The sequence below is a fragment of the Maridesulfovibrio sp. genome (assembly GCF_963677005.1).
Lineage (GTDB): Bacteria > Desulfobacterota > Desulfovibrionia > Desulfovibrionales > Desulfovibrionaceae > Maridesulfovibrio.
This window is the reverse complement of sequence record NZ_OY781616.1, coordinates 915,224-1,143,949: the sequence shown is the minus strand read 5'-3', so window position 1 is coordinate 1,143,949 and position 228,726 is coordinate 915,224. Positions and strand designations below refer to the sequence as shown.

The 228,726-nt window shown below is 48.9% G+C and carries 221 protein-coding genes, 4 tRNA genes, 1 other RNA gene, 2 pseudogenes and 1 riboswitch (2 of these 229 only partly in view); of the genes and pseudogenes, 145 read left to right on the top strand and 83 right to left on the bottom strand.

What is annotated here, in order from left to right:
- The 6 genes from ACKU4E_RS05320 to ACKU4E_RS05295 form a co-directional block, all read left to right on the top strand.
- A protein-coding gene (locus tag ACKU4E_RS05320) for a GatB/YqeY domain-containing protein (protein WP_320170043.1) crosses the window boundary here: on the top strand, positions 1-57 show its 3' portion. Its footprint begins 390 nt before the window's first position; 57 of the gene's 447 nt are visible here — the last part of the coding sequence; its start codon lies beyond the left edge, outside the window; its stop codon occupies positions 55-57.
- Between the two features lie 130 nt (positions 58-187).
- Positions 188-2,488, top strand: a complete 2,301-nt coding sequence (locus tag ACKU4E_RS05315) for an endonuclease MutS2 (RefSeq protein ID WP_320170042.1) — start codon at positions 188-190, stop codon at positions 2,486-2,488.
- Between the two features lie 97 nt (positions 2,489-2,585).
- Positions 2,586-4,316 (top strand): DNA primase, encoded by a 1,731-nt coding sequence (gene dnaG, locus ACKU4E_RS05310; protein ID WP_320170041.1) that lies wholly within the window; start codon positions 2,586-2,588, stop codon positions 4,314-4,316.
- Positions 4,303-6,069 (top strand): RNA polymerase sigma factor RpoD, encoded by a 1,767-nt coding sequence (gene rpoD, locus ACKU4E_RS05305; RefSeq protein ID WP_320170040.1) that lies wholly within the window; start codon positions 4,303-4,305, stop codon positions 6,067-6,069. Before dnaG ends, rpoD begins: the two co-directional genes overlap by 14 nt.
- 199 nt (positions 6,070-6,268) lie before the next feature.
- Positions 6,269-7,228: an adenosylcobinamide-phosphate synthase CbiB gene (cbiB, locus tag ACKU4E_RS05300; RefSeq protein ID WP_320170039.1), complete on the top strand. Its 960-nt coding sequence runs from the start codon at positions 6,269-6,271 to the stop codon at positions 7,226-7,228.
- Positions 7,229-7,552: 324 nt separating this feature from the next.
- Positions 7,553-9,523, top strand: a complete 1,971-nt coding sequence (locus tag ACKU4E_RS05295; protein ID WP_320170038.1) for a glycosyltransferase family 39 protein — start codon at positions 7,553-7,555, stop codon at positions 9,521-9,523.
- Between the two features lie 233 nt (positions 9,524-9,756).
- Here ACKU4E_RS05295 and secF read toward each other — a convergent pair whose 3' ends face one another.
- The 5 genes from secF to ACKU4E_RS05270 all read right to left on the bottom strand — a co-directional run bounded on the left by secF (position 9,757) and on the right by ACKU4E_RS05270 (position 15,288).
- On the bottom strand, positions 9,757-10,836 hold the full coding sequence (gene secF, locus ACKU4E_RS05290) for a protein translocase subunit SecF (protein WP_320170037.1): 1,080 nt from the start codon (positions 10,834-10,836) through the stop codon (positions 9,757-9,759).
- A gap of 11 nt (positions 10,837-10,847) precedes the next feature.
- A complete protein-coding gene (gene secD, locus ACKU4E_RS05285) occupies positions 10,848-12,449 on the bottom strand; it encodes a protein translocase subunit SecD (RefSeq protein ID WP_320170036.1) in 1,602 nt (533 codons plus the stop codon).
- Positions 12,450-12,564: 115 nt separating this feature from the next.
- Positions 12,565-12,927, bottom strand: coding sequence for a preprotein translocase subunit YajC (gene yajC / locus ACKU4E_RS05280; RefSeq protein WP_320170035.1), 363 nt, complete (start codon positions 12,925-12,927; stop codon positions 12,565-12,567).
- A 674-nt stretch (positions 12,928-13,601) separates the two neighbouring features.
- Positions 13,602-14,873 carry an FAD-dependent oxidoreductase gene (locus ACKU4E_RS05275; RefSeq protein ID WP_320170034.1) on the bottom strand — a complete coding sequence of 424 codons (1,272 nt, stop codon included), beginning with the start codon at positions 14,871-14,873 and terminating at the stop codon, positions 13,602-13,604.
- A gap of 4 nt (positions 14,874-14,877) precedes the next feature.
- Complete coding sequence (locus ACKU4E_RS05270) at positions 14,878-15,288, bottom strand: 4Fe-4S dicluster domain-containing protein (protein WP_320170033.1); 411 nt, start codon at positions 15,286-15,288, stop codon at positions 14,878-14,880.
- Positions 15,289-15,885: 597 nt separating this feature from the next.
- On the opposite strand from ACKU4E_RS05270, the gene ACKU4E_RS05265 reads away from it, so the two are divergent.
- Positions 15,886-17,613: an aldehyde ferredoxin oxidoreductase C-terminal domain-containing protein gene (locus ACKU4E_RS05265; RefSeq protein WP_320170032.1), complete on the top strand. Its 1,728-nt coding sequence runs from the start codon at positions 15,886-15,888 to the stop codon at positions 17,611-17,613.
- 88 nt (positions 17,614-17,701) lie between these two features.
- Here ACKU4E_RS05265 and ACKU4E_RS05260 read toward each other — a convergent pair whose 3' ends face one another.
- The 5 genes from ACKU4E_RS05260 to ACKU4E_RS05240 all read right to left on the bottom strand — a co-directional run bounded on the left by ACKU4E_RS05260 (position 17,702) and on the right by ACKU4E_RS05240 (position 23,060).
- On the bottom strand, positions 17,702-18,676 hold the full coding sequence (locus tag ACKU4E_RS05260) for a 4Fe-4S binding protein (protein WP_320170031.1): 975 nt from the start codon (positions 18,674-18,676) through the stop codon (positions 17,702-17,704).
- A gap of 132 nt (positions 18,677-18,808) precedes the next feature.
- On the bottom strand, positions 18,809-19,693 hold the full coding sequence (rfbD, locus tag ACKU4E_RS05255) for a dTDP-4-dehydrorhamnose reductase (protein ID WP_320170030.1): 885 nt from the start codon (positions 19,691-19,693) through the stop codon (positions 18,809-18,811).
- Positions 19,690-20,712, bottom strand: a complete 1,023-nt coding sequence (rfbB, locus tag ACKU4E_RS05250; protein WP_320170029.1) for a dTDP-glucose 4,6-dehydratase — start codon at positions 20,710-20,712, stop codon at positions 19,690-19,692. Before rfbB ends, rfbD begins: the two co-directional genes overlap by 4 nt.
- A 144-nt stretch (positions 20,713-20,856) precedes the next feature.
- Positions 20,857-21,342, bottom strand: coding sequence for a tRNA (cytidine(34)-2'-O)-methyltransferase (locus ACKU4E_RS05245; protein ID WP_320170028.1), 486 nt, complete (start codon positions 21,340-21,342; stop codon positions 20,857-20,859).
- A gap of 98 nt (positions 21,343-21,440) precedes the next feature.
- The gene (locus ACKU4E_RS05240; RefSeq protein ID WP_320170027.1) at positions 21,441-23,060 is read right to left on the bottom strand and encodes a bifunctional UDP-sugar hydrolase/5'-nucleotidase; all 1,620 of its coding nucleotides are present in this window, start codon (positions 23,058-23,060) and stop codon (positions 21,441-21,443) included.
- A gap of 137 nt (positions 23,061-23,197) precedes the next feature.
- On the opposite strand from ACKU4E_RS05240, the gene ACKU4E_RS05235 reads away from it, so the two are divergent.
- Together ACKU4E_RS05235 and ACKU4E_RS05230 are read left to right on the top strand one after the other, a co-directional pair.
- Positions 23,198-24,421 carry an MltA domain-containing protein gene (locus ACKU4E_RS05235; protein WP_320170026.1) on the top strand — a complete coding sequence of 408 codons (1,224 nt, stop codon included), beginning with the start codon at positions 23,198-23,200 and terminating at the stop codon, positions 24,419-24,421.
- Between the two features lie 5 nt (positions 24,422-24,426).
- Positions 24,427-25,155: a hypothetical protein gene (locus ACKU4E_RS05230; protein WP_320170025.1), complete on the top strand. Its 729-nt coding sequence runs from the start codon at positions 24,427-24,429 to the stop codon at positions 25,153-25,155.
- A 326-nt stretch (positions 25,156-25,481) separates the two neighbouring features.
- On the opposite strand, the gene ACKU4E_RS05225 is transcribed toward ACKU4E_RS05230, so the two are convergent.
- The 6 genes from ACKU4E_RS05225 to ACKU4E_RS05200 all read right to left on the bottom strand — a co-directional run bounded on the left by ACKU4E_RS05225 (position 25,482) and on the right by ACKU4E_RS05200 (position 31,527).
- Positions 25,482-26,177 (bottom strand): orotate phosphoribosyltransferase, encoded by a 696-nt coding sequence (locus tag ACKU4E_RS05225; RefSeq protein ID WP_320170024.1) that lies wholly within the window; start codon positions 26,175-26,177, stop codon positions 25,482-25,484.
- Between the two features lie 65 nt (positions 26,178-26,242).
- Positions 26,243-27,286 carry a dihydroorotase gene (pyrC, locus tag ACKU4E_RS05220; protein ID WP_320170023.1) on the bottom strand — a complete coding sequence of 348 codons (1,044 nt, stop codon included), beginning with the start codon at positions 27,284-27,286 and terminating at the stop codon, positions 26,243-26,245.
- Positions 27,286-28,620 (bottom strand): Zn-dependent hydrolase, encoded by a 1,335-nt coding sequence (locus tag ACKU4E_RS05215; protein WP_320170022.1) that lies wholly within the window; start codon positions 28,618-28,620, stop codon positions 27,286-27,288. The genes pyrC and ACKU4E_RS05215 overlap by 1 nt, the downstream gene beginning before the upstream one ends.
- A gap of 9 nt (positions 28,621-28,629) precedes the next feature.
- Complete coding sequence (locus ACKU4E_RS05210; protein WP_320170021.1) at positions 28,630-29,907, bottom strand: TRAP transporter large permease; 1,278 nt, start codon at positions 29,905-29,907, stop codon at positions 28,630-28,632.
- 19 nt (positions 29,908-29,926) lie between these two features.
- Entirely contained in the window at positions 29,927-30,445 is a 519-nt protein-coding gene (locus tag ACKU4E_RS05205) for a TRAP transporter small permease (protein WP_320170020.1), read from the bottom strand.
- 62 nt (positions 30,446-30,507) lie between these two features.
- Positions 30,508-31,527 (bottom strand): TRAP transporter substrate-binding protein, encoded by a 1,020-nt coding sequence (locus ACKU4E_RS05200; RefSeq protein WP_320170019.1) that lies wholly within the window; start codon positions 31,525-31,527, stop codon positions 30,508-30,510.
- A gap of 332 nt (positions 31,528-31,859) precedes the next feature.
- Between ACKU4E_RS05200 and ACKU4E_RS05195 the strand changes: the two genes are divergently transcribed.
- Entirely contained in the window at positions 31,860-32,747 is an 888-nt protein-coding gene (locus tag ACKU4E_RS05195; RefSeq protein ID WP_320170018.1) for a helix-turn-helix transcriptional regulator, read from the top strand.
- Positions 32,748-32,759: 12 nt separating this feature from the next.
- On the top strand, positions 32,760-33,101 hold the full coding sequence (locus tag ACKU4E_RS05190; protein WP_320170017.1) for a phenylpyruvate tautomerase MIF-related protein: 342 nt from the start codon (positions 32,760-32,762) through the stop codon (positions 33,099-33,101).
- A gap of 121 nt (positions 33,102-33,222) precedes the next feature.
- Here ACKU4E_RS05190 and ACKU4E_RS05185 read toward each other — a convergent pair whose 3' ends face one another.
- Positions 33,223-35,199, bottom strand: a complete 1,977-nt coding sequence (locus ACKU4E_RS05185; protein ID WP_320170016.1) for a U32 family peptidase — start codon at positions 35,197-35,199, stop codon at positions 33,223-33,225.
- A 56-nt stretch (positions 35,200-35,255) separates the two neighbouring features.
- Here ACKU4E_RS05185 and ACKU4E_RS05180 point away from each other — a divergent pair, with 56 nt between their 5' ends.
- From ACKU4E_RS05180 to ACKU4E_RS05170, 3 genes are all read left to right on the top strand, one after another.
- Positions 35,256-36,050 carry a dihydroorotate dehydrogenase electron transfer subunit gene (locus tag ACKU4E_RS05180; protein ID WP_320170015.1) on the top strand — a complete coding sequence of 265 codons (795 nt, stop codon included), beginning with the start codon at positions 35,256-35,258 and terminating at the stop codon, positions 36,048-36,050.
- Positions 36,051-36,053: 3 nt separating this feature from the next.
- Positions 36,054-36,971, top strand: coding sequence for a dihydroorotate dehydrogenase (locus tag ACKU4E_RS05175; RefSeq protein WP_320170014.1), 918 nt, complete (start codon positions 36,054-36,056; stop codon positions 36,969-36,971).
- 95 nt (positions 36,972-37,066) lie between these two features.
- Positions 37,067-37,156: transfer RNA gene (locus ACKU4E_RS05170), tRNA-Ser, on the top strand.
- A 404-nt stretch (positions 37,157-37,560) separates the two neighbouring features.
- Here ACKU4E_RS05170 and ACKU4E_RS05165 read toward each other — a convergent pair.
- A complete protein-coding gene (locus ACKU4E_RS05165) occupies positions 37,561-38,742 on the bottom strand; it encodes a pentapeptide repeat-containing protein (RefSeq protein ID WP_320170013.1) in 1,182 nt (393 codons plus the stop codon).
- Between the two features lie 841 nt (positions 38,743-39,583).
- Here ACKU4E_RS05165 and ACKU4E_RS05160 point away from each other — a divergent pair.
- The 5 genes from ACKU4E_RS05160 (at position 39,584) to ACKU4E_RS05140 (ending at position 46,324) form a co-directional block, all read left to right on the top strand.
- Positions 39,584-40,801, top strand: coding sequence for a glutamate ligase domain-containing protein (locus ACKU4E_RS05160; RefSeq protein WP_320170012.1), 1,218 nt, complete (start codon positions 39,584-39,586; stop codon positions 40,799-40,801).
- Positions 40,802-40,828: 27 nt separating this feature from the next.
- Positions 40,829-42,226, top strand: a complete 1,398-nt coding sequence (gene selA, locus ACKU4E_RS05155) for an L-seryl-tRNA(Sec) selenium transferase (RefSeq protein WP_320170011.1) — start codon at positions 40,829-40,831, stop codon at positions 42,224-42,226.
- 194 nt (positions 42,227-42,420) lie between these two features.
- Positions 42,421-43,791: an aminopeptidase gene (locus tag ACKU4E_RS05150; protein ID WP_320170010.1), complete on the top strand. Its 1,371-nt coding sequence runs from the start codon at positions 42,421-42,423 to the stop codon at positions 43,789-43,791.
- Positions 43,792-44,176: 385 nt separating this feature from the next.
- Positions 44,177-46,084: a selenocysteine-specific translation elongation factor gene (selB, locus tag ACKU4E_RS05145; RefSeq protein WP_320170009.1), complete on the top strand. Its 1,908-nt coding sequence runs from the start codon at positions 44,177-44,179 to the stop codon at positions 46,082-46,084.
- Positions 46,085-46,234: 150 nt separating this feature from the next.
- Positions 46,235-46,324, top strand: a tRNA-Ser gene (locus ACKU4E_RS05140).
- Between the two features lie 148 nt (positions 46,325-46,472).
- Here ACKU4E_RS05140 and ACKU4E_RS05135 read toward each other — a convergent pair.
- From ACKU4E_RS05135 to ACKU4E_RS05125, 3 genes are all read right to left on the bottom strand, one after another.
- Positions 46,473-46,649, bottom strand: a complete 177-nt coding sequence (locus ACKU4E_RS05135; protein ID WP_320170008.1) for a 4Fe-4S binding protein — start codon at positions 46,647-46,649, stop codon at positions 46,473-46,475.
- Between the two features lie 212 nt (positions 46,650-46,861).
- On the bottom strand, positions 46,862-47,794 hold the full coding sequence (locus tag ACKU4E_RS05130) for a hypothetical protein (RefSeq protein ID WP_320170007.1): 933 nt from the start codon (positions 47,792-47,794) through the stop codon (positions 46,862-46,864).
- Positions 47,795-47,949: 155 nt separating this feature from the next.
- Entirely contained in the window at positions 47,950-48,825 is an 876-nt protein-coding gene (locus ACKU4E_RS05125; RefSeq protein ID WP_320170006.1) for a mechanosensitive ion channel domain-containing protein, read from the bottom strand.
- Between the two features lie 420 nt (positions 48,826-49,245).
- Here ACKU4E_RS05125 and ACKU4E_RS05120 point away from each other — a divergent pair, with 420 nt between their 5' ends.
- Together ACKU4E_RS05120 and ACKU4E_RS05115 are read left to right on the top strand one after the other, a co-directional pair.
- Positions 49,246-49,821 carry a hypothetical protein gene (locus tag ACKU4E_RS05120; protein ID WP_320170005.1) on the top strand — a complete coding sequence of 192 codons (576 nt, stop codon included), beginning with the start codon at positions 49,246-49,248 and terminating at the stop codon, positions 49,819-49,821.
- 95 nt (positions 49,822-49,916) lie between these two features.
- The gene (locus ACKU4E_RS05115) at positions 49,917-50,168 is read left to right on the top strand and encodes a hypothetical protein (protein ID WP_320170004.1); all 252 of its coding nucleotides are present in this window, start codon (positions 49,917-49,919) and stop codon (positions 50,166-50,168) included.
- Positions 50,169-50,379: 211 nt separating this feature from the next.
- Here the strand turns inward: ACKU4E_RS05115 and ACKU4E_RS05110 are convergent.
- A tRNA-Pro gene (locus tag ACKU4E_RS05110) sits at positions 50,380-50,456 on the bottom strand.
- A gap of 198 nt (positions 50,457-50,654) precedes the next feature.
- Here ACKU4E_RS05110 and ACKU4E_RS05105 point away from each other — a divergent pair.
- Positions 50,655-52,073, top strand: a complete 1,419-nt coding sequence (locus tag ACKU4E_RS05105) for a hypothetical protein (protein ID WP_320170003.1) — start codon at positions 50,655-50,657, stop codon at positions 52,071-52,073.
- A gap of 77 nt (positions 52,074-52,150) precedes the next feature.
- On the opposite strand, the gene ACKU4E_RS05100 is transcribed toward ACKU4E_RS05105, so the two are convergent.
- The gene (locus ACKU4E_RS05100) at positions 52,151-52,324 is read right to left on the bottom strand and encodes a hypothetical protein (RefSeq protein ID WP_320170002.1); all 174 of its coding nucleotides are present in this window, start codon (positions 52,322-52,324) and stop codon (positions 52,151-52,153) included.
- A 535-nt stretch (positions 52,325-52,859) separates the two neighbouring features.
- Between ACKU4E_RS05100 and ACKU4E_RS05095 the strand changes: the two genes are divergently transcribed.
- Entirely contained in the window at positions 52,860-53,414 is a 555-nt protein-coding gene (locus ACKU4E_RS05095; RefSeq protein WP_320170001.1) for a hypothetical protein, read from the top strand.
- A gap of 175 nt (positions 53,415-53,589) precedes the next feature.
- On the opposite strand, the gene ACKU4E_RS05090 is transcribed toward ACKU4E_RS05095, so the two are convergent.
- Complete coding sequence (locus ACKU4E_RS05090) at positions 53,590-55,575, bottom strand: methyl-accepting chemotaxis protein (protein WP_320170000.1); 1,986 nt, start codon at positions 55,573-55,575, stop codon at positions 53,590-53,592.
- Positions 55,576-55,743: 168 nt separating this feature from the next.
- Positions 55,744-55,900, top strand: a riboswitch (FMN riboswitch).
- A 104-nt stretch (positions 55,901-56,004) separates the two neighbouring features.
- Here ACKU4E_RS05090 and ribB point away from each other — a divergent pair.
- On the top strand, positions 56,005-56,658 hold the full coding sequence (gene ribB, locus ACKU4E_RS05085; protein WP_320169999.1) for a 3,4-dihydroxy-2-butanone-4-phosphate synthase: 654 nt from the start codon (positions 56,005-56,007) through the stop codon (positions 56,656-56,658).
- A 176-nt stretch (positions 56,659-56,834) separates the two neighbouring features.
- Here ribB and ACKU4E_RS05080 read toward each other — a convergent pair whose 3' ends face one another.
- From ACKU4E_RS05080 to ACKU4E_RS05065, 4 genes are all read right to left on the bottom strand, one after another.
- The gene (locus tag ACKU4E_RS05080) at positions 56,835-57,215 is read right to left on the bottom strand and encodes a RidA family protein (RefSeq protein ID WP_320169998.1); all 381 of its coding nucleotides are present in this window, start codon (positions 57,213-57,215) and stop codon (positions 56,835-56,837) included.
- An 18-nt stretch (positions 57,216-57,233) separates the two neighbouring features.
- Positions 57,234-58,229: a hypothetical protein gene (locus ACKU4E_RS05075; protein ID WP_320169997.1), complete on the bottom strand. Its 996-nt coding sequence runs from the start codon at positions 58,227-58,229 to the stop codon at positions 57,234-57,236.
- An 82-nt stretch (positions 58,230-58,311) separates the two neighbouring features.
- Positions 58,312-58,665, bottom strand: a complete 354-nt coding sequence (locus ACKU4E_RS05070) for an STAS domain-containing protein (RefSeq protein WP_320169996.1) — start codon at positions 58,663-58,665, stop codon at positions 58,312-58,314.
- Positions 58,666-58,745: 80 nt separating this feature from the next.
- Entirely contained in the window at positions 58,746-59,876 is a 1,131-nt protein-coding gene (locus ACKU4E_RS05065; RefSeq protein WP_320169995.1) for a histidine kinase dimerization/phosphoacceptor domain -containing protein, read from the bottom strand.
- A 213-nt stretch (positions 59,877-60,089) separates the two neighbouring features.
- Here ACKU4E_RS05065 and ACKU4E_RS05060 point away from each other — a divergent pair, with 213 nt between their 5' ends.
- Positions 60,090-60,773, top strand: a complete 684-nt coding sequence (locus tag ACKU4E_RS05060) for a PilZ domain-containing protein (protein WP_320169994.1) — start codon at positions 60,090-60,092, stop codon at positions 60,771-60,773.
- Positions 60,770-60,970 (top strand): hypothetical protein, encoded by a 201-nt coding sequence (locus ACKU4E_RS05055; protein ID WP_320169993.1) that lies wholly within the window; start codon positions 60,770-60,772, stop codon positions 60,968-60,970. The genes ACKU4E_RS05060 and ACKU4E_RS05055 overlap by 4 nt, the downstream gene beginning before the upstream one ends.
- Before the next feature lie 100 nt (positions 60,971-61,070).
- Here the strand turns inward: ACKU4E_RS05055 and ACKU4E_RS05050 are convergent, their stop codons facing one another.
- From ACKU4E_RS05050 to ACKU4E_RS05035, 4 genes are all read right to left on the bottom strand, one after another.
- Complete coding sequence (locus ACKU4E_RS05050) at positions 61,071-61,802, bottom strand: amino acid ABC transporter ATP-binding protein (protein ID WP_320169992.1); 732 nt, start codon at positions 61,800-61,802, stop codon at positions 61,071-61,073.
- Positions 61,802-62,815: an ABC transporter permease subunit gene (locus ACKU4E_RS05045; protein ID WP_320169991.1), complete on the bottom strand. Its 1,014-nt coding sequence runs from the start codon at positions 62,813-62,815 to the stop codon at positions 61,802-61,804. The genes ACKU4E_RS05050 and ACKU4E_RS05045 overlap by 1 nt, the downstream gene beginning before the upstream one ends.
- A gap of 79 nt (positions 62,816-62,894) precedes the next feature.
- Positions 62,895-63,707, bottom strand: coding sequence for a transporter substrate-binding domain-containing protein (locus ACKU4E_RS05040; RefSeq protein ID WP_320169990.1), 813 nt, complete (start codon positions 63,705-63,707; stop codon positions 62,895-62,897).
- A gap of 65 nt (positions 63,708-63,772) precedes the next feature.
- Positions 63,773-63,940, bottom strand: coding sequence for a hypothetical protein (locus ACKU4E_RS05035; protein WP_320169989.1), 168 nt, complete (start codon positions 63,938-63,940; stop codon positions 63,773-63,775).
- 197 nt (positions 63,941-64,137) lie between these two features.
- Between ACKU4E_RS05035 and ACKU4E_RS05030 the strand changes: the two genes are divergently transcribed.
- The 5 genes from ACKU4E_RS05030 to ACKU4E_RS05010 all read left to right on the top strand — a co-directional run bounded on the left by ACKU4E_RS05030 (position 64,138) and on the right by ACKU4E_RS05010 (position 69,791).
- Positions 64,138-64,890 carry a basic amino acid ABC transporter substrate-binding protein gene (locus ACKU4E_RS05030; protein ID WP_320169988.1) on the top strand — a complete coding sequence of 251 codons (753 nt, stop codon included), beginning with the start codon at positions 64,138-64,140 and terminating at the stop codon, positions 64,888-64,890.
- Positions 64,891-64,990: 100 nt separating this feature from the next.
- A complete protein-coding gene (locus ACKU4E_RS05025; RefSeq protein WP_320169987.1) occupies positions 64,991-65,773 on the top strand; it encodes an amino acid ABC transporter permease in 783 nt (260 codons plus the stop codon).
- Positions 65,763-66,500, top strand: a complete 738-nt coding sequence (locus ACKU4E_RS05020; RefSeq protein ID WP_320169986.1) for an amino acid ABC transporter ATP-binding protein — start codon at positions 65,763-65,765, stop codon at positions 66,498-66,500. Before ACKU4E_RS05025 ends, ACKU4E_RS05020 begins: the two co-directional genes overlap by 11 nt.
- A 158-nt stretch (positions 66,501-66,658) precedes the next feature.
- A complete protein-coding gene (locus ACKU4E_RS05015) occupies positions 66,659-68,617 on the top strand; it encodes a response regulator (protein WP_320169985.1) in 1,959 nt (652 codons plus the stop codon).
- Positions 68,618-68,696: 79 nt separating this feature from the next.
- Positions 68,697-69,791, top strand: coding sequence for an AI-2E family transporter (locus ACKU4E_RS05010; RefSeq protein WP_320169984.1), 1,095 nt, complete (start codon positions 68,697-68,699; stop codon positions 69,789-69,791).
- A 44-nt stretch (positions 69,792-69,835) separates the two neighbouring features.
- On the opposite strand, the gene ACKU4E_RS05005 is transcribed toward ACKU4E_RS05010, so the two are convergent.
- Positions 69,836-70,240 carry a cupin domain-containing protein gene (locus ACKU4E_RS05005; protein ID WP_320169983.1) on the bottom strand — a complete coding sequence of 135 codons (405 nt, stop codon included), beginning with the start codon at positions 70,238-70,240 and terminating at the stop codon, positions 69,836-69,838.
- 208 nt (positions 70,241-70,448) lie between these two features.
- Here ACKU4E_RS05005 and ffs point away from each other — a divergent pair.
- The 12 genes from ffs to ACKU4E_RS04945 all read left to right on the top strand — a co-directional run bounded on the left by ffs (position 70,449) and on the right by ACKU4E_RS04945 (position 80,731).
- Positions 70,449-70,544, top strand: an RNA gene (ffs, locus tag ACKU4E_RS05000) — signal recognition particle sRNA small type.
- 184 nt (positions 70,545-70,728) lie between these two features.
- Entirely contained in the window at positions 70,729-71,199 is a 471-nt protein-coding gene (locus ACKU4E_RS04995) for a rhodanese-like domain-containing protein (protein ID WP_320169982.1), read from the top strand.
- Position 71,200: 1 nt separating this feature from the next.
- A complete protein-coding gene (locus tag ACKU4E_RS04990; RefSeq protein WP_320169981.1) occupies positions 71,201-71,611 on the top strand; it encodes a MauE/DoxX family redox-associated membrane protein in 411 nt (136 codons plus the stop codon).
- 130 nt (positions 71,612-71,741) lie between these two features.
- Positions 71,742-71,818, top strand: a tRNA-Arg gene (locus ACKU4E_RS04985).
- 341 nt (positions 71,819-72,159) lie between these two features.
- Positions 72,160-73,470, top strand: a complete 1,311-nt coding sequence (locus ACKU4E_RS04980) for a hypothetical protein (RefSeq protein ID WP_320169980.1) — start codon at positions 72,160-72,162, stop codon at positions 73,468-73,470.
- Positions 73,471-73,550: 80 nt separating this feature from the next.
- Entirely contained in the window at positions 73,551-74,042 is a 492-nt protein-coding gene (locus ACKU4E_RS04975; RefSeq protein ID WP_320169979.1) for a hypothetical protein, read from the top strand.
- A 383-nt stretch (positions 74,043-74,425) separates the two neighbouring features.
- Entirely contained in the window at positions 74,426-74,680 is a 255-nt protein-coding gene (locus ACKU4E_RS04970) for a phage regulatory CII family protein (protein WP_320169978.1), read from the top strand.
- A gap of 2 nt (positions 74,681-74,682) precedes the next feature.
- Entirely contained in the window at positions 74,683-77,049 is a 2,367-nt protein-coding gene (locus ACKU4E_RS04965; protein WP_320169977.1) for a phage/plasmid primase, P4 family, read from the top strand.
- Between the two features lie 411 nt (positions 77,050-77,460).
- Positions 77,461-77,895, top strand: coding sequence for a hypothetical protein (locus ACKU4E_RS04960; RefSeq protein WP_320169976.1), 435 nt, complete (start codon positions 77,461-77,463; stop codon positions 77,893-77,895).
- A gap of 101 nt (positions 77,896-77,996) precedes the next feature.
- Positions 77,997-78,554, top strand: coding sequence for a hypothetical protein (locus ACKU4E_RS04955; RefSeq protein ID WP_320169975.1), 558 nt, complete (start codon positions 77,997-77,999; stop codon positions 78,552-78,554).
- Positions 78,544-80,505 (top strand): terminase gpA endonuclease subunit, encoded by a 1,962-nt coding sequence (locus tag ACKU4E_RS04950; protein ID WP_320169974.1) that lies wholly within the window; start codon positions 78,544-78,546, stop codon positions 80,503-80,505. Before ACKU4E_RS04955 ends, ACKU4E_RS04950 begins: the two co-directional genes overlap by 11 nt.
- Before the next feature lies 1 nt (position 80,506).
- Entirely contained in the window at positions 80,507-80,731 is a 225-nt protein-coding gene (locus ACKU4E_RS04945) for a transcriptional regulator (protein ID WP_320169973.1), read from the top strand.
- Between the two features lie 138 nt (positions 80,732-80,869).
- Here ACKU4E_RS04945 and ACKU4E_RS04940 read toward each other — a convergent pair whose 3' ends face one another.
- The 3 genes from ACKU4E_RS04940 to ACKU4E_RS04930 all read right to left on the bottom strand — a co-directional run bounded on the left by ACKU4E_RS04940 (position 80,870) and on the right by ACKU4E_RS04930 (position 82,994).
- A complete protein-coding gene (locus ACKU4E_RS04940; RefSeq protein WP_320169972.1) occupies positions 80,870-82,012 on the bottom strand; it encodes a leucine-rich repeat domain-containing protein in 1,143 nt (380 codons plus the stop codon).
- Positions 82,013-82,501: 489 nt separating this feature from the next.
- On the bottom strand, positions 82,502-82,744 hold the full coding sequence (gene brnA, locus ACKU4E_RS04935; protein ID WP_320169971.1) for a type II toxin-antitoxin system BrnA family antitoxin: 243 nt from the start codon (positions 82,742-82,744) through the stop codon (positions 82,502-82,504).
- On the bottom strand, positions 82,725-82,994 hold the full coding sequence (locus ACKU4E_RS04930; protein ID WP_320169970.1) for a BrnT family toxin: 270 nt from the start codon (positions 82,992-82,994) through the stop codon (positions 82,725-82,727). Before ACKU4E_RS04930 ends, brnA begins: the two co-directional genes overlap by 20 nt.
- Positions 82,995-83,191: 197 nt before the next feature.
- Between ACKU4E_RS04930 and ACKU4E_RS04925 the strand changes: the two genes are divergently transcribed.
- The 6 genes from ACKU4E_RS04925 to ACKU4E_RS04900 all read left to right on the top strand — a co-directional run bounded on the left by ACKU4E_RS04925 (position 83,192) and on the right by ACKU4E_RS04900 (position 87,704).
- Entirely contained in the window at positions 83,192-83,881 is a 690-nt protein-coding gene (locus ACKU4E_RS04925) for a hypothetical protein (RefSeq protein ID WP_320169969.1), read from the top strand.
- A 127-nt stretch (positions 83,882-84,008) separates the two neighbouring features.
- Entirely contained in the window at positions 84,009-84,938 is a 930-nt protein-coding gene (locus ACKU4E_RS04920) for a BRCT domain-containing protein (RefSeq protein WP_320169968.1), read from the top strand.
- Between the two features lie 12 nt (positions 84,939-84,950).
- Positions 84,951-86,198, top strand: coding sequence for a hypothetical protein (locus ACKU4E_RS04915; protein ID WP_320169967.1), 1,248 nt, complete (start codon positions 84,951-84,953; stop codon positions 86,196-86,198).
- Positions 86,199-86,334: 136 nt separating this feature from the next.
- On the top strand, positions 86,335-86,472 hold the full coding sequence (locus ACKU4E_RS04910) for a hypothetical protein (RefSeq protein WP_320169966.1): 138 nt from the start codon (positions 86,335-86,337) through the stop codon (positions 86,470-86,472).
- 79 nt (positions 86,473-86,551) lie between these two features.
- The gene (locus ACKU4E_RS04905) at positions 86,552-87,472 is read left to right on the top strand and encodes a BRO family protein (protein WP_320169965.1); all 921 of its coding nucleotides are present in this window, start codon (positions 86,552-86,554) and stop codon (positions 87,470-87,472) included.
- Positions 87,465-87,704 carry a hypothetical protein gene (locus ACKU4E_RS04900; protein WP_320169964.1) on the top strand — a complete coding sequence of 80 codons (240 nt, stop codon included), beginning with the start codon at positions 87,465-87,467 and terminating at the stop codon, positions 87,702-87,704. The genes ACKU4E_RS04905 and ACKU4E_RS04900 overlap by 8 nt, the downstream gene beginning before the upstream one ends.
- Positions 87,705-87,753: 49 nt before the next feature.
- On the opposite strand, the gene ACKU4E_RS04895 is transcribed toward ACKU4E_RS04900, so the two are convergent.
- On the bottom strand, positions 87,754-87,927 hold the full coding sequence (locus ACKU4E_RS04895) for a hypothetical protein (protein ID WP_407944109.1): 174 nt from the start codon (positions 87,925-87,927) through the stop codon (positions 87,754-87,756).
- A complete protein-coding gene (locus ACKU4E_RS04890) occupies positions 87,911-88,504 on the bottom strand; it encodes a hypothetical protein (protein WP_320169963.1) in 594 nt (197 codons plus the stop codon). The genes ACKU4E_RS04895 and ACKU4E_RS04890 overlap by 17 nt, the downstream gene beginning before the upstream one ends.
- A 48-nt stretch (positions 88,505-88,552) precedes the next feature.
- On the opposite strand from ACKU4E_RS04890, the gene ACKU4E_RS04885 reads away from it, so the two are divergent.
- The 25 genes from ACKU4E_RS04885 to ACKU4E_RS04765 all read left to right on the top strand — a co-directional run bounded on the left by ACKU4E_RS04885 (position 88,553) and on the right by ACKU4E_RS04765 (position 107,492).
- Positions 88,553-88,756 (top strand): hypothetical protein, encoded by a 204-nt coding sequence (locus ACKU4E_RS04885; protein WP_320169962.1) that lies wholly within the window; start codon positions 88,553-88,555, stop codon positions 88,754-88,756.
- On the top strand, positions 88,753-90,216 hold the full coding sequence (locus tag ACKU4E_RS04880; RefSeq protein ID WP_320169961.1) for a phage portal protein: 1,464 nt from the start codon (positions 88,753-88,755) through the stop codon (positions 90,214-90,216). The genes ACKU4E_RS04885 and ACKU4E_RS04880 overlap by 4 nt, the downstream gene beginning before the upstream one ends.
- Positions 90,209-92,305, top strand: a complete 2,097-nt coding sequence (locus ACKU4E_RS04875) for a Mu-like prophage major head subunit gpT family protein (RefSeq protein WP_320169960.1) — start codon at positions 90,209-90,211, stop codon at positions 92,303-92,305. The genes ACKU4E_RS04880 and ACKU4E_RS04875 overlap by 8 nt, the downstream gene beginning before the upstream one ends.
- 12 nt (positions 92,306-92,317) lie before the next feature.
- Entirely contained in the window at positions 92,318-92,644 is a 327-nt protein-coding gene (locus ACKU4E_RS04870; protein WP_320169959.1) for a DUF2190 family protein, read from the top strand.
- A 60-nt stretch (positions 92,645-92,704) separates the two neighbouring features.
- Positions 92,705-93,271, top strand: a complete 567-nt coding sequence (locus ACKU4E_RS04865; RefSeq protein ID WP_320169958.1) for a phage holin family protein — start codon at positions 92,705-92,707, stop codon at positions 93,269-93,271.
- Positions 93,264-93,641, top strand: a complete 378-nt coding sequence (locus tag ACKU4E_RS04860) for a D-Ala-D-Ala carboxypeptidase family metallohydrolase (protein WP_320169957.1) — start codon at positions 93,264-93,266, stop codon at positions 93,639-93,641. Before ACKU4E_RS04865 ends, ACKU4E_RS04860 begins: the two co-directional genes overlap by 8 nt.
- A 9-nt stretch (positions 93,642-93,650) precedes the next feature.
- Positions 93,651-94,130, top strand: a complete 480-nt coding sequence (locus ACKU4E_RS04855; RefSeq protein WP_320169956.1) for a hypothetical protein — start codon at positions 93,651-93,653, stop codon at positions 94,128-94,130.
- On the top strand, positions 94,060-94,353 hold the full coding sequence (locus ACKU4E_RS04850) for a hypothetical protein (protein WP_320169955.1): 294 nt from the start codon (positions 94,060-94,062) through the stop codon (positions 94,351-94,353). Before ACKU4E_RS04855 ends, ACKU4E_RS04850 begins: the two co-directional genes overlap by 71 nt.
- Positions 94,350-94,655 carry a hypothetical protein gene (locus ACKU4E_RS04845; RefSeq protein ID WP_320169954.1) on the top strand — a complete coding sequence of 102 codons (306 nt, stop codon included), beginning with the start codon at positions 94,350-94,352 and terminating at the stop codon, positions 94,653-94,655. Before ACKU4E_RS04850 ends, ACKU4E_RS04845 begins: the two co-directional genes overlap by 4 nt.
- Positions 94,656-95,267 carry a hypothetical protein gene (locus ACKU4E_RS04840; protein WP_320169953.1) on the top strand — a complete coding sequence of 204 codons (612 nt, stop codon included), beginning with the start codon at positions 94,656-94,658 and terminating at the stop codon, positions 95,265-95,267.
- Entirely contained in the window at positions 95,249-95,791 is a 543-nt protein-coding gene (locus ACKU4E_RS04835) for a hypothetical protein (protein ID WP_320169952.1), read from the top strand. The genes ACKU4E_RS04840 and ACKU4E_RS04835 overlap by 19 nt, the downstream gene beginning before the upstream one ends.
- Positions 95,792-95,794: 3 nt before the next feature.
- On the top strand, positions 95,795-96,589 hold the full coding sequence (locus ACKU4E_RS04830) for a phage baseplate assembly protein V (RefSeq protein WP_320169951.1): 795 nt from the start codon (positions 95,795-95,797) through the stop codon (positions 96,587-96,589).
- Entirely contained in the window at positions 96,586-96,927 is a 342-nt protein-coding gene (locus tag ACKU4E_RS04825) for a GPW/gp25 family protein (protein ID WP_320169950.1), read from the top strand. The genes ACKU4E_RS04830 and ACKU4E_RS04825 overlap by 4 nt, the downstream gene beginning before the upstream one ends.
- On the top strand, positions 96,924-97,805 hold the full coding sequence (locus ACKU4E_RS04820) for a baseplate J/gp47 family protein (RefSeq protein WP_320169949.1): 882 nt from the start codon (positions 96,924-96,926) through the stop codon (positions 97,803-97,805). The genes ACKU4E_RS04825 and ACKU4E_RS04820 overlap by 4 nt, the downstream gene beginning before the upstream one ends.
- Positions 97,805-98,497, top strand: a complete 693-nt coding sequence (locus ACKU4E_RS04815) for a phage tail protein I (RefSeq protein ID WP_320169948.1) — start codon at positions 97,805-97,807, stop codon at positions 98,495-98,497. The genes ACKU4E_RS04820 and ACKU4E_RS04815 overlap by 1 nt, the downstream gene beginning before the upstream one ends.
- Positions 98,490-100,661, top strand: a complete 2,172-nt coding sequence (locus tag ACKU4E_RS04810; protein ID WP_320169947.1) for a hypothetical protein — start codon at positions 98,490-98,492, stop codon at positions 100,659-100,661. The genes ACKU4E_RS04815 and ACKU4E_RS04810 overlap by 8 nt, the downstream gene beginning before the upstream one ends.
- A gap of 3 nt (positions 100,662-100,664) precedes the next feature.
- Complete coding sequence (locus ACKU4E_RS04805; protein ID WP_320169946.1) at positions 100,665-100,958, top strand: hypothetical protein; 294 nt, start codon at positions 100,665-100,667, stop codon at positions 100,956-100,958.
- A 12-nt stretch (positions 100,959-100,970) separates the two neighbouring features.
- Positions 100,971-102,173 carry a phage tail sheath C-terminal domain-containing protein gene (locus ACKU4E_RS04800; RefSeq protein WP_320169945.1) on the top strand — a complete coding sequence of 401 codons (1,203 nt, stop codon included), beginning with the start codon at positions 100,971-100,973 and terminating at the stop codon, positions 102,171-102,173.
- A complete protein-coding gene (locus ACKU4E_RS04795; protein ID WP_320169944.1) occupies positions 102,174-102,683 on the top strand; it encodes a phage major tail tube protein in 510 nt (169 codons plus the stop codon).
- A 3-nt stretch (positions 102,684-102,686) separates the two neighbouring features.
- A complete protein-coding gene (locus ACKU4E_RS04790) occupies positions 102,687-102,926 on the top strand; it encodes a phage tail assembly protein (RefSeq protein ID WP_320169943.1) in 240 nt (79 codons plus the stop codon).
- Between the two features lie 126 nt (positions 102,927-103,052).
- Positions 103,053-105,164: a phage tail tape measure protein gene (locus ACKU4E_RS04785; protein ID WP_320169942.1), complete on the top strand. Its 2,112-nt coding sequence runs from the start codon at positions 103,053-103,055 to the stop codon at positions 105,162-105,164.
- Between the two features lie 17 nt (positions 105,165-105,181).
- The gene (locus tag ACKU4E_RS04780) at positions 105,182-105,556 is read left to right on the top strand and encodes a phage tail protein (protein ID WP_320172618.1); all 375 of its coding nucleotides are present in this window, start codon (positions 105,182-105,184) and stop codon (positions 105,554-105,556) included.
- Complete coding sequence (locus ACKU4E_RS04775; protein WP_320169941.1) at positions 105,553-105,756, top strand: tail protein X; 204 nt, start codon at positions 105,553-105,555, stop codon at positions 105,754-105,756. The genes ACKU4E_RS04780 and ACKU4E_RS04775 overlap by 4 nt, the downstream gene beginning before the upstream one ends.
- The gene (locus tag ACKU4E_RS04770) at positions 105,747-106,730 is read left to right on the top strand and encodes a contractile injection system protein, VgrG/Pvc8 family (protein ID WP_320169940.1); all 984 of its coding nucleotides are present in this window, start codon (positions 105,747-105,749) and stop codon (positions 106,728-106,730) included. Before ACKU4E_RS04775 ends, ACKU4E_RS04770 begins: the two co-directional genes overlap by 10 nt.
- Before the next feature lie 72 nt (positions 106,731-106,802).
- On the top strand, positions 106,803-107,492 hold the full coding sequence (locus ACKU4E_RS04765) for a hypothetical protein (RefSeq protein ID WP_320169939.1): 690 nt from the start codon (positions 106,803-106,805) through the stop codon (positions 107,490-107,492).
- A 44-nt stretch (positions 107,493-107,536) separates the two neighbouring features.
- Here the strand turns inward: ACKU4E_RS04765 and ACKU4E_RS04760 are convergent, their stop codons facing one another.
- The 3 genes from ACKU4E_RS04760 to ACKU4E_RS04750 form a co-directional block, all read right to left on the bottom strand.
- Positions 107,537-107,776, bottom strand: a complete 240-nt coding sequence (locus ACKU4E_RS04760; protein ID WP_320169938.1) for a hypothetical protein — start codon at positions 107,774-107,776, stop codon at positions 107,537-107,539.
- Entirely contained in the window at positions 107,769-108,686 is a 918-nt protein-coding gene (locus ACKU4E_RS04755; RefSeq protein ID WP_320169937.1) for a Rha family transcriptional regulator, read from the bottom strand. The genes ACKU4E_RS04760 and ACKU4E_RS04755 overlap by 8 nt, the downstream gene beginning before the upstream one ends.
- A 78-nt stretch (positions 108,687-108,764) precedes the next feature.
- Positions 108,765-108,905, bottom strand: a complete 141-nt coding sequence (locus tag ACKU4E_RS04750) for a hypothetical protein (RefSeq protein WP_320169936.1) — start codon at positions 108,903-108,905, stop codon at positions 108,765-108,767.
- Between the two features lie 217 nt (positions 108,906-109,122).
- Between ACKU4E_RS04750 and ACKU4E_RS04745 the strand changes: the two genes are divergently transcribed.
- Both ACKU4E_RS04745 and ACKU4E_RS04740 read left to right on the top strand, forming a co-directional pair.
- The gene (locus ACKU4E_RS04745) at positions 109,123-110,031 is read left to right on the top strand and encodes a P63C domain-containing protein (protein ID WP_320169935.1); all 909 of its coding nucleotides are present in this window, start codon (positions 109,123-109,125) and stop codon (positions 110,029-110,031) included.
- A gap of 270 nt (positions 110,032-110,301) precedes the next feature.
- Positions 110,302-111,648, top strand: a complete 1,347-nt coding sequence (locus tag ACKU4E_RS04740) for a replicative DNA helicase (RefSeq protein ID WP_320169934.1) — start codon at positions 110,302-110,304, stop codon at positions 111,646-111,648.
- 5 nt (positions 111,649-111,653) lie between these two features.
- Here the strand turns inward: ACKU4E_RS04740 and ACKU4E_RS04735 are convergent, their stop codons facing one another.
- Entirely contained in the window at positions 111,654-112,229 is a 576-nt protein-coding gene (locus ACKU4E_RS04735; protein ID WP_320169933.1) for a hypothetical protein, read from the bottom strand.
- 30 nt (positions 112,230-112,259) lie between these two features.
- Between ACKU4E_RS04735 and ACKU4E_RS04730 the strand changes: the two genes are divergently transcribed.
- Positions 112,260-112,784, top strand: coding sequence for a BRO family protein (locus ACKU4E_RS04730; protein WP_320169932.1), 525 nt, complete (start codon positions 112,260-112,262; stop codon positions 112,782-112,784).
- 48 nt (positions 112,785-112,832) lie between these two features.
- Here the strand turns inward: ACKU4E_RS04730 and ACKU4E_RS04725 are convergent, their stop codons facing one another.
- The 5 genes from ACKU4E_RS04725 to ACKU4E_RS04705 all read right to left on the bottom strand — a co-directional run bounded on the left by ACKU4E_RS04725 (position 112,833) and on the right by ACKU4E_RS04705 (position 115,167).
- The gene (locus ACKU4E_RS04725) at positions 112,833-113,669 is read right to left on the bottom strand and encodes a pentapeptide repeat-containing protein (RefSeq protein WP_320169931.1); all 837 of its coding nucleotides are present in this window, start codon (positions 113,667-113,669) and stop codon (positions 112,833-112,835) included.
- Between the two features lie 135 nt (positions 113,670-113,804).
- Positions 113,805-114,029, bottom strand: coding sequence for a helix-turn-helix transcriptional regulator (locus ACKU4E_RS04720; RefSeq protein ID WP_320169930.1), 225 nt, complete (start codon positions 114,027-114,029; stop codon positions 113,805-113,807).
- Positions 114,030-114,117: 88 nt separating this feature from the next.
- Positions 114,118-114,408 carry a helix-turn-helix transcriptional regulator gene (locus ACKU4E_RS04715; RefSeq protein ID WP_320169929.1) on the bottom strand — a complete coding sequence of 97 codons (291 nt, stop codon included), beginning with the start codon at positions 114,406-114,408 and terminating at the stop codon, positions 114,118-114,120.
- Between the two features lie 87 nt (positions 114,409-114,495).
- A complete protein-coding gene (locus ACKU4E_RS04710; protein ID WP_320169928.1) occupies positions 114,496-114,807 on the bottom strand; it encodes a helix-turn-helix transcriptional regulator in 312 nt (103 codons plus the stop codon).
- Positions 114,808-114,822: 15 nt separating this feature from the next.
- A complete protein-coding gene (locus ACKU4E_RS04705) occupies positions 114,823-115,167 on the bottom strand; it encodes a type II toxin-antitoxin system RelE/ParE family toxin (protein WP_320169927.1) in 345 nt (114 codons plus the stop codon).
- A 240-nt stretch (positions 115,168-115,407) separates the two neighbouring features.
- Between ACKU4E_RS04705 and ACKU4E_RS04700 the strand changes: the two genes are divergently transcribed.
- The 10 genes from ACKU4E_RS04700 to ACKU4E_RS04655 all read left to right on the top strand — a co-directional run bounded on the left by ACKU4E_RS04700 (position 115,408) and on the right by ACKU4E_RS04655 (position 126,049).
- Positions 115,408-115,746, top strand: coding sequence for a hypothetical protein (locus tag ACKU4E_RS04700; protein WP_320169926.1), 339 nt, complete (start codon positions 115,408-115,410; stop codon positions 115,744-115,746).
- Complete coding sequence (locus ACKU4E_RS04695; protein ID WP_320169925.1) at positions 115,746-116,186, top strand: DUF5675 family protein; 441 nt, start codon at positions 115,746-115,748, stop codon at positions 116,184-116,186. Before ACKU4E_RS04700 ends, ACKU4E_RS04695 begins: the two co-directional genes overlap by 1 nt.
- Positions 116,187-116,188: 2 nt before the next feature.
- Complete coding sequence (locus ACKU4E_RS04690; protein ID WP_320169924.1) at positions 116,189-116,680, top strand: hypothetical protein; 492 nt, start codon at positions 116,189-116,191, stop codon at positions 116,678-116,680.
- Positions 116,681-116,756: 76 nt separating this feature from the next.
- Positions 116,757-120,839 carry an ankyrin repeat domain-containing protein gene (locus tag ACKU4E_RS04685; RefSeq protein WP_320169923.1) on the top strand — a complete coding sequence of 1,361 codons (4,083 nt, stop codon included), beginning with the start codon at positions 116,757-116,759 and terminating at the stop codon, positions 120,837-120,839.
- A gap of 110 nt (positions 120,840-120,949) precedes the next feature.
- A complete protein-coding gene (locus tag ACKU4E_RS04680) occupies positions 120,950-121,867 on the top strand; it encodes an LPD38 domain-containing protein (RefSeq protein WP_320169922.1) in 918 nt (305 codons plus the stop codon).
- The gene (locus ACKU4E_RS04675) at positions 121,824-122,582 is read left to right on the top strand and encodes an LPD38 domain-containing protein (protein WP_320172617.1); all 759 of its coding nucleotides are present in this window, start codon (positions 121,824-121,826) and stop codon (positions 122,580-122,582) included. Before ACKU4E_RS04680 ends, ACKU4E_RS04675 begins: the two co-directional genes overlap by 44 nt.
- A 50-nt stretch (positions 122,583-122,632) precedes the next feature.
- Positions 122,633-122,917 (top strand): type II toxin-antitoxin system RelE/ParE family toxin, encoded by a 285-nt coding sequence (locus ACKU4E_RS04670; RefSeq protein WP_320172616.1) that lies wholly within the window; start codon positions 122,633-122,635, stop codon positions 122,915-122,917.
- Between the two features lie 10 nt (positions 122,918-122,927).
- Positions 122,928-123,239 carry a HigA family addiction module antitoxin gene (locus ACKU4E_RS04665; protein ID WP_320169921.1) on the top strand — a complete coding sequence of 104 codons (312 nt, stop codon included), beginning with the start codon at positions 122,928-122,930 and terminating at the stop codon, positions 123,237-123,239.
- 519 nt (positions 123,240-123,758) lie between these two features.
- On the top strand, positions 123,759-124,838 hold the full coding sequence (locus ACKU4E_RS04660; protein ID WP_320169920.1) for a TMEM43 family protein: 1,080 nt from the start codon (positions 123,759-123,761) through the stop codon (positions 124,836-124,838).
- A 293-nt stretch (positions 124,839-125,131) separates the two neighbouring features.
- On the top strand, positions 125,132-126,049 hold the full coding sequence (locus ACKU4E_RS04655; protein WP_320169919.1) for a hypothetical protein: 918 nt from the start codon (positions 125,132-125,134) through the stop codon (positions 126,047-126,049).
- Between the two features lie 249 nt (positions 126,050-126,298).
- Here ACKU4E_RS04655 and ACKU4E_RS04650 read toward each other — a convergent pair whose 3' ends face one another.
- Entirely contained in the window at positions 126,299-126,505 is a 207-nt protein-coding gene (locus ACKU4E_RS04650; protein WP_320169918.1) for a hypothetical protein, read from the bottom strand.
- A gap of 268 nt (positions 126,506-126,773) precedes the next feature.
- Entirely contained in the window at positions 126,774-127,418 is a 645-nt protein-coding gene (locus ACKU4E_RS04645) for a hypothetical protein (protein ID WP_320169917.1), read from the bottom strand.
- 673 nt (positions 127,419-128,091) lie between these two features.
- Here ACKU4E_RS04645 and ACKU4E_RS04640 point away from each other — a divergent pair.
- Both ACKU4E_RS04640 and ACKU4E_RS04635 read left to right on the top strand, forming a co-directional pair.
- Positions 128,092-129,690 carry a methyl-accepting chemotaxis protein gene (locus ACKU4E_RS04640; protein WP_320169916.1) on the top strand — a complete coding sequence of 533 codons (1,599 nt, stop codon included), beginning with the start codon at positions 128,092-128,094 and terminating at the stop codon, positions 129,688-129,690.
- Between the two features lie 252 nt (positions 129,691-129,942).
- A complete protein-coding gene (locus tag ACKU4E_RS04635) occupies positions 129,943-130,419 on the top strand; it encodes an Sbal_3080 family lipoprotein (RefSeq protein ID WP_320169915.1) in 477 nt (158 codons plus the stop codon).
- Positions 130,420-130,542: 123 nt separating this feature from the next.
- On the opposite strand, the gene proC is transcribed toward ACKU4E_RS04635, so the two are convergent.
- The 13 genes from proC to dut all read right to left on the bottom strand — a co-directional run bounded on the left by proC (position 130,543) and on the right by dut (position 142,490).
- Positions 130,543-131,346: a pyrroline-5-carboxylate reductase gene (proC, locus tag ACKU4E_RS04630; protein WP_320169914.1), complete on the bottom strand. Its 804-nt coding sequence runs from the start codon at positions 131,344-131,346 to the stop codon at positions 130,543-130,545.
- A gap of 1 nt (position 131,347) precedes the next feature.
- Positions 131,348-131,767: a nucleoside-diphosphate kinase gene (gene ndk / locus ACKU4E_RS04625; protein WP_320169913.1), complete on the bottom strand. Its 420-nt coding sequence runs from the start codon at positions 131,765-131,767 to the stop codon at positions 131,348-131,350.
- An 84-nt stretch (positions 131,768-131,851) separates the two neighbouring features.
- Positions 131,852-132,646 carry an ATP-binding cassette domain-containing protein gene (locus ACKU4E_RS04620; RefSeq protein ID WP_320169912.1) on the bottom strand — a complete coding sequence of 265 codons (795 nt, stop codon included), beginning with the start codon at positions 132,644-132,646 and terminating at the stop codon, positions 131,852-131,854.
- Positions 132,646-133,548, bottom strand: a complete 903-nt coding sequence (locus ACKU4E_RS04615) for an ABC transporter permease (protein WP_407944108.1) — start codon at positions 133,546-133,548, stop codon at positions 132,646-132,648. The genes ACKU4E_RS04620 and ACKU4E_RS04615 overlap by 1 nt, the downstream gene beginning before the upstream one ends.
- Before the next feature lie 260 nt (positions 133,549-133,808).
- Positions 133,809-134,759, bottom strand: coding sequence for an ABC transporter substrate-binding protein (locus ACKU4E_RS04610; protein WP_320169911.1), 951 nt, complete (start codon positions 134,757-134,759; stop codon positions 133,809-133,811).
- Positions 134,760-134,913: 154 nt separating this feature from the next.
- Complete coding sequence (locus ACKU4E_RS04605) at positions 134,914-136,182, bottom strand: divergent polysaccharide deacetylase family protein (RefSeq protein WP_320169910.1); 1,269 nt, start codon at positions 136,180-136,182, stop codon at positions 134,914-134,916.
- An 18-nt stretch (positions 136,183-136,200) separates the two neighbouring features.
- Positions 136,201-137,478: a S41 family peptidase gene (locus tag ACKU4E_RS04600; RefSeq protein WP_320169909.1), complete on the bottom strand. Its 1,278-nt coding sequence runs from the start codon at positions 137,476-137,478 to the stop codon at positions 136,201-136,203.
- Between the two features lie 48 nt (positions 137,479-137,526).
- Positions 137,527-138,558 carry a peptidoglycan DD-metalloendopeptidase family protein gene (locus tag ACKU4E_RS04595; RefSeq protein ID WP_320169908.1) on the bottom strand — a complete coding sequence of 344 codons (1,032 nt, stop codon included), beginning with the start codon at positions 138,556-138,558 and terminating at the stop codon, positions 137,527-137,529.
- 98 nt (positions 138,559-138,656) lie between these two features.
- Positions 138,657-139,310, bottom strand: coding sequence for an endonuclease III domain-containing protein (locus tag ACKU4E_RS04590; protein ID WP_320169907.1), 654 nt, complete (start codon positions 139,308-139,310; stop codon positions 138,657-138,659).
- Positions 139,311-139,314: 4 nt separating this feature from the next.
- Complete coding sequence (locus tag ACKU4E_RS04585; protein ID WP_320169906.1) at positions 139,315-140,178, bottom strand: 50S ribosomal protein L11 methyltransferase; 864 nt, start codon at positions 140,176-140,178, stop codon at positions 139,315-139,317.
- Between the two features lie 140 nt (positions 140,179-140,318).
- Positions 140,319-140,528 carry a hypothetical protein gene (locus ACKU4E_RS04580; protein WP_320169905.1) on the bottom strand — a complete coding sequence of 70 codons (210 nt, stop codon included), beginning with the start codon at positions 140,526-140,528 and terminating at the stop codon, positions 140,319-140,321.
- Between the two features lie 260 nt (positions 140,529-140,788).
- Positions 140,789-141,991, bottom strand: coding sequence for an aspartate aminotransferase family protein (locus tag ACKU4E_RS04575; RefSeq protein ID WP_320169904.1), 1,203 nt, complete (start codon positions 141,989-141,991; stop codon positions 140,789-140,791).
- A 25-nt stretch (positions 141,992-142,016) separates the two neighbouring features.
- Positions 142,017-142,490 carry a dUTP diphosphatase gene (dut, locus tag ACKU4E_RS04570; RefSeq protein ID WP_320169903.1) on the bottom strand — a complete coding sequence of 158 codons (474 nt, stop codon included), beginning with the start codon at positions 142,488-142,490 and terminating at the stop codon, positions 142,017-142,019.
- A 206-nt stretch (positions 142,491-142,696) separates the two neighbouring features.
- Between dut and glgP the strand changes: the two genes are divergently transcribed.
- From glgP to ACKU4E_RS04550, 4 genes and pseudogenes are all read left to right on the top strand, one after another.
- Positions 142,697-145,264, top strand: coding sequence for an alpha-glucan family phosphorylase (gene glgP / locus ACKU4E_RS04565; RefSeq protein WP_320169902.1), 2,568 nt, complete (start codon positions 142,697-142,699; stop codon positions 145,262-145,264).
- Positions 145,265-145,295: 31 nt separating this feature from the next.
- The gene (locus ACKU4E_RS04560; protein WP_320169901.1) at positions 145,296-145,976 is read left to right on the top strand and encodes a thermonuclease family protein; all 681 of its coding nucleotides are present in this window, start codon (positions 145,296-145,298) and stop codon (positions 145,974-145,976) included.
- Positions 145,977-146,021: 45 nt separating this feature from the next.
- Positions 146,022-146,255: pseudogene (locus tag ACKU4E_RS04555) on the top strand (4Fe-4S binding protein); the annotation flags it as partial.
- Between the two features lie 102 nt (positions 146,256-146,357).
- On the top strand, positions 146,358-147,482 hold the full coding sequence (locus ACKU4E_RS04550; protein WP_320169899.1) for a glutamate synthase-related protein: 1,125 nt from the start codon (positions 146,358-146,360) through the stop codon (positions 147,480-147,482).
- Positions 147,483-147,515: 33 nt separating this feature from the next.
- Here the strand turns inward: ACKU4E_RS04550 and ACKU4E_RS04545 are convergent, their stop codons facing one another.
- Positions 147,516-148,193 carry a Crp/Fnr family transcriptional regulator gene (locus ACKU4E_RS04545; RefSeq protein WP_320169898.1) on the bottom strand — a complete coding sequence of 226 codons (678 nt, stop codon included), beginning with the start codon at positions 148,191-148,193 and terminating at the stop codon, positions 147,516-147,518.
- 283 nt (positions 148,194-148,476) lie between these two features.
- Here ACKU4E_RS04545 and ACKU4E_RS04540 point away from each other — a divergent pair, with 283 nt between their 5' ends.
- The 7 genes from ACKU4E_RS04540 to ACKU4E_RS04510 all read left to right on the top strand — a co-directional run bounded on the left by ACKU4E_RS04540 (position 148,477) and on the right by ACKU4E_RS04510 (position 158,032).
- Positions 148,477-149,463 (top strand): bile acid:sodium symporter, encoded by a 987-nt coding sequence (locus ACKU4E_RS04540; RefSeq protein WP_320169897.1) that lies wholly within the window; start codon positions 148,477-148,479, stop codon positions 149,461-149,463.
- 152 nt (positions 149,464-149,615) lie between these two features.
- On the top strand, positions 149,616-149,930 hold the full coding sequence (locus ACKU4E_RS04535; RefSeq protein ID WP_320169896.1) for a tetratricopeptide repeat protein: 315 nt from the start codon (positions 149,616-149,618) through the stop codon (positions 149,928-149,930).
- Between the two features lie 288 nt (positions 149,931-150,218).
- Positions 150,219-151,526 (top strand): trigger factor, encoded by a 1,308-nt coding sequence (tig, locus tag ACKU4E_RS04530; RefSeq protein ID WP_320169895.1) that lies wholly within the window; start codon positions 150,219-150,221, stop codon positions 151,524-151,526.
- Positions 151,527-151,800: 274 nt separating this feature from the next.
- On the top strand, positions 151,801-152,409 hold the full coding sequence (clpP, locus tag ACKU4E_RS04525) for an ATP-dependent Clp endopeptidase proteolytic subunit ClpP (protein ID WP_320169894.1): 609 nt from the start codon (positions 151,801-151,803) through the stop codon (positions 152,407-152,409).
- A 6-nt stretch (positions 152,410-152,415) separates the two neighbouring features.
- Positions 152,416-153,669: an ATP-dependent Clp protease ATP-binding subunit ClpX gene (gene clpX / locus ACKU4E_RS04520; RefSeq protein ID WP_320169893.1), complete on the top strand. Its 1,254-nt coding sequence runs from the start codon at positions 152,416-152,418 to the stop codon at positions 153,667-153,669.
- 437 nt (positions 153,670-154,106) lie between these two features.
- On the top strand, positions 154,107-156,557 hold the full coding sequence (lon, locus tag ACKU4E_RS04515; RefSeq protein ID WP_320169892.1) for an endopeptidase La: 2,451 nt from the start codon (positions 154,107-154,109) through the stop codon (positions 156,555-156,557).
- Between the two features lie 323 nt (positions 156,558-156,880).
- On the top strand, positions 156,881-158,032 hold the full coding sequence (locus tag ACKU4E_RS04510; protein ID WP_320169891.1) for a serine hydrolase domain-containing protein: 1,152 nt from the start codon (positions 156,881-156,883) through the stop codon (positions 158,030-158,032).
- Here ACKU4E_RS04510 and ACKU4E_RS04505 read toward each other — a convergent pair.
- A complete protein-coding gene (locus ACKU4E_RS04505; protein ID WP_320169890.1) occupies positions 158,022-158,318 on the bottom strand; it encodes a hypothetical protein in 297 nt (98 codons plus the stop codon). The two genes, ACKU4E_RS04510 and ACKU4E_RS04505, sit on opposite strands and share 11 nt — an antisense overlap.
- 808 nt (positions 158,319-159,126) lie before the next feature.
- Between ACKU4E_RS04505 and ACKU4E_RS04500 the strand changes: the two genes are divergently transcribed.
- Positions 159,127-160,680, top strand: coding sequence for an alkaline phosphatase (locus ACKU4E_RS04500; RefSeq protein ID WP_320169889.1), 1,554 nt, complete (start codon positions 159,127-159,129; stop codon positions 160,678-160,680).
- Between the two features lie 274 nt (positions 160,681-160,954).
- Positions 160,955-162,088 (top strand): YibE/F family protein, encoded by a 1,134-nt coding sequence (locus tag ACKU4E_RS04495; protein WP_320169888.1) that lies wholly within the window; start codon positions 160,955-160,957, stop codon positions 162,086-162,088.
- Positions 162,089-162,203: 115 nt separating this feature from the next.
- Here the strand turns inward: ACKU4E_RS04495 and ACKU4E_RS04490 are convergent, their stop codons facing one another.
- A complete protein-coding gene (locus ACKU4E_RS04490) occupies positions 162,204-163,520 on the bottom strand; it encodes a M23 family metallopeptidase (protein ID WP_320169887.1) in 1,317 nt (438 codons plus the stop codon).
- Between the two features lie 287 nt (positions 163,521-163,807).
- On the opposite strand from ACKU4E_RS04490, the gene hysB reads away from it, so the two are divergent.
- The 4 genes from hysB to ACKU4E_RS04470 all read left to right on the top strand — a co-directional run bounded on the left by hysB (position 163,808) and on the right by ACKU4E_RS04470 (position 169,011).
- Entirely contained in the window at positions 163,808-164,755 is a 948-nt protein-coding gene (gene hysB, locus ACKU4E_RS04485; protein WP_320169886.1) for a NiFeSe hydrogenase small subunit, read from the top strand.
- A 24-nt stretch (positions 164,756-164,779) separates the two neighbouring features.
- Positions 164,780-166,318, top strand: a complete 1,539-nt coding sequence (hysA, locus tag ACKU4E_RS04480) for a NiFeSe hydrogenase large subunit HysA (RefSeq protein WP_320169885.1) — start codon at positions 164,780-164,782, stop codon at positions 166,316-166,318.
- Between the two features lie 175 nt (positions 166,319-166,493).
- Entirely contained in the window at positions 166,494-166,967 is a 474-nt protein-coding gene (hysD, locus tag ACKU4E_RS04475) for a NiFeSe hydrogenase maturation protease (RefSeq protein ID WP_320169884.1), read from the top strand.
- A gap of 181 nt (positions 166,968-167,148) precedes the next feature.
- Positions 167,149-169,011, top strand: a complete 1,863-nt coding sequence (locus tag ACKU4E_RS04470; protein ID WP_320169883.1) for a tetratricopeptide repeat protein — start codon at positions 167,149-167,151, stop codon at positions 169,009-169,011.
- A gap of 85 nt (positions 169,012-169,096) precedes the next feature.
- Here ACKU4E_RS04470 and ACKU4E_RS04465 read toward each other — a convergent pair whose 3' ends face one another.
- Positions 169,097-169,528, bottom strand: a complete 432-nt coding sequence (locus ACKU4E_RS04465) for a CBS domain-containing protein (protein ID WP_320169882.1) — start codon at positions 169,526-169,528, stop codon at positions 169,097-169,099.
- Between the two features lie 220 nt (positions 169,529-169,748).
- On the opposite strand from ACKU4E_RS04465, the gene ACKU4E_RS04460 reads away from it, so the two are divergent.
- The 19 genes from ACKU4E_RS04460 (at position 169,749) to ACKU4E_RS04370 (ending at position 187,639) form a co-directional block, all read left to right on the top strand.
- Positions 169,749-170,393 (top strand): protein-L-isoaspartate(D-aspartate) O-methyltransferase, encoded by a 645-nt coding sequence (locus ACKU4E_RS04460; RefSeq protein ID WP_320169881.1) that lies wholly within the window; start codon positions 169,749-169,751, stop codon positions 170,391-170,393.
- Between the two features lie 23 nt (positions 170,394-170,416).
- Positions 170,417-171,376, top strand: coding sequence for a DUF368 domain-containing protein (locus ACKU4E_RS04455; RefSeq protein WP_320169880.1), 960 nt, complete (start codon positions 170,417-170,419; stop codon positions 171,374-171,376).
- 57 nt (positions 171,377-171,433) lie between these two features.
- Positions 171,434-172,327, top strand: coding sequence for an Mrp/NBP35 family ATP-binding protein (locus tag ACKU4E_RS04450; RefSeq protein ID WP_320169879.1), 894 nt, complete (start codon positions 171,434-171,436; stop codon positions 172,325-172,327).
- Positions 172,328-172,490: 163 nt separating this feature from the next.
- Positions 172,491-173,036, top strand: coding sequence for a CDP-diacylglycerol--glycerol-3-phosphate 3-phosphatidyltransferase (gene pgsA / locus ACKU4E_RS04445; protein ID WP_320169878.1), 546 nt, complete (start codon positions 172,491-172,493; stop codon positions 173,034-173,036).
- A gap of 32 nt (positions 173,037-173,068) precedes the next feature.
- On the top strand, positions 173,069-173,347 hold the full coding sequence (locus ACKU4E_RS04440) for a hypothetical protein (RefSeq protein ID WP_320169877.1): 279 nt from the start codon (positions 173,069-173,071) through the stop codon (positions 173,345-173,347).
- A gap of 9 nt (positions 173,348-173,356) precedes the next feature.
- Positions 173,357-173,683 (top strand): septum formation initiator family protein, encoded by a 327-nt coding sequence (locus ACKU4E_RS04435; RefSeq protein ID WP_320169876.1) that lies wholly within the window; start codon positions 173,357-173,359, stop codon positions 173,681-173,683.
- Positions 173,667-174,542: a tetratricopeptide repeat protein gene (locus ACKU4E_RS04430; RefSeq protein WP_320169875.1), complete on the top strand. Its 876-nt coding sequence runs from the start codon at positions 173,667-173,669 to the stop codon at positions 174,540-174,542. Before ACKU4E_RS04435 ends, ACKU4E_RS04430 begins: the two co-directional genes overlap by 17 nt.
- A gap of 66 nt (positions 174,543-174,608) precedes the next feature.
- Positions 174,609-175,409, top strand: coding sequence for a hypothetical protein (locus ACKU4E_RS04425; protein ID WP_320169874.1), 801 nt, complete (start codon positions 174,609-174,611; stop codon positions 175,407-175,409).
- 91 nt (positions 175,410-175,500) lie between these two features.
- Positions 175,501-176,517: a class 1 fructose-bisphosphatase gene (gene fbp / locus ACKU4E_RS04420; RefSeq protein ID WP_320169873.1), complete on the top strand. Its 1,017-nt coding sequence runs from the start codon at positions 175,501-175,503 to the stop codon at positions 176,515-176,517.
- Positions 176,517-177,590 (top strand): tRNA (adenosine(37)-N6)-threonylcarbamoyltransferase complex transferase subunit TsaD, encoded by a 1,074-nt coding sequence (gene tsaD, locus ACKU4E_RS04415; RefSeq protein WP_320169872.1) that lies wholly within the window; start codon positions 176,517-176,519, stop codon positions 177,588-177,590. The genes fbp and tsaD overlap by 1 nt, the downstream gene beginning before the upstream one ends.
- A 207-nt stretch (positions 177,591-177,797) precedes the next feature.
- Entirely contained in the window at positions 177,798-178,118 is a 321-nt protein-coding gene (trxA, locus tag ACKU4E_RS04410) for a thioredoxin (RefSeq protein WP_320169871.1), read from the top strand.
- Positions 178,119-178,121: 3 nt separating this feature from the next.
- The gene (gene trxB / locus ACKU4E_RS04405) at positions 178,122-179,039 is read left to right on the top strand and encodes a thioredoxin-disulfide reductase (protein WP_320169870.1); all 918 of its coding nucleotides are present in this window, start codon (positions 178,122-178,124) and stop codon (positions 179,037-179,039) included.
- Positions 179,039-179,770, top strand: coding sequence for an outer membrane protein assembly factor BamD (locus ACKU4E_RS04400; protein ID WP_320169869.1), 732 nt, complete (start codon positions 179,039-179,041; stop codon positions 179,768-179,770). The genes trxB and ACKU4E_RS04400 overlap by 1 nt, the downstream gene beginning before the upstream one ends.
- A gap of 81 nt (positions 179,771-179,851) precedes the next feature.
- Positions 179,852-180,652 (top strand): hypothetical protein, encoded by an 801-nt coding sequence (locus tag ACKU4E_RS04395; protein ID WP_320169868.1) that lies wholly within the window; start codon positions 179,852-179,854, stop codon positions 180,650-180,652.
- A 56-nt stretch (positions 180,653-180,708) separates the two neighbouring features.
- Complete coding sequence (gene fusA / locus ACKU4E_RS04390; protein ID WP_407944123.1) at positions 180,709-182,724, top strand: elongation factor G; 2,016 nt, start codon at positions 180,709-180,711, stop codon at positions 182,722-182,724.
- 109 nt (positions 182,725-182,833) lie between these two features.
- The gene (locus tag ACKU4E_RS04385; RefSeq protein WP_320169866.1) at positions 182,834-183,337 is read left to right on the top strand and encodes a DUF2062 domain-containing protein; all 504 of its coding nucleotides are present in this window, start codon (positions 182,834-182,836) and stop codon (positions 183,335-183,337) included.
- 183 nt (positions 183,338-183,520) lie between these two features.
- Positions 183,521-185,698, top strand: coding sequence for a chemotaxis protein CheA (locus ACKU4E_RS04380; RefSeq protein ID WP_320169865.1), 2,178 nt, complete (start codon positions 183,521-183,523; stop codon positions 185,696-185,698).
- Positions 185,699-185,721: 23 nt separating this feature from the next.
- Positions 185,722-186,570: a protein-glutamate O-methyltransferase gene (locus ACKU4E_RS04375; RefSeq protein WP_320169864.1), complete on the top strand. Its 849-nt coding sequence runs from the start codon at positions 185,722-185,724 to the stop codon at positions 186,568-186,570.
- Between the two features lie 4 nt (positions 186,571-186,574).
- Positions 186,575-187,639 carry a chemotaxis response regulator protein-glutamate methylesterase gene (locus ACKU4E_RS04370; protein ID WP_320169863.1) on the top strand — a complete coding sequence of 355 codons (1,065 nt, stop codon included), beginning with the start codon at positions 186,575-186,577 and terminating at the stop codon, positions 187,637-187,639.
- 51 nt (positions 187,640-187,690) lie between these two features.
- On the opposite strand, the gene ACKU4E_RS04365 is transcribed toward ACKU4E_RS04370, so the two are convergent.
- Both ACKU4E_RS04365 and crcB read right to left on the bottom strand, forming a co-directional pair.
- Complete coding sequence (locus ACKU4E_RS04365; protein ID WP_320169862.1) at positions 187,691-188,035, bottom strand: DUF190 domain-containing protein; 345 nt, start codon at positions 188,033-188,035, stop codon at positions 187,691-187,693.
- A 28-nt stretch (positions 188,036-188,063) separates the two neighbouring features.
- The gene (crcB, locus tag ACKU4E_RS04360; protein WP_320169861.1) at positions 188,064-188,444 is read right to left on the bottom strand and encodes a fluoride efflux transporter CrcB; all 381 of its coding nucleotides are present in this window, start codon (positions 188,442-188,444) and stop codon (positions 188,064-188,066) included.
- 69 nt (positions 188,445-188,513) lie between these two features.
- Here crcB and ACKU4E_RS04355 point away from each other — a divergent pair, with 69 nt between their 5' ends.
- From ACKU4E_RS04355 to aat, 4 genes are all read left to right on the top strand, one after another.
- Positions 188,514-189,089 (top strand): class IV adenylate cyclase, encoded by a 576-nt coding sequence (locus ACKU4E_RS04355; protein WP_320169860.1) that lies wholly within the window; start codon positions 188,514-188,516, stop codon positions 189,087-189,089.
- Between the two features lie 128 nt (positions 189,090-189,217).
- Positions 189,218-189,526, top strand: coding sequence for an ATP-dependent Clp protease adapter ClpS (clpS, locus tag ACKU4E_RS04350; RefSeq protein WP_320169859.1), 309 nt, complete (start codon positions 189,218-189,220; stop codon positions 189,524-189,526).
- Between the two features lies 1 nt (position 189,527).
- Positions 189,528-191,837: an ATP-dependent Clp protease ATP-binding subunit ClpA gene (gene clpA, locus ACKU4E_RS04345; protein ID WP_320169858.1), complete on the top strand. Its 2,310-nt coding sequence runs from the start codon at positions 189,528-189,530 to the stop codon at positions 191,835-191,837.
- A 225-nt stretch (positions 191,838-192,062) separates the two neighbouring features.
- Positions 192,063-192,788: a leucyl/phenylalanyl-tRNA--protein transferase gene (gene aat / locus ACKU4E_RS04340; RefSeq protein WP_320169857.1), complete on the top strand. Its 726-nt coding sequence runs from the start codon at positions 192,063-192,065 to the stop codon at positions 192,786-192,788.
- 107 nt (positions 192,789-192,895) lie between these two features.
- On the opposite strand, the gene ACKU4E_RS04335 is transcribed toward aat, so the two are convergent.
- Positions 192,896-193,393 (bottom strand): hypothetical protein, encoded by a 498-nt coding sequence (locus ACKU4E_RS04335; RefSeq protein WP_320169856.1) that lies wholly within the window; start codon positions 193,391-193,393, stop codon positions 192,896-192,898.
- 101 nt (positions 193,394-193,494) lie between these two features.
- On the opposite strand from ACKU4E_RS04335, the gene uvrB reads away from it, so the two are divergent.
- The 4 genes from uvrB (at position 193,495) to dapB (ending at position 199,764) form a co-directional block, all read left to right on the top strand.
- Positions 193,495-195,501 carry an excinuclease ABC subunit UvrB gene (gene uvrB, locus ACKU4E_RS04330; protein ID WP_320169855.1) on the top strand — a complete coding sequence of 669 codons (2,007 nt, stop codon included), beginning with the start codon at positions 193,495-193,497 and terminating at the stop codon, positions 195,499-195,501.
- A 26-nt stretch (positions 195,502-195,527) separates the two neighbouring features.
- A complete protein-coding gene (locus ACKU4E_RS04325) occupies positions 195,528-196,571 on the top strand; it encodes a potassium channel protein (RefSeq protein WP_320169854.1) in 1,044 nt (347 codons plus the stop codon).
- 300 nt (positions 196,572-196,871) lie between these two features.
- Positions 196,872-198,719, top strand: coding sequence for a BRCT domain-containing protein (locus ACKU4E_RS04320; RefSeq protein ID WP_320169853.1), 1,848 nt, complete (start codon positions 196,872-196,874; stop codon positions 198,717-198,719).
- Between the two features lie 268 nt (positions 198,720-198,987).
- Positions 198,988-199,764, top strand: coding sequence for a 4-hydroxy-tetrahydrodipicolinate reductase (gene dapB, locus ACKU4E_RS04315; RefSeq protein WP_320169852.1), 777 nt, complete (start codon positions 198,988-198,990; stop codon positions 199,762-199,764).
- A gap of 192 nt (positions 199,765-199,956) precedes the next feature.
- Here the strand turns inward: dapB and ACKU4E_RS04310 are convergent, their stop codons facing one another.
- Positions 199,957-200,952, bottom strand: a complete 996-nt coding sequence (locus ACKU4E_RS04310) for a LacI family DNA-binding transcriptional regulator (protein ID WP_320169851.1) — start codon at positions 200,950-200,952, stop codon at positions 199,957-199,959.
- A gap of 289 nt (positions 200,953-201,241) precedes the next feature.
- Between ACKU4E_RS04310 and ptsP the strand changes: the two genes are divergently transcribed.
- The 4 genes from ptsP (at position 201,242) to ACKU4E_RS04290 (ending at position 207,080) form a co-directional block, all read left to right on the top strand.
- Complete coding sequence (gene ptsP / locus ACKU4E_RS04305) at positions 201,242-203,713, top strand: phosphoenolpyruvate--protein phosphotransferase (protein WP_320169850.1); 2,472 nt, start codon at positions 201,242-201,244, stop codon at positions 203,711-203,713.
- 12 nt (positions 203,714-203,725) lie between these two features.
- Positions 203,726-204,676, top strand: a complete 951-nt coding sequence (gene pfkB / locus ACKU4E_RS04300) for a 1-phosphofructokinase (RefSeq protein WP_320169849.1) — start codon at positions 203,726-203,728, stop codon at positions 204,674-204,676.
- Between the two features lie 12 nt (positions 204,677-204,688).
- Positions 204,689-206,413, top strand: coding sequence for a PTS fructose-like transporter subunit IIB (locus ACKU4E_RS04295; protein ID WP_320169848.1), 1,725 nt, complete (start codon positions 204,689-204,691; stop codon positions 206,411-206,413).
- A gap of 394 nt (positions 206,414-206,807) precedes the next feature.
- Positions 206,808-207,080 carry a hypothetical protein gene (locus tag ACKU4E_RS04290; protein ID WP_320169847.1) on the top strand — a complete coding sequence of 91 codons (273 nt, stop codon included), beginning with the start codon at positions 206,808-206,810 and terminating at the stop codon, positions 207,078-207,080.
- A gap of 217 nt (positions 207,081-207,297) precedes the next feature.
- Here ACKU4E_RS04290 and ACKU4E_RS04285 read toward each other — a convergent pair whose 3' ends face one another.
- The 6 genes from ACKU4E_RS04285 to ACKU4E_RS04260 form a co-directional block, all read right to left on the bottom strand.
- Complete coding sequence (locus tag ACKU4E_RS04285; RefSeq protein WP_320169846.1) at positions 207,298-207,939, bottom strand: peroxiredoxin; 642 nt, start codon at positions 207,937-207,939, stop codon at positions 207,298-207,300.
- Between the two features lie 265 nt (positions 207,940-208,204).
- Entirely contained in the window at positions 208,205-209,032 is an 828-nt protein-coding gene (locus ACKU4E_RS04280) for an ABC transporter ATP-binding protein (protein ID WP_320169845.1), read from the bottom strand.
- Positions 209,025-209,870, bottom strand: a complete 846-nt coding sequence (locus ACKU4E_RS04275; RefSeq protein ID WP_320169844.1) for an ABC transporter ATP-binding protein — start codon at positions 209,868-209,870, stop codon at positions 209,025-209,027. The genes ACKU4E_RS04280 and ACKU4E_RS04275 overlap by 8 nt, the downstream gene beginning before the upstream one ends.
- The gene (locus tag ACKU4E_RS04270; protein ID WP_320169843.1) at positions 209,843-210,652 is read right to left on the bottom strand and encodes an energy-coupling factor transporter transmembrane component T; all 810 of its coding nucleotides are present in this window, start codon (positions 210,650-210,652) and stop codon (positions 209,843-209,845) included. Before ACKU4E_RS04270 ends, ACKU4E_RS04275 begins: the two co-directional genes overlap by 28 nt.
- 13 nt (positions 210,653-210,665) lie before the next feature.
- Positions 210,666-211,259, bottom strand: coding sequence for an ECF transporter S component (locus ACKU4E_RS04265; RefSeq protein ID WP_320169842.1), 594 nt, complete (start codon positions 211,257-211,259; stop codon positions 210,666-210,668).
- Positions 211,260-211,272: 13 nt separating this feature from the next.
- Positions 211,273-211,680: a PPC domain-containing DNA-binding protein gene (locus ACKU4E_RS04260; RefSeq protein WP_320169841.1), complete on the bottom strand. Its 408-nt coding sequence runs from the start codon at positions 211,678-211,680 to the stop codon at positions 211,273-211,275.
- 367 nt (positions 211,681-212,047) lie between these two features.
- Between ACKU4E_RS04260 and hdcA the strand changes: the two genes are divergently transcribed.
- The 3 genes from hdcA to ACKU4E_RS04245 all read left to right on the top strand — a co-directional run bounded on the left by hdcA (position 212,048) and on the right by ACKU4E_RS04245 (position 215,445).
- Positions 212,048-212,986 carry a histidine decarboxylase, pyruvoyl type gene (gene hdcA / locus ACKU4E_RS04255; RefSeq protein WP_320169840.1) on the top strand — a complete coding sequence of 313 codons (939 nt, stop codon included), beginning with the start codon at positions 212,048-212,050 and terminating at the stop codon, positions 212,984-212,986.
- A 303-nt stretch (positions 212,987-213,289) separates the two neighbouring features.
- Complete coding sequence (locus ACKU4E_RS04250; RefSeq protein ID WP_320169839.1) at positions 213,290-214,564, top strand: MFS transporter; 1,275 nt, start codon at positions 213,290-213,292, stop codon at positions 214,562-214,564.
- Positions 214,561-215,445 carry an ROK family protein gene (locus ACKU4E_RS04245; protein WP_320169838.1) on the top strand — a complete coding sequence of 295 codons (885 nt, stop codon included), beginning with the start codon at positions 214,561-214,563 and terminating at the stop codon, positions 215,443-215,445. The genes ACKU4E_RS04250 and ACKU4E_RS04245 overlap by 4 nt, the downstream gene beginning before the upstream one ends.
- Here ACKU4E_RS04245 and ACKU4E_RS04240 read toward each other — a convergent pair.
- From ACKU4E_RS04240 to ACKU4E_RS04225, 4 genes are all read right to left on the bottom strand, one after another.
- On the bottom strand, positions 215,432-215,773 hold the full coding sequence (locus ACKU4E_RS04240) for a Fic/DOC family protein (protein WP_407944107.1): 342 nt from the start codon (positions 215,771-215,773) through the stop codon (positions 215,432-215,434). The two genes, ACKU4E_RS04245 and ACKU4E_RS04240, sit on opposite strands and share 14 nt — an antisense overlap.
- On the bottom strand, positions 215,751-215,984 hold the full coding sequence (locus ACKU4E_RS04235; RefSeq protein ID WP_320169837.1) for a hypothetical protein: 234 nt from the start codon (positions 215,982-215,984) through the stop codon (positions 215,751-215,753). Before ACKU4E_RS04235 ends, ACKU4E_RS04240 begins: the two co-directional genes overlap by 23 nt.
- A 292-nt stretch (positions 215,985-216,276) precedes the next feature.
- On the bottom strand, positions 216,277-217,077 hold the full coding sequence (thiM, locus tag ACKU4E_RS04230; protein WP_320169836.1) for a hydroxyethylthiazole kinase: 801 nt from the start codon (positions 217,075-217,077) through the stop codon (positions 216,277-216,279).
- 287 nt (positions 217,078-217,364) lie between these two features.
- Positions 217,365-217,646: a peptidylprolyl isomerase gene (locus ACKU4E_RS04225; protein ID WP_320172614.1), complete on the bottom strand. Its 282-nt coding sequence runs from the start codon at positions 217,644-217,646 to the stop codon at positions 217,365-217,367.
- A 313-nt stretch (positions 217,647-217,959) separates the two neighbouring features.
- On the opposite strand from ACKU4E_RS04225, the gene ACKU4E_RS04220 reads away from it, so the two are divergent.
- A complete protein-coding gene (locus ACKU4E_RS04220; protein WP_320169835.1) occupies positions 217,960-219,939 on the top strand; it encodes a DUF2075 domain-containing protein in 1,980 nt (659 codons plus the stop codon).
- 295 nt (positions 219,940-220,234) lie between these two features.
- Positions 220,235-220,354 (top strand): annotated as a pseudogene (locus ACKU4E_RS04215) (hypothetical protein); the annotation flags it as partial.
- 32 nt (positions 220,355-220,386) lie between these two features.
- On the opposite strand, the gene ACKU4E_RS04210 reads toward ACKU4E_RS04215, so the two are convergent.
- Positions 220,387-220,698, bottom strand: coding sequence for a HigA family addiction module antitoxin (locus ACKU4E_RS04210; protein ID WP_320169834.1), 312 nt, complete (start codon positions 220,696-220,698; stop codon positions 220,387-220,389).
- An 8-nt stretch (positions 220,699-220,706) separates the two neighbouring features.
- Positions 220,707-220,991, bottom strand: coding sequence for a type II toxin-antitoxin system RelE/ParE family toxin (locus tag ACKU4E_RS04205; protein WP_320169833.1), 285 nt, complete (start codon positions 220,989-220,991; stop codon positions 220,707-220,709).
- Between the two features lie 149 nt (positions 220,992-221,140).
- Between ACKU4E_RS04205 and ACKU4E_RS04200 the strand changes: the two genes are divergently transcribed.
- Positions 221,141-221,242, top strand: a complete 102-nt coding sequence (locus tag ACKU4E_RS04200) for a DUF4172 domain-containing protein (protein ID WP_407944106.1) — start codon at positions 221,141-221,143, stop codon at positions 221,240-221,242.
- Between the two features lie 209 nt (positions 221,243-221,451).
- On the opposite strand, the gene ACKU4E_RS04195 is transcribed toward ACKU4E_RS04200, so the two are convergent.
- Entirely contained in the window at positions 221,452-224,202 is a 2,751-nt protein-coding gene (locus tag ACKU4E_RS04195) for an autotransporter domain-containing protein (RefSeq protein WP_320169832.1), read from the bottom strand.
- 697 nt (positions 224,203-224,899) lie between these two features.
- On the opposite strand from ACKU4E_RS04195, the gene ACKU4E_RS04190 reads away from it, so the two are divergent.
- Together ACKU4E_RS04190 and ACKU4E_RS04185 are read left to right on the top strand one after the other, a co-directional pair.
- Positions 224,900-225,301, top strand: coding sequence for a hypothetical protein (locus ACKU4E_RS04190; protein ID WP_320169831.1), 402 nt, complete (start codon positions 224,900-224,902; stop codon positions 225,299-225,301).
- Positions 225,294-228,726, top strand: partial view of a tetratricopeptide repeat protein gene (locus tag ACKU4E_RS04185; protein WP_320169830.1) — the 5' portion only. 647 nt of this gene lie beyond the right edge of the window; only the first 3,433 of its 4,080 coding nucleotides appear in the window; it begins with the start codon at positions 225,294-225,296; its stop codon lies off the right edge, out of view. The genes ACKU4E_RS04190 and ACKU4E_RS04185 overlap by 8 nt, the downstream gene beginning before the upstream one ends.

The window sequence follows — 228,726 nt, the reverse complement described above, 5'->3', positions numbered from 1 at the left end:
AAAGGACAGGTTGACGGCAAGGCTTTAAGCAGTCTGGTCCGGTCCCGTCTCTCCTGAAGATCAGCTTCAACCGGTATTTAACGGCAGGCCCCGGAGTCAATCCGGGGCTGTTTGCCGTTTTTTACGTATTGGCACCCGGCTGTAAACCGGGAAATGTTGTTCTAACATTTTTCCACACTGGATTCCCATGGAGCCAAGATCTCTCCAGCTACTCGAATTTCCGAAGGTTCTCAAAGTCCTCGCCGATTACACCGTATCCTCTTCCGGTGCCGAGGCTTGTCTTGCACTTTCTCCGCTTCCGGATGAGGAAGAAATCAATTCCGCTGCCCGTTTTTTTCGGCAGGGACAGAATTTTGTAAGGGAGACAGGTTTCAGGCTTGGTCAGTTTCCTCCTCTTGAAGGTTTGTTCAATTATCTGGTGAAGCCCGGCAATGTCCTTGATGCCGATGCTCTGTACGCACTCGTACAGACACTCGGACAGGCCCGTGTGCTTAAAGAAGCTCTTGATATTGCTGAAAAGCGCGAGTGGAACCGCATAGTTGATTTTCTGGACGAGGTCAGCTGGCCGGAGAAGACATTTTCCGGGCTGAAACGCTGTCTGGATCAGGACGGCAACATCAAGGACGAAAGTTCGCCCGAACTCTACGATATACGCCAGTCCGTCCGCAGCCTTCATCAGCGTTGCGCCAAAAGAGTGCGCGATTTCATCCACGGCGAGGATATCAGCCGGTTCATGCAGGATGATTTCATGACCATCACCAATGACCGGTATGTCCTGCCTCTCAAAACCAATTTCAAAGGCCGGTTGCAGGGCATTATTCACGATTATTCCAATACCGGCGAAACCTGTTACTTTGAACCCCTGTTTCTTGTTGAACTCAACAACACCATGCAGGAACTGAAGCAGCAGGAACGAGTTGAAGAACTCAAGATTCTTACCTATCTGACCGGACTGGTCCGTTCGGAATTCGACCAGTGCGTGGCTGCCTACGATTTTCTTGTTTCCTACGATGTCCTGCAGGCCAAAATAAATTTTGCAGACGTGTTGAAAGCCGTTGCCGTGGATGTAACTCCCGGTGCAGGTTTTGATCTGAAAGGCGCCAGACATCCTCTGCTCGCCACTGTAGAGGGCATTGTTCATCCACTGGATATAGAACTTCCTGCGGACCAGAGAGTTCTTATTGTAAGCGGCGGGAACGCCGGTGGTAAGACCGTTTGTCTTAAGACTGTCGGACTGTTGTCCGCCATGGCTTTCAGCGGAATTCCCGTTCCGGTGGAAAAAGGTTCCGTGCTGCCGCTCTACAGGGAAATTTTCGTCATAATGGGTGACGAGCAGTCCCTTGAAGACAACGTCAGTACCTTCTCCGCCCAGATCAAATCAATCAGCCGCATCTGGGAATCCATGGATTCCTCGACTCTTTTTATTCTTGACGAATTCGGTTCCGGCACCGACCCGGCACAGGGGGCCGCCCTGGCTCAGGCCGTGGTGGACGGACTGCTGGAAAACGGGGTTACATGTTTCGCCGCCACTCATTTCCCGGCACTCAAGACCTATGCTCTGGTGACCGAGGGAGTGCGCGCTGCAAGCGTCCTTTTCGATCCCTCCACCAAGAAGCCCCTGTTCAGCATGGCCTATGATCAGGTCGGGGCATCCATTGCTCTTGACGTTGCCCGTGAACACGGATTTCCCGAACATCTGCTTACCAAGGCAGAGCAATATCTGCTTATGGAAGGTTCCGATACCGGTTCGGTCATGAACAGGCTCAACGAACTTGCAGTAAGCAGGGAGAAGGAGCTTGAGGAACTGGATCGCATCAAGGCCAGACTGGAGGAAAAACGGTCCAAGCTGGAAGAGCGGTTTGAGAAGGAACGTCTTTCCGTGCTTGCTGCGGTCAAGGATCAGTCACGCAATGTTCTCAAGCAGTGGCAGGAAGGTAAGATAGGACGTAAGCAGGCTTTGAAGAAGCTTGCAGACGCCCGCAAGTCCATTGGCGGCGAAGAGGTTGCAAAGCCCGAAATCAAGCCTTTTTCCTTTGATGACATCAAGGTCGGTTCTCCTATTCTGAATCTCAGCTGGAACCGCAAGGGCGTGGTGCTGGAAAAGGATGATCGCAAAAAACGGGTCAAGGTCGATATGGACGGTGTAGCCATGTGGATGCCTGCCGATCAGCTCGGCCCGGTGGGGCGCAAGGCCGAGAAGGAAAAAGTTCGTCAGATTACCGAGCAGGCCGCTCCCAAGGGCGAAATGACTCTAAAGATAGACCTGCGCGGCAAACGTGCGGATGTGGCCATGAGCGAACTAGGTCGTTTTTTTGATCAGGCCCTGCTGCGTGGGGCCACCGATATTGAAATTATTCACGGCCGCGGAACCGGTGTTCTCAGAAAGGAAGTACACATGTTTCTTGACGGCAACCCGGCAGTTGCCGCTTACAGGCTCGCCCCGGAAGACAGGGGCGGCGACGGTATGACTGAGGTCGAATTAGTATAGTGCAAATTATCTGATGCCGTGCTATCTAGGAGTCGGTTGATGATTATGCAATATTCCGAATGGTTCCGATTGTTTCGCTGATTTTACGGAGGATTCTTTGGACCGGGATGCCATACAGGCCATCAAGGATCGTCTCGATATTGCCGATATTGTCCGCAGGTATGTGGAACTGAAGCCGGTTTCGGGCAGGTGGATGGGGCTCTGTCCTTTTCATAACGAGAAGACCGCTTCGTTCAGCGTGAACAGTGATGAAGGTTTTTTTTATTGCTTCGGATGCCAGGCCTCGGGGGATATTTTTGATTTTTATGCCCGGATAAACGGTCTGGAGTTCAAGGACGCACTGGAGCAGCTTGCGGCTGAAGCCGGAGTTGAACTGACTCCCGGCAAAGTTGATCCGCAGGCGGCCAAAAGAAGTGCCGATCGCAAAATCTTCATGGAGATGCATGAGCAGGCCGCGAATTATTTTTCCCGCATGCTCAAGCGCCCGGAAGGAAGAACGGCAAGGCAGTATCTTGAGCGCAGGGGGATTCAGCCGTCCGTAATAGATGCGTTCGGTCTCGGATGCAGTTCCGAAGACTGGCAGGGGCTGGAAAAATTTCTTGTTTCAAAGGGGTATACAGCAGATCAGGGCGTTAAATCAGGTCTGTTGTCCAGCAACGCTTCGGGGCGGACATATGACCGTTTTCGTTCCAGGCTGATATTTCCGATTAAAAATTTATCCGGAAGGGTTATTGCCTTTGGCGGAAGAGTAATTACAGAAGGAGAACCAAAGTATTTAAACAGCAGTGATACGCCCATTTATAAAAAGGGCGATCATCTCTACGGGCTCTGGGCCGCCCGTAATTCCATATCCCGCACCAAGCGGGCTCTGCTTACGGAAGGGTATATGGATGTTCTTTCACTGCACCAGTTCGGATATACGAATTCGTGCGGCGTGCTGGGGACGGCCCTGACTCAGGATCAGGTCCGGCGTCTCGGTGGATTCTGTTCCAGAATAGACCTCGTCTTTGACGGGGATTCCGCCGGACTCAAGGCTGCCTTGCGCAGCGCAGAAATGATTCTCACGCAGGGAGTTTCCTGCGGTGTGATACTTCTTCCCGACGGGGAGGATGTGGACAGTATCCTTCAGTCTCGCGGGGCCGAAGGTTTTCAGGTATTTATGGATGAAGCGCGGGACGGGCTGGATTTTTCTCTGGCTACTCTTCAAAAAGGGTATTCCCCGCGTGAAGTAATGGACTGGGCGCAGGGCTTTTTAAAGAAAATGTCCAGCGCTTCGTTACGGGCTTTCTATCTGCCCAAGGTCTCATCCGGCCTGGGCATTGCGGAAGCGGAACTGCGAAATGTTTTTTCAGGTGCGCTTAATTCAGCGGTTGAGCAGCGCAGGGTGGAACAAAGACCCGTCACTGCACCGCCGGTAGGCACACAGGCTAAAGATGATAAATATTTTTTGAGGTATGCGGTAAAGCACCCGGAATATGTCGAAGAGCTTTCGGAAAGAGGAATTTCACAGGTCCTGAACTCGCACTGGGGCAAAAAACTGTGGTCTAAAATTTCGGCTCACAGCGGGCAGGATATAATTCCTCTTCTCGATGATTCCGAAAAACAGTTCTATATCGGATGCAGGTCCGAGGAATCTTTTTCCGAAGAAGAACTGGCTGAAGAATGGCGGCATGTCTGTAAGATTATAGCCCGTAAAAGATACGAACAGGGCCGTAAACAACTTACAAACGCCCTTCGCCGTGCTCAGGCGGAAGGCGATATGAACCGTGTAAGCGCATATCTCAAAGTCCTGAACGACTCTGTATGGAGGGATGATGAGCAACATTAAGGATATTCAGGCTATCAAGACCCTGATCTCCGAAGGAAAGAAACAGGGGTTTCTTACCTTTGAACAACTCAGCAAGGCACTGCCGGCCGAGTTTACAAAGTCCGAACAGCTTGATGATGTCATCAAGATTTTTGATCAGCTGAACATCGCAATCGTCAACACCCCGGAAGAAGGCGACAGCTTTCTGGAAGGCAATGTTGAAGTAGAGGTTGAAGACGACGAACTCGATCTCACCGAAAGCGAAGAAGAAAGCGTGGACTACGTATCCCGCAGCACCGACCCCGTCCGTATGTATCTGCGTGAAATGGGTGCTGTAGGCCTCCTGGACAGGGAGGGCGAAGTCGTTATCGCCAAGAAGATAGAAAACGGCGAAATGGAAGTTCTCTACGCTCTTGTGGAGATTCCGGTAGCCATTGAGGAACTCATCAGCGTCGGCGAAGAACTTGATGAATCCAAAATCAAGCTCAAGGATGTTGTAAAGACCATCGAAGAAGACGATCCCAGCGAAGACGAGATGAACCAGCGTCAGCGGGTCATATTTCTGCTGGACGAAGTCAAGAAGATTTATACCAAGAAGAAAAAGATATACAGCAAGCTCGATTACTGTGCCCGTCTGGATAAGAAAGTTACCAAGGAACAGAATGAGATTATCGTGTTCAAGCAGGAAATTGTAGACCGGCTGCGCGATATCAAGATCGAGAAGACGCTCATAGACCAGATCATTGAAACCGTCGGAGATTACGTTCGCCAGATGCATAACTGCCAGCGCGACCTTTCCGCATATATCCTTTCCACCGGGAAGACACAACAGGAAATTCGTGAACTGTTCAAACGCATTGACGACCGCGATATCAACCCGGTTGTGGCTGCCGATGAACTGAGCATGACTGTTGACGAGCTTTTTTCCTTCAAGGAAATGATCTCCGGTAAAATGGAAATTCTGGTCCGGCTGCAGGAAAAATGCTGTCATAATGTTCATGATCTCGAAGAAGTTCTCTGGAGGATCAAGCACGGTAACAACAGCGCAATGCAGGCCAAGCAGGAACTTATCCGTGCCAACCTGAGGCTTGTTGTCTCCATTGCCAAGAAATACACCAACCGCGGGCTGCAGTTCCTCGACCTGATTCAGGAAGGCAACATCGGCCTGATGAAGGCGGTGGACAAGTTCGAGTACCAGCGCGGATACAAGTTCTCCACCTACGCAACCTGGTGGATTCGTCAGGCCATTACCCGTGCTATTGCGGACCAGGCCCGGACAATCCGTATCCCGGTCCATATGATCGAGACCATAAACAAGCTGATCCGTACTTCCCGCTATCTTGTGCAGGAACTCGGCCGTGATCCTTCCCCGGAAGAAATTGCGGAGAGAATGGATTATCCGCTTGAGAAGGTTAAAAAAGTTCTCAAGATTGCCAAGGAACCCATTTCCCTTGAAACCCCCATCGGGGATGAAGAGGATTCGAGTCTCGGCGATTTTATCGAAGATAAGAAAGCAACTGCACCGGCCGAGGAAGTGGTCAGCACCAAACTTGGTGAGCAGATTGCAACGGTTCTTTCCGATCTCACCCCGCGCGAGGAACAGGTCCTGCGCAAGAGATTCGGCATCGGTGAAAAGTCCGACCATACCCTTGAGGAAGTGGGCAAGCTTTTCAACGTAACCCGCGAACGCATCAGGCAGATTGAAGCCAAGGCTCTTAGAAAGCTGCGGCATCCTGTTCGCAGTGCCCTGTTGCGCTCCTATTACGAAAATTAGTAGTTTAAGCGGTGCGGAATTGTTTTCCGCACCGCTTTTTTTATGGTGGAGTGACGGCTGGTTCCGGAGTGTGGGAATTTCCGGATACCGGGGACAATTATTATGCTTCAAGGATTTGTTACCCCTTTTGCCGTCCGTGTGTGTCGGGGAGCCGGGTCTCTCTGATTGAAACGATTTAAGATTTGAGGATATAAGTTCAATGGACAATTCTACAGTGTTGTTTCTTCTTCCTATTGTCGCCCTTGTCCTGGATCTCTTTCTTGGGGATCCCAAATGGTTTCCGCATCCGGTCTGCTATATCGGCAAGGTTCTCGACAAGTACAGGAACTGGGTAAAATCCATCGGTAAAGCCAATAAGATCATGGGCGGAGTCGGTGTTTTCGGTTTTGCCGTCATCATCTGGGGCGTGCTCAAGGTTTTCCTGGCCATTCCTTTCATCGGAGTGCTTGTAGGACTTTATCTTGCGTATGCAGGTCTTGCTCTCGGCTCCCTGCTCAGTGAGCACAAGAATGCCGCCGCTCTGCTTGACAGCGGCAAAATAGAGCAGGCTCGCGCAGCTATTGCAGGACTCGTCAGCCGGGATGTTTCTGAACTGGATGAAGCCGGTCTCCGCAAGGCTCTGGCTGAAACCACCAGCGAAAATCTCAATGACGGTTTTGTGGCTCCGTTTTTCTATCTCGTTGTAACCGGACCTGCCGGCATGTGGGTTTACAAGACTGTATCGACCATGGATTCCATGTGGGGATACAAAAATGAAGAATTCAAGGAATTCGGATATTTTGCTGCCAAAGTTGACGATGTGCTGGCCTTCATTCCCGCACGCATCACCGGCTTGATGATGCTTGCTGCCGGACGCCTGATGAAACTCGACTGGCAGTCCGCATACGCCAACCTCATCACTGATGCCAACAAGACCGAAAGTCCTAATGCAGGATGGCCTATGGCTACTGCAGCATGGCTGCTCGGCGCTCCCATGGGCGGCAAGGCAGTCTATTTCGGAGAGGAAAAGGAAAAGCCCGTTATCGGCCCTGAAACCGGCGACTGGTCTTCTCTCAAGCTTAAAAGACTGGGCGCACTGGTCATGACTTCTTCCATACTCGCAGCCATATTGCTCGACATTTACTTTGTAATGGTCTGGGCTTCACAGGTTGTGCATTAATTCTCGATGAATAATTCTGATCTGCGGATCAGATTCCGGATATATGAACCGGAGCCGGGTAATTCCCGGTTCCGGTTTTTTTGTACGCAATGAACCGGCAATCCCGGTTGATATCCGGGCAGGAAAATCGGCAGGGCATGCGTTCGACAAACGAGTCTTGTGGGGGGGGGCACGCAGATTAATCTGCCCGGATCAGTTAAGCTCCGTTTGTATGATGGCTGCCAGCCAGCGGAAAGGGAAATCATGCAGCCATGGCCCGAAAGCTGTTCAAATCTGGCGTTTACGTATACGGATTCTATATGAATTAATTCTATGGAGCTTCAGATGGGATATGGATCAATCAGAAATCATGCTGTGCCGGTAATTCTGTTGCTGGCAATTGTTTTGTTCGCGGGAGCCGTCATCGTTGCTGTCCGAAGTTCTATGCGCAGCCCCGAGAATACATATCTTGCGGCTGACGGCGGGGCGAGTTGGATAAAAATTGATGAACCGTTCCGGCTGAATGCCCGTAGCAAAGGTTCCGAAATGACGCTGTTTCGGCGGTTTTTTACCCTCGATAAGGAGGTTGAACCGCAAATATCTCTCAGGGCATTCCGCGGAGCCGGAATATGGCTGGACGGAAGACCTCTGCGCAAGTTTGATGGGGACCTGACCAAGTGGCGCGACGCAGTGAATATCATGCTGCCATCCCTGTCGTCTGGAAAGCATGAACTCAAGATTGCCGTAGTAAATGAGGATTCACATCCGGCGTTGCTCGTTCGGTCTGATATGGCTGATCTGAATACTCCGGACGGATGGGAGGCGAGCAGGGACGACTTTGTCTGGACACCTGCTGTTGATGCGGCCAAAACTGGTCGGCTTTTCATCGGGGATAAATTCAGGCGGTCAGACCTGGCTTTGCTGGAACTGCTGCCGTATCTGATCCCGCTGTTTCTGCTTGGAGCCGGATTTGTCTGGATGAAGGATAAACAACGTCTACCGGCATCCGTAAGAAAGTTTGAACCCGGTCCCGGCGCAATCCGTTTTCTTCTGCTCGGATTGTGGACCATAATGGCCGTCAACAATTTTCACGACCTGCCTTTGAAGCTCGGAATGGATTCCACCGGGCACTTCAAATATATTGAATACGTTGCGCAAAACTTGAAACTTCCCAGTCCGCTTGAGGGCTGGCAGATGTTCCAGCCGCCCCTGTATTACATTGTTTCAGCAATATTTTATAAGATTCTGCTGTTTTTCACCGATACAACCACGGCGCTGTACTGGTTGCGGTTTATACCGCTTGTCTGCGGCGGAATAATGATCGAAATTACCTACCGCTGTTCGGAACTTGTCTTCCCAGATGATGCTTTGGCAAGAATTACAGCTACAGTCATCGGCGGATTCATGCCCATGAATTTCGTTATGGCTCAGTTCTGGGGCAATGAGTCTTTTGCGGCGGTTTTCTCCGCGCTGGCGATTTTTATGACCCTGACAATTGTTCTGCGCGAAGACCGGAGGGGATTAAAGCAGTACCTCCTGCTAGGATTTTTTGCAGGGTGTGCGGTGTTAAGCAAAGCAACGGCATCGCTGCTTATTCCTCTCATGGTCTTTTTTATCCTGCTTGCGCTTCACGGAGAAGAGGAGGATGAGCAACATTCGGCACGGTTCAATCCGTTCGCAGGAACAGGGTGCGCACTTGTTGTAACGGCCGTTACCGGCGGCTGGTACTATCTGCGTAACTGGATGAATTACGGAAAACCTTTCATCGGCGGATGGGACAGAATCAGGGAGATCGGCTGGTGGCAGGATCACGGCTACCGGGTGTGGGAACATTTCTGCACTTTCGGCAGTTCCGTTTTCAAGCCGGTATACTCAACTGTAAACGGAGTCTGGGACGGGCTGTATTCAACCATCTGGCTGGACGGCAACCTCAGCGGCGTAAGCCGGTTCGCAAGCAGGCCACCATGGAATGATGACCTGATGACCTCAGCCGCACTGCTGGCTCTGATTCCTTCTGTGTTAATTCTTGTCGGTATTGCCAGAACTTTCCGGACCCCGGTCCGGTCTGTGTTTAACGGCCGTATGTTTATCACAGCCTGCATCGTGGTCTATTTTACGGCCATAACCTACCTGTACCTCAATCTGCCGGTTTACAGTACAGCAAAGGGCAGTTACTCCCTCGGTCTTCTTCCCTGCTATGGAATTCTTGCGGCGGACGGAATCAGACCGCTGACCGGGAATCTGTATGTCAGATCTTCACTATGCGGATTTCTGGTAGTCTGGACGGTTCTTGTCTACGGGGCATATTTTGTTTAGCCGGGATGCCCGACAATGTTTTTTAACTTAACTCCGTAAAGAGACAGGACTTGATGCGCTTCGCGCTTTTGAGAAACAAAATCAGCTGCTGTCAGCCCTGGTAGTTGAAGAGGGCTGCATTGAAAGTCACCACTTGCATTGAAAGTTTTGCTGAGCTCAGGCAATAACTATAACAAAAAAGCGGAAACGGTAATGAAACCGTTTCCGCTTTCAGATTATCAAGGCAGATTTTATTAAGCTGCTTCGGCGCCTTCAGTGCTGTCATCTTCCTTGATGTTGCCTGCACCGAAACCGAGAAGGATCGGGCTGGCTACAAAGATGGATGAATAGGTACCGACACCGACACCGACAAGCAGGGCAAGGGCGAAGTCGTGAATGACACCGCCGCCCAGAGCGAACAGGGCCGCAACAACCAGCAGGGTGGTGCCGGAAGTCAGGATGGTTCTGCTCAGAGTCTGGTTGACACTGATGTTGATGGTTTCAGCAAGAGAGTCGCTGATTTTGGCGTTGAGGTTTTCACGAATGCGGTCAAAAACGATAATGGTATCGTTGAGCGAGTAACCGATAATGGTCAGCAGTGCCGCAATGATGGTCAGGTCGAATTCCTTACCCAACATTGAGAATACACCGACTGTTATCAATACGTCGTGAATGAGTGCCACAATGGCCCCCAGCGCATAATTCAGTTTCAAGTACCAGCATAGCCCAAGGGTGATGAACAGAGCGCCGAAGATAAGAACTCCGGTGGAAAGTCCGAGCAGTTGCAGCGCGGAGATTCCGCCAAACAGAGCTGCGGCCATGATTGCCGCTGCAAACCAGCGGTGCTCGAAACGGCCGGAGATGTAGATGGCAATGAGCAGCACTGCGTAGTACAGGGCTTCAAGGGCTTTTGTTCTGAGGTCTGCTCCGACTTTGGGGCCGACCATTTCCAGACGCTGAATTTCAAAGCCGGTCCCTTTTAGGTTGGCAGTGAAATCGTCTGAAATGCTTTTGCGTACTTCTGAGGAACTTATGTCGGAAGAAGAGGTCCTGAGCAGCATTTCCCGATCATCGGCATGGCCGAAGCTCTGGACAACCAGTCCGGGGAGGTTGCTGCCTTTCAGGGCGCTTTTGACTTCCTTGACGTCGATCTGTTTATCGAATTTGACCTGCACCACAATACCGCCGGCAAAGTCGATGCCGTATTTCGGGCCGCCTTTCATAACGAGGGAGACCACGCCGAGCAGTATAAGTACGGCGGAGATAATGAAGGCTTTGCGCCTGAATCCGATAAAATCGATTTTGGTATCAGGTTTGATTATCTGCAATCCCATTGTCACTCTCCTTAAATGCTCAGCGGTGCATCTGCTGCACGCTTGGAGGTGTAAATATCAAACAAGATGCGGCTTACGAAGATGGCGGTAAACATGGAGGTTATGATACCCAGAGTCAGGGTAACCGCAAAACCGCGAACAGGTCCGGTGCCGAACTGGTAAAGGATGATGGCCGCGATCACGGTGGTGATGTTGGCATCCAGAATGGTCAGGGTAGCCCTGTTGTATCCTTCGGTGATTGCCGCCTTAGCGGTCAGTCCTCGTCTGAGTTCTTCACGAATGCGCTCAAAAATGATTACGTTCGCGTCAACCGCCATACCGATGGTCAGGATGATACCGGCGATACCCGGAAGGGTCAGTGTCGCGCCGAAAAGGGCCAGACCGGCGAGGATCAGCAGGATGTTGAGGACGAGCACAACGTCTGCAACAAATCCGGCAAATCCGTAATAGACCAGCATGAACAGGAGAATGGCGATACTGCCGACGATGGCGGCGGTTATGCCCTTGTCGATGGATTCCTGTCCGAGGGAAGGACCGACTGTGCGCTGCTCAAGGATTTTTACCGGAGCAGGCAGGGAGCCTGCACGCAGGACAATTGCCAGATCGTGAGCTTCGTCAGTGGAGTAGCTGCCGGTGATGGAGGCTCTGCCGCCGGCGATTTTATCCTGAATTGTCGGAGCGGAATAAACCTTTCCGTCAAGAACGATAGCCATCTGTTTCTTGATGTTTTCCCCGGTTACCCGTTCGAATATCCTTGCGCCTCTGGTGTTGAAGTTCAGGGTTACGTAAGGTTTGTTGAACTGGTCAAACCGAGTCTGCGCATCGGTGATGTATTCACCGGTGAGCATGGCGTCCTTTCTGAGGACAATCGGTTTTTCAATGTAGGAGCCGTCAGGCATTCTGTGCCTGATGACAGTAAGCTCGCGTCCGGGAGCAAGTATACCTTTCTGGGCTTTTTCCAGATCGGCATCTGTATCAACGAGCTTGAACTCAAGGTGAGCGGTTTTGCCGATGATCTTGATGGCCCGTTCGGGATCCTGCATGCCGGGCAGCTGAACCAGTATTCTGTTGCCCTGCTGTTTGCGGATATCCGGTTCGGCCACACCGAACTGGTCGATGCGGTTGCGGATCGTCTTGATGGCCTGGTCCATGGTCAGTTTGGTCAGGTACTTTTTGTATTCCGGACTGGGAGCGAAAATATAAGTGACTTTACCGTCCGGTTTTACTGATGTGCTGATGATATTGAGGTTGCTGAAGCTTTTTTTGACCAGTTTTTCAAAAGCTTCTTTCTGATCCTGCTTGAGAAGCACGGCTTCAATGCGCTCGCCGCTGATCACTTTGGGTTTGAGGACGATAATGCTGTCCTCCCTGGCAATGGCTCTCAGGTCGTCGCCCATGCGCGAAAGGTTGTTTTCCATGGCCTTTTCCATGTCAACGCCCAGAGTGAGGTGTATTCCACCCTTGAGGTCGAGCCCGAGGCTGATTTTATCCTCAGGCAGAAGGCGAGCCAGATCTGATTTCTGAACCGCAGGCAGTGAAGGAAGGAGGTAGGCAACTCCAAACACGACAACAAGCAGGGTCAGGACAATTTTCCAACGAAGACTCCCGTTCATCTCCTCTCCCTTAAATAATTAGAAATAGGATAGGTTACTAAAAACACCAAAAAGGCAAGCACCCCCGGACCGGGCCGGAAAGTGACTTGCCTTGTAAGGCTTCACTACAAAAGACTTATTTGTCTTTTTTTGCTTCTTTCTTATCAGCTTTCTTGGCGGGGTTGGCAAGGCCGGCTACGTAGGATCTTTCAACCTTGACCTGCAAACCTTCAGCGAGTTCGACAGTGAGTTCATCCCCGTCCACGCCCATAACTCTGCCGAAAAGTCCTCCGGCGGTCAGGATGCGGTCTCCTCTCTGGATGCCTTCCAGCATTGCTTTATGCTCTTTGGCTTTCTTCTGCTGCGGTCTGATGAGCAGAAAATAGAAAATTGCAAACATGAGAATGAGGGGGAGAAAAGAACCGAGTGCTCCTGCGGGACCAGCCTGTCCCTGCTGTCCGGCTGCACCCATCGCATGGGCGATATCTGCAAAAAACATTATGTCCTCCTGAAAAGACTGTGTACGAATAAAACAATCCGCCTATAAAACGGAAACATACGTATTCCCGCACGGACGGTGCTGTACTTCGGAATTCCTTAGTAAAACGGATATCCGCCTGCTGTACTCCGCACCGATTTCCTCTGGATAAGAGCGTAAAACAAAGATTTGAGCCTTATTTTCCGCTTTGCCTTGAGACAGACGAGATATGCTCGTAAGCCTTAAGACTTCATTAAAACCAACTTTCTAACAGGTTTTATTCCCTGTAATGTTGAAAAGCCTTTTGCCTTTATCAGAAAATTTTACGGCAGGCAAAACCGTTGTGCCTGTGAGTTCCGGTTTTTACTGTAAAGAGGCTGTCCCCAAGCACACAGAACCTTATTGCAAACGGTAACCCGGATGCAATGTCTACCTCGGACGAATCGGGCCGGAAACGCATCGGGCATACCGTCAGGCATGGCATTTGCGTATTTGGTTCTAGGTACAGTGTAAAGCTTTTTCTCGTTTTGGCCGGTTTTTTCCGGGATTAAGCGTAAAAAACATTGCCGTAACGCTGTTTTGCCGTTGGCAAACAGCGTTTACTTACCAGCAAACCGATTGAGTAGGCAACAACTTCCGCATCAATTCGCCGAAAACCGGCAATATCATTTCTCTTGCATGTTGCTGCCGGGAAATCAGTCCGGATTCCAGGCTTTGTTGAAGAAGTCGTCCGGCCACATCAGGGCGTTAGGTTCCCCTTCGCTAAGTCTTTGTCTGGTGTAGCTGTCTACCTTGAATTCGAATTTGATGAATGAAGTATACATTCCGGCATAGTCGATATCGCCGACCAGAATATATCCCACAAGCCGGTTGCCTTTGAAAACCAGTTTGCGGTAGCTCTGCTTTGTTTCATCGAAAAAAATGTAGGATTCGTAATCCTGTTCATCTTCGGTATGGTTGACTTCGCCTACGGATATGGTCGGCAGGCCGAAAAAGCTGATAGAACTCATGGACATGGATCCGGGATATTCGGATTCGTGGCCGGCCATGTTCTTGCCTGCATAGTAGCCCTGTGTGTATGCATTGGACCATAAGGGCACAACCATATTCTTGTCGAAAACAATATCGCGGGCCTGCGCCACGTCTCCGGCTGCAAAGATGTTGTTTCGGCTGGTCTTCATGTAATCGTCGACCACTATGCCGTTGTCCACATCCAGTCCTGCGGATTCGGCCAGGGATGTATTGGAAAGAACGCCGATGGCAACAACCACCGCATCGCATGCAAGGAATGACTTGTCGTTCAAAAGGACTCCCCGCAATGACCCGTTGTTGTCGCGGATAATTTCTTTGGCGAGTGATCCGCAGCGTAGGACCATTCCGGCAGCTTCAGCCCGTTCGGAGATGATTCCGGCTGCCTTTTCATCGTAGGTCAGTTGGAGAATGCGATCGGATTCCTCCACCACAGTAACCTCCACTCCTCTGGCGTACATGCTTTCCGCAGCCTTTAACCCGATAAGTCCGCCGCCTATCACCACCGCTTTTTTCAGGGTTTTCAGCACCGCCATCAGGGCGAAAGCGTCTTTTGCCGCCGTAAAATTGTATACATCAGCTCCGGTCATGCCTTTTATTTTAGGAGTATAAGGGGTGCCGCCGGTTGCAATGAGCAACTTGTCATAAAAAATCTGTTCACCGGCAGTTGTTGAGACCAGCCTTGAATGTACATCAATGTCGGAAACTGTTGTCCCGAGGCGGAGTGTAACCTGTTTCCCTTCGTAGTAGTCTTCCGAACGGGTGGACAGCCTTTCCGGATTGATTCTTCCCGCAAGCAGGTAAGAGGTGAGCGGTTTGCCGTAGGCTGCGGTATTTTCAATCCCGATTACGGTGATTGTTCCGTCCTTGTCGTGTTTCCGTATGCCGTCAATGGCGCCCAGCGAAGCAACTCCGTTTCCTATTATGACGTACTTCATAAAATTAACGCTCCTCGTATCTCAGGGCTTTATTGGGGCAGGCTTCAACGCAGGCCGGTCCGTTTTCTCGCCCGGTGCAGAGATCGCATTTTATGATGGTGTTTTCCAGGTTGTTGCGTCTGACGGCCCCGTACGGGCAGGCCATGACGCAGGCCCAGCAGCCGACGCATAGGGAGGGTTCGTAGACAGTTATCCCTGTTTCAGCGTTTTTTATCAGTGCTCCTGAAATACATGCAGATATACAGAGGGGCTCATCGCAATGTCTGCAGCCTATGGACACGCATTCTTCCCCGTTTTCAACAACTTTTCTGCGGGGACTCAAGCCGGCCGGCCTATCATTAATATAAGCGGTCGCAAGATCACCGTGTCCGCTGTGGGATGTAAGACAGGCCAGTTCGCATAACCTGCACCCCATACAGAAGTTTTTATCCGGATAAACGCGTTTCATATACATACCATAACACAGAAAATATTAAATGGACAAAGTAACATTACTCGGCGGTCGTAAGGAAATCATGTAATTGATTTCAGTTTCATTAGTATTGATCAGTCCATGAAGCAACCGCGATTTTATTCGTTTAGGATGTTTTGCATGCGAAGCTTCTGGGTAGAGGTGTTCTACCAAATAATATTTTGATCCTGATGCTGGCAGAATTTGATTTACAGCGATAGGCGCCGAATATTGTGTTTTGTATGTTGTAATAAAATATATTGTTTTTAATTTGTGCTTTTCTGGTTGAAAAAATAATTATTTTATGCAGTGATGAGCATATATATTGATGTACTCAGTTGTCAGCTACTGTAATGCGGTGATATTTGTGTGAAAGTACAATGTGATTTTTTAATATGTCTTAAAAGATATAATTAAATTAGTTATGTGCTTTCAGGGATATAATTTAAATTCTTTGACAATTTTTATTCAGTGACTATATTTATCTCACTTATTAACAAACTTACTTTAATTGCGAATCGAAGGTTGGTTTTTTCAATTTTTAAATTCATGGAGGGTCAGATGCCCAGAATCCTTAGAATTAATACTCGTACGAAAGAGTTTAAGTTTGAAGAACTTGGTGAATACGCAGGTCTCGGCGGCCGCGCATTTACTTCCCGTCTGGTAAACAAGGAAGTACCTGCCGACTGTCATCCTCTTTCCGCTTCCAACAAGCTTGTCTGGTCAACCGGTGTTCTGGGAGGTTCCGGTGCGTCCAACTCCGGCAGGCTTTCATGCGGTGCCAAGTCTCCTCTTACCGGTGGTATCAAGGAAAGTAACTCCGGTGGACAATTTGCTCAGACGATGCCCCGTCTGGACATTCACGCCATTGTTTTCGAGGACAAGCCTGAAGAAGGCGCCGGTTTTTCAATTGTTGAAATCTACGCCGACAGAGTTGAGTTCAAGGACGCTACTCCCATTGTCGGGATGGATAACTATCCTGCACATGAAGAACTCAAAAAGATTTACGGAGACAAGGTTGTAACCGCTCTGGCCGGTCCCGCCGGTGAGCAGTGCCTCTCTGCCTCCACCATTCAATTTTCAGATCCGCATCTGAACCCGGCCCGTTCCGCAGGTCGCGGTGGCCTTGGTGCTGTTATGGGTTCCAAGAAGGTCAAGGCCGTTGTGCTTGATCCCGCTGCAAAGGGACGCATGCAGCCTGCCGATCCTGAAAAGTTCAAGGCAGCCCGCAAGCGCTGGACGGAAATCCTTATGGGTCATCCTGTCACCAGTCAGGGTCTGCCCGGATTCGGTACCGCCATTCTTGTTAACATCATCAACGAAGCCGGTGCTCTTCCCACCAAGAACTTCCGTGGCGGTCGGTTTGACAAGGTAGCCGACATCTCCGGTGAAAAGATTGCTGAAGTCATCGAATCCCGTAACGGTAAGACCAAGGAAGGCTGCCATACCGGCTGCGTAATCCAGTGCTCCCAGCGTTACAACGATAAGGACGGTAATTACCTGACCTCCGGTTTCGAGTATGAAACCGTATGGGGTTTCGGTGCAAACTGCCTGATCAACGATATCGATGATATCGCCACCATGGACCGCATTTGTGACGAAAAGGGTGTGGATACCATTGAAATGGGCACCACCATGGCCGTTGTAATGGATGGCGGCGGTCTCGAATGGGGCGACAGCAAGGGTGCCATCGAACTGCTCAAGAAGATCGGTTCTTCCGATCCCATGGGCCGCATTATGGGTAACGGTACCGAAATGGCCGGACGTGCCTTCGGTGTTGATCGTATCCCCACTGTAAAAGGCCAGAGCCTGCCTGCTTACGATCCCCGTTCCGTAAAGGGTGTCGGCGTTACCTACGCAACTACCCCGATGGGTGGTGACCATACCGCTGGTTACGCAGTAGCCACCAACATCCTCAAGGTCGGTGGTGATGTCGATCCTCTTTCCAAGGAAGGACAGGTCGAACTCTCCAAGAACCTCCAGATTGCTACTGCAGCCATCGATTCTCTTGGACTCTGCCTCTTCGTGGCATTTGCCGTTCTTGATACTCCTGATGCAGTTCAGTGCATGTGCGACCTCGTTTCCGCTGCTCACGGAATCGACTTCACCGCAGACGACTTCATCGCCATGGGCGTTAACGCACTCAAGGATGAACTTGATTTCAACGCCAAAGCCGGATTCACCAAGAAGGACGACCAGCTTCCCCGTTTCTTCAGCGAAGAAAAGCTTGAGCCCCACAACACCATCTGGGATTACTCCATTGAAGAACTCCAGGCTGCCAAGGTCTAGACGTTTCTTTATTGAGATTGCAACAACGATTAAGCCCGGCAGAGTCTTTCTGCCGGGCTTAATTATTTTATCTCAGTTGATTCTGATCCTAAAGCTGCATGTAATATTTCCGCAGCATTTCTATAGGATACGGAGAGTCCCAGTGGCCGGTTGTCCTTGCCGCAATGTAGTAGATCAACAGTATTCCCAGACAACCGAGACCGATTATGTACCAGGGCAGCTTCATTTTGCTGAGGCGGTCAGTGACAGTCAGGCATCCGTTTACCAGGCATGCATTTATGCACTGAGTGCAGCCGATGCACTCGGCGGAATTCACAGTGTTCTGCGATTCGACATCTATCCCGCCGGGACACACTTTAGAGCATTTTCCGCATCCGATGCAGCTTTCCCGGTCTCTGGTGATTGCGACCGGTGAGATCTTGGCGATAACTCCGAGCAATGCTCCGTATGGACACATGAAGCGGCACCAGAAGTAGGGAATGAAAATTCCCAGAAGCAGCAGCGCCCCGATGATCAGGCCGGAGACGGCTGTCGGGTGGGAAAAGAACAGCATCATTTTGGCTTCGGCTGTAAAGTTGTAAGGCGAGTGCAGGAATGCTTCGAGGGTGCGTCCTCCCATTTTTACGAAGACTGCGTAAACAAAAAAGGTCATGCCGATATATTTGGGGATCAGCAGAGCCTTTTCCAGTTTTCCTGTTATCCTGAGTGTCTTGCCGATCTTACGGCCTATTTTGTTCAGCAGGTTGTGAATGAATCCTACCGGGCAGAGATAGCCGCAGAATCCTTTGCGCATGATCAGGGACATAACCATTACGGCTATGAAGATGGTCAGCCCCGCGGGGTGAACCTCGTCAAATACTCCCTGAGTAATGAGTTTTTTGAGTGAAAGCAGAGCGCTTATGGGCAGAAATCCTTCTACCGCTCCGGGTTTGCTTACCGGCACAGAAGAGTGTCCGGTCATGAATTCGTAGAACAGGTAAAAACGGTATCCGATCCAGATGCAGAACGCAGTCATTGCAAGCTGGATTGAATCCCGTAGAAGTTCCGGGGATATCTTTTTCATTATTCAGTGTCGGGTTGGTTTTCCGGCCCATGTCCGAAAAGTCCGTAAATACGCACAGACCGGGGCTGAACGTTTTGCTCAGTCCGAAAGGCACATGTGTTTGCGGCCGGTCAGGCGGGAGCCGGAAATCGGTTAATCTTTCTGGATATTGCCAATATGGTTGTAGATGTAGTCCCTTAATGCCTGTACCCACGGGCGCGGAGTTATTCCGGTCATTTCCGTGAATTTGGAAGTGTCCAGAACAGAGTAGGGCGGTCTCTTTGCCTGTGTCGGGTATGAGCTGCTGGGCACGGCATCTATCCGGCAGTTGATGGCTGAGCAGTTGATTGCTTCTGCAGCCAGTTCGCACCAGGAGGCTTTTCCGGAATTCACCACATTGAATATTCCGGTGGCCTCGTGGCGCAATAATTCAATCGTGTAGTCTGCAAGGTCGGGAGTGTAGGTCGGCGATCCTTTCTGATCATGCACTACGGAAAGAAATTCTCGTTCCTTGGCGTATCCGATTATTTTTTTAACGAAATTTGTCTTGTGGGGGCCGAACAGCCAGGCTGTTCTTATGATGAGGATATCAGGGTATCCTGACTGGAGAAGTTTTTCATCTCCGTCCAGCTTGGTCTCGCCGTATACTGACTGGGGGTTGGTAGCATCGGTTTCAACGTATGGAGAATCCTTCTTGCCGTCGTAAACGAAATCCGTACTGAAATGTATCAGCTTGCATCCGAATTTTTTAGCCAGTCGTCCAAGGGAAACCGGGAGTGTGGTGTTCAGCAGGTGGGCTCTGTTTTCTTCTTCTTCGGCCTGATCCACCATGGTGTAGGCAATGGTATTGAAAATGAAATCCGGTTCCTCGCGTTCAAGCAGGGCCTGCATGCTTTCTTCGTCCAGAGGATCAAAATCGGAGCGGGAAAGGGGTATCGTTATCAAATTGTTTTTTTTTAGCTTTTCAGTCAGGGTTTGGCCTACCAGACCTGTTCTGCCGCCAAGGATAACCGCTTTCTTGCCTGTAAGTTCAATCACTTTCGTTCTCCGTACCAATTTTCCATGAATTCCCGGTAGGCGCCACTGCGTACGTCTTCCAGCCATTCCCTGTTGGCAGTGTACCATTCTATGGTTTTGCCGATACCCTGCCGGAACGATGTCTTCGGGGTAAAACCGAGTTCTTTTTCCGCCAGTTTAAAATCCATGGCATAGCGTTTGTCGTGCCCGGGCCTGTCCTTTACATAGCTGATGAGGCTTTCGTCACGATTCAGGAGGTGGAGCATTTCGCGGATAAGTTCCAGATTGGTCTTTTCCGCAGCTCCACCGAAATTATATACCTGTCCGGGCCTGCCTTTGAGCAGGGTAAGTTCAACCCCGGTGCAGTGGTCATCAACGTATATCCAGTCCCGGATGTTTGATCCGTCCCCGTAAACAGGGAGCTTTTCTCCGGCTGTAGCCTTGAGAAACATGAGGGGGATGAGTTTTTCAGGAAATTGGTAGGGCCCGTAGTTGTTGGAACATCTGGTGATTGATACCGGGAATCCGTATGTTTCGAAGTAGGCTCTGGCCATGAGGTCCGCTCCTGCCTTGGATGCGGAGTAGGGACTGTTCGGTTGCAGCGGATTTTTTTCGCTGAAGGCCGGCTCATCAGGTCCGAGGCTGCCGTAAACTTCATCCGTGGAGACATGGACGAATTTTTCCGTACCTGCCTGTCTGGCGCACTCCATCAGGTTCTGCGTTCCCATTATGTTGGTACTGAGAAAGGGCGCAGGATCGTTTATGGAGCGGTCTACATGCGATTCTGCGGCAAAATTAACTATTGCATCGATTTTATGGTCGTGAAGGACCGCAGTGACAAACTCCCGGTCACCTATGTCTCCATGCAGGAAAGTGTAGCCGGAATTCTCGTCCTGCTCCAGTTTGAGCAGATTTTTGCGGTTTCCGGCATAGGTAAGCTTGTCGAGATTGAAAATTTTCCAATCCGGATGCCTTTCTTTCATCAGGAGAATGAAATTTGTTCCTATAAATCCGCATCCGCCTGTAACAAGAAGTCTCATAAAATCTCCAGAATAAATTAGATGTGCTAAATATACCCCTAGGCGCATTGTTATGCAAGAATGTGGGGAGGTGTTGTTCAACTTGCTTTAATGGTTGAAGAATATTTGATTGTTTGCCTTCAGGTGGTTGTTGATCGTAATGCGTTATCTGAAGTTGACGTCTGTATCCAGGCACGAAAGGGCCTGGTAGAGGACGATTCCGGCAGAGGTGGAAAGGTTAAGGCTGCGTACGTTTCGGGTGATGGGAATGTTTACCGCATGCTTGAATTCCTCAAACATCCAGCCGGGCAGCCCCCTTGTCTCCGGACCGAGTACAATGTGATCACCGGGTAGAAAAGTAAAGTCGAAGAGCGGGGTGCCTCGTTTGGCGCTGGTGGTTACCAGTCTTTGCGGGTGCACATTGTCTTTAAACTCCTGCCAGTTCTTCCATACGGAAAGCTTTACGCTCGGCCAGTAGTCAAGCCCGGCCCTCTTCAGATGCTTGTCCGAAATGGAGAAACCAAGCGGCTCTATGAGGTGCAGCGGAGTGTCCGTTCCTGCGCACAATCTGGCGATGTTGCCTGTATTCGGCGGTATCTCCGGTTCAAAAAGGACAATACTGAAAGGGTTTATGAAATTTTCCTGCTTCATGGCCGAATCGATATCAAGAGATTCCGGGGAGGGCAATCGCTATTTTGTTCATGTTTTCAAACAGGCCGGATTGCCCGCTGATGTATCTAAAGAATTACTCAGTTGTAATACGGCATTCCCTGCTTATTGAACATTACCGGTGTATTCCTGATTTTTATCCTGTTCATGTCAAGCAGTCCGAATTTGATTACGTCTCGTACCCTTATAAACGTTTCGACTTTGCCGGGAGCATCTTTCAGCATGATATAGCCGTCACCACCTTTTGCGAGAAAGGAGTTTGTGGTGACTGAATATTTGTCTTTTTCCCGTATGGGGCGGTAGGTTCCGGTTATGTCCATAACCCGGATCTTGGAAACCCTGCTTCCGGGGGTTTTGACCCTGACCGGTTTACCGATGGCGTTTATTTCAAGCTCCTGAGGTGTGCCTGAGAGATCAAGAGTATAGCGCACTCCTGATATCTGCAGGAAAGCACCCGAGGGATCAGGCAGCTTGTAAACTGATCTTTCAAGTACCTGCTTCAGCTCTTTGCCGGTAATTTTGAGTATGGTTATGGTGTTGCCGAAGGGAAACATCCTGTTGATTTCAAGGCCGGGTATTTTTCCGGCAGGAATCAGTTTATCCCCACGGATTCCCCCGCTGTTCTGGAATGCGATATCCGTCTTGAATCTTTTTTGCATGATGGAACTGACCAGCATTCCTATGGGAGCTTCACGTGTACGGATGAGCCCTACACGGGTGTCCAGCGGGACAGAACTGACAGCTATAGTTTCATCGGCATCACTGTCTCCTACCTGTGACGTGATATAATCCAGAATTTTAGGATCGGCTTTTGTCTGGTCGCTTACGGGGATCATTGTCCATTCATGTTTGGTAATTGTGCCGTCCTTGATTCTGACTTTAAGCACACCGACATATCGTCCCTGATTTCCGCACTGGACCATGAGTCCCGGAGTAAGGGCATCCCGGGCAATGATTTCCTGACCAGGCAGGATGTCCTTGTGGCTTTGTCCGCCGCAGATAATATCAATTTCAGGAACCTGCTCCAGGATTTTTTTCTGGTCTTCAAGAGTGAGGTGGCTGAGCAGAACAATTACATCGGCTCCACTTTCTTTCAGTTTTTCTGCCGTTTTTCTGGCGGTTTCAATCAGATCGGTCTTTATGGAAATTCCGGGTCCGGGATTGGAAATCATGTTTATGCTTGGAAGAATCATGCCCATGATGCCGACATTGAGATAATTAACCTTCATGACGGTGTAAGGCATTATGTATTTTCCAAGAGGATTTCCCTTTGCTACCTCAATGTTGCTGACGATTGTCGGGAACTTCTTGTTTTTAAGGCACTTGATCAGAAAATTGGTTCCTCTGTCGAATTCGTGGTTACCGAGAGTCGAGGCATCGAATCCCATCCGGTTCATCGTTCCGAATACAGTTTTTCCCTGCTCATTGGTCAGGGATTCACCCATAAGATCATCCCCCGTTGCCACTGTAAGGCAACATCCGGGATACTTGGTTCTGTATAAATCCAATACGGACTCAATCCTTGCAAATCCTCCGAAAGTCCGTACCATGCCGTTGTTTTCCTTTTTCTCGCGGGCGGGAAGCAGTTGCCCGTTGAGTCCGGAAGTGGTCAGCAGTACCATGTCCCACCTGGCGGAAGCTATGGAAACGTTTGCCAGCAGGCAGAGTGCAAATGTGATGAATATTGTGCAGAACCGCATAATCAACTCTGTTATGTTATGTTTTTTGTCTTAAATTCAAAGGACCGTATACTGATTTTTTTAGTATACCCTGTGTGTATATGTTACTTCCGGGAATTATGCCAGTGCCTGGAATAGTATATTGGGAGCCTGTTGCTATGTTTTTTGCTGAAAATACGCTGAAAAAACTATTATATTTAATTGTAGTTGTTGCTTTTTCTCTGGCCGGGTGCTCCACAAGAACGGTTCCGACGGCTTTGCCGGGAAAAGGCTATGTAAAAATCGACAGAGCTCAGGTTCAGGGTCTGGTCAACAGGCTTTATACTCAAAGCGGACCGTCTTTTTCGTGGATGAGTCTGAAAAGCGGAGTTGAGCAGAATCTTAAATACCTTTCCAGAAGAAACGGAAATAGTGTTGCCGCCAGATACGGAGCAATGACAATCACCTGGGAAATGCTTCGCCGTACAAATGAGGAATTTCTGCAAATCCTGCCCCATCTGGACGATTCTCCGGAACTGCTTGAAGATAAATTCGTCTGGTATGAACTGGTTCCGCGTACATTGCTTACCGGATATTATGAACCATATCTTGAAGCTTCATTAACCCCTGACCCGGATTATCCTTATCCGCTGTACAGTCTGCCGTCCGATCTGAAAAAAATGGATCTTGGCAAATTTCATCATCGCTGGAAGGGGCAGACACTCCTTTACAGGATTGAGGACGGCGAGCCTGTTCCCTATTATGATCGCGAGAAAATAGATTTTGATGGAGCTTTGCAGGGGCAGGGGCTTGAAGTGGCCTGGGTTAAGGACCGGGTGGATATTTTCATGTTGCAGGTTCAGGGGTCCGGCAGGCTTGTGCTTCCGGACGGAAGCGTGAAACATGTTCTTTATGCCGGTAAAAACGGGTTGAAGTATGTTTCGCTCGGCAAGGAGCTTATCCAGCGCGGCCTGCTGCCCAAAGAGGGTATGAGCATGCAGAAGATAAGGACCTTTTTCAAAGAGAACCCGCAACTGGTCGAGAAACTGCTGGTAACCAATCCCAGTTATGTTTTTTTCCGGCTGGATGATGAAGGTCCGTTCGGTTCCATGGGATCACCTCTTACTCCCATGGCGAGCATTGCCACGGATACCAAGGTCATTCCGCACGGTTCACTTGGGCTGCTGACCGTACGGCTGCCGGTGCAGGGGCAGGATACCAAGGAAGCCTCGGCCAGGATTGTGATGGCTCAGGACCGGGGCGGGGCCATCAAGGGTACCCGCGTGGACCTCTTTTGCGGTTCCGGTCCGGATGCCGAGTTTCTGGCCGGGCATCTCAACTCATGGGGGCATGTTTATTTTCCCGTGAGCAGGGAATATCTGGAAGAGACCGGAAAGATGTGAGCACGATGTGGATAAAGATTACCTATATTTTCCATAATTGCTTTGTGCTTGATGTTGGAAGCTCAAGCTACGTGTTTGATGTCCCCGCAGAAAAGTATCGGCCATCAAAGGCCGCAGAAGCGTTACGCAACGCCGTGTCCGGGCGTGATACGACCATTTTTTTTACGCACAGCCATATAGATCATTTTGCGCCGGATTATGCTGAAATCTGCAGTGACGCCGCATCTTTGAGGTCTGTTGTTTCAGATGACATCGAAGATATGTTTCCGGAAATGATAACCGGCGATACTCTGATTGTAGAGCCGGACGAGAAGTACGAATTCCAGGGAATGAAGATTGAAACCATGCTTTCCAACGATCTGGGTGTGGCATATCTTTTACGCACTCCCGAGAGATTGCAGGTGTACAACGGTGGAGACCTGGCAAGCTGGGATTGGGAGAATTCTTCTTTTGCCGAACGCAATTTTACACGGAAATTTTTTCGGGCAGCGGTTAGCAGGGTTGCTTCGAAAAATCCTCAGGTGACATTCTCCAACGTGGACAGGAGACTTGAAAATCTGGCCGGAGGGCCGCAGTTTGTTGACGCGGTCAGGCCGCAGGTCTTTGTGCCGACCCATGCTTTCGGGAGAACCCAGTGGCTGGAAGGGATTCACGAAAAATTAGGACTTGATGAATCGCAATGCTTTGTCTACAGGCGTCCCGGGGACAGTGCATGCTTTGAAATTGATATCTGAATTAAATGAGGGCCGTTGAGGGATGGTTTCATCACATAAATCAACTTATTAGAAACGCGGCTATTTTTTTACTCTGATAAAATTTTCGATCAAAGTAATTACGTTCAAGGTAATAAACTGAAACTATTAGGGTTTCCAAAGGGGATTATCCATCTCTGCTCTCCATATCCCTAAGACTCGAAGAAGACTTCTCGCCTAAGGGCTAATGGGCCTTTGGCCGTCGGAGACGAAATCAAATTATCAAAAGCGCGAAGCGCATCAAAAATGTTAAGGCCTCCGGCAGTATCGCCGAAGGCCTTCTGTTACTGAATATCCGGTTTGAAGTCTTATTCAGGATAAGTGGAAACCCCGCCGTGTGCGGCGGACCATTCTACGGGATTGTTGAGGAATTTTTCAACTTCTTCAAGGGATTTGGTGTCGAAGTATTTTTCCTTTTTGGCAACATTGAGGATATCCCACCATGTTGCCAGGGAGAGCATTTCAAGTCCGGCCTCGGCAAGAACTTCCTTGGTTTTGGGGAAGATGCCGTAGTGGAAGAGAACAAAGGTGTGGGTTACTTCCGCACCGGCTCTGCGCAGTGCCTGGGCGAAGTTGATTTTGCTGCGTCCATCGGTGGTGAGGTCTTCAACGAGCAGGACTTTTGCCCCTTCCTTGAAATCACCTTCGATCTGTGCGTCGCGGCCGAATCCTTTGGGTTTTTTGCGAACGTACTGCATGGGCAGCATCAGGCGGTCGGAGAGCCATGCTGCGAAGGGAATACCTGCGGTTTCACCGCCGGCCACGCAGTCGATGGATTCGAATCCTACATCGCGCAGGATTATTGATGCACCGAAATCCATCAGGGTCTGGCGGACACGGGGGAATGATATGAGTTTGCGGCAGTCAATGTAAACCGGGCTGGCCCAGCCGGAAGTGAACTTGAAGGGCTCGTCCGCACGGAAATGCACGGCTTTTACTTCAATGAGCATCTTCGCTGTGATCTCAGCGATGGTTTCTTTGTCCGGAAAGCTGGTAGGAACCATTGTTTCTCCTTGTGTTGTTTTTATCGGAAAAAAGGCTGAACCGGAATATAACGGTTCAGCCTTTATCAATCAACCAAATCCCAAAAAAGGGATACATCGGGCTTGAATATCTTTACGACATCATGCCCGGCTTTGATCTCCCAATTCATTTCAACAGGTGTTTCCCTCTTTTTCAGGGTTATTGTACTCCCGTTGGGGGGAAGAGCGTAAAATCTGGCCCCGTAAATGGAGGTGAATCCCTCAAGTTTATCAAGGGCCGAAAGCTGCTCGAAAATCTGGGTCACGTACCCGATGGAAGTCGGCGCATTGAAAATGCCGGCCGCAGCACCCGCTTTTTCCTTCATCCTTGCCGGATGCGGAGCGGAGTCGGTGCCGAGGAAAAACCGTTCATTGCCGGAAACGGCGGCTCGGCGCACGGCATCGCGGTCCTTGGCCGTTTTCGCCACCGGCAGACAGTACATATACGGATTCATACCGCCCTTGAACAGATCGTTTCTGGTCAGTACCAGATGGTGCGGTGTTATGGTAGCCACCGTATATTCATCCTGTTCAAAGACATAGTCCACTGCTGTTTTGCTGGTAAGGTGTTCGAAAACAATTTTCAGTTCCGGGAAATCTCTGCGCACGGGCTCCAGCACGCGGTCGATGAAAACGGCCTCGCGGTCGAATACATCCACATCGGGATCAACAACTTCACCGTGCACGGAAAGGGGCATGCCTATTTCCTGCATGGCTTCCAGTACCGGGTAGACGTTTGCGATATCCGTAACGCCGCTGTCGGAGTTGGTCGTGGCCCCGGCCGGGAAAAGTTTTACCGCGTGAAAGGCTTGGACAGCATAGGCCGCTTTCAGGTCATCCGGATTTGTAGAATCGGTGAGGTAGCAGGTCATGAGCGGTTCGAAGTGTGAACTTTCAGGCCGTGCATCGATGATACGTCTGCTGTATTCCGCAGCCTGCTTCACCGTTGTCACCGGCGGAACAAGGTTGGGCATGACAATTGCGCGTGCGTATATTCGGGCACTGGCGGGGAGTACTGCGGCAAGCATTTCCCCGTCCCTGAGATGGAGATGGCAGTCATCGGGTCTGATGATGGTTATCTCGGTACGCATTATTCGAACTCCATGATGGTGCGGTAAAGGACGGAAGTGCCTCTGATGAAGTCTTCCATATCCATTTCTTCCTCGGGATTGTGGGAACCGTTGCGGTTGCGCACGAAAATCATACCCGTGGGAACTCCGGCATTTGCAAAGAGAGATGCGTCGTGTCCTGCTCCGCTGGGTATTGCTTCTACAGGCAAGCCTTCGTCCATGCAAGCATTGTTTATGCGTTCAATAAGATTTTCATCCATTACTGCCGGAGGAGTCTTTACGGGTTTGTCAAATTCGAACTTTACCTTTCTTTCATAGGTGATGGTGGCGCACTCGGAGTGAAGCAGGGCTTCAATGGCTGCGAGTGTATGCTCATACTGGCTTCTGGCCTCGAAGCTGAAAGTCACTTCTCCGGGGATGCGCGACATGGCGTGATTCTGCGGATTGGTTGATAGTATCCCGCAGGTGGCCACCAGGTCCCCCCCGTGCTGCAGGATGGTGGTCCAGTGATCGTCTATGCGGGTGATCAGTTCGGAAACGGCGAATACTGCATCGTGACGCAGCCAGCGCGGTACGGCCCCGGAATGTCCGGCTTCGCCGATACATTTAATACGGCGGTGGCGGATGTTTCCCCGGATGCCGGTAACAGCGGCAACGGACAGATTGCGGGCAACCATAACCGGACCCTGTTCGATGTGCAGCTCCAGAAAGGCTTTGATCCTGCCGGTGTCGATGAGTTTTTCCCCGGCGGATATGCGTTCGATTTCAGCACCGCATTCGGCCATGTGTTCGCGCAGCGTTCTGCCGTCATCCCGCTGGGTGAGTTCCTGTTCGGTTTCGTCCAGTTTGCCCAGAAGTGCCTTGGAACCCAGGTAACAGGCCCCGAACCAGGCACTTTCTTCACCGCGCAGGGCAATCACCTTGACGGGAATTGCCGGTTTGATTCCGGCACGCTTCATTTCCACGAGGCAGAGCAGTCCGGCAATTACCCCGGCTGATCCGTCATAGTTGCCGCCCTGCGGAACGGAATCCAGATGCGAACCGGTCAGGACATAGCCGTTGTTTTCAGTATCCTCTCCAAGTTCTATGATGAGGTTGGCGGCTGCATCCCGGCAGGTTTTGAGCCCTTCAGTTCGCGCAAATTCTTCGATCATGTCAAAGGCAATGCTTTCCGTCCTGCCGTATGACGGACGGGAAACACCGGTTTTGTCGCGCGAAAGTTCCGCCAGTTTTTCAAAAAGCCTTTCAGCTTCCCCGGTAAGGTGGTCCAGACTCGGTGTGGCAACCGGTACCGGATGAGGGGCGGACGGCTTGGAGGTCCCAGTCAATGTGTTTGTTTGTACATTCACAGGCATGGAAACCTCTTATGGAGCGACCAGTCCGGGCAGAAAGGTTGCGAGTCCGGGAACGTAGGTAACCAGAATAAGCACCAGAATGTTGATGAACAGGAACGGCCAGACTCCGTTTATGATGGACATTACCGGTTTTTCAAGCGTGGACGATGCCACGAATATATCCAGCCCGAACGGAGGGGTGATCATGCCGATGCAGATGTTGAGGCAGACGATTTCGCCGAAATGGATGGGGTCGATTCCCATGGAGAGGGCAACCGGGTAGAGCGGCGGAACCAGAATAAGCAGGGCCGAGTTAGGATCGATGAACATACCGGCAAGAAAGAAAGCCACGTTGACGATCATGAGAAAAGTGATCGGTCCGGCTTCAATTTCAGTAAGGAAATTGGTGATCAGTACCGGCACCTGGGCCAGGGTTACAAAATAGGAAAGCACGCTGCCCATAGCCAGCAGGATGAAAATGATGGTGGTTGATATTGCAGCCCGTTCGGTAATGTTTATGAGTCTGGTTAAGGACAGGTTGCGGTACATGAACGCTTCGATGATTATGGCGTAGACAACCGATACTGCGGCTGCTTCAGTAGGGGTGAACAGTCCGGAGTATATGCCTCCCAGAATGATGACAGGCAGACCCATGGCCCACGAGGCGTCCTTGAAGACTTTGAGAAACGGGGTGGTGGTTTTTTTTCCGCGGCCTACTCCCTTGCGGAGGGATTCGAATATAACCAGAGCCGCAAAGGCCAGTCCGAGGGTAATGCCGACTCCGAGACCGCCGATAAACAGCCCGGTAATTGATGTCCCGGTCATCCAGCCGTAAATGATGAGCGTAATGCTCGGCGGAATCAGCAGCGCGGTTTCAGCGCTTGAAATAATCAGCCCGAGACTGAATTTTTCGCTGAATCCGGTTTTGCGCAGTTCCGGGTACATGAGCTTGCCCATGGCGGCTACGGTTGCAGGAGCGGACCCGGAAACGGACCCGAAGGCCATGGAGCCGGCGATGGTGGTATGGCCTATTCCGCCGAGTCTGTGACCGGTAAAATATTTGATCAGGTCGGTGAGCCTTCTGGCAATCTGTCCGGAGGCCATGAGTTCCGCAGCGAAAATGAAAAAAGGAATGGCCAGCAGGGTCGAGAAGTTGATTCCGCCGACCAACTTTTGAACAAGCACAAGATCGGGAATTCTTGGGAAAAGGAAAGATTTGGTCAGGAAAGCAGGCACGCCGAGCACAAGCAGCATTTCGAAGCCGCAAACAAGCATCAGCAGAGCAATGAGAATAATTAAAGCAGTCATGATTTATTACCAGCCTTTGCTATTTGGTCTCAATGAGGATTGGACGGGTGTGGCGGTCGTTGATTCCTGCGAGTTCAAGCAGGTACCGCAGTGCCAGCAGGGAAAAACCCACGCTGGGGGCTACATAGAGCCAGTACATCGGCATTCCGAGAGTTGGGCTCAGCTGGCCGGTGCGCATGACGAATTTCACCATGGCTATACCCAGCCAGACCAGATAGCAGCTGAAGACTGTTCCGGTGATATTGATCAGAAAATTAACCGCTTTGCGCGGGATGTCGGGCATTTTTTCAAAAAGAGTGGTCACAGCCACCTGGCGGCCTCTTTCAAGGGCCAGTCCTATGGCAAGGAAAACCGCCCAGACCATGAGCAGTCTGGTAGCTTCATCTATCCATGCGAAAGTGCTTGAATATTGAGGGGTGATTTCCCTCACCAGAACATTGAAAGTATAAAGGCCGACCATGATCAGGTTTATGGATATAACCAGTACCCGTTCGATAATTCGTATTGCGGCAAGCAGGGAACCGAGCATCTTTCGCATTTGTAACTCCTGAAAAAAGCGGCGGGAAAACAGACGTTTTCCCGCCACCGAATGAATGCAACTTATTTTACGATCTTGGCGTATTCTTCTTCATAAAGCTTGAGCAGCTCTTTACCGGTGTCGCCGGCGCGTTCAACATAAGCGGCAGCGGTTTTGGGGTACATCAGCTTACGCATTTCCGCACGGTCGGAGTCGGAAAGGGGGGATACTTTGACTCCGGCTTTTCTGATGACTTCCAGAGCGTCTTTCTGGGCCTGTTCCTTGTTGACTTCCACGCTGGGCATTACTTCCATGAAAGTATCAACAATGATCTTCTGATATTTTTCGGGCAGGGAATCCCACCATGCGGGGTTGAAGAGAATGTAGTCTTCCATTGCGCCGTGTTCGGACAGAACGAGGTATTTCTGAACTTCGTAGAACTTCATGCGCTGGATGGTGTCGAGGGGGTTTTCTTCGCCGTCAACAACACCGTTCTGCAGAGCTGTGTAAAGCTCGCCGAAAGGAAGTGCGATGGCGGAAGCACCGATGGCGGCAAACTGTTCGATCAGGATTTTGGAATCCATTACGCGGAAGGACTGACCTTTGTAATCTGCGATGGTGGCGAGGGGTTTGTTGGAGGTGAAGTTCTTGCGTCCGTTGGGCCAGGTGGCGATTGCCTTGAACCCTTTAGCATCAAAGGTCTTGAGGAGAGCCTTGCCGAAGGGACCCTGACGGAGTTCCTGGGCCTGTTTGCGGTCAACCGGGAGCAGGAAGGGGATGTCCATGATGGAGACTGCGGGGTTGAATCCTCCGAGGAAAGCTGCGGGGGATACTGTACCTTCAAGAGAACCCATCTGAACTGCTTCGTTCATTTCACGCTGGTTGCCGAGCTGTGAAGAGGGGAAAATCTTGAATTCAACTTCTCCGCCGGTACGTTCGTTGACCAGTTTGGCTATTTTTTCCAGTCCCTGATGGCGGGGCTGCAGCGGAGATTCGAGATGGCCGATACGGGCTTCGTATTTGGCTGCTCCGGCAACTGCCGCGCCGCCCGCCACCATGCACAAAGCAAGTGCACAAATAACAATGCGTCCTAGAAATTTCATCTTTAAAGCCTCCTGTGTGGTGTGTGGTGATGCTTGATTTCCTGCATCAGATATTGATCCCGGACCAAACCGTGCATTCCGGGGTCCCGACTGGCGTTCGGGATTTTTTTCAAACCGGAGTTACATATCTAACCTGTATATCCTTATCAGGTCTTTCGCTGCAACTGTATTTGATGAGTTCAGATTGGAGTGAAAATGATATTATTGTCAAGACAAATCTCATTTTTAAAACAAATAAAAAACATGTTCACAAAAATGAGATTTTAGGACACAATTGATTACAAAGATGGTAAATGAGATTCTCATCATTATAAATGGAGAGTGTTTTCAGAATGGGAGAACTTAGTCCGAAAGAGATTGGTCACAGGCTCAAAGCGTTCAGGCTGGGCAGCAAGTACAGCGCGGAAGAGATTGCAGCTAAGATAGGGATTTCACGGGCGGCATTGTATCGCTACGAAAAAGGCGATCCGCCCAAGCTTGAAACGCTGGAAAGCATAGCAGATCTGCTCGGCGTATCGCTGACCTCCCTAATGGGGGTCGGGGTCGAATACATATCGTCGGCAATCAGTTTTTTTGAGCGCATGCGTCAGAACGAAGCGGAATCCGAACATCTTTCCGTAATGTTCGGGCTGATATCCTATCTGCTTACTACTGACGATTTTGATAAATACCTAGCCATTGCGATCAGGGAAGGACTGCCGGAAGAACTCAGGGACAGCGAGGAGACCCGCAAGCAGGTTGCAGAGGTCTTATCCGTGCTGCGGGAACGCAAAAAGGTTTACGACAGGCGGCGTCCGGGTATGGTGAATCTTGCCTCAGCCACCAACCTGGAACAGTTTTTGCGTAACGGATTTGTCGGTTCGTTCGATCTTCCAGATGATGTGCTTAAGGAAAGAAAGGAAGTCGCAAGGCGCGAGGTAGAGCATTTCATTTCGCTGCTGGAAGAACAGCCGATCGGCTTGCAGATCGGGATTCTGGTGGATTCCGTTCCCAGCACGCACTTTCAGATTTTCAGGCAGCCGGGCCATTCCACGCTTTGTCTCAGCCCTTACAAGCTTTGCGATTTTCCCAATGTACGGTTGGGTGTGGGTATGCTAACTTCTGCACCGGAGGCCTTGGAACTGCACCAGAAAATGGTGACCGAACTCTGGGCCAAGGCCCTTAAAGGAAGCAGGGCGGCAAATTATCTGCGCAAAATGATAAAGGAAAGCATTTCCTGAAGGAGGAACCGGATGCCGTATATAGGAGTAGAGACAAACCTCGACCTGGGCGGAGGGGCGGAAGAATTCGTGGCCGATCTTTCAAAGCTGGTTGCCGAAATCCTCGGCAAGCCCGAATCATATGTGATGGTTGCCGTGCACGATAAGCTGCATATGAGTTTCGGCGGAAGCAGCAAGCCCACGGCCATGCTCGCCCTGAAGAGTCTCGGACTGGAGTCCGCGCAGTGTGCGGGACTTTCCGCAAGTCTGTGCGGTTTCATGACCGAAAAGATCGGAATCCCGGCCGACAGAATCTACATAGAATTTTCAGATCATGATCGGTCCATGTTCGGCTGGAACAGCGGCACGTTTTAATCTGTCGGGGTTGCTCCGGCGGCCTCAACCGTAAACGAATAGGGTTTCCAAAGGGGATTATCCCCTTTGGCCGTCGGAGACGAAATCAATTTATCAAACGCGCGAAGCGCATCAACTAAACTTAAAGCAGACTCAAATCCCAGTTGAAGGTGCTGGTTCTGACCGGAGCCGGAACGGATTTGGGCAGCGGTTCCTGAATATCGAGGAACATGGCGTACCCGGCATTTTCAAGGGTTTTGCGTTCTGCGGAGAGGTCGATGGGCCAGCCGGGATAAATCCAGTAGTTCTGACCGTACTGCCGGGCCCAGCAGATTTCTTTCTTTTGGCTGTAAATAGGGCTCATCAGGCTGGTTTCTTCGGATATGATCCTTGAAATTGCCAGCGGCCACATGCCGGAGATTACCATGCCGAGGGGCAGCGGGCTTGCGGCGGGCAGGGCGAGAAAATCTTCTCTGGCGAGTTCGGGGCTGACGTAGGCTGAGGAAAAGCCCATGTCCGCAAGGCGGGCAATGGCCAGCGGATTGGAGATGTTGCAGAACGGTCCGGCGTGGAACCGCAGTCTGGAATCAGCGGGGAACAGGGCTTTCTGCCAGGGTGAATTGAGAACGAAATCGCGTCCGTCCCCGTTCAGGCAGATATCGATATTTTTTTTGACCTCGGCTTCTTCGTTCGGCCAGATCACCGGCGGCAGGTGCCAGCAGATTTTGGAAACGGCCGGACGGGGGGAGCGTTTCAGGGCATTGAGCGAGAGCCAGACATCGCAGCCGGGCCTTATTTTCCCTTTGGGAGGATTCCGCTGCAGGGTGTGGCGGTGAGCGCGTTCCACTGGTTTACAGGGGGCGGGCAGGGTCAGCCGGATGTCGCTGGCGGTTTTTTCTTCTGTGCGGATCTTTGAAAGTTTGGTTTCAAGCCCTTTCAGGGCGTTGACCAGACCTTCCTCTCGGCGGTCGATGAGGAACACCTTGGTGCCGGATTTGAGGGACGTACGACCCTTGACCGGTATTGATACCTTGCCGCGTTTCGGCGTGAACTTGCGGATTTTGAGGGTCTGGTGTCCGGGCTGGTCCTGATATCCGATGCGCAGGAAATCGCCGGGCAGCAGTTCTTCGCGGCAGGTGAAATACGGTTTGCCGTTCTGTTCCTGCTTGGTGATGCCGATGAGAAAGCCCGATCCGGTTTCGTTGGATGGGTCAAGCGGGGTGTACGGACGCTGCGGCAGGAATATGGAATGCGAGGTCGGTCTGCCGAGCGCGAGGTCGAGCAGTTCGGTTGCATCCTTTTTGACCTTGGCATCGTTGGGATTGTCCCGGAGCATGCGATAGGCCGAAACAGTGTAGTATACGTAATGGGGACCTTTTTTGCGGCCTTCGATTTTCCATGAACCGACCTGAGGAATGGAAAGAGTCGGTTTGGTGAGTACGTCGAGGCCCAGATCAAGGCAGGAAAACAGCCGTTTGGGCTGATCCTTGCGTCTGGCACTGCCGTAAAGTCTGCGGCAGGGCTGTACGCAGCGTCCGCGAAGGCTGCTTTTGCCTCCGAAAAAGGAGCTCCAGTAGCAGCGGCCGGAAACAGTATAGCAGAGTGCGCCGTGAACGAACATTTCAAGGGTCATGGAATCCGGGCAGGCTTCGGCCATCTGCCGGATTTCATCCAGATTGAGTTCGCGGGGCACGACAACCCGGTTAACACCGAGTTCGGCTGCGATTTTAATGGCCGCGGGATGGCTGGCATTGGCGAGTGTTGAAAGGTGCAGTTCACCTTTGTAACCGGCCTGTCTGGCGATTTCGACCATTGCCAGATCCTGAATGATCAGCCCGTCCGGTTTTACGGTTCTGGCGACCCTGTCCATAAGTCGGGCTGCGGAATCGAGGTCGTCGGGCTTGACCAGAGTGTTCATGGGGATGTAGGTGCGCACGCCGTGTTCACGACCGAGTTCGGCGAGGGCTGCCAGTTCTCCGGTAGCGAAATTGTACGCTTCCATTCTGGCGGAAAAATGTTTAAGGCCGGCATAGACCGCGTCCGCTCCTGCGGCTATCGCAGCCAGGAAGGACGATTTATCTCCTGCCGGAGCAAGAATTTCTGGCTTATGTTCATTCATAATGTATCACGCTGTTGCCGCCCTGTGCGGACAGCAAAAATCTACAGGATTAAACCATGGGTGTAAAAAATTGCAGGGCTGTCAAAGTTCTTGATGTCAAAGCCCTCGGACTTCCCTCTCCCGGTGAAGAAATAGTCGAACTCAAACTCGAATATCCGGGCTGGAAACAGGGTTGGCGCGCAGGTCAGTTTGTCATGATCCGGCCGCTTTCCTGGCCGCTGGATCTTATCTGGGGCCGCCCCTTTTCCATATGTAACGCAGACGATACCAGTCTGACCATTCTTTTTCAGGTGGTCGGACGCGGAACCGGACGGCTTATGGAACTGAAAGAGGGCGATCTGGTCAATGTATGGGGTCCGCTGGGTACTTTTTTCAGCAAACCGGAAGACCGTCCCGTGCTCATGCTCGCCGGAGGAATGGGGTTAGCGCCTTTTTGCGGATATGTCGACACCCATTCGCAGCCTGAGAACCTGAAACTGTTTTTCGCGCATCGTCCTCCGCTGGAAAACTACCCGTATAAATCAATTGCCGGAAAAGTCGACGTGGAAGATATCCGCGAAACAAAACCGGAAGATATCCAGACCATCATTGCCAGAGTCCGGGAGTTGGTCAAAGAGTATGCGGAAAAAGACGGCCTCATTACCGCCTGCGGTCCGATGCCGTTCCTGCGCACTGTCTGGAATGCTGCTCTGGAATTCGGTGCGGATGCGGAACTTTCCCTTGAAAACCGCATGGCCTGCGGCGTAGGAGCCTGTCTGGGCTGCGTTACCCGTGATGATGACGGCCACCATACTCAGGTCTGTACAACCGGGCCCGTATTTAAAGCAACCGAACTCAGTCTGGAGGGTTAACAAATGGATATGTCAGTTGATTTTGCCGGGCTGAAACTCAAGAATCCGATTCTTACCGCGTCCGGGACTTTCGGCTTCGGCCTTGAGTTCAAACGTTTCGGCGACCTCGAAAGCCTTGGCGGTATTGTGGTCAAGGGCCTTTCCCTTAAACCGAGGGAAGGCAATCCCATGCCGCGCATAGCGGAAACTCCCTGCGGCATGCTTAACGCAATCGGAATTCAGAATCCCGGTGTGGAAGCTTTTCTCACCAAAAAACTTCCCAAGCTTCCATGGAAGACCCTGCCTGTTCTGGCCAACCTGTATGCTACGGACGCACAGGAGTTCGGCGAACTGGCCGCTGTTCTGGCCGGAGAAGAAGGCGTTGCCGCGCTTGAGGTCAACGTATCGTGTCCCAACGTAAAGGAAGGCGGCATAGCTTTCGGTCAGGACCCCGCGCAGATTACCCGCGTGGCCGAGTCCGTAAAGAAGAATGCCGGCAACAAGCCGGTCATAATCAAGCTTTCCCCCAACGTAACGGACATAACCGTGTGCGCTAGGGCGGCTGAAGACGGCGGCGCGGACGGTCTTTCGCTCATCAACACTCTGTCCGGCATGGCTGTTGATATTGAACGGCGGACTCCGCGTCTGGCAAACGTGATCGGGGGGCTGTCCGGACCGGCTGTTAAGCCCGTGGCCCTGCGTTGCGTTTATCAGGTTGTCAATGCGGTGAAGATTCCGGTCATGGGGCTCGGCGGTATAGCCTCTGCCGAGGATGCGGCCGAATTCCTGCTGGTGGGAGCCAAGGCCGTGCAGATAGGTACCGCTAACTTCATCAGCCCGGATACCGCGTTCAAGATTGCGGAAGAACTGCCCAAAGTCTTGGAAAGGGTTGGGGCGAAGTCCCTTGAGGAATTTACCGGAAGCCTTAAGCTGCCCAAATAGCGGTTTTTGGAATTTTCCTTAGAATAATTGGGAAAAAGTTGAAAAAAGTGCTTGCCAAGCAAGTCCTATTTAGCTAAACACTTTTTCACCCAAGCGGAGAGGTGTCCGAGTCCGGCTTAAGGAGCACGCCTGGAAAGCGTGTTTAGTTAACGCTAACGGAGGTTCAAATCCTCTCCTCTCCGCCAGACTGAATTAAATGGCCCCTTGCAATGAAGATTGCAAGGGGCCTTTTCTTTGCACCAAAAGGTGACAAGCTTCAGTGTTGATATTGAATCCCGGATAAATTTTATTACTGTGGTGGCCCTATGGCGGGACGTGGAAGGCGTGCGGGATGTTGAAAAGATATCCGGGAGCGGTGAACCCGTTCACCGGATCAGACATATTTACCCTACATCTGAAGCAGCGGCGAAAGCTGTAAAGGGTATGCTAGATGCTTTCCAAAGGGGTAAGCCAGAATAAGGGCAGCGTGTAGACTTTCACTTTCTGGGTTTCGGGCTGAAAAGAATGGGTTGTGGTCTATTATCCGTGCTACTCATAAGTTGGGGAGTAGCGGGTATGTTACTTCGGTAGATGGGGAGAGGGTATGAAGTTATTTTGTGTTCGACATTATGTGTTTATATGCAGTTAACCCAAGAATATCTTGCTGATTCGGATTTAGTTTTATTTCTTTTATTTCTTTAATTGTTGTAAAGTTAATGTTCATTGACCATAAATCAGCCCCCCCGAGTTTAGTCCCCCAGAGTTTAGCCCCCCAGAGTTTAGCCTCCTTGAGGTCAGCCCTATTGAGGTCAGCCCCCCTGAGGTCAGCCCCCCTGAGTTCAGCCCCCCTGAGGTCAGCCCCCTTGAGGTTAGCCCCCTCGAGGTCAGCCCCCTTGAGGTTAGCCCACTTGAGGTTAGCCCCCCCGAAGTCAGTCCCAGCAAGGTCAGCCTTTATGAGGTAAGCCCCCTTGAGGTCAGCCCCACCGAGGTCAGCCCCACCGAGGTCAGCCTTTATGAGGTTAGCCCTCCTGAGGTCAGCCCCCCCGAGGTCAGCCCCCATGAGGTAAGCCCCTCTGAGGTCAGCCCCCCCGAGGTTATAGTTTTTTAAGAATGAATTTTGAAAATTACAGCAATATAGAGATGATAGATCAAGTTCAATAATCTTTTTACATAAAAGATTTAAACATATCTGAACATCATCTCGTATTTTTTCTTCTGTATTTTTTTTGCGAATTTTACCGTAGTTATCTTTAAGGCTTAAAGAATTCTCATTAACATGATTTTCAGTAGGGCTTCTTACATAAGCACATAACATATCTAGAATCATAACCTTGTCTGCTTCCAAATTTGTATCAGTAGCCGTTCTCCACAAAGTATAAATAGCCCCTATTCGAACATGAATTTCTGGGCTTCCTAACTGTTCTGAAGCGCGAATAATTCTTTCGGTTATATGCCCCTGCTCAGCTACTGTTGCTTGTCTGGAAAGACTTTTTGAACGCCAAAAAGCTAGACCAACCCCAATAAAACCAGCTAAAAAAAGACCGATATTTCGATATATAATGTAGTTAGCAATTGTATCTTTAGGTGCTCCGACTTTTAAATGATCTGTTGTTGCATTCCACCATTCAGGCCAGATTGCCGTTGCTGTAATGAAAGTAAAAAATAATATTGATATTGTAAGATAACTGTGTTTAGTTATATAGTTGATAATTTTAGCTTTTAACTTTTCAAAGTTATCTAAGTTATCAACTATATGCTTCGGTTTTATAAAATTTACAGATATATTTTTCATGCTTATATTTTCCAACTTATAGCAGTATTTCACATCTAATAAGTTAGGTGTAAATTTTAGGCAAGTCATTGAAGTGATGAAACCTTCACAAAATTGACTCCCCTAGATCCGCGCCCTAGGGAGTCTTTATTACTTCCGCATCAACTCCAAAATTGGTGCAGGCTTACCCTTCCGAGCTTTCTTCTGCTGTTCCTTCATTTCATAAGCACTAAATACCTCTGTCCCTTCTGATATCCATAGCAGTGATCTTTGAGCGCTGCGCTACAAAAACAGTAAAGCCGATCTCTTTCGAGACCGGCTTTGAAATATGGCGCGCCAGGGAGGATTCGAACCCCCGGCCAACGGCTTAGCTTACCACTTCGGATTTCCCCGCCTTGTATCTTACAAGTTCGTGGTCTGGACTATCCCTTCATCTTATCCGTCAAAAACCGGACTTAGATGCCGACCGTCTAGTCTCTACACCTTCCCGTCTTAGGGGCTTGGCTCGGGATTGCCTTACTGTGTATGCAGTTTAGGTTTCCCCGAATTTGGCCGGTTCTACTCTCGGGATTTCCCCCGAGGCACTCCGATTGAAGGCCGTTGCTCTATCCAACTGAGCTACTGGCGCAAACGGTTAACAAAATGTTACCGATATTTTTTAAAGAGCATATTTCCGGCTGTTTTGTCCATGCTTCAGCCTGAAACAAATTCTCTTGTGCTTACCAGTTGAAAAGACTATGCCTTTTCTGGCAAAAAAGGAAGTCCTGTAAGTCCTTCTTACGACTGTATAACTTCCGCTGCTCAAGAGATGCTTCTTTTATACAAACGGCTTCGGTCGGTCAAGAAAAAAATGGATGTAAAAGTGAAATTCAGGAATTTTGAGGAATTCGACCAGTATATGGACAGTCTGGGGCTCTTTCATATGGATATGGGACTCGGCCGGATGGAGGAGTTTGTCCGCCGCTGGGGAGGCAAAAACATTTTTCCGGTCATCCACGTGGTCGGGACCAACGGCAAGGGGTCCACATCGGCCTATCTTACCGCGATTGCAGAGCAGTACGGGCTGAAAGTCGGCACCTACGTTTCGCCCCATTTTGTTTCTCCGCGTGAACGTATCACTGTGAATTCATCCATGCTGTCCGAAGAGGAATGGTGCCTGACCGCCAATCAGGTCATGGAAATTGCCCCGGATGTCGGGCTGACCTATTTCGAACTGCTGACCTGCATCGCGCTTGCGGCGTTTAAAAACAACGCTGTCGATCTGGCCGTTATGGAAGCCGGCCTTGGCGGACGCTACGATGCCACCAACACGATTGATCCGGACCTGACCGTGTTTACTCCTATCGGGCTGGATCATGAAAACATTCTGGGCGCTACAATCAGTCTCATTGCCGCGGACAAGGCCGATGCCATGCGCGCCGGAGGGAATGCCGTTACTTCCGTACAGGATGAAGAGGCCATGCGGGTGCTGGAATCCCGGGCAGCAGAACTAGGATGCAGGTTTGCAAAGTCCGGTGAGATGGATTGCGTGGACGGGTTGGCCCCTTCCCTTGCCGGATTGCACCAGAAGCAGAACGCTCATCTGGCGGCCTGCGCATGGCAGTTGTTCTGCGAAATGAAGGGGCTTGATTTCGTTCCTGAAAAGGTCCGTAGCGGAGTGCGTGAGGGATTTATTCCCGGCAGGCTCCAGATTATCCGGCACGATGATCGCACATTTATTCTGGACGGAGCGCACAACGCCCACGCTTTTGCCGCGCTGGCAGCGGAGCTGCAAAGCAGGGGAGCACGGCCGGATGTTATCATTTTTTCCTGCATGAAGGATAAAAAGCTGGATGAGGTCCGGGCTACATTACGTAGTCTTTCGGACGGACGGCTGATTGCCTGTGGACTGCCGGAACACGAGCGGGCCTATCCTTATGATAGCCTTGCCGCATTCCTTGGGGAAGGTGTGCTTGCTGCGGCTGATCTGGATCAGGCCATGTCCATGCTTGGCGGCGGTGATAAAACGGTACTGGTTTGCGGTTCCTTGTATTTGCTGGCATCTTTTTATACAAGATTCCCAGAGTATTTGCATAAGTGATTTCCCCGGTTAACAATGGAGAATAAATTGTCCAATCTTTTTAAATTTCTGCCTTCTGTGGATTCCGTACTTACCAGACTTGAGGAAGAAGGCGTGATTGACGGGTTGCCGCGAAGCCTTTCCCGTGACCTTGTGAACGGTTTTTTCGATGTCTGCCGCGAGGAAATACGGGGCGGCGTCATAACCGAGGAAAAGCAGCTTGCTGCGGATGTTCTGTTTCCGCGTCTGGCCTGTCATGTTCGGGCCGGGGCCAGGCCGCATTTCCGGCGGGTCCTTAATGCAACCGGCGTGGTGGTGCATACCAATCTCGGACGTTCCCTGCTGGCTGAATCCGCCGTCCGTGCGGTCGAGGAAGCCTGCGCCTGTTATTCGAACCTTGAGTTCGACCTCACAACCGGGGAACGGGGCAGCCGTTACAGCCATGTGGAAAAGATAATCTGCGAAATTACCGGGGCTGAGGCCGCGCTTGTGGTCAATAACAACGCTTCGGCTGTGCTCATTACTCTGGAAACTCTGGCGCGGGGGCACGAAGCGATTGTTTCACGCGGTCAACTGGTCGAAATCGGCGGTTCATTCCGCATTCCGGACGTAATGACCAAGAGCGGGGCGATTCTGCGCGAGGTAGGGGCCACGAACAGGACCCATCTGCGTGACTATGAAAATGCCATCAATGAGGAAACCGCCTTGCTCATGAAGGTGCACACCTCAAATTTCAGGCTGATCGGTTTTACCAAGGAAGTTTCAGGTGCCGAGCTTGTCGAGCTTGGCCGCAGTCATGATCTGCCGGTGTACGAAGACCTCGGCAGCGGCAATCTGACCAATTTTGACGGTCTCGGCCTCATCCGTGAACCGACCGTTCAGGAAGTGGTGGCCGAAGGCGTGGACGTTGTCTCCTTTTCCGGCGACAAAGTGCTCGGAGGGCCTCAGGCCGGGATTATTGTCGGGCGCAAAAAGTACATTGATATGATCAAGAAAAATCCGCTTAACAGGGCGGTTCGTATCGATAAAATGACCCTTGCCGCTCTTGAAGCCACCCTGCGTCTTTACCTTGATCCGGAACGGGCTCGGCGCGAAGTTCCCACTGTCCGCATGATCACCGAGAAGCCCGAAGAGCTTCGTAAACAGGCTCAGAGTCTTGCCCGCATCCTGCGCCGTGAACTCGGCGATTCCATGACCGTTGGGGTGCGTGAGGGCGTGTCCCGTGTCGGGGGCGGGGCCTTTCCGGAGCAGGATCTTAAAACTTTTCTGGTTACGCTGGTGCCCTGTACCGGTATTTCCGTCATGGAACTCAAGGAAAGACTGCTTTCGACCGATCCGCCGCTGGTGGCGCGCATAGAAGAGGACGCTTTCTGCCTTGACCCGCGGACCCTTTCGCGGGAAGAATACAAGCTTGCGGCCGGTGCGCTCATGGAAGCTATGGCGTAGCCGGATTGCAATGAAATTCAGGGAAGAACTGTATGGAGAGCAGGGATGTCCGCGACCCTTAGGAATTCCTGATGGGTTAAGTCAGTTGCCTTGAGAGCAATTGATTAAATCCAAAGTTTTGCTGAGTTATAGAAATAACCATATCAAAAATTGCTTTAAGCAGCTTTAAATAAGATAAGTAAAGGATAATTAAAATGGAACTTGAACATAAGACCAAAAGTTGTTGGGAAATTTTCCGGGATGATGAGCACATGCAGGACATGGATGCTCTTGCCGCACGTTATGTGGACTTTCTTACCCGCTGCAAGACCGAGCGTGAAACGATCCACTATGTTGAAGAAAGACTCTCCGCAGCCGGTTTCGAAGATTACATCGGCGCAGATCAGTGCTTCCGCTCCTTCCGTGACAAGACCATCTTTATTGCCCGCAAAGGGCGCAAACCTCTGTCTCAGGGGTTCCGACTGGTCGGAGCGCACGCCGATACTCCGCGTTTGGATCTGAAGCAGCATCCGTTGTACGAAGATTTGGGCATGGGTATGGCCAAGACCCATTATTACGGTGGAATCCGCAAGTACCAGTGGCTTGCACGTCCCCTGTCCCTGCACGGGGTTGTGGTCAAGGCGGACGGCGAAAAGGTTAATGTGGTCATTGGGGAAGATCCTTCCGATCCGGTTCTTTCGATCATCGACCTGCTTCCGCACCTTGCATACAAGCAGGTTGAAAAGAAAGTTACGGATGCCTTCGAAGCTGAAAAACTCAACATTCTCATGGGCCATTCCCTTTCGTTTTCCGATGGCGAGGACGGCGAAGTCACAACTTCGGTAAAGCTGAAAGTGCTGGAACTGCTCAACGAAAAATACGGCATTGTTGAAGCCGATCTGTTCAGCGCTGAAATGCACATTGTACCGGCCGGTCCGGCCCGTTATGTCGGTCTGGATAAGTCCGTTATCGGCGGATACGGTCAGGATGACCGGTCCTGCGTATTTCTGGCCCTTGAAGCCTTCCTGAATGCTCCCGATCCCGAGTACGCCCAGGTTGTGCTCTTTTACGACAAAGAAGAAATCGGGTCCGAAGGTTCCACCGGAGCCAAGTCGCTTTTCTTTGAGTACTGCATGGAAGACCTCATCGAAGCATGGGAGCCGAGCGCCAAGCTTTCCCGCGTGATGATGGCCGGTCGGGCCCTTTCCACGGACGTACACGCCGCCATTGATCCCGACTATCAGGATGTGCACGAAAAGCTCAACTCCGCTTATCTCGGCTTTGGTCCGTGTTTCTGCAAATTTACCGGGCATCGTGGCAAAGTCGGCGCCAACGATGCCCATCCCGAATTCGTAGCATGGCTGCGCGGCATTCTCGGCGAAGCAGGAGTTCCCTGGCAGATGGCCGAACTCGGTAAAGTCGATCTCGGCGGAGGCGGAACGGTAGCCAAGTTCCTCGCCGTCTACGGGATGGATGTCATTGATTTCGGGCCTCCGGTCCTTTCCATGCACAGCCCGTTCGAATTGACCAGCAAGGCCGATATTTATGCAACCGAACTGGCCTTCAGGACTTTTTTGAAAAATTAATATGAAAACAACCAAAAGGCATTTAAGAAATTGAATTTGATGCGCTTCGCGTTTTTTGTCGATTTGATTTCGCCGCCGGCGGCCAAAGGGTCCGCGACCCTTTGGAATCCCATGTTGGTTAAAGAGATTAATTATAAAATCGTCTCTTTGAAAATAAATTTCGGGATTAAAAATGACACAATAAAAAAGTCGTTTAAGTGAAAGCAACTCACCAAATTTAAAAACTATCAGGGATTCCAAAGGGGATTATCCATCGCTGCTCTCCATATCCCTAAGACTCGAAGAAGACTTCTCGCCTAAGGGCTAGTGGGCCTTTGGCCTCCGGGGGCGAAATTTCCTGTTAAAGCGCGAAGCGCATCATATTTTAATTTCTTAAGGAGTACGGATGCCTGTTGTAATGGGAACTGCCGGTCATATTGATCATGGCAAGACCAGTCTTATCAAGGCGTTGACCGGCGTGGACTGTGACCGCCTGGCCGAGGAGAAGAAGCGCGGGATCACTATAGAGCTTGGTTTTGCAAGCCTTGATCTCGGCGGATCGGAAGTCTTGAGCATAATAGATGTTCCCGGCCATGAGAAATTTGTGAAGAACATGGTTGCCGGGGCGGCGGGCATTGATTTCGTTCTGCTGGTTATAGCTGCTGACGAGGGGGTAATGCCCCAGACAAGGGAGCATCTGGAAATTTGTACTCTGCTCGGTATTGAGCAGGGCTTTGTGGTGCTGACCAAGGTCGATATGGTGGATGAGGAATGGCTGGAGATGGTCCGCGAGGATGTGCGGGAATTTCTGGCTCCCACTTTTCTGGCCGAGGCACCTGTTCATGCCGTGTCTTCGCATACGGGGCAGGGGCTTGAGCAGTTGAAGACCGAAATTGCTAATTTCATGAAAGGGTTCGAGCCACGGCGCAGGACCGATCTGGCCCGGCTGCCGGTGGACAGGGTTTTCACCATGAAAGGGCATGGAACGGTCGTGACCGGAACGCTAATTTCCGGGCAGCTTTCCGTTGGAGATGACGTTGTCCTTTACCCGAAGATGACCGCCAGCAAGGTGCGCAGTCTGCAATCCCATGGGGCGAGTGTTGAAACCGCTCCGGCAGGGCGCAGGACCGCTGTTAACCTTCACGGGCTGGAGGTGGAGGACATCGAGCGCGGTGAAGTGCTCGGTCGGCCCGGAACGCTTTTCCCGGCCATGGTTTGGGATGTAGAATTGACCTGTCTGCCATCTTCGCCGAAATCCTTGAAGCATCGCAAGGAGATTCATTTTCACCACGGCTCGAAGGAAGTAATGGCCAAGGTCTATTTTCTGGACCGCGAGAAGCTGGATAAAGGTGAGCGGGCAGTCTGCCAGATCCGTTTTGACCGTCCCATGACCGGGGTTTACGGGGACAGGGTGGTGCTGCGTTCTTTTTCTCCGCTGCGGACCATTGCCGGGGGCAGCATTATCAATCCGCTCGGCCGTAAGGTGAAGCGTTTTTCCGATGATGTGAAACGTCTTGAATCGCTGATCGGGGCGGAGCCGGAAGCGTTGATTCAGACGCAACTGGATCTCGCTGGTAACGAGGGGCTTACCTTTCAACAACTGTCTATCCTGACCAATACCGCTTCAAAACCGCTGGACAAGATGCTTCAGTCCATGGGCGGTCAGCAGAAGGTCTTCCTTTTTGATAAGGACAGCAGGGCTTATGTTTCAGGTGGCAGGTATGATGAGTTGGCTGAAGGGCTTATCAGTCATCTTACCGAATTTCATAAAAAAGAGCCCATGAAATCCGGGGTTTCCCGTGGAGAGATAGCCTCTTCCTTCGGCAAGTCACTGCCGCCGAAGCTTTTCCATGCTCTGGTTGAGAGGCTGATCCGTCAAAATGAGATTGTGGCGTCGCAGGAGATTCTGCATCTGCCGGGACATAAGGTGTCGCTGGCTTCGGATCAGCAGAAGCTGCGTGATACTCTGTGTGATATTTATGAAAAAGGCGCGTTGACCCCTCCGAATCTTAAAGATGTGCTTGAACCACTGGGGCTGACGTTCAAGGAAGCGGCTTCAGTCTACAGATTGCTGCAGGATCAGGGGGATATTGTCCGGATAAAGGACGATATGTATTTCGCGAGTTCGGCCGTGGAAGGGCTGAGAAATAAGCTTGCAGCATACTTTGCTGAAAATGAAGAACTTGGGCCGCAGGATTTCAAGGATCTGGCAGGGCTCTCCCGTAAATTTTCCATACCGTTGCTTGAGTATATGGATAAGGAGAAGTTTACTATCCGGGTGGGGGATAAGCGCAGGCTTCGCAAGCAGGCTTAATCCGGGTTTTTTGAAATTTTAAGAATAAGTTATGGCCGGATTCTACATCTGCGGGTGCGGTTGTCGGCAGCGGGCGAGTTTTAATAAAAATAATTTAAAATAGTTCTTGCCAAGCAGGGGCCATTCAGCTTATTAACTTTTCTCCCAAGCGGAGAGGTGTCCGAGTCCGGCTTAAGGAGCACGCCTGGAAAGCGTGTTTAGTTAACGCTAACGGAGGTTCAAATCCTCTCCTCTCCGCCAGAGATAACTCAAAGGCTTACATCAGCAGATGTAAGCCTTTTTTCTTTTGGGGCGTGGCCCAAGTTACAAAAAACGGCATCTGAAATTTTTCAGGTGCCGTTTTTCAATCATGCCGGTTGTCTCAAGGCAGCCGGATCAGTAAATCTGATTACTCATCAGTGCTGATTGCATTGAAGCCGCATTCAGCTTCGCATGCGCCGCAATCGATACAGTTATCGTTTATCTCGTAGTAGTTTTTACCAGCGGGGTGGACGATTGCTTCGGAAGGGCAGGCGCTCTGGCATGCGCCACAGAACTGACATTCATCTGGATCAATCTTATGCATTTCTTTCTCCTTATAACTATTGTATTGACATTTTTAGAAAAAATTACACTATTGCTTGGCGGTGTCAATGATAACATTGACAACTTCGTCTATTTTCATAAAATATAGTTGAGTATAAAAAGATAAAAATTACAATATATTGATATAAAGATCAGATTGAGCTGGGTTTATAGGTGTTTTTGTCCGGTTTTGTAATATATTGATTTTAAGTCCTATTTTGCTTTGCTGATAATGTAATCAGCCATCATGAGATCAAGGTGAGCTCCTCCTCCGTTTTTGAAAACGGTTATCTCGGTGTCCGATTTTCTTCCTGTTGAAGGAGTGTTGAGCAGATCGTAGAGGTCGCCCTTGATTGACTCGGCCGTAATGATGCCTTTTGCGATTGGAATGGTGAGTTCCCCGATATGCTCAACAGTGGTTTTCCGGCTGTCGACAAACAGCGATCCGGATGAGATCAGTTTATCGTCGGCTTCGCGCATGTCGGCCTTGTAGGCTCCGATGAGGTCTACATGGGTTCCGGGACTGATCCAGTCGTATTTCAAGATCGGTTCTTGTGTCAGAGTGGCCGTTGAAATTATATCCGCCTTACCTGCAGCGGCGGGCAGGTCTGAGCAGTGTGATACCTTTATGCTTCCGGATGCGAATTCGCTTGCCAGTTGTTGCGCTTTTTCAACCCTGCGAGCCCAGATAATGATGTTTTCCAACTCCGGGAAGACTGCTCCGTATGCCTTCACAAGGCTTCTTGCCACCGTTCCTGCCCCGACGATCAGCAGGGTTTTGCTGTCAGGACGTTTAAGAAGCGAAGCACCCAAAACCGAATCCGCAGCGGTCTTGAACTCGGTGATAAGCCTACTTTCGATTATTGCGCTCAACTGTCCGTGTTCGTGGTTGAATACCAGCATGGCTCCCTGCACAGAGGGCAGGCCGACTTTGGCATTTCCGGAAAAAACGGTGGTGGATTTCACTCCGTACCCCAGACCTTCTATATAGGCACCGCGGCTGAGCAGAGTGCCTTCCGCCGGGCCGAGAAAAATGTCTTTTACCTGTGCTTCCGGGCAAAGGTGTCCGGCCCGTAAGGCTTCAACCGCATCCGGCCATGCAAGTTTGTTTATTGTTTCATTGTAAGTAATGAATGGTGTATTCAAAATATCCTCCGACAACTGTTTTGCTAATTTGATGAATAAACCCGAGGCCTGCTTCCGGGTATCTGGAGTTCCATAAGTTAAGGGCTTGCGCCTTACGACGCAAGCCCTTGTATTCTTGTACATGATGTACCTGAAGATGCTTTGTTGCGAAATAGCTACTCTTCTACATCGTTGTGCAGGTGAATATCCGTCTGTGGGTAAGGTATGGAAATACCGGCTTCGTCAAAGGCTACCTTGATCTTTTCAAGAAGTTCGCAGCGAGTCGCCCAGTAGTCAGGGGTGCGAACCCAGGGGCGAATGTAGATATCCACACTTGAAGCACCGAGTTCTCCTACTCCTATGAAGGGGGCAGGATCTTTGAGAAGACGGGTTTCAGCGGCAAGTGTGCGGCTTACTAATTCTTTTGCCTTGATAATGTCATCTTCGTATCCGATGCCTATTACCAGATCTATTCGTCTTCTGTTGTTTGCGGTTGTGTTGACTATTACAGCCTGCAGAATTGATGAGTTGGGGACAATTACCTTCTGGTTGTCGGGAGTGGAAAGCATGGTGTAGAAAGCCGACAGTTCCTGAACCGTACCGGATGTTCCGGCAACGGTAACGAGATCGCCTTTCTTGAACAGGCGCAGCAGGATCAGCATGACCCCGGCGGCAAAGTTTGAAAGCGTGTCTTTGAGAGCAAGACCTACAGCCAGGCCGGCGGCGCCGAGTACAGCCAGAAAGGAGGTTACGTTTATTCCCGCCTGCCCCATTGCCGCGACCACAAATGCGGCCAGAAGAGTGTAGTAGGATATGGCCTTGATGAATGAAACAAGGATTTCATCTACTTTGGCCTTGTTCATGACTTTGCCGATCAGGGAGGATATCTGTTTGGCTATTAAACGTCCCAGAATAAGAATCAGGATAGCAACTATGATTCTTATGCCGTGCACACTTCCAAAAGTTATGGCCTGCTCTAAAAGTCTGCTTGGAAGCCCCGGGTCCAGCATGTCAATTTTAAAATCAATGGCGGAAATATCGGTTGCGTTCATTAATCTTATCCTCCGGTTCAGTTGGTATTACAAATTTTGACAAGTTCAAATAGTGAGGGTCGGTCATTTGAAAATGCCGACCCCGTTTATTAAATCAAACAGCCGGAATCGGCTATTTGTTACGACTCTTTTTTGCTGTGGCTTTTATTCTACCTCATTTTCAATCCATGGGAAATGATAGAATTGTATTTTTTAGGCGAAGAAATGCAGTGTACCAACGTAATTTTAAGTTGATGTTTTATTTTACCGGGTTGTATACTTTTCATAGTCACTGCAGGTGGGTTTGAAGCCGTTTTTATATAAAATAACAGTCGGGTGGGTATTTCCCTGAATTCCGTGTCTGTGGAACGCCTTGACTGTTTTGACAAATGAGATGTAGCAATAATTGTTTTATAAGGTCAGATTTCGGGGAGAATTGATATGGGTAAATTGCTTGTTTTATTGTCGGTGTGCCTGACGTTGCTGGTTCCTGGAGTATGCAACGCATCATCGGTCAATCTTTTGGATGGGGCATCCGTTTCGCTTCTCGGTGATTTTTCGGGTTCAGATACTTCTTATGTTACTGACGGATTTGCTGAATCCGGCACCCGCTGGTCCAAGGATTCGGTCTGGTGGATAGGAAAGGGGGCAGCCATAGAAATTTCCCTTAGCGGAGAGCAGAATATCGGTTCCATTTCCATACAGGCGGATAGCAATGATGAATATCGTGTTGACTATTGGGATTCCGCCGCCAGTGAGTGGAAAACAGCATTTACCGCAGGCGTAACCAAAACTTCGGAGAACAACTGGCTCAGCGGCCTCGATATGCGTGAGTCCGGAAACGTGCTTAATCTGACTACCGATAAACTCAGGATTTCCGCTGTTTCAGGAGATGGACGTTATTCTGTATCTGAAGTGCAGGCATATGCCCCCACCCCTGTTCCTCCGGCTTTTCTGCTCCTTTGCAGCGGGCTTGGCCTGCTGACCTTATTCAAAAACAGGTTTATGCGCCGGTAATTTTTATCCTGTTGACCCGGTTTGACTGTTTTATTCAAGTTGCTTTTGAAATTCACGAATTGAAATGTGTGAGGAAAATAATGATCTTACCTTGTATGGCCAAAGATACCATAGACATCGTCAAAGCTGATGGCAGTTGTGTTGAAGGAATCAAAGCGGTCGTTTCACCGCGTAGAATTGTGACTTTCAATACCGATGTCGCGATTGAACCGAAGGACGTATTGGTCCGTAGACTGGCAGATGATGAGAAAGAGGGGTTTCTGGTTCTGGATACCATTTTTAATCGAACAGAGGATGGAGTTCCTGAAAATTTACAGATTACAGTACGGCGAGTCGAACTGTCTTAATAAAGAAAAGGAAAGCCCCCGGCAGATTGTTGCCGGGGGCTTTCTTCTGTTTTGCATATTTTATGGAAATTTGATCATTCGGGCTGACGCCCCTTTCTTCGGTGTAGACCCGGCCTGTGTCCCTTTCTTCGGTGTAGACCCCATATCAGGGCTCTGCAGACACAAAAATAAAAGGCCACTGATAACAGTGGCCTTTCCGGGTTCCTTCTTGTGGTCGGGATGAGAGGATTTGAACCTCCGACCCCTTGAACCCCATTCAAGTGCGCTCCCAGGCTGCGCTACATCCCGACTCAAGTGAAGAAGGGTCTATGTGGAATTGTTTGAACTGTCAACTCAAAATTGAAATTATTTTTTATCTAGTTCTTGATGCGTGGAGAGGAGTTGGCGTTTCAAAAAGCATATCTCTCCGGAATGAAATAAAAAAATACACTGATTGTTGAAATATTCTCCTTTCAGGAATATTGTTAAAGATATTCGGGAGGAATTTTGCGATATCTTGCGGTTTTTCTTTCTTTTTTGCTGCACATCATATTTGTGTGTGTGCTTATTGATGCCGGTGGGATTCTGCCGGAAATGGAGCCGCATGTTCTTGATCTGGAACTTGTATCGCTCAGCGGAGCAGAAAAAAATGTTGAACAGAAGCCGAAAGCCGTTGCTCCTGCAGAAAAGAAGATTTCACCGAAAAAGCCTGAACCTCCTGCGAAAAAAAAAGTCATAAAAGAAAAGCCGGAGCCCTCGAAGAAACATGCCCGTAAACCCGGAAAGACATCCGGACCGGTTTCTCCACCTACGAAAGAAGTAAAGCGGACTACCCCTAAGGCTGCGAAGGCGGGTAAGCCGATAGTGCCTTCCCCGGCTGCTCCTGTGGTAGAAACAGGTTCATCCGTTTCTCCCAATGCTGTTGTCCTGCGGCAGGGCAAGGGGGTAACTATCGGTAACACAACTGTAGTGCTTAAACGCGGGTCCGAAAGCAGATCAATGGACAGCATTGCCGGTTATGATTTCGATGAGAATGATTTCAGAGGACATTATGAAACCATAAGCGGACGGCAGGTGGTAATCATTGATGACCGTAAGGAGCATGGCAGGCTCGTTCTGCATGACCGCAAAACAGGACTTACCCGCAGATTGAAGAAAGCCGGCTACGGAGATTTCATATACACGTACGGACCTTCGTTTGATCAGGATGAGCCTGTTGAAGGCTCCGTGGTCTTTCTGCCCGGCGATGAACATTGGATTCATCGTTTCATGTGGCTTCCCGCTGACGAGACAGCCGAGTATCCGGTGAAAGGAAGGGTGGATGCGTTTAAGGGTGAAGATCGCAAAAAGGAAGAGGATCTGTTTGTTCCTGTCCGGGATGGCGAATATCCAGCCGTGATTCTTGTCGGGTTCGGGCAGGATATTTCTGCGGATAGATTTTCAGAGGTTGCCCGTCATTTGTGTGGACGCGGTGTTGTTGTGCTTGTCCTGGATAGATTAACAAATTTGTCTCTTGAAAAGGCTGTGGAGCGCCTGAGAGGGTTAGCCAAGGTGGATAAGGAAAGGGTGGGGCTTTGGGTAAGGGGATACCGGCCCGGGAAACTGCCCCGCATACCTTCTTATGCGGGGCAACTTGGATTTGTCATAATGACAATAGACAGTCCACAGAGGAGTCTTTATCCCGAGAGATTCGCGTCTGCAATTCCTGAACATATTCCGGTTTTCATCGGGTTCAGGAATGTCCGTGATGACTGGAAGAGAGTGCTTTCTGTAATGCATGCCGGATTAACATCGGTTCCTCACAAGCTGATACTGCTTGATGAGCACAACGAAGCCCGCAAAGATGCGGATATTACAACCGACTGGGTTGATTCTTTGTCCGGCGATTTTGTAAACAGCATTTCCGCCTGGCTTGATTCTCAGTGAGTCAGACGCGTTTGAGTGTGTGCGGAGTTGGCTGCTGCGATGTTTGGAAGAAGTCTGGATTTCAGGGTTGTCGGGGCTTAGGCCCGGACATCATCTTCTTTGGATTCGGATGAGTTGTTCTTTTCCTGTTCGTCCAGAGATTTGACCATGGCGGCGATGTGCTGGCTGACAGAACGATATTTGAAGGGATCGTTCTTTTCCATCTTGCTCAATGCTTCGGTCTTTTCCACGATTTTGCTGTTTTTGTTCATAAAAACCTCCATACGGTGTGGCCGTGGCTACTTTCGTTTATGAGATTTTCCAGCCTGAATCAGCAAGAGAAGAATACATCATTTTTAGGTTTTGTCCAGAGAGTATTCAAGGGAAAAAATGCACAATGTTACATTTTTGATTTTTTGAGGTTGTTTGGACCGCTATGACAGGGAGTTAGATGATCAAAAAAAGTATAACAGTTATTTTGGACTACATCTGTGTGTTTGTTGCAATGAAGTTTGCCGTTAAAAAAATAATATAATTTAGATTTTGTCTGTATTTTAAGGGGATATATGGTTTTATACAGAATTGATATTATATAATATGTTATTTCAACAGTTGTAATCCAGGAAGACTGTCCGGGCTTTCGTTAACGAATTTAATAGTTTTATGTAGAAAAGTTCTTTGTTTTATCGTATGAATTCTGTCAGTCGTAAATAGTCTCATACTGTGGATTTACTGATTGTGGACTTTCCTGTTTTTAGGTATCTGTCTGCTTCGCAATCATACACAAGCTCAACACTGGAGGAAGAAATGAGTAATCCCAAAGAGTTCATCCTGTATAGCGGCGGCGCTCCCGGCACTGAAAGCGAGTTTGGAGTCAATGCTGAAAAATACGGCCTTCAGGAAGTAAACTACAGTTTTGAAGGTCACCAGAATGCCCGCAAACGCGGTCTGCGTGTGCTTACCGAAAAAGAGCTGGAAAGCAAGGATGTAAGTCTGACTTATGTTTCCAAGCTCATGAACAGGACTTTCACCCGCGCCCCTATTTTCCGCAAGGTCCTGCAGTCCATCTGCTGGCAGGTCAACAGCGGGCATGAAATTTATATTATCGGCAATATCCTTGATGACGGTACGGTCAAAGGCGGAACCGGATGGGGGGCAGAATTTGCCAAGATATGCAATAAGCCTCTGTATGTGTTCTCCCAGGACAAGGACGCATGGTTTTTCTGGGATAAGGAAAAGTGGGCCGAGTGTGCAGAGTCTCCCAAAATTACTCACAGACATTTCACTGCCACCGGAACCCGTTTCCTCGAAGAGAACGGTAAAAAAGCCATTGAGCAGCTTTTTGCAGCGACCTTCGGCTGATAGTCCGGTCTGATCAGGCTCTGAATCTGCACGGAGATTTAGGCTGCCAATCAGACGAGAGCGTGTCTTTGGGCTGGCTATTAAGTTCCTGAAGCGGCTTTATAAACCGTTTCCCACGAAGCCCTGTATATTGATTGAATTGAATTTCCCCTGCTCCGAATCGGAGCAGGGGATTTTATTTGACCTTGAAAAACTGCATTGCGGCATGAAGATGCTGCGCCTGCGCGGACAGCTGTTCAGATGTTGCCGCAACCTCTTCGGAGGAAGATGCGTTCATCTGTACGATGGATTCAAGATGGTTGATGTGTGATTTCACCTTATCCATTTCCGCGGCCTGCCTGCTGCACGAATCATTTATTGCTTTTATGAGCTGGTCGGACTTTTCTATTTCAGGCAGCAGCAGTCGCAGTTTCTGTTCCGTGTTTTTGGCTATTTCCAGACTGAATGAGGACAGTTCGCTTATTTCCGTTGCTGCGCCACGGCTCCTTTCAGCCAGCTTTCTTACTTCAGCGGCCACCACGGCAAATCCCTTGCCGTGTTCGCCGGCTCTGGCCGCTTCTATGGCCGCGTTCAGGGCCAGCAGGTTTGTCTGGCGGGCTATCTCTTCGACTATCACTATCCGCTCGGCAATATCCGTCATGGCCGCAAGGTTGTCCTTAACAGCCAGACTGCCTTCACGTGTAGTCTGAGCCGCTTCCCGGACAAGTTTTTCGGCCTGCCCGGCTGTTTCGGAATTGTTCAAAGTGTCTGTATAAAATTGTCCTATCACCCCTTCAAGACTTTCGACGGCCCCTGTCTGGTCTGATGCTCCCTGAGCCATGGATTGGGCGGAAGCGGAAAGCTCTTCACTGCCTGCTGAAACATTTTCCGTTGCAGCCAGAACTTCGGAAACAACCTGCCGTATTCTGCTGACCATACCGATCAATGATCTGTATGCTCCTTCGGCTTCTTTTTCTTCAAGTTCCATGTTCAGGTTTCCGTGAGCCATTTCGCCGGAAATTCTGGCCAGTTCATCCGGTTCCGCTCCAATTGTGCGGGTGACCATACGGGCGAAATATGTTGCTGCAATTGTCAGCAGGAGACCCAGGATTACCGCTGCAACCAGCACCATAATCAGCATGGAGCTGATGGTGTTGTCCAGAGCCTGTTGTTTTGCTTCAAGAGCACTGTCAATATCATCGGTATAGACTCCCATGCCTATGACCCAGCCCCAGGGCTTGAAAAGTCTGACAAACGACAGTTTCGGAAAATTTCCGGTCCTGCCCGGTTTTCCCCAGCTGTACTCTACGACACCTTCTCCTTCTTCTCCGGCAACTTTTACTATCTCCCTGAAAAGATATTTGCCGTTGGGGTCTTTGAATTCGAGCATGGTTTTGCCGTTGAGTGCCGGGCTCACCGGGTGCATGATCATCTTCGCGTTCAAATCGTTGACCCAGAAGTAGTTCCCGTCGCTCATGCGCATGCGGGCCAGTTGCTTAAGCGCACCTTGCTGCATTTCCGCGGTGATGTCGTCCAGCCAGGTGCCAGTGCCCACTATCCAGTCCAGTTCGGGGACAAGTTTTACATAGGATATCTTGCGGGTATCTTTGCCTGTATCCGGCCTTTTCCACCAGTAATCAACCGTTCCTTCTCCTCGTTTTCTGCATATATCCACCATCTCCCGGAATAGATATTTGCCCGAGCTGTCCTTAACTCCGGAAAGATTTTTCCCTTCAAGGTCAGGCGTCAGAGGATGCATAATGATACTGGCGTCCAGAGCCTGCAGCCAGAGGTAATTCCCACCGTCATACCGGATTGCCCGCACCAGTTCGATCAGTTCATGTTTAAGTTCCCGCTCGGTAAGTCTGTTTTTGTGTGATCGATTGAATTCGGCCATCTGGCTGGTAACGGAATCAATAATCCGCTTCAGTGAATCGGATTTTTCCTTTTTCAGCAGTTCCATGTTCTGCGACTGCCGATAGAAGCCGTCAACGGTCTTTTCCGCCATGCCGACCCGTTCCTTCAATTCGGTTAATTTCCGGCCGTACATTTCGGCACGGTATTGTTGCATTTCATGACGGGAATATTTTTTAAGCTGGTAGGTGAATATGATGCAAAGTGAGGAAATGGATATTGCCAGGGTAATGATCTGAAAGATGGAAAGTTTGTTTTTCAGCCTCATGGGACCTTCCTTGAAATGGATGGAGTACAGGGTATTCAGAATTTTTAGTATACTTCAAAGGTCGTCTTCTGTCATGCCTGTTAGAATTATTTCAAACGTCATTGTTTCGTGTGATTTGTTTCTCCGGAGAGCTTGACTAACATACGTGATTTTAGGTAGATGAATCTTGTTTATTCTCAGGGCGGGGTGAAATTCCCCACCGGCGGTGATTCTTCTTGAAATTGAAGACAGCCCGCGAGCGCCTTTTTCAATCGGTGAAAAAGGGTCAGCAGATCCGGTGAGACTCCGGAGCCGACGGTTATAGTCCGGATGTAAGAGAATAAGGCAGTACATACCCGCGGACACGTCCTGTATCCGCGAGCTGTCCTCTTTGGGCAGCTGTCTATTCTATCGCCCTGATTCTGGTATTAATTTATATGGAGATTTACCATGAATCAGAATCTTTTATCACAATTCGGAAACTCTGTTCAGAGGGTGGAAAACGGACTTCAGTCTTTGCGGGAAGGCCGCGGGGTGCTGGTTACCGATAACGAGCAGCGCGAGAACGAGGGAGACCTTATTTTTTCCGCCGAGATGCTGACCGATTCCCAGATGGCCATGATGATCCGCGAATGCAGCGGAATAGTCTGCCTGTGCCTGACCGAGGAAAAAATCGGGGAGCTGGATCTGCCCATGATGGTGGAAACCAATACCAGCCGTTATCAGACCGGGTTCACTGTTACCATTGAAGCTGCCGAAGGGGTTACCACCGGCGTTTCCGCTTCCGACAGAGTGACCACGGTCAAGGCCGCTATTGCAGATGGTGCCGGACCGGCAGACCTCAATCGCCCCGGACACGTTTTTCCTTTGCGCGCCCGTGCCGGAGGAGTGCTGGAAAGGGGAGGACACACTGAAGCCACCGTTGACATGATGAGCCTTGCCGGGCTCAAGCCTTGCGGTGTTCTCTGCGAACTGACCAATCCTGACGGAACCATGGCCCGCCTGCCGGAAATTGTTGATTTCGGCCTCAAGCACAACATACCGGTTCTTACTGTTGACGATATAATCAACTACAGAATCAATATGGAAAGAAAAGCCTCTTAACGATATCCGGAGCAAACACTTTTACGGGTTTATATATTCCGAGCACTGATTCAAACCGGCAAATTGAATCAACACCGACATTAAAAATCGGCCTGTCGTTAAATGACAGGCCGATTCGTTTATACATTATCTGTGGATCAAGGTAGTCTGTGCCGGAGAAATATGCTCCTTACCCGTTAAATGGCGGCGATGCACTTGATTTCCACCAGTCCCCCCTTGGGGAGCGCGCTTACTTCCACTGCAGCCCGTGCAGGTTTATGGACGGAAAAGAATTCGGTGTAGACCTTGTTTACGGTGGCGAAATCATTCATGTCGGTCAGGAAGACGTCCACGCAGACAACTTTGGTCAAGGCACTTCCGCAGGCTTCAAGGATGGATTTTATGTTTGTGAGGGACTGGCGGGCCTGAGATTCCACATCATCGGCAACAAATTCGCCTGTCTTGGGATCAAGTCCGAGCTGTCCGCTCACGTAAGCCTGTCCGTTTGAAATTGTGGCCTGTGAATAAGGCCCGATTGCTGCCGGAGCGCTGTCTGTGTTCACCGTTGTTACGATCATTTTTCCGTCCTTTTGGTATCAGGATTTCCGGGGATGTCCCCATAAATATTTATCGGAGAATGACTCCGGTATGATTCTGGTCACCTGGACCAGAACTGCAACTATAAGTATTGAAAAGACAAGCCTGCCCCAGAACAATCCGGATATATGCCCGCCTATCATCGTAAGCAGCAGGGTATCCTCGATCAGGCTGTGGCAAAGGCTCATCAGGGTTAGTGAATAGAAAACGTCCTTTTTGTCAATGCGTCCGGACTTTGTCTCGTGAATAATCATTCCTCCGCCGTAGGAGAGTCCCATTGTCAGCCCCACAACAGTCAGGGCCGAGGCTTTGGAGCCTATTCCCATGACTGTAAGTAGCGGACGCAGCAGAAAATCCATGGCCTGCAGGATGCGCAGTTTTGTCAGGATTTTCATGATGAGCAGCAGTGAAAAGATAATGCCGAAGATGGAGGCCAGGTTTTTCACTTCTCCCATAGCCCACTGCAGCAAGGTCTTTTCCACCGCGGAGTTTTCCGGGGTGAGCAGAATTCTGGCCGGATTCTGCAGCAGATTGAACTCCGAATAGATGAGATGCAGCAGAAAACCTATGAGCAATGCTCCGGCCAGACGTATGAAAAGCTGGAAGAGCAGTTTCGGCCCGGATGTCTGGACGACCCGCAGTTCAACAGGCATGGCATGCGCCACCAGCAGCATGGTTCCCAGAACCGTGGCCTGTGCGGCAGTGAGCGGGTGGTCCGGCGCGAGGCTCAGAAAAACAATGAGGCCGCTGTATATATTGTTGATCAGCGCGGTGGCCCATACGAGCCCCATTTCTCCGGGAAGCCCCACCAGTTTCATTATCGGGTTCAAAGGGGCTGCGAGCATGGATATCAGGTTCAGTTCCTGTAGTATTTTGACCGCAATGACTACCGGAATCATTATTTTAAATAGATCGATACTGATGCGTGCGGCGTCTTTTACTGTGGAGATTACTGTGGAAATCAACACCGCAGGCAGTGAATTCTTGTCTGGCATGGTGAAATCTGGTTTTGGAGGGTAGAAAAAAGAAAAACCGGGCACGATATGCTGCATCGGCCCGGTCTGTGTATTGAAATAATTAGGAAAGAAGCTGCTGTTTGAGTCCTTCTACGGCCTCGTTTTCAGTTTCGTATAAGTTGAATATTTTATGTAGTGCAGCTATATCTATGATTTTTTTTACGCGGTCGCTGATGTTGAACATGGCGATGCATCCTTTTTCCTTCATCAGCTTGTTGCGCAAAGTGATGAGTGTGCCTATGCCCATGCTGTCCATGAAATCCACGCTGGCCATATCCAGAGCTATATTAAATTTGTTTTCATCGAAAGCAGGAGCAATCAGGCGCTGAAAATCGTGACTGACAACATGATTGAGCTCCTGTGATTTGATTTTGACTACAGTTATTTCATCAATCTGTTTAAAGCTGAGTTCCATTTTCAATCCTTATTAATATAAAATATGTGGTTCTACGGAAAGCATCACGAAAAGCAAGCTACACCGCCTTTCAATTACAATCAAGTCTCCTGTTTGGCCGGGAAGATGATCTGTATGCAGGCGCCGTTGTTATTGCTGAGGCTTACACTGCCTCTAAGTTGCTGGGCAAGTGTATCTACGAGAGTCATGCCCAGCGTTCTGGTGGAGCCTATGGTAAAATCCTCCGGCATCCCCACGCCGTTGTCGGAAACCTGAAGCTCAATATTTTTTCCGATTGTATTCATGGATATGTCCAGAGAGCCGGAAGCACCTTCCGGGTACGCGTGCCGAAGTGCGTTGGATACGAGCTCGTTGATGATCAGTCCGCAGGGAATCGCGGAATCTATTCCCAGATGGATGTCGTTGATATCGAGGTGCGGTTCGATCTGTCCTTCCACACAGTAGGAACGCAGCAGAAAATTGATCAGAGTCAAGGTATACTCTTTCATGTCGATGCGTGAAAGATCCTGCGACCGATACAGTTTTTCGTGCAGCATGGACATTGAGCGCACCCTGTGCTGACATTCCTTGAGCAGGGCACCGGCCTCCTTGTCGTCCGTATATCCGCTTTGCAGGCTGAGCAGGCTTGATATGACCTGCAGGTTGTTTTTTACTCTGTGGTGAATTTCCTTGAGCATGACCTCTTTTTCCGCTAGGGAGGCCCTTACAAGTTGTTCCGATTTTTCTCTGGCGGAAATTTCTTCGGACAGGATTTTGTTGATTCTCTGAAGTTCTTCGGTCCGTTTACGGATTTTACGTTCAAGTTCTTCTTTGTATCGCTCGTTTTCCACCAGCAGCCGGGCCCTTTCCCGGGTTCGCTCAATGGAGTTTTCCAAAACTGAAAGATTTGTTATGGGTTTGGGAATATAGTCCCATGATCCCAGGCGAACTGTGGCAATGACGTCTTCAAATGAACCTGTTCCGGAAACAATGATCACCGGGGTCCGGGGTGCTTCCTGCCCAAGGGCCTCAAGAACAGAGAGTCCGTCCATTTCGGGCATCCGCAGGTCAAGGAGTACTACGTCAGGATCTTCGGTTCTGAAAATCCTCAGTCCTTCAGATCCGTTACATGCCTGCAGAACGGTGTAACCGCTGTCTTCCAGGTAGTGGGCAATGGATATTCGTACCCCTTCGTCGTCATCAATAGTCAGTACTTTTGGAGATTCTTCCATTAATGTGTCTTTCCCGTGGGGTTGGCGCGTTTTGGTTTTTGTCTTATATTTAAAATACGAAATTGTATTGCCCAGAATTCATTGAAACCTGTTAAAATGTTTTGCTGAGATTGGCAATAATAATGCTTGTTTTGCTTTTGTAAGTGTATATTGATATCAGCGTTAAGCCAAGCAGATATTTATTTGCGGGAGGTCATTCTAAGAGTGGATGAAGTGAGAATTATTCTTGTATCCGGCCCTGGATCGGGACGCGAGGCTTATATTAAAGCACTGAGAGAATTCGGTGTTGCTTTTGACGTGTCCGAATCACTGCTGGATCTTTCCGAGATGCACAATCAGGTTAGGTGCAACGGATTCATTATCGATGTGCCTACGCTGCTGCGTTCAGGAGCTGCAGACAAGGCAGAAGCAAATCTTCTGATGGACAATTTTCCTGTGCTCCGTATCAACTACAACGCTTCAAGCGGAATAAGAGGAATTCCTTCGGGGAGGTTTTCCGGGACTTCAGGTGATCTGAAAACCTTTATACTTGAGAGTTGTAACAGTTTTCCGGCCAGGTCTCTGCGGGGTACAAAGAGGGCCAACAAGGTCTTGAATGTTATTCTCAACCGTGATCTCAATTCTCCGGGCAGCCAGATTGAAAAAAGCGTGACGCTCAACTTTTCAACGGAAGGCGGTTTTTTCTTTTCCGTATCCAATTGGAAAAAAGGAGATTACGCGTGGATTGTAGTCAAGGAACTGGATGACAAAACTCCCATAAAATCTTTGGTCCAGTGGGTTGTTCCATGGGGCAGGCTGAATCATTTTCCCGGCATAGGCGTCCAGTTCTTGAATATATCAAATCAGCAGGCGGATCAGATCGATGAATTTATTCGCGGCAAGAAGGAATTGAAATGACAGATAAAAAAGTGGATAAAAATTTTGAGCGTCTGCTTGAATGCATGGCTCGCGGGATTCTTGTCGGAGGCTCGGTCGGAGCTATTGCCGGGTGGTTTTTCATGGACTTTCAAAGGGCATTGCTTCTTGGGATGCTGGTCGGATGTGTTGCCGGGCTGACGATGAAGAATGTGCGGGATAGGCGCGATGATGCGTAGCGATTCTAGGTTGGTTTGTTTTTAAGAATTTTATTGAAATATTAGAAAAGCCGCCAGGTGGTGACCCTGGCGGCTTTTGTTTTGGCGCATTTGGTTATGTTTAAAGAATCTGACTGAGAAAAAGTTTTGTGCGGTCAGATTCCGGGTTTTGGAAAAAATGTTCCGGGGTTCCTTTTTCGATAATCATGCCCTGATCCATGAATACTACTTCGTCCGCAACTTCGCGGGCAAAGCCCATTTCGTGGGTGACAACAACCATGGTCATTCCTTCCTTGGCGACTTTCTTCATTACGTCCAGAACTTCGCCGACCATTTCGGGGTCAAGTGCGGAAGTGGGTTCGTCGAAGAGCAGTACCTTCGGATTCATGGCCAGGGAGCGTGCTATGGCCACCCGCTGCTGCTGACCGCCGGAAAGCTGAGTCGGATAGACTCCGGCTTTTTCGTGTATGCCTACTTTTTTCAGCAGGGCCATGGCGGTTTCCGTTGCTTCTTTTTTGCTTCTTTTCCTTACCACGGTCTGGGCTATGGTCAGGTTTTCCAGAACTGTCTTGTGCGGAAAGAGGTTGAAGGACTGGAAGACCATTCCTACTTCCTCACGGATTTTATTGATATCCGTCTTCGGAGACAGAATATCCACTCCATCAATGAATATCTGCCCGGCATCGGCGTATTCCAGACGGTTAAGGCAACGCAGGAAGGTCGACTTTCCGGACCCTGAAGGGCCGATCACAACAACAACCTCTCCCTTGTTCACCGTGTGGGATACATCGGAAAGAGCCTGAACTTCGTGCGGCACGTAAAACGTCTTGTATATGTTTTTTACTTCAATCATTATCTCTGCACCATTCTCTTTTCCAGATACTGAACAAACATGGAGAAGGCAAAGGTGAGCACCAGATACAGCAGGGCGCAGATGAACCAGAGTTCAAACGGCTGCAGGCTGGTGGACACAGCTTCCCTTGTGGCCTTGGTAAGTTCCCGTATTGCGATGACGCCGAGAAGAGACGAGTCCTTGATCATACTGATGAACTGACCGGCAAGGGGGGGTAGAATTCTCCTGAACGCCTGGGGCAGGATGATGTGGATCATGGCCCGACTCTTGTTCATCCCCAGTGATCTGGCTGCTTCCATCTGTCCTCTGTGGACGGATTGTATGCCGGCGCGGACTATTTCAGCCACATAGGCTCCCGCAAAGATTGCCAGAGATGCTATGCCGAACCACAGAGGTTCAATCTGTCCGATATCGTATTTGGCAAGCAGGTTGTTGACCAGTGTGCCGAGTACGAAATACCAGATGAACATCTGTACAAGCAGGGGCGTCCCGCGGATCAGTTCAATATAGGTTATTGCGGAAAGGCGCAGCGCCGGATTCTGTGAGATTCTGGCGAGCCCTGTGGCCAACCCGAGGATTATGCCGAATACGATGGCAATGGCGCTTACCTTGAGGGTAATTATGAGGCCTTTGGTTATGACACCAATTTTCCATTCCTTGACGACTCCCAGAGTGTCGCCGACAAAAATAGTGTCACCCTGGTACACTCGGAGCCCGTCCATAGGAACTTCGTACTGCTCCGACTCGTTCTCTTCCCCGGTAACCACAATCAGCGCTTTTTTTCCGGTTTCTTTTATTGATGATATGTGACCCTCAATTGTTGAGGTTACATCCATCTCATCTTCATAATAAAAGTAGTTCGGAATCCGTTCCCACCGCCAGACGTAGTCGACCTGCAGTGTGGCCCAGTACAGTCCGCCTAATGTCGCGAACAGCCCCACAAAGAAAACAGTTTTCCAGAAAAGCTCATTGTTCCGGCCAAGGCCGGGAGATCTTAAAGTTGTTCCGTTCATAATCTTCAAACCGGTTTAAATTACAAAAAAACAGGAGGGCGGATATCCGCCCCCCCGGAATGATTATTGCTGTCTGGAACTACTGAATGTTCTTGCGCCAAGCGGTGCTTTCGAACCATTTGTGGTAGAGCTTGTCGTAGCGACCATCGTTCTTGATCTGGTTCAGGAAGTTGTTCAGGAAATTGATGAAATCGGGATCGCCTTTGCGGACACCCCAGCCCAGAGGCTCGTAGGTGAAGGGTGTATCAAGGAAAAAGAGCTTTCCGGCACCCTGTTCGGCCATGAATATGGCGTTGAAGGGCAGGTCGTAGATCATTGCTGCGGCCTTGCCGTTGAGAACTTCAAGGGCTGCGTCTGTTTCAAGGTCGAAGGATTTGTATTTGGCTTTGGGCAGCAGACGTTTGGCAGCCTGTTCACCGGTGGTTCCGAGCTTGGATACTACGGTGTATTCGGGGTTGTTCAGATCCTTGTAGGATTTGATTTTGCCTTCCAGCTTTTTGTTTACCAGAGCGGTCTGGCCGATGACCATGAACGGATTGGCGAAGTTGATCTGCAGGTTGCGTTCCTGATTGACAGTCATACCGGCGGTAATGATGTCAATTTTATTGGTCAGCAGAGCCGGGATAATACCGTCGAATTCCATGTTGACCGGAACGAATTTCACACCCATGGCTTTGGCCATTTCGCGGGCGAGGTCGATTTCAAAACCGACAATGCGTCCGGTTTTGTCGGTCATCTGAAAGGGAATGTAGCCTGAAGAAATTCCGCAGCGCAATTCTCCGCTTTTGAGGATGGAATTCAGCGTGGATTTTTTGGCCAGTTCAATGTCCGAAGCATTGGCGGCTACTGCAAGGCTCAGCAGCATAACAAGCATTAAGCAGATTTTTTTCATTTTTGTACTCCTTATTGTCTTCATTTTCACTCACAAGTCAAAAAAACGATGTATCACCCGGCATACTAACCGTATTTGCCCTCAGTAAGAACTTCCTTCACAATCATTTCAACCTTGCAAACCGGGCAGGTCGGCATTGATTCCTTGGGAAAGTAAACAATGCGGGTTTCCCTGCATTTGGGACAGACAACCTCCACGGCTTCCTGTCGTTCTTCTTTGACTTTGTTTTTCATGAAAAAACGCCCCTTTGAAAAAATAATCAGAAAAAATACCTTTTTTATAAATAAAATTCAAGAAATCATTTTTTACATCATTAATAATTCTCGCAAAACCAATGGGGCCGCGTAAACCCGTATTGACATGGTTCGCAAATTATATAAATTTCAAGGCTATTAATTAAGGGTATTTTAACTTTTTTTGGAGGATGATTATGCTCAAGAGGATTATAGCTGTTCTTATGCTGACAATGTTTGCCGCCTTTCCGGCTTACGCAGGCAGCAACGCACCCGTAATTACAATTGCTTCCGACTGCACCTGGCCCCCCATGGAGTTTGTGAACAAGGATAAGCAGATTGTAGGGTTTTCAGTAGATCTCATGAAAGCCTGCGCCAAGGCTGCCGGATATGAAGTGAAGATCAAGAACGTAGCCTGGGATGGCATTTTCGCCGGACTTGCCGCTGGTAAGTATGATGCCATCTGCTCCTCCGTTTCCATTAACGAAAAACGCAAGAAAGCCATGGACTTTACCGCTCCGTATTTTCAGGTCAAGCAGGCTGTCGTAACTCCCAAGGATTGCGCTGCCACAGACCTGAACGGTTTCAAGGGCAAGCCTGTAGGCGCGCAGATCGGTACCACCGGATTCTTCGCCATCAAGAATGTTGAAGGGGTAGTTCCCAAATCCTACGATGAAATCGGACTGGCCATGGAAGACCTGTACAACGGACGTCTTTCCGCTGTTGTCTGCGATGACCCCATTGCAGCAGACTTTGCCCTGCAGCAGGAAGAGTACGCAAAGAAGCTCAAAATTGCCTTTATTATCGAAGGTGTTGAGTCTGAATACCTCGGTGTAGCCGTCAGCAAAGGAAACACCAAGATTCTGGATCTCATCAACAAAGGGCTTTCCGCTGTAAGAGCTGATGGCACTTATGACAAGATCAAAGCCAAATGGTTCGGAAGCAACTAAAAATATGAGCCGGGTGGCTTGAGTTTGTAAACAAAGGGCCGGGATCGGAAAAGTTTATACCGATCCCGGCCCCTTTCATGCAGGTCGGGTGAAATAAACGATGAAAGATAAAAAAGTAAAAATTGACGTTACGGACGGGGCGGGTATTCCTGTTAAAAACGATTCCGGGCTGCTTAATGCCTGGTGGGTTTCTTTTATAGGTGCGCTGGGGATAATTGCCTATCTGATCATAGCCAAACCGGATCCGTACCGGGACATTCTGCTGTTTGTTCCCGATGGTATTGTTGTCACATTCGAGGTTACAATCTGTTCCATTCTGGGAGCACTGGTTATAGGTCTTTTCACCGGACTGGGCAGGATTTCACGCAACAGTTTCATAAACCTCATTGCTTCCACCTATGTTGAAGTCGTCCGAGGTATTCCGCTTCTCGTCCAGCTTTTCTACATCTATTACGCCATGGGCAGGGTCTTGCAGGTTCCGGATATGCTTTCGGCCATTATTGCCATGAGCGTATGCTACGGCGCGTATATGGGCGAAGTCTTTCGTGCCGGGATAGAATCCATTGATGATGGACAGACCGAAGCCGCAAGATCTCTCGGATTCGACAGGCGCCAGACCATGTTTCTGGTCATCCTGCCTCAGGCATGGCGGACAATCCTGCCGCCGGTAGGAAACGAATTTATCGCGTTGCTCAAGGATTCCTCGCTGGTTTCAATCCTGGCCGTTGCCGATATTCTCAGACGCGGACGTGAGTTTGCCGCTGAAAGTTTCCAGTATTTTGAAACTTATACCATGATAGCCCTGATCTATCTGGTAATTACCCTGATTCTTTCAAAGGCTGTGAGCAACATGGAAGAGAGGTTGAACCACTATGACAGATAATCCTATTATCCAGATTAAGGATGTTTATAAATTTTACGGCGATCTGGCCGCACTCAGCAATGTTTCACTTGATATAGCCCAGGGGGAAAAGGTAGTTATTATCGGTCCCTCCGGATCGGGGAAGAGTACGTTGCTGCGCTCCATCAACCGTTTGGAGGAAATCAACAAGGGTTCAATCATTGTTGATGGGTTGGATGTGCATGACAAGGAAAATAATATCAACACCATTCGTCAGGAGTTGGGCATGGTTTTCCAGTCCTTCAACCTTTTTCCGCACAAGACTGTTCTGGAAAACCTGACCATGGCCCCGGTGAAATTAAAGGGTATGGACAAGGCTGAAGCCAGGGCAATCGCTGTTGACCTGCTCAAGAAGGTCGGGATACGTGAAAAGGCGAATGTATATCCTTCGAAGCTTTCCGGGGGGCAGCAGCAGCGTGTTGCGATTGCCCGCGCATTGGCCATGAATCCGAAAATTATGCTTTTTGACGAGCCCACTTCGGCACTTGATCCTGAAATGATCGGTGAAGTTCTGGATGTAATGAAAACACTGGCCAAAGAAGGAATGACCATGGTGGTTGTAACGCACGAAATGGGTTTTGCCCGTGAAGTTGCGGACAGGGTTGTCTTCATGGAAGACGGCCGGATAATCGCCTGTGCGCCGCCGGATGAATTTTTCAAGAATGCGGAACATCCGCGGCTGAAAAAATTCCTTGATCAGATTCTGTAGCCGTCAATCGCCGCAGACATTGAAATACACGCCGGTTCTGATGTTTTCAGAATCGGCTTTTTTGTGTAAGAGAATGGACGAATGCTGCTTGCGGCGCTTAAAATATAAATTATAGTGATCGTTGTTCAGCAATCAATTTATGTAGACGGGGTATAGAAATGACCGGAAAACGAATCCTGGTTGTCGATGACGAGCGAATAGTCAATCTGGATATTCAGGCCACGCTCAAACGTTTGGGCTATGCAATCGCCGGAGACGCTGTTTCAGGACAGGATGCCATTGAAAAGACTTCCAGATTAAAGCCGGACCTTGTTTTGATGGACATTAAGCTCAGCGGAGCCATGGACGGTGTTGAAGCATCCAACTTCATAATCAAATCGTTTGATATTCCGGTCGTTTTCCTCACCGCGTATTCCGATGAACAGACCTTGAACAGAGCCAAGCTATCCGGTCCATTCGGTTATCTTCTGAAGCCTTTTGAGGAGCGCGACCTGCGTTCCGCCATTGAAATCGCACTGTACAAGCATTCCATGGAACAGGAATTTCGTCAGGCGGTTCATGATGCTCAGGCGGCAAACGAAGCCAAAAGCTCGTTTCTGGCAACCATCAGTCACGAGCTCAGAACTCCGATGAACGGGATTCTCGGCTTAAGCGAAATCCTGATGAATTCAGGACTGGATTCCGAACAGCAGGAATATGTTGAATTAATCAAGGGGTCGGCCAATTCTCTCTTAAGGGTGTTGAACGACCTGCTGGATTATTCCAAGATAGAAAGGAGAATTCTTGAGCTACGGGAAGGGCTTTTTGATCCCCGCAGGACTCTTGCGCTCATTATGAATACCCACAGCAGTCAGGCCGCGAAAAAGGGTCTGCAGATGGAATGCTTCATCCATCCTGAAATTTCCGGCGAAATTAAAGGGGATTCCGGAAGGCTGATGCAGGTCTTGAACAACCTCATAAGCAATGCCATCAAGTATACCGACAAAGGCGGTATCTGCGTGGAAGTAATGCCGGACGATTATGCTTCAGAACCGTATCCGGACGGATGTGTAAGGTTGCTGTTTGCAGTCAGTGATACCGGTGTAGGTATTTCAAGGGATAAGGCTGATACCATTTTTGAGAGTTTCACCCAGCTTGAAGACTACATGACCAGAAAGCACGGCGGGATAGGGCTAGGGCTTACCATTTCATATAATCTGGTCAATATGCTCAAGGGTACCATGTGGCTGGAAACAGAACCCTGTGTCGGCAGCAGTTTTTTCTTTACCGCGGTGTTCAGGACTTCCTCAGAGACTGAATTATCGAGTAATTCTGATACGGATGAGGTTGAAAATCGAATTTTTAACAGCATGAAAAGGGTCCTTCTTGCCGATGACAACATCATCACTCGCAGAGTTGTCAGCGCTTTTCTTGAAAAGGCCAACTGCGACCTTGATATTGTTGAAAACGGCCGTGATGTGCTTGTTGAGCTCCAAAAGAAGAAATACGACATGGTCGTAATGGATATTCAGATGCCTGTTATGGACGGCCTTGAAGCGACAAGAATTATCCGCAGCGGCAGCATCCCGGAGATTGATCCGGAGACCCCGATTCTTGCACTCACAGCCCATGCCATGAAAGGTGATCGGGAACGTTGTCTGGAAGTGGGGATGAACGGCTATCTGTCAAAACCGTTCAGATCTTCCGGGCTCCTTGAAGCCATGAATATGGTCATAGACGGTGCCGGAGGGACAGAAGAAAGGACCGAGTGCTGTAAGCCGAATGCGCAGGATTCTTCCTGCATCGATTTTAATTCAGTAATTGAACGTCTTGATGGAAACGTTGATCTCCTGCGCGAAATATATACCCATTTTATTGAGCTTGTGCCTCGGCATATTGCGAAGATGGAAACCTGTGCCGACAGTTGCGATGTGGAGGGGTTGAAGGTCGAGATAATGGCTTTACGCGGCCTTGCTATGGATGTAGGAGCCCACGGGATACAGGTTTTGACAGATGAAATGGAGAAAAATATTTCTTGCGGCGATATTTTGTTTCTTGAAAAGTTTGTTTCCCGTGTCAGGGCAGAGGCGGATAAAACCCTCGCGGTCATGGCGGATCACATTTTCAAATCTGCCTGATTTTAATTGTGCCGGGCGGTTTTATCTGGAAATATACGCTTGTTTTTTATCAACTCAATTCGTTTTTTAAGGCGCAATAATGAATTCTCCAGATAAAGAGATTATCAAATCTCCGGCCATATATACTTTTTTTCTGATCCTGCTGCTTACTTCGGCAATCGCTCTGGGGTACTCGGTAGCCAAGCCTTTTCTGAATACGATAATCATATCTGTTGTTCTTACCGGCATTTTTTATCCTTTGACCCTCAGATTGAGAAACCGCCTCGGCAACCGGACCAGTCTCGCCGCGTTTCTGACTGTCTGTATAATTGTTTTCGCCATTATCATTCCGGCGGTGATCTTTTTTCTGGGTCTGATAGGGCAGGGGGTTGATTCCGTTACGGCAATCAACGAATGGATCAGGACTACCGATTTTTCAAAGCTATTCAGCTCGGATAAATATGACGGATACCTCAAGTGGTTTGAGAGTACATTTCCTTTCATAGAAATAAGTTCCAGAGATGTTCAGACCAAGGTTCTGGAAATATCCAGAACCTTCGGGCAGACCATGCTTACTTCCGGGACATGGCTTGCCGGTAACATGGCCAGTCTTGCGGCGCATTTTCTGATAATGACCTTTCTTGTCTTCACCTTTCTCAAGGACGGTGATCATTTTTTTGCCAAGATAAGGTATCTTTCGCCCCTCAAGGTAGAGCAGGAGGATTTTATCCTCAACAGTCTGCGCAAGGTTTCCAAATCAGTGCTTTTCGGCAGCCTGTTCATTGCTGCGCTGCAGGGCGTGGTAGGAGGGATAGGGTTGGCCATTGCCGGAATACCGGCTTTATTCTGGGGAACCATGATGAGCTTTACAGCGCTGATTCCTGTACTGGGCACCGGGCTTATCTGGGTGCCTGCCGCCGCCTATCTGTTCATCGTGGGAAAGATAAAGATGGCGATTTTTCTGCTTCTCTGGTGCGGTATTCTGGTAACCGGAATAGACACGGTGCTGCGCCCCGTAATTCTTCGGGAGGCCTCGCGCGTTTCAACGGTTTATGTTTTCCTGGCAATTCTCGGCGGTATAAATTCATTCGGTCCGCTGGGGATTCTCTACGGCCCGCTCATTCTTACTTTCCTGATGGTCATGCTGCACATTTACGGGCAGGAATTTCAGGATGTCCTGAAAAACAAGAAGTGATCCGGTAGTAATGCTCCCGAAGTACGGGAGCATTACCGAACAGTTTATTCCTTGTCGTATACATTGCAGATGCAGCAGAGGAAGGTTGCTTCTTCCGTTTCGCTGATGTTCTTCATGCCGTGAGGCTCCATGCATTCGGAGTAGACGAAATCTCCGGGGCCGCATATTTTGCTGTCCACAACGGCGTCAGTTTCAGGATGGTAGGTGAAGCATTCGAAATTACCTTTTTCAATGTATACTGTCTGCAGGTAAAAATGGTTGTGAGCAGGGATTTCTCCGCCAGGTTCAACCGTGAAATGGCGCAGGCCGTATTCAGGCTGTCCGTTTGCGTCCTGACCTGATTTGGACAGCCATTTTATGGTGACCCCTTTTACTTCGCAATCACGTCCCTTGTAGCCTATTTTCTGTACTTTTGTGCCTTTGACGTCCTTAACGTTCTTTGCGTTCATGAATATCTCCGATATATGTTCAGTTTGTTTAAGAAAGAGTACACGTAAAGCCTGTAACAAATAAAGGATAAAAAACGTTGGTTCTGTTATTTGGTGTATATGTCTGGCGGTTGGGTTATGATTGAAAAAAATACAGTTTTCTGACGATAAAGCTTGACAATTCTGCCTTGAATAAATAGGTATTTTCCCTCGTCGCAAGACGAATAATTCAGAGAGGCCGGATGGCGGGTGCGCTGTGAACCCCGTCAGGTCCGAAAGGAAGCAGCGGTAACGGTTTATCCCGGGTATCCGGTCTCCCTGAAAAAAGGGTGTGTTCGATTGAACACACCCTTTTTTATTAATTAAGCACAAGGCCCTGTTGCCTGCCTGTTAGAGGCTGAAAACCGCCCCTTGCCTGCGTTGCGCGACCAGCACACTTCATGCTATGTGAATTCATGATGAAAATTACCGGAACGAAAATAATCAGATATATTAACACTGGATTATAAATGCAATTCTTCAAAAAAACAGCCTGGCTGCTCAAGTTCGTATTTCTGGTGGCGCTGTCGGCCTGTCTAGCCTTCGGATTCAATATGGTAAGGCCGCACGCGTACACCATGCAGGAGCTGACAAATCCGCAGCCTGCGGAAGTGACCGAAATTTCAATTTCAGAATTGATGGAAGCATTTGACAAGGGCGGAATTCAATTGGTGGATGCCAGAAGTGATACTGATTTTGCCATGGGGCATATCCCGGGAGCGATAAACATTCCTTACTGGGCTATTCATGAAGAACTTGCGGAATCATCATCGCAGTTGGATAGGGAAGGCGTTGTGGTTGTATATTGCGACGGTCTTTCCTGCGGTAAAAGCAGGACGGTAGCAAAGAAACTGGTAGAAACCGGCTTCAGGAAGGTAAAAGTGTATAGTGACGGAATTGACGGCTGGATAAGTTTCGGTCGGGATCTGGAGGCGAACTGATATGAATATGAGGTCGTTTCCACGCATAATTTTAGGGATCGTTTTTATTGTAGCCAGTGTCGGAAAAATTGTTGATCCGGTAGCGTTTGCTGAGATTATCCGTAACTATCAACTCGTTCCGGACATTGCTATCTGTCCGCTGGCATTTTTTCTGCCCTGGCTTGAGTTCACGTGCGGAGCCATGCTGGTCTGCGATGTGCTCAGTAAAACTGCAACGACAATTTTAATCATTATGCTGCTGGTTTTCATCGGCGCACTTTCCGCCAATCTGTACCGGGGAATAGACGTGGCCTGCGGATGTTTTTCAACTGACGCATCCTCAAGCTCAAACATGCTGGAGACCATAATTCGTGATGTTGTCCTGCTTGTTGTTGCGGGGCTGGCCGTTAAATTCAAGTCTTCAGAAGCCTAGCAGGCAGTGCGTATTTCAATGTCGTCCGTGAAGATGCGGTCGGTGTCCTGGTTTTGTTTAAGAATTTGATGAAACAGAGTTTTTCTGCTTGACAGAAACGCACTGCGATGGATACTAAAACGCTCGGCGCGGGCAATTAGCTCAGTTGGATAGAGTGTCAGCCTCCGGAGCTGAAGGTCACAAGTTCGAATCTTGTATTGCCCGCCAATAAATAGTCCTATACAGTACGATACTGTTTATTAAGCCCCTGAATTTTAGGGGCTTTTTTTTGTTTTTAAGGCTAATACTGTATGCTGTAATCCAGCCCAATCCGGCACCAGATGTGTGTACTCTGGTGTGTACCGGGGATTTGGGTACACATCGGCACACATTGGTACACACATTGGGTGAGGGGGTGCTTGGGGATTGGGGTGATGGGGATAACGTAGGTTTAGGTACACACTGCGTGTTTGGGTTGTTGACGAATTCCTTCCTAATGATTGATTAAACATGACCCTGTGAGTATCGTAAACAGAACTACAAACAAGCTGTCGATGAGGTGTGCAGGTATGTCTAATGCCATAAAAAGAGCTGTATCAGGATTAAAAGCCTTTAATGAAAAATTTGTCGATATATTTGGCGAAAAAGAGTGGGAAGAAAGAATTAATTCGTATCAAGGTCCTTATTTTGGTCCTAAACCCAAAGCTCTTTGGCGTGACTCTGAAGACAGATTGTTTTATTATTTAGGACTCTTTTGTTCATATTTAGATCGAGACAAAGAGCTTTATAATTTATTCGAAGGGTCAAGAATAACGCCTGTAATGACAAACTTTTTAGGTAATTTTGAAAAAATTAGTTTAATAGATGGATTTAATGAAAAATTTCTTAGTTTTATTGCAAAGGAAAATTCAAATGACGTTGACTCAACATTGTTTGAATTTGGTGTTGCGGCTAGCTATCTAAAAAAGAAAGATTATGTCCGTTTTATACCAGAGCACCCAAGCAAGAAAACACCAGACTTAGAAATAAAAGACGGTTCTTTAGTCTATTACGCCGAATGTAAGAAAGCAAGACGTGGCACTCAAGAGACTTACAGAGAGGCTGATGAATGGTATTCTTTTTCAAGTGCTTTAGGAACACTCATCCGAGAATGTGAAATAAGCTGCCATCTACATTTTGATTTCTTAGGAAAAGTTGAAGATGTAGATTCTAAGAGTGTCTTAGATATAATTATAAATAAGCTGCATAAATTAGTAAGAAAAAAAATTACAATATATGATGTAGAGAATGTGATCATTACGTGTTCACCACTGAATGAAAATCCATGTGCTGCTAATGAATACAAATATTTTAAATCTGATGATCCTTCTTTTTTTAAAATGCTTACAGGAAACTACAATCCATATTTTGGTTATAAATTAGTTGCAAGCTGTAAAGGGCGCGGACATTTAATAAGACAAATAAAATTTATCAGTGTCATTACCCGCAACACTGTAAACCCTACAACGATTGATGCACAGGTCAGACATGTAAAGAAGTTACTTGTAAAGGGAACTGAACAAATTCCTGAAAAGAAACATGGGGTTGTCCATATTTTAGTAGAAGAGTGCCAAGGTCCACAGTTCGCAGTAGAACAGCTGAACCGTAATTTTGAAATGCTAAACAGCTTTGTTGTTAAAAATCGTTATATTGACCATGTCTACCTACACGTAGCGAAGTCTTTATTGCCTTTAAATGGTGAATTTGATGTTGAAGAAACAATTCATACTTTTGACATTAATCGTCCATTAATTAGCCGTAATGGCAATACAGCATGGTTTTATACGGAGACTTCTGAGGATGGAGAGGGAAGACTTTATTCTGATCATGGCTTATTATAATTTTAAATTAAAGCTTTGATGTTTTGTAAAGTTATTCTCAAATGCGCAAAAATTTCTAATGTGACTGACGGAGATAGATTATGTGTTCTGATCTAGATGTTGGAAAAAACTATTTTCATTTATTTTCATTGGTTGAGTACGCATTAAAAGCAAATGGTTATTGCAAATTAAATGGAGATATTGTTATTGGAGTAGATTGGTTTAATTTCATCAATGACAATCCAAATATTTTTGAGTTTGCGTCCATTAACGACGGTATCATTTCTGCTAGTATACAATTTTTATTGGATGCTCCGCCAAAGGTACAGCAGATGACTACTGCCAATGGGAATACATTCTTAAGATATGTAGATATGGATTTGCCAACAACAACGTCAAATTCACATAAGATTTCTCGATATATTCGACAAGTACGCAATAATTTATTTCATGGCGGTAAATATCGAGGCGAAGTTTTCCTAGATCCTGCTAGAAGCCACGATCTGATAATGCATTGTACTGTCTTGCTACAATATTTGGTTGAGTACGATAATGATGTAGCCGAGGCCTTTAGGGGATGTTTTTCTGCCTAGCAATCTTATCTCCACAAGTTCGAATCCCACACCCCAAAAATTCTCCCCAAATAATACCATCCAATACAGTACAGAATGCCCCTGATCATCAGGGGCATTTCGTCTATTTGCATCCAAATAAGTCCAAATGAATCTCCTTGGACTCTCGTTGCTCCGTCTTCGTTTAACTTTTTTGCTCATAATAGATCCAACTTTTGCCATACCTACCCGCGTTAAGTGCGGGCGGAGTGAAAGAGAGGAAAAAAATAGCACTCCCGGACCTGAATCATCTAACTCATATCCGTTAATTATATAAAGCAATAGCAGACAATAGATATAACCTTTCAAAAATTAAGACGTACTCATGAAAATCAAAGAATTAACACCCGGAACTTTCACAACCTATGGCGATGAGAATTCAGCAGATGAATATGGCTGTTGTCCCGCTTCCTGATGCGGGCATTTTTTCGGAATCGCTTGAAGACGACATGAACCGCACCACTAAAGAATTCAGTGACGCGGTGGTCAAATTCGCCGCCATCATGGAAGACGGCAAGGTTCAGGCTGATGAATTCGCGGAGTTCGATAAGGAAATCATGGAACTGATTTCCTCCGCCCTGTTCTGGCGTGACCGCATTAAATACCTTGTAAAGGGCTAACTATGGGCTGGGCCGGAACACATCTTTCCGAAGATGAGCGCAAAACCATAGCGCGCTCATTGTTTGAGGTCGCAAAGGAAGAAGGAAAATGGCTGAACGGCAAATGTCCTTTTCATACGGATGATAATCCATCCTTCGGCTATAATTTTGTGGACGACTATTTCAAATGCCTTGCCGGGTGTACCGACTGCGGCGACCTGATCAAGCTTTACGGGCTGGTAAACGGCCTTGCAAATGATGAAGCATTCAAGAGCTTCAAGGATAAATACGGGCAAGGCGTAAAGGATGCCCCAAAACCTCGGCAGACCGTTCAGCAGAAGCGTAAGGAAAGTAAACGCGGTAGCACTCCTGTCATTCCTGAAGAGGTCTGGGGCCGGATGGCTCTGTTGCCTGTTGATTGGTTTAAAGTTTTCAAAGAGGTACGCGGCTGGTCACCGGAAGTAATCAAACGGCACGACCTGCGTATGCAGATGTGCTACCGGGACCGGGACGAAAACATCAGGCCCATTAACGGCGCGCCTATGCGCGTTGCTATCCCGATCCGGGACGCACAAGGCCAGCTTCGGAATATCCGGCTTTACCGCAAGCCCGGTACTAACCTGAAGAACAAGATCATTTCATGGGGTAGGGGATACGGTAACGCCCGGTTGTTTCCCGCTCCATCCATGATTGCCAAGTCCGGGCCGATAGTCCTGTGCGAAGGCGAACCGGACATGCTTTGCGGTGAGTCCTTTGGCTTTACCACTGTGACTCAAACATCCAAGACTACACTCTGGTCACAAGAGCATTTAGAGCCGTTTGTGGGCCGTGACGTTATTATTGCCTATGATGCCGACCAGCCGGGGCAAGCCCATGCGGAAAAAGCTATCCGCGCCTTGCTTCCTGTGGTGCGTTCCCTGCGCGTCATTGAGTGGCCCGACTTCATGGGCCGGGAACCGGATGGAAGCTGGCCCGAAAAGGATGGTCGTGACCTTACCGACTTCTTCATGAAGTTCGGCAAGACAGCGAAGGACTTTCAAGACCTTATCGCCACGGCGCGCAGGATTGAACCGCCAAAAGAGTTTGAAGTGGGTAGTGAATGGGCCTTCTTTTATGACGGCAGATTCAAACCCCGCTTGCTTGCGGATCAGCTCCTGCGTGATCAGCCATTGCTTGCTGATGATATGACCGGGTTGCTCTACCGCTGGAACGGTAAATACTGGGAACAGATTTCACGCGGTACGCTTCAGCAGTCGGCTACGCACTACCTCGGCATTGAGGCCACAACAGCGCGTGTGAACGATGCAACGTCTTTGGCTATCAATCTTTCCAATCTTCCGCACGGGCGCGCGGTCAATGACCGTGAGGAATGGGTATGCCTGCAAAACGGCATGCTCAACCTTAAGACGCTTGAGCTAAAACCACACGAACACGATTACTTTTCCACCATATGTCTGAACGTGTCTTTTAACCCGGATTCTGAGGCCCGCTGTGAGCGTTGGGAGAAGTTTCTAGAACAGACCGTCCAGACCCCGGAACCCATTGCCCAGCTTCAAGAATTCGCAGGCTTATGCCTTACCCGCGATACGCGCTTTGAAAAGTGCCTGTTGCTGCTTGGCCCCGGTTCTGATGGTAAATCGACACTTCTTAAAGTTCTGCGTGAGCTTGTGTGTGCTGCTAACTGCTCGGCGGTGGCCTTTCAGGATTTGGAAGATCAGTTCCGCCGGGCCAGCCTCTATAACAAGCTGCTGAACATCTCCACGGAAATCGGATCGGCGGCAATGGAAACACCCATCTTTAAGGCCGTTGTTTCCGGTGATGCCATTCAGGGCGCGTTCAAGCATAAGGACAGCTTTGAATTTACACCGTTCTGCAAGCTGGCCTTTGCCGCTAACAAGCTGCCCCGCGTTCTGGATAACACGGACGGCTTTTTCCGGCGCATGCTGCCCATTGAGTTCAAGAAGCAGTTTCTTGAAGACGATCCTGACCGCAACCCGCACCTTTTTGAAGAACTCGTTGAGCATGAGCTTTCCGAAATCTTCCATTGGGCTTTGGTCGGTCTGCATCGTCTTTATGAGCAAGGCAAGTTCACCAGTTGTGACGAAACAAGGGAACTGCTCATGGACTACAGGCGGCTTAATAACCCCGTACAGGCTTTCGTGGAAGATAAGTGTGAGCTTGAGGACGGCGCGAAGCAGTCTAAAGACTCACTCTATAAGTCCTACCGCGAATACAGTTCCGAAAACGGCTATCAGGCCATGCATAAGGAAAACTTCTTCCGTGAGCTATACGCGGCTGTGAAGACTCTTAAGGAGACACGCCCGCGCGTTGAAGGGAAGCGTTGCCGCATGGTCGCAGGCATCAAAACAAGATTCGAGTTGCAAGCTTAATGACCTTCTTCACTGGCATATACGGGAGTAGGGCAGTCTGCTCTGTTTCCCCCGCACCCCCTTTTAATGACCTGCGGCTACACGCCTTACCCGCCGGGCAAATCAATACTTATTCGGAATTTCTACTTCCCCCGGTGAAGTGGTTCCAGCGTATTGGTACCACCCGTCCCGCGTGTCAGAGCTTGGCAAAGCCCGTGAATACAGGCTCGGTCCACGATGGTACCAGCGGTCCACGGTGCAGGGCAAAAGAGGTTCATATGCGTGCGTGGGTGCGTGCGTACACGCGAGGCTTCCAGCATTTGGTTTTTAAGCTTGGTACATGGGACAGTTGGACAGAAAGAAAAAAGACTAATGTTCTCGGTGGTTTTTAGTGTCAGCTAACACGGGACAAACCTTGGGACCGGAACCAGTATGAACGCATTAGCAAAGCTTCAGGACAAATACAGGAAGCCCGAACCGGAAACACCTTACTGTAAATTCAAGCGGTTATGTAGGCAGGAAGGTAAAAAACCTATCTCGGAAGAAGAATTCAACCGGGAATGGCAGACCTACGAAGCCGGGCATGAGGCAATGAAGACCTTAGGCGGCATGATGCGCGAACACCGCACGGGCTTCAAGCTTAGACGAAACATGAACAACGAACTGGCCGTGGTCATTGATGAAGCATGGGGCAGAGCTAACGCCGAAATCATGTGGCAGATGTGGGAGCTTTACGAAAAAGCCATGCCGCTTATCGCCTTGCTGTACATAGATCGGCTACCGCTGGTGGAAGATGAACAACCGAAGCGCATGATCGAAGGACGGCTGCCTTTGGGTCCTCCCCAGCAATCCACGAAACACGGGTAACAGTGACTCCGAGTCTTTTGCACACGGAATGTTTTGAAAAATATGCACACTGCACAAGCTGCATCAATCGTGTCACTCTATTTAATTCAGGTGCTACTTAAATGGCTGATAAATTTTATAAATCCATAAATCAGGCTTGGGAGCAATTAGGCAAAGTCCGTTGGCAGATTTCACGCCGGACCTTCTTCAATTACGTGGGCAAAAGCAAACAGGTATCGCCGCTGAACGGCAAATACTACGAAGACGATATTTGCGAACTTGCCCAGCAGCTTGGCTGGGTTCCTATCGGGCAGGTTGCGGGAGCGGAACAGCCGGACGAGGAAGGTTTGACCGGGGATGCTGCAAAACGTTTTCAGGAAGCAAAAGCCAAGGACAAAGAATGCGAAGCAGAGCTTAAGCGACTGAAATTACATAAAGAACTTGGCAAGCTCATTGACCGTGAAAACGTGGAAATGATCATGGCCGGGAAGACCGCTGTGCTTGATACGGGCCTTCGTCAACTGTTCCTCATGAAAGCCCGCGACCTGATTTTTGCAGTGGATGGAAAAGTGGAACGTGAGGACGCATTTATCCAGATGGTCAACGATGAACTGGACGCACTCTTCAGCGAATTTGCCCGGACTGATGAAATAACCGTGGAGTTCTCAAGTGGAAGCTAGGGCGATAGTTAGAAAGCTGGTTGCAAATCCTGTCCCGGTTTCGGTGGATCGTTTTTCACTGCCGCAGGAAATGACCGGCACGAAATACACCTTCGAATTCAGCAAGGGCGAAAAGCAGATACTGCGGAAGCGCAAAAAGACCGCCGTCAGCAAATGGGCTGAATGCAATCGCATGCTTGTGCCGGAATCAAGTTCCCTTCCGGGCATGTGGCGTAATGATGTAACGCCGTATCTGGTGGACATTATGGATAGCCTGTTTTTCAGCAGCGTCCAGACCGTCATAGTCTGCGCCGCTCCGCAGGTAGGGAAAACCGAAGTCCTGCTTAATGCGCTGGGCTATGCCGTAGACCGGGAACCGGGGCCAGCCATGATAATCTATCCAGACATGACCGCCGCCAAGGATGCAAGCCGGGACCGCGTTCAACCCATGTTCAAGTCTTCCCCCCAGCTTACGCAATACCTTACGGGTTCCACAGATGATGAAGGTTCGCTCCGTATCAACCTGCGGCATATGCCGATTTACATGGGTTGGGCGCATTCAGCTTCCCGGCTGGCTTCCAAACCTGCCCGGTACATCTTCTTTGACGAAGTGGATAAATTCCCCACTACCGCGAACAAGAAAGAAGCCGATCCGCAAAGCCTTGGTGAAAAGCGCGGGCGTACATATCGCAACCGCAAATTTTTGAAAATTTCATCACCCACCACGGAAAGCGGCCCTATCTGGGTGGCCCTGAACAATGAAGCTCAAGTGGTGTTCGGCTACAAGGTGCGTTGTCCTATCTGTGGGCATGAGCATGAAATTGATTTTGATCAAATCAAGTACCCGGATCGTGAAGGCATGGACCCGTCCTTGTACGCTGAAACTGTCGAATCCGAAAAGCTGGCGGCATATGAATGCCCGAACATGGGCTGCAAGTGGGATGATGGAATCCGCGATAAAGCCGTCCGGCTTGGCGGCTGGTTCGACCGGGTAACGGGCATCGACATTAAAACCTACCTTAAGACCTATCGGCCTAAGAAAATCGGGTTCCATATTCCTAGCTGGCTGTCGCGTTTCGTGTCGCTTTCCGAGGTTGCTGCCGCTTTCCTGCGCGGTCAGAAGTCCAGCTTGAACCCGGATTGGAAGGAAAAGTTAAAGGATTTTATGAACTCTCACAAAGCGGAACCGTGGGTGGATTATCAGCAGGAACGCACTGAAGCAAAAATCCTGGCATTGAAAGATGATCGCCCGCGCCTGCTGGTTCCCGGCGGTGATGTGGTTTCGTGCATGACTGCCGCCATTGATACGCAGTCCGAGCGCGGTGGATATTTCCCCTATGAAATCCGGGCATGGGGCTACGGCATGATCAATGAATCGTGGCTGGTTGCTGATGGTGAGGTGGATAGCTTTGAAGCTCTCGCCGAGGTCCTTTGGGAACGGGAATACAAGGACGCGCAGGGCAACCCCTATCTTGTCCGGCTGGCCCTGATAGATGCAATGGGGCATCGCACCGATGAGGTTTATGATTTCTGCCGCATGAACCGGGGGCGCATTTTACCCATCAAGGGTGAACAGACTATGGCGCGCCCGTTTGCCTATACCCAGCTTGATACCTACCCCGGATCAAACAAGCCGATTCCCGGCGGGCTGAAGCTGTTGCGCCTGAACGTGACCCATTACAAGAACTCGCTTTCCAACCGTCTGGAAATTAACCCGGCTGATCCGGGCGCGTATCATCTTCATAGTGAAGTCTCGGACGCATGGGCGCGGGAAATGACAGCCGAATTCGTGAACGAAAAAGGCTTTTGGGAATGCCCCAAAGGAAGGCCGAACCATGCATGGGATATAGCCGGATACAATTTAGCGGCTGCGGACCTGCTGAACGTGAAGTCCATCAAGAAGAAAGGCACAGCCAAGCCCAGAAAGCAGGCTCCAAAACGAAAAGTTAACCCTTACACCAGCGGGAGATAAGATGTCAGCTAAGTTGATTGCTGCGGCACTGGCTAAAGCAAAACAGGGCGTAACATACAGCCCCAAGGATGGCGCGGTTTGTCCGTGGTGCGGGGCTGTGCGGATTCCGGTTACTTCATCGCCCAAGTGGGATGGGGGGATAAAGGTTCGGTATCATAAGTGTAAGGCTGAGGGGTGCTTGCTGGCTAAGATGGGGCAGGGGGTTAAGAGTATTCAGGGAGAATAAAAAGCGAATACGTATTCAATACTCTCTTTTTTACCCGGAACAAGAAATGAGCGCTTACGCATTTAGACCGACAGAGGGTGTTAACCGGACTGCATTGACCTAAACAAAAACTTGCACACAATATATAAGATATTATTACTATAAATACGTTGGTTCTTCAGGAATTATTGTGAGTTCAAATTTAGAATTACAAATATGCTTATCTTTGAACAGACTTACCACAGCATAAGTATCTCCATCATTAAATTCATGCATAAGAAGTTTTATATTATCGCTGATACAGCTAAAAGCCTCTGCTTCTATTTTTCTTATTTTATTGTTAACATGAATTATACGTAAATTAGAACACTTATGAAATGCTGCATGGTTAATACGTCGTACAGAGGGCCAAAGATCTATATTATTAAGTCTTTTGCATTCACAGAATGCTTCTCTATCAATAGTCTTTACCGACATAGGTATTTTAACATGTTTAAGATTTGTACATGAGTAAAAAGTTTGAGTTTCAATTGATTCTATTGTTATAGGGATATCAATTGTTTTTAAATTAGTGCATGAAGAAAAGGCTTCGCTACAAATTTTTGTTATAGAAGGTGTGTTACGAAAAATGACCGTTTCTAAATAATCATTATGGCTAAATGCCTTATGTCCTATTTTTTCTACATTCCGTGGGATTTCTATATTTTTCAAAGAACATCTTGTAAATGCCCCGGTATCAATTACTTTAACATTTTTTGGCAAGTCTATTGTTTTTAGTCCCTTACAAAGCATAAATGTAAATTCTGGAATAACATCTACCCCAGCACTTAATTTAACCGTGTGTAGTTTTGTGCAATTCATAAAAACAGATGATCCTTGAGAAGTAATATTAGATGGCAATTTAATTTTTTCTAAATTTATACAATTTGTAAATAAACCTGCACCAATTGAAACTAATGTATTGGAAAATTTAATTGTAGATAATTTTTTACAATCAGCAAAAGCTCTATTTCTAATATTTTTAAGACAACAATTAGAAAGGTTAATTCTAACTAATTTTTTACAATTTGCAAAAGATTCTACACCTATTTCCTGCAAAGTAGATGGAACGGTAATTTTTGTTGCAGTACAATTTTTAAAAGCTCGTTTAGCTATGGAGACAACAGGAATTTTATCAAATTCATCTTTAATCTTTAAATGTTCATCATAATCTGTCTGATTAAATTTAACAATCTCTACTCCATACTCAGTCACATTGTAAGTATACCCATATTTATTTAACCCATAGGCCGATTTATACATAATAAACCCCCATAATATTGATGGTTTCTTCAGAAAATACAATTTCAGGCAAAATCGTATTACAATGTAAGAGTAATATAGTTTTTATTGTTACTCAATATATAATAGCTATATAATTATTAAGTTAATCTATGGATAGCCTTTTTTGTATCTGCTGCGAACGAAGACAATTCGGTCTGTTTTGCTCGAGTGATCACATCAATTAAATTTTCGACTTCAGTTTTATCTTTACGGATATAAGATAAAGGTGAATGAATAAAAAGTTATACTGTCGATTACCCAAGTAGGGCGTAACATACAGCCATCAAGGATGGCGCGGTGTGTCCGTGGTGTGGGGCCGTGCGGATTCCGGTTACTTCATCGCCCAAGTGGGATGGGGGGATAAAGGTTCGGTATCATAAGTGTAAGGCTGAGGGATGTTTGTTGGCTAGGATGGGTCAGGGGATTAAGAGTATTCAGGGGGAATAAGGAAACCCCGCCGGGGCGGGGTTAAGCGTCTGGCGAATGGCCGCGGTCAATGCGGTTTGCTATCCATGTTTTGATTACTGCCTGTCTGTTAATGCCTAGCCGCTTTGCTTCGCGGTCCAGAGCTATTACCATCCATGCCGGAAAATCTACGTTAACTCGCTTGTTTTCCGTATTTAAACGGTTAGCAGAATCAAGGTCAAAGAAATCAAGGACTTCTTCCCCTTCATCAAATTTTTGTTCAAGGTTATCTGCTGTTGTTTTCATAGAATGCCCTCTCTTTTTTGCTTGCAGGTCTTGCCGAAATTATTCTCACGTTACGGCTTCGGAACATGAAAATAACCGAATAGCATTTGTCTTGAATTCTGCCGATCCCCATTTTTCGGGGTTCGGTGTCTGATTTTGCATTCAGAATCAAGGCTTCCGGATCATCCCACAGGGCTTTGATGAATTCAAAATCAATCCCATGTTTTTCTAGGTTTATTGCGTTCTTGTTTTCATCATATTCAAACTGCATACTTGTATTGTATATTCTTGGGGTGAGTTGTCAAGGTTTAATGGCGCGGTATGTCCGTGGTGCGGGGCCGTGAGGATTCCGGTTACTTCATCGCCCAAGTGGGATGGGGGGATAAAGGTTCGGTATCATAAGTGTAAGGCTGAGGGGTGTTTGCTTTTAAAATTAGGACAGAGTATAAAGAGTATACAAGAAAATAAATGAACGAATTGGAGCCAATTGTGGACGTTAGTTTTTTTAATAATAGTTGGGTTACTGGTATTGGTGGTGGAATATTAAGTGGTTTTATTGTTTACTTTATTACAAAATTTTTTTTCTCACAAAAAGACAATAGTGAATATCTACGAAGAGTTGAATCCGTTAATCGTGAAATAGTAACGACCTTGAAGGCGGACATATCTGAAGGAGATATTCCTGATTTAATTGTTTTTGAAGCACTAATCAATTCTACATGCCGGAAGTATAACGTTATTCGTATTGATGTTTATGAGCCACATCAAATCGCAGAAGATTTAATTAAAGAAGTTATGGATTCAAGCTTTATATCTTCTGATTCAAAGCGCAAGTATTGCGAATCTCTGTTCTCTGCTGTAGGCAACGACTCTAATACGATGAAGAATACAAGTGATTTAAGTAATGTTGAAGAATTATCTAATATTGAAAAACAAAAAATAACAGTAACAATTAAAAGTCAAAAGACAGACATTTTACTTGCTCTTTTTAGTGTTTCAATTGCTATAATTTATGCTTTAATTTCTAGATATGGATTAATAGAAAACATGTATTTAATTTTCAAAGAATACAAAAGGATAATACCTGTAATATTTGGATTTGTTGCAATTATATTTCTATTCTTTTATTCAAATACAAAATCGGACAAAAAGGATTAGAGACATACTGTTATTGGCCCGCCCCCCGGCGGGCTTTTTCATACCTAATTTTCAAACTCCACCTTGATTCCTTCCTTTCTTTTATATAACACCGTCAATATCATCCTATAAAATAGAGGGGTATTCGATGGATAATTACGATGATAACGAAGCTTTAGTGTCCCGGTTCAATGTTGCCATGCGCGAAGACCGCGATGCTGATGAGCTTATAGGCTTATGCCGGGGGATTCTGGCGGATGGTGTTGTGGTGGAAGCTGAAGCGCGTTTTTTGCTTAACTGGCTGAATGAACATGACACCTGCCTTTGCCACTGGCACGGACGCATACTTAAAGAACGACTTGATGAATATCTTGCCGATGGTGTCTGGACCGAAGAGGAGCAAGAGAACTTTTGCGAGCTGGCTAAAAAGGTCGTGGGTATGGATACCGAAGCCGATGAGCCTATGCCTCTCAAGTCCGGGGCAACAACCTTACCGCTTTCTGATCCACTACCCGAAATGGAGTTTTACGACCGAAATTTTGTGGTTACTGGTAAGTTCGCAACTGGCGTTCGTAAGAAAGTTGTTGAGATGGTTACGAACCGAGGTGGTGAAGTTAAAAAGACCGTAAGCAAGCTTGTTGATTATCTCGTAATTGGTGACCTTTCCAGCCCGAATTGGAAGCACTCTTCATATGGGCGCAAGATTGAGAAAGCTATTGATCTGCGTGATCAGGGTAGCGAAATTTATATTATCAGTGAAGAACATTGGTCCGCCGGGTGTGCTGAGTGCGAGCCTTGCTATGTTGCTGCTGAAAAGCCTGCCAAGGTGCGTATTCAATTAAGGGAAAAACGTTTTTTGAAGTCAAAGGATTGTTGGAAGATAATTGGCACTGTTGAAGGCGAAAAGATTTACGCACTGTTTAAACTTGATGATAGTGAAACCGCTTTTTCTGGTGAATGCGCCGAAGAGTCCTTTAGTGGCGATCTGGCCGCAGGTATAGTTGATGCGCCTACTATTTCGCATCTTGGGACTAGTATTTTGGATTGGGTTAAAGTTGAGCGAGAACGTTTGAAATAGTGGAGCGATAAAATGACTGTAAGAGTATATGTAAAATGTCTAGTCTGTGATCAAATTCATGTTTTAAGGATTGGTGTTGGACATTCAAGTCAGCAAGAGCACACTATCTTATGCAAAGAGTGCGAAGAAGAGATGGTGATTCGGCTAGATTTAGATCAAAAGAATGCTGTTGGAGATATTGTATGTGTTAAGAATATGGAAAGGCTTAATTCTGATGATTTTACTCCTTATGACGACAAATATCCAATTATAAATTTACACCCAGAGCTTACCTTTCCTCCTGAACTTGAAGGGCAAGATATGATTTCACCGGGCTTGATTGCTATGATGGAAAACATGAAAAAAATGAAAATCCCAGACGATAAACTAAAGAATCTGTCTTCCGAAGAGCATGCAAGGTTACGTGATGAATCAAGAAAATTATTTGTTCTTGATGATGAATGGAAAGATTTAAGAGGATGCTGGTCTCAATTTAAAAAAGGGAAATTTGATAAAGCCCAAAAGATTGCCGAACAAAAAGCAAGTAAATATATAGAGGAAGATCCAACAGCCAGAGATTGGATTTTTTCTTTTGCGTCTAGAACTCTTGCACCGGGCAGAAGTAATTATTTTGATGGGTGTTGTTCCGTCATGAAGGAAGTTAGTGAAAAATATCCTGAAAAATTTGATGATTTTTTAATTTTTCATAACGAAAAAATATTTCCACAAAGCTTAAAAAAGAATTTCCTTGTTTTTGATGCTTTTTTTAAAAATTATTCAGACTTTTCGCAATGTCTCTGGGATCATAAGCGAGACACAGTAACAGAGGGATTCTCGGTTTCATCCTGCAACTTCGATGAGGCAAAGTATTTTTATGGGAATACCTTTGAAGCGGTTGGTTCAGGTCTTATTACATTTGCCTGTTTAAGCAACATGCATAAAGGAAGGTCATACAATGAGTTTCAATTCCCCGGTTTTGATTTAGATAAGTATTTAGACTCTGATAAATCAGGAAGAACAAAATGTTTTGAAGATATTCCTGAGTTCTCTGCTGTCTTTGAAAAATATAATTCATCTATACGGAATGGATCTCATCATGCAACATTTGAACTTGACCCGGAAACAATGGTCATAAGCTACCAGCCTCGCACTCACAAAAAAACTAAAACAATGCCTTATTCAGAGTATGTAGATAATTGTGTTTCTATTTTTTTATCGTGCGCAGTTTTAACTGCATTAGATTCTTTTCTTAATTATTTATTTCAACTTAAAAATAGTTAGTTGTTTGCTCCACCCCAGCCTTTCCCCGGAAAGGCTGGGGTTTTAAATTTTCAACCCACAAATATAATTACCCATTGACAAGCTAGAGCGACAGAGCTACATAACTACCATGAGTGAGGCAAAAGTAAACGTATCAATGAAATTAGATAAGGAAACCCACAAGCGTTACAAACTATACGCCGTGGAACACGACATAACCTTCAAAGAAATCTTCATGGAGGAAATGGAAAGAAGAATAGCCGAAGCTGAAAAGCAGAAAAAAGAAGAAAAGTAGCCCAAATAAAAACGGCCCGGAACGGTGCGCCAACACCAGAACCGAGCCTAACCATAAACGACCTTACTAGGAGGTTGTCATGGCTGGAAAGAACGTAGCCAATTCACCCACTTCTGACAACAGTTCAGTTGTCTCTTTTGTATTTGATTCCAACGAGATCAGAACCATTCATGATTTGAATGGCAATACTTGGTTTGTCGCTAAAGATGTTGCCACGACTTTAGGGTATGCCAATGCCCGTGATGCTATTAACAAGCATTGCAAAGGGGGTAGCGAAACGCGACTCCCTTCGAAAGGCGGCATGCAGACAGTCAAAATCATCCCCGAACCAGACCTCTACCGCCTAATCATAAAATCCAAACTCCCAGCAGCCGAAAGATTCGAAAAATGGGTATTTGAAGAAGTCCTCCCCGCGATCCGCCAGCACGGTAGCTATGAATTGCAGCGGCAGGAAGAATCAAACATCTACATCGGCAAAATCGAATCAGAACATCCGCTCTGGTATAGCCACATCACCATATTTGTGGATAGCGAATGCCGCCCCGATCCTGACGGCGTAATCTCCAAGGACGAAATTTATACCCATTACTGCAACTTCTGCACGCGCAATAATGTATCCCCGGTGCACCGCGCCCGGTTCTTCACCTCGCTATACTGCCTGGCAACCTACATCCGCGAAACCCGCCCAAGGGTAGGGGAGAAACGGCCCCGGTTGTTGGCTAATATCAGCGTAGACCCGCAAGCGTCCGAAGTGCCCAAACGGCTAACGCCCCGACCGTCTCCACCACCAGCGAAAACAGCCGCGCCCGATTCGGTGCAAGCAATGGTGCCGGAAGTGTATGGCCATAGCTCACCGAAAAAGCACATAGCCACGGCAAAAGAACTGATGATTAAACACTTGGATCACATGTCACGGGCAGAACGGCAGGCAATGTTAATGGCGTATGATGCCTTGATTGAGGCTGAACAGGGTTTGAATGGGGAGGTAGGCCATGAATAGCGATGATCTTTGCCACCATGTTTCGGATATGATGTCGGCGTGTGCGGCATTGCGGGTACTGCGTAATATGTTTGAACAGGAAGACCGCTATGGTGAAGCCTTCTTTGTAGAATCCATTCGTAAAGCTGTCTCAGATGGAGCCAACGCTTTTGATGAATACGATATGAAGGTGCAGATGGCTAAGAAGCGGAGTGGGAAGCCTGCGGCGGTTTTGGAGCTGGTGCGGGAGTGAGTCTTGAGCATGGAAAAGCAAAGCCCCGCGTGAGCGGGGCTTCTGCATTTTAAAAAGTAGGCTTTATGATGACGGACACAGAATTGCTTTGTGATTCAAGATCATTAATCAAGTCTGTAGGATTAGAAACAAAACCAGCTGGATTATATATGAAGCAAACCAAATAGTCACAATCTGGATGTAATTTATTTATGTTGCACAATAAATTAGTCGAGTCGATCATCTTTTATCCAAATATATTCAGAGCTATCGATTATTTTGTGGTCTCTATCGTACCATATACATTTCCCAATAAGTTTATCTTCTACATAAAGTATCTGAAATGCTCCGCATCCTTCAGGTGATTTGCATTTATCTATATAAAAATGACCTAAAATACAATTTTTGTTAATTCGACCTTTAAATAGAAATCTGGGGCCCATATTTGCAGAATTTATACATTCACCTAAAATTAAATTACCCAGCTGTTTAATTCTTATTACTTCCTCGACATTTATTCTGACCATAGATCTATTGTATTCATTGTATTGTGCTTTCCATTTTCCAGTTAGATTAAATTTAGACGGAAAGATAAATCCTATTACTATAAGTGCAATATGCTGTGCATGTTTGCCAAAAATAATTCCAACTACCCACGAAGCGAATGCAGAAAGAATATAGTCCATGGTATCCATATACTTTATTTTTATAAAAATGTATTTTTGATTTTTAACTAAATCAATATATGTTTGTGCCAAAATAATCAATCCAGTAAATTTTACTCCCCAGTAAACAACCCCATTCCAAACAAGCCACCTCAATTGTTATTGTTCGCCCTGTAGGTAAACAGTAACAATTGAGGTTTTTTAATGCTCCAAGCTCGGCTTGATTCTGTAAATGAGGCAATAGCCAACATTGAAGGCGGCGCACAGTCCTATACCTTGAATGGTCGGACTCTCACCCGTGGTTCTTTGAACGCGCTTTATGCTGAACGGGACAGGCTGGAAATGCGCATCGCCATTGCAGCTAATGGCGGTCGGGGCTTCAAGGCCAAGTACAGGGGTCGCTCATGAACCTGTATGAAGGCTGGACTTCCTTTGTTGCCCAGTGTGTCGGGGCTATCTCTCCACAGATGGCTACCAATTGGGTTAAAAGCCGTATGCAGCTTTCTGCATATACTGCGGCTACTAACCGTGGCCCTAATGCGGGCTGGCGGCCCACTAACCGCAGTGCGGATAACCTTTCCCGGCACGAACATGCTTTAATCGTATCCCGTGCGCGTGATCTGGTGCGCAACTCTACCCATGTTTCCGGTGCGCTTGAGCGCATAGCGAATAACGTTATTTATACCGGAATCAAACCGCAGGCCGCGCGCCTGACAGCTTCCGGTGATCTGGATCACGGCTTCAACCGCAAGCTGGAACAGCATTTTAAGGATTGGGCCGAAGCTGATGAAGTCGGCTTTGACGATATTCAGCGGCTTATCCTCAATCACCTCTGGCAGGATGGAGAATGCCTTCTCCGTTTCTATCCTGATCCCGACTTGATGAAGCAGGGCCTTGCTCCTTTGGGTGTGGAACTTCTGGAATGTGACCACCTTGATTCTTCGGTTGATGGCCTGCGCGAGAACGGAAACTTCGCTATCCGTGGTGTGGAATTCAACTGCAAGGGTCACCCGGTGGCCTATCACCTTTTCAGTGAACATCCCGGCGATATGCGCCGCTTAATGAGTCGTGAATCCGTGCGGGTTCCGGCTATGTGGGTGCGCCATATTTTTTTGCCGAAACGCGCAAGTCAGCACAGGGGTATTTCCTGGATGGCACCGGTCATTATGGAAATGCGCGACTTTAGCGAATTTCAGGATTCGCACCGCATTGTTGCCCGGCTCATGGCTGCTTTCGGTTTCTTTGTTGAAACGCCTTATCCCGAACTTCAGAACCCGCTGGGGCTGGATGATTCCGACATGCCGGAAAGACCGGAAGCATTCATTCCCGATTACGTGGAACCGGGGCAGGTAGTGACCTTGCCTTCCGGCTCCAAGGTCAATGAAGCCCAGTTCAACCACCCCGGCGCAACCTATGAACCGTATGTGAAAACCAGCCTGCGTGGTTCTTCCACTGGCTTCGGCATGTCTTACGAAGCCTTTTCCAACGACTATTCAGACGCGTCCTTTGCGTCCGCACGGTCCGCAACTCTTGAAGAGCGGCGCGGCTACCGTGTGCAACAGGTGTTTATGGGCCGCAAAGCCATAATACCCACATGGCACATGTTCGCCCGCATGCTCTGGTTAAGCCGTCTTGAACCATCCATGACCGGCCCACGTGTCCCGGTTGGTTGTCAGTACCCCGGCTGGCCTTGGGTTGATCCCACCAAGGACGCAAACGCGGCGGAAAAGATGCTCGGCATGGGCTGCACCACCCGCCGCAAAATCTGCGCGGAGCGTGGCGAAGATTACGATGAAGTCATTGATCAACTCACCCGCGAAAACGCAGACCTCAAGAAACGGGGAATACTGGGAGCGAACAATGCTTAAACAATTTCCTGCCAACCTTTCCGCGAAAGCACAGGAACCGCTTCAGCTTACAGCCGATTTGAAACTCAGCGAAGCCGAAGAAGGTAAAGCCCGCCGCTTTCGCATTCTTGGATACACCGGGGCCGTTATTCAGCGGTATTTCCGCTTTGTTATCGACCTGAACGGCATCCGTTCTGAAAAAGTCATGCCCATTCTTGAAGAGCATGAAGTCAAAAAGAAAGTCGGTCTTGCAGACTCCTGCAAGGTCGAAAAGGAAGGCCTTGTCCTTGAAGGTTCCTTTGTGGATACGGACGAAGCCAACGAAATTATACGGCTTTCGGATCAGGGTTGGCCCTATCAGGCATCCATAGGTGTCTGGCCTGAAGCAATCGAAGAAGTACAGTCCAGTACAACTGTCAACGTCAACGGCGTTGAACTGACCGGACCTTTGTATGTGTGGCGCAAATCCTTTGTGCGCGAAACGTCCTTCTGCGTCCTTGGCGCGGATGGAAAAACAGGGGCCGTAGCCATGACAGGACGGCCTGAACCTAAACCGGAGGACTCAGTCATGAAAACATGGTTGAAAGCTTTCCTGCGGGCGAATGGCCTTGAAGATATTACTGAGGACTCGGCCCGCACCCACCTGAAACAGATGGGGCTTGATTACGAAGCCCTGAACGCACTTGAAGACACCCCGGCATGGCTGAGTGCTGGCGGTGGCACCCCTGCACCTGCCCCGCAACCTGCACATCAGGCTCCGGTTCAGGCTTCCGCAGGAACCGACCCCAAACAGCCGGAACAGGTAGACCCGCAAAAGGTTGCACTGGCTGAACGTGAGCGCATGAAGTTCATTGACCAGCAGGTCGTAATGTTCGGCTTGTCCGCTGAATTCAAGCAGGGCTTGATTGATGGAGGATTGGGAGTGGAAAAGCTGAACGGTCTTATCCTTGAAGAACTCAGCACCAAGCCTGAAAACCAGCCCCTTAAATCCACTGGATACGTTGTCGGCGGACTCACTGAAGGCCAAAAGCTGCACGATGCTATGGTTTCCGGCCTGCTTTTTCGTGCTGGTGTGAAAGAAGATAAACCTGCACCGGGTTATGAAGATTTCCGCGTAATGCGCCTTACCGAGCTTGCCCGTGATGTGCTTGAAAGGGCCGGGGTAAAAACGCGCGGTCTGTCGCACAGCAAGCTTGCTGAAAAAGTTTTACGGCCCATGTCTCTCGGTGCTTCCACCAGTGATTTCCCGTCAATCTTCGCCGCAATTACAAACAAGGTTCTCAAGAACGCCTACAGTGAAGCTCCAGCAACCTGGCGGCCTTGGGTAAATGTCGTTCCTGCATCGGATTTCAAGGATATCCACGGCATCAGCCTTTCAGAAGCTCCTGATCTGGAACTCATCAACGAACACGGTGAATACAAGACCGGTTCGTTCAGCGATTCCATGGAAAGCTACCGCATTGCTCGTTACGGCAAAAATGTGAAGCTTACCCGTGAAATGATGATCAACGATGATCTGCGGGCCTTCCTGCGTATCCCCCAATTGTTCGGCAATGCTTCGGCCCGCAAAGTTGCGGACATTGTTTATGACCTGCTGCTTTCCAATCCCAAGATGAGCGATGGAGTTCCGCTTTTCGATGCCAAGCATAAGAACCTTAAATCCACGGTAGTAGGCCATGTCTCTACCAGCACTCTTAATGCAGGACGTAAGGCAATGCGCCTGCAGAAAGGTCCGCAGGGCGCAAAGCTCGACCTGCGCCCACGTTTCCTTCTGGTTCCTGTTGAACAGGAAACCGAAGCGGACGTGCTTATTCGTTCTGCCGCACTGCCTGATGCAAACATGTCTTCCGGTGTCCACAACCCGTGGGCCGGGAAGCTCGAACCCATCGCCGAACCCCGTCTTGATGATAAAAGCCCTGATGCCCATTACCTGATCGCGGACCCAGCACAGGTGGACACTATTGAAGTGGCTTTTCTTGACGGCATTGAATCCCCGTTTGTTGACGAAGAAGCCGATTTCGATTCGGACGGCCTGAAAATCAAGGTCCGTCTGGAAGCTGGCGCGGGCGTGATGGATCCTCGCGGCTTTCACAAGAACCCCGGCAAATAAGGAGAATTACGCATGGCTCTTAATCACGTGCAGACAGGTAACCACATGGAATGGACCAATAACACCGGGGCGGACGTTGTGTCCGGTTCAGCTGTTGCGGTTGGCTCCGTAGTCGGCGTGGCGTTCGGCAATATCCCGGATGGCACAACCGGTGTGCTTGCCACCGAGGAAGTATGGGAACTCACCAAGGTTGCCGGGGCAATCCTGCAGGGTACCACGGTTTACCTTGATGGAAACAAGGAAATTACCACCACGGCCACGGATAACGTAAAGGCCGGTTTTGCCTTCACCCCGGCGGCGGATACCGATGAAACGGTCCGGGTAAAGATTAACGCATAACAATAAGTTGGCCCGGTATCGGTTGATCCGGCTCCGGGCCAGTATGGGAATCAAAAGAGCATGTTTCAGCTTTTTGACAACATCACAATCAAAACCATTTGTTCAGTGCTTTGCACCTGCGTTTCATGGCTGATTGGCGGCTATGACATGGCTCTTGCGGCTGTTCTGGTTCTCATGTGTGCGGATTTCATTTTGGGGCTGTCCATAGCCTTGTGTGTCGGAACCTACCGCCGCAACAAGTTTCTATACGGCTGCGCCAAATTCTTCATCTATGCAGTAGTCATAGCCATTTCAAACATGGTGGATGTGACCATTGTTGAAGGTGATTTTCCTTCAGTCTTGGCTAAATTCCGCGAATTCGCGGTCTTCTTTCTGGCTGCTACCGAATTCATATCCATTTCAAACCACCTTAAAAAATTAGGAATATCCTTTGTCCCGAAGCGGTTGATTGAACGTCTTGAAAATTTCCGTGATGGATACGATCCATTAACCGGACGGATGGATTACGGGCATGGATTCAGCCCCCACAACAATTATCCCGGTGTCCATCGTCCCGTGGGCGGCAATAGGACTACACCGGGAACACCCATCAATCAAAATGTAAACGAGGAAGATATTTATGGTTAAGTCAAAATTCTTTTCTCAGGAAACAGACCCCCACCTTGCTTGTGAATGCTGCGGAGTCTGCGATCTTGTGCCCGGCCTGCTTGAACAGTTGGACGTGGCCCGCTCTCTGGCTGGTGTTCCGTTCACAATCACCAGCGGCTTCAGGTGTGCGGAACACAACGCCGCTATCGGCAGCAAGCCGACTTCTTCACATGTACGTGGTTATGCCGTGGACATTGCAGCCACAAGCGGCCCTGAACGTGCCGCAATTCTCAAGGGTCTTATCATGGCTGGGTTTGAGCGTATCGGCATCGCAAAGTCATTTATCCATGTCGATATTGACCCCGAAAAGCTGGAAAGCATGGGGCCTGTAACTTGGGTCTACTCTTAAGAGGTAATCATGATCCCCATCGGCACCATCCTTAGCTTCATCGGCTCCGGCAAAGGCAAGCTCATTCTAGGGCTTGCCGCCGGGCTGGTGCTTGTGGCCGGGTTCCTGATCTGGGTTTCGATTCTCAAGTTCGACATTGCACGGCTTGAAGGGGTTGTTTCTGATCGTAACAGCGACATATCCCGGCTTGAATCGGACATTGCCGGGTACAAACTTGAGGTTGGCAACCGGGACACGGAAATAACCCTCCTCAAGCAAAGCGGCAACCAGACCGCGCGGGTAATCCTCGGACTCAAAAGCCAATTGGCGGAATCGCAGAAGACAGCGCGTTGGTATCGGCTGAAGCAATCCGAGGCCAATCGGCTGCTGAGGTCGGCTAAAAACTATCCGGTAACAAATGCAACAGGAGTCATTAGCAATGAAAACAGCCGCCTTGCTGCTCATTTTATTAATGATGCTCTCGGCCTGTGCCCAGAGCCGGGCCAGTAAAATTGATGAAGTCCGCGAGGTCGTGATTGTTGCCGGATATGAGCAGTGCCCGCGCCCGGCAAAACCGGAACTTAAACCGCTACTTGAAGAAATGCATTTGGGTTCCCGCGAGAACGTAGACCGCATGATGCAAAATATTGTCGAGCTTCTAGGCGCGCTTAAGGCGATGAATTCAACAATCCATTGCTATGAAATCCAGACCGGAAGGGCAGACGAAAAATGAGTATTCATGACGATTTGGACATTTTTTTCAAGGGCCTTGATGCAGTGGAAGTATCGGTCTGCGGTGAGGATCGAACCTTCAAGGCTTACAAGAATACGGACATGGATTCCGTATCGTTAGGCCGCGCCATGACCCTTAACCCGGATCAGCCCATCATGACTTGTAAGGAAGTAGACGGTGTTGGGCTGGATCAAGAGAGCCAAGTCATCATGGAAGGCAAGCCTTATGATGTTTTAGATTTCACAGCAGACGGCACCGGGCTTGGCGAGCTTGAATTGATGCTGGCTCAAGAGGGGGAATAAATGGCCAAAGTATATCTCAATATTGATGGCGACAGGCTGGACATGATTATAGCCGATTTTGCCTTAACTCAAAAGCAGGTCGATGCTGCGTGTAAAAGAGCCATTTCAAAATTGTCACGGCATCTTAAGGTGATAGCTTTACGCGGTGTTTCACAATTAACCGGCGTTAAACAGAACGTCCTAAAAAAACGAATTCTTCTTTCTTTCAGCGGAAGCAGAAAGGCCGCACGAATTTGGTTTGGACAATATCCTGTACCGTTGATTGACATGAATCCAAAACAAACAACTTCGGGTGTTGATGCAGGTCGTGTGAGTAGAAGCCATGCTTTTATTCGCAGAAGATGTTCAGACAACAAGAAGAACGTTTACCGAAGAGTTCCTGAAAGAATTTATATCGAAAAAGTTTTTCATCATAGTGAAGCTTACGGAAAGCATAGCCGTCTTCAGCTTTATTTTTCTGATGATAGTTTTCCGCAGTACCCCATTGTTCCTCAGTACGAAACGATAGATCGGGATATTGAACTAGTAATTAAATCTGATGTTCTTAGGGCATTCGAAGAAAAATTTTACACATTTTTTGAACGGGAACTGAAATGGGAATCAAAGAAATAAACATCATCGAAGCACATACAAGCATTGTTGCAGATTTAAAAACCGCTTTCCCTTCATGCTCAATCGGTGATTACCGCCGTGAGAATGGTGCGGTAAAAGCTCCGGCTCTTGCCCTAGAGCTTGCAGAAATTGAACCCGGTGAAAAAAATCCGGGCACAGGCCAGCTTGAAGCGACCTTTAGATGGGTTGTGTATCCGCTGATCCATTTCAAGACAAAGGATGCAGCGCGCAAAGTTGCCGCGCTCGTTTGTGCTGTTGCCAAGTTTGTGCACGGGAATCGTTTCGGGCTTCCGGTGTCTGCTGCGAAGTTCATCGGCGGTTATCCTGAAGACTTCAAGCCAGCAAAGGACGGCTATGAAGAATGGCGGGTGGAATTTGAGTTCAGCGGATATCTTGGAGAGTCGGTTTGGGATGATGCAGGTATCACACCGCAGACCGTCTATCTTGGCTATTCGCCATTGATCGGTGCCGCCTACAAAGCGGATTATCAGGAAGTGGAAGGAATAGAAGCAGTAGAAGGATAGTATATGCATAGTTCCAGCTTTGAAGCCGTAGACCTATCCCGCCGCCTAGCCAACGTGATCCGCATAGGAACCGTTGCCGAGGCAGATTACCAGAAAGCCCGCGTCCGCGTGGCCTTTGGTACTGCCGTGTCTGATTGGCTTCCTTGGATTACCTTTCGCGCTGGTGGTGACCACACATGGTGGGCTCCTGAAGTAAGTGAACAGGTGGTTGTGCTTTCGCCTTCCGGTGAGACTTCCGGCGGGGTTGTGCTCGGCTCCATTTTCTCTACTGCTCATCCGGCCCCGGCGGATCGGCCTACCATTCAGCGAACTGTGTACGAAGACGGCGCGGTTATCGAATATGACCGCGAGAATCATATTTTACACGCCTATATTCCCGGCTTTGAAGAGCGCGAAATCGACAAAGATTTGTCTATGCGGGTTCACCGGGATGTCTTTTGGAATATTGACCGGGACGCTTTCATCAATATTGAAGGCAACCGCACCGACACAATCGGCGGCAATGATACGGCTGACGTTGGCGGGGATGTTCAGCGCACCGTGGGCGGCAAGGTTGTGCTTGATGTTCAGGGCGAGGTTGTAATCAACAGCGCAACCCGCGTGACTCTTTCTTCTCCCGATATCGTTTTTGATGGGCCTATTACTCAGGGTAATTCTTACCGCGGCGGCGGGGCTGAATTCTACGGCCCCATTAACCAGCACAACGGCGACTTTGTTTCCGATGGCGTTTCCCTGCAACATCACATTCACCCCGAAACCGGAACCGTTACCGAAGAACCTGTCGGGGGTGCATCATGATCGGAGTAGATGCCCGTACAGGTAGAAAGCTCGGCGGTATTGCCCATCTTAAGCAGTCCATTGTGGATATTCTGACCACTCCTATCGGTTCCCGCGTTTATCGCCGGGAATACGGTTCCCGGTTGTTCAAGCTTGTGGACCGTCCGCAGGATTCCAACTTTGCTATAGAAGTCTTTTCCGCCGTGGCTGAAGCACTCGACAAATGGGAACCCCGCTACAAGCTGACTAAAATCTCAATTGCCAGCGCGGGTGCTGAAGGTAATGTCATCCTGACTCTTGAGGGCAAGTATCTGCCTGAGGGCAAGGAAATCAAGCTTGAGGGGGTGACAGCATCATGAGCGGATTTGTCTCTATCGACCTTTCCAAAGTTCCACTTCCTGATGTTGTCGAAACGCTGGAAACTGAAACAATTATTCAGGAAGTTCTTGAAGATTATCAAAGCGCCTATCCTGAATATACGGCGTTTGTTGAATCTGATCCTATTCAAAAACTTTTGGAGACAGCAGCCGCGCGCGAAATTAATTTACGCCAGCGGGTAAATGATGCTGCCCGTGGTTGCATGGTTGCCACTGCCTGTGGTGCCGATCTTGATAACCTTGGCGCGTTGGCTCCGGTAGAGCGTAAGTTGCTGGATGCTGGCGACTCGGAAGCACGTCCGGTTGTTCCTCCTACCTATGAAGGGGATGAAGAGTTTCGCGCCCGTGTCCAGTTGGCCCCGGAAGGATTCAGTACTGCCGGGCCTGATGGTGCATATAAATTTTTCGCCCTGACAGTTGCGGCGGTGCGTGATGCAGCGCCGTTGAAAGTCGCTCCGGGTTACGTGGATGTGTACGTGCTGGGCCGTGAAGGTAACGGCGAGCCTGATTCAGCGACTCTTGCCGCAGTTGATAGCGCGGTAAATGACCGTGAAATCAGGCCGTTAACCGATAATGTCACGGTCAAGGCTGCTGAAATAGTAAGCTATGAAGTAAACGCAAAACTGTACATCCAATCCGGCCCGGCTCCGTCTGCGGTTGTGGATGCTGCACAACAGGCCGTGGCGGATTACGTTGCCGCCCGGCACGTTCTTGGTGGGGCTGTTCCACTTTCCGGCATTTATGCCGCCTTGCATGTTGAAGGCGTGGCGCGGGTAGAACTCCATTCCCCGGTTGCTGATCTGGCTATGGAGAAATGGCAGGCCGCGTATTGCACTGCTGTCTCTGTGGAGGTGGGCTAATGGTTGCCGACCTCTTACCAATCAATGCAACACCGCAGGAGCGGGCCATATCCAAGGTTACAGGCAAGCGTATCGAGTCAATTCCCGTACCTATACGTGACCTCTGGAACCCGGATAAATGCCCGGCTGTTTTTTTGCCGTGGCTTGCCTGGGCCTTGTCTGTCGACCTCTGGAAAGACGAATGGAGCGAGGAGCAGAAACGGGCCGTAATCAAGGCCAGTATTGCCATTCACCGCAAGAAGGGGACCCCGGTTGCCGTTGAAAAATACCTTGCCGCTCTCGGTTATGAAGCGCGGGTTCTGGAATGGTTTGAGTATGACGGCGCGGAATACAAGTTCAAGATCAGCACTGATACGGGAGTGACCGAGGCCGTGTATCTGGAAATGATTGAAGCGGTGATGGTGGCAAAAAATACCCGGTCAGAGCTTGAAGCGGTGGTCTTCAATTCAACCCTTGAAAATCCTTCTTACACTGGCGGGGCCGTGCGTACCGGATCGGTGCAGCATGTTCCCGTTCATGTCGAAATTTCCGCTGAACCCGTCCTGTTCTACTCCGGTGCGGGAGTGCGGGAGGCGGACATTATCCATATCAATGTACCTGAATCGGAAATCACCGTTGACCCGGTAGGGCTGTATTTCGGCGGGGCCGTTCAGGTGACGGATACAATCATCATAGGAGGCACTAATGCCTAACTTCAAAGGAATGAAGCTGACCCGGCACGGCATGGAGCTTTTAGGCTTGGTCGGCACCGGGACTGTACTTGATTTCACCCGTGTAGCTGTCGGCTCCGGGCTCTGGACTGCCGGACAGCAGGACGCGCCCGCAGAATTGACCGGGCTTGTCCGGGAGGAAATGAGCTTGGATATAGGTTCGGTTGTCCCGACTTCAGTACCGGACACGGATGAACCAGCCGGGTGCTACACCATTCATTCCATGCTGACCAACGCGGGCCTTGCTTCCGGCTTTGCACTGCGGGAAATCGGGATTTTTGCAACCCATCCCACGCGCGGTGAAGTCCTTTATGCGGTGGATTATGCGGGCGAACAGTACGATTACATTCCGAGCTTGCCTGCCGGGGCCGCACCTCTTGAAAAGCAGTTCCGTATTGATGTTGTTACGGGCAACGCAGAAGAGATTACCATCCAGCAATCCCCGGTGCTGCTGGCTACCCATGACGACATGAGCGACCACAATGAAGACCCTGAAGCGCACCCTGATTTGCTGGCACGTATGGCAACCGGGATTCCTGAAATCCTCAACCCGGCGGACGGTGCTGCCGACGTTGGCGAAACCCCGATTTACAGGTTCCGCGAATTCACACCCGTGTTTGCCGGAACGTCCGAGGAGGCAATTCAGGTTCAGGTTGATCTTGATAGCGGAACCTTTGCAACTTCGGTCCATGACTCCGGGTTTCTGACCACCATAGCCAACGGATACGAACAGCCTGCCGGGATGTTGCAGCCGGGCAGGAGATACAAGGCCCGTTGCCGCCGCAGGTTGAACAACGGCCTTATTTCCCCGTGGTCAGAAGTCGTGTTTTTCGAAACCCGTGCCGTGTTCAACTACGTCCAGCGACCTGCCAATGTTTCTCCCGCCAACGGCGCAACCGGGGTCATGGAATGCCCTACATTGGTTTCCGGTCCGTTTGCCGTGGTCGGAGATACTGCCGATACCCACGAAGCCACGCAATACCGTATGCGGATCGGCGATGTTGTACTGCATCTGTCACCGGAACTTGGGGCGGTCACGGAATACGATTTCCCTGCCGGGTTGCTGCTGGTTTCCGGCGATTACGTGTGGGAAGTCCGCTACAAGGGTACGGCTCTCGGCTGGTCTGAATGGTCAACGGCAACCGGTTTTCATACAGCCGCCGCTTTCGTCACCGGTGATGAAGCAATTTCATTCACAAGCTGGGACGGCTACGACAATGCAAGTTCCGCCGGTATCGCACTGGCTGACGGTGCGGCGCTCCGGTCCAACGGCGTGGACCAGGGTGAGGGTGAGGGGGATTGGGTTAGTCTGCAATCGCGGGCGAAAGTGCGTTCTCCAAAGGAATGGATTGTAGACCCTGTAACCTCAGCTGAATCCATCGTCCTGATATCTGATAAAGAGGCTGAATTGGCTGACGGAAGCACTCTATGGGTCAACAGTGGCAGTGGTGGTACTGCGTTAACGGCTGTTGTTGCCGCAGTCGTTGCACAAGCCGTATCCGGCACGGCAGGAGTTTCCTTAATTCAGGGTGTACAATTGCCATATAACATCCTCGCAGGGACAACTTATGAAGCAACATGGGATACCCCTGTTGACGTGTATGGATTTTCAGCCGGTTGTCTACCTGCTGCACCTGATGCTGTCGTTTATGTGTGGGATAATTCCGGGACATGGATGCTCCCATCATATGACGGAAATGGTTTAATTTTGGGATATGGCATTCGTGGCACATTCAGTGCGCCCATGAGTATTACCGGGATAAAAGTAGTCAACAACGGGTCTCAAATATCCAGCGGTTATCTGACGTTAATTGTTGCAAGTGAGTGGACAAACACCTGTACATCAATCACTCCCGTACTCGCTGTCGCTCCGGACCGAGTTGTGTCGCCCGTGTCCCTAACCGCCGCCACAGGTGCGGCAACAACCGCATTCACAGCCGAAGATTTCAACGAACTAGCCGTCGAATCTGCAACCCTCGGCACTGATACAGATACAGACCGCCCGGACTTCATTCTTGTGGAATCCGCCAAGATTACCCCGGCAGAAGCCTTCCGCCGGGTGGCCCTTGGCGTGTCCGGCCTTTCCAAAGATTCCGAAACCAGAATTGCGGAGACGCAGTGCGATACATGGAAAACAGGAGCGTAAACAATGAATATTAACAGCATGACGCTTGATGAAAAGAAACGGCTGGCGGCTGAACTTGCGCCGCACATCCTCGGTGAATTTCGGGGAACCTCTGAAATGATCATTCCCGGTTCGGAAAAATCGGTACGGGTCAAAACCCGCACCATTGATACCGGGTTGATATCCACCGAGACGCACACGGCTTTTGCCGCCGCCGAAACTGCAATCGGCAATGCCTCGACTTTTGAAGAACTTAAGGCCGCTTCTCAGGATATGGCGGGAATTGTCCGTACCATCCTGATGGGCAAAAACGAATAACAGGAGACAACAATGGCTGAGAATTTTCTTCATGGCGTAGAAGTCATTGAAATTGACGATGGCCCGCGCACTATTCGTACGGTGCGCTCTTCGGTTATCGGCATAATCGGCACCGCGCCGGATGCCGATGCAACCGCATTTCCCATTAACAAACCTGTCCTGATTGCGGGCAATCGTACCGAAGCTGCAAAGCTCGATACCGTGGGTAATGCAGCCGGAACCCTGCCCAACGCGCTTGATGCAATCTTTGACCAGATTGGCGCGGTTGTGATCGTGATCCGCGTTGAAGAAGGCGCGGATATTGCCGCAACCATAACCAATGTAATCGGCGGGGTGGATGCCAATACCGGGGAATACGAAGGGGTGCAGGCTTTGTTGGGCTGCAAGTCCGCGCTGGGATATACCCCGCGTGTTCTGCTGGCTCCGGGTTTCACCCACCAGCAGGATGAGGACGAAGAGAACCCTGGCACTTTCCTGAAGAATCCCGTGGTAGCGGAACTGGAAGGGATTGCAAATCGTATGCGTGCAATCGTGCTGGTAGATGGTCCCAACACCAACGATGCGGACGCAATCGCTATGGAAAACGACCTTGGCGCGCGTTGCTACCTCGTTGATCCGTGGGTGAAGGTCTACCGGGATGGTGTTTATGTAAATGAACCGCCTTCCGCCCGTGTAGCCGGGATGATTGCCAAGATTGACAATGATAAAGGCTTCTGGTGGTCGCCTTCCAATCAGGAAATTATGGGTATTTCCGGCACTGGTCGCCCGGTTGACTTTGCCCTCGGTGATGCCAATTGCCGGGCCAACCTGCTTAACGAAAAGAATGTAGCCACAATCATCAATGAAGATGGTTTCAGGCTCTGGGGTAACTGTCTTTGCGGTAGTGACCCTAAGTGGGCTTTCCTCAATGTACGCCGTACTGCGGACATGATTAACGAATCCCTGCTTCAGGCTCACCTCTGGGCCGTGGATCGCAACATCACAAAGACTTACTTTGAAGACGTGGTTGAAGGCGTAAACAATTACCTGCGGAACCTGAAAAACAAGGGCGCGATTCTCGGCGGCACTTGCTGGGCCGACCCGGAACTCAACACCACGGATCAGCTTGCGGCGGGCAAGGTCTATTTTGACTTTGATTTCACCGCACCCGCACCAGCCGAGCATGTCACTTTCCGAAGCCGCATGGTTGACGATTACTTTGAGGAGGTATTTTAAATGGGTTACGGAGATAATAAAATCAAAGATATGAACCTGTTTGTTGATGGTAAGGGGTATGCCGGAAATGTGGATGAATTTAATCCTCCCAAGCTCACCCTTAAAATTGATGATTACCGGGGCGGAGGAATGGACACATCTATTCCTATTGAAATGGGCATGGAACCGCTTGAAACTTCTTTTGTTTTATCCGGTCACTTTCCAGAAGTTCTGACATTATGGGGTGTTACTGCTGGCGATAAACCCCAACTCACCGCCAAGGGGTCAATTGATTCATATTATGGAGGCGTGTCCAGTGTTGTGATTAATATGCGTGGCGTAATTACTTCTGTTGAGGAGGGAGGATGGAAGCCCGGTGAGAATTCACCGCTAACATTTACGATGAAGCTTGATTATTACAAGCGCGAACAGGACGGGACGGTTCTTTACGAAATTGATGTACCTAATATGGTTCGCATTGTTAACGGCAAAGATCAGCTTGAAGAAAGACGTAAAGCAATAGGATTGTAAATAATGGAACCTATCACACTTGATTACCCGGTAGATTTTGGCGGCGTAGAAATTAAAGAACTGAATATGCGCCGTGCGAAAGTGCGCGACCAGAAGGCCGCAAGGAAAAGCACTAAAAACGATGCTGATTATGAATCAGTTCTCTTTGCCAATCTGTGTGAGGTCTCGCCGGACCTGATAGATGATCTGGATATGAAGGACTACAAAAAGCTGCAAGAGAAATACAAAGGTTTTTTATCCTAAACCCGGACGATGTTCGGCGTATGGTTCTGGCTCTGGCCCATTTCACGGGCTGGAGCCGGGCCGAAATTATGGACATGGACACCGAAGAATTCATTCAGGACGTGCAGGCAATGAAGAGGCTGAAGGATGGCAAGTAAAAAATATTCCGCAGTGGTGGAAGTCGGCGGAGCCGTAAAAGGCTCCTTCGGCAGTTCCATGAATTCAGTGCAAAGCGGTCTTGTCTCCGTGGGTGATGCAGTCAAGAAAGCTGATTCCCGGTTCGGTGAATTCAGTTCCGGCGTTGCTGAAACGGAAACTGTTGTCGATAAAGTCGGTTCCGTGCTTCAGGAAATGGAAGCACGGCAAGGCCGTATTGGTGATTCTCTGAAGCTGCTGTCCGGCGATGTATCGCTTTATGCTGATGAATTGAAGGATGCCCGTGCCAAGATGGACCTGCTTAATCAGTATGACCCCGCTGCTGTGCGCGAATCCGGTAAGGCTTATCGGGAATTGAAGCGAGATGCCGCCAAGCTCCGCAAGGAATATGAAGCGCATCCTAAGCCTACAAAGAAGATGCTGAACGAGGTCAAGCGCGCTGAAGCCTCCGCGGAAAAGGCAGGCAGGGCGTACAAGGCCAATCAGGATAAACTAGCTTCCTTGGGTTCTGAATTGGAAAAGGCCGGGGTTGATACAAAAAACCTAACCGGTGCACACCGCAAACTTGCAAAACAGCTTGATAAGTCCCGCAAGGCTTACAAGAAAATGTCCGCCGCTGTGGAAGCTGGCGGCAAAATGAAAGCACAGGTCGGCGACTTGGCGCGCACTGGTGGTATGGTTGGGGCTTCTGTGGTTGCTGGGGCTGCCGCTGTTGGCACTGCCGTTACTATGGTGAATCAGGCCACGGGCGAACAGGTCAAGCTTGCCAATGCTCTTGGTGTTTCCGCTGAAGAATTTCAGGCATGGGGCGGGGTGGCCCGCGAAGCCGGATTCGAAGTTGATACCGTTGGCGACCTCATTGAAGAAATGAATAACAAGCTCGGTGAATCCGCCGGGCTTGAAGAAATTACCCCGGTCAAGGAATCCCTTGAAATGCTCGGCTTGTCGTTTGAAGAACTTCAGGACATGGCCCCGGAAGAACAGTTCAAGAGGATTGCCGAAGCAATCAAGGCCATGCCGGATGGCCAGCAGGCTTCAGCCGCTGCCGATATTCTTATGGGCGGAGAAGCTAATAAATTTTTCGGCTACCTACGCACTCGCAAGGAAGGCGTTGACGAAATAATTAACCAGCAGAAGCGACTTAATGTCCTTTCCGAGGAAGGGCGCAAGGGTGCGGCTGATTACAATACCGCCTTTTCTCAAATGACTACAGTTGTCGGCTCGGTTGCTGCTGAAGTTTCCGGCCTGATAGGTGGCGCGCTGGCCCCGCTCATTTCCGAATATGCACCCAAACTTGCCGACTACGTGCGTTCCCATAAGGACGATCTTATGGGCGTTGGTGATGCCGTGCGGGGTATGATCCCGGCCGTAATTGATTTCGGCAAGGGGCTGTACAAGGTCGGCTCTATGGTTGCGGGTTTTATTTCCGCCGTGGGCGGAATTGAAAACGTAGCCATGATGGTCGGCGCGGTCATGGCGGGTAAAGCCGCTATGGGTATGGTCAGTTTTGCAAGCTCGCTGGTCACAGTCGGGCAGGCTCTACCTTTTATTTCTACCGGGATTAAGGCCATTGGCGCGGCTGTCGCAGCCAACCCTATCGGTTTGATTGTTACCGCTGTTGTCGGCGGGGCTATGCTTATTTGGAAATACTGGGAGCCGATCAAGGAATTCTTTTCCGGGCTGATTGATACCGTAGGCAGTGTTGTTTCCAGTGTCGGAAGTTTTTTCGGTTTTGGAGATGATGAAGAGGAAAAAGAACCCACTCCCAAAGTCGGCGATGCCGTAAAGAAATCAGTGCCTGTTGCCGAGGCCAGACCGGAAACAGTAACCGGAGCTCGGCCCGTTCTAGAAGATACGTTGGAAGTAGGGCAGGCTTATCGTCAAAATGTTCCGGTTCAAATTCCACCCTCCCAAAATCTTTTACAGGGGGTAACGGACAATTCCCAAAATACGGAACAGAAGCAGACCAATATTTCCAACAAATTTGAAATTCAGGTACATGCCGCGCCGGGCCAATCTTCCGAAGAAATCGCGGATGAGGTTATGCAGCGGATTGAAGAAAGGAGCCGGGATAATTCACGGCTTGCCATGTATGACGGGTAAAAGGTGAAATTGTGGGGATGTTAAAACTCGGTGATTTTATTTTTTCTGTGGATACTGCCGCATATCAGGATTTGCAGAGGTCAACGGCTCGGAATTGGGCGAAGATTAACCGGATCGGCAAACGCGCCGCCCACCAGGATTTAGGACCGGGGGATGATTCTATCACTCTACCCGGCGTAATCTACCCGACCTATAAAGGCGGGCTGGGCCAGATTGATAAGATGCGCGAAATGCAGGGTAAGGGCGAACCGCTGATGCTGGTGGACGGCCTCGGAAATGTTCACGACAAGTGGGTTATCGTAACCCTTACTGAAAAGGACGATGCATTCTTTCGGGATGGGGTAGCCCAAAAGCAGGAATTTACCCTCAAAATTGAACGGTTTGAAGAATGATTACTTACACCACCAAAGATGGCGACATGCTGGACCGCATATGCTGGAAGTATTACGGCTTTGAATCCGCTGTGCCGGAAGTGCTTGAAGCAAATCCGGGTCTTGCCGATCTCGGCCCGGTGCTGGAAGCCGGGGTTGAAATCATCCTGCCGGAAGTCGCCACGCCGGAACCGGATCAGGGGATCAACATATGGGATTAACTCACAAGCCCGTTTACCGCGTGGAATGTAACGGTAATGACATTACCGCCGCAATTCAGAACGATTTAATTTCGCTGACCATCACCGATGAAGCCGGGGTAAAATCTGATTCGTTGGACATATCCATTAATGATAAGGGTTATGCCGTGGCGCCCGCCGGGAGCCAGTTTAAAGTCTGGCTCGGCTATGGCAACGCGGCAACCTTCATGGGGCTGTACGTCCTTAATTCCGTGCGCCTATCCGGGCCACCGGATAAGATGGACATTAAAGCCGCTGGCGCGCCGCAGGATCAGAGTTCAAATTATTCCCAGCTTCAGACGCAGAAAAAACGCTCATGGACTCCGCAGACCATAGGCGCAATGGTTGCCACCATAGCCGCTGACCATGGTCTTGATCCTGCCGTTGCTGCTGATCTGTCCGGGGTGGCCCTGCCTCATATCGACCAGATAAATGAATCTGACATGCACCTGCTAACCCGGATCGCGCGGGACCATGATGCCATAGCCAAGGCCAACGCGGGCAAACTGATCTTCGCCCATAAGGGGCAAGGTAAAACAGTTTCGGGCAAATCCATGCCCACCATTGAACTTGTCCCTAATCAGGTGACCAGCGTTAGTGTTGATATTGAATCCCGCACGAATTTTAATACCGTGGTGGCCCTATGGCGTGATGTTGAAGGCGCGCGGGATGTTGAAGAGATAGCCGGGAGTGGTGAACCCGTTCACCGGATCAGACATATTTACCCAACCCCTGAAGCCGCAATTAAGGCCGCAAAGGGTAAGCTTGAGGCTTTCCAAAGGGGCAAGCAAAGCCTTTCTGGAAGCCTTCCCGGTAGGCCCGAACTAAGGGCAGAGGGTAGGCTTTCGCTTTCTGGTTTTCGGGCTGAGAAAAATGGGCTTTGGTCTATTACCCGTGCTACTCATAAGTTAGGGAGTGGGGGGTATGTGACGAGTGTTGAGGGGGAAAGGGTTTAATTCAAACATTTAATATAAATAAAGTTGACTAGTTGTTTTTTGCTGCATATTTTAAAAAAGGAGGCAATACGGATGAATAAGGATATTTCTATTGTTTCAGCGGCCACAAAGTATGAAGCTGCTCAGTCTGAAATAAATACCAGAATAGCAGTTAGGACAAACGTTAATACCGCTCATATGGCTGCAATTATTGCGTTGACATCAGTGTTTTTTTATGCAGGAGAACACGATGTACATAACCATGCACGGATTTTTATAGGAATAATTATTCCGCTAATATCAACATATTTTGCTAGCTATTACGTTCATAACGACAGTATCATTGGTCTGTTGTCTGCTTATTGTTCGGAATTAGAAAGACGAAGTCAATCTTTTACCGATGAACAAGGCGATTACCCTCCTTCATGGCATTCTCCAAGAGTCAATTCTAAAAGTTGGATACAGCCATCTTTGGAAGTGAGAAATTTTTCAGACTTGACTATTAAATGTTTGAGCATCATATCTCCATTCGTTGCCGTTGCAGATAACTTAAACGGTTTTAAGGTTGGGGTATTGTTCTTATTTCCATGGTGCGTAATTTGTTCTTATTATAATTACAAGCTGTTGGAGCAGGTTGCCCAAAGAAGAAAAATATACACAGAATATGTATACAATAAAGAAACGGGAGAAGTTGATTTTAACATGCCTATTTTTTTCCCAAAAACTAAAAAATTTATAAAAAGACTGAAAAAGATATTTCCTTGTAATAATACAAGCAAATAAAGCAAAAAAAACTCCCCTAGAGCCGCGCCTTAGGGGAGTTTTTTTTACTTCCGCACCAACTCCAAAACAGGTGCAGGCTTCTTTCTACCAGATTTTCCCATCTGCACCTGCATATCATATTCATCAAAAGCATTCGCGCTTTCAGAAACAACCCGCCTGATTGAATCCAGTATGAAGGCTTCGCCGTAACGGTCTTCCAATTGAAGCTTGTCCGACAACACTCGCAAAGCACAACACGCCGACATCATATCCGAAACGTGACAACCTAAAAGCTTGCTATCCATTACGCACCTCCCCATCCAAAACCTGTTCAGCTTCAATCAATGCATCATATGCCATAAGCAGTGCCTGCCGCTCTTCGCGTGGGCGGCTTTCAATATCCCGAAGCATTACTTCTTTTGCTGTGTCCATATGGTTATGGCCAGTGCGCGCGGGGTGCACTTCCGGGGTAATGGCCCGGCGGTAGGGTGGGGCGGATCGGGTAGGCGGTGCGCATAGTTTCAAAGCTTCCTTGGGTGCGGATTGCCACGGAGTAACGGCAATATTCGCCAGCATCCGGGGCCGCATACCGTCAATATGCGGGCGCGTTTCCTTTATGTAGGTAGCGTGGCAATACAGGGCGGTAAAGAAACGGATACGGTGTACCGGGCTGGCGTTGTTCCGTATGCAGAAGTTGCAATAATGTTCGTAAATGGCTTCTTTTGAAATCCTGCTGCCCGGATCAGGGCGGCATTCTGCCTGAACGAAGGCATAAACGAAATTATACCAGCGCGGGTGCTCCGATTCTTCCGGTAGCTCTGCTGGTGTCTGCATGGGGGTGTTGCATTGCCTGCGGATAAGTTCTTGCTCCATAGCGTTGAAGGCTTCAAGGTAGCGGATTTTCCACTCTGAAGCTTTTTTGCCAGTGAAGCCCATAACCAGATAGGCGAAGCCGTCACGGGTTAGGTTGAAGCAGGGCATTTGTTTGTTCTGGGAATTGATGTAAGAGGACGGCGTAAAATTGCGCCGTCCAAAATCGTCTGGAATTTCAAGCGATTCAATCTTTCTGAGAACGTCTTTATGCTGCTTGCCAAAATGCTTGGAAATCTCAATAGACGAGACAACAGGCTTGCCGTCCGATACAACAAGCGTAGGTGAACCGACAACTGAACTGTTGTCAGAAGTGCGTGAATTGGCTAAGTTCTTTCCAGCCATGACAACCTCCTTTACAGGTTGTTTGTGGTTAGGCTCGTCTCGGTGGTGGTACACCTTGGCGGGCCGCTTTAATTTTGGTTACTTATTCTCTTCTTTCTTTTTCCTTTCGGCCTCTGCCATCCGCTTTTCCATACATTCAATGAACATTGCTTTGATGGTCACTTCCTGTTCTGCGGCAAAAATTTTGATGCGTCTGTGGAAGTCTTTGTCCAGACGCATCGAAAACAAGGTCTGCTCTTTTTTCATAATATAGATGTAATGCTGTAATGCTTTTGTGTCAACTCAATTGTTGAAAAAAGGATATTGCATTTAGTTTTTTGCAAAATTTAATCGCATGTTAGATATATGTCTGTGTACTTGACTAACGATTGATTTACGCTGATTATTTTAATATACAAATCTTTATTTTATAATATTGAAACTCCAAGAGGTTAAAATGCCAGACAATATGCTAAAGGCAACTCACCAAGGCAAGCTCAACATTAATGGAAACGAAATTTCATGTGCTGTCTTGGAGGATGAAACACGAGTTCTCGTAGATAGAAGTTTAGCATTGTCATTGGACAGAAGAGGGGGAGGCGCTTATTGGAGAAAGAAGAAAGAAAGCGAAGCGCCTATGTTGCCAGAGTATATATCAGCAAACTACTTAACTCCTTATATCTCTGAAGAATTATATGAAAAATTGTTGGCGCCTATCGAGTACACTAACAAGCGTGGAGAGGTTGCTGTCGGTGTCTCTGCCGAACTATTGCCCGATATTTGTAACGTATGGATTACCGCTCGCAATGATGGGGCGCTCAATTTAAATCAGGAAGAAACGGCAGAGAAAGCATATATTCTTCTTCGTGGTCTTGCTACTGTTGGTATTGATGCTCTTGTCGATGAAGCCACTGGTTATCAAGATATACGTGCGAAAAATGCTTTAGCCAAAATTCTTGAACAGTATCTCGACAATGAGTTAAAAAAATGGACTAAAACTTTCCCGGACAGTTTTTATAAAGAAATTTTTAGGCTTAATGGGTGGAAATTTAACGATATGTCTACTGCGCGTCCGGGCGTAATAGGTAAGTGGACAAATGACTTTGTATATGAGCGCCTCGCGCCCGGTCTTCTCGAAGAACTCAAAAGGAAGAACCCTAAGAATGAAAAGGGAAACCGTGCAGTCCGACATCATCAATGGTTTAACACTGATTCTGGACACCCTAAGCTTAGGCAGCACATTGCAGGTGTAGAGGCGCTCATGCGTGCCTCGACAACTTGGGAAGGGTTTAAAAGAGCTCTTGATAGAGCTTATCCGAAACTTGGCAACCAATTGTTATTGCCGGGTGTAGATGAGGAGTTTTAGCCGTTTAATTGGGGGGTGTTTTTACTCACCTTTTGCTCACCTTTCCACCCGAATTAGGTCTATTTGAAGGGAAAAGAATGGGTGTTAACTACCTGAAATAACATACACCGGATTCGAATGCGTATCCTCCGGAGCTGAAGGTCACAAGTTCGAATCTTGTATTGCCCGCCAGATATTTCAAGGGGTTACACTGCTTATGCAGCGTAACCCCTTATCTTTTTGCTACCCAAATGCTACCCAAATTGCGGAAAAATGTTTTGAGGTGTTCTCATGAACATGTCCGCACCTCCCAACAACATGGAGCTGGAAAGGGCTCTGCTCGGTGCCGTGATCAGGGATAACGGTCGCAATGTTGACGACCTCATTCCTATCCTGAAGACTCCGGACCATTTCTACAGTCCTGTTCATCAGAATATATGGCAGACTATTCTAGCCATGCATCGTGAACAGGTTCCTATTGATCTCGTTACGCTTAATGATCGGCTTATGAAAAACGGCCGCTCCAGCGAGTGCGGCGGGGCTGTCTTTCTTGCCGAACTCACAAGCGACATTCAGCCTGTCAGTCACGCCAAAGGGTGGGCTAGGGATCTGCAGGATTATGCCCGGCGGAGGGCAATGGCCCGTATGGGACAGCAGCTTATTGAGCACGCTTATTCCCCTGAAGCTGATCCTTCACAGTTTGCAGCATCCGCCCAGGAGATTGTTGATTCAGTCCTTGAGGATCGGGTCAACGTCAGCGCGCAGAAGCCATCCGAAATTATCCGGGGATATATGAAATATCTGGAGGGCCTTGAATCTCGCGGCGGTGATGGAATCAAGACTCATCTATACAAGCTCAACAGCATCACCGGCGGATTTCTTCCCGGCGAAGTTGTCATTCTGGCCGGACGTCCTTCTAACGGCAAAACGGCACTTGCACTTAATTTCTCCCTTTATTCGGTTTTCAGCCAGGTTCCGGTCGGGATCTTTTCCCTGGAGATGATGAGCTATCTGCTCGTCAATCGCTACCTCTCATCTACTCACGGTATTAACGGAATGCGTTTTCGTGACGGGAAATTCACGTCAGAAGACTGGCAGAATATTTATGATTTCGCACAACATTTTCAAGGTCTGGATCCGTGGTTGCGGATCTGGGACAGGCCATCATTATCTGCTTCCGAACTTCGGGCCCAATGCCGGCGTTGGAAGCGTGAGTTCGGTCTGCGTCTGGCTGTTGTGGATTATATTCAGCTTGTCCGGCCGGATACCAGGGGCGGATCACGAGAAAGGGAGGTGGCCGAGATTTCGCGCATAGTGAAAGAGACGGCCATGGACACCGGGATCACCCTTGTTGTTCTGGGCCAGCTGAACCGGGAGGTTGAAACCCGCAAGAACAAGATTCCGCTGCTTTCGGATCTGCGCGAGTCCGGAGCAATAGAACAGGATGCTGACCAGGTCATTTTCATCCGTCCGTGGAATCCTAAAACCACCGACGATCTGGTGGAGGTTACTCTGGATGTGGCCAAAAGCAGGAACTCAAATACCGGCAGCCTTGAAACAATGTACAGGCGCAGGCGGCTGCAGTTCCTTAATGACAATGAAAAGGATTGGAGCTGGCTTGGTTTTGCTCCGGCCTAATGAGTTTAATTTTCACCATAATTTTCTAATGTAGGCAGAGTTATTTCTGGATTTATTTTGCCTGTTTTTGAAATATTTAACACGGCATTTTTTAAAGGATTTAATGACGTATAGGTTAGTTCTTTTCGTTCTTTTAGGATGGGATGTGCGGCGGTAAACTGATCAACTAATGAATTAAATTCTACATTTCCTGAAAGTCGTTCATCAAGAAATTGTTCTTCATGAACAGATAGTTGGCGGTCATCTACTGTTGAAATTTGATTCGCTATTTCAATTTGATGTGCTTGAGCGTTTTTCAAACGGCATTCAGCTTCTGTTAATTTTTTTGAGTTTTGAATATATGTGAAATTTCTATAGGTTTCAGATGAATCTTTAATTGATTTTGATATAGCGCGTAGGAATTTTCCTAGGGCTTTTAGAGTCGCAGGAACTGATATAGTCGCTGCAGTTAACTGCCCTTCAGGGGAGGAAAGAAAATTAATTATGATTTCTAAGGATCCACTATTGATCGATTCTATACAAATTTCTTGGTTTAACGGGGGGTATATTGATCTTTTTGGGTCAAGCCCTTTTTCTATCACAGCAGGATCAATGAAAGGGGGTCGGTATTAGTGGACACCCCTGGCGGGAAGCAAGAAATGTCAGCAGTTTCCGAGTCCGGCCTGTACTCGCTGATTTTCAGGAGCCGCAAGCCGGAAGCAAAGAAGTTCCGCAAGTGGATCACTTCGGAAGTGATACCCAGCCTGAGAAAGACGGGGTGCTACACAATGGGGCAGGGGGCTGAAGAGTCCGCGCTGCTGACCATTGATGAATACGATTCCCTATACGCCCTGCTTGCCAAGTGGGGTGTGCTGCTCAAAGAAAGGGAAGCGTGGAAAGAACACGAGGTGCTGGATAAAAGCATCGGCAGGATCATGACCTTTCTGGGCAAGGAACCGGCCTCCGCACTCAAGGATTTATCCAGGGCCGAAGCGGATCACATGCAACGCTACCTGACTACGCAACTGACAATCATGCAGGGCAGGTCGGGCGAAATGAAATCGCCGGAAGAAGAGGAAGCCGCACGGCTCCGGTCCGAGAAAGCGCGGAAAGCCGCACAGGCCCGCTGGGGCAAGGCAAAGGCTCTCGGGAAGTAGGATTTGAAATGAAGCACCCCGCTTGGTTGGCGGGGTGTTTTTTTGTGATCAGCCGCTTTGGCGTACCATTCTAGTTGCAAATAAAGTTATCAGACCACCTAACATTATATATCCAAGCGTGACTTCGGCCGTTAGCCATAGTTCTCCAATGGTCGTCTTAGGCGTCACATCTCCAAAGCCAAGTGTCGTGAAAGTGACGATGCTAAAATAATATGGGGTAAACCAGCTGTTTTTTATCCCGTCGGTGCTGATTTCAAACCACTCCGGATTTTGTGAGAAAATATATCCGAAGCCAAGAGCGAAAAAAATAGATAACATTGCCCAGCGCCATATGGACCGGCCGCAGTTAGAAGTAAACCACCAAAAGGAGAATTTAATCGGATGTTTTTCTAGGGTTTCTTCAATATAATCTAGATCCATAACATGTCTGACAAATCTTTGGCTTCCAATGCAGCCTTGTACATTGATGCCTCTGCATTCCATATTGTTGTCAAATTTGACACCTTGCACGTTTACGTTTGTTAGTTTTGTCCACCTGAGATCTGCCCCTCCGAGATTTGCCCCTCCGAGATTTGCCCCCTCTAGATATGTCCCCCTGAGGTTTGTATCTTCAAGATCTGCCCACTTAAAATTTGCTCCTTCAAGTTTTGCATCCCTTAGATTTGCCCCTGCTAACTTTGCCCCATTGAGATCTGCCATCGTAAGATCTGCCCCCTCAAGTTTTACCCCTTTGAGCTTTGCCCCCCCGAGCTTTATTCCTTTTAGATTTGCCCTCTCGATATTTGAAAAATTTAAGTCAGGACAAACATCAGGATTCTCTTCACGCCACTTATTCCAAACCTCAACACCCTGTTCCAATATCTTTAAATGCTCTGGATTCGCCACTGAGAACTCCATTGATTATGAATAGTAAATTGATTTGCGGTATAATGAATTTTATTGGTGTGTAATGTCAACTAGGAAGGGGCGTGGAGTAGGATTTGAAATGAAGCACCCCGCTTGGTTGGCGGGGTGTTTTTTTTATAAAAAGTGCCTGTAAGAAGTGTTCAATACATCAGCCAGCCGCTTGGCCATATCCACGCTGATGTTCCGCACGCCTCGTTCCATCTCAGAAACATTGTTCTTGTGAATACCGAGTGCATCCGCAAGTTCTGCCTGAGTCAGACCTTCGCGGGTTCTGGCTCCGCGCAGCAGCTGGGCGGGAGTCGGTTCTGGAAAGGCTTCGTTGAAATTTATAAGTGTCATAATTGATATAAAAGTGTGTGGTTCTAAAATAAATGTCGGTCCGAAATGCTGTATAAAGCACCCCGCTTGGTTGGCGGGGTGTTTTTTATTACTGCGGGTCAAAATCGATAGATACTTTGTATCCCAGAGCCTTGGCGTAGTTGGCAATAGTTTTGAAGGTCGGATATGGTGCATTCTCTCCGCACTCAAGGCGTGAGATATTGGCTTTATTGGTACCCATGAGCTTGGCAAGCTCTTCCTGAGTAACTCCCTTTTCCGTTCTCAGCCTTATAAGCTTCCGCCTCAGTTCCCAGATCGGAGTCAGTGCTTCATACTCTTCACGGGTTTTAGGGTCGCTAAGGGCTTCCTTCTTGAATGATTCAAAGCTCAGATCACTCATTGTTTGACCTCCTCAATAAGAAAGATCAGACAGTACCTTATTTCTGAGTTATCAAATGATGATCCCAAGTGTTTGTCTTGCATAGCATTATCTGCAGGAACAAACCTGAATATTGCCGGAAGAGATTGAGGGTTCAATGGTGATTTTCACCATGTATCCAAGTCTTACCAGCCAACTGAAGAGTCTGTCGGTCGTTGCAAGAGCTATGTTGCCATTCAGAATTTTAGATAGAGTGGGCTGATCTGTGCCACAGATTTCTGCAGCTTTTGTCTGGGTTATGCCGCGAATTTTGATAGCTTTTTGGATTTCCATAACTATATTAGATTTGTAAGCCAACTCATCCGGTCTTTCCAGACCAAGATCTTCAAAAACGTTACCTGATCCTGCTTCTATAGTCATAGAAATACCTCCTTATTATTCATTATCAGCTTTTAAAGCCTCTCTATACCTAGCCTGTATTTTTTCAATGTCAGATTTTGGTGTGGCTTTACCTGTTTTGGATTTCTTTTGGAACGAGTGCAGAATGTATATGCCTTTCTGCAATTTTGCCACATACATTGTCCGATATGTGTCCGTGTCGTGGTTGACTACTATTTCCATGACTCCTGATCCGCCTTGCTTGAATGGTTTGGAATTCTCTGGAATTCCTCCATTCTGCACTGTGTGCAAGGCGTATCCGACACATTGCCTGACTTCAACGGCTTGGCTTAACAGGTCTTTTTTACTTGTCCCGACCCAGAACAGTTGACGTTGATTCAAACTCATAAATCCAGATTATGGTAAATTTGCCATAAGAGCAATAAAAAACAGCTGAATAATTATCCCTGTCAACCCCCTCCCCGCTGATCTCAGCCGATCCGGGACGATCTCCCGCGTCCTCACCTGAAAACCCCGTGTTACAGATTCCCGTAAGTATGGAGGCTTTGTTTTCGCCTTTATAACCTCGCCGGTCGTCCGTGTCTTTCGGTAATGGCATGGACGGCCATCAGGGAGTCTGCTGTGGGTGAATCGGTTCTGAATCCGCAACTTCGAAAAGAGATCACTGCCGCTGTGGCTGAGGGCATTGCCATCGGCCTGCAGCAGACTGGCAATGCTTTCTGCTGTCTGGAGCCGGATGCTGCCAAGGCGGTCGGCCATTTCATGGGCATGGTGCGTGATATCGGTGACGGCGAACACGCCAAGGGCATCGAGAAGATGCGCGAACACCACAAAGCCGTGGGCGTCATGCTTGAAGGCCGCCGCGCCTTCTGGTGCATGGTTTTCAAGATGACCGCCACTGCCGGGATCGTATTCATCGGCATGGCCATCTGGGAACATTTCTCCAGGGTGGTGAAGTGATGCGCAGATTTACACCTCTTGATGCGACCCTTATGCGCCGTCCGTATACCGATCAGGGCACCATCGGCGTGCTGACCATTCCGGAAGCGGACTTCCGGTGCTTTTCCATTGAGCTGCCATGGCGGGAGAATCAGGACTCTGTTTCCTGCATTCCGCCGGGGCCCTATTTCCTTTTCCGCCGCTGGTCCGATCACTGGAACAGCTTCGTCTACCAGTTCCGCAATGTGCCGGGCCGCAGTGCCGTTCAGGTCCACTGGGGCAACGTGGCCGGCGACAAGGCTCTCGGCTACCGCACCAATTCGCTGGGCTGTGTGCTGCTTGGGTCTGTTGTCTGCGAGATCTGGGGCCATCTGGCCGTGGGCAATTCCAAACCGACATTTCGCAGATTCCTGAATGCCGCCCTCGGCCGGGAACTGCTGCTGAATATACGGGAGGCTTGATTATGGCTGATGCTTCTTTGTTTGATCTGGTGGGCTCTTCGCTGCTTGGTATCGGTACCGGTGGCGTGGCTACCATTGCCCAGAACATTTTCGGTGGAATTTCCAGCTGGATTTCAGAATGGCAGAAGCGCAAGACGCTCAAGCTCCAGCATGAGCAGGAAATGCTTATGGCGGATAAGGAGATCGAGCGGCTCCGGGCCGAAGGCGATGTGAAGGTCCAGCAGGCCCGGGAAGACCGGGCCATGACCGAAACCATTATTGACGGGCAGAATTACCAGCAGTCGCTCCTGCATGACGCTGCCACCTACTCACGGGGCAAAGAAAAGAGCTGGGCTGATTTCCTGCTTGTGGTGGCCGATTTCGTGCGCGGCATTACCAGACCGACCATGACAGCGTTTCTGTGCTGGATAACCTGGTCCACCTATCAGCATTTCACCGGATATCTTTCAGTAAACAATGTGCTGGTGGATGCGGGCGGGTCATGGTTGGTGTGAATAAGAAAGGCCTTGCTTTCAGGTGGTTGTGTGTATTATTGAATAACTATTATTTTTACCATTGCATGGGGGAGTTGTGAATACCGCTAATCCTATTACTGACGGAAATCTTTTAGATGGTCTGACCGTAGAAGAATTGCTCCGGATAATTCTGGAAAACAATTCCGCTGGCGGCCTGCTTATTGAACAGCTTCAGACAGATGAAAATGAAAAGAAATTGGCAGATACCATCTGTCAGTTTCTTCCCTTTCCCCCAATTATTGTTTCGATTGCTCTTAAGAAACTGATTTTTCCGTTACTGAAGATGGGAGTCGATGCAATTGCGACTAGGGCCAGCATAAAAGTTATTACAAAAGTTCCGAGGCAGGATCTGATCAGAAAAATACTTCTGGTCATCGCCAGGCTGGCTGCGGATGATGTTAAAAAGGACGCTCCGGAAGCAATAACCAGTGAGCAATACCAATGTATAGCCAAAGAGCATCTTGATGTTCTGCTTGTTGAGCTTGCCGCGATAAAGGACGAAACCGAGCTGCTCAGGGAACAGAACGAAAAAATCATGGCTGTATTGGATCAGGTTGTTGCTGCTCCACTGTATGTCCCGCAAGTTAAGGAAGGGGACAGCAGTGTTTTGAATTTCGAGTCGCGCATGATCCCTTTTCAGATTGATACGTTGAAGGAGACATTTAAGACTGTAGACGATTTTCTGGATGATAGTTCTCCTTTCAGATGGATGACGATTGTTGGTTCCGCTGGTCGGGGTAAGAGTCGTTTTGCGCTTGAGTTGTGTCATGGAGAGCGAAGTCTTTCATGGAAAATTGGGTTTATTATCGATCACGAATCCACTCCATGGAATGGATGGGTCCCCACAAGCAATACCCTGATTATTGTGGATTATGTCGCATCAAGAGTAGATTACATTAAGGTAATTCTGAAAAAGATAAGTAGAAAAACGCAAACATTCAAGTTCAAGGTGCGTGTGTTGCTGCTGGAGCGCAGTGCTCCTCTTGTTGATAAGAAGGGGGGATTGTTGGATGATAAATATTTTAATAATCCTAATTGGTTTGAATCTCTCAGCAGCGAAGCCGAAAAGGAATTGAAAAACACTTTGAACACTCCCCCTGTGGTCGTCATTCCGCATTTTTCGGAAGCAGGGGTTCGAAGTATATTTGATTATTTTGAGTTATCCACGGATGTTGAGAAGCATATTGAAAATTTTACAAAACTTGTACGGCGAGGGAAAGACGGTGGCGATGTTGATCCGAAACTGATGACACCTCTTTATGCCGCGCTTTATGCCTATTGCACTGGATTGAACCATGGTTATGTTCTTGATTCTCTGTATAAGGTTGTTAAGGCCTATGTCGATTTTGAGAAAGAGAAATATTTAAAAGTAGATGACAAAGAGAATCAGGAATCAGTTCGCCAACTGCTGGCTTTTGCAACTATGGCCGGAGGTGTTTCGCTGACTGATGATTTCCCTGACTGCATAGATTTTTTGGGAAATGGCAAGACTTATATATACAAAGACAGCAGGTTGTCTGATGCTTTGGAATGTTCCAACTCCACTATTTTGTCCCCGTGGGAGCCTGATCTTGTAGGTGAGCTTTTTGTACTGGAAGAATTGGGCCGTCCTCGCGGATTAAATTTTGTTCCCGCTGTGAACTCCGCTAAACTGCTTGCCTGTGCCGTAAGTAGTAATCCCGGCGTGTTCGTGGATTTTATGGTGCGGGCGGCAATGGATTTCCCGGATCATCCTTCAATGTCATTTTTATTTTCCGGGAAATATCTGCCAGAGGGGTTGTCTGACTACAATGTTCTGGTCCTCCTTGCTCTTCACCAGCAGCAGGTTGAGAACCGGCAGACATCTGACCAAGAGTGGAAGGAAAAATTCTGGACCGTCTTAAATCAGTATACAGAAGAAAGGCAGATGAATGATCGTCTGTTTTTGCTGCTACTTTTTCTTTCTCCAGACTCGAAATTTTCCAGGTTGTGTGAATTTTATTCTGAAGGCAAAGTGGAATTGTCAGACGAGCAGATTCATTTCTTTACCATCTACGCCGCAGAGCAAGGAATTTTTAATGCCTTGCGGTTTTGTCTTGAGCATGGAGCATCCGTTGATCAAGCGAATGATAAGACCGGAACGTTCCCGCTGCTTATGGCCGCGCAGGAAGGTCACGCTCCCGTAGTCGATCTTCTTTTGTCGGGCGGTGCTGAGCCTAATCAGGCGAATGATAAGAACGGAACGTTCCCGCTGCTTCAGTCCGCGCAGGAAGGTCACGCTCCCGTAGTCGATCTTCTTTTGTCTGGCGGTGCTGAGCCTAATCAGGCGAATGATAAGAACGGAACGTTCCCGCTGCTTCAGTCCGCGCAGAATGGTCACGCTCCCGTAGTCGATCTTCTTTTGTCTGGCGGTGCTGAGCCTAATCAGGCGAATGATAAGACCGGATCGTTTCCGTTGCTTATGGCCGCGCAGGAAGGTCACGCTCCCGTAGTCGATCTTCTTTTGTCTGGCGGTGCTGAGCCTAACAAAATCGATAAATTAGATGGTGGTTTTCCGCTGCTTATGGCCGCGCAGAATGGTCACGCTCCCGTAGTCGATCTTCTTTTGTCTGGCGGTGCTGAGCCTAACAAAATCGATAAATTAGATGGTGGTTTTCCGCTGCTTATGGCCGCGCAGAATGGTCACGCTCCCGTAGTCGATCTTCTTTTGTCTGGCGGTGCTGAGCCTAATCAGGCGAATGATAAGACCGGAACGTTCCCGCTGCTTCAGTCTGCGCAGAATGGTCACGCTCCCGTAGTCGATCTTCTTTTGTCTGGCGGTGCTGAGCCTAACAAAATCGATAAATTAGATGGTGGTTTTCCGCTGCTTATGGCCGCGCAGAATGGTCACGCTCCCGTAGTCGATCTTCTTTTGTCTGGCGGTGCTGAGCCTAATCAGGCGAATGATAAGACCGGAACGTTCCCGCTGCTTCAGTCTGCGCAGAATGGTCACGCTCCCGTAGTCGATCTTCTTTTGTCTGGCGGTGCTGAGCCTAACAAAATCGATAAATTAGATGGTGGTTTTCCGCTGCTTATGTCCGCGCAGAATGGTCACGCTCCCGTAGTCGATCTTCTTTTGTCTGGCGGTGCTGAGCCTAATCAGGCGCATGATAAGACCGGAACGTTCCCGCTGCTTCAGTCCGCGCAGAATGGTCACGCTCCCGTAGTCGATCTTCTTTTGTCTGGCGGTGCTGAGCCTAACAAAATCGATAAATTAGATGGTGGTTTTCCGCTGCTTCAGTCCGCGCAGAATGGTCACGCTCCCGTAGTCGATCTTCTTTTGTCTGGCGGTGCTGAGCCTAATCAGGCGAATGATAAGAACGGAACGTTCCCGTTGCTTATGGCCGCGCAGGAAGGTCACGCTCCCGTAGTCGATCTTCTTTTGTCTGGCGGTGCTGAGCCTAACAAAATCGATAAATTAGATGGTGGTTTTCCGCTGCTTATGGCCGCGCAGGAAGGTCACGCTCCCGTAGTCGATCTTCTTTTGTCTGGCGGTGCTGAGCCTAATCAGGCGAATGATAAGAACGGAACGTTCCCGTTGCTTCAGTCCGCGCAGAATGGTCACGCTCCCGTAGTCGATCTTCTTTTGTCTGGCGGTGCTGAGCCTAATCAGGCGAATGATAAGACCGGAACGTTCCCGTTGCTTATGGCCGCGCAGGAAGGTCACGCTCCCGTAGTCGATCTTCTTTTGTCTGGCGGTGCTGAGCCTAATCAGGCGCATGATAAGACCGGAACGTTCCCGCTGCTTCAGTCCGCGCAGAATGGTCACGCTCCCGTAGTCGATCTTCTTTTGTCTGGCGGTGCTGAGCCTAACAAAATCGATAAATTAGATGGTGGTTTTCCGCTGCTTATGGCCGCGCAGAATGGTCACGCTCCCGTAGTCGATCTTCTTTTGTCTGGCGGTGCTGAGCCTAATCAGGCGAATGATAAGAACGGATCGTTCCCGCTGCTTATGGCTGTTGGGAAAAACTGTTATGATGTGGTAAAGTTGCTCTTGGAAAGAGGTGCCGATGTACATCAAAGACATCCTCAGTTTGACATTCCCTTGTCAGAGATAGCCCGAGGACTGGAACTTGATGAGTTGATGAAATTGCTTTTGGAATATGAACACCTGGTTTAGGAGAGGGGCTCCACAGGTTGTCTGGTAAAATCAATATTAAATTTTAGGACAGTATCCGTCTTGCCCTTTTATATATATTCTGTTTATTGACTATACCGAATGTCCGGGATGTGGTTCACGTCCTGCTGGACGGTAAGCCGGTCTATTCTCACATCGGAGATTTGATACTGCTCCGGGCTTTGACTTCCGTGCATCTGCAGAGCTGGAACAACATGGTCATGAAGACGGCGCGTTTCTTCAAGCGGCTGCTGACTGCCGGCGTCACTTCCACACCCGATTTCATGCTCCGGAACATTGTGCGCGATACCGTGCATGCCTGGGGCGTGGACCGGACAGGGACTTTCAAGCCGCTCGTCGGGTCCTTCAAGGGCACAATCAAGACCATGCGCAAGGATGCGGACACTGTCAGGATGATGGCTGCAGGCGCGGCATTCCATGGCGGTTATTCATATGGCCATGATCCGGGGGCCGGTAAGCTGGTGGTGGAAAAGCTGATCAGGAAGCACGGCATTGACGAGGATTCAATCCTGGATACTCCCAAGAAGCTTGCCCGGTTCATGAAATACGGATGGGACCGCTGGCAGGACCTTGGCAGCTCATTCGAGAACGCTACCCGGGCGCGGCTGTATGAAGGGGTGAAGGCAAAGGGCGGAACCCATCTGGAAGCCGCATACGAGGCCAAGGACATCATGGATTATTCCATGGGCGGCGATTGGCCTGCAGTCCGGTTTCTGTGCGAGACTGTGCCGTTCTTCGGTGCGCGTATGACCGGCCTGCAGCGTCTTGGACGGGGGGCTTATGAGAATCCGCAGGGCTTTCTAGCCAAGGGAGCAATGGTCGCGCTGGCATCCGTCCTGCTCTACCTCAACAACCGGGACAGAGAGGAGTTCAAGGAGCTCGAGCACAGGGACCGGGACAACTATTATCATTTCTTCATCGGGGATCAGCATTTCAGGATGCCCAAGCCTTTCGAGATAGGGGGCTATCTTCGGGACTCTGCCGGAACGGCTGACCGAGTACGCAATTGATGGCCATGGGGATCTGTTTGCGGAACGGCTCCTGTTCATGCTCAACCAGACCTTCAACATAGGCATGCCCCAGATTCTCAGCCCGGTCATTGAGCAGTGGGCGGACAAGTCCTTATTCACCGGCCGTTCCATCGTGCCCGTGAGGCTGCAGCGGCTCCGGCCGGAAGCGCAGCGCGATCACCGCACCAGCGAAACTGCCGCGCTGGTCGGCGAGAAAACCGGGACCAGCCCCAAACGTATCGAGCATCTGGTTAACGGCTATTTCGGAACGCTGGGTGTGTACGTCCTGTCCATGTCGGACATTGTGACCCGCAGACTGGTGGATGCTCCTGAAATGCCCTCAAGACGTCTTGACGAAATGCCGCTGATCAGCAGTTTTTATCGCGATAAGCCGGCAAGGCACAGCCGCTATCTAACCGAGCTGTACGACATGGTTCATGAGGCCAACGAGCTTTACGCCACGGTCATGGCCTATGCCAGGGCAGGGAGTCCGGAAAAGGCCAAGGCGTTAATGGCGGATGAGGAAAACCGCAGATTGCTGGCCAAACGGAAGGGGCTTAACCCGCTCCGGAGAGCGGTAGGGCAGATTGAGACGGCTATACGGCAGGTTTATTTGTCACTTACTCTGACGCCTGACCAGAAGCGGGAGCGGATTGATTTGCTTCTGGAAAGGCGGAATGCGGTTGTTAGGCGGGTGATGGGGAAGAAGGAATAATGCTATGGGTAACGCTTGACGTGTAACGTATGGCGTTATATCTTCTGTTCATGATCAAGTCGTTCAAGAATAGTGGGACAGAGAAGCTGTTCAATCGTGAATTTTCAAAGATTATTCCGAACCAGCTTGCGCGGGTTGCCTACAGGAAGCTGGTGCAGATAGATGCTGCTCATGATTTGAACGACTTGAGGGTGCCGCCGGGCAACAGACTGGAAGCCTTGAAGGGCGACAGGGCCGGGCAGTACAGTATCAGGATTAACGGTCAGTACCGGATCTGTTTTGTGTGGGAGAACAACCATGCTCAGCAGGTGGAAGTTACTGACTATCACAGTTAGGGAGGAAAACATGGCAGATTTCAGCCCCATTCATCCCGGTGAGATTTTACTGGAAGAATTTATGGAGCCGTATGAATTAAGCCGCAACAAGCTGGCTGCAGCTCTTTGCATTCCGGCGCAGCGCATAGGGCAGATTGTGAAGGGCCAGCGGGCCATAACAGTTGATACTGCCCTTAGGCTGGCGAAGTTCTTCGAAACAACTCCCCAGTTCTGGCTGAATCTTCAGCTGCGATATGATCTGGAAGTTGCGAAGGATGAGAAGCTTGAACTGCGAATTGAGCGGGAAGTGAGAACCTGTAAGGAGCTTCATTTCTGCGCTTAGATAAAACGGGCTATGAATGATGAAAGCCGGAACTGCCTTGGGGCGGTTCCGGCTTTTTGGTTGGTGTCATCCAAGATCTCTGACTTCGAGTCAGAATTGATCGTTCATTGGTGACTTGTTGCAAATTTTGGATAGCTGTTAAAACAGCTTTTTCAGAACCTATTAATTAATTGTTCTGAAAAGTAGAATTTTCTAGTAAAGACAAGCGAGGAAATTCAGGAGCAAAAGTCACGCTTCAGTGACAGTCAAAGTTTGAGTCTTTTGAATCAGGCCGGAAACGATGTTTCTGTCGTCTGGCTTTGCCTTAAATACAGAGTCTGGATACATCCTTGATTGCTCTGGAACTCAAGATCGCTAGTTAAGGAAAGTGTATGCCGAAGAAAGATTGAAAGCAGATATTATCAAGGCAGTAAATTGTAACAAGGTGGCAATATGGTAAGGTAAAAAGCTCACAGATTAGATCAGTTGATAGATAACTGTGCTTATTGTTTTATTTCCGCAAATAGTAAGGGGAGCAAAATGTCTGATGACTCATTTACCGAAGTTACTTCCTCGTCATGGCTGGAGCGTATGGGGGGTGCCGTGGTGGGGGGAATATTGTCACCGGTTTTGGTCCTTTTGGGAGTAGTACTTGTTTTTATAATCGAATGGGATGCAGCGGATAACAGGAGGGCACTTGCGGATGGGGTCCGGGATGTAATTTCCGTTGGTTCAGTGCGGGTGAATCCCGAGAATGAGGGACAACTTGTTTATTTGAGTGCTATGGCAACACCTGTTTCTTCAGTGCGGGATAGTGTTTTTGAACTTGATTTAAAGGTTCTCAGGTTGAAGCGCAGTGTTGAGATGTTCCAGTGGGTGGAACATTCTGAATCCGAAACTACAAAAAAAATAGGTGGTGAAATTGAAACAGCCACAACTTACACATATAAAAAGGAATGGTCCGAGGAATCTGAGAATTCAAACCTTTTCAAGGTGACACAAGGACATGTAAATCCGAAGGTCATGCAGTATAAAAGTGAGGTACGGACTTCGCAGGCAGTACACGTGGGACCTTTTCTTCTCGGTGCCGGACTGGTTAAGCAGATGAAGGATTTTACGCCATACAGAGTAAATTTTATTCCTTCGGCGCTCAAATCTGCAGTGATATCGGGTGACGGCGTGATCTATATTAAATCCTGCGCTGGCTCATCCCCGGAAAGTCCTATGATCGGTGATCTGCGTGTATCCTTTTCTGTGGTTAAGCCAGGAGTTATAAGTGTTGTCGGGCGACAGCATGGGGCTGTTCTGGTTCCGTATAAATGTGAAAATGGCCCGGAAATAGCGCTAATTGGGAGGGGGCAAATCCCTGCCGGATTATTGTTTGAAAAAGCACAGGCGGATAACCGGCATGGCTTGTGGATTATGCGCGGATTGTTGGTCCTGATGATTGCAGTCGGTATTTTTCTCGGCTTCAAACCTGTTTGCGTATTTCTAGATATAATTCCTTGTCTCGGAGATTTAGGTGAAGTTGCTTTTGGATTCATTGCTATTGTCATAGGCGGAGTCATCGGAAGTGTGGCAGTAGCTATTTCCTGGTTATATTTCTACATAAAAATATAAAAAACCTGTCGGCATCAGGAAACTATGAATGTGTTTCAACGTTATCTTTCTATCGTTTCTTGAGTTGGTTGCTTAATAGTATGAGTTTGGCTCATCCGGCTGAAGCATACTTTTGAAAAGCCGCACTGCGTTTATTGTTTTTACTTAATGCACCATATATGCTTAAATTTTTGCCGGGATAAACAGTTTCTTCGTACCGAATTTACTCTTGCTATCAACTGGAAAACTGACTGCTGCAAAATTTAACTAAGGCTAAAAAAGAAGCTGGCCGTAATGTCAGCCGTAAAATATAGATGTCAGATTTTAAATGTATTCTTCTCGCTATGCTGTGCTTTTTTCTGTGTGCCGAACCCGCCGCCGGGATAGGGTTCGGCCCTGTAGGTCTTGTAGATAATGCTTTAATGGACGCTCCCTCCAAATTTAGAAAATTACCATATATTACAGTTGATTCTGATTATATACTGCCGGCTTCTTTTACCAGTGCCTCGGGGGAGGTAAGCGTGTTACGTAACACGATTAAAGTCGGCTATTCCATTTTTGAGTTGTCTTACGGACTGTCTCATTTCATATGGGAAGATGCGGGAGATATTTCACAGCAGGTCAGTGGAGGAGAGAGTTCCAATCCTCCTTTTGAAAATTTGCAGGATTTCACTCTTGAGGCACATTTGGTTAACGGGAGATTTTACAAGGACTGGATATACTGGCTTGATTGCACCGCTACCTCTGCTTTTGAAAAAGATTTTCCGGGGGCATTGGGACTTGGTCTGAAGGGGGGGCTTGCTTTCGATTTATGGAAAGGATCTATTCTGGGTAGCGGTGTCAAAGCCGTTGCCGTCAGTCCGATTAATGATGAATTGTTTGGTGATATCGAATTGGGATTAGTCCTTGCTGTATCACATGAAACAATTGCCGAAATTCTCAAGATGATCGGGGTGAAAATGGATGACGGCAAAAAGAAGACCATAGGAATGACCGTAGCCATGTCCGGCTCAAATAAAATATATGAATCTGAGGGCTATATAAAAGAGACCCAATCAAAGTTCGGCTTGTATCTGGACTATTCCCCCTACGAACATTGGACTTTTTCAATCGGTCCGGAATATGTCTATGAACGAAGTTATACTTTTTACAGCAACAACGGACGCAAGCTATCGGTCCAGGATTTGGGTAACGCTTTTGGGGGGCTTGTTAAATTTGTCTGGCGGTTTTAAATGGATAGCTTATAAAACGTTTAAACGGTCTTTCAATAATTACAAACCCGGAAAGTCATAGACCCCCGGCTAAGCCGGGGGCATTATGACTGAACTCGACTTCAGTAGAGATCTGTACAGTCTTAACTGCAGGTAATATGTTTTAACGAAATAATTTTTATAGATGAACCTTTTTAACCTTATCTACCTCATGGGAGGCATCCCATTGGAGAGGGGGATAGTTAATTTTTACCTCTCTGAAAGGTCTGGTTATTTCCATATTTCAGCCGCAATATCTTTGATAAAGCGTATTTTTGCCCACTGCTGTTTTTCCGTCAGCGTATTGCCTTCTTCTGTGGAGGAAAAGCCGCACTGAGGGCTTAGGCAGAGTTGATTAATAGGCACTATTTGGGCTGCCTCGGCGATACGGGCGACAACTATCTCCTTATCTTCAAGTTCCCCTGTCTTGGTGGTCACTAATGGTAATAACCATGTCTTCAGGCCGGTCCGCTATAGCTCTGTTCATAATATTCACATTTTTTCTGACAATCTATCCGGATCAATGGCCCGCTCTGCAAAGCTTCTCGCTCAGAAGTGGAACACAAAGCCCCCAATCTTGTGTCACGAACTGTCCTTTTACCTATTTGTTCGTGGGGTGGACTTTAAGAAAAGGTGAATATTAGTGCATAAAAAACCGGAGCCCTCAAAAAAGGACTCCGGTTTTTTGGAAAATGGCTGCTTGCTGTTACTCGTCAGCTTTACTTAACGAGAGGCTGCTGTCTGCTTTTGCATCGAAATTATTGAAGTAGTCAATTTGCTTTTGAGTTAATTCTTTAACTGCAAAATTTTTTCCTACAACTTGATTTATAACCGCAGGACTTATTCCGGCGGCATAGCCAAGGGTTACTTTTTGTCGATCAGAAATCATTTTGTTACATAAACGGACGGTGGCGTATTTCTGTAAGTTTATGCCCTGCCCAGTGTAGAAACTTTCAATTGATCCTTTGGGATTTGTTTTGGTTATAAATATTCGGCAATAATATTGGTCGTTATCAATATTTTTAGTAAAAACGCCGCTGTTTGGAACGTTGTCTCCTATTATGTGTTTCGGATTGAGGTACCAGCCCGGCTTTACAGACATCAATTCAACCCAAGAGGCTTCTGCAACATTACCGTCTTTTTTAGGGGAAGAATAAAAATATGTATGGGTCATTATAGGCCCACTGCTTCCGTGATCCTTTCCTACAAATTGTATGTCATTATTGAATTCAACTTTTAACGAAGGTGAGTTGGGAGAGTAAAATAAATTATCTTTAGCGATTTTTTCCCCTACACATCCGTAGCAACAGGCTAAACAATAAATAGAAACAACGAGCAAAATTTTTTTCATAACACCTCCTATTTGATTTTTGTACTACATCCATGTTTTGCTGTCGTCAAGTTTCTATTCTTATGAAATTATTATTAATTTTTGTTGTATTAGAGTGCTGTTTTATTCTACCCATCCTGATTTTTTTGTTTCCCAATCAAGCCGATAATTCTTGGATTTCTTCGCCATGGTTTTCATTTTTGTTCAAAATTATTCAAGAATGATCAAAAACAATAGACATGTGTAAGAAAAGAACGGTGTCACTGAGTTTTGTTCTGCTCAGGACAGACTGTGGACTGTTCGCTTATATCCGTGGAATATTCGATTTTTTTCAGTAAAATAAAATTTAGGCTGGAATTTGAAGTTACAGCAGATTTTTATTGTAGAAAATCTCCTTTTCAACGTTGAACGAAATATTAGATTATACATTATTTAGACTCTGAATAATCTTTCTTGGACTAAAACTCTTATAATGCAGCATGTTAGCTGAACAAAAATGTTCAAAATACAACATTGACGAAACAAAAATGTCATAAAATATTGACCTGACATCGTTGTTTGAGTATTTATGAAAAAAATATTTTCATATACGATCAATGATTTTAAAAATTGTTTTCGTAACTGCATGTTTTAACATGGCCGGCAGAGAATCCCTGTGTGAAAAAATGTTCGCTGCCGGTTCAGGGGGAGTGTGATGAAAGTAAAGTTGTTACTCGGCACTAGCGTGGTAGCTGCTGCCGCTGGTGGTGCTGCGGGTGTATTTGTTTTACTGAATGTTACTGCAAAAGTCGCAGAGGGTGGAAATTATCTGATTCCTGCAAGTTCGGTCTGGGCGGCTGTGGCAGTGTGTTTCGGTATTTCCGTTGTAATCGGAGGAATTCTCGCCGCTGCTGCCTCTTCGTCTGTTGCAAAGAGCAGTCGCATGGCGGTCGACTTCTTAAAACAGGTGACAAAAGGGAAGTTCAATTCATCAAGACCGGACCATGATGATTCCACTCTCGGCAGCCTCAATGTCGAACTCTGTACGGCTGTGGACGTGCTGAAACGCCGGCTGGGATTTGCCGAAGGAGTACTTGATGCCATTGCCAAATCCTATCCGTTCATGACCTGCGATGCCGAAGCCAAAGTCGATTTTCTCGGAAGCAGGCTGTTCAGTATCTCCGGCAAGAAAGGTAAGCCCGAAGATTACTACGGGCTCACTATCGGCGGGTATATTTATGGTGATAATTCCCGCAAGACCAGGACTGACCGGGTTGTAAGCGAAGGAATCCGCATTGAAGGCGAGACAAAATTCGAAGGTGACGGCGGTTTGCATGAACTGCAGTTCTCCGCTGAACCCATCTATGATCTGGATAAGAAACTCAGTGGTGCGCTGACCATTTATTTCGACCTGACCGAAGTCAAGAAGCACCAGCGGAGTATAGAGGAAAATGCTGAAAGAGTGGCACAGGTTGCTTCCGATCTCATAACCATAACCGAACAGGTCAATTCTTCGGCAGGGGTTATTGCCGCACAGATTGAGGAAGCAGCAAAAGGTGCCGCTTTTCAGTCGGAACGGACAACGGAAACGGCAACAGCCATGGAAGAAATGAACAGCACGACCATGGAAGTTGCCAGAAACGCAGTAAGTGCCGCCGACAATGCCGTTGCCGCCAAGGACAATGCCTATGAAGGGCAGCAGGAAGTTCATAATCTTATCGAATCCATCGAAATGGTCCGCGGGTATGCTGAAAATCTTGAAAATTTTATGGATGAACTGGGCCAGCAGACCGAATCCGTGGGAAGTGTTATCAATGTGATTCAGGATATCGCCGATCAGACCAACCTGCTGGCTCTTAACGCGGCAATTGAAGCGGCCCGGGCAGGTGAAGCCGGTAGAGGATTTGCCGTTGTTGCAGACGAGGTCCGCAAGCTGGCGGAAAAAACCATGTCCGCCACCGATGAAGTAGGCTCGGCCATAAACGCAATTCAGAGCGGTGCAAGACGCTCCATCGAAGGAGTGAAACAGGCGACACAGGCCGTGGAAACATCCACAGGCATTGCCAAGAATTCAGGTGACACCCTTAAGAAGATCGTGGATATAGTTAACAGTACCTCCGATCAGGTACAATCAATTGCCACAGCCGCGGAGCAGCAATCCGCCACCAGCGAGGAAATCCACCGCACCGTGGACGATATTACCAGCATAGCTACCCAGACTTCCGCAGGGATGCAGGAGGCTACCCAGGCCAGCACCAGCCTTGTGCACATGTGCGAAGAACTCAATACACTGATAAAAAAACTGTCTTCATAAACAGACAAAGCGTTAACCTCCTAACCCCCAAATATGGGCCGCATAGCTTTGCTGTGCGGCCCGTACCTTTTGTCCGGAATAGTTGAATTTGTTTTTGTGATGGTTTAGTTTTCATGCGGCAGCCCGGGCATATGAATGACAGATGAAAATTTGCTGCAATTCTCTTCAAAAATTCCTCAGATTTCGTGTTGCGGATGTCGTAATCGACAGTAGTGCCCGGTCTGAAGTCCGGCTGCAAAACGGAGGTTCCCGGTGTTCAAGGTGAAATGCATTCTGCTCGTCATGGCGATAATCGCAATCGGCGGATGCGGGAAAATGGATATAATAAACGAACCTGCGCCGGCTATCCTTCAGGCTGACGAAGTATGTATAATTGATCATGTAGATACCCGCGAAACCTACCGGACCGCACTGAAAAAATGGTTTCGGAAGCAGGGCATCAAGACTTCGGTTTTTCCGGAAAAAGCCGCAGACGACACCTGTGAATGGACGATCAGGTACTATGGCAGGTGGTCATGGGACATAGTCGTTTTTCTGGCCGACACACAGATAACAGCTTATCATGACGGAGTTGAAGCAGGCAGGGTGGGGCTTGTGGCCGGACAGCTGGATACTTATAAATGGGAAGACGGCGAAGAGCGCATTTTCAAGCTGATGGATATGCTTTCAGGGAAGACGGATCATTACGTCCTGCCTGAGAGTAAGAAAAAAAATAAACAAACCAGATAAGTTCATTCTTTTAAAAACGATATCCGGGTTTGTGTACTTAAGCGCCTTTCTGGGAATATTAAGGAAAAGCCCCCGAAAGTAAAAACTTCCGGGGGCTTCTTGTATGCATGTAAGAATCGGCGTTTATTTTTTGCCGAGTTCTATGCTGCGTTCGTAGCTTTTGCGGATTGCGTCGATTATGTTGCCGCGTGTGGCTGTGCGGTCCAGATGAACCAGTGCCTTGACGGTTGTACCCGCAGGCGAGGTCACAACTTCACGCAGATGAGCTATGTGCTGGCCGGTTTTCTGGGCCATGGCTGTGGAACCTTCAAAGAGTTTTTCAACCATTGATCTGGCCATGGGGCGGGGCAGCCCCAGCTCGACGGCGGATTCTATCATTGCATCAATGAAGTAGAATACGTAGGCCGGGCCCGAACCTATTACAGCGGTGAAGCTGTCGAACAGGTTTTCTGCGAGCACGTAGACATCTCCCAGAGGAGTGAACAGTTCACTCGTGAAGCTGCGCTGTTCTTCGCTCAGGTGAGAGTCATCCTGGCAGACCGCGAATACACCGGCATTTACCATGGCCGGGGTGTTCGGCATGACCCGGACGATCGGACAGCGGTTTTCGCAGAATTCCTTGAGCTTGGCTACGGTGAGGCCGGCCGCGATGGAAATAATGCATTTGGACTCCGAGAGTTCAATTGCGATTGCTTCGAGTACGGCCGGAGCGGGCTGAGGTTTTACCGCCAGCACGATGTAGTCGGATTCTCTGGCAAGGTCACGGGCGTTCTCACATATGGTGAGTCCTGTTTCCTCAGCCAGGGACTGCAGTGCAGTTCTGTTGAGGTCGGTTCCCAGCAGTTTGATGTTTTCATCCTTGGACAAGCCTCTGATGATGGCTGAGCCCATGTTTCCTGTGCCGATAAATCCAACTTTTTTTGTCATGTTAGTTCACCAGTTCTATGCTGCTGAAGAAGTAGGGTACTTCAACTGCAGCTGTTTCGGGGGCATCGGAACCGTGGCATGCATTGGCTTCGATGCCTGCACCGAAAGCCTTGCGGATGGTTCCTTCTGCCGCGTCAGCGGGGTTGGTAGCACCCATGAGATCGCGATAACGCGAAATGGCGTTGTCGCCTTCGAGGACGGATACTACGCAGGGGCCGGAGGTCATGAATTCAACCAGTTCGCCGAAAAAGGGGCGTTCCTTGTGAACAGCGTAGAAACCTTCAGCCTGGGCCGTGGTCATATGGATCATCTTGGTAGCCTTGATGGTAAGTCCGGCATCAGAGATCATTTTAAGGATGTCGCCGATTTTTCCGGCCTTGACTGCATCAGGTTTGATGATGGAAAAAGTAAGTTCGCTCATTTTTTAAGTCCTCCGAATCTATTGTTTTTGCGGGATATCGCATTTTCAGGGGGGCCCTGAGCGGAAAGGAAGCATAGCCTCAGGTCAGGAAAAAAGCATCCTGTCCGTTGCCACGCTCTCGCCCTGAAGGGAGTAGAATTTCTCAAGCAGATCTTCCATTTTAAGTCCCTTCTTTTCCTTTCCGGAAATATCAAGAATGATCATGCCCTGATGGAACATGATCAGCCGGTCGCCCATACTGATTGCCTGATTCATGTTGTGGGTGACCATGAGAGTAGTCAGGTTGTCCCTGCGTACGACGGCGTCGGTTATATCAAGAATTTTGCGTCCTGTCTTGGGGTCCAGCGCGGCTGTATGCTCGTCCAGCAATAAAATGTCCGGCCGTGTCATTGTTGCCATGAGCATGGTCAAAGCCTGTCTCTGGCCACCGGACAACAGTCCAGCCTTGTCGGAAAGTCTGTCTTCCAGTCCAAGTCCTATGGTCGCAAGCTGTTCTCGAAACAGGCTTCTGTCCGCAGGGCGGACTCCCCGGCCGAGTCCTCTGGGTTTTCCGCGTTTCATGGCCAGAGCCATATTCTGTTCGATAGTCAGTGTAGCACAGGTTCCGGACAACGGGTCCTGAAATACCCGTCCCAGATTGATCGCTCTCTTGTATTCCGGCCAGGATGTTACATCGGTCCCGTTGATTGAAATTGTGCCGGAGGACAGGGCAAAGGTTCCGGCCACGGCATTTAGAAAAGTGGATTTTCCGGCCCCGTTTGATCCGATCACGGTTATGAATTCACCCGGTTTTACGGTCAGATCAACTCCGCGCAAGGCCTGAACCTCGTTAACGCTGTTGGGATTGAATGTCTTGGCGGCTTTTACTACTTCAAGCATTATGCATGCCCCCTTTTGAGCAGCCCGGCCTTTATCTGCGGCGAGATCAGGGCGACAACCACAAGGATAGCGGTGATGAGATTCAGGTCGCTGGGAGTGAAGGAGAAGTCGCCGAACCGCAGTCCCAGAGCCAGAGCAATGGCTATGCGGTAGACAACCGAACCCAGCAGGGCCGAGAGCATTGCCCGGCTAACACTGGCTTTGCCGAAAAGAGTTTCACCTATGATCAGGGACGCCAGCCCTGCAATAACAGTCCCGATCCCCATATTGACATCGGCAGCCCCCTGATTCTGTGCCACCAAAGCGCCGGAAGCTGCAACAAGTGCGTTGGACAGCCCGACACCGAAGATGATCATCATATCCCTGTTTACTCCAAGGCTGGTGATCATTTTCGGGTTGTCACCGGTTGCAAGTACAGCCAGCCCGAAGGATGTTTTCAGAAACCAGATAAGTACAAGAAGTGCTGCACCTGAAATCATGGAGAACAGCAGCGGGGTGGAGTACTGCGGAGCAAGTCCGCTGAATTCGATAAAGCGGTCTATGATTGTATCCGCCCCCAGCAGGGTCATGTTCGGCCTGCCCATGATTCTGATGTTTATGGAATACAGCGCGATCATGGTCAGAATGGAGGCCAGAAGGTGCAGTATTTTGAATTTTGTGTTGAGGATACCGGTCACCGCACCGGCAAGGAATCCTGCTCCGGCAGCGAGGAAGATGCCTGTGATCGGGCTGTGTCCGCCGGTAATGACTACAGCTGAGACCGCCGCTCCCAAAGGAAGGCTTCCGTCAACAGTAAGATCAGGAAAATCAAGAACTCTGAAGGTCAGGTAGACACCAAGGACCATCAGTCCGAATGCAGCTCCCTGTTCAACTGCTCCCATGAATGCATAAAGACTTATCATAATAAATATTCCGGGAAATTCTGTGCGCTATTAAAATATATTCAACCTGTCGGAGAAAAGACAATAAAGACTGTTTCCGAGAATACCCTTTCCCGGTTGTCCGCAAGCCCGGAACCAGAGGATTCGCCTGAAAAAGGGACGTTGCCTGATGAAATATCCGGGCTGATAGCGCCTGAAATCCGCACTGTCCGGTGCGGATACATAAAAAAGGCGCAGAATGTACTGCGCCTTTAACTTTTCCTGCCGTGTTTTGCAAATGTTTACTTGATGATCTTGTCTGCCCTGTCCAAAACTTCCCGGGGGATTGCAACGCCCATTTCAGCCGCTGCTTTTTCGTTAACGAAGAGACGCAGATTCTGGAGGGTTTCAACCGGCATTTCAGCGGGCTTGGCATTCTTGGAAAGGATTCGTGCGGCCATGTCGGCTGTCTGCAGACCCATGCGGTAATAATCGACTGCCAGGGCTGCCACGGTTCCGCGCTTGACTGAATCAGTATCTGCGGAAAAAAGAGGAAGCTTGTTCTGGCGGCAGACTTTGATAGCGGCTTCAAGTCCGGAGACAACCGTATTGTCCACCGGGATGTAGATGGCCTGACATTTGCCGACCAGGCTTTTAGCCGCCTGATACACTCCGCTGGAGTTGGCTACGGAAGCTTCTTCCACCTTGATTCCGAAATCCTTGCACACTTTTTTGAGCAGATCTGTAAGGACAACGGAGTTGGCTTCTCCGGAATTGTATATTGTGCCTATTGTTTTAATCTCCGGAAGGAATTCCCTGATAAGCTCCACCTGCCGCAGAACCGGGCTCATATCGGTCATGCCGGTAATGTTCTTGCCCGGCTGCATAAGGCTTTTGACCAACCCTGCTGCAACGGGGTCCGTCACTCCGGTGAACACTATGGGAATATCCTTTATTTTCTGGGCCACAGCCTGAGATGACGGTGTTGTAATCGTCAGAACCAGATCCGGGTTTTCTCCCTTGATCTGGTTGGCAATCTGGATATTGGTGGCCTGATTTCCCTGGGCAATATGCTCGTTGTATATGACATCAATTCCCGCTTCCTTGAGGCGGTTCTTGAAGCCTTCACGCATTGCGTCAAGGGACGGATGTTCTACTATCTGGGAAATTGAAACGGTGTAGGTCTGGGCGGAATGGATTACGGGAACTGCAACCATGAATAACAATACGAGGAAAAGGAGGATTTTTTTCATCCTGGCAACCCTTTATGCTGAAGAATTTTTTAGTGAAACAATTTGGCCTTAAATTGGCACTCAAGTCAAGACGGAAACAAAATTATTTTAATTACACAAATCTGGTTTTCGATATTATCCTGTATCTGTTTTGCTAGTGAATTCGTTAAGATGATCAGCCCTTAGGGACCAACATGTGTACCGGAACAATGTTTACTCTGCCGCGGTTTTCCTTCATCCATAGCCTGATGGCTTTCAGTGTTTCCCTGTGCGGGTGTCCTATTGCTATGGATTGTCCTTTCTTTCTGGCAACTTCTGCGGCCTTGGAGAGTTGATATTTGATTGCCGAAACGTCTTTTACATTATCCAGAAAGATATTTCTTTCGTAGAGGGTGACTCCTGCTATCCTGGCTGCTTTCGGTCCTGCGCTGTCCGGAGTGGTCCTGCTGTCCAGAAAGAAAAGCCGGTGTTTTTTCAGAGCGGCCATGACCTCTTTCATGCCCTTGTAATCTTCAGTGAATTTTGAACCCATGTGGTTGTTGAGACCAACGGCACCGGGGACTTTTTTTACGGCTTCGTTCACGGTCATGCGTATTTTATTGCCACTCATGCCCACCAGCAGCGCATCCGAACCGGGGTTGACCTTGGGGTAGCCCTTGGGCTGCATCGGCAGATGAATCATAATTTCAATTCCGTGCTTCCGGGCAATCTTTACCGTACGGCCAACATGAGAACTGTTCGGCCAGATGGAGAATGTGACCGGGCGTTCCAGAGCGGCCAGTCCTTCCGCCAGCCTGAGGTCTTCGCCCATATCGTCTATGACTATAGCCATTTTCGGGGCATTCGAAGATGTTACAATCGGTGCCGGTGCTGTCGGAGCAGGGGTGAGCAGCGAGAACTTGTGCGTAGGCACGCCATTGATGCTGATAAGCCAACTGTCTGCCGATACTTCGTGAACCGTGGCATTAAGGCCCGCATCCAGCAATCCGGCCTGTACGCGGTCAATGAACTCCTTCTTGTCTCCCTTGCAGGGAAAGCTCAGTTCCTGAAAATGAAAGTCATGCCCCTGATATTTCTTCAGGGAAACGTCTTCCAGCTTCAGTTCGCTCATGGATATATCAGAGCTTTTGAGAAGGTTGATCAGGGTCAGATCGGCCCTTTTGACGAGATTACTCAGATTATTCTCGTCAGGTTCCTCGAAAAGGGCAGGGGACTGTGCCGAACTGTTTTCGGCAAGGCTCTGCTCTGGACTGTCCGGTCTCTTGCCTGCCGCATCACCTGTTCCCGAAGGAGAGACCACCATGGCTATGATAATACATATGCAGGCGGCTGCCACTACTGTTGCTGCGGCAAGAATGAGCGGTTTGAACAGCCGAGCCCGAAATCCCGGTTTTTCTTCCGGGAGTTCGGGCTCGTTATTTAGGTCGTGATTATTGTTTTCCACAGATGAACAGCCTCGGAATTACTTGATTTCCTTGATGCGTGGCAGCTGTTTGACCAGTTGCAGGCCGAGTCTGAGCTGATTGTCTCTTTCAAGCATCATTTTGGCTTTTTCATCACGTTCGGCCTTGTTTTTGCCGTTATGTCCGTTGTTTTCAAGGTGTCTGCTCAGGTCCTGCTCGCGGACTATGAAGCGGTCATCCTTATTGGTGTCTTCAACCGGTTTTACAAAGGGATAGGCTATATCAGGATCAATCCCTTCCGCCTGGATGGAACGGCCGCTCGGAGTGTAGTAGAGCGCGGTGGTCAGCTTGATGCCGGAACCGTCGGCCATGGGGATAATTGTCTGCACCGAACCTTTACCGAAAGTGCGTTCGCCAAGCAGCAGGGAGCGGTCGTGATCCTTGAGAGCCCCGGAGACGATTTCGGAAGCAGAGGCTGAGCCTGCGTTAATCAGGGTAACCATGGGAACATCAATGTCCGTGTCCTGAGCCCTGGCCATGAAATCCTTGCGGCTGGCCTTGTCTCTTCCTTCTATATAAACAATGAGGCCGTGATCTATGAAAGTATCGGCAACCGATACAGCCTGGGTCAGCAGTCCGCCTGGGTTGTTGCGCAGGTCGAGAACAATACCTTTCAAGGTATGTTTTTTCTTGTACTGCTCAAGGGCCTTGTGCATTTCGCGGGTTGTGTTTTCATTAAATCTGGTCAGGCGCAGGTAGAGATACCCGTCTTCGAGTTCCTGACTCTTGGCGCTTATGATGGGAATAGTATCGCGGATGATAGTTACTTTGTCGGGCTTGTTGGCATCCTTGTGCAGGATTGTCAGTTCCACCTTGGTTCCGCGCTTACCTCTTATTTTGCTTACAGCATCCATAAGGGTGATGGACTGGGTTGGTTCGCCGTTGATTTCAAGTATTATGTCCCCGGCTTTGAGTCCCGCCTTGTAGGCAGGAGTGTCTTCAATGGGGGAAATTACGGTAAGACGCCCTTTTTCCATGCTTATTTCAATGCCGATGCCGCTGAATTCACCGCTGGTGGATTCCTGCATTTCCTTGAAGTCTTCAGTGGAAAGGAATGTGGAATGGGGATCAAGCTGCTCAAGCATTCCTTTTACAGCATCATCGACCAGTTCCTTGCGGGAGATTTCCTTGACATAGTTGTGTTCCACAAGGTCAAGCACCTGCGAAAATCTGCGCAGGGGTTCAAAGCGGTCTTCATCAACAGCGTGTGTTGGCTGCGGAGCAACCGAGATTACGAAAAGAGCGAGGATGGCGGTCAGCCACAAAGTTTTTCTCATTTTTTCCTCCAGCGGGGTGAATGCTGCAACTTGCTAAAGATACTGTACTTAGTTTCGGGCAAGCCATTTTTGCGGGTTAACCGCTTTCTGATGGAAACGCAATTCAAAATATAGTCCGGTTTCTTTCAGATTTGGATAATACCCTGTTTTGCCTATAATTTCATCTTTTTCGACTTCCTGTCCGGTTTTGACGAAGCTTTCCGCCAGATAGGCGTACAGGGAGTAGTAATTGTATCCATGGTAAATGATGACAACCCGTCCGAATCCTCTGAGGGTGTCGTTATGCACTACTTTTCCCCAGAAAATCGATTTTACGTCAACGTTTCCGGTTGTACGTATACCTATCCCCCGGACCGGGGGCTTGGCGGACAGATCAAACGGAATCGTGGTTTTTCCTGCGCACGGACGGGGCAGGGAACCTTTGAAATTTCCTATTTTCCTGCTTGTCAGGCTTTTAAGTCTGTAATTCAGTTTGTTGATTGTATCAAGAAGCCCTTTAAGCTCCTGTTCCTTTGTTATCTTGAGAGAGCGTATTCCCCGTATGCCGGAGAGAAGGCTCAGCTTGTCTTCGAGAAGTTTATCCTTTGTAGAATTAATTTCGGCCAGTTTGTTTTCGGATGCGGATTTGAGTTCTCTTTGAGTCTGCAGGTTTCGGGATATTTCGTCCGATTTCCGGCGGGCTTTGTCCAATTCTGTCCGCGTTTCCTTGTACAGGGAGGCCAGCCAAACAAAATTTCTGTCTGCGGCCTGCCAGTCATCGAGATTGCCGAATCTGTTTTCCAGCTTGCGGGAGTGTACCGGCCAGAGTTTTTTGAGCATCTCTCCAAGTCGGTCCGTGATAACTTTATGCTCTGCCCGCAGGGTCTGTTCTTCTGCCCTGATCCTTTCTTCTTCTTCGGTTATGCGTTCCAGTTCATCTTCCTGGCGGAAAAGTTCCCGTTCCGCATCGTTTATGCTGTCCTCAATTACGGCCAGATCTCCGAACATGGCCCGTTCTTCCCTGGTCAGTTTGAGCAGTGCCTGTTTCTGCTGTTTTACTGTCTCCCTTGTATCCTGAATTTCCTCCTTGATCCTGCTCACCGCAGAATCCTGGGCCGCAGCGGGTGCGCATATGCCTGTAATGAGAAACAGCATGCACAGGCAGCATAGATATCTGACGGGATATTTGATCATAATTCTCAGTTTTCCAGAAACCTGCGCAGCGGACAATTATCGCAGTCCGGATTGGATTTCTTGCACCATCTTTTTGCGGTTACCACTAGCAGCGCGTGATATTCATTATACAAATCCACATCTTCTTCAAGCACATCCATGAAAAAATCCTGCAATTCCTCATATGCGATGTCTTCGGGTATCAGCATGTGACGGTTGAAAATCCTGCGTGTATAGGCATCGACAACAAAAACAGGTTTGTTCAACGCGTAGAGCAGGATGGAATCAGCTGTTTCCGGCCCTATTCCGTTGACCGAGAGCAGGTCCTGCCGCAGGGAACTGGTGTCCCTGTCCGTCAGGTCCGTTATGCATTCTGCTGAATTGTTTTCCAGAAAAGCAAGGAAATTATCCAGACGCTGAGCTTTCATACGGAAAAAACCGGAAGGTTTTATCAGTTCCTGCAATTCATCCGGACTGAATTTACGCAGACCGGCGGGAGTCAGACCGTTTGCGGCTTTAAGGTTCTTGATTGCTTTTTCCACATTCGCCCAATTGGTGTTCTGCACCAGAATGGCCCCGACCGCGATTTCGAACGGGGTTTCTCCGGGCCACCAGTTGCACGGACCTATACTGTCCGACAGTTCCCTGAAGTATTCAAGCAGGATTTTCTGTCTGTCCATCTTCTTATGCTGCAGAGCCGGTATGTTTCCAGAGCAGGGCGGCCCATTCACCCATTATGAACAGTTCCGGAGCCGGAAGACCTGCTTCAATATACGCTGCGGCAACTTTTTTGGCCTGTTCGACCAGAATTCCGGAAAGAATCAGTATGGATGATTTCTTTAACCGGGCAGTCACGTCCGGGCAGAGTTCGATTAGCGGGCCGGAAAGAATGTTGGCTACTACCAGATCGTACTTGAGGTCCGGATCAATGCTTGAGGCACTGCCCACGGAAAGAGTTATTCCGTCCACATCGTTGTTTTCCACGTTTTCCCTGGCGCAGACAATCGACTGCGGGTCGATATCCACCCCGACTCCTTTAAGCCCGAGCTTGGCCAGCGCGATTGCCAGAATGGCCGAACCTGTGCCGAGGTCAAAAAAGGTCATTGTCTCATCCAGCCTGCCGTGCTCCGCAAGGTCGCTGATCAGATCAAGGCACAGGGCTGTGGTCGGGTGGCTGCCGGTACCGAACGCCATTTTGGGCTCGATGATTATCTGGGTCTGTCCTTCCGTTTTCCTGTCCAGCAGCCACGGTGGGAGAATTTCAAATCGGCCGCAGCTTATGGGTTCAAAATAATCCTTCCAGGCGAGTCCCCAGTTTTCCGCTTCAATCTCTTCATGCTGACAGCCGGATTCAGGCCAGCGTTTTTTTATTTCTTCTACTATCTCCATTCCGAGGGGGTGGTCTTCAAGATGGATTGTATAAAGGACCGAATCGTCATCAAGCGGTTTTTCCTCCCACCCATGGGCGACCCGTGCGCCAAGATATATCTGGCATTCATCGCTGGCATCTTCAGGCAGAGTGAATTGTATTCTCAGTAAATTGGACATGTTCAAAATCCTTTTGTCTGTTTTGTTTCCTGGTACCGTTCAATAACGTAAAAAGCCCAACTACTGAAGTCAGTATTTGGGCTTTCGGTTTCGGGATGTATTTATTGTTTCATGGATGCTGCCGACCAGTAGTCTTTGCGTCAGATTATTCTGTCTATGAGCCGACCCTTACCCGTCAGGCTGTGGATGGCTTCATCAACAACCCGCTGTTGGGCTTCTTCGTGAGCCTTCATGGCCGGTTCATCAAGAGCGGCCGCAACATGATCCGGCCGTTCAGTAGGAATCAGCGGAAACATGTTGGTGTCTATGACCCCGCTTTCAACAGGATTTGCCAGTGCTACATCATCCATGCTGCTCTCCATATCCGAATTTTGGACCGCAGGTCGCTGCTTATGCGATCTTCAAACCGGTCCGTTCAGTCCGGAATATCCGGACAATCGGCGGAAATGCCTCTAATCTGATCCGTCACCGGGAGGTTTCTGCGCAGAAAGCTCTATTCTGTGGCGGAGTCCTGATCCATGAATTTTTTCAAGGACGGCCTACGGCACTGCTGCCGGGCCGCCCTGTCTTTCATATCTATAAATTAAGCTCTGGAAAAGCCGCAGTCAAGCTATTGCGCGTTTTCAAGCAATTCTTCAAGGGCTTCCAGAAAAGTGTCCAGGTCTTTGCTGTCTATGGTCAGGGCCGGAAGCAGTCTCAGGATTTTTCCCTTGGTCAGGTTGAGTATGAAGCCTTTGTCGCGCAGAGCGGCAAATATCTCGCTTCCGTCCATGGACAGTTCGATGCCGAGCATGAGTCCCAACCCTCTTACAGAGCTTATCTTTTCCGGGAACTTAGTCTGCAGGGATGCTGCTTTCGCTTTGAAATCGTTACCCAGCTTCTCAGCACGTTCAGCAAGTTTTTCCTCGGTCATGATGTCAAGAACTCTGGAAGAAACCTTGGCTACCAGTGCGCCGCCACCGAAGGTTGTGGCATGGCTGCCGGGAGTGAAGCCTTTGGCGACTTCGTCTATGGCGAGCATGGCTCCCATGGGCAAGCCGTTGGCAAGAGCCTTGGCCGAGGTGAAGATGTGCGGAGTTATTCCGTAATGCTGGTGCGCCCACCATCTGCCGGTCCTGCATAGTCCGGACTGGACTTCATCTACAATGAGCAGGATGTCCCTTTCTTCGGCAAGTGCGGCAACGGCTTTTACATAATCTTCGGGCAGGGGCTTGATGCCTCCTTCTCCCTGAACCATTTCCAGCATGACCGCAGCGGTCTTTTCAGACATGGCGTTTTTCAGGGCATCAATATCCCCGGCCGGAACATGGCTGAACCCTTCCGGCAGGGGAGCGAAACCGTCCTTGATGGGACCGGTCTGTCCTGTGGCGGTCAGGGTGGCCAGAGTCCTTCCGTGGAAGGAGCCTTCAAGGGTGATTATTTCATAAGCATCCCTGTTTTTGACCGTTCTCATATACTTACGGGCAAGCTTGATGGCTGCTTCGTTGGCTTCCGCACCGGAGTTGCAGAAGAAGACCTTTCCGGCGCCGCAGGTGGCAAGAAGCTTTTCAGCGCATTCCACCTGTTCTTCCTGATAAAAGAGGTTGCTGACCTGTACCAATTTGCGGGCCTGTTCGGTCATTACCTCTACCAGTTCTTCCGGACAGTGGCCCAGGTTGGCAACGGAAATTCCGGAAAGGAGGTCGATGTATTCACGGCCGTCCAGATCCCAGAGTCTGGAGCCTTTTGCTCTGGATACGTTAACGGGATATCTTCCGTAGGTGCTGCAGATGGAGGCCTTTTCTTCGGCTACAAGTGTATCGTGTTTATTCATTGTTTTCTTTTTATTCTGCGAGATATTAATTCTTACCTGTGTGCCCGAATCCTCCGGCGCCTCTTTGCGTATCGGAGAGTTCTTCACTCGGAATGAGCGCGGCATGACAGTAGGGCATGAAAACCAGCTGTGCGATGCGCTGTCCGCGCTCAATTCGTCGCTTCTGCCCCGATGTGTTCAGCAGGGAAATCTTGATTTCGCCACGGTAGTCCGGGTCTATGACTCCGACTCCCTGACTGACGGTCAATCCGTCCTTGGTTCCCAGCCCGCTTCTGGAGAAAACAAAACCGGCAATCCCCGGAGTTGTTATCTCAATTGCGATTCCGCCGGGGAAGGTGTATCTTTCTCCCGGTGCCAGTTCAATAAAATCGACATCAATGCAGGCCCGCAGATCCACCCCGGCAGAGAAGGGCGTGGCATAGTCCATACCGCCTTTCCGGGCTGTTTCATTCAGGAATTTTATTTTAACTTCAACAGGATGATTTTGCAGGTTCGTCATCTTTTTATTCCTTATCACAAGACATTGCGAAGGCGCAGAATGCTCTTGTCTGTTTAATGTGTCAACTTTCTAGCAAGAATATTTCCAAACTGCCTTGAAATGTTAACCTGAATAAGGCAAATAATAAAAATAAGTATAAAAGGTCCGGTCAAAATCTGATCGGCAGGAGCGATCCTTCATAACGAGATCTGTTCAAGGAGATAAGCATGCAGCCACTTCGCGTGTACAGCGTTGTACCTCGTTTGCCCAAACAACTGGAAGAGCTTTGGGACTTGGCATACAATTTTCTTTTTGTCTGGAATAACGACATATCGAGTATCTTTTCTTCCATAGACCAGAACCTCTGGCGGGAATGCCAGCAGAATCCTGTGTCTTTTCTAAATCATCTTTCTCAGCAGCAGTTGGAAGAGCTTGCTTTCGATGATTTCTTCATCCAGCGCCTTAAGGAGGCGGCCAAGGTTCAGAAAAATTATCTTGCCCGCGAGAGCTGCTCGTACAAGTTTGAGGGAGCGAAGAAAGGCACCCCCGTGGTTGCCTATTTCAGCTTCGAATACGGCATCGGGCTGAGCCTGCCCATATATTCCGGGGGGCTTGGAATTCTTGCCGGGGACCATCTCAAGTCCGCCAGCGACCTAAATATCCCGCTCGTGGGTATAGGGCTTTGCTATCAGCACGGTTATTTCAGGCAGTACATGACTCAGGACGGCTGGCAGCAGGAGCGCTACCCCAGCCATGATTTCGAGGAAATGCCCATCAAGCCTGCAAAAGGTAAAGACGGGGAGGACGTTATATTTTCCCTGGATATCAAGGGCGAACCTCTAAAAGTCAAAATCTGGTATGTCCAGGTCGGCCGCGTAACGCTGTATCTGCTTGATACCAATATCGCCGATAACCCGCAGTACTTCAGGACCATAACCGCTCGTCTGTACGGCGGTGATCTGGAAATGCGGCTCTGGCAGGAAATCCTTCTGGGAATCGGCGGGGTAAAGGCTCTGGATGTTCTGGGGCTTGAGCCGAACGTAATCCATATGAACGAAGGCCATTCCGCTTTTGCCGGTCTTGAGCGCATAAGGGTGTTCATGACCGAGCACGGCATGTCTTTCGAGGCCGCCATGGAAATGGTTGCTTCTTCGTCCATTTTTACCACCCACACCCCGGTACCTGCCGGAAACGACCGTTTCCCGGCAGATATGATGCGGCCTTATTTCGAACAGTATGCCCAGACGATGGGACTCGCATACAAGGTTTTTCTGGCTCTCGGACGTGAAGATCCCCGCGATGACGCGGAACAGTTCTGCATGACCGTGCTCGCCCTTAAGCTTTCTCGTTTCAATAACGGTGTTTCCAAGCTGCACGGCCATGTTTCCAGAAATATGTGGAAACGGGTCTGGCCCCAGTATCCTGTGGAGGATGTGCCCATCGGTGCGATCACCAACGGTGTTCATATGCCGACCTGGGTGGCTCCTGATTTTTCTCTGCTCTTCGACCGTTATCTCGGCCCCAACTGGCGTGAGGACCCGGACTGCTCCCGTGTGTGGAAGCAGACAGACAACATCCCGGATGCCGAATTGTGGCGTACCCATGAAAGGCTGAGGGAAAGGCTGGTGGATTTTGTCCGCAAACGTCTGCGCAAGCAGCTCATAGATATCGGCGCCAGACGCAAGGAAATTGAGCTTGCAGACGAAGTCCTTGATCCGCGCGCGCTTACTATCGGTTTTGCCCGCCGTTTCGCGACCTATAAACGGGCCGGTCTGCTGCTGCGTGACAAGGAACGACTGATCAGACTTATCTCGGATACCAAACATCCGGTCCAGTTCATCTTTGCAGGAAAGGCTCATCCGCAGGATAACGAAGGCAAGAAGCTCATTCAGGATCTTATTCAGCTCTGCCGCCGTGAAGAATGCCGCATGAGTATGGTCTTTCTGGAAGACTATGACATGAAGATCGCCAACTACATGGTTCAGGGCTGCGATGTCTGGATGAACACACCCAGAAGACCTCTGGAAGCCTGCGGAACAAGCGGCATGAAAGCTATGGCCAACGGCGTGCTTCAGTTCAGCACACCGGACGGATGGTGGGATGAGGCCTATCTGCCCGATAACAGCCTCGGCTGGGCAATCGGCCGCCGTGAGGATTATAACGACCACGAATATCAGGATTTTGTGGAAAGCCAGACTCTCTACAAGGTTCTGGAAAATGATATTATTCCGGAATTCTACGACCGCGGACACGGAAGCATTCCGCGCAGTTGGATCAGCAAGGTCAAAAAGGCTCTGCGCGTACTCGGACCGGAATTCAACGCCAACCGCATGGTCGAGGATTATACCGAGAATGCCTACCTTCCGGCTTTCCGTAACTATAAGACCATGTCCACGGATTCATTCAAGGGTGCCAAGGAACTGGCGGCCTGGAGAATGGACCTGATGACCAAGTGGTCAAGGTTGAAAATCCGGAATATCATTTCGGAAACCCATACCGACATTTACGTGGAAGAACCGATCATCATAAACGCGGAAGTCTTCCTCAACGGACTTACCACCAAGGATGTACAGGTTGAAATCTATGCCGGACCTGTCGATCAGGGCGGCAGCTTTCTGACAAGAAAGACCGTGATAATGACGGCGGAAGAAGATCTCGGTGCAGGATGGCACCAGTATCAGGGAGAAGTCATGCCCGGCGAGGCGGGCAGGTTCGGTTATACCGTTCGTATCCTGCCCAAGCATGAACTTCTGCTTGATTCACATTCTCTTGGTCTTATATACTGGGCCCAGTAAACAGGTGGACTCAGTATACAGGGAGCTGGTTTTGGCCGTATCTATTCTGATTGGAAAGTTAAGCGGGGCCCTTCGGGGCTCCGTTCTGTTTTTGGTTCTGCTTTTCGTCTTCGTTTATCCTGCCGACGGCCGTGCTTTTGAGGCCAAAGTCAAGTATGTCATTGACGGCGATACCTTTGTCATGGAAGACGGCAGCACTGTGCGTCTTGCATCCATCGATACTCCGGAAATCGGACATGACGGCAGGAAAGACGGTTATTATGCCCGTGAGGCAGGGGAGGCACTTCGAAATATGGTGAACGGTCGGACTGTCTCTGTGATTGCTGCGTCAAAAAGCGGAGACCGCTATGGCCGGATGGTCGCGTGGGTCTTTGCCGGGAATATCTTCGTGAATGAATATATGGTCGAAAACGGTTACGCCTACTTTTATTACCATGGAAACAACCATAAGGATTACCGTAAAAAAATTCTCGAAGCCCAATGCCGAGCCATAAACGGGCAGAAAGGTTTCTGGCCTGTCGTATTGAAAGAGGGTAAAGCCGGGCAAACATGGATAGGGAACCGGCGCAGCCACAGGTGCTTTCCCGAAAAATGCGGCATAGTTTCCAAGATAAATCCGGCAAACAGGGTGTCGTTTACAAATCTGGAACTCGCATTCAGGCAGGGCTATTCACCGGCCCGCAATATTTCCTTTTGGCCTTCTGTCCGCTAAATATTCATTTCAGCCTGTTGACGCGGAGCCGTTGCCCCTCATCGCATGTATTGGGGCGAGTTGGCGCATGTGGCATGTCCGATAGACATTTTTCAGGAGTTTTTCTTGTTATTTGATAAGGGTGTTGATTTGTTTCATGATTTCCGAATCATCCGTGATCCTGATCTGTGCATCGGGTGCAGGGTCTGCATCGGGCAGTGTCCTTTTGATGTCCATTCCTGGAACGAAAGGATGGGAAAAGTCGTTCACGACAATGGAAAGTGTGTGGGTTGCCATCGGTGCGCGGCATTGTGTCCAATAGGAGCACTCAGCGTTGTAAAAAACAATTGCTCGTTGCGGAATGTGGACGGTTGGTCAGCAGGGGCTTTGCGGCGGATTGCAATGCCTGATCATGGAGTAGGGCACTCATATACTAAATCCGATTCTTGCGAAGGAGCAGTGCGCTATTGGGACAACCTGCTACCGGATACCGTGCGTCCCGCAGGGCAGTTCAGTTCCATAGAATATCCGGCGGATCAAATTGAGGTCCCTTCGGGATTGAACGCCGGACTTAAGGCCGGATCAACCGATGCGAAAGTAGATTCTTCCAAAAAGACCGCGTCCAGCCTGTTTCCGGCAATCGCGCTCCCTTTGGTCTTTGCCGGATTCGGATTGGAACAGGTCAACAGCAATCTGCATCTGGCTGCTGCAATGGCTGCCGGGGAGTTGGGGACCGTCTGCTCTGTGCCGGGTAAGAAACTGGAGTTATTAGGCGAAGCGGGGAAGTCTGCCTTGGCTGTGATCGATCCTGACGAACCGGCAGGTTTGGGTGAATGTCTTAATGGAAGCGCAGGTTTTGAAATAATATTTGATCCGAATGAAACCGCGTTGCGAAAGCGCGTTTTGAAAATCAAAGAAACAGCCGGAGACTGGCAACCGCTCATGGTCAGACTTCCGGCCATGCACGAGGTTGCCGCGGCAGCAGAAATGGCAGTCCGGGCAGGTGCGGATGCCGTGCTGATTGACGCATACGGCGATTTGAACGGATCAGGAGCTCTCGGTTCCGGCTGCCGTTCCGGGCTTCCCATAGAAGTGGCTGTTGCTCTAGTGGATGAACGGCTGCAAAGGGAAGGCCTGCGCTCAAAGGTGGTTCTTATCGTTTCCGGGGGCATACGGTCCGGAGCCGATGCCGCCAAGGCCGTGATGCTGGGGGCGGATGCCGTTGATATCGGGCCCGTTGCACGTATTGCCGTTGGCTGCACGCTTTGCGGGCAGTGTCGCAGCGGGCAGTGCGCTTGGGGCATTGCCACGGAGGACGTCAGGCTTTCCCGGAGACAGCATCCTGAACTGGCGGCTGAAAAAATGATCGGTCTCGCACGCGCCTGGCTGGCAGACATGAAAGAGCTAATTTACAGGGCAGGAGGCGATTCAATCGCAGGTGTGCGGGGAAATCGCCGGCTACTGCGCGCTTTGGGTCTTTCCGAAACGGAAATGGATATTTTGGGCGTAAGCCGGGTAGGTGAATAACAAAGGCACACTGACTGTACTAATTTCCCATCATTAAAGGCATGAGCCGTCCCCGCAAAGTTCAAGCGCTTTCATGTCCGTTATCCGTATTTCAGATCCGTTCACTTCCAGCAGCCCTCCGGCAGCCATTTTTTTAAGAGTTCTGGAAAGTGCTTCCGGGGTGATGCCGATGATTTTGGACAGTTCCCTGTGCGAGATATCGAGTTCCACAACCCCGTCCTTTTCCCTGCTCATGAAATAGGCCGCAAGCCGTGATGGCACCTGTTTAAGCGACAGGGAGTCTATCATGTTCATGGCATCCTTCAGTCTGCGGGACATGACCCGCATCATACTCATAAGAATTGTGGGGTCCTCCCTGACCATGTTTTCATATTCCTGCGGACTTATGTAGAGCACCTCACTGTCTTCCAGAGCGGCCATGTTGGCCGGAAGAATTCCGTCGGAAAAAACAGAACAGAGACAGAACGGTTCTCCCGGACCGAAAACGAAAATTGTCTGTTCCTTGCCGTCCTCTGCAATCTTGAAAAGTTTCACCTTCCCGGAAATGAGCACATGCAATCCCTGAGAAGAGCTGTCTTCGCTGAAAAAAGTGGATTTCTTCGGAATGCTGCTGACCGTGGCGCGAGCGGACAGTCTGATTATCTGTTCGTCCTTGAGTCGTGAAAAAAGGGGTATTTCTCTTACTGCTTTTTCTATTTCTGCTTTTGTCATTTTTCTTCACCGGTCTTAATTCTGTTGATCATGATCAATGCAACTGATCCTTCCAGCGGGTAATCCTTTATTCAAGTTCAGTATAAAAGGAGGCGCTCGTGAATACGGCCACGATACATTGTCCGCACTGCTCGTTCAAGCTGCTCGCCCCATTGGGCCGCCGACCCGGAATTTTCAGTTTCAAGTGTCCTGATTGCGGCAGGACCATTCGGGCAAGATGGTTGGAGCACGGGTTGTTGGTTTTACCCGTATGTCCCTAAGTTTGTAAACAAGGAGAATCATTATGTGGAAATTACTCAGAAAAATATCACAGAATCTTATTGTCGCCATCCCGCTGATGATGCTGGGCGGGTTCGCTTACGGCCTTCTGGCCGATCCGAGGTGGCTGAAGTCCATGATCATACCCTTCACCTTTTTGATGGTCTATCCCATGATGGTTACATTGAAGATCAAAAAGGTCTTTGAAGGAGGAGATGTAAAGGCTCAGATGCTTACCCAGATAATCAACTTCGCGGTTGTGCCTTTCGTGGCTTACGGGTTCGGAATGTATTTCTTTTCCGACCGGCCGTATATGGCTCTCGGGCTGCTTCTTGCCGGGCTTGTTCCCACCAGCGGAATGACCATTTCATGGACCGGTTTTGCAAAGGGTAATATGTCCGCGGCAGTCAAGATGACCGTTATCGGGCTTATCTGCGGTTCATTGGCAACTCCGTTTTTCGTCAAGGCGCTTATGGGTGCAACTATCGAGATAAACCTTACCTCGGTGATGAAGCAGATCTTTTTTATCGTCTTTCTGCCCATGACACTGGGCTATGCAACCCAGCGGATCATGGTAGCCAGATACGGACAGGAGGATTTTCAGAAGTTCATAGGCCCGAAGTTTCCTCCTCTTTCCACCCTCGGAGTACTCGGTATTGTCTTTGTAGCGCTTGCACTCAAGGCCAGGACGATAGCTTCAGCACCAGAGGTGCTGGTCGGAATACTTGTTCCGCTTCTGATTCTCTATGCCTTCAACTATATCCTTAGCACAATCATAGGCCGTACCTTTCTTCCGCGCGGTGATGCCATTGCCCTTGTTTACGGTTCGGTAATGCGCAACCTGTCCATTGCGCTGGCCATAGCCATCAACGCTTTCGGCCCCCAAGGTTCTGACGCCGCACTGGTAATCGCAATGGCCTATATCATTCAGGTCCAGTCTGCAGCCTGGTATGTCAAGTACACCTCGTCCGTCTTCGGCCCTGCACCGGTCAAGGCATCACAGACAGCCTGACATACAGTCCTCAGGTAGACTGGTTTCTCGTAAGGGCAGCTCGGAGCCGGCTGCCCTTTTTTTATTCAACACACTTGACATTGAAAATCGTTATCAATATATTATCCAAAAGTTGACCGAAAAAGAATAACAACCTGAACAAGGAGAATATAATGTGCGGATTCAGTAAAGTCTGGCAGCTCAGCCGTGAGGGTATGGAAGCATGCAACAGAGGTGATTTTTTTACTGCGGAAAACAACCTCAGAACGGCGATATCATTATCCGGCTGCAAGTCCAAAAAAATCCATAAGGCCACAATGTATAACAACCTCGCTGTGGTCTACCAGATGAGCGGAAAATTCGGTGAAGCGATTGACGCCTATTCATCGGCAGTGAATATTCTGAACCCGGACCACAAGGGGCAGGCGAATCTGATAAAACGGATCAAAGGTAAAATGGATGGTCTCAAAGAGAAGATAGCTGCTTAGAAATCGGCATCGAATCGGTATTTCTGTCCGTAGGGCGGTCTGAACAACAGGCCGCTTTTTTTTGGTCGTGGGTGGTCTGGTCGCGTATTTTACGAAAAAGATTGTGCAAAACGATATAATCTGTAATGGAATCCTTCTCAGGGGTTGACTTTGTGGCAGAACTGCCTAAATAATCCCAATTCTTTTGTACGGGAAATGTGAAAGACTTCACTTTCCGCCTGCATAAGCTGAAGAACCCAACTGCCCCCCGTATCGGGCGCGGCGGATATTTTAGGAGGATGCCTTAAGATGGATTTTAATATTGAAGAAATTTCACCGGTAGAAAGAGAAATAAAAGTTTCCGTTTCTGCAGAAGAAGTCGGTGCCGCGCTGGATGCTACTATTGCTATGTACAAGGTCCAGACACCTGTTAAGGGTTTCAGAAAGGGCAAGGTTCCCGCTTCGGTTATCCAGTCCAAGTACAAGAAACAGATCATCAGTGAAGCTACCACCGACCTGATCAACTACCAGATCAACGAGATCCTGAACGGGCAGTCCTTTGTTCCTGTTTCCAAAATAGATGTAGACTCCAAGGAACTCGTTCGCGGAGAGGATTTCAACTACGTTATCAAATTCGAAATCGTTCCCGAATTTGAAACCCCGGTCTACCTCGGACTCAAGGTTGATGAAGAACGTGCTGAAGTTGCAGATTCGGAACTTACTGAAGTTGAAACCAGGCTCCTCCAGTCCATGGCCAAGATTGCTCCCATCGACGATGATCGTCCCGCCAAAGACGGTGAACTTGCTTCCGTAACTTTCTCCACCGAAATTGACGGTGAACCTGTTCCCGGCATTCAGGCCGACAACTTCGACCTGCCCATCGGTGAAGGTCATTCCCTCAAGGAATTCGAAGATTTCGTAAAGACTCTCAAAGCCGGAGAATCCGGGGAAACCGACATCACCTTCCCCGAAGATTTCATCAACACCGACCTGGCCGGCAAGACCGCTACCATGAAGGTAACCGTGCATGCCGTAAAGGAACGCAAGCTGCCTGAACTTACTGATGACGTAGTTAAAAAAGCCGGCGGTTTCGAATCCGTTGAAAAAATGCGTGAAGTTATCAAGCAGTCCTACATGGCCAACCGCAAACAGCTCTGCAAGAGTGCTGCACAGACCAAGCTCATCAAGGGCATTGCTGAAGAACTCGACTTCCAGCTTCCTCCGTCCCTGCTTGAAGACCGTCTCGATCGCATGGTTCAGGATGTTGTTTCCCGTACCGAACGTTCCGGTAAGAGCTTTGAATCTCTGGGTAAATCCATCGAAGAACTGCGTGAAGAGCAGCGTCCCATGGCCGAAGAATCCGTGCGTACCGAAATATTCCTGCTCACTGTTGCAAAACGTGAAGAACTCACCGTTGAACCTCACGAAGTAGAGGGTGCTCTTTACCAGATTGCACAGCAGACCCGTCAGGATTTCAGCTCGGTTAAATCCTACTACGAAGAGAACAACCTGCTTATCCCCCTCAAGGACAGGCTGCTTGCCGACAAGGCCGCAGAGTTCATCTATGAAAATGCCGATGTAACTGAAATTGATCCTGTGGCAAAAGACGAAGCATAGTCTTCTGCCGGTTTTTTATACAGACTTCGGCGGCATGGTTTCCAAGAACTGTGCCGCCGTTTTATTTGATTCGTTTTTGCGGGTTGACTTTGCCCCCTCAGGGCATATTATGTTCTTTCATTCTAAAGTTGTCTGTGCCGGATTTATACTTGTACTTGTGTCATCAAATGTTTAGGATACAAAATCGAAAAGGGTCCGCTTTAGCGCAGGATATAATTTTTAGTTAAGTAAACACGGTTTTTCATAATATTAATGTCCTCATCGGGAGAAATTGATGTCTGGAACCATACCTATTGTTATTGAAACCACAGGGCGTACGGAACGTGCCTACGATATCTATTCACGTCTGCTTAAGGACAGGATCATACTGCTCAGCGGCGAAGTCAACGACCATGTAGCCAGCGTAATCTGCGCACAGCTTCTTTTTCTTGAATCGGAAGATCCGGAAAAAGAAATATACATGTACATCAACTCCCCCGGCGGGGTTGTCACTGCCGGACTGGCTATATATGATACAATGAAATATATTTCCGCCCCGGTTGCCACTCTGTGTATGGGACAGGCCGCCAGCATGGGTGCTTTCCTGCTCTGCGCAGGGGAGAAAGGGCATCGCTATTCCCTGCCGCACAGCCGCATCCTCATTCACCAGCCTCTCGGCGGTGCTCAGGGTCAGGCCACGGATATCGATATCCAGGCCAGGGAAATTCTGCGTCTCAGGAAGTCGCTCAACTCCATTATGGCTGACGCTTCCGGCAAGACGGTTGAGGAAATAGAAAAGGATACCGACCGTGATTATTTCATGTCCGCCCAGGAGGCACTTGATTACGGTCTGATCGACAAGATCATTGAATCCCGTGGGAAAATTGAATCCAAGGAAGGTTAATTCCGGATGAGTAAGGATAGAAAAGGTTCGGGACAGGACCTCCGCTGCTCTTTCTGCTCCAAATCGCAGGATGAAGTTCAGAGACTGATTGCCGGTCCGGATGTGTACATCTGCGATGAGTGCGTGCAGCTCTGCAACGACATCATGGCTCAGGAAGCAGTCAGCGAAGAGTTTGATGCTGGAAAGCTCCTCTCGCCTCAGGAAATCAAGGAACTCCTTGACGAGTATGTTATCGGCCAGGATTATCCTAAAAAGATATTGGCGGTGGCTGTCCACAACCACTACAAGCGTGTTTTTTATTCCAAATCCAGTTCTGCCGATGATGTTGAAATAGATAAAAGCAACATCCTGCTTATCGGCCCCACCGGTTCTGGTAAAACCCTGCTGGCCCAGACTCTGGCCCGTGTGCTCAAGGTTCCGTTTGCTATTGCCGACGCAACAACCCTGACCGAAGCCGGATATGTTGGCGAGGACGTGGAAAACATCCTTGTTCAACTGCTGCAGAATGCCGATTATGATATTGATGCTGCTTCGCGCGGGATCATATACATTGATGAAATCGACAAAATCTCCAGGAAGGGCGACAGCCCCTCCATCACCCGTGATGTATCGGGTGAGGGCGTACAGCAGGCTCTGCTCAAAATTATTGAGGGAACCGAAGCCAATATCCCGCCCAAGGGTGGACGCAAGCATCCGCAGCAGGAGTTTATCCGCCTCGATACCTCGAACATCCTGTTCATTCTCGGCGGGGCTTTCATCGGTCTGGACAGCATTGTTCAGCAGCGTATGTCCGGTTCGGGAATAGGATTCGGTGCGAAGGTTGAAACCAAGACCGAAAAGGGCATCAGCGAGCTTTTTTCCAAGGCTGAACCTGCCGACCTGGTAAAATTCGGGCTTATCCCTGAATTTGTAGGGCGTATTCCGGTACAGACAGCTCTTTCCGAGCTTACCGAAGAGGATCTGGTAAGGATTCTTACGGAGCCCAAGAACGCTCTCGTCAAACAGTACAAGAAAATGTTCGACATTGACGGTGTTCGTCTGACCTTTACCGAGAACGCTCTCAAATCCATCGCCGCTATGGCGGTGAAGAGAAAGACCGGAGCCAGAGGGCTGCGTAACGTTCTGGAATCCATCATGCTCGATATTATGTACAAGCTTCCCTCCCTTACCGGAGTCAAGGAGTGCGTAATAAACAAGAGCGTTGTTGAATCCGGCATAGAACCGCTGCTTTTTTTTCATAACGAAATAAAAAGCGCTTAGCAGCCTGCCGGGGATTTTCCTCGACAATTTAATTACAATGGCCTCCGTTCGTTTGAACGGAGGCTTTTTTGGGATTATGGCTTTGTAACGATATTCTTGAAGACAGGTCCAAAGGCTAATAATTTTCCGGATTCTTCCGATAGAAATAAGGAATGGACAGGTGTTGAACATTCCTTGATTCAGTTTTTTCTCCTCTTTTCATCTGAAATTTCATTACTCAAGTTTGACAAACCGGGTCTAGGTATTACATGATCCATTACAATCGGTTGATTTAATTACGGGCGTGAACGCCTGTTTATCAAATCGGTTATTTTAAGAGGAATTTTCGGATAAAGAAATTGTTATCCTGAATAAGATAAAATTTGGTAAGATAAAATATTCACTCAGAACCGTAACGGTTCTTGCAATCCGTATCCGGGTTTAAGGTAGGAGGATAAATGTCGTCCACAGTTTATGAAAGTGGCTCATCCGCTGATAAAAACAGGCTTCCGATGATGTCCCTCAGGGAAGTGGTTATGTTTCCCAGATCAATAGTGCCGCTTTTCGTCGGACGCGAGTCGTCGATCAAGGCCATTGAGGAAGCTATTGCCGAATATGACAAGAAGATCTTTCTGGTCACACAGGAATTCCCGGAAAAGGAAAAACCCGCTCCGAGCGATCTGTTCCGCATCGGTACCGTGAGCAAGATTCTTCAGATGCTCAGACTTCCGGACGGGACCATCAAGGTCCTTTTCGAAGGCCTTTACCGTGCGTCATGGAATCCGGATGCCGATGGCATGACCTTCAAGGAAGATTTTCCCCTGGTAGATATTGAAAGGGTGGATGATCTTCATGCAGAAGAGAATGCTACCGAGGCACTGGTGCGTTCCGTGCACGAAGCTCTTGAAAATTTCGGCAAGGTGAACAAGAAAATTGCCCCGGAAACGGTTCTGGCCATCTCCACTATCCGCTCGGCAGGAAAACTGGCCGATTCGATAATGCCGCATTTGAAGGTTGAGTTCATCAAGAAGCAGGGCATTCTTGAAATGGTTGACCCCCTTGAGCGTCTTGAAGCGGTCTATGAACTTCTGCTTGGCGAAATCGAAATCGTGTCCATTGAAAAGCGGGTCAAGAACCGCGTCAAAGGACAGATGGAAAAGAACCAGCGCGAATACTATCTCAATGAAAAGCTGAAGGCCATCAACAAGGAAATGGGCCGCGAGGACGATCCTCAGGCGGAAGCCCACGACCTTGAAGAACAGCTTGACGCCAAGCAGATGGATGATGAATCGCGCGACAGGGTTCGCAAGGAAATCAAGAAGCTGCGTCAGATGGCGCCGTCTTCCGCAGAATACACGGTCGTAAGAAATTACGTAGACTGGGTTATGGAACTTCCGTGGAACAGCTACAAAAAGACCAAGCTTGATATCTCCAGAGCACGCGAAATTCTGGATGAGGACCATTACGGACTCAAAAAGCCCAAGGAACGTATCCTTGAATACATGGCCGTGCAGTCTCTGGTCGAAACGATCAAAGGTCCCATCCTCTGTTTTGCAGGCCCTCCCGGAGTAGGTAAAACCTCCATCGCCAAGTCCATTGCAAGAGCCATGGACCGCGAATTCGTGCGCCTTTCTCTCGGCGGTGTACGCGATGAAGCTGAAATCAGAGGTCACAGGCGTACTTATGTCGGGGCTCTTCCCGGTAAGATCATCCAGTCCCTGCGCCGCTGCGAGTTCAGCAACCCGGTCATCTGTCTGGACGAAGTGGACAAGATGAGCACCGACTTCAGGGGTGACCCCTCGGCGGCTCTTCTTGAAGTGCTTGATCCGGAGCAGAACGGAACATTCAGCGATCATTACCTTGATCTGGATTACGATCTGTCCAAGGTATTTTTCATTACCACGGCGAACGATCTGCATTCCATTCCTCTTCCGCTGCAGGACCGTATGGAGATCATTACTCTGCCGGGCTATCTGGAAACCGAAAAAATGCATATCGCAAAGGATTTCCTGCTGCCCAAACAGATCAAGGAACACGGCCTCAAGGAAGAAAACCTTGCCGTTTCCGATGAAGCAATGCTGGACATTATCCGCACTTACACAAAAGAGGCGGGTGTCAGAAGTCTTGAAAGGGAACTGGCTCGGGTCTGCCGCAAGACCGCCATGCAGATTGTGGAATCCGGTGACAGGGACAAAAACATGCAGGTGGAGCGGGATAACCTCACCTCGATTCTCGGTGTGTATAAATTCCGTTTCGGTTCAAGAGAGGAAAAATCTCTCGTCGGTGTTGCAACAGGACTTGCTTACACTCAGGTCGGCGGCGAGATGCTGATGGTGGAAGTTGTCCTCATGCCCGGCAAGGGCAAGGTGGTCATAACCGGAAAGCTGGGTGATGTAATGCAGGAATCAGCACAGGCGGCCCTGTCCTACATCCGGTCCCGTTCCGATCTGTTCGGATTGAAATCTGATTTTCATGAAAAAATCGATGTGCATGTGCACGTGCCGGAAGGTGCAACTCCGAAAGACGGTCCTTCGGCCGGTATCACACTCTGTACCGCCATTGCATCGGCCTTCCTCAACGTGCCTGTTCGCCATGATCTGGCCATGACCGGCGAGATAACTCTTCGCGGAAGGGTGCTTCCCATCGGCGGACTGCGTGAAAAGCTGCTGGCTGCTCACAGGGGACAGTCGAAAACAGTCCTTATCCCCATTGATAACAAAAAGGACCTCAAAGAGGTTCCGGACGAAATTCTGACTGATCTGGAAATAATCCCCGTGGAAAACATGGACGAGGTTCTGAGTTGTGCTCTGGACAGTCTGACCGCGGAAGAACTGTTCAGAGGACGTAACAACGTTACACCCATCGCCCTGAACCTGATCAAGGATGAATATCAGAGCCAGCCGCATTAATTGCATTTGAATCGGTTGAGCGGGGTATCCGCAAGGAACTCTCTAAGCCCGAAAGAATATTATCTGAAAGATCTGAAACCGATGTTTATTGCGTTGGTTTCAGATCTTTTTTATTGCGTATTTTACTTGGTGATTATCAATTTATATATGGACATTTCCGTTGTTCCCAAAAGAGTTAGCGAGCTAATTGTATAATAGAATGTTTTGAGCTCGGGAGATATTATGCTAACTCTCAAGAGGCTGGTTGATATCCGCAGGGGAGGCATGGTCCATGCGAAGTGAAATTAAATTTTGCAGGCATGGACTGTTTCCGGAAGTTTTATTTGTCTGAAAAGGTTCTGGTTGAAGTTGTGACGGGAAAAGCGACAGTCTATATTTTTTTTATCTGGTTCACATTATGTGCGGGAACAGCAAGTCTGGCCGGAACGCGTGATGATGTCCGCAGTGTTTTCGTGACTTCGGTGAAGGAACTGAAGATTCCAGGCGCCGTAATGTGCGTTGAAACTCCGGAAGGTGAAAAGTGGACCATGAGTACCGGCGTGGGGGTGATAAACCCGAGAATGCCCGTTTCTGCAGGGCACAGGTTCAGAATAGGCAGTATAACCAAAACATTTGTTGCCTCGCTGGTGCTTATGCTGGTCAGCGAAGGCAAAGTTGAGCTCGATGCGAGGGTTCATAGTATTCTGCCGGACATGATTGCGGAAGATAACCCGGTAACGATACGACATCTGCTGCAGATGAGGAGCAATTTAGGCAATTTTGCAGATAACAGGGCTTTTCTGGCGGAATTCAGAACAACCCCTCGGAAAAAATGGACCCCGGAAGGATTACTGGAGTTCCGTCGCTGTCCGTGCGGACCATCAGGAACAATTTTCGAGTACAGTAATTCAAATTATGTGCTGCTGGGGCTTATTCTTGAAAGGCTGACCGGGGACACGTTTGAAAATCAGGTCCAGAAAAGGATTCTCGGCCCGCTGAAGTTCCGGTCCACTTCTTTTCCTACCTGTACTCGAATGCGCTCTCCTTATGCGCGGGGGTACGATTATAATCCTGAAACAGGCCGGGTAAAGGACCTGAGCAGAGTAATTAATCCTTCCTGGGCCTGGTGTTCCGGCAATGGTGTATCTACAGCCAGAGACATAATGGTCTGGTTGAAATCCTATCTGAACGGATACGGAATAGACGAGGATATCTTGCATGAACAGTTCTGTTTCAAACCGGCCATGCTCTATGGTGTTTCATACGGTCTGGGGTTGATGAACAAAGCCGATGCGATCGGCCATAATGGTGATTTTGCGGGAATTTATACTTCTCTGGCCTTTCGGTACAGGGGATATTATTTTGTGATTCTCACCAACGGACAGACGTATGGGGCAGGGCAGGACGCGACCGCTGAGTCCGTTTTCTGGCAGGTTGTCAATAAGTCCGGATTGTTTACCATAAATCCGGGAACCGAAACTGTCGCTAAAAACTGAAACCGAATCCTATTCCAATCCCCATACCTCCGGAGTTGTCCTGAGGTCCGTCATTATATGATTCTTCATCGTTGTTCAGGCCGAAAACAAAACCGGCCTTGATGTCCTCGCTAAAGTTCATGAAATTTGCCGTGTCATCGGATACGGATCTGTTGTTGAACTCGACATTTCTCTCTGCACGCTCTGAAAAAGATTCGTTTCTTACAGGTTCAATGCCGGCTGCATATGAATTTGTAATTACCGGAATTGCCAGGACGATTGCCAGGATGATCATTGCTTTCCACATACTCCACCTTCCCTTTACTGTTGTGGAATAATCTGTCCATGGTTTACCTGCATTCCATTCTACAAGAAACAGACCGTTTAGGATTAATAAACACAAATCAACAAGTTAACAGTTCTAAGTGGTTTTTACTGTGTCAATGATCAGGAAATTTAATCGATATCCGGTTATGTGCAGAATGTTATTACGGGCTATATTCAGAAAAATGCGGAATTATTTTCCATGCTCTGGAGTATTGTCTAATAAGCAATCAGTGTCCTTATAAAAGTACAGAGACATCGTTTATACTGTCTTGGTTGAAGATATTGCCGATAAGATTGATATGGATATCAGTTCATAATTGAAATATATTTTATTAATATTGCGCGTGCTTCTTTCATTTAGTTACTTTTTTTTCTTAAAAAGACTCCGACACTTATTTATATGTAAAATAATTTACATAATCTAACAAAAAAAATCCTATTGCATTAATAAATACATTCCGAAATGTTACGATTGTGTTACAAAGAAGGAGCCGTAGTTTGTACAATGTGACCCTATTGACATAATTTCAATTCATTTTAAGGTGATTTCAACTTTTTTAAATCCTTGAAAAAGTATGCAGAGAACCAGATGTCGGATGTTTTGTTGGGAATAAAAACCGGCATTGTCTCTATGCCGGCAGCCGACAGTGTTCATTTGTGAATGTTGTAATGCGAACCTGAAAATATGCTTTTCAATTATGATTAGCCGATCCGGGAGAGCATGGTGCTTCGCGTACCTGCCGAAATTTAGTACGCGAAGCGTAACCCTAATTTGGTTTGGAGTGAGTATGTTTAAAAGAATTCTTCGTCCTTCAGCATTGGCATTCTGTATTTGCCTGCTGGCCGTCAGCGCTTTTGCGGCCGGTCCCAAGTATGTTTTCTACTTCATCGGAGACGGTCTCGGCCCCACACAGCGTATGGCCGCTGAACTGTACAACAAAATGGAAACCGGTAATCCCGATGCAAAACTGGTAATGAACTCGTTTCCCGATACTGCTCTGGTTACCACCTATTCCGACAACACCCTTATTACCGACTCCGCAGCAGGCGGTACTGCACTTTCCTGCGGGTACAAGACCACCAACGGCTACCTTGCAAAGCTTCCCGACGGCAGAGACCTCAAGACCATTGCCGAAGCAGCCAAGGATAAGGGCTATGCCGTAGGTGTAATTACCACCACCCGTCTCACACACGCCACTCCCGCTTCATTTTCCGCTCACAATGTTGATCGTGACGCAGAAAATGCGATTGCGGTTGATCAGGCCGATTCCGGTTTTGATTTCCTCGCCGGCGGCGGCTATCGCCATTTCGTAGCCAAAAACAACGCAGAGGGCTTGAAGTCCAAGCGCAAAGACGATGTTGACGTTGTAAAAATGTTTGCAGACAAGGGTTACAAAACCTTTGTCGGTGATTCCGCCCGTGATGCGTTCCGCGCTTACAAGCCCAAAAAAGGTGAAAAAGTATTTGCCGTTCTGGCCTACAGCCATATCCCTTACGAAGTTGCCCGCCGCAACAGCGACCTCAAGAAAAACAAGATCCCTGCTTTGAGCGAAATCACTGAAAAAGCAGTTGCTTCCCTTGCTGCACAGGGCAAGCCTTTCTTCCTCATGGTTGAAGGCGGACGCATCGACCACGCTGCTCACGCCCATGATGCAAAGTCGGCAATCCTTGATACTCTCGCAATGGACGAGGCAGTAAAGGTCGCATACGACTTTTACCTCAAGCACCCCGATGAAACCCTCATTGTTACCGCTGCCGACCATGAAACCGGTGGTGCAGGTCTTGGTATCTCAATGGACTCCAAAGGTTACTTCCTTAATCTCAAGGCGCTGGAAAAAGTAAGTGTTTCCGCAGAAGACAACCTGAACGGATACTACAACAAGCTGGCCAAGAAAGAAGCTGACCTCAAAAAACGTCATGCCGATTTCATCAGGTATGTTGAAGAAAAATGGGGCCTGACCGACCGTACTCCCAGCGAAGACAAAGTCCTCATGGACGCAATGCTGGTTCAGGACAAGAACCAGAGCCTCGATAAGAAGGACAAGGTCCTTTACGGTTACTCCTACACTCCGACAATGGTTGCCGTTACCGACCTTATCTCCCAGAGAGCCCGTGTTTTCTGGACTTCCTTCGTTCATACCGGAACCGTTATTCCTGCCACCGCTGTCGGTGTTGACGCTGACATGTTCCGCGGTTTTATCGACAATACCGACATCCCCACCCGCATTGCACAGGCTATCGGCGTGAAGCTGTCCGACTATAAAAAGACCGACTCAAAAGCTCTGCTCGGTGCAACCTACGGTCCGCAGGAAAAATACTCCAGGATTCCCTACAACAACTAGGCTGTTGACCGGCGTCCCTAAAGGACTGCACAATATGTCACTTTGTTAAAATAAGGCCCCCGAAAAAAACGGGGGCCTCAGATTGCTGATAAAGCACCATCTGCTGCGTTGCTGCGAAAAAGCATGAAACTCACGTATGTCGATATACGCTTCGTTCCATGCTTTTTCTTGCGCCTTATATCTGGCACATTATCAACAGTCTGACGTTTTGGACTTTGCTACCAAGCTCCTTCCCCGAAAGAGAAGGTCATTTTAATGTTTTCGTGAGGTACGGATGCGAAGGTTTGCCACCCCAGTTGTATTTATTCTGCTCATTATCGGCGTTATCTGTCTGCTGCGGTTTGACCGTTCCGGACACGACCTTGATCCGGCTATCCATGAATGGCAGGCTGTGGTTACCGAGGTGGATAATGACGCCATAGTGCACATGGGAACAGCCATAATCGGCACCCAGTACGTTACGGCAGTTCTTACCGAGGGAGAGATCAAGGGAAAAACAGTACGAGGGATAAATCAGCTGATAGGGCAGCCTGAAATGGACGAGGTGTACGCTCCGGGAGACACCATGCTTATGGCCGTACGCATGAACGGCGATAAACCGGAGGATGCCAGGGCGGTCAACCAGTACCGGCAGGGGTGGGAGATGCTCCTTTTCGGACTTTTCGTTCTGATCCTGCTAATTTATGCCCGGACCATAGGATTGAAAGCCTTATTCAGCTTCGTGACAAGCGCTTATATTTTGTGGAGATTTTTCATTCCGGAACTTCTTTCCGGCGGAAATCCGGTTTGGCTGACCGTTATTACCCTGACCCTGCTGACCGTGGTCATCATAACTTCGGTGGCCGGTTTTTCGCGGGTTACGCTTATTGCAACAGCCGGAACACTTATCGGGCTTTTTCTGGCATTGGGACTGACTCTCTTTTTCGGGGAAAAGCTTAGGCTTTCAGGCATGACGGCTCCATTTGCCACGCTTCTTTATTTTTCAGGTCATTTTTCCTTGGATCTGCGGGATATTTTTTACTCCTCGGTCATTCTGGGGGCTTCCGGAGCGGCCATGGATATTGCCATGGACGTCACCGCATCCATGAATGAAGTATTGAGCAAGCGGCCGGATATCGGGCGTAAGGACCTTATAAAGTCAGGCTTCAACGTAGGAAGGATGGTTACGGGTACGATGACAACGACTCTGCTGCTGGCATATTCCGGCGGTTACCTGACCATGCTGATGCTGTTTGTTTCCAAGGGAGCCTCTTTTACGCGGATGCTTAATTTCAAACTGGTGGCAGCCGAGGTTTTCCGTACCTTGGTCGGAAGTGTCGGACTTGTGCTGGTTGCGCCGATCACGGCAATCATTGCCGGGATAATTCTTTGCGGATTCAAAAATATCGAAAATGACAGCTGCCAATAAATATAATCAGGAAGGGCAGAGTTGCTGAAGAGCACACCTGTTCACGCGGATTGAAACGCAAAAGGGGGGACATCGATCACGATGTCCCCCCCTTTTGCGTTCTTATGGTAATCCCTTATTTCAACTTGCTGGTAATGTTGTTTTTGATCCAGCGCGCGTCCCACCATTCAACCGGGTTGACGGGGATGCCGGAGCAGATAACGCCGTAATGCAGGTGGTCTCCGCCGGCCATGCCTGTTGCACCGGTCTTGCCGATAATCTGGCCGCGTTCGACCATGTCTCCGGGAGCGACATCCATCTGGCTGAGATGTGAATACAGGGTCTGAAGTCCCATGCCGTGATCAATGATGATCGCGTTTCCGTATATGCCGAAATCGGACGCAGCCAGCACCACGCGGCCATTATTTGCGGCGGGAACAGGGGCGTTGCGGATACTGGCCAGGTCAATGCCCAGGTGGGTCTGTTTGTCTATTTCCTTCCCGTTGTGATAATAGGTCCGCTGGTCTCCGAACCCGGCCCGGTTGGCAGCGTTATCGAGTCTTTTGAAGCTGCCCTTGAACAGGAATACCGGGGAAGTGTCCCTGGCTATGCGGTGCAGTTCGGCCCGGTTTTTCACTCGCAGTTCACGGTTGACCTTTAGAAAGAGTTCAACCTGATTGGTTATACCGGGATAATCCGACTCAAACTGCGGCATCTTGCTGCCCAGAAAACGGTCCGAAATATTGATTCGGTCATGCCTGTAAACCCTGCTGTTGGCGTGAAACGCAAAACCGCTTCTGCGTTTGTTGGTTGCAGCATCCTCGGCGATGAGTACCGGGCTGACTTTTTTCGCGTCATCATAATACGGAATGGCAAAAAGACACGCGTATTCGCCGTCAGGCTGTTTGAATCCGGGGAAGAAATCTTCGCCGACTTCAACACCGGTCCGGGACGGAGTTTCGCTGAGCTTGTAGACGACCAGCCCGCAGCCTCCCTGATTGAGGTTGTGGCTGCCGGAAATAACACTGATTTTCGGCGCTATGGTATCAAGAGTATAGTTCCCTCTGGCTATAACGGCATTTCCGCTTCCGAAACCGGCCAGGGAAGTGTCCACAGCCCAGACCGCTATTTCAAACGGTCCTTCCTTTATCTGTCTTTTGCCGATGGTAATCTGCTGATTATAATCAACTGTATTCTTCGGCAGAGTCTTTTCCGTAAGTGTGATTTTGTTGTCGCCCTGCACAAGTACGATTTTGACAGCCTTGAGTCCTGACTGAGTATCGCTGATATTGATGTCTATTGGTGTTTCATAAGTAATAAACCCTTTATCCGGACTGATGGACAGCTGCGGAGCGGTAGTGTCTTTATATAATATATACCCTCCGGCACCTAAAATTCCGATAAGAATTATTAATACGATAAATTGCCCGATACGATTTTTCTTACGCGCCATTGCTGATCCTTGGATTTTGTTCAAGTGAACCCGATTCATATAATGTTGTTAAGCGGGGCAACCATAACAACAAATATCCTGATGATTCAATACACAACATTGTAAAAGAGGTTTTTGTCTATGCTTGGTATAGATAAAATCTATGCACACTCCCTTTTTCTATCACTTATTGTTGACGTAAAACTCCGTAGTGTGTATTTGGTTTGAAAAAATATCGTCGCCGTGGCGGTTTTTTTTATTAAGTAAGGACAGTGCCTTACACGCCGGCAACCACCAAGGAGGTAGGGATGAGTTTGACCAGGCGAGATTTTGTGAAATTGTGCACAGGGACTGTGGCTGGATTTGGGATTTCCCAGATGTTCAACCCCAGTGTGGTGCACGCACTGAAAAAATTCGTACCGCATGTATTCTGGCTGCAGGGACAGGGCTGCACCGGATGCTCGGTATCGATTCTCAATTCAGTGCACCCCTCGATCGCAGAGGTTCTTCTGGATGTTATTACCCTTGATTACCACCCGACCATTATGGGGTCCGAAGGTCATGAAGCCTGGGGACACATGATGGACGTGGCAAAAGAGCAGACGGGTAAATACATCCTTATCGTTGAAGGTTCGGTTCCCACTGCGGAAAACGGTCATTTCTGCATTGTCGGTGCTGATGCGAATCACAAGGAATTCGCAATGACCGATGCCACACTCGAAATGGCCAAAAACGCCGCCGTTGTCGTAAACGTGGGCACATGCGCTGCCTACGGCGGTATTCCGGCCGCACAGGGCAACCTCACAGGCTCCATGTCCGTGACCAATTTCCTGGCTGAAAACGGAGTGAAGACCCCCGTGGTCAACATTCCCGGCTGCCCGCCCCATCCTGACTGGATGGTGGGAACTCTTGTCGTCGCGATCAACGCTATTGAAGAGAAAGGTCTGCAGAGCGGACTGGCTGATGTTGTTTCCATTCTGGACAACGTCGGACGTCCCACTCCCTTTTACGGTGAAAATATTCACGACAATTGTCCGTTCCTCGAAAAATTCGATAACGACGAATACGCTGAAATATTCACCGATCCGGTTAAGTGTCGCTACGAACTGGGTTGCAAAGGCCCCAACGCAAACTCCGACTGTTTCAAACGCAAATGGAACGGCGGGGTCAACTGGTGTGTCGAAAACTCAGTATGTCTTGGCTGTGTAGAACCGGGATTCCCGGATGAAATGTCCCCCTTCTACGAAGCCGGTTAACCGGAAAGAGGAGTAGTAATCCTTATGTCTTCGAACTCTCATGAACCCGTCGCCGCAGACGGGAAGCTCAAGATTGCCATTGACCCGGTAACCCGCATCGAGGGACACCTCAAAGCCGAGGTTGTGGTCAAGGACGGCAAAGTTGTGGACGCATGGCTGTCCGGCGGCATGTACCGCGGTTTCGAGAACATTCTGATCGGCCGCGATCCCCGCGATGCCGCCCAGCTGACTCAGAGACTCTGCGGAGTTTGTCCCACCGCTCACTCTACAGCATCCACCCGTGCCCTTGATGATGCTTTCGGCGTCAAGCTGACCACCAACGGTCGCCTGACCAAGAACCTCATCTTCGGCGCAAACTATCTGCAGTCCCATATTCTGCATTTTTATCATCTGGCAGCTCTGGACTTCGTCAGAGGTCCGGGCAAAGCTCCATTTGTTCCCCGTTTTGAACACCCGGACCTGCGTCTGGATGAAAAAACCAACGCCGTTGCAGTCGACCAGTATGTAAAAGCTCTTGAAATCCGCCGTATCTGCCATGAAATGGTGGCACTGTTCGGCGGCAAGATGCCGCACATCTCCGGTCAGGTTGTCGGCGGAGCGACCGAAATCCCCACCAAGGAAAAGCTTGTCGAATACGCAAGCCGCTTCAAGCAGGTGCAGAAATTCGTCGCTGAAACATACGTACCCACCGTTTACCTGATCGGTTCCGTTTACAAGGATCTGTTCAAAATCGGCGGCGGATACAGAAACGCAATGGCATACGGCGTATTCCCCATGGATGATGCCGAAAGCGAATTCCTCCTCAAGCCCGGCGTTTACGTTGACGGCAAGGATGAGCCTTTCGACCAGAAACTCATCAAGGAATACACCAAGTATGCATGGTACACCGATGAATGTTCCGACCTGCACCCCAGCAAGGGCAAGACCATTCCGGATGTACACAAGGAAGGCGCCTACAGCTTCTGCAAGGCTTCCCGCTACAACGGTCATGCCGTTGAAGTAGGCCCTGCCGCCCGTATGTGGGTTCAGAACCCTGAACTCAGCCCCATGGGCCGCAAGCAGCTCAAGGACCTTTTCGGTGTCGAAGCCAAGATGTTCCGCGATCTCGGTGCGGAAATGGTCTTCTCCCTCATGGGCCGTCACGTTGCCCGTGCAGAGGAAGCCTACCTCGTTGTCAATGCCATTCAGGACCGCTGGCTCAATGAAGTCAAGGCCGGGGAAGAGACTTACGTCAAGTCCGCCATTCCCCAGGTTGCGGAAGGCCTCGGTCTCACCGAAGCTCCCCGCGGCTCCCTGCTGCATTACATCAGCATCAAGGACCAGAAAACCGCCAACTATCAGATGATTCCGGCAACTCTCTGGAACAGCACACCCCGTGACGATTCAGGCATGCGCGGCACCATTGAGGAAGCCCTCATCGGCTGCCCCGTTCCCGATCCGAAAAGTCCGGTTGACATATCAAGGATCATACGATCCTTCGACCCGTGACTTGGCTGTGCCGTGCACGTGCTGCACGCAGAGACCGGTGAGGAACACGTTGTACACGTAGGAGAAGGCTGCTAATCTACCCCGGTAGATCTGCACAACGGACCAACGGTCCGAATCCGGAACGTATGAACGTTTGAATTGATATATTGCAAACTCCCGGACGCAGGGTACCCCGTGTCCGGGAGTTTTTGCTTATTTAAGTGTTGCCATATTTTTTATATTTGATGCGGTTCGCGCTTTAGGACGGAAAATGAAAAAATTACTGGTGCTGGGAATAGGAAACATACTGCTCGGCGATGAGGGCGTCGGGGTTCATGCTGTTGAGGAGCTCAAGAAGGAGGAATGGCCGGAATACGTTCACCTTGTGGACGGCGGAACATTCACTCATGATATTTTTCATATTCTCGAAAAATACGATGCAACGCTGGTTCTGGACATTGTTCATGGCGGGAAGAATGCCGGGACCATCTATTATCTGGAAGAAAAGGACATCATCAATAACGAGAAGCAGCGCTTGTCCCTGCACGATATCGATCTGGTGGATTCCCTGAACATGGCCGGAGCCATCGGCAAACGCCCGGAACTCCGCATCCTGGGTATGGAGCCGGAGAACTACACCGAATGGTCCATGGAAATGACTGATACCTGCAAGGCTGCTTTTCCCCATTTTCTGGAAAAAGCGCGTCAGGAGATCAATCGTTTTGTTGAGGAGTTCGCGCAGTAGGGTGGGTGTGCGAAGGGTGGTTTAACAGATTTTGCAAAAGCGGCAGTTCCGGGATGGGGCTGCCGCTTTTTTTTGTTGGTATGTATATGATTTTATATATTGACGGCTATGTTTGCTTATAGTTAATTGAGTTTATAAGTAAGATAAAAATCGTAGTATTTCAGTTGTCGGGAGAAGTGCTTTGATTAATGCCACTGATATAATTTATAGTGTGGACGCCACTGTTTCCGGGTGGTGGCCTTTATACGCAGGCTTGGATACAAGCTGTAAATTAGGGGCTTGGAGTGTTTTTCTGGGAGGAACTCCTTTTGCCATTTGGTTTGTTAAGTTTTTTCTGCCGCGTAGAAAAACAGATCAAGCTGGTCCTTCTCCTGTGACTGTAACAGTATCTCCCGCAGAAAGGACAGATTCTGGTGAAATTGCATTAAGATTACTTGAAAAATATGAAAACGTTAATGAAGAGCTTACAAAAGCCAAATTGGATAATCAGTCAAAGGATCAGGAGATAGCAAGGTTAAAAGATGCCATTGATGGTGTACGTGAGTTGGAAAAACAGGATGACATCGAAGAAGATGCAATAAGAGCAGAAAAAGAACTTGAAAAAGGTAACACCGAGTTAGCAAAGGCATTATTTAAACAGGTTGCACAAGAGAATGAAGAAAAATCTCAGAAAACCAATGTAATAGCTGCGCAGGCTTATCGGCGCCTTGGTGCTCTTGCTTTTTTAGAGAATACTCATGAAGCACTTGAAGCTTATCAAAAGTCTGTTGAACTTGACCCCAAAAATGCTGACGGATGGAATCAACTTGGGCATTTATTGCAAAGAATAGGGGAGCTTGAAAAAGCCGGGCAGGCATATAAAAAAGTTCTGGAAATAGGCATTTCCAGTAAAAACAAAGGACTTTATGCTGTTGCTTACGGCAACCTCGGGAATATTCGGTATATTCAGGGGAACCTTGCAGAAGCAGAGGATTTTTACAACAAAGCGTTGGAGTTGAATAAAGAGCTCTGTCGCAAGAAAGGGATGGCTTCAAATTACGGCAATCTCGGTATCATCCGTCAAATTCAGGGGGACCTTGCCGGAGCAGAGGATTTTTACAACAAGTCGTTGGAGTTGAATAAAGAACTCGGTCGCAAGGAAGGGATGGCTAACCAGTACGGCAACCTCGGGAATATTCGTTATATTCTGGGGGACCTTGCAGGAGCAGAGAATTTTCACAACAAATCTTTGGCAATCGAAAAAGAGCTCAGTCACAAAGAAGGGATGGCTTCAGATTACGGCAACCTCGGTATCATCCGTGGAATTCAGGGTAACCTTGCAGGAGCAGAGATTTTTTTTAACAAATCGTTGGAGTTGAATAAAGAGCTCGACAATAAAGAAGGGATGGCTAACCAGTACGGCAACCTCGGTAATATTCGTCGTATTCAGGGAGACCTTGCAGGAGCAGAGGATTTTTACAACAAGTCGTTGGAGTTGAATAAAGAACTCGGTCGCAAAGAAGGGATGGCTCTCCAGTACGGCAACCTCGCAAATATTCGTAGTAACCAGGGAGACCTTGCAGGAGCAGAGGATTTTTACAACAAGTCGTTGGAGTTGAATAAAAAGCTTGGTCGCAAAGAAGGGATGGCTTCAAATTACTGCAACCTTGGTATCATCCGTAAAACTCAGGGGGACTTTGCAGGAGCAGAGGATTTTTACCACAAGTCGTTGAAGTTGAATAAAAAGATCGGCTGCAAAGAAGGGATGGCTTCAGATTACGGCAACCTCGGTGTCCTTCGTAAAACTCAAGGGGACCTTGCCGGAGCCGAGGATTTTTACAACAAGTCACTGGAGTTGAATAAAGAGCTCGGTAGTAAAGAAGGGATGGCTTACCAGTACGGCAACCTCGGTGTCCTCCGTAAAACCCAATCGGACTTTGCAGGAGCCGAGGAATGCTGGGAAAAATCACTTTCTCTATTTCGTGAAATCGGCGCAAAACCCATGATTGAAAAAGTCCAATCTCTCCTCGCCGCCCAAAAACAAACTCAATCCTCAAAAAAATAATCTCGATCAAAAATCCCCCGACAACCTTACGCTGCCGGGGGATTTCTGCATTCATCAAATTAAGTCTGCGTCAGCCCAAAAATCCCTACCCATTCTCCAACGCTTCCATAAGACTGATGGTCAGTTTGAGGAAATCAGCTTCGGTGAGGATGCCTTCCAGACAGTTCTGCTCGTTAACCACCGGCAGACAGCCGTATTTGTGGTTCAAAAGAAGGTAGGCGGCCTCCTTCAGGAGACAGTCCTTGCTGACGGTCTTTATGCCGGTCTGCATTATTTCCCCGACTGGTATTCCTGCGTCAATTTCACCCTGGGTTGCCGGGTCGATATCCGCAAGCTGGGATATTGTGGCGCGCAGAATGTCCCGATGGGTGACAAGTCCTATGAATTCCTGCTTTTCATTTACGATAGGAATATGTCTTATACGTTGCAGGTCCATGAGCGACCTGGCCATTTTAAGATTGTCATCTTCATTTAGAGTGAACAGTTCTTTGGTCATAAGATCATCAACTTTCAGCATGTGTTCCTCCTTTTCCTTATCTTCAATTTCGCTTTAAGGGGCCTCTGTGTCAAGTATGGAGGCAAAAAAAACAGGTTTAAGGGCCGATTTGAGCCATTCAGGTTGACTTGACCGCCAAAATCTGATTTGCAAACGCAAACAATGAATTATCGCAGGGTGTTTTCTTCCGGCTGCACAGAGAATCTGTTCAGGCAAAGTACACCCGGTTGATGGGGGATAAGTGCGTATAGATCCGAAACGCTCTCGCCTGAAAATGGTCGAAGAGCAGATCATGGTCAGAGGTGTGACCGACAAGACCGTTCTGGATGCCATGAGAAAGGTTCCGAGGCATCTTTTCGTCCAGGATGCTCTCGCTTCCCGGGCCTATTCGGACAGCGCCCTTCCTATCGGGGAAGGACAGACTATCTCCCAGCCGTATATAGTGGCCTTCATGTCCGAACTGCTGCAGATTGAACCGGGCCACAAGGTTCTGGAGATAGGCACCGGTTCGGGGTATCAAGCCGCGGTACTTGCCGAAATGGGGGCGGATGTCTTTTCCGTGGAACGCATCCGCAAGCTGTTTCTGGCTGTGCGCAAACTTCTTTTCGATCTTCGATATTTCAATATCCAGTTGAAACTGGATGACGGCACAATGGGCTGGCCTGAGCATGCCCCGTATGACCGCATAATCGTTACAGCGGGTGGGCCGGAAATCCCGCAATACCTCATTGACCAGCTGGCCGAGGGAGGCAGAATGGTGATTCCCGTCGGCGATCAGAAGCGCGTACAGCGTCTGATGCTGGTTACCAAGAACGCGGGCAGTATTGAGACCACAGATATGGGCGGATGCGCCTTTGTGGACCTTGTGGGAAAACAGGGCTGGTAAATGCCGTATATCCGGAGAAACAGATGAATATTATTCAGGCATGGAAATACGGTCCGGGACCGGACTCATTAAAGGATTACCTTATCCTTATCGCGAAGGGTGTCTGCATGGGGATTGCGGACATCATTCCGGGGGTATCCGGCGGAACCATGGCGTTTATCACCGGAATATATGACAATCTGATTGATTCCATACGCTCCTTCAACGGTACTTTCTTTAAAAAGCTTTTCACGCTGGACATCACCGGCGCCATTGCGGAAGCCCATCTCAAATTCCTGCTTCCGCTTCTTTTCGGGATACTGGCGGCGATGGTTTCCGTGGCCAACGTAATCCATCATCTGCTGGGGACCCATCCGGTACAGGTCTGGTCGTTGTTTTTCGGCCTTATTGCCGCATCCATCCTTGTGGTTGGCAGAAGGGCGGGGCGTTTTTCCGTGAAAAAACTCGTTGCCGGAATTGCCGGGGCTGTTTTCAGCTTCATTCTGGTCGGGCTTATTCCCGTAACCACGCCGGACGCGCTGTGGTTTGTCTTCCTGTGCGCCTGCATTTCAATCTGCGCCATGATCCTGCCCGGCATAAGCGGGGCGTTCATACTGCTTCTTCTCGGCAAATACGAATATATTACAGGAGCCCTGAGAAATCCGACTGTTGCCGAAAATGCAGCTGTTCTGATTGCTTTTGTCTGCGGCTGCGCTGTGGGCATCTCAATGTTCTCCCGTGTTCTTCACTATTTTCTCGAAAAACACCACGCCATCACCGTCAGTGTTCTGACCGGATTCATGGCCGGGGCCATGCGCAAGATCTGGCCCTGGAAAGAGGTGCTGGATTCAGTGGTTATCAGGGGTAAGACCCATGTGCTCAGTGAGGTGAACGTGCTTCCTCCGGCTTTTGACGGAGAATTCGCCTCGGCAGTGCTTTTGATGCTTGCGGGTTTCGCGGCAGTGATTATCTTGGAATGGGTATCTTCAGCCGGAGAGGGCTGAGGCTTTTCGGAGGAGGGTTTCTCCGTTGTCTGTAAAATATACAACAAAGGCATAGAAATGAGTTCATCATGCAGTTCCTGCTCTTCGTCCGGAAAGAGCGGAGATAAGAAAGCCAGTGCAGCCCAGGCGCTGCAGGACCAGCTTATCTCCACGACTCTGGAGAAGATCAAATACAAGATTTTTGTAATGAGCGGCAAAGGCGGTGTCGGCAAAAGTTCCGTGGCGGTAAACATTGCCGCTGCACTTGCAGACAAAGGCTTCAAGGTCGGCATTCTTGATGTCGATATCCACGGTCCCAGTGTTCCGCACCTGCTTGGAATAACCGGGCAGCTGGAAGTTGAAAGGGGCAATCTCGTTGTTCCCAAAAAGGTGAACGAGAATCTGCACGTGGTTTCCATGGAATCGCTGCTCAAGGACCCGGATCAGGCCGTTCTCTGGCGCGGTCCCATGAAGACTTCCGCCATTCGGCAGTTTATTTCCGATGTGCAGTGGGGCGAACTCGATTTTCTGGTTATCGACTCCCCTCCGGGCACCGGTGACGAGCCCATGACCGTGCTCAAGACCATTCCCGAATCACTTGCTGTTGTGGTTACCACCCCGCAGGAGATTTCACTTGCGGACGTACGCAAGGCCATCAACTTTCTGCAGTACGCCAAAGCGAACATAATGGGTGTGGTGGAAAATATGAGCGGACTCGTCTGCCCGCATTGTTCACAGCGCATTGACCTCTTCAAAAAGGGCGGCGGAAAGGAACTGGCCGAGAAATACGGTCTTCCTTTCCTTGGTGCTGTTCCTCTCGATCCCACAACCGTGGTTGCCGGCGACCTCGGCAAGCCGGTAGTCCTGCTGGAAGAGGATTCACCTGCCAAGGAAGCTTTCAGAGAAGTGGCCGACCGCATTGCTGAAGCCGCGGAAAGCAGTCTGGAAATCGTATCCAGCACACACACCTAGAAATCTCTGCACTCTGCCTGGGTTGACAGAACGTCCGCCCAGGCAGAGAATCATGCAGCATCAATATCGGAGGACCGCCGGTGCGGACTCCCTGTTTCGCAGAAGTACAGGTTTCAGGATGGGTTCATCCTGACTGAACGAATTTTCGACCCCGGGATATCCAATGTTCAATCTTGCCAACACGCTGACCTTAGGACGTATTTTTGCCGCCCCCGTCATAATTGTTCTGCTTTATTATCCGAACAAAATAACCATGTTTCTGGCGGCGCTGGTCTTTTTTCTGGCCTCGCTGACAGATTTTTTCGATGGCTACATCGCGCGACGCAGCAATCAGGTCACGAATCTCGGCAAGTTTCTGGACCCTCTGGCAGACAAGCTGCTGATCTGTTCCACGCTCATCATGCTGACCTATCTCGGCTACATAAGCGGTTGGATAACCGCTGTAATAGTCTGCCGCGAACTGGCTGTTACAGGCCTGCGAGCCATTGCCGTGGACATGGGATTGGTTCTTGCGGCAGACAAATTCGGGAAACTGAAGACGGTCATGCAGAGTTTCGCACTGGGCCCGCTTCTGCTTCACTATCCGTATTTCGGACTGGATATGCACGGGATAGGTACGGTTATTCTTTACATAGCACTGTTTTTAACTGTATTTTCAGGTGCCAATTATATGTACAATTTGCACAAAGTCTGGTTAACTAACGAATAAATTTTATTCGTCAATTAAAACGCGGGTGAATCATGAACAGCCATGAAAAACAAAATCTAAAACTCAGGCTCAACAATTGTCTTGAGACAATCCTTGAGCTGGAGCAGGAACTCGAAAAGCTGGACATGAGCCGCAAGTTCATTGCTGAACTGGAAGTCCTCAAAGGGTTCATGAATAAAATGGAAAAAATCCAGGTAAGTGAGGATGAAGTCGAAAGAATAGAATCCGCCACGGATAATTTTTTGATGGAACTCAAGCTGCCTTTGGCTCAGGCTGAATCGGACAGAAAAATGTTCATGCGCCTGCAATAGAGGATATCCATGCTGCGAAGCAGAGTTTTACTGGGGCTGCTGGTTGTCATCAATCTTGTGCTCGTTATCCGGCTGGGACTGAGCGAGCAGGGTGTTTTCGGCTTTCTGGAACTGGATAAGAAGGTTACGGAGCTGGAAAAAAAGATCGAAGCGGCGGACAACCGTACGGTTGAACTGAGTCTTGAAATCCGGAGGTTGAAAACCGACCGGGCTTATCAGGAAAAAATTATCCGCAGCAGAATGAACTATGTCAAACAAAACGAAATACTGTACATTTTCCCGCAAACCGGGAAGGTAACCGACCAGGGAGCTGAATCAGATGCAAAGCAAGATTGAGTGGTATCAGGAAGTTCTGGCCCTTGAACCGAGCTCGAAAGTCTTTTTCCCCCTTGCTCGACTTTATGTTGAAATGGGAAGCCATGAAAAAGCAGTTACCACTTTAAGGATGGGGTTGGATCGCCATCCGGATTATCTTGAAGCCCGTTTGCTGCTTGTGGAAACCCTGACCCGTCTGGAAAGGGAATCCGAGGCAAAAGCAGCTATCGCTCCGCTGACCCGCCTTTTTTCATCGTATCCGTCTTTTTGGAAGACCTGGGGGGATTCCGTTTCCGAAGGAAATCCGGATGTAGCCGGAGCCATGGCATTTCTGTTTTCGGCACTGCACGGCTCCCCGATATCCTGGTCGGATGTAATGTCCGAAGGAATCAAGCAGCTTACAGGGGCTGCACAGTCTTCCGCATCCAAGACAAAACCTGTTGACCCTGATCTTCGCGACATATATGAAGCACAGGCTACTTTCCAACGTCCCGCTCCGGAAGCTGACGGTGAATACCTTTCCAAGGAAATAGCAGAAGCAGCGGCAAGGGCTGAATCAGATACCGATGAAGAGGATCTGACCAGTCCAGTTGTCATGAAAAGCCTCAAGACCAGAACAATGGCCGACGTTCTGGCTGCACAGGGCGACCTTGAAGGAGCCCTGGACATCTATCGCGAGCTTCTCTGTAAAGCCGATGATGGAGAAAAGGAACTACTGCTTAAATATATGGCTGAAATCTCGGAAAAAATCAGTCAGTCCAGTGGCACTGATGAGATGGATGAAGAAAGCAGGGACCCTTACAACAGGCATTCCAAGAATAAACTGATCAGCACCCTTGAACTTCTGGCCGGGCGTCTTGAAGCACGTGCCAATCGTTAATTTCATTTCAACTGTAATCAAATTTGACAAGGAGTGACGCGGTAAGCGCGGCGCCCGGATTTTAATATGAAATTAAGACACTTAGTGCGGTCTATTGCACTTTTCTCTGTCATCCTGATGCTCCTGCTCGCATCCGGATGTGAATACGGCAGTAAGGTCTGGCACGATACCCAGAACTATGTGGATCCGAATCCGGAAATAACTCTTAAAAACCCCGGAATTCAGAATCCGGATGACAACAAGCTGGCCCTTCTTTTTACCCCTGTGGATGAAAAGGTTTTGTCCCTGATTGATCTGCTTTCAACAGTAGACACCCACCCTGATGAAAACTGGTTTAAAATGGTTTTCATGCGTTACCCGTGGATAAGCGGAATAATGACCGTGGACGAGGAGGCCAATGTTCTGGTTCGGCTGCCTGAAGCCGGGATCAAGCCTTTCAAGCCCGGACCGCTGGTCGAGTATGAGGGAGACTGGTCGGAGATCAATCTTAAATCTTTTGTGAGCTATTCGGAATTCGGACCGGAGATGTATCTCTGCACACCCTTTTTCAAGGATGCCGAATTCAAAGGACTGGTTGTTATCCATTTTGACCCCAGAATCCTGCTCAATTTCTGTCCGGATCCTCAGAAGCTTATAATAATGCAGCCTGACGGTGGCGGTATCTGGAGCGGATCGGACAAGGTCGATAAAGATGCACTTCTTAAAGTCAACTGGGATTCGCTACTGGACAACAGCGTACACGGCGTCGTCAACGTAAACGGAATACGTTATGTCTGGCTGTCGCGGTACGTGGGGGATACTCAGATTCTGTATCTGACACAGGCCGTATCCAAGAAAGATGAGGACGACGGATTCCTCTTTTTTTAAATATCAGTTGGTCCTTGTTCTAAATTTTTGTTATCAAAGCTGTACATTTCCTGAAAATCGCGCACTAGGGGGACATTCCTAAGGAGGAACAATGACCCAGCAGATTACCGTAACCGAGCACCTGTTATTCCATCAGAAACAGATTCCCGGCGCAACAGGGCAATTCACTCATCTTTTCAATGAACTTGTCCTTTCAGCCAAGATTATATCCCGCGAGGTGAACAAGGCCGGGCTTGTCGATGTCCTGGGCTTTACCGGCGAGGTAAACGTTCAGGGTGAAGAAGTAAAAAAACTTGATGAATATTCCAACCGCATTCTGATTCACCGCATGGCCAGATCCGGGGTTCTCTGTGCCATGGCCTCAGAAGAAAATGCGGACATCATTGATATTCCGCACGGGCTTCCGCAAGGAAACTACATCATCATCTTCGACCCTCTGGACGGATCTTCCAATATCGATGCCAACGTCAATATCGGAACCATCTTTTCCATCTACAGACGCAAGAGTAAAGTCGGTACCCCGGTGCAGTCTTCTGATGTTCTTCAGGCTGGTTCGGAGCAGGTGGCCGCAGGATATATTCTGTACGGTTCATCGACCATGCTTGTTTTCACCACCGGCGACGGAGTTCACGGATTTACCCTCGACCCCGGCGTAGGTGAGTTTCTGCTCTCGCACCCCAACATCAAGGCCCCGGACAACGGGAAAATATACTCTGTCAACGAAGGATACTGGCCCTATTGGAGCGAGGCGACCAAAGAGGTCATCAATTATTTCAAATCAGCCGACAATATCCACAACCAGCCTTACAGCCTGCGGTATATCGGCTCCCTTGTTGCCGACTTTCATCGCAATATGATTTACGGCGGAGTATTCATGTATCCTGCCGATCATCGCGATCCTTCCAAACCGCGCGGCAAACTCCGGCTCATGTGCGAGGCTGCTCCCATGGCCATGCTCATAGAACAGGCCGGTGGACGTGCAACAGACGGGCAGAAACGGATTCTTGATATTGTACCGGACCATCTGCACCAGCGGGTCCCGCTATTCATCGGCTCCAGACATGAGGTGGAGACGATTGCAAGGATATACAGGGAGAACGAAGGCTGATGCTCTGCCTCGGAATTGAAAGTTCCTGTGATGAAACCGGGCTGGCACTGGTACGTGACGGCGAATTGATAGGGGAGCAACTCTCCTCGCAAATTGACATTCACGCAGTTTTCGGAGGTGTGGTCCCGGAAATAGCATCCCGTGAACACCTGCGCATGCTCCCGGTCCTGTTTGATGAATTGCTTCGCAGTTGTGACGTGACCATGAAGGATGTGGATGTGGTTTCCGTTGCAAGGGGGCCAGGACTTCAGGGCTGTCTTCTTATGGGACTGAATTTTGCCAAAGGGTTGGCGCTGGCAAGCGGCACCAGGCTGGTAGGAGTCAATCATCTCTGGGCTCATCTCACCGCTCCGGGACTGGAGCAGAAGTTGGAATTTCCTTCACTCGGACTACTCGTTTCCGGGGGACACACTCACATATATCTGATTGAAAGCCCGACAGAATTCACATTACTTGGACGTACTCTGGACGATGCAGCAGGGGAAGCCTTCGACAAGACTGCAAAATCCTTGAACCTGCCGTATCCGGGCGGAAAGCTGGTTGACGAGTTCGGGAGCAGGGGGACAGTTGACAAAAAAATGTTCCCGACTCCGTATGTCAATAACGACAATCTCGATTTCAGTTTCAGCGGGCTCAAGACTGCGGTAGCAACCTATGTCAACCAGCACCCAGAACTTCGTCTTTCCAATATGGGGTTGCCGGAAGAAGGTTCCGAACCTGCCGACATAACGACAATGCGGAACAATATGCTGGCCTCCTTCAATTATGTAGTAGGCAAAGCTCTGGCGATAAAAGTTGAAAGAGCTCTTGAACGGAACAGAAATGTGCGTTCGCTGATTGTTGCAGGAGGAGTTGCCGCAAACTCCGTGGTACGCAGCGTGATGGCGGATGTTGCAAGGAGATTCAAGCTTCCGCTGGTTTTGCCATCGATGCACCTTTGTACCGATAACGGTGCTATGATAGCTTATTCCGGATACCTGATTGCCAGTGCCGGATACAGGCATGAACTGGATCTTGACGCGATCCCGCGCGGACGAGTGGTCCCTGCGGACTGGGTCTGTGACTGTCGCTGAAAAAAACTTGGTATTGCCATTAATATCAAGGAAAGTTAAAATCTATCCGAGAATTATATAACTATCCGGTATGTCTTGACACCGAGGCAGGCGATACTTATTTTTGTACACTGAAATGCAGTTGCTTCAGCTGCTGTTCGTGAAAAAACAAGAATGGGCCTTTTGAAAAAGGCACACCAACCTGAATACTGTAACAAGGAGAAAATCATGGCTTTGCAGGTATCAGATTCCAATTTTCAAGAAGAAGTTCTCAATTCCGACAAGCCGGTTCTGGTTGATTTCTGGGCACCGTGGTGCGGTCCCTGTAGGGCTATGGGTCCTGTCATTGATGAGCTCTCCGAGGAGTATGCAGGTCAGGTGAAAATCTGCAAGATGAACGTGGATGATAACCCCACTTCCCCCGGAAAGTACGGTATCCGCGCCATCCCTACTCTCATTCTGTTCAAGAACGGTGAAGTTGTAGACCAGACCACCGGTGCAGTGTCCAAAAGCAGCATTAAGGAAATGATCAGCAGCAAGGCTCTGTAGCCTATGAATTCTTATGACGCCGTAGTCATCGGGGGCGGCCCAGCCGGTATGGCGGCCGCCCTTTATCTTGCGAGGGCAGGAGTTAAGTTTCTTGTCGTCGAAAAGCTTTCTCACGGCGGTCAGATGCTGCTAAGCGATGAATTGGAAAACTATCCCGGTTTTCCGCAGGGAATAAAAGGATATGAACTGGCAGACCGCATGGCTGAACATGTGGGGCAGTACAAATACGATCATCGTTATGCGGCTGTAGATAAAATAATTCCCGGTGGCGAATATCATGAAGTCGTCGTCGAACAAGAACACATCCGGACCAAAGTCATAATCATCGCTTCAGGCGTTTCATTCAGAAAGCTTAAAGTCCCCAATGAAGAAAAACTTCTCGGGCGCGGAGTTTCATATTGTGCCCTGTGTGACGGCAATTTTTACAGAAACAAAGTTGTGGCGGTCATAGGGGGGGGAAACTCCGCACTGGAAGAATCCATCTATCTATCCAAGCTTGTTAAAAAGATTTATCTGGTGCACCGCAGGGACCAGTTCCGGGCAGACAAGGTTTTTCGCGATAAATGTCTCGACAATCCGGTCATTGAGCCTGTACTGAATTCCGTGGTTTCCCGAATTGTAGGAGAAACCGAGGTTACAGGTATTGAATTGCAGGACACTGTCACCGGAAAATATTCGGAACTGAAAGTAGACGGGGTCTTTATCTTTGTAGGGTTCAACGCAGTGTGCGACTTTTTTCCCGAAAATCTGGCCACGGACAGATCCGGGTTCATCAAGACCACCTGTGAAATGGAATCGTCCATTCCCGGAATTTTTGCTGCCGGGGATATAAGATCCAAAAAATGCAGACAGATTGTAACTGCTGTGGGTGACGGCGCAACTGCCGCCACAGCAGCTTATGCGTATCTGGAACACAAATAATGCGAATCAGAATTTTATCATTTCTAGTTGTATTCATACTTCTTTTTTGTGTCAGCGGTTGCGGTATAATAGACTATTATTTCCTTCCCAAACCGGAAGACACTGCTCAGGAGCTCTACGAGGCCGGAGTGGAGTCCATGAAGGAAAAAGACTATTATGATGCGGCAGAATATTTTGCCAAGCTCAAGGACCGCTATCCGTTCAGCCCGTATACCATCAAGGCGGAAGTAAGCCTCGGTGATGCTTATTTTCTGAACAAAAAATATTTTGACGCCTCCGAAGCATACAAGGAATTTTCCGCACTCCATCCCGGCAGCGAGGAAATACCCTATGTTCTTTTTCAGATAGGACTCAGCAACTTCAATATCTTCAGTTCAATTGACCGTCCGCAGGCCAATATAACGGAAGCGCTTGAATACTTCTACCGTGTGGAAGAAGCTTATCCTGATTCCCAATATGCAAAGGCGTCCAAGGATTACATTGTCAAATGCCGCAGGATACTTGCGGACCATGAACTGTACATAGCAGATTTTTTCTGGCGTTCTGAAAAATACGGGTCCGCCTGGAAGCGCTATGCGTATGTGGTAAGGAATTTCAAGGACCTGCCGGATGTGCAGAAATATGCAATGAAACAGGCTGAAATGTCATATTATGAATACCAGAAAACGCTATCCCAGGATGAACGGGAAAAACTGCACGGCAGTTGGAAAGAATTGTTTGACTGGTTGTAATGCGTTATGATGCGTTAATTCTAGGGCCCGGTGAATAATATTCGCCGGGTCTTTTCAATACTGAACAGGTTGGAGTTGATCATGATCGCTTTTCCGGACTGGCTTGCACAATATCAGATTGATGACACGGTGTTTGCCGAAGCCTATGAAGCTACAAAACCGCAGTTGCGCGCATGGATGAAGAAAACCATCGCGCAGGTTTACGGAATCAGTGCTCCTGATTCCCCCAGAAAGGAATGGAACGTCAGAACCTGGCCGGGAGGATTTGAGACCGAAGTGTCTGTTCGTCCGCTGGACTGGACGATTATGCTCATCGATCAGGAATCTGTTTCTCCGGTTCGGTTGCTTGCGGCTCTGGTTCCAGCTCTGGCTTCCGGGGTCAAAAACGTGCTTGTGGCCTTTGTCGGTTCCGGAGAGATAAGTGAGCCGGTATTAACCGGCTTTGAACTGGCCGGGCAGGAGGATGTGGTCTGTATTGAGCAGGAAAAACTGAGCGAACTGCTGGATTTCATGTCTGCCGCAAGTTATGCCGGTGCTGTTCTGGACCTGCGCGGCAAGGCTGAATCTTTATCGGATCACCCGGAGTTGCGGTACTGGCGTGCTCGAAAAATTTCAAGTATATGTGTCTGTAAAGATGAAGAATCGCCTGATCTTGATATCCTTGCATTCGCCCATCCTGATGTCGGGTTCATTGAAGCGGACGAGGAGTCCTATGCAGAAACTCAGGCAGATGCGGTGGTAGTTCCGGCCGAACTTGCCGGAGAGGCCCTGCTCGCGTTCAGAATAGTCCTGACCTTCGGCCAGGAGGGCTGCTGGATATGGAATGATTTCGGATACCGCTTTTTCAGACAGGAATCAGTTGTTCTGACCAACGCTGAATAACATTTACATCGCGAAGGTGTGCTGTGACCGCTAAGCCTGATTTTTCCGCCAAGGGAATCGGTAAAATTCGTAATATTGGGATTATTGCGCATATTGACGCAGGCAAGACCACCGTCACCGAGCGCATGCTTTATTTTTCCGGCAAGATTCACCGGCTGGGAGAGGTGCATGAAGGCACCGCAACCATGGACTACATGCCGGAAGAGCAGGAGCGCGGAATAACTATTACCTCCGCAGTAACCACCTGCTACTGGAAACAGAACACGGTAAACATAATAGATACCCCCGGACACGTGGACTTTACCATAGAAGTTGAAAGGTCTTTGCGCGTGCTGGACGGGGCGGTTGGTGTTTTCTGTGCTGTCGGTGGAGTTGAACCTCAGTCCGAAACCGTCTGGAGACAGAGTGAGAATTACAAGGTTCCCAAGCTGGTTTTCATCAACAAGATGGATCGGCTCGGCGCCGACTTCAACGCCGTTCTTGAATCCATGGCCGACAAGCTGGGAGTAAAATCCCTTCCTGTGCAGGTCCCGGATGGAGGGGGAGAAGAGTTCTCTGCCGTATACGACATCGTACGAATGAAAAAGCTCGTATTTGACCGGGCGGCAGACGGCGATGAATTTCAGGTTTTTGATCTTGAACCTTCCGATGAAGAATTTGTTGCCCCGTGGCGGGAACGCATGTGCGATACTCTTTCTGAAATCGATGACGAATTCATGGAAAGGTATCTTGAAGATGATATTGCGCCTGATTATATTGATGAAGTCATCCGCAAGGCTACAATTTCATTGAAGCTGGTGCCGGTTTTCGCCGGATCGGCACTTAAAAATGCGGGGATACAGCCGCTGATGGACGGGGTCTGCAGATATCTTCCGAGCCCGCTGGAAGTTCCTAAGATGTCCGGCATTGACCCGAATACCGGAGTAAAGCGGGTAATCGATCCGGTTGTTTCAGGACCTTTCCAGGCACTTGCCTTCAAGGTGCTTATGGATTCAGGGCGCAAGATGGTGCTCATGCGCATTTATTCCGGTAAAATCGAGCCGGGTGAAACCGTTAAGAATTTTACACAGAACTCGACTGAACGAATCGCGCGTCTTTTCCGGATGCACGCGGGCCGCAAAGAACGCGCAGACATCGCCGGAGTAGGTGATATCGTGGCTGTTGCCGGGCTGAAAGACGTCCGGACAGGGGATACACTTTCTACCGGCAATGAACCGCTGGTTCTGGAACAGATAGAACTGTATAAGCCTGTAATCTCACTTGCAATCGAGCCTCGAAATTCGGCTGAGTCCGAAAAACTTGAAGAGGTCCTCGGGAAATACCTTCAGGAAGACCCGACCCTCACACTCCAGACTGATGAGGAAACCGGACAGATCATCCTCTCCGGAATGGGTGAACTGCATCTTGAAGTTGTGCTGGATAGGTTGCGCAGAGAATACGGGCTTGATCCGCGAGCCGGAAAACCGCAGGTTGTCTATCAGGAAATTCCGGGCAAGGAGGCCGAATCTGAATATGAATTCGACCGGTTGCTTGGTGATGACAAGCATTACGGATTTGTCCGTTTGAGTGTTGAGCCGATGGAAAGGGGAGCCGGGCGCTCGGTTGTTTTTGCAATCGACACGAATGAATGGCCTTCCGACTGGATGGACGCGGTTGCGGAAGGAATAAGCGATGGCCTGCAGAGCGGCGTGATAAAGGGCTTTCCTGTCCAGGATATCAAGGTCAGGGTGCTGGAAATGCGCAGACGGGAAGGGGAATCCAGCGTCCCCGGGTACCACATGGCAGCCGGCAGGGCTCTTAAAAACGCGCTGGCGGTCTCGGAGCCGAAGCTTATGGAACCGATAATGGATGTTGAAATATCCGTTCCCGATGAATTTGTCGGCGATGTGATCGGCCTGCTCGGTTCCAAGGGAGCGCGCATTGAAAATATGCTTGACCGCAACAGCCAGAAAATAGTTCAGGCTCTGTCACCGCTTCGGAGCATGTTCGGATTTTCAACGGAGCTCAGATCGTCCACTCAGGGACGGGCCGGTTTCGTGATGAAATTTCACAGCTTTGACGTACTGAGTTGATTTCAGGCTGTTTTTACCGTGCTATGACTGACCAACTGGTCTGGTTAACGTCTTTATTAAAATACTGCTGGCGGCATACACAGATAAAAATATTTGATAAGAGAAAGCAATGGCCAAAGAATACAGTAGAATGGAGAAGCTCAAACGTCTTCTCAAATTATATTATCTGAAAATAATGCGCATCAACGCATCTCCTCATTATATAGCGATGGGCGTCGGTTGCGGAGTTTTCGGCGGGTGTTTTCCGGTGATTCCAGGACTGCCGCTGCAGACTGTTATCGCTGTTGCCTGCGCTTTTATTACCAGAAGCAGCAAGATTGCCGCAGCTATCGCTACTTGGATATCCAACCCGTTCAACTGGCTGCTTTTTTATTACGTACAGTACAAGATAGGCAGTTTTCTGCTGCCGCTTGAAGTAAAGTTCGATCCTGCGTCATGGCAGGTTACGGATTTCATGAGCATAGGATGGCAGGGGCTTGCCATTCTTATCTTCGGCGGTTTCATTCTCGGAATCCCTTTAGGAATCATATCGTATTTTCTGGCCCTTCATTTTGTCCGGCGACACCGTAAACGCAAGGCCCTCAGAATGTTAGCGAGACGTAAGGTGTTGTAATTAAGACCTTTATTTTAATTTGTCAGTGTATCTCTGAAAAGATCGATTAAAAAGAAAAGACCCTGTATAATTTAGAGGGTCTTTTTTTTATAACTCAGTGAGTGATAATTCTTGAAAGAAATTAATTAACTGTTTAAAAATAAATATGTTTGCCAGCTAATTAAATACGATGGGAGTTTCCGTATGTCTGATGATATGACGACTCAAGTGTTCAAGGAAGAAGCCTATGAACTGCTTGGAGAATTAGAAACTTCATTGCTTGAATTGGAGGAAGTTCCTGATGATATGGACCTGATTAACAGGGTTTTCAGAGCTCTGCACACAATCAAAGGGTCCGGCTCCATGTTCGGCTTTGAGGCTATTGCAGAATTCACACACGAAGTCGAAACCGTATTCGATAAGGTCAGAAACGGAGAACTTTCCATTACCAAGGAATTGCTTACCCTGGCTCTTTCTTCACGCGACCATATTTATTCCATGCTTGAATCTGCTTCCGGAACCGGTGACCCGGCTGTGGGAAGCGAAATATTGGATGGGCTCAAGGATTATGCGGCAGGAACACAGGCAGATAAGCCGCAGGAAGAAGCCGTTGAGGTGCCTGAAGCAGTTGTTACAGATATTCCGCAGGAGCAGGATAACTCGGAACCGGACAAACTTTATCAGATCAGTATTACACCGGATTCAGGCAGCGAGGTGCAGGGTGAGGACTTAAGCTCCCTCATGCAGGAGCTTGCCAATATAGGGCATGTTCGTTCGGAAATATTCCATTCCGGCAAAGAAGGCGAAACAGGCGGAAAGTGGTGGGACGTAATCTTTGAAAGTCCCGTGGACAGTCTTTCCATTGAAGAGATTTTCTTTTTTACCGATGTTCCCATATCTGTAAAAGTACGCGAAATTGCCAAGGAAGACTTCGAAGAGGATCTCTTCGATCAGGGACTTGATGACGGAGAAGAGTCCGAAACGCCGCAAGGCAAGAAGCTCGGCGAAATACTCGTTGAGCGTGGAGATGTCCACGAAGAAGCTCTTTCACAGGTTCTGGCCGACCAGAAACCGTCCGGCGAAGATTCAGCCGACCACAAGCCGATCGGGGAACTGCTTTCCGAAAAAGGCATAGTCAGTAAAGACAAGGTCAACAGTGCTCTGGCGGAGCAGGCCGCGACCAAGGAATTCAAGTCTGCCCGGAAAAAGACCGAAGTTTCATCTTCAATCAGGGTTTCTGCCGAAAAACTGGATTATCTTGTGGATCTGGTCGGAGAGCTTGTCATTGTTCAGGCTCAGATAAGTCAGGTTGTGGGAGAAAGGGGAGATTCTTCTCTGGTTGCGCTTTCCGAGGAACTGGAGCGGCTTTCCGATGAACTGCGCGACAGCACGCTCGGAATCAGGATGCTGCCCATCGGAACGACCTTCAGCAAATTCAGACGGCTTGTGCGCGATCTTTCCGAAGACCTTGGTAAAAAGATTGATTTGCAGACAAACGGCGCTGAAACCGAATTGGACAAGACCGTAATCGAACGTCTCAGTGATCCTCTGGTACACCTTCTCAGAAATTCCATAGACCACGGAATAGAAACTCCGGACGAACGTCAGGCCAAAGGCAAATCCGGACGGGGAACAATTACGCTCACTGCGGAACATTCCGGCGGCGACGTAATGATCTTAATAGAAGATGACGGCAAGGGCATGTCCCCGGATGCCATCCGGGCAAAGGCAGTGGAAAAGGGATTGATTTCACCTGATTCCGAGCTTTCTCCCAAGGAACTTTACAACCTTATTTTCGAGCCGGGATTTTCCACGGCCAAGAGCGTGACCAATGTTTCCGGCAGGGGAGTCGGCATGGACGTGGTAAAACGCGCCATAGACTCACTTAGAGGCAGTATAGATATTGACAGCAAGGAAGGTAAAGGTACAGTAATAACTATAAGACTGCCTCTTACTCTGGCTATAATCGACGGACTGCAGGTCCGGGTGGAAGACGGATACTACGTAATTCCCCTTTCTCTTGTTGAAGAGTGTGTGGAGCTTACCCGCAAGGATGTGGAAGATGCCAACGGACAGCAGTTTGTAAATCTTCGCGGTGAGATCGTTCCCTATATACGCATCCGTGAATGGTTTGAAATCGAAGGAGAATCCCCGGCTATTGAACAGATAGTCATAACGGGACTGGAAGGGAACAGAGTCGGTGTTGTTGTGGACACGGTCATAGGCGAGCACCAGACAGTTATCAAAAGTCTTGGTCGGGTGTACCGCGATGTCGAGGGCATTTCAGGTGCCACCATCAAGGGAGATGGAACTTTAGCCCTCATTCTTGATATACCGAAGTTATTTCGCACTGTTCTGGCCGAAATCAAGGCCGCAAGTTAGATACGATTAGCAGGAACGTCGACATGGATAAGCAGATACAGGCTGTAACCGCTACTCCGCGAATGACTGATGCTGATTTCAGAAAATTCAGCGATCTGATCAAAGGAGAATTCGGCATTAAAATGCCGCTTTCCAAAAAGACCATGCTGGAGGCCCGGCTGCAGAAAAGACTGCGGGCTCTGGAGTTGTGCTCCCACTCGCATTATTGTGACTACCTTTTCAGTCCCGGTGGATTCGAAAAGGAGCTTACTCATCTTATAGATGTGGTGACGACAAACACCACCGATTTTTTTCGTGAACCGAAACATTTCGAGCTGATGCTCAGCACAATTCTTCCGGATCTTGCCAGAAGAGTGAATCGACCCTTGAAGGTCTGGTCGGCAGGGTGTTCAAGCGGGGAAGAGCCCTACACACTGGCCATCGTGCTGAGTGAATTCGAAAGAAACAATAAGAATTTCAATTTTTCAGTTCTCGCCACCGATATATCTACGGAAATTTTGCGTAAGGCCATGAATGCGGTCTACCCCATGAGCAAAGTCGAAGTTATCCCCATGGCGATGAAAAAGAAATATCTTCTCAAGAGCAAGGACAAAGCCAAGCCTTTGGTGAGAGTTGCTCCGGAGTTGCGCAAAAAGGTGGATTTCCGAAGACTCAATTTCATGGAACCGTTTCCGTTCAAGGATCAGAAAGATATAATTTTCTGCCGCAACGTAGTCATTTACTTTGACAGGGCTACGCAGGAAAAACTGTTCAATCAGTTCTGCAAGCATCTTCATACGGGCGGTTACCTGTTCATTGGCCATTCTGAAAGTATTTCGGGCATGGACCTTCCCGTGAAGCAGATCGCCCCCACTGTTTATCAAAAGGTTTAACCAGATGAAAAAGTACAAGGTGCTGATTGTTGACGACTCCGCACTGGTGCGTCAAACCCTCCAGAAATTGTTTGAAACAGATCCTGCCATACAGATAGTGGGCAGTGCCGGTGATCCGTTTGCTGCTGCAGAGATCATGAAAAAAATTGTTCCCGATGTAATCACTCTGGACATAGAAATGCCCAGAATGGACGGCCTGACATTTTTACGGAAATTAATGACCCAGCATCCCATTCCGGTGGTCATCTGCTCGACGCTGACTGAAAAGGGATCGGAATGCTATATGAAGGCCCTTGAATACGGAGCTGTGGATGTGATTACCAAACCTAAAATCGGTACCAAACAGTTTTTCGAGGAATCAAGCATAAGGGTTTGCGATGTTGTAAAGGCGGCTGCTTTGACCAGGCCCAGAAAACTTTCCGCACGTCCCATGACGATACAGCCCAAACTCAATGCGGATGCAGTCCTGCCACCTTCCCGTCCGGGCGTAACACTGCAGACCACGGAAAAAGTGGTGCTCGTAGGCGCTTCTACAGGAGGGACAGAGGCCATACAGAGTTTTCTGACCCGCATGCCGCGCGACTGTCCGGGTATTGCCATTGTGCAGCATATGCCGGAAAAATTCACCGCAGCATTTGCTTCCAGGCTTAATACCCTGTGTCAGATCACGGTAAAAGAAGCTGCCGATGGGGACAGTATACTTCGGGGGCAGGCTTTGATAGCTCCGGGCAATAAACATATGCTGATCAAACGTTCCGGAGCACGTTATTACGTGGAAATCAAGGATGGACCGCTGGTCAGCCGACACAGGCCGTCAGTGGATGTCCTGTTCAGATCCGGCGCAGCAAGTGCAGGCAAGAACGCGGTTGCCGTAATCATGACCGGCATGGGCGATGACGGAGCAAAGGGAATGAAGGAGCTTCATGAAACCGGAACGTACACCATTGCTCAGGACGAATCGTCCTGCGTGGTTTTCGGTATGCCGCAGGAAGCCATCAAGACAGGGGGCGTCGACAAGATCGTTTCCCTGAACAATATTCCCGGAGAAGTGCTTTCCCGCACCAGATAAAGTTATCCGGAAGACTGCTGCAGTCTTCCGGATTTTTTAATTTCCGGCGAGTTACTTGTTGCCCTTGTTGTGGCGGTGCAGAACAACGTTTACTTCATCTGTCGTAACCAGCCCTTCAGTCACATTCTCGTGCAGAAAAGCCATAAATTTTTCAATTTTCTCCGAAGAATCAATAATCTCGATTATCAACGGCAGGTCTTCGGACAGACGCAGTATGGAAGTTGTGCGCACCTGGCTGTTTTCCCCGTACCCCATCACTCCGCGATATACTGAAGCCCCGGACAATCCCTGATTTCGGGCTTCCTCCACAATCACTTCATAAAGCGGACGATGCTTGATACGGTTTTCTTCGCCTGTATAAATTTTGAGTCTAATTGCATTCTCGGATAAGGTCATAGAAAATCTCCATTCAGGTGATCGGTTATCAGGCTACAATGAATCGGCCGAGAGCCAGTCCGGCAAGCACGCAAAGCAGGCCGACAACCGTCTGTCCGCCTACATTGAGAACCAGCATGGGCCAGTTGCCGGATTTAAGCAGGGTAGAGGTTTCGAACATGTAGGTTGAAAAGGTTGTGAATGCGCCCATGAATCCGGTAAGTATCATCAGACGCATTTCCGGAGGCAGCCCCAGCCGATCCTCAAAAAGACCGGTCACAAGCCCGAAAAGAAGACAGCCGATCATGTTCACTGCGCATGTTCCTACGGGGAAGGAAGTCTCAATCATCTTCTGTGCAGCCCCGGAAACAAAATAACGGCAGAGTGTTCCTGCAGCCCCGCCCGCGGCTATGAAAAAATATTTCTGCATACTACTGTCCTTTGAAATCAAAATGTCCACAAAAAGCATTACCACTTCAAACCAAGAGAGAAAAGGGAAATGGCACTGGAAACAGAACTCAAGTACCTGAATACCGAACATGATAAAATACGCTCCATTATGGCTGCCGGTGGCGGCATTAAACTGACCAGGCATTATGAGCGCAATGTTGTTCTGGATGATCCCGGCAGAAGCCTCTACAAACGTTCGGCTCTTCTCCGGGTCCGGCAGGCGGATAAAATCACCATGACCGTCAAGCGGATACCTGCGGATATCAGAAACGGAAAGGCCAAAGTTTATGTGGAGCACGAAACCGAAGTCTCAGATTTCACAGAAACAATCTCCGCGTTGCAGGTTCTGGGGTATCTGCCCGTATTCAGATATGAGAAGATTCGCGAGGAATGGGAGTTTGCCGATTGCAGGATATGTCTGGACCTGCTTCCATTTGGCTCGTTTGTTGAAATAGAAGGGGAGGAAGACAAAATACTGGCATGCGCGAAAATTCTGGAACTGCTACCGGAGAACTCATCCCGGAAGACGTATCATGAACTGAATAGGGAATACCGTTTGTCCGCAGGATTGCCGCAAGATGAAAATTTTGTGTTCACGGAAGAAGAAGTTGAAGTATTACTTTAAATAAGGCCGTTTTTAATCAATTATTGGACACTTGCCCGGCAAAAACAGACAAATCGGCCTCGACAGAGGAGAAAATTGATCTTATCTTTGATCAAGGCTAACCTAATAAAAAATAACAATTTTGAAATATGCCCGATTATAAAGAAGAATTTGAATCTGACATTCTGCTGGACGATGAACTTAAAGAACCCAGGAAGTATCGCGTTCTGCTTCATAACGATGATTATACTTCCATGGAATTCGTTGTTGCTGTCCTGATGCAGGTTTTCAGAAAAACAGAAGAGGAATCCACGGAAATCATGCTCAAGGTCCATAATGACGGAGTGGGCGTTTGTGGAGTTTATACGGCAGAAGTTGCTGAAACACGCGTTGAAATGGTCAGACAGCTTGCCAAGCAGGCAGGCTATCCGCTGAAATGCACAATCGAAGAGGTCTAGTATGCTCAGCAAAGCATTGGAAAAGGCACTGACTTCTGCGGTTAATGAGGTCAGGCTCAGGAACCACGAATTTCTTACCCTCGAACACCTGCTCTACGCCATCATTCAGGAAGAAGTGGGCGCGGATATCATATCCGGGTGCGGTGCCGAGGTCAGCAAACTTAAAAGCCAGCTCGAAAGATTCTTTGACGAGAACCTTGATCCGCTGCCCAGCGGTGTGGATTCGGAAGTTATCCAGACCCTAGGAGTCCGGCGTGTTCTGCAGAGAGCCATCTGGCAGAAAAAGGCGGCCGGAAAGGATGTTGTGGAAGTCGGGGACGTCATTGCGGCTATGTTTGAGGAAGAGGATTCCTACGCGGTCTATTTTCTCAAGACTCACGATATTTCCCGACTGGATATTCTGGAATATATTTCACATGCAGCAAATGAAAATGATTGGGCCGAGGGTCTGGATATAAGTCCCAGCCCACGAACCGGAACAGGTCCTCAGGGTGCTCCGTCCGATGCCGGCCAGCCCGGCAGGGACGAAAAGAAGTCGCCACTTCAGGAATTCACCACCAATCTGACCCAGAAAGCCAAAGACGGCAAAATAGACCCGCTCATAGGCAGGGATAACGAGATTGAACGCACTCTGCAGGTCCTGGCCCGCAGACGCAAAAACAATCCGATTTTCGTCGGCGATCCCGGTGTGGGTAAAACCGCCATGGCCGAAGGACTGGCTCTGGCAATTGCCGAGGGCAATGTTCCGGCATCCTTTGAGGAAAACGAAGTCTACGCTCTGGACATGGGTGCGCTTCTGGCCGGGACAAAATACCGCGGCGACTTTGAATCAAGGCTCAAAGGTGTGCTGGCCCAGTTGAAGCACAAAGAAGGTGCCATACTTTTTGTAGACGAAATTCATACTATCGTAGGAGCCGGGGCGGTCAGCGGCGGTTCCATGGATGCCTCCAACATTCTGAAGCCTTTCCTTGCTTCCGGTGAAATCCGGTGCATCGGCGCCACTACCTACGAAGAGTACAAGAATCATTTTGAAAAAGACCGGGCTCTTTCCCGTAGGTTCCAGAAAATAGACATAACCGAGCCTACCGTGGACGAGACCATTGAGATCCTCAAAGGACTCAAGCCGTATTACGAAGAACATCACAAGGTTGTGTATTCGCCTTCCGCAATCAAGGCTGCGGCGGAACTTTCCGCCCGCCATATCAATGAACGTTTTCTGCCGGACAAGGCCATAGACGTTATTGACGAGGCCGGCGCCTTCTACGGGCTCAGCCAGCGCAAGCGCAAGGGGGATCGCATTCTTGTTTCCGATGTTGAAAAGGTCATTTCGAAAATGGCCCGCATTCCGACACGGCGGATCACCATGTCCGACCGCAGCAGACTGCAGGAACTGGATTCCAATCTCAAATCGGTGGTTTTCGGGCAGGACGAAGCTGTCGATATCATTACTAAGGCAATCCTGCGTTCCCGCGCAGGCATGAAACAGGTGGGAAGACCGACAGGGTCATTTCTGCTCACCGGGCCAACCGGGGTCGGCAAGACTGAGCTGGCCAGACAGCTGGCAGGGACCATGGGCGTGCATTTCATGCGTTTCGATATGAGTGAATACATGGAAAAACACGCTGTCGCACGGCTGATCGGAGCCCCTCCGGGATACGTAGGATTCGATCAGGGCGGCCTGCTAACGGAAGGAGTCCGCAAGAACCCGCACTGCGTCATCCTTTTTGACGAAATAGAAAAGGCCCATCCGGATGTTTTCAACATACTCCTGCAGGTCATGGATTATGCCACACTGACAGACAACAACGGCCGCAAAGCCGATTTCCGTCATGTGGTACTGCTCATGACATCCAACGCCGGAGCCAGGGAAATGGCCAAGGGCGGAATCGGGTTCGGTTCCGAGGTAAGGGGCGGAGAAGACAAGGACCGCGGAATTAAAGCTGTGGAAAAAATCTTCAGTCCGGAATTCCGCAACAGGCTTGATGCCATTGTGCCTTTCAATTCCCTGAAAATCGATATCATGGAAATGATCGTCGACAAGTTCATCAAGGAGCTTAACGGCCAGTTGCTGGATAACAGGGTTTCTGTTGAGCTGGATAAAAAAGCGCGCCGCTGGCTGGCCGAGAAAGGTCACGATCCGGCCTACGGAGCCCGACCCATGGCAAGACTTATCCAGACGTCCATCAAGGATGAAATTGCCGATGAAATTCTGTTCGGCAAACTTGTCAAGGGAGGAACGGTCTCCGTTTCCACCAGTAAGGACAAGAAGAGCGAAGAAGAAGTGCTGAGTTTCAAGTTCAAGACTTCTTAAGTACATAAAACTTAACTGTCCGGAGGGATTCAAGCATATTGATGCTTACCCTCCGGATTTATTTTTTTAGAATGGAGGCAGATTTACATACCTGCGTGCATCAATGGATGAAAATTAACCTGACACCTGATATGATATTACATTGAATCGCGATTTGAACTCCGGATTCAGGTGTGTTCGCAACGATACGTTGTCGCAGGACTTCTGGCGTTATAAAGGAATTCTATGGTAGTTTACAGATTGATAGAAGAACCCGTTTTTCCGCATCCCGATGAGGCTGAACCGGACGGACTGCTGGCTGTCGGCGGTGATTTGAGTCCAGAGAGACTGCTTTCGGCCTACGCAGCGGGAATTTTTCCATGGTATGACGACAATTCTCCGATATTATGGTGGTCACTGAACCCCAGACTTGTTCTTTACTTCGATAAACTCCACGTCTCAAAACGGGTCCGACGCAAGATCAGAAAAAGAGAATATACAGTCACAATTGACCGCCGTTTCAAGGATGTTATCCGCAACTGTGCCGGAAAATTTCGCCCGGGCCAGGCCGGAACATGGATTGTTCCCGAAATGATCGAAGCATATGTGAAACTGCATAAACTCGGTTTCGCCCACAGTGTGGAAGTCTGGAACAGTGACGGGAAGCTTGCCGGAGGACTTTACGGAGTCTCTATAGGGCGGGTATTTTCAGGTGAATCCATGTTCTTCCTAGAGCCGGATGCATCCAAAATCGGTTTTTCCTACCTTGTACAGTTTCTAAAAAATCGGGAATTTCATTTCGTGGACTGCCAGCAGCCGACATCACATCTGAAATCTCTGGGAGCGGAAGAGATGGACCGGGATGTTTTTCTGGATCGCCTTGACGATGCAATGGAATTTTCCGCAATGCAGGGAATCTGGGACTTCGCGGAAGGTGAATACGATCTGATTACCCGGACGTTAGGGCAGTAGGGGAATTTTGATCCGCATCACCCTTTTGATTATCTGATTTCGCCGCCGGCGGCCAAAATACCTTTGGCTGCCAGAGGCGAAATATAATTATAAAAGCGCAAAACGCATCAATTGCCATCTCCATCACGAGTCTCAACCAGCGGACGATGCGCGCCGAGATTGTAGAGCCCGCGCAGGGCGAAGGGCAAATTGAAATGAGGCACCTTCTCAAAGCGGATAAGCCCGATATCCTTGCCTTCACAAATGGAAGAAAGGGGCGGAAGACCGCTCGGTACAGGGAACTCCATGGGCGCGGAAAAAATTGATTCCAGTCTTGAAGAATAATGCTCCTTGAGATACTCGACGACAATGTCGCGTTCTTCCCTGGTGAATGATTCAAGGATGATTTTGCGGTCTTTTATTTCATCAGCGACAGCATCAAGGGCAACCGGGCTGCCGAAAAGATTGTCCCATGAAAATTCGTTTTCATCTCCGTCAGGCCATTCCGGTCTGAAAAGATGTACTTCCACATCGCGGCGCCCCTTGAAACTGCGGATAACCATTGATACGGCATACCCGCGCTTTACGGGGATATCTCCGTTTTCAACCTGTATTATGGGAATCATTGCTACCTCTCGAAATAAATATTTAAAATTTTCTTGGCAAACTATTTATCGGAATTACATAACTATTTTAATCTAACAGCACAAGTCGGGATGAGAACGAAATGTCAGGTAAATTTGAGCTTGTCAGTGATTACACACTAAGGGGTGACCAGCCGGAAGCAGTGAAACAGCTGGTGGAAAACATCCGGCACGGAATTAAAGACCAGATCCTGCTTGGAGCAACAGGCACGGGTAAAACTTTTGCCATGGCCAACGTAATCAAGGAATTGAATCGTCCGACACTGGTCATGGCACCCAACAAAACTCTGGCCGCACAGCTGTTCAATGAATTCAAGGCTCTTTTCCCGCATAATGCGGTTGAATATTTCGTAAGTTATTATGATTACTACCAACCTGAAGCCTACCTTCCGCATTCGGACACATATATTGAAAAAGATTCGTCCATAAACGACGACATAGATAAACTGCGCCATTCCGCCACCCACGCTCTGCTGACCAGACGCGACGTACTGATCGTGGCCTCGGTATCCTGTATTTACGGTCTCGGTTCGCCGGAATTTTATGCCCGCATGATTATTCCGGTGGAAGAAGGGCAGGAAATGTCCATGGAAAAACTCATGGACCGACTCATCGAGGTTCAATACGAACGCAACGATTATGATTTCCATCGCGGAACTTTCCGGGTCAGGGGCGACGTAATCGAAATCATACCGGCGTACAGCCGCGAGCAGGCCCTGCGCATAGAGTTTTTCGGGGACGAAATTGAATCCATTCTCGAAACCGATCCGTTGACCGGAGAAATTACCGGCCGCAGACGCAAAACAGTCATCTACCCGGCCAGTCACTTTGTTTCCGACAAGGACAACCTTGAGCGGGCGCGCGAGGATATCCGCACGGAGCTTGCGGAAACCCTGAGTACGTTCAAAAAGGACAACAAAATCCTTGAAGCCCAGCGCCTTGAACAACGCACCATGTATGATCTGGAGATGATCGAGGAGATCGGCTACTGCAACGGTATTGAAAACTACTCCCGCCATCTGGACGGACGTAAGGAGGGGGAACCTCCGGCCACGCTGATCCATTATTTCCCCGAAGATTTTCTGCTGTTCATGGATGAATCGCATATTGCGGTGCCGCAGGTTGGCGGTATGTACAACGGAGACCGTTCCCGCAAGACCACGCTGGTGAATTTCGGTTTTCGTCTGCCGTCAGCCCTTGATAACCGGCCGCTTTGCTTTGAGGAATTCCTCGACAAAATCGGACAGACCGTCTATGTCTCGGCAACTCCCGGCCCGTGGGAAATGGAACGGGCTCAGGGGCTGGTTGTAGAGCAGATTATCCGGCCTACCGGGCTGCTTGACCCTGAAGTCGAAATACGTCCGGTCAAGGGACAGATGGACGACCTGCTGGCAGAATGCAAGGAACGCGAAAAACGCAATGAGCGTGTCCTGATCACCACCCTGACCAAGCGGATGTCCGAAGACCTGACCGAGTATTTCAATCAGATGGGTGTAAAGGCCAAATACCTGCACTCGGATATTGATACCATGGAACGGATGGCCGTAATCCAATCCTTGCGTGCGGGTGAGTTCGTTGCGCTTATCGGCATAAACCTGCTCCGGGAAGGACTTGATATTCCGGAAGTATCCCTCGTGGCGATACTTGATGCGGACAAGGAAGGATTCCTGAGGTCAACGCGCTCGCTGATCCAGACCTTCGGCCGCGCGGCCCGAAATTCGGAAGGACGGGTAATCCTTTATGCCGATGCGGTTACGCAATCCATGCGCACGGCCATGGACGAGACTTCCCGCCGCCGCCTGAAGCAGGAAGAATACAACGAAGAGCACGGTATAATTCCCAAAACCATATCCAAATCACTGGATAATATGCTGGGAACATTATACTCTGACACGTGGTCCGGCAGCGAAGTCAAGATTGCGGCCGAGGATGTCGCCGAATACGGACTGGACCCGGCCCGGATGGAAAAAGAAGTGCGTCGTATGGAAAAGGAAATGCGAAAATTCGCCGCCGAACTGGAATTTGAAAAGGCCGCCGAACTTCGTGACCGGATTATGAAGCTGAGAGAAAAAATTATCAGCCTGGGCTGAAATGAATAAAATGCGGACCTGCGGAAATGAAAACCAGATCTAAATCCTTATTTGTCCGGATGCTGCGGCTGCGCAGGAGTTACGGAATGTTCTGGGGACTGATCTCCGGTGTTATCTATATGACGCTGGTTTTCATCGCCGGAATAGCAGGGTACATGTGGATTGAAGGCTGGAATTTTCTGAACAGCTTTTACATGGTGGTAATCACGCTGTCCACGGTCGGATTCATGGAAGTTCTGCCGCTTTCGGCTGACGGCAGGCTCTTCACCTCCTTTCTGATTCTGGGCGGAGTAGGCGGATTCGCGTATTTGATAGGTGCATTTTCACAACTGCTGGTCGAAGGGCGGCTGCAGGCCATTCTCGGGAGACGCAGAATGCAGAAGACGATAGGAAAATTCAAGGATCACATCATTGTCTGCGGTTATGGACGCATCGGCGCGATCGTGACCAAGGAAGTCATGGATGAAGGTCTGGACATCGTGGTCATCGAAAACAATTCCGATCTGATTTCAAGTATGGAAGTAGCCGGTATCGTGTGCATTGAAGGCGATGCCACTGACGATGAAGTCCTCAAAATGGCAGGTCTGGACAGGGCCAAGACCCTCATTGCCGCGCTTTCGGATGAAGCTGCGAATGTGTACGTGACCCTCATAGCCAGACAGTCCAATGCCAAAGTGAACATTATTGCGCGCGGTAATGAAACTTCAAGTATTTCACGGCTGGAATTCGCCGGGGCCGACAGGGTTGTGCTGCCGCATACTATCGGCGGAATCCGCATGGCCCAGTCCGTACTGCGGCCAACGGTCACCAACTTTCTCGATATCGCCATGCGCGGCAAGATCGATCTCCAGATGGAAGAATTGTTTGTTACCGCGGATTCGGAGCTTGTAGGGCTTAATCTCATTGAATCCAAGATCAGGCAGCGGTTCAATCTGATCATTATCGCCATCCGCAAAGGCTCCGGGGAAATGGTTTTCAACCCCGGCCCGCATGAAGTGATAGAAGCCGGAGATACTCTGCTCACCGTCGGCAAAATTTCCGACCTTTCCGCCATCAGCAAGATTCTGTAAAATCCTGCGAGATTAATTTTAGTATATTTCATCCCCTGTTTTACAGTGTATTGCGAAATTAATACAAATTTAAAAAACAAGAACATACAATCATTTTCCGACAATAAGTTGTTTTTTGCGTGGTGAAGCCTTGATAAAAGGTTTTGGGATTTTTAAACCCTTTTGCAAAAGGGTTTAAAGCCCCCGGCAGACCTTACAGTCGCTTAACGAAAAATTTTGCTTTGAGTTTTAGCGGTCCGTTGAGAGCAGAGATGCCATCGGAGACATTAAAATCATACCTGACAACATATCCTGATAACTATGAATAATAACGACAGAAATAAGATTGAAGAGCTGGTAAAGCGTCTGGAAAAGCACAACGAGGACTACAGACGCGGCATGCCTACCGTTAGTGACGCAAGGTATGATGAATTGACCGAAATGTTGCGGGAACTTGATCCTGAAAATGCTTTTCTGCAGCACGTAGAGCCGGAAAATTTCAGCGAAAAGGTTGAGGTTCGCCATCCCCGTCCCATGTTATCTACCGAGAAGGCATACACTGCGGAAGAACTTGAACGGTTCGTATCCAGAGTGGAAAAAGAGGCTGCAGGGCTTGGAATACGCGAGATAAAATACCGGGTAACCCCCAAGCTTGACGGCCTTGCGGCGCGCGATGACGGTAAAATATTTGCGACCCGCGGCAACGGGGAAGTGGGCTACGAGATATCCAGCGCCTTTGCCAAGGGAGTTGTACCAGTCGGCGGACGGGGGCAGGGAGTCGGCGAGATAGTCTGCAGCCGGGAATATTTTGACGAACATCTTTCCGATGTGTTCGAACATCCGCGCAATATGGTTGTCGGCATTATTACTTCCGACAATGTGAATGAGACATCGAAACAGGCCCTGCAGGATGAAGCCGTCCGGTTCGTACCGTACAGCACATTGCCCGACAGGGTGGTGGACGGCAGGGAACTTGTACGTGATGTCTGGAAAATTACCGACGAGCTATGGAACTCCACCGATTATCCGCTGGACGGAATGGTTGCGGAGGTAATGGACACATCACTGCAGGAGGCGCTCGGAGCCACGGCCCACCATTATCGCTGGCAGATCGCGATAAAGAAAAAGGGCGAATCAGCTGTTACCGAAGTTGAATCGGTCCGCTGGCAGGTCGGGCGCATGGGGTCCGTCACGCCGGTCATGGAAGTCAGCCCGGTATCCGTTTCCGGGGCCACAATCAGGAATGTGACCGCTCATAATGCAGGGATAGTCCGTGATCAGTCTATCGGGCAAGGGGCTGTGATCAGGATCATCCGCAGCGGCGAGGTCATCCCCAAGCTGGAGGAAGTACTCAAACCTGCCGGAGAAGTGGAACTGCCTGCCGTATGTCCTTCATGCGGTGCCGAGCTTTACTGGCAGAACGATTTTTTGAAATGCCCGGATTTCAGCTGCCCGGCACGGGTTGAGCAGCGTATAGAATACTGGTTCAAGACTTTGGGCAATGCGGACTGGTTCGGTAAAAAGACCATTGCCAAACTTGTCGCGGCCGGACATAATTCCCTGGAATCGGTTTATACCATGGGAGAGGATGATTTCAAAAAACTGGGTTTCGGCCCGGTGCAGTCCTCCAATCTGGCGGAAGCAATTTACATCAGCCGGACCAAGGAAACCGACGACTGGCGTTTTCTGGCCGCTTTCGGCATACCGGATCTGGGTAAGGCCGACAGCCGCAAGCTGCTTGGATATTTTCAGCTTGAAGATATAGTGGACGTGAAACAGGAACAGCTGATTGAAATTCACGGGTTCGGCGATATAACCAGCCATTCCGTGACCGAAGGCATAGGACAGATAAGGGAAACGATCCTGCACATGCTGGAGATCGGTTTCAATCTGCGCCGCACGCCGCTTGCTGCTGAAACGGAAAACACGGACAGCCCTATAAGCGGAAAGGGCATAGTCTTTACCGGAAAAATGGTGCAGGGCACCCGCGAGGACATGCAGGCCATGGCCCGCCGTCTTGGCGCAAAGGTACAGACTTCCGTGAGCGGAAAAACGGATTTTCTGGTCTGCGGCAGCAACGTAGGGCCGAAAAAGATGGAAAGTGCTCGGGCCAAGGGAGTAAATTTACTTACCGAAGCTGAGTTTATGGAAATCGTTTCAGCAGATTGATGCCTGGATATTTTAAAGATGGAAGATAGGGTTTAGTCAGGGCAACACTGTAAACGCCATATTTTGATATGGCCACTGATCTATCTACGCAAATTTTTTGGTTTAAGAGACGATTTAAAGTCTATCAACTTTATATTATTAAGGATTCCAAAGGGGATTATCCCCTTTGGCCGCCGGTGGCGAAATCAAGTTATCAAAAGCGCGAAGCGCATCAGATTACCAACCTTGCGGCTCTGTTCAGAACCGTGAAAATCAGCAGGAGCAAGACATGACAGATGTAGTAATTATGGGGGCAAAGGGGCGCATGGGCGATACGCTTGTCCGTTGCACACAGCAGAGCGAAGACCTGAAACTCGCAGGTGTGCTTGAGCGGTCCGGTTGCGAAGACGGCCTTGATACACTCGGCTGTGTATGCGGCACCTCTCCTGAAGAGGTTCTGACCAAGGTTCCCGGAGCCGTTGTTATTGATTTTACTTCCCCGGCAGTGACTCTGAAACTTCTGGAAACCGCTTCTGTAACCGGGAATCCGGTTGTAATCGGTACTACCGGGATTAATGCCGAAGAACTCGCACAGGTAGAGGAATACGCCAAGAAAGTGCCGGTATTTCTGGCCCCGAACATGAGCGTAGGGGTCAATGTCCTGCTCAAGATTCTGCCGGAACTGGTCCGCATGCTCGGACCTGCATATGACATGGAAATGGTCGAGATTCATCACAACAAAAAAGTCGATTCTCCCAGCGGAACAGCACTCAAGCTGGCAGCCTGCATGGCCGAGGCACGCGGACTGGTTTATGATGAAGTCAAGAAACATGCCCGTGACGGAATTATCGGGGCGAGAACAAAAGACGAGGTCGGAGTACTGGCTGTGCGCGGCGGTGACGTGGTGGGTGATCATACCGCATATTTTCTCGGACCCGGCGAACGCATTGAAGTAACTCACAGAGCCCATTCACGCGAGACCTTTGCGCAGGGTGCGCTTCGTGCCGCCCGCTGGCTGAGTTCCCAGAAGCCCGGAAAATTGTACTCCATGGCAGATATTTTCTAGTCTAAAATCCCATTCAATATAGTCATTTTAAACTATTAGGGATTCCAAAGGGTCGTGGACCCTTTGGCCACCGGAGGCAAAATCAGATCATCAAAAGCGCGAAGCGCATTAAATCCAAAATGAATCAATACTAACCGGTATTTTCGGAGATAAAGCCAATTCAAGTAATTGTGCTTATCCCGAAAATGCCGGTTAGGCTTTTCCTCCGCAGGACTGCCGGATAACCAGTTTGCTTTCAAGCACAACTTTTCGTGTCGGCCGCTGCGGATCTTCGATGCGCTTGAGGAGCATTTCGCAGGCAGTCTGTCCGATGGCATATGTAGGCTGTTCCACCACGGTAATTGCCGGACGGGTCATGGCCGTCCACACGGATTCATCGAAACTGGCAAAGGCCACAGATTCCGGTATGGGAAGTTCCTTATCCCGTATGGCCCGAAAAGCTCCTGCTCCCAGCAGACCGTTACTTGTGATCACGGCTTCCGGCGGAGAAGGAAGTTCAAGCAATGCTTTAACTGTTTCGTGCGCATCCTGTTCCTTTGCCGGAAGACTCCTGACGATATAATCATTTTCTGAAATACCTGCTTCGCGCATACCGTCTTCAAAACCTGCACGCCGCTGGGCCCCTGTGGCACTGCTGTTGCCGAACAGGGCGGCAATCCGCTTGTAGCCATGCGCCAGCATGTGTCTGGTCAGCTCCAGCGAAGCCTGCCTGTTGTCAATCAGCACCATATCCACAGACAACCCCTGAACCTGCCGGTCTATGACCACCATGGGGGAACTGTAATATCTGGTTAGTTCGAAATTTTCCGAGAGCCGCAGGGTAGGGGCAAGGATGACTCCTGCCGCATTTTCACTCTGCATCATTTCCAGATAATTCCGTTCCTTATCGTGATTCTCATCCGTGTTGCAGAGTATTACATTGTAATTGTTTTTCTGCGCCACATCTTCAACTGCACGGGCCACGGAAGCAAAATACGGGCTCTGAATATCAGCTACAATCAGGCCGATGTAGGTCGATTTGCCTGAACGCAACCGCCTTGCAGCGCCGTCAGGCTTGTAATTGGTTCTGGCCACTACCTGCAGGACCTTTTCACGAACTTCCTGACGGACATTGGGTTTCCCGCTAAGTACACGGGAAACGGTTGCAGTAGAAACACCGGCTGCTTCAGCAATGTCTTTAATTTTCATAGCTTACCTCTTATTCGATAATTTAATGTAATCGTTTTCAAATTTATTTTCAAGTTTTTTCCTGATTTCAGTGTGTAAACACATGTGTAACGTCTTATAAAGAAAATACTTTTTAGCCCTGAAATATGATTTTCAACCCAGTATTTACAAAGAGAAATTTTTGTGTATAATGCAATCAGGCATAAATTAAATATGCATGGAGATGCAGGATCTAATCATATTTTTTTGAAACTTATTGTAATCGATTACAATAAGTTTTCAAAGCTAAGAATTCTCAGGGAGGCCGGGCATGATTAATTTTAACAAGACAGACGTCATACTTGGGGAACAGGTTTCTGGAAAAACAGAAGCTATTGAAAAAGTAGGAGAACTTCTTGTCCGCGAAGGCTACATCAAGCCGGAATACATTGACAGCATGAAGCGCAGGGAAACGGTTGCAAACACTTTTCTCGGCAACGGAATAGCCATACCGCACGGTCTGCCTGAAAATCGGGATCACATTTTGAAAACAGGGGTAGCTGTTCTTCAGGTGCCCGGCGGAGTGGCCTGGAATCCCGGTGAGACGGTATTTCTGGTGGTGGGAATTGCCGCAAAATCTGATGAGCATATAAAAATTCTGACCAACCTGACTCATGTTCTAGATGATATAGACACAGTAAGCCGTCTTGCTGTGACCAGAGATGCCGATGAAATTGTATGTGTCCTGAACGGAGAAGCAGAAACGGCAACTCGTCCTGCGCCGACCCTTGACGTATCTGATTTTGATGCATCGATTGATGTCAAAATTCTCGGAGAACACGGTCTGCATGCGCGTCCGGCCACATTTTTCGTGGATATTGCCAAGCAATTCGATTCGGAAATCCAAGTGGAATTCGACGGCCGTTCTGGAAACGGCAAGAGCCTTGCGTCCCTGCTCAAACTCGGTGTTTCCGGGGGGCATTCCATCCGCATACATGGAAAGGGAAGTGACGCAGGTCCGGCGCTGGCCGCCCTTAAGGAAGCAGTAGAGCAGGGACTCGGTGAAGATCAGGAAGAGACTGCCATGCAGCAGATTGAACACGGCTGGGTACCGCAGAATGTGAAAGCCACCATACCCGGCTGCACCGCTTCTCCCGGTCTCGCCTCCGGCCCGGTCCATCAGTTGACCCAGCAGCGCATAATCGTTGAAGCCATGGCCAAGGACCCGAAGCACGAATCCGAGGAACTCGGTCATGCCATTGCCGCGGCTCGCCGGAATCTGCACCTCCTTTACGAAGAAGTGCGGGCGAAGTCCGGAGAACCCAGGGCAGCCATATTCAAGGCTCATGAAGCATTTCTGGACGATCCTGAAATGCTGGCTGAAACCGAAGAACTCATCCGCAGGGGCAAAAGCGCCGGTTATGCATGGCGGCAGGTTATTGAAGACCGGGTGCGCATACTGGAACAGCATGATGACGATCTGCTGGCAGCCAGAGCCATGGACCTGCGTGATGTGGGACGCCGCGTTCTCAAGCATCTGGCCGGGATGGTCCATGACGAGCCCTTCACGCCCAAATCTCCGGTGATACTTATTGCCGACGACCTGACTCCGTCCGATACCGCACAGCTTGACCCCGCCTTTATTCTGGGATTCTGCACTTCCGCAGGCGGCCCCACTTCACATTCAGCCATCATAGCCCGTTCTTTGGGCATACCGGCCATTGTTGCAGCCGGACCGAGCCTGCTTGAAATTCCTGACGACACCATGGCCATACTCGATGGAGACTCCGGCAATCTCTACCTTGAGCCGAGCGAAGCTGATATTGGAACCGCCCGGGAAGCCATGCTCAGGCTGGAAGAACTGCGCAACGAGGAATACCGGACCCGCTTTGAACCGGCTCTGACCACAGACGGAGAAAGGGTGGAAGTCGTAGCCAACATCGGCAAGGTCAGCGAGGCGGAAAAAGCGGTCAATGCCGGAGGGGAAGGAGTCGGCCTGATGCGCACGGAATTTCTCTTTCTGGAAAGGGATACCCCTCCTGATGAAGAGGAACAGTATCAGAGCTACAAGGCCATGGTCGAAGCATTGAACGGTCTGCCGATCATCATCCGTACTCTGGATATCGGCGGGGACAAGGCTGTTTCCTATCTCGACCTGCCTCCTGAAGACAACCCGTTCCTTGGTGAGCGCGGAATCCGTTTGTGCCTGAACAGACCTGAAATGTTCCTGACTCAGCTGAGAGCCATCTACCGCGCTTCGAAATTCGGACCGGTACGCATCATGTTCCCCATGATCTCCACCCTGGAAGATCTGGAAGCAGGCAAGAGACTGGCGGAAAAGGCCCGTATCGAAGTTGGAGCGGAACCGGTTGAGATCGGAATCATGGTCGAGGTGCCTTCTGTAGTAGCCATGGCCGCGGAATTCGCACGCGAAGTGGACTTTTTCTCAGTCGGAACCAATGACCTGACCCAGTACACAATGGCCATAGACCGTGTCCACCCGACTCTTGCCGCCAAGGCGGACAGTCTGCATCCGGCTGTGCTGCGTTTGATCGCGCAGGTGGTCAAGGCTTCGGATGAGGCCGGAATCTGGACCGGAGTCTGCGGAGGTCTGGCCGGAGAGCCTCTTGGGGCCACTATCCTGACAGGATTGGGAGTCAAGGAACTCAGCATGGTTGTTCCAAGCATTGCGGCGGTCAAATCCAGAATCCGGTCCATGAGCATGAAACAGGCTCGCGAACTGGCGGACAAGGCGCTTAAGTGCAGCAACAGCAGACAGGTCCGTGCCTTGGCCCTGTCCTAGACGGAGACGTGTATGTCGAAAAAGAATCGTATTGTGACCGTGACCATGAATCCGGCCATTGATCTGGCCTGCACGGTTTCGGACTTTACTGCCGGAAAGGTGAACCGGGTGGAATCCTACCAGACGGATGCGGCGGGAAAGGGGGTGAACATAGCCGTCCTGCTGCGCAAATTCGGTCTGCCGGTAACGGTTACCGGCTTTCTAGGGCAGGATAATGCCGGAATTTTCGAAAAGATGTTCCGGGAACAGGGACTGGAAGACTGGTTTGTCCGGGTTCCCGGTGAAACACGTATCGGTATCAAGGTGCTTGACCCACGGACGGAAACCACCACGGATATCAATTTTCCCGGCCTGGCCCCGGATATGGGTCATGTAGAAGAGTTGACCGCAGCGATCGAAAAGCTGGCCGCGGAAGCTTCCATTGTCGTCATCGGCGGAAGTCTTCCGGCCACTGTCGGCCCGGAAACGGTCGGGGAACTTGTAACCGTGATCAGGGAGCAGGGCGCCAAACCGGTTGTGGACACCAGCGGTCCGGCACTGCGCAGCGCGGTTGATTCCGTACCATGGCTCATTAAACCCAATGACGACGAACTGGCCGAGCTGGTAGGCCGTCCGTTGAAAACTATAAGTGAAATAGCGCGGGAATCGTGGCGCATGAACAGATCCGGCATTGCCAATGTCGTGATCTCGCTGGGAGCCCGCGGAGCCTTGTTTGTCAATGACGAAGAGGAACTTTTTGCGACTCCGCCTGAAATTGAGCCCGTGAGCACTGTGGGAGCCGGGGACGCAATGATCGGCGGTCTGGTTGCGGGAACGGCATTGGGGCTTTCCTTCAGGGAAAGGGTGCGCCTTGCAACGGCATTGTCCGCTGCAACGGTGGCTCAGGCCGCGCCAAGCCTTGAAAATCTTGATCGGGCCAGAAAGCTGGAAGACCGGGTAACTATTGAAACAATAAGTTTATAAGGGGGAACTGCCATGTCGAAAATCGTTGCTGTAACCGCGTGTCCCACGGGAGTGGCGCACACCATAATGGCTGCGGAAGCATTGAAAAAAATTGGCGCCAGCATGGGACACTCCGTGGAAGTGGAAACCCAGGGTGCTGAGGGTGCAAAGGATGTTCTTTCGTCTCAGGCAATTGCAGAGGCGGATGTGGTCATCATTGCTGCGGATATTCATGTGGACCCGTCCAGATTCGTGGGCAGGCCCATGCACGCGGTATCCACCAGCGATGCCATTCGCAAGACAAAGGAAATCATCGAAACAGCCCTGAAGGAAGCGGAAAATTTCGTTGCGGAAGAACCGACGGAAGCTGCTGCAACAGAGCGCAGATTCATAGTCGGTGTAACTTCCTGCCCCACAGGGATAGCCCATACCTTCATGGCCGCGGAAGCTTTGCGCAAGGCCGCGCAGGCTCTCGGACACGAAGTAAAAATTGAAACGCAGGGTTCTGTCGGCGCCAAGAACGTGCTGACTGATGAAGACATCGCCCGTGCGGACGCGGTGGTTATCGCCGCGGATGCCTTTGTGGATACCAAACGTTTTTCCGGCAAGCCTCTTTACGAAACAACGACCAAGGCCGCTCTCCGTGAAGGGGAACAGGTGGTCAAATCCGCTCTTTCCGCGGCTCCGCTTGTACAGCAGGACCTCGCAGGAAAGGTTGACGCGCTCAAGAAAGAGCGTTCGGCCGCACGCACCGGGCCGTACCGCCATCTGATGACCGGGGTTTCATACATGCTTCCGGTTGTTGTAGCCGGTGGTCTTCTGATCGCGCTGGCGTTTGCTTTCGGCGGAATTTACGCCGGTGATCATCCTGGAACCTTCGGATGGGCGCTCATGCAGATCGGCGGGGCAGGGGCCTTCTCCCTGTTCGTACCTGTTCTCGGCGCATTTATAGCCTATTCAATCGCCCAGCGTCCCGGCATCACACCCGGACTGGTCGGCGGTATGCTGGCCACAAATGTCGGGGCCGGGTTTCTCGGCGGTATCGTGGCCGGTTTTCTTGCCGGTTACCTGACCAAATTCCTTAACGACAAGATCAAGCTTCCCCAGAACCTGCAGGGACTCAAGCCCGTGCTGATTCTGCCTTTCCTCTCGACTATGGTCGTTGGGTTGCTGATGATCTTCGTCATCGGACCTCCGGTAAAAATTGCGCTCACAGCACTTTCCGAATGGCTGCAGTCCATGCAGGGAACAAGCGCCCTTGCCCTCGGACTGCTCCTTGGAGCCATGATGGCCTTTGATATGGGCGGACCGGTAAACAAGGCAGCCTATACTTTCGCGGTAGGTCTGCTCTCCGCAAAAATATACGCTCCCATGGCAGCAGTCATGGCCGCCGGTATGACCCCGCCGCTGGGGCTGGCGCTGGCCGCAACCCTCTTCAAGAGCCGTTTTACCGAGGATGAGCAGGAAGCGAGCAAGGCCGCATTCGTACTCGGAATATCCTTCATTACCGAAGGTGCCATTCCGTTTGCCGCACGCGATCCCTTCCGGGTAATCCCGTGCATAATGCTCGGTTCTGCCGTTACCGGTGCAATCTCCATGACCATGAAGTGCACACTCATGGTTCCCCACGGCGGTATATTCGTGCTGCCCATTCCCAATGCCGTAACCGGGCTGGTGCCGTACACTGTCGCCATCATTATAGGAACGGTAGTTACTGCAGCAGCGCTTTTTGTCGCCAAAAAGCCGATTCCGCAATAACGTTTATCGCCCGGAATAATTTGAATCCTGGACATAGAAAGGCCTTCGGCGACCCTGCCGGGGGCCTCAAACCCTTTGAAAAGGGTTTGAGAATCCCAAACTTTTTTAGCGGGGCTTCGCCTTCTTGAACAATTAGCCGTCCTGGATTTATTCAATTAAAGTTGGCAGAGGGTTTGTTTTACCCGGCAGCAATAATTTTTAAAGACTAATTAATCTAGACCTCCACACCCTGTGCATTTCCCGGCTTTCACTTGTTTTACACAAAATTTCCAATAAACTGATTTTCGACCCAAACCATTAGATGTGTATATTCTTCTTAATTTGAGCATCATATACTTTGTTTCAAATGATGATATTCTGCTTAATCTTATCCGTTAACTTAAGGAGAATACTCATGAAGAAAATTATTCTGCTCATATGCCTTATTGTTCTCGGCGCCTCAGCCGCGCTGGCTCAACCGGGCATGATGGATGATCAGCACGGAGATCGTCCCGGTCCCCCGCCGGAAGCCTACACAGCCTGTGATGGAAAACAGGTCGGAGATTCCGCTCAGATGACCACGCCGAACGGCGACACAATTACCGGCACATGTGAACAGGAAGGAGACAGGCTTGTTTTGAGACCGGATTCTCCGCCTGACGGCAGGATGGCACCTCCGGCACAATAAGATTCTGTCTGGAAAGGTTCATTTTTCAACTATCCTGTCATCAAGGCCGGACAGTTGAGAATGAGCAGGATGTAAGACGTAAAAAAGCATGGAACCAAGCGTGGAGAGAACTGCGCAAGTTTCATGCTTTTTCGCATCATCACAGCAGAAGGTGCGTTATCAAAAGTCTGAGCCTCCGAATTATCTAATCCGGAGGCTCTTGTAATCTGGTTTAAGCCTATAATTTCTTGTGGCAGAACCACCAGTCGAAGCAATCGTCGGCTCCTTTACGTTCCTTGGCCTTTTCAACATTGTTGGCCGGAGGAATGATCACGGAATCACCGATCAGTTCATTGGACGGCCATCCTGCCGGGATTGCGACGCCTTCCTTGTCCGAAGTCTGCATTCCCTTAACCGCCCTGAGGATTTCATCCATGTTTCTACCCAGCTCCTGCGGGTAATAAAACATGATTCTCAGCTTCCCTTTGTCGTCGACAATAAATACGGCTCTGACGGTATTGGTCCCTTTCCCTGGGTGGACCATGCCGAGCTTGGCGGCAACTTTACCCATGTCATCGGCGATCACGGGAAAGTCTATTTCAACGTCCAGATTGTCCTTGATCCAGTCGATCCATTTTATGTGTGAGAAGACCTGATCGATGGAAAGACCTATCAACTCGCAATTCATTTCCCTGAACTGACTGGCCCTTTTCTGGAAGGCCACAAATTCAGTTGTGCAGACCGGAGTATAATCTGCCGGGTGGGAAAAAAGGACAAACCATTTGCCTTTCATGTCATTTGGGAGGGTAAGTGTTCCCTGCGTGGTCACTACTTCCATTTCAGGAAATGCATCTCCCAACAATGGGATTCCGTTTTCCATTAAGTCCTCCTTGAGGCTAGGTTTAAGTTGGTTGGCTATCTAATCAATAATAGTTACGACTCTCAAAAACAGGCTCCAATAGACCTCTAAAGTGGAGACAGTCTTGATAATGATTAATTACATTGAATAAGAATGAATTTCAACCCCATTTGAAAAAAACAACGGAAGGGCAACATCTTTTTTGCGGAATCAATCTCAGCGAAATGAGACAGGCCGTTCAGCCCAGAGCGGCTGTACTGCCGGATTAAACAAAATGTGTGGATGGTTACCGTCTGGTCTTTTCAAGTTCAGTAATAAAATCATCAGGGGTATATCTTTGAGGACGGAGATTAAAATAGGCACAAAGACGGGCAATCTGAGGACATAACAATCCACAATCTTCAAGCATGGTCTGTCTCGAAAAAAAGTCTAAGATACACCCGTCGTAGATCTTTTTTCCTTCGTTGAGACAGACGGCTCTTGCTGCAGTCTCTGCTAAAAAATCCATATCGTGACTTATGACAATGACAGTTCTGTCCATGGCTTTCAGCTTGTCCATGACAGATTTCAAAATGCTGACCTCATGCGGATCAAGACCTGCTGTCGGTTCATCCATAATAATGACCGGAGTGTCCATGGCGCAAACCGAAGCAAGAGCCAGCCTTTTGCGCTGGCTGTATCCGAGATCATGGGGATTGAATTCCTCAAAGGAAAGAAGGTCGAAATCGGACAGCGCGTTATACACAAGTTCCTGAATTCTATCTTTCGAATACCCAAGGTTGCGCGGACCGAAGGCAACCTCATCCCGGACGGTTCGTTTGCAGATCTGATCATCGGGATTTTGAAAGAGCAGGGCGACTGTTCCGGCAAGTTGGGCAGTCCGTTTTATTTCTGTAGACTCTCCGTTAATCAGCACACTACCGGATGTCTGCTTCAGCAACCCGTTTAAATGCTTTGCCAATGTGCTTTTTCCAGAGCCGTTGTGCCCGACAAGCGCAACCTGTTCCCCCTGTTTTATTTCCAGCGAAATATCCTGCAGAGCGTTTACGGAGTTCCCATAATCAAAACTTATATCATCTACTTTGATTATAAACGGAGTGTCTGTATTAACCAACTTCAAGCCCCCGGACTGTTTGTGAAAAAGTAACGGCCGGTGCCATTGATTTGTTCCACATATTGTTTTGAGCAGCCTGTTCGGCAACTTTGGTGTAACGCAGCAAGTCCAGGCCGAGCTCATTTAATCTGTGATCCGTAAGCACTTGTGAAGGCGGACCGTCCAAAACGATTTCGCCGTTATGAAGAGTGACGACCCGGTCGGCATACAGGGCAATAAGTTCCAGATTCTGTTCCGCAATAACTATTGATTTCCCGCGAGACTTGAGTTGACTCAGTATCTCAAAGACCTGATTGGTCCCCTGAGGGTCAAGAAATGTTGTCGGTTCATCCAGAATAAGTATATCCGGGTCATTGGCAAGAACTGCGGCCAGTACGACCTTCTGCTGCTGTCCTCCGGAAAGGTGCTGCGGGCATCTCTCGGCAAGGTTTGTAAGGCCTGTAAGTTCCAGAGTTTCCGCTACCCGTTTTTTGATTGAATCTCGCGGTATCCCCCGATTTTCGAGGCTGAAGGCTACTTCTTCAAACACGGTATAGCGGACCCCGGAAAGTTGATTCTGGGGAATCTGCATCACCAGTCCGGCACTTCGTGAAATTTCATCTACGCTCATGGATTTGGTGCTTTTACCGGTCAGATAAATATCACCGTGCAGTTTCCCATGATAAAGATGCGGAATGACACCTGTCAGGGCATAGCAGAGACTTGATTTGCCGGAATTGTTTGCGCCGATAACAGCAACAAATTCACCTTGATCAATTTCAAGACAGACATTCTTCAGGGAGCATTGTTCTGTCCCTGAATAGTAAAAAGTCACATCATCAAGTCTAATTGCGGGCATAGCTTAATAATTATCCGGTAACTTATTAAAATAATAACAAAAACAATGATCATCCTGCGAAATGTTTTTTCCGTTTTTGAATCAGGCACATCTCTCAGTGTGGAAACGGTTGAACAAGAGTTGAAACCGCGCACTTCAAGGGCTACCGCCCGCTGTTCAATCTCGATTATCGAGCCTAGTACAAATGGGGCCAGAAGCGGCTTGATCCCTTTAATCCTCTGAAAGATATTTCCTTCGGAATCAAGCCCTCTGGCGCGCTGGGCAGCTTGAATCATGGCTGCTCTGGCTCGCATGGCAGGCAGCATCAGAAGGGGGCTTCCAAGCAGATAGGCCAGAGTAGGGGGCCAGCCCGCCTGCGTCGTGGCGGCGATAAAATCAGCAGGATGAGTGCTGAATACAAAAAAAAGTGAGGAAACCAGCACAACTGAAAGCTGCAGCAGAATATGCACGGCATACAGCAGTCCTTCCTGATAAACGGTCAAGAATTCATACGTGGCAAGCGGGGTCTGATTGCCGGGATACAGAAAACCGTGGATGGGAATCATGAAAAGCGCCAACGGCAGCATTGTCCGCCACAGGACTTTCCAAATCGGGAGCAGCAGCTTGAAAAAGGCAGCCATGGCCAGGTTGATCAGCAGATAGCAGGTAATCAGTTGCCATCCCAACCCGGCCAGATAGACTATCGCCCCGTTTAGCAGAATGTATGCCAGCTTGCTGAAGGGCGATAGTCCGTAAATCCACGAATCTCCCTCTATAAACAGAGTAGGATTTTCTTTTTGCATCAAGGCTGGTTTTTTAACCGACAGCTTCAGAACTTCTCAGACGATTTGCTGTTTTAGCAGGGAGGGATTTGACAATTGCCCAGGCAAGGCCGGCTGTGACAACCTTGTCTATAAGGTTGGAGGTAAATACGGTTACGATAACAGATCCGAAAAGGTCTTTGCCCAGCGCAAGCATGTAGGCGGTAAGAAAGTCTGCACCGCTGCCGGTAATTCCGCCGAACATGTAAAGACGGATGGGCACGGCAACAATGGAAACAAAAACAGTAATAATCACGCCGCTGAGAAGTGCCATCCACAGATTCCTGAAAAGTCCGTACCGGGCGCACACCCCTGCGACAATACCGATGATCATGGCTACGGGAGAGAATGCTGCTGCCACAGGAGATGTAACCATTCCCCAGATGAGGTTTGTAAGCAGCCCTGTAAGGCCGCCCGCAACAGGTCCGGCAAGAATTGCGACCAGTACCGTGCCTATTGAATCCAGAAACACAGGAATCTTGAGTAGAGAAACAAGCTGTCCTACCGCAATGTTCATGACAATGGCTACAGCAATCAAAACGACTGTGAATGTGGAAAATTCCTTTTTAATGCTTTCTGAAAATCCCATTCTAGTGCCCCCCCTAATCCTTGGTTACGGTTTCTATTTCAAGCTCAGGATATCCGGTTTGCGGATCAAACGTCCGCAAAAACCGGGTTCCGGAACAAACCCCGATTACAATTTCAGCGGTTGTATATATTTTGCAGCCTTCAAGAAGGTGTGCACCGAAAGTTTGACCTTTTCCATCGGCAATGGCGATGTGATAATGGGACCCATGTCTGGACATGACTCCTGTCAGGGAGACGATTTCAAAAAAACCGTTCATTTCTGTAGGCTGATTCTGATTTGCAAAACGTAAGTTAGCTTTTGTGAGGCTTCCAACGCAGGTTAATATGCAGGCTGCTTCTATATTTTCTATTTCAACAATCCTATCAAGTTCAGAAAGTAAATCCTGGCCTGGATGCAGTCTGATCGAAATTGTATTCAACATAATCTCTCTTTACTTTCCAAAGAATTAAGATTCAGGAACTTTGCTTTATGAGATGCATACTTAAGCCCCATAAAATACTTAATAGATTGGATACATCATGTTCTTCAGGGTGAACAAATAGATAATATCTATTGATTGTGAAGCGTTGCAGTGAAAAGAGCGATTAAATAAATTTTTTATACTTTCCGGTTATTATTTAATTTTAGTACTGTTTTTCATTTGGAATAATGCTAGGTATGAACGGGCAATAAATGTTATAACGCAGCAGACACAATACGGCTTAAAATGGAAGAAATTGAAGAAAGCGAAAGCAGAATGTTGGAAATTCATTTTCCGCAATCAACATAATAAATCATGTGAGGACTGTATGTGGCGTAAAATTATTCTATTTTCAGGATTGATTCTGGTTCTTGTTTTTTCGAACGCATTTGCCGAGCAGCAGGTCTTTGACAAAACAGCAGTTTCGCCGTTCGAGGATTATTGTGACGGATACGGCATGCCCGGTGCTCAGGGGATTGGTTATGTGAACGTCTTGAAGGTCTCCACAGGAACCGTGGACAAATCCGACGACCTGCTCATAGACGGCATTATTGCATACGACCGGGCCGAGACCACCGATGCCTATATCGGCGGGATCAATATGCTCACCGCCTCGTCCTTTAATGGTATAATGGGCAGCATCTGGGGATTGGATCTGGCTGTAGCCGAAGAAGTTGAAAACAACACCCAGAAGCCGATGTTTACCCTCACCCAGTATGACGGAACCCCTTTGCCGGTATACGATGCCGCACCGCTGATTGAAGCGGGCAAGGCTTTGTTCGGAACCGCACAGGATCGGCATTTTCCGCCTGCTCCGGGCAGCCATGTTATCTGCGCCCATAAAGATGTTACCGCGTATAGACCGTTAAAAGGCTCCCCGTCCCCGGAAAAAGGGCAGGCTTACGGCGTCTGGAGCTACTTGTGCATTTCTTTGGCAAAAGACCGAACTGCGGCCCCCAGCCTTTTTATTGAGGATGCAGGCCTGTGGACCAGAAATAATAACGAAAAGGATTTGAAGCACTTTCTGGATGAGCACCAGAAAAATGTGGCCAAATCCATTGTTGATTGCGGTGAAAACCAAAGTGTTGTTTATGACCGCACCTATATGGCCTATGCTTATGTCATAATGAAGCCCGGATATGTAGGGACTGCATTAACAGTAGCACCATACGTGACTCTAGCCCGCAAAGCCCTGCCTGCAGGGGGCTTTATGGCTCTGGAAAAAATGAGTTTGAAGGAATGGAAAAAATCCATGAAATTCAAGTAAGCAATAATTAATTTCACAGCTTCTCCAACTGCCCTCGATATTTTTTCGGGGGCAGTTTTATTTTTATTCCCGGGAAGCCAAAGCAACGTGTTGATTCACAGAATACTTAACGTGTATACAAAACGCACATCTTAAACATGTTGCCGAATTGTTTTGTCAGCGTGGCAACAGATAGAATTGCGGCAAAGTAACTGTAATAAAAATAATACGTAATTTTTCAGCCATATTTAAAAATGGTTTCTTCTGAGTTAAATGAAGACATGGGACATGCAGCCCGACAGCCGCAATAAAAAAGGAGCCCAAATGACCTCCCGCTACAGCAACCAAACCATTGTCTGGATGATCATGTTCGGTTTTTTTGTCATTTCGTTTGTGACCAATATCCTTGGCCCCATAATGCCGAATGCGACCAAAGACATGCACCTGACCCTGACCCAATCCGGGGTGCTGCCCTTTGCCTTTTTTATTGCCTATCTGGTTTCAATACCTGCCGGATATCTGCTTGAAAGCCGCGGCAGCAAATTTACCATTTTATCCGCCTTTACTCTGGGAATCTGTGGAGCCCTTATATTCTGTTCAAATGCAAATTACCTGACCTATCTGATCAGCCTGTTTGTCATCGGGGCGTCTGTCGCTATGTTGCAGGTTGCCTTCTGGCCATTGCTTAGAACCTGCGGCGGCGAAGAAAATTATTCCTTCCTTTCCGTCCTGACCCAGGTTTTCTTTGGGGCCGCTTCGTTTTTAAGTCCCTTTGTTTTTTCCTATCTTGTGCAGAACCTGCCGTACAGCGGCAATGACGATTTCTTTCTCACAACCATGACAAAACTCATTCCACCGAATCTGGAATGGGTTTCCATTTACTGGCTCAATGCAGCCGTCATGTGCGGCATGGTTATTTTCATTGCGCTGTTCCGTTTTCCGCGCATTGTGCTCAATGCAGAAGAAAAACTCGACGGGACAAAAACGATTGCCCGGCTTTTGCAAAATGAAACAGTATTGATCTATTTTTTCGGAATCTTTGCTTACGTTGGCATGGAGCAGGGCATCAGCGTCTGGATTACCCAGTTTTTACAGGACTACCACGGTGTTGATCCCAACACTACCGGAGCAAGGGTCGTTGCTTTCTTCTGGGCTCTGCAATGTATAGGCAGCTTTATCGGCATTGTTTTATTACGGCTAGTTGACGTCCGAACCGTGCTAAAATCATTTTTGATCCTGCAACTTGCAGCCCTGAGCGCGGCATTATTCTGCCCGCGCACCATCTCCATTTTAGCATTTCCTGTTTGCGGTTTTCTGACATCGGTAATGTACGGCAGCGTATTTTCACTGGGCATGAATTCCCTTGATTCCCATCACGGATCAATTTCAGGAATTTTCTGTACCGGAATTATCGGAGGAGCCATTGTGCCACTGATAGTAGGTACCCTTGGACACTACACCGGCCTGAGATATGGCATGTGTTTTGTTTATCTGACTATCCTTTACCTGCTCTACATCTCCATGACCGCTCGCCCTCTGATCAACAACAAGACAATCAGTGCTTCCGAACTTTTTAAAATGAAAAGGAAATCCTCATGAGCCACAAAAACTATAACAGCGCAGTTATCGGTGTTGATCTCGGAGGAACAAAGGTTAAAGCAGGACTGGTCGCAGGCGGGGCGATTGTATCTGCGGCTTCCAACCTGATTCCGGAATCCAGCGAATACGATGCCGACGCAGTTGTTGAAGTCGTTAAAGACACAATTGCCGCTGTTTTTTCAGGAGAAGTGTCCGGTATCGGAATCGGTATTCCAAGCATGCTCGATCGAGAAAATGGAATCATCTACGATGTCCAGAACATAAAATCCTGGAAGGAGATACACCTCAAAGATATTCTGGAAGCGCATTTTCAGGTGCCGGTTGTCATGGATAACGACGCCAATTGCTTTGCCATGGGTGAGAAACTCTACGGGCTAGGGAAAAATTATGAGAATTTCGCCGGAATAACACTCGGAACCGGCATCGGCACGGGGCTGATCAACCGGGGAACACTGCTGGCCGATGCCAACTGCGGGTCCGGGGAATTCGGGGAGATACCTTATCTTGACGGCAAACTTGAAGACTATGCCAGTGGGCAGTTTTTTAAAAACAATTTCAAAGACGACGGCCCGAGCATATTCGTAAAAGCGCAAAGAAATGACCCGGCTGCGCTGCAATCCTATCGCCAATTTGGAGAACACTTGGGTCAGGCCATAAAAATAATCATGTATGCCGTTGACCCCGGAAACTTTATCCTCGGCGGCTCCATTGCGGAGGCAAGAGATTATTTCGATCCTGCAATGAGGGCTGCCATCGAAACATTCACCTTCCCCACATCACTGAAAAATCTGGTCATTGAATATTCGCGATTAGGAGGAGATGCCCCGATTCTCGGCGCTGCTGCTGTTTTTCATAATTGCCATTGGGTTAAGGGGAGGTAAGAGCCTTTTCCTGAACCAGTTTATTGAGGAGGTCTGTGGCTAGGTTGTTAATAAATGCAGGTGTTGCGAATTGGCTTGATCCTTTGCTTATCGGAACATTGCGTTCCTGTCCGGCCCATTCATAAACGTCTTGGAAAATATGGTGGTGAATTGCTTTTAGGTGCGAATAGTCAAAATTTCCAACGGGAAGCCCTTCAAGAATTCGTTTAATACCGCAAAGGCCTTCATATGAATCAAGCTTTTTCTCGTCACGGATTCCCTTTAAATTGATCAGAGTTGCACTGTCGGGGTATGTGTAAGGATCGTTATTTGCGTAACGAGTTATCATATTCAGCTAAATGTATTTGTAACTGTTCATGAAGCTGCTCCGGTGAGCAACCGGATTTAATGCAGTCTTCAAAAATTTTGGATACTTCATCTGATAAATGAATACCTTCTATTTCAAAAGATTTACGCGCAAAGCGAAATTGACGCATCAGTTTATCTTGTTTCGTTTTAGGACGTGCGATTTTTCCAAGTTTGGGGCTTAATGTGCTCATATTTAAATTGTATGATTTCGCTGTATAAAATGCAAGATTTTCAGTCTGGAGATGAATTAATACTACCTTATTTTTTTACAATCACCGCAAATCATGCGGCGAATAACCACCTCATTCACCGCAAACAACCCCAAAAGCACTGCTCCTACACGAACATCAAGACAGACCGACCCTCTCATGGAACGCCGAAAAACTCATATCCAAACAGCCAGACGTTCGGCACCGGCAGGGCACGTTACCTGATAAAATCGTTAACCAGAGCTTTGAACATATAAATGAGACCGCTGGCGCATTATTCCTCTACCATACAATGCGACATCAAACCCTCTTTATCCAGCGAGTACAAAGCATCAAGAAAATGCATCTGAAAACTGCCAGGACCTACAGCCTTGGCGGCAGCAATCCCGCCTGCAGCATTCATGATAATCATGCCCGCCACGCCTGCATCAAACGCGGACTCGGTCACAGCAGCGCAGGCACCGCAAATAGCGCTAGCGGTGCAGCCCATGCCGGTAACTTTGGGCATTAGCGGACTGCCGCCTCGCAACCACACTGCCTCTGTGGCGGAAACCACCATATCCCGTTCTCCGCTTACGGCCACAACACAATCGAAGTGCTCTGCAAGATATTTAGCAGCTTCCTCTGCCGTCTGTGTCTCGTGCATGGAGTCCACGCCTTTGGTCTGTCCGTCCGCACCGGCCAGAGCCATAATCTCGGAGGGATTAGCGCGAATAATTGTAGGCCCGACTTCCTGAAGAATTTTCGTACAGGTTTGCGTCCGGAACGAGCTTGCGCCCACGCCTACCGGATCAAAAACAACCGGCTTGGATGCCGCCTTTGCGGCCTTTCCGGCAACAAGCATGCTGGAAATCCACGGAGCACTCAGCGTACCGATATTCAGCACAAGGCTGTTGGAGATGCCCACCATCTCCTGCATCTCCTCCTGCGCATGCGCCATGATGGGGGATGCACCGATAGCCAGCAGTCCATTGGCCGTATTATTCATAACCACATAGTTGGTGATACTGTGTACAAGCGGTGCTTTGGAGCGAATCCGTTCAACAACATTCCAGGCCCGATTTAATATAGTCATATTGCAGCTCCCATATGCTCGTTTTCTGCTACTATTCATCAATGTCTTCGTGCTTTTACTCTGAAGGCCCGTTGTGGTCCAGTCGGATATTTATCGAGATAAGGCCGCAACTGTCGCACAAAAAAATAGCGAAAATAAAAGATATAACCGCGAAAACAGAAAAAAAAGGCCCACCGTAAACATCTCTTTCAATCATCACATACAAGGGTAAATGCGATGTGCGTAACTCAAAAAAAAAAAGCCCAGACTTAGTCGGGGCTTTATTTATTACAGCGGTGAAGAGTTGTTTAGTCTTCGCGGCTATCGATGATCAGCAGGTGGTAACCGAATTGTGTTTTTACGGGTCCATGAACTTCGCCAACGGCTTCATTGAACACAACTGTATCAAATTCCGGAACCATCTGGCCGGGGCGGAACTCACCGAGTTCGCCACCGCGTTGACCGGAAGGACAACTGGAGTATTTTTTTGCCAGTTCACCAAAGTCTGCGCCGTCCTGAATTTGTTTTTTCAGGTCCAGACAGGTCTGTTCATCACTAACCAAAAGATGACGTGCAGATGCTTTTGCCATGTACGTGCTCCTATAAGTTTTAATATAAAATTCAATTAACCATGTTGTCTTGCCATTGCGATTTAATGCGTCACAAAAAATGACCTTGCATGAATACGCAAGGACTGCAAGGTTAAATGCTGAATTTTTAGCTTCCAAGATCAATCCGGCCCGCGAATTCAGCTAACGTGCGTATGTTGAATTGAGGGAATGATAGGTGGAGTACCCGTGATATCACTTGAGTGAGAGGTAGATAGGACTTTTACATTTTGTAATCTTGCATAAAGTTGTTCTATTAATTATTTTGATGACAATAATAATTTAGGAGCATTTTGTGATAAGAGCCTATTATTCTGAACCAGTTGATAAATTTCTTCTCGATTCACCATCTTCAATCCTTGGTGACTTAACTCAGAATCATTCATTTGCATTAGAAGATTTACAAAAAAATGCTTGGATAGCTCAGATAGAGATACTTCAACGTGAGCTAAAAAATTTTTCAGGGGCTTATATCGCTTTTGAGTATGCGATTCCCCGAATGGGAAAACGTATAGATGTAGTTATTATCTATCGTGGAATCGTTTTTGCTCTGGAATTCAAGGTTGGAGATAATAAATATACGAAATCAGCAATAGAGCAGGTACTAGATTATTCGGTTGATTTGAAAAATTTCCATGAGCAAAGTCATAATTGTGCGATTATTCCTGTCGTTGTTTCAACTGAAGCGCCACGAGAGGAATTGGTTCTTAATAAATATCCTGATGCTATTTATCAGCCCATTATGGCGAATAAGAACAACATTGCTGAATATTTATCAGAAATATTAAATAAAATTGCATGTAAGAATCAAATAGACTCTGAAGTATGGCTAAATTCGGTATATAGGCCCACTCCTACAATTATTGAAGCTGCCCAAGCCCTTTATACAGGGCATAGCGTAAAAGAAATTTCTAGATCAGATTCTGGTGCTATAAATCTTGCCGCTACTTCAAATACAATTTCATCCATTATTGACCACTCTAAGCTTCAAAAGCGAAAATCAATTTGCTTTATCACTGGTGTTCCTGGCGCAGGTAAGACTCTTGCCGGACTTAATATTGCAAATGAACGGCATAATGTTGACGAAGGTGAACATGCCGTATTCCTGTCCGGGAATGGACCGTTAGTAGATGTTTTGCAGGAAGCTCTTGCAAGAAATGAAGTAGCATCATGCTCAGACGTAAAGACCACCAAGGGTAAAGCCCGTCGAAAAGCTAAAGCGTTCATCCAAAATATACACCACTTTCGAGATGATAATTTGCAAAGCGATCTAGCCCCAATCGAACGAGTGGCTGTTTTTGATGAAGCTCAAAGAGCATGGACTAAAGAGCAGGCGACTTCTTTTATGTCTAAAAAAAGAAACATGCGTGACTTCTCAATGTCTGAGCCAGAATTCTTAATAAGTGTACTTGATAGGCATGAGGACTGGGCAACAATTATTTGCCTGATAGGCGGGGGACAAGAGATAAATACTGGTGAGGCGGGGCTACCCGAATGGTTTACTGCAATACATGATTCGTATCCTCATTGGGATGTGTATGCTTCTGATCAACTGACTGAGATTGAATATACAAATGGTAACAACATCTATTCAGCTCTTTCGGATGAACAACTTACGATCAAGAAAGATTTACATCTATCTGTTTCAGTTAGATCTTTTAGATCTGAGCGCCTTTCAGGGTTTGTAAAGGCTATATTAGACCTAAATCTGAAGACTGCTGTGGAGTTGAATAAAGAATTAAGAGAAGTTTATCCACTTAAAGTGACTCGGGATCTTGAGGCTGCCAAAAATTGGCTTAAATCAAAAGCGCGTGGCAGTGAAGGACTAGGAATAACTGCTTACTCAGGGGCATATAGATTAAAGCCTTACGGAATTCATGTTAAATCGCAAATCGATCCTAAGACATGGTTTTTAAATAATAAAAATGATGTTCGCTCGGCCGCTTTTTTGGAAGATGCAGCCACAGAATTTGATATACAAGGTCTTGAATTAGATTGGACCTGTGTCGCTTGGGATTCGAGTTTAAGAATCAAAAACGGCGCTTGGGAATTTAAAAACTTTCGTGGAACCAGGTGGCAAAATGTAAACGATGAAATACGTAGGCGATATCTTCTTAATGCGTATAGGGTTTTGTTGACCAGAGCACGGCAAGGAATGGTCATTTTCATTCCTGAGGGAAGTGTCGATGATGAAACACGACTTCCTGAATTCTTTGATCCAATGTATAATTTTCTTTTAGAATGTGGAGTTTCTATCCTTAACGCATTTCAATAACCAATTTCTGAGTTGTCACAAAAAGAATAAATTAATATACATAAAAGGCAGCTCTCCTTTAGCTACTTGTACATCGTTCAATGTTTTATATTTTAACACTAAAAACAAAACTAATATCATGTTCATATGCACACCTGAAAAACAAATTCAGCTACTTGGGCCAGGGAAATATAAGTCTTTATTGGCGAAGAAGCTTCCTTTCATCTCAAATCAAACTCGTAGAAATATAAATCCACCTATATTAACCGCAAACAAAGCCCAAAGCCCCCCCCTGTAGCGCCTACACGAACATCAAGACTGGCTGAATTTTTCATGGAACGCTGAAAAGCTGATTTCCAAACTGACAGACGTCCGGCATAGGCAGGGCGGAGCGGAACCTGTAAAAAATAAAAACCGGGATCATCTCAAAAGATAACCCCGGTCAAAATTTATCCAACTGCCTAAAAATCAAACACAAAAACGCATTTCCTCACAAGTCCGCACTTCCCGATCAATTCGCTCAGCCAAGTTATCATCCTTGGCAATCTCAAGATCATACCGCTGCTGTAGGTTCAGCCAGTATTGCGGGGTGGTTCCGAAAAATTTTGCTAAACGCATGGCGCTATCAACAGTGATACTGCGCTGGCCCTTTACAATCTGCCCGACTCTCTGGGCCGGAACGCAAAGGGCATTTGCCAGCTTGTTGCGGCTGATTTCCAAAGGCTCCATGAATTCCTCAAGCAGAATTTCGCCGGGATGTACGGGACTGAAGTCTGCCATCTTTCCTCCTAACTGTGATAATCAGTAACATCCACCTGTGAGGCATGCCTGCCTTCCCATATAAAACAGATTCGGTACTGATTATTAATCCTTATACTGTACTGTCCGGCCCTGTCGCCTTTCAAAAGCTCCAGCCGATTGCCCGGAGGCACTTTCAAATCATTTAAATCATATGCGGAATCAATTTGAACCAGTTTTTTGTATGCAGCTCTTGCCAGTTGATTGGGAATTATCTTCGAGAATTGACGATTGAAGAGCTTTTCGGTTTCGCGGTTCTTGAATGACTTGATCATGCTATAAAGTATAACGCCAAGGGTGATATGTCAAACGTCATATGTTTTTAATTGCACCTCAATTTGCTTTTGCGGTAAATAAGACCTACAATCACCGCAAAACCTGCGGTGAATAACACCTGCATTCACCGCAAACAAGGGCAAAAGCAATGTGGATACACGAACATCAAGACTGGCCGAACTTCTCATGGAACGCTGAAAAGCTTATTTCCAAACTGGCAGACAATACCACAGTGGGCTTACTGTGTTAGCCGGACACGATTGATACAGGCTGTAGTTCCTGCAATAAAAAAACGGAGGTCTGGGTACAGATCTCCGTTTTTTACTCTTTTTACAATTAGATATGAAAGTCAAAGTTTGATTCTAAAGATATTTTTATTATTCTTTTCTATCCGAAACTCAACTTTGCTTATGATAAAAAAGCTTTCCCTCTGATCGCCAGAAGCACGCCACAGCGTTTTTAGAAATCCATCCGCAAAATACCGAAGATGGAATTGCTGTTCGTGGTTTCGCCGAATTCCCCGGCATAGCTTAAGGTGAAGCTGGCATCCCCTAGGCCGATAGTCACGCCCAGTTCCGGAGCTAGACGATTGGAGTCATTTTCCGTGGTTACCTGTGCCGAGGTGGTGGCCAGATACTGGAGTACGGTGATGTCGTTGCTGCCCAGTGAGTGGATTACTCCAAGTCCCGCGTAGGGTGTGATAAGGGTGTCATCCATCTGAATGTCATACTTGACGTGCACGCCCAGAATTCCGTCAGCAAATGTTGTGTCCAGATCCTTGTAGGAGACCGCGTTGGTGGCACCGGTCTCGCTGAATCCGTCCCGATGCAGATGGGTTATGTTCAGTCCGATTCGCGGTGCAATCTCCCAACCCTCGGCCGGACTCCAGTGATAGATGGCCGTAAGCTGATTCGTGATCAGCATGGAGTCGTAATCTCCCTCGGCAGTCTGTGACAGACCTGCATTACGGTAGGATTCGTGGGTTGCGTAGGTTGTGCTCAGCGTATCGCTGAAGGTCCAATCCATGAACCTGTATCCTCCGTACAATCCGGCTGTGTATAATTCCTGATCTTCGTAATCGTCGGAAACAAAATTCGACCCGCTGAAATCGATCCGGCCTGCGCCGATTCCGGCCATAAAACCGAACACCCAGTTCTCGCCGAATTTGCGGTCCACGCCTATTTCCAGCCCTCCCATATAGGAATCATAGCCTTCGTTATTCGAATCGCCGTCTCTGGAGCCTCGGCTGAATACCGGCTGAAGGTACATTCCCCAGGTTGTTTCCGGTTTGCGGGGGTTAAGCAGCCCGGCCAGCGAACCGCTGGAGGCGACCAATATCTCTTTGTCGCTGTCCTGCCCGCTGTCCGCCAGCATGGTCAGGTTGCGGCTCTGGGCCACATTGGCAAAGGCCTGAGCCGAGGCCAGCGAGGCGGTGGCGGCCAGAGAGGATTCGTCATCATGGGGCGAAAAAGAGGTGGATACGGTTACTGTGCCTGAGGCATCGCTGTCCGTGCGGGTTACCGTGAAATTGGGGTTGCCGGAAACCACGGACGTGGTGCTAAGTGACGTGCTGGCGGAAAGAAGCTGCGAGGTCGTGCCTACTGACTCGGCTGAAGTATCTACTTCAAGCGTGCCGTCAATAGTCGCTGTTGCAGCCGTAACGCCGGCCGTGCTTTGCCCGTAGGCCGCAATGCTCAGTGTTCCTCCGGAGGCCACAGTGAGACTGGTTGTACTCAGATTTGTGTTACTGTCTGTGATCAGTTCGGCGCCTGAATAGATATTAATGGAATTAAAGACGGAACCACTGGAGCCTGAGCCCCAGATCCAGTTTGTGGAGGTTTCTCCATCGCCCACCTCCAGATTTTCAATGTTGCTGAAGAGTGAAGAGGTTGTGCCAGAACCCAACAGTGTTAATGTATCGGTCCCTGCCCCCAGATCGACCTCGCCGGTCAGGCTTGCTCCCGAACTCAGAGTCACTTTGTCGTCGCTGTTCCCGGTTTTTATGGCATAGGCTGTGCCGCTGCTTGCGGTGGCCTTGATTGTCCCCGTGATATACAAATTGGCCGCGCCGTCGGCGTACAGGGCATATGCCCCGGTTGCGCCTGTTGCCTCCACCGTGCCGGAAATCCGCATCGCCGTGTCCGTACTGCCGCCGTTGAGTGTGCCGGTCGAGTACAGCCCATAGGCGGTGCCGTCGGCCGATGAAACATTTACCGAGCCGGACAACGTTCCGATGCCGATGCTGTCGGCATAAAGTCCGTAGGCGGGCGCTTTGCCGGGCGTATAGGCATATGAGTCTGCGGTGTTATACTCACCGCCCAAGGACGTGGCTGTAACGCTTCCGGACAATGTCCCGATGCTTATGTCACCAGTCGACATCCGTATGCCGTAGGCCGGACCGTCGCTTGAAGTCGCGCTAATCGTACCGGTCAATGAACCAATTGTTATTTTCCCGTTATCCGAGTCCAGGCCATAGGCTGTAGCGCCGCTTTCATAGGTAAAGAGAGATACTCCGCCGCTTGAGTCCACTCCGTTGTTGTACATGTATCGACTCGTCGTAACTGTCCCGGAAGCCGTGGCACTCACTGTTCCGGACAGGGTCGTGATATTTGCGAAGTTGGAGTGTATGCCAACGGCGTTCCCGTTGGATGCCGTGGCGCTTACTGTTCCGGACAGGGTTGTAATATCCAATACACCTACTCCGTTATCACCGTTGGTCCATATGCCGGAAGCCCCGGCGTTGGTGCCCGTTGCGGTTATTGTCCCAGACAGGGTGTTGATAGATACATAAGCACCATCATCGTCATCCGTAGCGTACAGGCCGAAAGCCTGATTGGCATCTGTGGCTGCCGCATTCACTGTTCCGGCCAATGTGGTTATGCTTATATCCGAGGCGTACAGGCCGCAGGAATAGGCGTCAGTACCTGATGCCGTGGCACTTACCGTGGTGTCGGCCCCCAAAGTACCGATGGAGAGCAATGAGTCGGAGTCAGGATAACCATAATTGGCATAAAGGCTGTATGCATTGGAGGAAGAGGACGTCACGGAATACGTTCCGCCCGTAAGGTTAATGGTCTCTGCCGACGGGACCAGCAAGGCATAACTCGGACTGTCCGTTGCTATTGCAACGGCAGGGGAGCCGAAAGCCAGCATAAAAATAAAAATGAACGCAATATGCCTAAGCCGGCAGCACCCGGAAATTTTCTTCACTTTCTTTCTCTTCTATTCTTCAATCATGGTGTGATTCTGCGCGGCCGGGGAATTTTCTGAGCATGCACAGGACGACGTGTGCCCGCACCTGAATCACCTTCTTTGGAAAAATATAACAATACACAGGGATATTTATTAAAAAAATTTTCTATAACGGGGTATGGCGGAGATGTCTGTCCGCCAAATAGCTTACAAATGGTTTTGAGCTTACTTTGTTAACCGGACACGATTAGTCCTGTGGCTGAAATGTAAGAGTTGTCATCCCCGACGATGCCTGCTCCCGTTCTATCCGGTTCATCAAATCCAATAAGCTCTGCTGTAATTCGTTCATGGCTTAATCCTCTATGTATAAAGCTGCGTCCCCGTGCATGGTTGTTGTCGGATGGATTCTCACGCCCTTGGGAAATATGAGATATTTCAGTAATAACTTCTGCTTTTATAGCGGCTTCGATGGTACTCAGCTCGTGTCTCGCGGATGTCCACCATCTCCTGCATCTCCTCCTGCGCATGCACCATGATGGGGGCGGCTATGATCTGATTTTTACGCATCTACCAACTCAGATAATTTCAAATTTTATTTTTAAATCGGCTGGTAAGCCTTCCAATACAAACTGTTTTTATGTAAAAAATCATAAACAGTTATTCTCCTTGAGAATCAATATAGACATCGCACTAACTTTATTTGCAGGAGGGGGGCATGAACGAATCTTTCAGACTTGAAATCCAGGGGCCGGATGCTGCGGAGGCTGCTGCATCCATACAAATGGCCGTAAGCGAAATATTTGGCGGTGAGCCTGTGCTGAGTGAAGTAGTGCGGGAAGCTGAAAATGATGCTCTGAAAACTGATGTGGTGGATTATGTAATCATCGCCCTGGCCATTCCTCCCGCACTGGTGGCAACAATCGACCTTATCAACAGGTCCAAGGTGGTTGATAAAATCAATAGGATTAAAAACATGGTCGGTAAGCTTGAAAAGAGCTTGCCTGAATTTGATATTAATTTCGTTATAGGCGGTGTGGCCTTCAATCTGAAAAAGGCCAAGTCGGAGGATTTGGCATCTGCCATGGCTGAAGAACAGGGAAGGAAAAACAATGACTAAACCTTACCTTGAAAAAGTCGGGGATACAGTCAGCGCCTATTGGGAGGGGATGAGCGGTCCTGTTGCACTTGAAGGTGAATATCCGCTTTTTGAAAAATGGCAGGATCAGTACCAGACCCTTTACCGGACTGACTCGGCGGCAGATGAGTATAAAGAGCTTGGCAGCGCTATGCTTGCATGGCTTAAGGAAAAAGGACTGTGGGCACAGCTTGCGAAGGGGGTGCGGCATAAGGGTTTTCTAGAGATAAGGGTTTCGCCCGATGAATTGCGCTGGGCAGAAAAGGATCAAAAAGTTCAAGACGCATGTGCGCATACCCGGATTTTTCTGGATCTGCCGTGGGAAATTCTGGCTGAGAATGATTTGTATCTGGCCGCCCATTCCGGGACTCCATTCTGCCCCATCCGCAGGATTGGTAAACCTAATGGGAATATTGCCTCCCCATCACCTTACCGCCTTAGCATGGCCTTTATGGCCGCCTCTCCAAGCGATGTACGGACGGTGCTTAATTTCGAGCTTGAAGAATCCGCCATTCTCAGGGCTACTCGCGACAAGAACCTTGAACTGGTAGTGGAGGAAAGCGGAAATCTGGATCAGTTGTCTGAAACAATAGGTGATATGTACAGTAACCTTCCCTCCGGACACAGGGGAATGGATGCTTTGCACCTGTCCTGCCACGGTCGGGCAGATAGAGTTGCTGAACCGCTGTTGCTGCTTGAAAGCGAAGTCGGTACGGAAAAAACCGTTACGGCGAATAAATTTTTATCCGCCCTGAGCTTGCACAAGCCCAGGCTGCTGTTTCTCTCAGCATGCCAGAGTGCCAAATCCGCGGCAAATGCTGTTTCCGATTCAATGGCTTTAGCCTGTGTAAAAGAGGGGATGCCTGCCGTTATCGGTTGGGGTGAATCCGTATATGATTCCCAGGCATCGCTTTTTGCGGCCAACCTTTACAAATTCCTCTCCAATAATGGAGACCTGGAATCTTCAGTTGCCAGAGCCAGGTACAGCCTGCTTGTTCCGGAGGACGAAAGGGCACCGGCCCAAAATTGGCATTTGGCCCGCCTCTATCTGGGACCGGACGGCGGCGGGGTGCTGGCTAACGGCACAAAGGCCCGCCTTAGCCTTTCGCGCGATCATGGAGTGAAAGCCTTTCTGGATACGGATCGTCAGCAGGTCCCGGTGGCCTCACGTTTTGATTTTGTGGGCAGGCGAAGAGATATCCAGCAGATACTGGCCGAATTCAATTCCAAATCACATGCCGGGGTATGCGTTCATGGTACAGGCCGTCAGGGCAAATCCAGCCTTGCAGCCAGAATAGCCTGCCGCATGCCCAACCATGAAGTCGTAGTCGTCTATGGTCCCAAGGAAAGGGGCGGGGATCAGAGCGTTCACTATCAGGCTCATATGATTCTGGAGGCCATAGCCAAAAAGGACATGGATGGCATTGATAAAATTATGGACAGTTATCGGGAGGAAGTACGGAATAATCCGGCGCAGCTTCGTGCGGCCTTAAAGAAGATTCTGAAGAATTGCGACAATGAACAGAAGCCCATTCTGCTTGTTGTGGATGACTTCGAGCAGGCTCTGGTTGCACCGGAATCAGATGATTCGATTCATATGGTGAAGCCCGATTGCAGCCCGGCCATAGCTGCCCTTATTGAGGCCTTTGACGCACATACAGGCCGGTCCCGGCTGCTTTTTACCAGTCGCTATCGATTCTGCCTGCACAAGGACGGACGAGACCTCTGCGATAAACTTCTGTACCTGAACCTGCGACCGATGAAAGAGGAAGAAAGTAGAAAGCAGGCCTTGGCCAAGAACAATTCAAGCGGTGACAGACTGGAAAATGTTCTGGAGATGCGCATCATCAAGGCGGTTAAAGGCAACGCCGGGCTGCAGGATCGTCTGTTTCGTCTGGGAGTCGAAGATGAGGATGCCTGTATAACGGCACTGGAACACCTTGAAGCCTATATTGCCGAAGGTCGGGACCCGGAACAGGAAGTTGTGCGTGCGCATCTGGACGACATTTTTGCGAAAACAACCTTTGAACTGCTAAACAGGCAGGAGCAGGACATACTGCGATTATCGACCCTGTTCAATGTTCCCGTTGTTGACTCGGTCTTCACTAAATTTGTCCAGAACCTGAGCATCATGTCCGTGGACGATAATCCAGACAGGTGTTTTAAGCGCCTTGTGGCTTTCGGTCTTTGGGACACCATGCCGGATTATTTTGAGCCGCAGGAAGCCAGCTTCATAGCTGCTCCTCTGGCTGCACCGAGGGCATTGGGCAGTAGACAGTTTAGCGAAGAAGAAATCAGGGGTGCCATCAATGCAATTCTGCCGGATCTCCTGAGTCATTGGGGAGGAGCGGATAGATCAAAGCGCCCGTTTGCCTTTGATGAAGAGCTGTTTCGTTTGGCGATGCGTGCGGAAAATGCTGCCATTCTGAATATATGCAGCGCAGATGCTCTGCGCTCCTTAAAGGACAAGACTCATTACGTTACCCTTGCAGAAACGGCGGAGAAGGCTCTTGAAATTATACTAACCAAGACAAGACCTGACCCTGAATTACTCTATGTTGCTGCCGAGATATGCCAAGATGGAGGAAAAACCGCATCCGCTCTGGAAATGGCATATGAAGCCGTGGAAAGTTATGAAAGACGCAATAATTTGGATAATGATGATCAATTTCAATTATCGTCAGCTCGCCTACGGCTCGCTAGATTGCAGAACCAAAGTGGATATCCTGATAAGGCTCTGGAGCAGTTTAAATCAGCAAGAGATGAATTTGAGCAGCTTGGAGATGCTAGATCAAGAGCCATTACCCTTGGGGACATTGCAAAAATTTATACAAATAAGGGGAAAATTGAACAAGCTCTGGAATTGCATCGTGAAAGACTCAAAGTATATGAGCAGCTTGGAGATACTAGATCAAGAGCCGTTACCCTTGGGGACATTGCAAGAATTTATACAAATAAGGGGAAAATTGAACAAGCTCTGGAATTGATGAACGAGGCTAAACTCATATATGAGCAGCTTGGAGATACTAGATCAAGAGCCGTTACCCTTGGGGACATTGCAAGAATTTATACCGATAAGGGGAAAATAGAACAAGCTCTGGAATTGATGAACGAGGCTAAACTCATATATGAGCAGCTTGGAGATACTAGATCAAGAGCCGTTACCCTTGGGGACATTGCAAGAATTTATACAAATAAGGGGAAAATTGAACAAGCTCTGGAATTGATGAACGAGGCTAAACTCATATATGAGCAGCTTGGAGATACTAGATCAAGAGCCGTTACCCTTGGGGACATTGCAAGAATTTATACCGATAAGGGGAAAATTGAACAAGCTCTGGAATTGATGAACGAGGCTAAACTCATATATGAGCAGCTTGGAGATACTAGATCAAGAGCCGTTACAC

Excerpts from the sequence above, each read along its gene's own strand:
- ACKU4E_RS05315 (WP_320170042.1), top strand. The coding sequence starts at position 188 with ATGGAGCCAAGATCTCTCCAGCTACTCGAATTTCCGAAGGTTCTCAAA.
- rpoD (WP_320170040.1), top strand. The coding sequence starts at position 4,303 with ATGAGCAACATTAAGGATATTCAGGCTATCAAGACCCTGATCTCCGAA.
- cbiB (WP_320170039.1), top strand. The coding sequence starts at position 6,269 with ATGGACAATTCTACAGTGTTGTTTCTTCTTCCTATTGTCGCCCTTGTC.
- ACKU4E_RS05295 (WP_320170038.1), top strand. The coding sequence starts at position 7,553 with ATGGGATATGGATCAATCAGAAATCATGCTGTGCCGGTAATTCTGTTG.
- secF (WP_320170037.1), bottom strand. The coding sequence starts at position 10,836 with ATGGGATTGCAGATAATCAAACCTGATACCAAAATCGATTTTATCGGA.
- secD (WP_320170036.1), bottom strand. The coding sequence starts at position 12,449 with ATGAACGGGAGTCTTCGTTGGAAAATTGTCCTGACCCTGCTTGTTGTC.
- yajC (WP_320170035.1), bottom strand. The coding sequence starts at position 12,927 with ATGTTTTTTGCAGATATCGCCCATGCGATGGGTGCAGCCGGACAGCAG.
- ACKU4E_RS05275 (WP_320170034.1), bottom strand. The coding sequence starts at position 14,873 with ATGAAGTACGTCATAATAGGAAACGGAGTTGCTTCGCTGGGCGCCATT.
- ACKU4E_RS05270 (WP_320170033.1), bottom strand. The coding sequence starts at position 15,288 with ATGGGGTGCAGGTTATGCGAACTGGCCTGTCTTACATCCCACAGCGGA.
- ACKU4E_RS05265 (WP_320170032.1), top strand. The coding sequence starts at position 15,886 with ATGCCCAGAATCCTTAGAATTAATACTCGTACGAAAGAGTTTAAGTTT.
- ACKU4E_RS05260 (WP_320170031.1), bottom strand. The coding sequence starts at position 18,676 with ATGAAAAAGATATCCCCGGAACTTCTACGGGATTCAATCCAGCTTGCA.
- rfbB (WP_320170029.1), bottom strand. The coding sequence starts at position 20,712 with ATGAGACTTCTTGTTACAGGCGGATGCGGATTTATAGGAACAAATTTC.
- ACKU4E_RS05245 (WP_320170028.1), bottom strand. The coding sequence starts at position 21,342 with ATGAAGCAGGAAAATTTCATAAACCCTTTCAGTATTGTCCTTTTTGAA.
- ACKU4E_RS05240 (WP_320170027.1), bottom strand. The coding sequence starts at position 23,060 with ATGCGGTTCTGCACAATATTCATCACATTTGCACTCTGCCTGCTGGCA.
- ACKU4E_RS05235 (WP_320170026.1), top strand. The coding sequence starts at position 23,198 with ATGTTTTTTGCTGAAAATACGCTGAAAAAACTATTATATTTAATTGTA.
- ACKU4E_RS05230 (WP_320170025.1), top strand. The coding sequence starts at position 24,427 with ATGTGGATAAAGATTACCTATATTTTCCATAATTGCTTTGTGCTTGAT.
- ACKU4E_RS05225 (WP_320170024.1), bottom strand. The coding sequence starts at position 26,177 with ATGGTTCCTACCAGCTTTCCGGACAAAGAAACCATCGCTGAGATCACA.
- pyrC (WP_320170023.1), bottom strand. The coding sequence starts at position 27,286 with ATGCGTACCGAGATAACCATCATCAGACCCGATGACTGCCATCTCCAT.
- ACKU4E_RS05215 (WP_320170022.1), bottom strand. The coding sequence starts at position 28,620 with ATGCCTGTGAATGTACAAACAAACACATTGACTGGGACCTCCAAGCCG.
- ACKU4E_RS05210 (WP_320170021.1), bottom strand. The coding sequence starts at position 29,907 with ATGACTGCTTTAATTATTCTCATTGCTCTGCTGATGCTTGTTTGCGGC.
- ACKU4E_RS05205 (WP_320170020.1), bottom strand. The coding sequence starts at position 30,445 with ATGCGAAAGATGCTCGGTTCCCTGCTTGCCGCAATACGAATTATCGAA.
- ACKU4E_RS05200 (WP_320170019.1), bottom strand. The coding sequence starts at position 31,527 with ATGAAATTTCTAGGACGCATTGTTATTTGTGCACTTGCTTTGTGCATG.
- ACKU4E_RS05195 (WP_320170018.1), top strand. The coding sequence starts at position 31,860 with ATGGGAGAACTTAGTCCGAAAGAGATTGGTCACAGGCTCAAAGCGTTC.
- ACKU4E_RS05190 (WP_320170017.1), top strand. The coding sequence starts at position 32,760 with ATGCCGTATATAGGAGTAGAGACAAACCTCGACCTGGGCGGAGGGGCG.
- ACKU4E_RS05185 (WP_320170016.1), bottom strand. The coding sequence starts at position 35,199 with ATGAATGAACATAAGCCAGAAATTCTTGCTCCGGCAGGAGATAAATCG.
- ACKU4E_RS05180 (WP_320170015.1), top strand. The coding sequence starts at position 35,256 with ATGGGTGTAAAAAATTGCAGGGCTGTCAAAGTTCTTGATGTCAAAGCC.
- ACKU4E_RS05175 (WP_320170014.1), top strand. The coding sequence starts at position 36,054 with ATGGATATGTCAGTTGATTTTGCCGGGCTGAAACTCAAGAATCCGATT.
- ACKU4E_RS05165 (WP_320170013.1), bottom strand. The coding sequence starts at position 38,742 with ATGAAAAATATATCTGTAAATTTTATAAAACCGAAGCATATAGTTGAT.
- ACKU4E_RS05150 (WP_320170010.1), top strand. The coding sequence starts at position 42,421 with ATGGAACTTGAACATAAGACCAAAAGTTGTTGGGAAATTTTCCGGGAT.
- selB (WP_320170009.1), top strand. The coding sequence starts at position 44,177 with ATGCCTGTTGTAATGGGAACTGCCGGTCATATTGATCATGGCAAGACC.
- ACKU4E_RS05135 (WP_320170008.1), bottom strand. The coding sequence starts at position 46,649 with ATGCATAAGATTGATCCAGATGAATGTCAGTTCTGTGGCGCATGCCAG.
- ACKU4E_RS05125 (WP_320170006.1), bottom strand. The coding sequence starts at position 48,825 with ATGAACGCAACCGATATTTCCGCCATTGATTTTAAAATTGACATGCTG.
- ACKU4E_RS05120 (WP_320170005.1), top strand. The coding sequence starts at position 49,246 with ATGGGTAAATTGCTTGTTTTATTGTCGGTGTGCCTGACGTTGCTGGTT.
- ACKU4E_RS05115 (WP_320170004.1), top strand. The coding sequence starts at position 49,917 with ATGGCCAAAGATACCATAGACATCGTCAAAGCTGATGGCAGTTGTGTT.
- ACKU4E_RS05100 (WP_320170002.1), bottom strand. The coding sequence starts at position 52,324 with ATGAACAAAAACAGCAAAATCGTGGAAAAGACCGAAGCATTGAGCAAG.
- ACKU4E_RS05095 (WP_320170001.1), top strand. The coding sequence starts at position 52,860 with ATGAGTAATCCCAAAGAGTTCATCCTGTATAGCGGCGGCGCTCCCGGC.
- ACKU4E_RS05090 (WP_320170000.1), bottom strand. The coding sequence starts at position 55,575 with ATGAGGCTGAAAAACAAACTTTCCATCTTTCAGATCATTACCCTGGCA.
- ribB (WP_320169999.1), top strand. The coding sequence starts at position 56,005 with ATGAATCAGAATCTTTTATCACAATTCGGAAACTCTGTTCAGAGGGTG.
- ACKU4E_RS05080 (WP_320169998.1), bottom strand. The coding sequence starts at position 57,215 with ATGATCGTAACAACGGTGAACACAGACAGCGCTCCGGCAGCAATCGGG.
- ACKU4E_RS05075 (WP_320169997.1), bottom strand. The coding sequence starts at position 58,229 with ATGCCAGACAAGAATTCACTGCCTGCGGTGTTGATTTCCACAGTAATC.
- ACKU4E_RS05070 (WP_320169996.1), bottom strand. The coding sequence starts at position 58,665 with ATGGAACTCAGCTTTAAACAGATTGATGAAATAACTGTAGTCAAAATC.
- ACKU4E_RS05065 (WP_320169995.1), bottom strand. The coding sequence starts at position 59,876 with ATGGAAGAATCTCCAAAAGTACTGACTATTGATGACGACGAAGGGGTA.
- ACKU4E_RS05055 (WP_320169993.1), top strand. The coding sequence starts at position 60,770 with ATGACAGATAAAAAAGTGGATAAAAATTTTGAGCGTCTGCTTGAATGC.
- ACKU4E_RS05050 (WP_320169992.1), bottom strand. The coding sequence starts at position 61,802 with ATGATTGAAGTAAAAAACATATACAAGACGTTTTACGTGCCGCACGAA.
- ACKU4E_RS05045 (WP_320169991.1), bottom strand. The coding sequence starts at position 62,815 with ATGAACGGAACAACTTTAAGATCTCCCGGCCTTGGCCGGAACAATGAG.
- ACKU4E_RS05040 (WP_320169990.1), bottom strand. The coding sequence starts at position 63,707 with ATGAAAAAAATCTGCTTAATGCTTGTTATGCTGCTGAGCCTTGCAGTA.
- ACKU4E_RS05035 (WP_320169989.1), bottom strand. The coding sequence starts at position 63,940 with ATGAAAAACAAAGTCAAAGAAGAACGACAGGAAGCCGTGGAGGTTGTC.
- ACKU4E_RS05030 (WP_320169988.1), top strand. The coding sequence starts at position 64,138 with ATGCTCAAGAGGATTATAGCTGTTCTTATGCTGACAATGTTTGCCGCC.
- ACKU4E_RS05025 (WP_320169987.1), top strand. The coding sequence starts at position 64,991 with ATGAAAGATAAAAAAGTAAAAATTGACGTTACGGACGGGGCGGGTATT.
- ACKU4E_RS05020 (WP_320169986.1), top strand. The coding sequence starts at position 65,763 with ATGACAGATAATCCTATTATCCAGATTAAGGATGTTTATAAATTTTAC.
- ACKU4E_RS05015 (WP_320169985.1), top strand. The coding sequence starts at position 66,659 with ATGACCGGAAAACGAATCCTGGTTGTCGATGACGAGCGAATAGTCAAT.
- ACKU4E_RS05010 (WP_320169984.1), top strand. The coding sequence starts at position 68,697 with ATGAATTCTCCAGATAAAGAGATTATCAAATCTCCGGCCATATATACT.
- ACKU4E_RS05005 (WP_320169983.1), bottom strand. The coding sequence starts at position 70,240 with ATGAACGCAAAGAACGTTAAGGACGTCAAAGGCACAAAAGTACAGAAA.
- ACKU4E_RS04995 (WP_320169982.1), top strand. The coding sequence starts at position 70,729 with ATGCAATTCTTCAAAAAAACAGCCTGGCTGCTCAAGTTCGTATTTCTG.
- ACKU4E_RS04990 (WP_320169981.1), top strand. The coding sequence starts at position 71,201 with ATGAATATGAGGTCGTTTCCACGCATAATTTTAGGGATCGTTTTTATT.
- ACKU4E_RS04980 (WP_320169980.1), top strand. The coding sequence starts at position 72,160 with ATGTCTAATGCCATAAAAAGAGCTGTATCAGGATTAAAAGCCTTTAAT.
- ACKU4E_RS04975 (WP_320169979.1), top strand. The coding sequence starts at position 73,551 with ATGTGTTCTGATCTAGATGTTGGAAAAAACTATTTTCATTTATTTTCA.
- ACKU4E_RS04970 (WP_320169978.1), top strand. The coding sequence starts at position 74,426 with ATGGCGATGAGAATTCAGCAGATGAATATGGCTGTTGTCCCGCTTCCT.
- ACKU4E_RS04965 (WP_320169977.1), top strand. The coding sequence starts at position 74,683 with ATGGGCTGGGCCGGAACACATCTTTCCGAAGATGAGCGCAAAACCATA.
- ACKU4E_RS04960 (WP_320169976.1), top strand. The coding sequence starts at position 77,461 with ATGAACGCATTAGCAAAGCTTCAGGACAAATACAGGAAGCCCGAACCG.
- ACKU4E_RS04955 (WP_320169975.1), top strand. The coding sequence starts at position 77,997 with ATGGCTGATAAATTTTATAAATCCATAAATCAGGCTTGGGAGCAATTA.
- ACKU4E_RS04945 (WP_320169973.1), top strand. The coding sequence starts at position 80,507 with ATGTCAGCTAAGTTGATTGCTGCGGCACTGGCTAAAGCAAAACAGGGC.
- ACKU4E_RS04940 (WP_320169972.1), bottom strand. The coding sequence starts at position 82,012 with ATGTATAAATCGGCCTATGGGTTAAATAAATATGGGTATACTTACAAT.
- brnA (WP_320169971.1), bottom strand. The coding sequence starts at position 82,744 with ATGAAAACAACAGCAGATAACCTTGAACAAAAATTTGATGAAGGGGAA.
- ACKU4E_RS04930 (WP_320169970.1), bottom strand. The coding sequence starts at position 82,994 with ATGCAGTTTGAATATGATGAAAACAAGAACGCAATAAACCTAGAAAAA.
- ACKU4E_RS04925 (WP_320169969.1), top strand. The coding sequence starts at position 83,192 with ATGAACGAATTGGAGCCAATTGTGGACGTTAGTTTTTTTAATAATAGT.
- ACKU4E_RS04920 (WP_320169968.1), top strand. The coding sequence starts at position 84,009 with ATGGATAATTACGATGATAACGAAGCTTTAGTGTCCCGGTTCAATGTT.
- ACKU4E_RS04915 (WP_320169967.1), top strand. The coding sequence starts at position 84,951 with ATGACTGTAAGAGTATATGTAAAATGTCTAGTCTGTGATCAAATTCAT.
- ACKU4E_RS04910 (WP_320169966.1), top strand. The coding sequence starts at position 86,335 with ATGAAATTAGATAAGGAAACCCACAAGCGTTACAAACTATACGCCGTG.
- ACKU4E_RS04905 (WP_320169965.1), top strand. The coding sequence starts at position 86,552 with ATGGCTGGAAAGAACGTAGCCAATTCACCCACTTCTGACAACAGTTCA.
- ACKU4E_RS04900 (WP_320169964.1), top strand. The coding sequence starts at position 87,465 with ATGAATAGCGATGATCTTTGCCACCATGTTTCGGATATGATGTCGGCG.
- ACKU4E_RS04895 (WP_407944109.1), bottom strand. The coding sequence starts at position 87,927 with ATGATCGACTCGACTAATTTATTGTGCAACATAAATAAATTACATCCA.
- ACKU4E_RS04885 (WP_320169962.1), top strand. The coding sequence starts at position 88,553 with ATGCTCCAAGCTCGGCTTGATTCTGTAAATGAGGCAATAGCCAACATT.
- ACKU4E_RS04880 (WP_320169961.1), top strand. The coding sequence starts at position 88,753 with ATGAACCTGTATGAAGGCTGGACTTCCTTTGTTGCCCAGTGTGTCGGG.
- ACKU4E_RS04875 (WP_320169960.1), top strand. The coding sequence starts at position 90,209 with ATGCTTAAACAATTTCCTGCCAACCTTTCCGCGAAAGCACAGGAACCG.
- ACKU4E_RS04870 (WP_320169959.1), top strand. The coding sequence starts at position 92,318 with ATGGCTCTTAATCACGTGCAGACAGGTAACCACATGGAATGGACCAAT.
- ACKU4E_RS04865 (WP_320169958.1), top strand. The coding sequence starts at position 92,705 with ATGTTTCAGCTTTTTGACAACATCACAATCAAAACCATTTGTTCAGTG.
- ACKU4E_RS04860 (WP_320169957.1), top strand. The coding sequence starts at position 93,264 with ATGGTTAAGTCAAAATTCTTTTCTCAGGAAACAGACCCCCACCTTGCT.
- ACKU4E_RS04855 (WP_320169956.1), top strand. The coding sequence starts at position 93,651 with ATGATCCCCATCGGCACCATCCTTAGCTTCATCGGCTCCGGCAAAGGC.
- ACKU4E_RS04850 (WP_320169955.1), top strand. The coding sequence starts at position 94,060 with ATGAAAACAGCCGCCTTGCTGCTCATTTTATTAATGATGCTCTCGGCC.
- ACKU4E_RS04845 (WP_320169954.1), top strand. The coding sequence starts at position 94,350 with ATGAGTATTCATGACGATTTGGACATTTTTTTCAAGGGCCTTGATGCA.
- ACKU4E_RS04840 (WP_320169953.1), top strand. The coding sequence starts at position 94,656 with ATGGCCAAAGTATATCTCAATATTGATGGCGACAGGCTGGACATGATT.
- ACKU4E_RS04835 (WP_320169952.1), top strand. The coding sequence starts at position 95,249 with ATGGGAATCAAAGAAATAAACATCATCGAAGCACATACAAGCATTGTT.
- ACKU4E_RS04830 (WP_320169951.1), top strand. The coding sequence starts at position 95,795 with ATGCATAGTTCCAGCTTTGAAGCCGTAGACCTATCCCGCCGCCTAGCC.
- ACKU4E_RS04825 (WP_320169950.1), top strand. The coding sequence starts at position 96,586 with ATGATCGGAGTAGATGCCCGTACAGGTAGAAAGCTCGGCGGTATTGCC.
- ACKU4E_RS04820 (WP_320169949.1), top strand. The coding sequence starts at position 96,924 with ATGAGCGGATTTGTCTCTATCGACCTTTCCAAAGTTCCACTTCCTGAT.
- ACKU4E_RS04815 (WP_320169948.1), top strand. The coding sequence starts at position 97,805 with ATGGTTGCCGACCTCTTACCAATCAATGCAACACCGCAGGAGCGGGCC.
- ACKU4E_RS04810 (WP_320169947.1), top strand. The coding sequence starts at position 98,490 with ATGCCTAACTTCAAAGGAATGAAGCTGACCCGGCACGGCATGGAGCTT.
- ACKU4E_RS04805 (WP_320169946.1), top strand. The coding sequence starts at position 100,665 with ATGAATATTAACAGCATGACGCTTGATGAAAAGAAACGGCTGGCGGCT.
- ACKU4E_RS04800 (WP_320169945.1), top strand. The coding sequence starts at position 100,971 with ATGGCTGAGAATTTTCTTCATGGCGTAGAAGTCATTGAAATTGACGAT.
- ACKU4E_RS04795 (WP_320169944.1), top strand. The coding sequence starts at position 102,174 with ATGGGTTACGGAGATAATAAAATCAAAGATATGAACCTGTTTGTTGAT.
- ACKU4E_RS04790 (WP_320169943.1), top strand. The coding sequence starts at position 102,687 with ATGGAACCTATCACACTTGATTACCCGGTAGATTTTGGCGGCGTAGAA.
- ACKU4E_RS04785 (WP_320169942.1), top strand. The coding sequence starts at position 103,053 with ATGGCAAGTAAAAAATATTCCGCAGTGGTGGAAGTCGGCGGAGCCGTA.
- ACKU4E_RS04780 (WP_320172618.1), top strand. The coding sequence starts at position 105,182 with ATGTTAAAACTCGGTGATTTTATTTTTTCTGTGGATACTGCCGCATAT.
- ACKU4E_RS04775 (WP_320169941.1), top strand. The coding sequence starts at position 105,553 with ATGATTACTTACACCACCAAAGATGGCGACATGCTGGACCGCATATGC.
- ACKU4E_RS04770 (WP_320169940.1), top strand. The coding sequence starts at position 105,747 with ATGGGATTAACTCACAAGCCCGTTTACCGCGTGGAATGTAACGGTAAT.
- ACKU4E_RS04765 (WP_320169939.1), top strand. The coding sequence starts at position 106,803 with ATGAATAAGGATATTTCTATTGTTTCAGCGGCCACAAAGTATGAAGCT.
- ACKU4E_RS04760 (WP_320169938.1), bottom strand. The coding sequence starts at position 107,776 with ATGGATAGCAAGCTTTTAGGTTGTCACGTTTCGGATATGATGTCGGCG.
- ACKU4E_RS04755 (WP_320169937.1), bottom strand. The coding sequence starts at position 108,686 with ATGGCTGGAAAGAACTTAGCCAATTCACGCACTTCTGACAACAGTTCA.
- ACKU4E_RS04750 (WP_320169936.1), bottom strand. The coding sequence starts at position 108,905 with ATGCGTCTGGACAAAGACTTCCACAGACGCATCAAAATTTTTGCCGCA.
- ACKU4E_RS04745 (WP_320169935.1), top strand. The coding sequence starts at position 109,123 with ATGCCAGACAATATGCTAAAGGCAACTCACCAAGGCAAGCTCAACATT.
- ACKU4E_RS04740 (WP_320169934.1), top strand. The coding sequence starts at position 110,302 with ATGAACATGTCCGCACCTCCCAACAACATGGAGCTGGAAAGGGCTCTG.
- ACKU4E_RS04720 (WP_320169930.1), bottom strand. The coding sequence starts at position 114,029 with ATGACACTTATAAATTTCAACGAAGCCTTTCCAGAACCGACTCCCGCC.
- ACKU4E_RS04715 (WP_320169929.1), bottom strand. The coding sequence starts at position 114,408 with ATGAGTGATCTGAGCTTTGAATCATTCAAGAAGGAAGCCCTTAGCGAC.
- ACKU4E_RS04710 (WP_320169928.1), bottom strand. The coding sequence starts at position 114,807 with ATGACTATAGAAGCAGGATCAGGTAACGTTTTTGAAGATCTTGGTCTG.
- ACKU4E_RS04695 (WP_320169925.1), top strand. The coding sequence starts at position 115,746 with ATGCGCAGATTTACACCTCTTGATGCGACCCTTATGCGCCGTCCGTAT.
- ACKU4E_RS04690 (WP_320169924.1), top strand. The coding sequence starts at position 116,189 with ATGGCTGATGCTTCTTTGTTTGATCTGGTGGGCTCTTCGCTGCTTGGT.
- ACKU4E_RS04670 (WP_320172616.1), top strand. The coding sequence starts at position 122,633 with ATGATCAAGTCGTTCAAGAATAGTGGGACAGAGAAGCTGTTCAATCGT.
- ACKU4E_RS04665 (WP_320169921.1), top strand. The coding sequence starts at position 122,928 with ATGGCAGATTTCAGCCCCATTCATCCCGGTGAGATTTTACTGGAAGAA.
- ACKU4E_RS04660 (WP_320169920.1), top strand. The coding sequence starts at position 123,759 with ATGTCTGATGACTCATTTACCGAAGTTACTTCCTCGTCATGGCTGGAG.
- ACKU4E_RS04655 (WP_320169919.1), top strand. The coding sequence starts at position 125,132 with ATGTCAGATTTTAAATGTATTCTTCTCGCTATGCTGTGCTTTTTTCTG.
- ACKU4E_RS04645 (WP_320169917.1), bottom strand. The coding sequence starts at position 127,418 with ATGAAAAAAATTTTGCTCGTTGTTTCTATTTATTGTTTAGCCTGTTGC.
- ACKU4E_RS04640 (WP_320169916.1), top strand. The coding sequence starts at position 128,092 with ATGAAAGTAAAGTTGTTACTCGGCACTAGCGTGGTAGCTGCTGCCGCT.
- proC (WP_320169914.1), bottom strand. The coding sequence starts at position 131,346 with ATGACAAAAAAAGTTGGATTTATCGGCACAGGAAACATGGGCTCAGCC.
- ndk (WP_320169913.1), bottom strand. The coding sequence starts at position 131,767 with ATGAGCGAACTTACTTTTTCCATCATCAAACCTGATGCAGTCAAGGCC.
- ACKU4E_RS04620 (WP_320169912.1), bottom strand. The coding sequence starts at position 132,646 with ATGCTTGAAGTAGTAAAAGCCGCCAAGACATTCAATCCCAACAGCGTT.
- ACKU4E_RS04615 (WP_407944108.1), bottom strand. The coding sequence starts at position 133,548 with ATGATAAGTCTTTATGCATTCATGGGAGCAGTTGAACAGGGAGCTGCA.
- ACKU4E_RS04610 (WP_320169911.1), bottom strand. The coding sequence starts at position 134,759 with ATGAAAAAAATCCTCCTTTTCCTCGTATTGTTATTCATGGTTGCAGTT.
- ACKU4E_RS04600 (WP_320169909.1), bottom strand. The coding sequence starts at position 137,478 with ATGAGAAAAACTTTGTGGCTGACCGCCATCCTCGCTCTTTTCGTAATC.
- ACKU4E_RS04590 (WP_320169907.1), bottom strand. The coding sequence starts at position 139,310 with ATGGACAGACAGAAAATCCTGCTTGAATACTTCAGGGAACTGTCGGAC.
- ACKU4E_RS04585 (WP_320169906.1), bottom strand. The coding sequence starts at position 140,178 with ATGTCCAATTTACTGAGAATACAATTCACTCTGCCTGAAGATGCCAGC.
- ACKU4E_RS04580 (WP_320169905.1), bottom strand. The coding sequence starts at position 140,528 with ATGGATGATGTAGCACTGGCAAATCCTGTTGAAAGCGGGGTCATAGAC.
- ACKU4E_RS04575 (WP_320169904.1), bottom strand. The coding sequence starts at position 141,991 with ATGAATAAACACGATACACTTGTAGCCGAAGAAAAGGCCTCCATCTGC.
- dut (WP_320169903.1), bottom strand. The coding sequence starts at position 142,490 with ATGACGAACCTGCAAAATCATCCTGTTGAAGTTAAAATAAAATTCCTG.
- glgP (WP_320169902.1), top strand. The coding sequence starts at position 142,697 with ATGCAGCCACTTCGCGTGTACAGCGTTGTACCTCGTTTGCCCAAACAA.
- ACKU4E_RS04550 (WP_320169899.1), top strand. The coding sequence starts at position 146,358 with ATGCCTGATCATGGAGTAGGGCACTCATATACTAAATCCGATTCTTGC.
- ACKU4E_RS04545 (WP_320169898.1), bottom strand. The coding sequence starts at position 148,193 with ATGACAAAAGCAGAAATAGAAAAAGCAGTAAGAGAAATACCCCTTTTT.
- ACKU4E_RS04540 (WP_320169897.1), top strand. The coding sequence starts at position 148,477 with ATGTGGAAATTACTCAGAAAAATATCACAGAATCTTATTGTCGCCATC.
- ACKU4E_RS04535 (WP_320169896.1), top strand. The coding sequence starts at position 149,616 with ATGTGCGGATTCAGTAAAGTCTGGCAGCTCAGCCGTGAGGGTATGGAA.
- tig (WP_320169895.1), top strand. The coding sequence starts at position 150,219 with ATGGATTTTAATATTGAAGAAATTTCACCGGTAGAAAGAGAAATAAAA.
- clpP (WP_320169894.1), top strand. The coding sequence starts at position 151,801 with ATGTCTGGAACCATACCTATTGTTATTGAAACCACAGGGCGTACGGAA.
- clpX (WP_320169893.1), top strand. The coding sequence starts at position 152,416 with ATGAGTAAGGATAGAAAAGGTTCGGGACAGGACCTCCGCTGCTCTTTC.
- lon (WP_320169892.1), top strand. The coding sequence starts at position 154,107 with ATGTCGTCCACAGTTTATGAAAGTGGCTCATCCGCTGATAAAAACAGG.
- ACKU4E_RS04505 (WP_320169890.1), bottom strand. The coding sequence starts at position 158,318 with ATGTGGAAAGCAATGATCATCCTGGCAATCGTCCTGGCAATTCCGGTA.
- ACKU4E_RS04500 (WP_320169889.1), top strand. The coding sequence starts at position 159,127 with ATGTTTAAAAGAATTCTTCGTCCTTCAGCATTGGCATTCTGTATTTGC.
- ACKU4E_RS04495 (WP_320169888.1), top strand. The coding sequence starts at position 160,955 with ATGCGAAGGTTTGCCACCCCAGTTGTATTTATTCTGCTCATTATCGGC.
- ACKU4E_RS04490 (WP_320169887.1), bottom strand. The coding sequence starts at position 163,520 with ATGGCGCGTAAGAAAAATCGTATCGGGCAATTTATCGTATTAATAATT.
- hysB (WP_320169886.1), top strand. The coding sequence starts at position 163,808 with ATGAGTTTGACCAGGCGAGATTTTGTGAAATTGTGCACAGGGACTGTG.
- hysD (WP_320169884.1), top strand. The coding sequence starts at position 166,494 with ATGAAAAAATTACTGGTGCTGGGAATAGGAAACATACTGCTCGGCGAT.
- ACKU4E_RS04465 (WP_320169882.1), bottom strand. The coding sequence starts at position 169,528 with ATGCTGAAAGTTGATGATCTTATGACCAAAGAACTGTTCACTCTAAAT.
- ACKU4E_RS04455 (WP_320169880.1), top strand. The coding sequence starts at position 170,417 with ATGAATATTATTCAGGCATGGAAATACGGTCCGGGACCGGACTCATTA.
- ACKU4E_RS04450 (WP_320169879.1), top strand. The coding sequence starts at position 171,434 with ATGAGTTCATCATGCAGTTCCTGCTCTTCGTCCGGAAAGAGCGGAGAT.
- pgsA (WP_320169878.1), top strand. The coding sequence starts at position 172,491 with ATGTTCAATCTTGCCAACACGCTGACCTTAGGACGTATTTTTGCCGCC.
- ACKU4E_RS04440 (WP_320169877.1), top strand. The coding sequence starts at position 173,069 with ATGAACAGCCATGAAAAACAAAATCTAAAACTCAGGCTCAACAATTGT.
- ACKU4E_RS04435 (WP_320169876.1), top strand. The coding sequence starts at position 173,357 with ATGCTGCGAAGCAGAGTTTTACTGGGGCTGCTGGTTGTCATCAATCTT.
- ACKU4E_RS04430 (WP_320169875.1), top strand. The coding sequence starts at position 173,667 with ATGCAAAGCAAGATTGAGTGGTATCAGGAAGTTCTGGCCCTTGAACCG.
- ACKU4E_RS04425 (WP_320169874.1), top strand. The coding sequence starts at position 174,609 with ATGAAATTAAGACACTTAGTGCGGTCTATTGCACTTTTCTCTGTCATC.
- fbp (WP_320169873.1), top strand. The coding sequence starts at position 175,501 with ATGACCCAGCAGATTACCGTAACCGAGCACCTGTTATTCCATCAGAAA.
- tsaD (WP_320169872.1), top strand. The coding sequence starts at position 176,517 with ATGCTCTGCCTCGGAATTGAAAGTTCCTGTGATGAAACCGGGCTGGCA.
- trxA (WP_320169871.1), top strand. The coding sequence starts at position 177,798 with ATGGCTTTGCAGGTATCAGATTCCAATTTTCAAGAAGAAGTTCTCAAT.
- trxB (WP_320169870.1), top strand. The coding sequence starts at position 178,122 with ATGAATTCTTATGACGCCGTAGTCATCGGGGGCGGCCCAGCCGGTATG.
- ACKU4E_RS04400 (WP_320169869.1), top strand. The coding sequence starts at position 179,039 with ATGCGAATCAGAATTTTATCATTTCTAGTTGTATTCATACTTCTTTTT.
- ACKU4E_RS04395 (WP_320169868.1), top strand. The coding sequence starts at position 179,852 with ATGATCGCTTTTCCGGACTGGCTTGCACAATATCAGATTGATGACACG.
- ACKU4E_RS04385 (WP_320169866.1), top strand. The coding sequence starts at position 182,834 with ATGGCCAAAGAATACAGTAGAATGGAGAAGCTCAAACGTCTTCTCAAA.
- ACKU4E_RS04380 (WP_320169865.1), top strand. The coding sequence starts at position 183,521 with ATGTCTGATGATATGACGACTCAAGTGTTCAAGGAAGAAGCCTATGAA.
- ACKU4E_RS04375 (WP_320169864.1), top strand. The coding sequence starts at position 185,722 with ATGGATAAGCAGATACAGGCTGTAACCGCTACTCCGCGAATGACTGAT.
- ACKU4E_RS04370 (WP_320169863.1), top strand. The coding sequence starts at position 186,575 with ATGAAAAAGTACAAGGTGCTGATTGTTGACGACTCCGCACTGGTGCGT.
- ACKU4E_RS04365 (WP_320169862.1), bottom strand. The coding sequence starts at position 188,035 with ATGACCTTATCCGAGAATGCAATTAGACTCAAAATTTATACAGGCGAA.
- crcB (WP_320169861.1), bottom strand. The coding sequence starts at position 188,444 with ATGCAGAAATATTTTTTCATAGCCGCGGGCGGGGCTGCAGGAACACTC.
- ACKU4E_RS04355 (WP_320169860.1), top strand. The coding sequence starts at position 188,514 with ATGGCACTGGAAACAGAACTCAAGTACCTGAATACCGAACATGATAAA.
- clpS (WP_320169859.1), top strand. The coding sequence starts at position 189,218 with ATGCCCGATTATAAAGAAGAATTTGAATCTGACATTCTGCTGGACGAT.
- clpA (WP_320169858.1), top strand. The coding sequence starts at position 189,528 with ATGCTCAGCAAAGCATTGGAAAAGGCACTGACTTCTGCGGTTAATGAG.
- aat (WP_320169857.1), top strand. The coding sequence starts at position 192,063 with ATGGTAGTTTACAGATTGATAGAAGAACCCGTTTTTCCGCATCCCGAT.
- ACKU4E_RS04335 (WP_320169856.1), bottom strand. The coding sequence starts at position 193,393 with ATGATTCCCATAATACAGGTTGAAAACGGAGATATCCCCGTAAAGCGC.
- uvrB (WP_320169855.1), top strand. The coding sequence starts at position 193,495 with ATGTCAGGTAAATTTGAGCTTGTCAGTGATTACACACTAAGGGGTGAC.
- ACKU4E_RS04325 (WP_320169854.1), top strand. The coding sequence starts at position 195,528 with ATGAAAACCAGATCTAAATCCTTATTTGTCCGGATGCTGCGGCTGCGC.
- ACKU4E_RS04320 (WP_320169853.1), top strand. The coding sequence starts at position 196,872 with ATGAATAATAACGACAGAAATAAGATTGAAGAGCTGGTAAAGCGTCTG.
- dapB (WP_320169852.1), top strand. The coding sequence starts at position 198,988 with ATGACAGATGTAGTAATTATGGGGGCAAAGGGGCGCATGGGCGATACG.
- ACKU4E_RS04310 (WP_320169851.1), bottom strand. The coding sequence starts at position 200,952 with ATGAAAATTAAAGACATTGCTGAAGCAGCCGGTGTTTCTACTGCAACC.
- ptsP (WP_320169850.1), top strand. The coding sequence starts at position 201,242 with ATGATTAATTTTAACAAGACAGACGTCATACTTGGGGAACAGGTTTCT.
- pfkB (WP_320169849.1), top strand. The coding sequence starts at position 203,726 with ATGTCGAAAAAGAATCGTATTGTGACCGTGACCATGAATCCGGCCATT.
- ACKU4E_RS04295 (WP_320169848.1), top strand. The coding sequence starts at position 204,689 with ATGTCGAAAATCGTTGCTGTAACCGCGTGTCCCACGGGAGTGGCGCAC.
- ACKU4E_RS04290 (WP_320169847.1), top strand. The coding sequence starts at position 206,808 with ATGAAGAAAATTATTCTGCTCATATGCCTTATTGTTCTCGGCGCCTCA.
- ACKU4E_RS04285 (WP_320169846.1), bottom strand. The coding sequence starts at position 207,939 with ATGGAAAACGGAATCCCATTGTTGGGAGATGCATTTCCTGAAATGGAA.
- ACKU4E_RS04275 (WP_320169844.1), bottom strand. The coding sequence starts at position 209,870 with ATGCCCGCAATTAGACTTGATGATGTGACTTTTTACTATTCAGGGACA.
- ACKU4E_RS04270 (WP_320169843.1), bottom strand. The coding sequence starts at position 210,652 with ATGCAAAAAGAAAATCCTACTCTGTTTATAGAGGGAGATTCGTGGATT.
- ACKU4E_RS04265 (WP_320169842.1), bottom strand. The coding sequence starts at position 211,259 with ATGGGATTTTCAGAAAGCATTAAAAAGGAATTTTCCACATTCACAGTC.
- ACKU4E_RS04260 (WP_320169841.1), bottom strand. The coding sequence starts at position 211,680 with ATGTTGAATACAATTTCGATCAGACTGCATCCAGGCCAGGATTTACTT.
- hdcA (WP_320169840.1), top strand. The coding sequence starts at position 212,048 with ATGTGGCGTAAAATTATTCTATTTTCAGGATTGATTCTGGTTCTTGTT.
- ACKU4E_RS04250 (WP_320169839.1), top strand. The coding sequence starts at position 213,290 with ATGACCTCCCGCTACAGCAACCAAACCATTGTCTGGATGATCATGTTC.
- ACKU4E_RS04245 (WP_320169838.1), top strand. The coding sequence starts at position 214,561 with ATGAGCCACAAAAACTATAACAGCGCAGTTATCGGTGTTGATCTCGGA.
- ACKU4E_RS04240 (WP_407944107.1), bottom strand. The coding sequence starts at position 215,773 with ATGATAACTCGTTACGCAAATAACGATCCTTACACATACCCCGACAGT.
- ACKU4E_RS04235 (WP_320169837.1), bottom strand. The coding sequence starts at position 215,984 with ATGAGCACATTAAGCCCCAAACTTGGAAAAATCGCACGTCCTAAAACG.
- thiM (WP_320169836.1), bottom strand. The coding sequence starts at position 217,077 with ATGACTATATTAAATCGGGCCTGGAATGTTGTTGAACGGATTCGCTCC.
- ACKU4E_RS04225 (WP_320172614.1), bottom strand. The coding sequence starts at position 217,646 with ATGGCAAAAGCATCTGCACGTCATCTTTTGGTTAGTGATGAACAGACC.
- ACKU4E_RS04210 (WP_320169834.1), bottom strand. The coding sequence starts at position 220,698 with ATGGCAGACTTCAGTCCCGTACATCCCGGCGAAATTCTGCTTGAGGAA.
- ACKU4E_RS04205 (WP_320169833.1), bottom strand. The coding sequence starts at position 220,991 with ATGATCAAGTCATTCAAGAACCGCGAAACCGAAAAGCTCTTCAATCGT.
- ACKU4E_RS04200 (WP_407944106.1), top strand. The coding sequence starts at position 221,141 with ATGTGGATACACGAACATCAAGACTGGCCGAACTTCTCATGGAACGCT.
- ACKU4E_RS04190 (WP_320169831.1), top strand. The coding sequence starts at position 224,900 with ATGAACGAATCTTTCAGACTTGAAATCCAGGGGCCGGATGCTGCGGAG.